This window comes from Microbacterium sp. UBA1097, from assembly GCF_002313585.1.
Lineage (GTDB): Bacteria > Actinomycetota > Actinomycetes > Actinomycetales > Microbacteriaceae > Microbacterium.
In genome coordinates this window covers 1-201,575 of record NZ_DCBW01000008.1, presented here as the reverse complement: position 1 = coordinate 201,575, position 201,575 = coordinate 1, and the positions used below count along the sequence as shown (strand labels likewise).

Sequence of the window (201,575 nt, the reverse complement as noted above, 5' to 3'; positions counted from 1 at the left end):
CCGATCCGCGAGGATTGAGGAGTTAGCCACCACCGGCGTCGGGGCCGAAGCGGCGGTTGGACTGACTAGCGGGCGCCCATCAGGTGCTCGGTGGCCAGCTGCTGCAGACGCACGAAGCCGAAGCCCTTGCCGCCGAAGTACTGCGACGGGTCGAAATCCTCGTAGGCCGAACGGTCAGCGAGCAGGTCGTCGTATGACTCGCCGTCGCCGAGGGTGGTCACCGAGAGTTCGGGGACGCGGGAGGCGGCGAGCGCCTCCCGCACCTCGGGGTCGGCGCGGAAGGCCTGCGCCCGTTCCTTGAGGAGCAGGTAGGTGCGCATGTTGGCCGCAGCGGAATCCCACACGCCGGACTCGTCCTCGGTGCGGCTCGGCTTGTAGTCGAAGTGGCGAGGGCCCTCGTATGCGGGTCCGCCGTTCGGGCCGCCGTTTTCGAGCAGGTCCACGAGGGCGAACGCGTTGTGCAGGTCGCCGTGACCGAAGACGAGGTCCTGGTCGTACTTGATGCCCCGCTGGCCGTTGAGATCGATGTGGTAGAGCTTGCCGTGGTAGAGCGCTTGCGCGATTCCGGCGGCGAAGTTCAGGCCCGCCATCTGCTCGTGACCGACCTCAGGGTTCAGGCCCACGAGCTCGGGACGCTCGAGCGACTCGATGAATGCGAGGGCGTGACCGACGGTCGGCAGCAGGATGTCACCGCGGGGCTCGTTGGGCTTGGGCTCGATAGCGAAGCGGATGTCGTAACCCTTGTCGGTCACGTAGTCACCGAGCAGGTTGACTGCCTCGCGGTAGCGCTCGAGGGCGGCGCGGATGTCTTTGGCGGCGTCGTACTCGGCGCCTTCACGCCCGCCCCACATGACGAAGGTCTTGGCGCCGAGCTCGGCCGCGAGGTCGAGGTTGCGCAGCACCTTGCGCAGGGCGAAGCGGCGCACCTGCCGGTCGTTGGAGGTGAATCCGCCGTCCTTGAAGACGGGGGCCGAGAACAGGTTGGTCGTCACCATCGGGATGATGAGGCCGGTGTCGGCTAGGGCGCCCTTGAGGCGGTCGATCTGAGTCTGACGTTCGGCATCCGTCGATCCGAAGGCGAACAGGTCGTCGTCGTGGAAAGTGAGGCCGTAGGCGCCGAGCTCGGCGAGCTTCTCGACGGCGTGGACGACGTCAAGCGCTGGCCGGGTGGGTCCACCGAACGGATCTGCCCCGTTGTAGCCGATGGTCCAGAGGCCGAAGGAGAACTTGTCGGCGGGAGTGGGGGTGGGCATGACTGCTCCTTTGCACGAGGCACGCGGATAATTGTTGCGAGCAACAACCTATACCACGACGGATGCCTCCGCTATCCCCTACAGTGAACGCATGCTCGAGCCGGGAACCGACAGCGTCAGGGCCCGCAATCTCGCTCGCATTCTCGGGCAGGTCCACCTCGAAGGCCCTCGGTCGCGGGCAGCTCTGACCCTCGCGACGGGACTCAACCGTTCGACGATCGCCGATCTCGTTGCCGAACTGTGCACGGCGGGCCTCGTAACAGAGACCGCCCCCGATCCCTCGCGGCGCGTCGGCCGCCCGTCGCCGATCGTCGCCGCCGATCCCCGGATCGTCGCGATCGCCGTGAACCCCGAGGTGGATGCCGTGACGATCGCGGCGGTAGCCCTCGACCAATCGATCGCCGCCCGGCTCCGGATCGAGCGCACCGAACTCGTCACTCCCGGCGAGACTGCGGCTCTCGTGGCCGACACGGTCGCTGCGTGGCAGGAGACCGCACTCGCAGGGCGCCGCATCGTCGGCATCGGGATCGCGGTTCCCGGGCTCGTCCGCGCGCGGGACGGCCTGGTGCGCACCGCCCCCCACCTCGAATGGCACGATGCACCGATCCGGGAACTCGTCGCCGACGCGACCGGGCTGCCCACGGCCGTCGACAACGACGCGACCCTCGGAGCCGTCGCCGAGCACCTCTACGGCGCGGCGCGGGGACTCGACCACGTCGTCTATCTCAACGGTGGCGCCAGCGGCATCGGTGGCGGTCTGATCGTTCACGGGATGCCGGTGCGAGGGGTTTCCGGCTACGCCGGTGAGTTCGGTCAGAACCGTCCCGGCATCGCCAGCACGGCCGATCAGCAAGCTCCCGAGGGCGTCCTCGAGGACGAAGTCAGCCGCTCACGGCTTCTGCGGGCAGTCGGCCTGACGAGCGCCGACGACCCGACGTTGGCTGCTGTGCTGTCGACATCCGATGACCCCAGCGTCGCCGCCGAGACCGACAGGCAACGACGGATTCTCGCGACAGCACTGGCGAACGCCGTCAACGTCCTGAACCCTCGCGCGATCGTGCTCGGCGGCTTCCTCGCGATGCTCACGGAGGGGGCCACGGATCAGCTCACCGATCTCGTACGCGCGCAGTCGATGCCCGCGAACGCCGAGGACGTCGACATCCGCGCCGCGGTCCTGGCCGATGACAGGCTCCTGATCGGCGCCGCCGAGGCGGCGTTCGCTGGCCTGCTGGCAGATCCGCTCAGCCGGCTTCCGGAGCGGCCTGGTCCTCTGGAAGAAGCGCGCTGACCGCGCTCAGCAACTCCGCCTTCGTGAAGGGTTTGGTCACGACAGCAGAGAAACCTTGCGCGCACGCGTAATCGTGTTCGGCGGGGTCTGAGCGGGCCGTGAGCAGCAGCAGGGGCATCGCGGCGAGTGCGGCATCCGCCCGCACCGCCTGCGCGACGCCGATGCCGTCGAGACCCGGCATCATCCAGTCGACAACGGCAAGGTCCGGCTTCGACGATTGGATCGCCCCGAGTCCGGAGGTGCCGTCGTAGTATTCGTCAACATCGTGGCCAGCACGAGCGAGACGGATCGCGACGAGCCGGACGATGTCCGCGTCGTCATCGATGACGATGATGCGCGCCACGCGACCCTCCCTTCGGCAAAAGTCTGCTTCAGGCCTGCGAAAGCCCCTGCTGTGAGCCATGCTAGTCCGAAGGGGTGGGCAGGTCAGAAGGGATCGGGCATGACGCGGCCAAGCGTTGCGGCGACAATCGGTCAGGCCGCGCCACTATGGCGAGCCGTCTTCGTCGCCGGGCTGGTCACACTCGGCGGGGCGCTGGCCGTCATCTTCGCGCTCGAGCAGCGCGGCGAGATGAGTCTGGCGTGGTGGTGGCCAACGGCGGCTGTGGGGGCCATCGCGGCGGCGGCATCCCCGCTCCGCTGGCGGTGGTTGACCGCAATCGCGGTGGGCCTGGCGTCGGGCCTGGGATCGGCAGTCGCCGACCGCCCCCTCTTGGTGGTGATCCTGGGGTCCCTCGGCGTCGCGGTCGAGGCGTGGTTGGTTGCGACAGCGGTCTCGCGGGAACAGGATCGACCCCGGCTGACAACCCTGATGGACGTCGGTCGTTTCGCAATCGGGGCGATCAGCGGCGCGGCAATCGTCGGAGCACTCGTGGGAGTTGCCCGGGAGTTCAGCGGCGGCGACTTCGTGGATGCCTTCTGGACGATCGGCGCGTCGCACCTGTCTGCGATGGTCCTCATCGCCCCGTTGGGACTCATCGCGATCCCCCGCGCAGCGTCGGTGCGCTGGTGGCGCAGCGTCGTGCTCACCGTCGCGATGCTCGCCGCCACGGTGATCGCGTTCTTCCCCGGCACACCGGTCGCGGTTCCGATCCTCGCCATGCCGCTCATGGCATGGGCCGCGGTCGCCGAGCCGATGTTCTTCGTCGCCGTGCAGCTGCTCGCGGTCGTCGGCACCGCCTCGGGACTCACCGTCATCGGTGGCGGAGCGTACGCGGCTGCCGGCTCGGAACTTCCTACCGCAACAGCACTCCAGGTCTTCACGATCTGTTTCGGCGCGACGACTCTCGCGATCTCGGCATCGCAGAACGACAGACGGGCACTGGAGAGCCGGCAGATGGCGGTATCGCATCTCTTGCATGACGCATTCCGGCAGTCCAAGAGCGGGTTCGCCATCCTCCAAGAGGACGGCCCCGGCAAGTACTCCGTTCTCGAAGTCAACGCTTCCGCGGTCGTGATGCTGCGCAGCGAGTTCGAGCGCTCGGATACGGGACGCTGGCGACTTCGCGAGGACGCACTCCTGCGACCGTCGCTGGCCGAGGCGACATACGACGTGTCGGTGACCGTCGATTGGGAGGACGTGGCACCCGGAAACCCGCCAGCCACGATCACGATTGACGCCGTCAACCGCTCCGGCCTGAACCGCGTACTCCTGGTATCGGTCCAGGATCTGCGGCCGCTCCGAGAAGCCGAGCGAGAAATGGAGTGGCGGCTGGAGCGCGAACGCCAGGTGAGCAGGACGTTCCAAGCCCTCACCCAGCAAAAAGTCGACTTCGTCGCGAGCGTCACGCACGAGCTGCGGACCCCGATCACCTCGATCCTGGGATTCGCTGAGGAACTCAGCGACACGACCGACGACCCGAACGTCCGCGAGCAGGTGGAGGTCATCCTTCGCAACGCGACGCGGCTACGCGGGGTGATCGACGACGTTCTGCTGGTGTCAAAGCTCAGCCGCGGACCGGCCGCAGCTGACGCTCTGCCCGTCACCGATGCCGGGCTGGCGCTGCAGCGCAGCATCGAAGACGCGAAGCACAGCATCCAGCAACGCCACCTTCGGGTCGCCGCCGAGATCGAGCCGGATCTGCCCGTTCACGGTCGCGAGATCGATCTCACGCGCGTTTTCACCAACATCCTCACCAACGCGATCAAGTTCTCGCCCGATCGCGGCACGATCTCTGTCGTTGCCTACCGCACCGACCACCAGGTGGTCGTCACGATCTCGGATGAGGGCGAGGGAATCGCCGACGAGGACCTGACCCACATCTTCGATCGGTTCTATCGCAGCTCCTCGAGCACGAGCCGCGGGGTGCCGGGGACCGGTCTCGGACTCGCTATCGTCAAGGAGCTGTTGTCGTCGATGGACGGCAGGATCGAGCTCGCGCGGGCCGAGCCCGTCGGAACCTGCGCGCAGATCACTCTTCCGATCGCCGATATCGAGCCGGTCGAATCCACCGGCGCACCCACCCCCTGACCCCGACCCGAGTACGCGCGTCGGAGCGCATAGCGGCGCATGAAGAGGTTTTGCCGGGGAGTCACACCGGGGCCACCCGAGGAGCGTGAACCGTTCATCCGCGACATATACCGTGTGGGCCATGGGTGCATGGAGCGTTGAGCCGTTCGGCAACGATGTCGCGGCCGACTGGGCATGGGAGCTCGAGGACGAGTCGGACTGGGGAGTCGTCGACGACGCCCTGGCGGACGCGCTCGAGGACGTCGAGGACGTCGAACGCGACACGGCGATCATCGCCGTCGCCGCAGCCGAGGTGGTCGCGCACGGTCTCGGACACGCGACGCAGCGGGATGCATACACCGAGGAGGTCGAGTCCTTCATCGTGCGCGCCGGGCGACCGACGCTCGACACGGTGGCCCTCGCGATCGCCGCACTGACCGCGGCGTGCGGCGAGGGCAGCGAGCTGGCTACCGAGTGGGCGGGGGCCGGGGATCCGGGCTGGTGTGAGGCCATCGAGGATCTTCGCTCCGCGCTGACCACCTGAGCGCACGCGACTGCCCGAGTGAGCGGGGTGGGTCGCGCTAGGGTGTGACTCGTCAGCGAGCAGGGAGGGCCGACGAAGGCGCGGTTTCCGCAGTCCGTCTACCGACATGGCTCGGAGCCGGACGTCCGATTCACACTGGCGAACGAACGCACGTTCCTCGCCTGGATCCGCACCGCTCTGGCACTGATCGCCGGCGGTGTGGCTCTCGAGGTGCTCGGTCTTGCACTTCACCCCGGCCTGCGGCTGGCGGCGAGCCTTGGGCTGACCGTCATGGGCATGATCACCCCCGCGTTGGCGTGGCTCGGCTGGCAGCGCAGCGAGCGCGCGCTGCGGCTGAGCACCCCGCTGCCGGGGTCGCTTCTGGGCGCGGTGACCGGCGCCGCGGTCACCGTGTCGGCTGCGCTCATCTTGCTCGCCATCGTCTTCGCCTGAGACTGCACCCGCGTGGGCGATGACCTGTACGACCCGGGCCTGCAGCCCGAGCGCACCGAACTGGCGTGGCGGCGGACCGCGCTGAGCATCGCGGTCGGATCCGTCGTCGCGATGCGGCTGCTTCCGACAGCTCTCGGCAGCGAATGGTGGATCCTCCCCGGCATCACCGGGGTGGTCTTCGCCGTCGTCCTGTGGCAGTGGTCGCGCCGCCGCTACGTACGCGTGTCGCACGCAACGGTCACTGCACGAGACCACCGCATGATTCCCGACGGCGCACTCTTGCTGACCCTCGCCGTGTTCGCGGCGCTCGTCGGTGCACTCGGGATCGCCGTGCTGCTCGTGCTACCGCTTTCCTGACGATCTCGGCGGAGCTGTCGTCGCCCGCGGAATGAGTTGCGTGGCCAGTCGCACATGACGCTCGGGCGGTTCCTCACCGTACATGAGGGTCGTCGGGAGCGACATTGCCGCGGCCCCGAGCCGCCGCATCGGTTGCCTGACCGTCGTCAGCGGTGGCGACGCGCCGTGGATCGCCTCAAGGGCGATCTGTCAACCGGGTGGCGCCCACACCTGCGCGTAGCGAAGGTGGGTCCGGACCGCACGGAACGGAACTCGCCATGTCGAACCCCACCCATCAGACCGTCTGGGGGATGCTCGCGCAGACGCGGATGGATCACCCACACGCGAGCAGACGCCGCCTCCGCGAAGTCCTGCAAGAGCGCCTCTGCCAGGCCGGGATAGACATGCCCGCCGACGAAGTGGAGACATTCGTGCGGGCCGTGCCCGCGGACGATGAGCAGCGGTAGAAGCGCCGCTGTGGGCCGGCGCTTCCGCCGGAAGCACCCCGCTGGCAGACTGGCGGCATGCTCATCGTCACCACCAATGACGTCCCCGGTCGCACCATCTCCGCAGTCCATGGGGAAGTCTTCGGGCTCACCGTGCGTTCCCGCCACATCGGCGCCAATATCGGCGCATCGTTCAAGGCCCTCGCCGGCGGCGAGCTCAAGGGCATCACGGAACTGCTCCACGAGACGCGCATCGAGGCCCTCTCGCGGTTGTCGGCAGAAGCCGAGGCGAAGGGGGCCAACGCCGTCGTCGCGTTCCGGTTCGAGACAAACGACTACGGCGACAGTGGTGGGGTCGAGGTGTGTGCCTACGGCACCGCCGTCACGATCTCCTGACCTCGTCCCGGCTGGGGCACAATTTCGCCCCTCCGCGGGTTCACACCGTTCGGTCGCGCCGTGCTGCGCGTCCGTGACGGCTCGACTCGCGTCACGGCGCCACCGAACGGCGGATGCGTCGGCGTCAGGACGCGGAGCCGCCGATCATCGCACCGGCCGCGCCGAGGACATAGGGCACCAGCCAGATCGTCCACACCACGATGCTGAAGCGGTGGAAGACGGCCTTCTCGTTGGCGCGACCTCGAATCAACACGACCACCGCCCACGCCAGGTGGATCGCCATGAGGATGATGGCGGCGAGCCCCGTGATCGCCATCATCTGATCGAGGGCGCCGGCCTCCACGCCGTCCGCCCGGCGGTCTGAGGCGATCTGGGACATGAGGAGCGTTCCCGTCGTATCGGCGGCAAGGCCCAACGCGAAGAACGCGCCATGTCACCACGTCAGGGTTCGTTGCACCCGCTCTACCCAGACGCCTATCGAGTAGAAGACGAGGGCGAGCGTGATGAGGACGATCGCTGCGACCAGCATGACGCGATGCTAGCAAACCTTCAGCGTTACTGAATGCATCAGATCCTCAGACGGCGATCTCACGATTGATGACTCCTCAGTTCTCCTCGACCAGCGAATGGTGGATGCGAAGAAGGTCCACCATCATCGAGCCGACGAGAATCCAGTGATCCGATGACGGGGTGACCAGGGCGAGCGGCCTGGTGAGCGCTGCCGGTTCGAGGCCCGCACTGTCGGGGGCCGTCGCCGCATCCCGCCCCGGGGCGAAGCGCACATCATGCGCCGCCCGCGACAGCTGCTCGGCGATGGCTGCGATCGCCGGCTCGCTGCGCAGCGACTCGTCGTATCGCTCGTGAAACGCACGTGTCATCCCGACCGCTTGCGTCACGATCGGGGTGAGGGTGGCCACTGACCGCTCGAGTACCGCCAACTCGGCGCGGTGCCGCGGGGCGCGGGGATTGAGTGTCAGCGAATCGCGCGCCGACGCGATCGCAGCTGCAGCCGCGTCCCGCGATGTCCGCATTCCCCGCGCCTGTTGCAGCAGCGCATCGAGCTGCGCCGGAGAATGGCGTTCTCCGAGAGCACCCGCGAGCCGGTCCAGGGCATCCGCCAGCTCGTCGGCAAGGGCCCGCACCGCCCGCTGCGCGGGCTCGACGGAGAGCGGCGGAACGACCAGGACGTTGATGGCGAACCCGATCACGGCGCCGATCAGCGTCTCGAGAACGCGGTCGAGGGCGTAGTCGGGTGTGGCAGCGCCCAGCGCCAGGACCAGCAGCGCGCTCACGGCGACCTGGTTGCCCGTCCCGGGGGTCATCCGGAGCGCCCAGGCAAGCACGAGCGCGATGCCCACGGCCGCCGCAACGACCCAGACCGAATCACCGAGCAGCAGGCCGAGCGCTGACGCAACGAGTACTCCGACGATGACTCCGACGCTTCGTTCGAGTGCCTTCCCGAAGGACTGGTTGAGGCTGGGTTGCACCACGAGGAGTGCGGCGATCGCCGCAAAGACCGGCGGCGGGCCCGGAATCAGCCAGCCCGCGAGAAACCATGCCAGTACCGTGGCGATGGCGGACTTGGCAACCTGAAGCAACGACGAGCGCTGTGCTGTGCGAAGGGCGGCTGACATGCTCATGCCGCCCACGTTAGGGGAGGCGGCCGGTGTCTCAGCCCTCTGAGCGCCGGTCGCGCAGCCGGACCGTGACGACCTGGGCGACGAGAATCGCCGCGTGGAGCCCTTGTACGCGACGACACAGAGGGCGGCCGAGGCCAGCAGCCCGAGAACCGGCGGCGAATCGCTCCCGGTATTCGGCACCACACGCGTGCCCGACAGCGCCGCGGCGACAAGTCCGGCGATGGCGAGCACGGCGATACCGACGATCTTGATGATCGCCGTCGCGAGGGCTGATCCTTCGACGAGATGGTTCCCCACGAGGCGACATATCCTCCCACTCCGCGTCGGCCAGGCGGACCGCAACACGAGCCGGCGCCCCTGCCCCGCCGCCGGCGATGCCGCGCGCGGCGTGCTCGGGCCGGCGCTGCTCGGCCGCAACACGACCGGTAGCCTGATCGGCGAGCAGCTCAAAGTCCCGCCTTACGGCGACCCGTTCTGGAACGAGCGACCCGCGCGAAGCGTGGCGTGCTATGCGGTGCCTCGGAGTACGAGTTCGGGCTGGAACACGACGTGCGACTGCGGCGGCAGTTCGCCTCGCGAGGTATTCAGCAGCAGATCCACCGCGGTTGCTCCGATGAGGTGTGCCGGCTGGCGCACGGATGAGAGCGGAATGACAGCGGCCGAAGCGAAGTCGATGTCGTCGTAGCCGATCAACGCAACGTCTTCGGGCACGCGCAGATCGCGCGTCATCACAAGACTCTGCAGCAGACCCAGAGCAACCAGGTCGTTGGCGGCGAAGAGCGCATCCGGGCGATCCCCCGGTAGCCGTGCTGCCAGGCGGGCTCCGGCGCGTCGCCCCTCGACAACCGTGAGCGCGTCGGTTCCGACCATCTCGATGCGCGCAGACGCGACCGCAGCGATCGCCTGGCGCGCTCCTTCGAGCCGATCCGCGACCTGTTGTATGCCGAGTGGGCCGCCAACAAAGGCAAGGTGCCGCCGCCCCAGAGAGAGCAGATGCTCGGCGGCGAGCCGGCCGCCGACGATGTCGTCGACAGCGACCGACGGGAACGTCGGATCGGACGATTGCCGATCCACCAGCACCACCGGAATCCCGCGATCGCGCAACTTCGCAATCCGCGGCATGTTCTCACCAACGGGGGTCACGAGCACTCCGGCCACACGCTGCTGCTCGAACAGTTCTAAGTAGGTCTCCTCACGTGTCGTGTTCTCGTCGCTGTTGGCGACGAGAACCGACAGCGCAAGCTCACTCGCAGCATCCTCGGCCCCGCGAGCGACGTCGGTGAAGAAGGGGTTCCTGAGGTCGAGGACGATGAGGCCAATCGTGCGACTGCTCCCGGCCCTCAGTTGACGCGCAGCATCGTTGCGGACGAACCCGAGTCGATCGATGACCTCGCGAACTCGGGTGACTGTCGCGGGAGAGACTCGATCCGGGCGATTGAGCACGTTCGAGACGGTGCCAACCGAGACACCTGCCGCCATCGCGACATCGCGAACGCTCACACCCATGATGACCCCTCTGTCACACCCTCGCAGGGTGAAACGCATCACGGCGCCCACGTTGCATCTTCGTATCTTACGTTGACACGCGATGGAAGACAGCATATCGTTTCAGTTCGTAGGGCCTGAAACGATTCATTCTGGTCCTCAATGACGAGGTTTCAGGAGCCCATTTCATGACCACCCCCGTGCTCGAGTTGCGCGACGTCGAGAAGTCCTTCGGCGCTGTCGTTGCCCTCCGGTCAGGAACCATCTCCGTGCAGCCAGGTTCCATCCATGCCCTGGTCGGGGAGAACGGCGCGGGCAAGTCGACGCTCGTCAAGATCGTTGCAGGGCTGTACCAGCGCGACGGCGGCAGCTTTCACCTCGAGGGCGAGGAGGTGAACTTCACGTCGACCGCGCAGTCGAAGGCCGCGGGAGTGGCCGTCATCTACCAGGAACCGACGCTCTTTCCCGACCTGTCGGTCACCGAGAACATCTTCATGGGACGGCAGCCGACGAACCGGCTCGGGCGGATCGATCGCAAGGGGATGCGGCACGAGGTCGAGCGACTGTTCGGGCGGTTGGGTGTTCGCATAGACCCGGATCGGCCTGCAGACGGTCTCTCGATCGCCGACCAGCAGGTGATCGAGATCGCCAAAGCCGTCTCGCTGGACGCGAAGGTGCTCATCATGGATGAGCCCACGGCGGCACTCTCCGGCAACGAGGTGGACCGACTCTTCTCGATCGCACGGAGCCTGCGCGATGAGGGCCGTGGACTCATCTTCATCTCCCATCGATTCGACGAGGTGTTCTCGCTGTGCGACACCGTGACAGTCATGAGAGACGGCGCGTACATCTCCACGAGTGCGATCGCCGATACCTCCGTCGACGAGATCGTGCATCAGATGGTGGGACGCGAAGTGACGGAGCTGTTCCCGAAACTCGAGACCACCGTGGGAGATGCGGTCCTGACCGTTGACGGGCTCACGAGCCCTGGAGTCTTCCACGACATCTCGTTCACCGTGAGATCGGGAGAGATCGTCGCTCTCGCCGGCCTGGTCGGGGCAGGCAGGAGCGAGGTCGCCCGCGCCATCTTCGGCGTGGACACATACTCGGCCGGGTCTGTGCGGGTTCTCGACCGTGTCGTTCCGCGCAACCGACCGGTCGCCGCGATGCAAGCGGGCATCGCGCTTGTGCCAGAGGACCGCCGCAAGCAGGGGCTGGTGATCGACACCGGCGTCGCGCGCAATATCACCATGGCGATTCGGTCGCAGCTCGCGCGCTTCGGTCTCATCACAACCGCTGCCGAGAACCGTGCCGCACGTGAGTGGGCAAGCCGACTCGAGGTGAAAACCTACGCGCTGGACACCGTGGCCTCGACGCTCTCAGGGGGAAATCAGCAGAAGGTCGTGCTCGCCAAGTGGCTCGCGACGAGCCCGAAGATCCTTATCGTCGACGAACCCACCCGGGGAATCGACGTCGGCACGAAGTCGGAAGTCCACCGACTGCTCTCGGAACTCGCTCGCCAAGGAATGGCGATCCTCATGATCTCGTCCGAACTGCCCGAGGTGCTGGGCATGGCAGATCGCGTCCTGGTGATGCGCGAGGGTCGGATCACCTCGGAGATCGAGCGAGCAGAGGCGACCTCGGAGAACGTCATGTTCGCCGCCACGCACGCATCGGAGATGCACGCATGACCACGACCGTTTCCATCCCCGAGAGCACTCTGACCAAACGCTTCAGCTTCTTTTCACGGGCCCGCGAGGTCGGAATCCTGCTCGCGCTGGTGCTCGTGATCACCGCGGCGACGATCAAGAACCCGGCGTTCCTGTTCAGCTCCGACGGATGGCGTGACCTTCTTCTGACACCCTCGATCCTCGTCCTGGTCGCCGTCGGCCAGGCCATTGTGATCATCACCCGCAGCGTTGACCTCTCCGTAGGCTCGGTGATGGGGCTGACCGCCTACCTCACGGGGCGACTGTTCATCGACGTCCCTGGCATCCCGATCCCGCTGGTCGTGATCGCTGCCGTGCTCTTCGGTGCACTCCTCGGCGCCGTGAACGGTCTGCTGGTGGCGCTCGCAAAGGTTCCCGCGATGGTCATCACGCTCGGCACTCTCTACGCCTACCGGGGGATCAACGTCGCCTGGGCGGGAAGCGACCGGGTGAACGCGTCGGACATGCCTCGAGACTTCTTGGCACTGGGCACCGCGCAGATCCTCACTATTCCCGTTCTCACGATCGTCGCCGCGCTCGTACTCGCAGCCGCCGCGTGGTACATGCGCAACACCCGCGGCGGTCGGGAGTACTACGCGATCGGCTCCGACCCGGCCGCGGCACAGCTGTACGGCCTGAGGGTGACTCGCCGCGTTGTCACGGCGTTCATCCTGTCGGGCGCGCTCGCCGGGCTCGCCGGCGTGTTCTACGCAGCGCGATACGGGACGGTCAACTCCCAGGCGGGATCGGGGTGGGAGCTCGACGCCGTCGGTGCCGCGGTGATCGGCGGTGTCGCGATCACCGGCGGGGTCGGAACGCTCTGGGGCGCCGCCATCGGCGCGATGCTCCTCATGACGATCAATCGTGCCCTCCCGATCCTCGGCATCCCCGACTTCTGGCAGCGCGCGGTCGTCGGTCTGCTCATCATCGGTGCGATCGTGCTTGACCGAGTACTGGCGGTGCGACAGAAACGTCGACTCATCGAAGCGAGGGACAACTCATGACCACCGCTCCCAGCACATCCGCACTCCGGGTGTATCGCGACTACCAACGACCGATGTGGCAGCGAGTGCTGCTCACTCGCGAGAGCGCCATCGTCGGACTCCTGATCCTCGTGGCCGTGGTCTCCGCCGCATCCGTTCGAGGGTTTGCGCAGCCGATCACGCTGACCTACCTCATCATGGACATCGCACCGATCCTACTGATCGCGTTGCCGATGACCCTGATCATGATCACCGGCGAGATCGACCTGTCGGTGGGCAGCATGGTCGGACTTTCCAGCGTCACCACGGGGGTCTTGATCCAGTCGGGTGCACCGTTTGAGATCGCAGCGGCTGTGGCGCTCCTCGTCGGCGTTGTCGGCGGCGCCTTCAACGGGTTCTTCATCACCGTGGTGGGACTCCCCTCGCTTGCCGTCACGATCGGTACTCTCGCGTTGTTCCGCGGACTTGCCGTCGGTCTGCTCGGAACGACCGCGGTCACCGACTTTCCCGGCTTCTGGTCCGATCTCGCGAAGGCGAGAATCGGAGAGACCTCGATTCCGCTGGTGACCGTTCCGATCCTGCTTCTGGTCATCGTCTTCGCGGTCCTCCTGCACCTGACTCCGTTCGGTCGCGGCATCTATGCGATCGGGATGTCGAAGGATGCCGCGCGCTTCTCGGGCATCCATGTCGAGCGGACCAAGTTCATCCTCTTTGCGCTCTCCGGGCTTGTCGCTGCCTTCGCCGGCATCTACTACACCCTGAGATTCGGAAGCGCCCGAGGCGACAACGCGACCGGCCTGGAGCTCCAGGTGATCGCTGCCGTCGTCCTCGGCGGGGTCTCGGTCTTCGGGGGCCGTGGACAGATCTACGGTCCCCTTGCCGCGGCTCTTCTCATCGGTGCGCTCGCCAGCGCCCTGCGTCTGGCGAACATCACCTCGGATGTCATCAACATCATCACCGGGGCGCTCCTCGTGCTCTCGGTGGTGTCTCCCAGCTTCCTGTCGTGGGTGCGCACGCTCGGCGCCCGCAGAGGGAGAAAACGGTCAGGCGTTGCCTCCACAGCACCTTGACCCACAGCAGCCGCACGACGTGCGGCATACCAACGAGAGGAAAAACAATGACGTTTGTACACAAGCGCATCGCGGCAGTAGCGGCAGTAGCCGTGACAGCCGCCCTCGCGCTCGGCGGTTGCGCCGCGTCCGGTGACTCCGGGGACGGTGGTGACGGTGGAGAGAACCTTTCTGTCACCTTCCTTCCCAAGAACCTCGGAAACCCCTACTTCGACACGTCCAGCGTCGGCGGTGCTGCCGCCGTCGCCGAGTTCGGCGGCACGTTCTCCGAAGTCGGCCCCGCCGAGGCGACGCCGGATGCACAGGTTTCCTACATCAACACCGCGACTCAGCAGGGCGTCGGTGCTCTGGTCGTGTCGGCCAACGACCCCGAGGCGATCTGCGATGCACTCAACGAAGCCCGGGACGCCGGCGTCAAGGTGGTCACGTTCGACTCCGACACGAACGCAGACTGCCGCGATCTGTTCGTGAACCAGGCGGATGCCGATGGCATCGCGCGGGTTCAGGTTGACCTGATCGCCGAGCAGATTGGCGGATCGGGTGAGATCGCCATCCTGTCGGCCTCGGCGAACGCCACGAACCAGAACGCCTGGATCGAGGGCATGGAGGCCTACCTCGCAGAGGCATACCCCGACATCACCCTCGTCGACATCGTGTACGGCGACGACGACGACCAGACGTCGTTCGACAAGACGGCTGCCCTGTTGCAGACCTACCCCGACCTGAAGGGCATCATCTCGCCCACCACGGTCGGTATCGCAGCAGCCGCCCGCTACATCCAGACCTCGGACTACAAGGGCGAGGTCTTCGTGACGGGGCTGGGCACACCCAACCAGATGCGCGAGTACGTCGAAGACGGAACCGTCGTGGCGTTCGCACTCTGGAACCCCGAGGAACTGGGCTACCTGTCGGCATGGGCGGCATACGCCCTCATCACCGGTGAAATCACCGGTGCCGAGGGAGACACGTTCGAGGCAGGTGAACTCGGCACCTACACCGTCGGCGCCGACAGCACGGTACTGCTCGGCGACCCGTACGTGTTCGACGCAGACAACATCGGCGACTTCGACTTCTGAGGTCGCCGCCCGGCCGGCGCGGAAGCGCCGGCCGGGCACCCACCGAAAGGACAGCATGATGCGCGTGTGCTTCCAGCTTCAGGTCAAGCCCGAGCGGCTCGACGAGTACATCGCTCGTCACACTCCGGTGTGGCCGGAGATGCTGGCCGAGATCGCGGCCGCCGGCCGGCGCAACTACTCGCTGTTCCTGGGCGAACGCGGTGAGCTTGTCGGCTACTACGAGACGGACGACGACGAGAAGGCGAGAGCGTACCTCGCTGCATCCGAGGTCGCCGCGCGGTGGGAGGCATCCATGAGTGAGTTCTTCGTCGATCTTGCAGGACGCCCCGATCAGCTCGCCAAGGTGCTTCCCGAGGTCTTCCACCTCGAAGACCAGCTACGCGCCGCTCGCCCCTCACCCCCCATCAACTCCACGGAAGGCCCCCGGTCGTGAGCACCCTGACACCCCAGATCCTCTCCATCCTCGACGCACAGGGCATCGAGCTGCCCTCGTGGGCGTTCGGAAACTCGGGGACCCGATTCCGGGTGTTCGGCACGCCGGGGACGCCGCGCGATCCCTACGAGAAGATCGCGGACGCCGCGCAGGTCAACCGCTACACCGCGCTCGCTCCGAGCGTCGCCCTGCACATCCCGTGGGACACCGTCGACTCCTACGACGACCTACGCCGCCATGCGGAAGACCTCGGCGTCGCCCTCGGCACGATCAACTCCAACACGTTCCAAGACGAGGACTACAAGTTCGGGGCACTCACCCACCACGACGACCGCATCCGCCAGAAGGCGATCGATCACCACTTCACGTGCATCGACATCATGGACGCGACCGGATCCCGCGACCTGAAGATCTGGCTCGCCGAGGGCTCGAACTACCCCGGGCAGAACGACATGCGGGCACGCCAGGACCGCCTTCAGGACTCCCTGCAGCAGATCTATGCGCGCCTCGGCGACGAGCAGCGACTCGTCCTCGAGTACAAATTCTTCGAGCCGGCGTTCTATCACACGGACGTTCCTGACTGGGGAACCTCGTACGCCCAGGTCGCCTCACTCGGCGACAAGGCGATGGTGTGCCTGGACACCGGTCACCACGCCCCGGGGACCAACATCGAATTCATCGTGATGCAGTTGCTGCGGCTCGGGAAGCTCGGCTCGTTCGACTTCAACAGCCGGTTCTACGCAGATGACGACCTCATCGTCGGCGCCGCGGACCCGTTCCAGCTGTTCCGGATCCTGTTCGAGGTGATCCGCGGCGGCGGACTGAACAACCCGGACGTCACCTTCATGCTCGACCAATGCCACAACATCGAGGACAAGATCCCCGGGCAGATCCGATCCGTGCTGAACGTGCAGGAGATGACGGCGCGGGCGCTGCTGGTCGATCGCGAGGCGCTGGATGCCGCGCAGGCGAGCAACGACGTCCTGGCGGCGAACGCCGTGTTCATGGACGCCTTCTACACCGACGTGCGCCCCGCGCTCGCGCAGTGGCGGGAGTCCCGCGGCCTCCCCGCCGACCCGATGGCCGCCTATGCGGCATCCGGCTACCAGCAGCAGATCGCCGCCGAACGCGTCGGCGGCGCACAGGCCGGCTGGGGCGCGTGAGCTGTCGCCCCCGGTTCGTTTGCCGCAACACGCCGCGCGATGCATCCATGACCGACGGATTACGGCAAGCGAAGAGCGCCACTGGCCGTGATGAGCACACCACCACTGTCCTGACGCACCTGTCCCGACGCACCTGAACAAAGGAATTCACGCATGACGAACCCCGCCGTCGCCGAGCTGATCGCGCGAAGCAATCGCCTGGGAGCCGACCCGAGGAACACGAACTACGCGGGCGGGAACACCTCGGCGAAGGGCACCGAGGTCGACCCTGTCACGGGTGAACCGGTCGAACTCCTCTGGGTCAAGGGCTCGGGTGGAGACCTCGGCACCCTCACCGAGTCGGGACTCGCGGTGTTGCGCCTGGACCGCGTCCGCGCTCTCATCGACGTCTACCCGGGCCTGGACCGCGAGGACGAGATGGTGGCGGCGTTCGACCATTGCCTGCACGGCAAGGGCGGGGCGGCCCCGTCGATCGACACCGCGATGCACGGGCTCGTGGATGCCGCCCACGTTGACCACCTGCATCCGGATTCGGGGATCGCGATCGCGACCGCCACGGATGGCGAAGAGCTGACGGCGACGATCTTCGGGGAGCGCGTGGTATGGGTGCCGTGGCGTCGCCCCGGGTTCCAGCTGGGCCTGGACATCGCGGCGATCAAGGCTCAGAACCCCCAGGCAGTCGGCTGCATTCTCGGCGGCCATGGCATCACCGCGTGGGGTGACACCTCGGATGAGGCCGAGGCGAACTCCTCCTGGATCATCGCCACCGCCGCCGCCTACATCGCCGAGCACGGCAAGACCGACCCGTTCGGCGGAGTTCGCCCCGGGTTCGAGGCGCTTCCCGAGGCGGAGCGGCGCACGAAGGCCGCGGCGCTGGCCGCCACGATCCGGGGTCTCGCCTCGACCGACAAGCCGATGGTCGGACACTTCACCGATGCCGAGGTGGTGCTCGAGTTCCTCGCCTCCGAGAAGGCTCCCGCCCTCGCAGAGCTCGGGACCAGCTGCCCAGACCACTTCCTGCGCACCAAGGTCAAGCCGATGCTGCTGGATCTGCCCGCGGATGCCTCGATCGAGGACTCCATCGCCAGGTTGACCGAGCTGCACGAGCTCTATCGCGCCGACTACCAGGCCTACTACGACGCCCACGCCACGGCGGACTCCCCCGCAATCCGCGGCGCAGATCCCCTCATCGTGCTCGTGCCCGGCGTCGGGATGTTCAGCTATGGAGCGAACAAGCAGACGGCCCGGGTAGCCGGCGAGTTCTACGTCAACGCGATCAACGTCATGCGCGGAGCCGAGTCGCTCTCGACCTATGCGCCGATCTCGGATGCCGAGAAGTTCCGCATCGAGTACTGGGCACTCGAAGAGGCCAAGCTGCAGCGGATGCCGAAGCCAAAGTCCCACCAGGGCCGCATCGCGTTCGTCACCGGCGCAGCCTCCGGGATCGGCAAGGCCATCGCCACGCGACTCGCGGCCGAGGGCGCGTGCGTCGTGGTCGCCGACCTCGACCTCGAGAAGGCGCAGGCCGCCGCCGCGGAGCTCGGCGGAGCGGATGTCGCAATCGGTGTGGCCGCGAACGTCGCCGACGAGGCTGCGGTGCAGGCCGCGATCGATCAGACCCTGCTCGCGTTCGGGGGCATCGACCTGGTCGTCAACAACGCGGGCCTGTCGCTGTCCAAGCCGCTGCTGGAGACCACCGAGAAGGACTGGGACCTGCAGCACGACGTGATGGCCAAGGGGTCTTTCCTCGTCGCGCGGACCGCCGCGAAGGCGATGATCGAGCAGGGCATGGGCGGGGACGTGGTCTACATCTCGTCGAAGAACTCCGTGTTCGCCGGGCCCAACAACATCGCGTACTCCGCCACCAAGGCCGACCAGGCCCACCAGGTGCGGCTCCTCGCTGTCGAACTCGGAGAGTTCGGCATCCGGGTCAACGGGATCAACCCTGACGGTGTCGTGCGCGGGTCGGGGATCTTCGCCTCCGGATGGGGCGCCAACCGCGCTGCGACGTACGGGGTCAAGGAAGAGGACCTCGGCCAGTTCTACGCGAACCGCACCATCCTCAAGCGCGAGGTCGTCCCCGAGAACGTCGCGGATGCCGTGTTCGTGCTCACCGGCCCCGAGCTCAGCCGCACGACCGGCCTCCACATCCCCGTCGACTCGGGCGTCGCCGCCGCGTTCCTCCGATGAGCACCGGATCCGGTACCTCCGCCGCGCGAGAGCGCGCCGCATCGGGTGCCGCCGCCGCGCGAGAGCGCGCCGCATCGGGTGTCGTCGCCGCGGTCGACCTGGGGGCGACCAGCGGGCGGGTGATGATCGGACGGGTCGGCCCCGACCTCCTTGAGGCTCACGCTGTCGCCCGTTTCCCCAACACACCCGTGCGCACGCGGGACGGCCTGCACTGGTCTGTCACGACGCTGTACGGATCGATCATCGACGGTCTACGCACCGCCGTCCGGGACTTCCCGGACCTCGGCTCGATCGGGGTCGACTCCTGGGCGGTGGACTATGCGCTGCTGCGGCAGGGTCGGATGCTCGGCGAGCCGTTCCACTACCGCGACGACCGCTCCACGCGGGGGGTGGATGCCGTGCACGGCATGTACCCGCACCGAGATCTGTTCACCCGCAACGGTCTGCAGTTCTTGCCGTTCAATACGCTCTACCAGCTGGCCTCCGAGGACCCCGCCATCCTCGGGTTCGCGGATAGCGCTCTGTTGATCCCCGACCTCATCTCGTACTGGCTGACGGGGGTCGCGAGAGTCGAGCGCACCAATGCCTCCACGACGGGGCTCCTGCGCGTGAGCGATGGGTCGTGGGACGACGAGCTGATCTCGGCTCTCCGAATCCCGCCACATCTGCTTCCCGAGCTCATCGCGCCCGGCGAGCTCATCGGCGACCTCGCCACCGACGTCATGTCTCAACTCGGCGCCGCCCGCAGTATCCCGGTCCACGCGGTGGGCTCGCACGACACGGCGTCGGCGGTCGTCGCGGTTCCCATGCAGGCGGATGCCGCGGCGTACATCTCGTGTGGAACCTGGGGGCTCGTGGGCGTCGAGGTCGAGCGTCCGGTGCTCACCGATGAGGCCCGCGAGGCGGGCTTCACGAACGAGGGGGGTGTCGATGGACGCATCCGGCTTCTCCACAACGTCATGGGTCTGTGGATTCTCACCGAGACGATCCGCGGCTGGGAGCGGTCGGGGCTTCCCGCCGATCTCGGAACGCTTCTGTCGGCGGCTGCTGCCGAGCCGGGGGACCGCCCCGTGTTCGATGTGAACGACCCGGCCTTCCTCGCTCCGGGCGATATGCCGACCCGGATCGACGCCTGGTATTCCACCCACGGCATCCCTGCCCCGTCGAGCCAGGCCGGCTACGTCCGATGCATCGTCGAGTCCCTCGCGCAGGCATTCGCGGATGCCGCGCTGACGGCGGGCAGGCTCGGAGGCGTGCCGGTGCAGACCATTCACATCGTCGGCGGCGGCGCGCTCAACGAGCTGCTCTGCCAGCGGACCGCCGATCGCGCGGGGCTTCCCGTGCTCGCCGGACCCGTGGAGGCGACAGCCCTTGGCAACATCCTCGTGCAGGCACGAGCCATCGGACTCATCGACGGATCGCTCGAGGACTTGCGGTACCGTGTGGTCAGGACACATCCCCCGCGACGATTCGCCCCCTCCGGAAGGACACCGTGATGGTGCAGCGACAGCTCCCCAAGCCCGCCGAGATCTTCGACCTGCTGAAGTTCAAGGCCCCCGAACTGGACGGTCGCAAGCGGCGCCTCCAGGCCGCGCTCACGATCGCCGACCTGCGCACGATCGCCAAGCGACGCACTCCCAAGGCGGCATTCGACTACACCGACGGTGCCGCCGAGGGAGAGCTCTCACTCTCGCGCGCACGGCAGGCGTTCGAGGACATCGAGTTCCACCCCGGGATCCTGACGCCGGCCCCGGACCTGGACACCTCGGTCGAGATCCTCGGTGGTCCGTCAGCGCTGCCGTTCGGTATCGCGCCGACCGGCTTCACGCGGCTCATGCAGACCGAGGGCGAGATCGCCGGCGCCTCGGCGGCGGGAACAGCCGGCATCCCGTTCACGCTCTCGACCCTCGGCACCACCTCGATCGAGGAGGTGAAGGCCGCAAACCCTCACGGGCGCAACTGGTTCCAGCTGTACGTGATGCGCGACCGGGAGATCTCCTATGCGCTTGCCCGCCGAGCCGCGGCATCCGGCTTCGACACGCTCATGTTCACCGTCGACACCCCGGTCGCCGGTGCGCGCCTGCGCGACAAGCGCAACGGCTTCTCGATCCCGCCGCAGCTGACCCTCGGCACGATCGTCAACGCCATTCCGCGGCCCTGGTGGTGGTACGACTTCCTCACGACTCCAAAGCTCGAGTTCGCGTCGCTCTCATCCACTGGCGGCACCGTCGGCGAGCTGCTGGATGCCGCGATGGACCCCACGATCAGTTACGAGGATCTCGCCGTCATCCGCGACCTGTGGCCCGGCAAGATCGTCGTCAAGGGCGTTCAGAACGTTGCCGACTCGGTGCGCCTGATCGACCACGGTGTCGACGGCATCATCCTCTCCAACCATGGCGGTCGGCAGCTCGACCGCGCGCCCATCCCCTTCCACCTGCTGCCGCAGGTCGTGCGGGAGGTCGGAAAGGACGCCACGGTCATGATCGACACCGGCATCATGAACGGCGCCGACATCGTGGCATCCGTCGCCCTCGGCGCGAAGTTCACGCTCATCGGCCGCGCGTACCTGTACGGCCTCATGGCCGGGGGCCGCCAGGGCGTGGATCGCACGATCGAGATCCTCCGCGCCGAGATCGAGCGCACGATGCGCCTGCTCGGGGTGTCAAGCCTTGCCGAGCTCGAACCGCGCCACGTCACGCAGCTGACGCGCCTCGTGCCGGTCGGTTCGGGCGCAGCATCCGTTCCCCTCGAGGCCTGACCGCCGCCCACCAATTCGTCACTGTGTTACGCGGCGAGTTGCACCTCGGGCGCGTAGCCGAGATGCTCGAACACATCGCAGCATGACGCGAAGCCTCGCGCCCGAGCACGTCATCGGGCACGCGCTGCGGCTCCCTGACAACTCAGCGGGCCGCCCCGGCTCGCCCGAACTCGAACGGTCTGTCATGCGTCTGACGTCTCCGCCCGTCCCTGTCTTCACTCTCGAGCGTGTCCGATTCGACGAGGACTACCGTCCTCTCGACAACACGCGCATCACCACCAACTTCGCGAACCTCGCACGCGGCGAGAACCGCAAGGAGAACCTCCGCAACGCGATCCGGATGATCGACAACCGGTTCAACGAGCTCGCAGCTAGCGACAACGAGACCGCAGACCGCTACTCGGTCGATCTCGATATCGTCTCGGTTTCGGTCGACCTCGACGAGGGCGGCGACGGCGAGCGCTTCCCGATCATCGAGGTACTGGAGACGACGATCGTCGACCACCGCACCGGTAGCCGCATCCCGGGCATCGCCGGCAACAACTTCTCGTCGTATGTGCGGGACTACGACTTCAGCGTCGTGCTCCCCGCACACAACGCCGCCGGATCCGGTTTCAGCGTCCCCGATGACTTCGGCGTGCTGCACGGAAACCTGTTCCGCAGCTTCGTGGCGTCGGATGCCTATACGCAGCACTTCGCGAAGGCTCCCGTCATCTGCCTGAGCGTCTCGAGCACCAAGACCTACCAGCGCACCGACACGCAACATCCGGTTCTGGGCGTCGAATACCGCCAGGACGAGTACTCGCTGACCGATGACTACTTCGCGAAGATGGGGATGAAGGTCCGCTACTTCATGCCACCCCGCGCTGCCGCCCCCCTGGCGTTTTACCACGTCGGGGATCTGCTCACCGACTACTCGGACCTCGAACTCGCCGCCACGATCGCAACCATGGAAACGTTCCAGAAGATCTATCGTCCCGAGATCTACAACGCCAACTCTTCGGCTCCCGCGCGGTTCCAGCCGAGCCTGAGCCAGCCCGACTATTCACTGACACGCATCGAGTACGACCGCGAGGAGCGCAGCCGCCTCGCCGTCGCGCAGGGCCGTTTCGCCCAGGAGCACTTCATCGAGCCGCACCGGGAGTCGCTGGAGCTGTGGTCGGCGCAGTTCTCCGCCCGCGAGCTGGAGGAGGCACGCGCATGACGCTCCTTCCCACCTCCACCGCGGGCAGCCTGCCGAAGCCGGCGTGGCTCGCCGAACCCGAGACGCTCTGGTCGCCCTGGAAGCTGGATGACGACATCCTCGCCGAGGGAAAGCGGGACGCGCTGCTGCTGGCGCTCTCGGACCAACAGCACGCGGGAATCGACATCGTGAGCGATGGCGAGCAGAGCCGCCAGCACTTCGTGACGACCTTCATCGAACACCTCGAGGGCGTCGATTTCGAACGCCGCGAGACGGTGCGTATCCGTGACCGTTATGACGCGTCAGTGCCCACAGTCGTCGGCGCCGTCGCTCGCAAGGCGCCGGTGTTCGTCGAGGATGCAGCCTTCGTGCGCGCCCACACCGACCGACCCGTCAAGTGGGCGCTTCCCGGGCCGATGACGATGATCGACACGCTTTACGACGCCCACTACGGCAGCCGCGAAGAGCTCGCGTGGGAGTTTGCGGGCATCCTCAATCAGGAGGCGAAGGAACTGGCAGCGGCGGGGGTCGACATCATCCAGTTCGATGAGCCCGCGTTCAACGTCTTCTTCGACGATGTCAACGACTGGGGGATTGCGGCGCTCGAGCGAGCCGCCGAGGGGGTGACCAGCGAGACCGCGGTGCACGTCTGCTACGGCTATGGCATCAAGGCCAACACCGACTGGAAGGCCTCCCTCGGGTCGGAGTGGCGCCAGTACGAGCGCATCTTCCCCCGCATCCGCGAGTCGAGCATCGACATCGTCTCGCTTGAGTGCCACCATTCCCACGTGCCGATGGACCTCATTGAGCTCATCCGCGGCAAGAAGGTCATGGTCGGGGCGATCGATGTCGCCAGCACCACGGTGGAGACGCCGGGTGAGGTTGCCGACACGCTACGGCGAGCGCTGCAGTTCGTGGATGCCGAGAACCTCTACCCCGCCACGAACTGCGGTATGGCTCCCCTGCCCCGCGGTGTCGCACGGGGAAAGCTCGCGGCCCTCACCGCGGGCGCAGCGATCGTTCGGTCGGAGCTGATCGGCTGAGCCCGGCATCCGTCTCGGGACCGCACCGCGGTCGGGTCCCATCGCCGAGGTAGGAGAAATCGCCGACGTAGGACGATGTGCGTCTGAAGCGTCCTGCCTCGGCGAGAACTCCTACCTTCGTGCGGAGGCGGAACGGGCGCGCTACACCTGCGCGGCAACGCCTGCGATCAGGTCGACGACCTTCTCAGGCTGACGGATGCCGACAGAGAAGACGTACGTCGTCGTGAAGCCCGCCTCCCCCAGCGCCCGCACCTGGTCGGCGACGCCGTCCACCGTCGATTCGGGGTTCACGCCGATCATGGCGGTCTTCTCGACGGTGTCGTAGTCGCGCCCGACATCGTCGCAGTGCGCCCGCAGCACGTCGAGCTTCCCGGTGGGCACACCAGCCAGGGCGCTCAGGTTGCAGGCATCGGCGTACTGAGCGACGAGCTTGAGGGTTTTCTTCTCGCCCCCACCGCCGATCATGAGCATCGGCTTCGTGACGTTCTGCGGCGAGTTCAGCGTGCGTCCGAGCTGCCAGATCGCCCCGTCGTAGGGCTCTTCGGACTCCGACCACATCTGCCGGCAGATCTGGATCGTCTCTTCCAGCTCGCGAAAGCGCTGCGCGACAGGTGAGAACGGGAATCCGAGGCCGACGCACTCCTGCTCGTTCCAGCCGGCGCCGATGCCGAGCCCGACGCGGCCACCCGAGAGCACGTTGAGGGTGCTCACCTGCTTGGCGAGCAGGGCCGGATGCCGATAGATGACGCCCGTGACCAAGACGTGCAGCATCGCCTTCCGCGTGTGCGCGGCAAGGAATCCCAGCGTCGCGTAGGCCTCGAGCATCTCGTGCTCGAAGGGGCCGATGCCGGGCAACTGCCAGAAGTGGTCCATGACCGTGATCCGCTGGATGCCGGCATCCTCGGCGTGCTTGACGTGCCGCGCGAGGGTCGGACCGAGCTCGGCCGGCCCGCTGTCGAAGGTGAAGTCAGCGATGTGCAGTCCGAATTGCATGTCAGCTCCGTCCCAGGTCGGATGCCGCATCCGGCCGCGCTGTCAGGTTACGACGCTGTCGGCATCCGTGGCTTCACGCGGCGTCGCCGAATCCCCGCTCACGGTAGAGGTCGATGCTTTCGCGCAGTGCCCGCATGACGTACGGCGGGAAGTCCATGCCCTGCTCGTGCGCCCACAGCAGCTGTGCTTCGATGCGGCCGACCTCGCGGGCGTACTTGTCGAGGTCGGTGTCGAAGCCCAGGGCGGTGACGACGCCGCCCATCTGCGCGCGGTAGCGGTCCTGCCCGTTCGTTCCGACGAGGTTGTAGGTCTTCTCGCGCAGGACGCGGGCGAGGTAGAGCTGCCACGGCCGCAGCGCCCCGGAGCGCACGAGTTCGGTCGCGCTCATCCGGTAGAACGCGAAATGGCCGGGTTCTTGGCGACGGATGGGCGCGATGATCGTCTCGGCGATCGCGGTCTCACCGAGCTCGGTCATCCCGCTGTGGATCGTGTTGTAGGCGAGCACCGCCTGCCGCTCGGTGCTGGCGCCGGTCAGGTAGTAGAGCAGCCGCGCGATGTCTTGGATCGCGGAGAAGTGTGCGAGCGCGCCCATGATCCGCATCTTGTACGACACGTCGAGCACGGGCTCCGCGGCGGCACGCCCGAGGTCCTGCTGCAGCCGATCGAGGATCAGACCGTGCTGAATCTCCTGGGGCTGCCACACGTCGGCGTAGAACATCCGGTCGACCTCGCTGACATCGGGCAACAGCACGAGCAGTTCGAGCACGTTGCGGTCGACCTCGAGCTCGACCCGCGCGAGGTAGTCGATGACGTGTCCGTACCGCTCGGCCACGGCACGCGGGTCACGGATGCCGCGGTCGACGGAGTCCAGTTCGATCGGCGGATGCTCCTCGCCGAGCCTCTGGACGTGCTCGAGTATCCGCTGGGACGTCACCGGCTCAGCCATGCATCCATCATGCGGGACACTCCGCGGCCGTGGGGCCGTACCTCGGCTTTCCCAACCCGGCAAGCCCCTCGGCGGGCGTGTGACTGCGACCTAGCGTCGGCTCCACGGACAACGAACGCTGTCTGGACGACGACGAGAGGATGCACCGATGAAGGCATTGACCTGGCAGGGTAGGCGGGAACTGAGTGTCGACGAGGTTCCCGATCCGCGCATCGAGGCACCGACCGACGCAATCGTGCAGATCACCTCGACCGCGATCTGCGGCTCCGACCTGCACCTGTATGAGCTGCTCGGGCCGTTCATCGACCGGGGCGACATCCTGGGCCACGAACCGATGGGCGTCGTCGTGGCGGTGGGCGATGAGGTCACGCAGCTGGCGGTCGGCGACCGGGTCGTGGTGCCCTTCACCATCTCCTGTGGCCACTGCTTCATGTGCCGCCGGGGTCTGCAGTCGCAGTGCGAGACAACGCAGGTGACCGAGTACAACAGCGGAGCTGCCCTGTTCGGCTACACGAAGCTCTACGGTCAGGTTCCTGGGGGTCAGGCGGAGTACCTGCGGGTTCCGCTGGCCGACTACAACCACATCCGGGTCGGCTCCGAGCTCCCCGATGACCGGTACCTCTTTCTCAGCGACATCCTCCCCACCGCGTGGCAGGGCGTGGAGTACGCCGCCGTGCCCGACGGTGGCACCCTCGTGGTCATGGGACTGGGTCCGGTCGGCCAGTTCGCGGCCAGGGTCGGGGTCCATCGCGGCTACCGCGTGCTCGCTGTCGACCCTGTTGCCGAGCGGCGCGCCATGGCGGAGCGCCACGGCGTGCTGACGTACGACCTCGACGATGACGTCGTGGCACTCCTGCGGGATCTCACCGAGGGGCGAGGCGCGGATGCCGTGGTCGATGCTGTCGGAATGGAGGCTCACGGCGACTCCGTCGTGGAGTTCGCCCAGCACGCCACGGGCCTGTTGCCCGATCCCGTGGCCCGGGCCTTCATGCAGAAGGCAGGGATGGACCGGCTCGCATCGGCCTACGCATCCATCGATGTCGTCCGCCGGGGCGGCACCGTCTCGCTCTCGGGTGTGTACGCGGGAGACGCCGACATCCTGCCGATGAAGACGATGTTCGACAAGCAGCTGTCACTGCGGATGGGTCAGTGCAACGTGAAGCGCTGGACCGACGATCTGCTTCCGCTCGTCGAGGACCCGCAAGACCCGCTGGGCGTCATGGACCTCGTCACCCATCGCGCACCCCTCTCGGACGCTCCCGCGCTCTACGAGACGTTCCAGAAGAAGGACGACGGATGCATCAAGGTCGTGCTCGAGCCGTGACCCGGGCGGGCGCGCCCGCACTGCGCTCGCCCGAGATGCGACGAGCCACCGGCCTCCGATGTCACCGCGCACCGCTACGATCCGTGCCATGGCTTTCATCGAGGCGAGCGGGCTCGTCAAGACCTACCATCCGCGGGGCGCGCCGGTCGTCCGCGCTCTCGACGGGCTCGACCTGTCGGTGCCCGAGGGAACCGTCGCGGCGTTGCTCGGGCCGAACGGCGCGGGCAAAACAACGACGGTCAAGGTGCTGACGACGCTCATCCGCCCGGATGCCGGGTCGGCCACGATCGACGGCGTAGACGTGCTCGCCGACCCGCAGCAGATCCGTCGGATGAGTGGCGCGAGCGGTCAATACGCTGCGGTCGACGAGAACCTCACCGGGTTCGAGAACCTCTTCATGGTCGGGATGCTGTACCACCTCGGGCGGCGCCGGGCGGCGCAGCGGGCGCGTGAGCTCATCGAGCTGTTCGACCTGGTGGATGCCCAGAATCGACCGGTAAAGGGATTCTCGGGTGGGATGCGGCGCCGCATCGACCTGGCCGGCGCGCTCGTCATCAACCCGCCGGTCCTCTTCCTCGATGAACCGACGACGGGGCTCGACCCGCGCAGTCGTCTCGCGCTGTGGGACGTGATCGAGACGCTCGTCGCCGGCGGCACGACAGTGCTCCTGACCACGCAGTACCTGGAGGAGGCAGACCGCCTCGCCGACTCGATCTCGATCATCGACAACGGACGCGTGATCGCGAAGGGCACCGCTGACGAGCTGAAGTCCTCGGTCGGTGGCCAGCGGATCGCGGTGAGCCTCGTGAGCGAAAGCGACGCCGACGCGATGCGCGAGATCCTCTCGCGCTACGGCTCGGGGCCGGTCGCGTCGGACGGGGCCCGCGGCCTGGTGGTGCCGGTCAGCAACGGAGCAGACGCGCTCTCGCGCATCATGACCGACACTGCTGCGGCAGCGGTCGAACTGCACGACGCCGGAATGCGCAGGCCGACATTGGACGACGTCTTCCTGCAGCTCACGGGTCATGCCGCTGAGCAGGCTGGGGATGAGGAGGAGGCGGCATGAGCACCGGCACTGCGCGCACCACGGGAGCGTCGAGCAAGACTCTGCAGCCGGGACCCGGTACGGCGTTCAGTCGATTCCTCTCGGACGGCTACGTCACCACCTGGCGCAACGTGAAGAAACTGACCAGGGTTCCCGACATCCTGATCTTCACCCTCATTCAGCCGATCATGTTCGTGCTGTTGTTCACGTTCGTCTTCGGCTCGTCGATTCAGGTACCGGGAGAGAGCTATACCTCGTTCCTCATGGCGGGGATCTTCGCGCAGACCATCGTGTTCGGCTCAACATACTCGGGCTCGGCGATGGCCCAGGACCTCAAAGACGGCATCATCGACCGCTTCCGCACCCTGCCGATGAGCGGGTCGGCGGTGCTGATCGGGCGGACGGTCGGCGACCTCGTCATCAACGTTCTCTCCCTGATCGTCATGATGCTCACCGGCCTCGTCGTGGGGTGGCGGGTCGAGTCTTCGCCCCTCGAGTTCTTGGCTGGGGTCGGGCTGCTGCTGGTCTTCGCCTACGCGCTGTCGTGGGTGCTGGCGTTCCTCGGGCTGATCGTGCGCAGCCCCGAGGTCATCAACAACGCCTCATTCCTCATCCTGTTCCCCCTGACCTTCATCTCGAACGCGTTCGTGCCGAGCGAGAACCTGCCGGGCCCGCTCCGGGTGATCGCCGAGTGGAACCCGGTTTCGGCCCTCGTACAAGCGGCCCGAGAATTGTTCGGCAACGCGCCCAGCGGCAGTGCGGCAACTGACGCCTGGCCGTTGCAGCATCCGGTGGTCTATGTGCTGCTGATCACCATCGTGATGCTGGTCGTGTTCGTTCCGCTGTCGATCCGCCGCTTCGCTTCGCTCAGCCGCTGACGCCTCGGGCGGAGTCACAAAGGGCCCAGTTCGCGATGACTGCCCGGTGGTCGCTTCCCTCGATGTAGGCGCTTGCCCAGCCCCTGGGAACGGCGCCGCGGGCGAGAACGTGATCGATGGCCGTGAACGCCGGCACCGGCTTCTCCTGCGGCCACGTCGGCCACGGGATCGGGCCCGCCGCCTGAGCCGCTGTTGCGAGGTCGGCGGTCAATCGCCGGAAGACGGGGTGGGAGAACGACGAGTTGAAGTCGCCTGCGACGACCAGACGCGGATCGCTCGTGGCCTGGATCCACTCATCGATTGCGGTGACAGCCTCGTACCAGTCTTCGGGCTGGCCGACCGGTGGCGGCGGGTGCACGGCCGCCACCCGTACTGCCGTCCCGTCCGGAAGCGTCGCAACCGCGCTCACCTGCTCGAACACGCTCCCAGGGATGTCTTCCTCGGCGCTGAGTGGATGGGCAGAGAGGACCACGCTTCCCTTGTAGGCGTTGGTGCTGACCTGTTTCGTCCGGTGAGGAAGGGTTTCGGCGAGACCCTCGCCGTCCAGGATCTGGTTGATCAGGTGCTCATCAGTTTCGACGAGGACCACGACGTCGGCTCCCGCGTCCCGGATCAGGTCGGCGAGCTGACCCGGATCCGCACCGGCGAACTTCGCGTTGAACGACAGCACGGTCAGCGGCGTCGACGCCGTGCACTCGGCTGCGCGGACGGGGGTGAGCACCGGAACCACCGAAAGCACGGCGCCGGCCACGAGGACGGTGGCCCCGATCCAGGCTCGTGAGACTGCCGCGACGACCGCGATCACGAGAAGTCCGAGCGCTCCCGCCGGAAGCAGCGACTGCGCGATAGGGATCATGCCCCCGGCCAGCGCATCCAGGTGTGGCAGCATCGCAGCCGGAACCGCCAGAATTACCGCGATGACGATCCAGACGAGCGAGCGCCGCGACAGGCGCCGCCGCCGATCATGGGTCTCGAACCTCGCGTAGTCGGAGGACTCAGCGAGTTCATCGTCAGCCACTGGGCCAGTAGATCATCCGCCGGTCCAGGAATCCTGCGAACCGCGTCTCCGGCGGGGGTACGTCATCCCTGCGATTTGGTTCCTGGAACCCTTCGCTTGTCACCGCCTGGCGAGAATCCGCTTCTTCTCGCCATCGCCATGTCGGTGCAGCAGCAGCTGATCCTGGCTGCGGGGTCAGCGGATAGCGGGTTCGGCCAGCCCGCCTGCGGCCGGGGCCTGGCGGGCGAATTCCCGCGCAGCGGGAGCGGCGGTCTCATCTCGGAGGCGCAGGTACAGCCTGAGCGAGCGATCAGCAGGCCATTCCGGCTCGAGCAGGTTTCGCGGGAGCCCCGGGTCGGTGCGGACGAGGGCGAGCCAGTCCGCGACGAGCATTACCCGCATCGAGAGTGCAGTTGACGCATCTGCGACGGCGGAGTCCGACCAGGCATCGATGAAGCCCACGTGCGCGGCGTGGATAGCGTCGATGTCCCACGCTGTTCTCACGGCATCCGCGATCGGGAAGCCGTCGAGTTCGCGCGCGTGAAACGCGACCAGGCCGGTGCCAAGTTCAGGGAGCAGACTCGCAAGGACTCGCTGCAGGTCGACCACTCCCGGTGCGATCCAAAGGCCGTCGCGGAGCGGGGCGAATCCCTCCCAGGTCAGCGTGGAGCGCAGCCGATGGCGCAGCCTCCGTTGCCCCTCGGGAACGCTGAACGTCGCGAGAGTCCAACCGTCGCCATCAGCATGCAGCGGCTGCGGGTTGCGCACACGCTCGCCTGCCTCGGTGAGCATCGCCGCACCCTCGGTGGTCAGGACGAACGACACTTCACGCCCGTGCCGCTCTCGACGCAGGATGCCGTTCTGCTCCAGACGGTCCAGCGCCGCGCGTGTCGCCGGGGGCTGGATGCCGGCCCCCTCGAGTACCTCGATGAACAGTCCCGCACGCACCCACGTGTCCGGGTCATCGAGCACATACTCACCCAGCAGCGCCAGCGCCAGCTCGCGCGGAGATCGACTGCCGAGAAGCGGCGACGACGCGGTACTCATCCCTGCGCCCGCACGGCCTCGCCGCGCTTGGCGCGCTGGATCTGCTCGTACACGTGGGTGCGTAGCTCGGTGAAGCGCGGCATCGCGCGGGTGGTGATCTGGTCGCGGTCCTCGGGGAGATCGATGTGCAGATCCTCTTGCACCCATGTGGGCGACTTCGAGAGCACGACGACCCGCTCGCCGAGGTAGACAGACTCATCGATGTCGTGCGTCACGAACAGGATCGACATCCCGCGCTCGCGATGAAGCGTGCGTACCAGGTCTTCGAGGTCGGCGCGCGTCTGGGCATCCACCGCGGCGAACGGCTCGTCCATGATGAGAACCTCGGGCTGGTAAGCGACGGCGCGGGCGATCGCGACGCGCTGCTGCATCCCGCCCGAGAGTTGCCACGGATAGCTCTTCGCAGCGTGGTCGAGGCCCACCGCGTGCAGAGCGTCGTCGATGAGCCGATCCCGCTCGGCGCGCGAGAGCTTCTTGTGCCGCAGCGGGAGTTCGACGTTGCCGCGCACCGTCAACCACGGATACAGCGAGCGGCCATACTCCTGGAACACCAGCGCCATGTTCTCGGGCGGATCGGTCACTGGCTGCCCGTCGAGTTCGATGACGCCGGCGGTGGGTCGCAGCAGACCCGCGACACACTTGAGCAGCGTCGTCTTCCCGCAACCGGACGGTCCGACGATGCACACCAGCTCGCCCTGGTGCATCGCAAAGCTGATGTCGCCGATAGCCTCGACGATTCCGGTCGATGACTCGTACGTCTTCTTCAGGTTCTCGACCTTGAGCAACGTGTCAGGCACGCTCCACCTCCTTGATTCCGTGATACCACCGCAGCACCCGCCGCTCGACCAGGCCGAACAGAGTGGCAAGCAGCACGCCGATCAGACCCAGCAACAGCACGCCGCTCCACATCTCGGCGATCAGATAGTTCGTCTGGAAGTACTTGATCTTGTATCCGAGCCCGGACGCGTTGTTGAACAGCTCGGAGATCACCATCAGCAGCAGCGCCACCGACAGGGACTGCCGCACGCCAGCCATGATCCGCGGGCTCGCGGACGGCAAGACGAGATATCGGAGCCGCTCCCATCGGGTGAGGGCGAACGACTGAGCAGTCTCTGTCATCACCGAATCGGTGGCCCGCACTCCCTCGATCGTGTTCAGCAGGATCGGCCAGATCGAGCCGGCGACGATGATGATCACTCGCGCGTCATCCCCGATGCCGAAGATGATGAGAACTGGCGCGATGATCACCGGCGGGGGAATGGCGCGGAAGAACTCGAGCGTCGGCTCGAGAAGCTCCCGCAGCCACCGGACGAGTCCGATGAGTGTTCCCGCGGCGATGCCGATGACGATCGAGAGGATGATGCCGAGCGCGAGGCGATACAGGCTCGGAATGACGTCGGTGAAGAATGCCGGCCCGATCCACGTGTCGACGAACGCTTCCAGGATCGTCAGGGGCGGTGGGAAGAACTTCTGAGGCGAGATCCCCGTCCAGATCGCCCACGCGACGATGAGGACGATCGGAAAACCGATGGCGTAGCCGACCTGGATCAGAAAGCCCTTCCAGCGTCGGCGAGCGGGCGGCGGGGTGACGACGGTCGTCGTGTAGAGGGTCACAGCACTTCCTCCCCGCGCACTGACTGATGCCACGACAGCGCGTGACGCTCGATGAACCGGAAGAGCAGATTGACGATGAGGCCGAGGATTCCAGAGACGAGGACGTAGGTGTACACGGTGAGCCAGTCACCGACCGTGAGTGCGGTAGTGATCTGGCTCCCGATACCGGGGATGCCGATCACGAGCTCTGCCGTGATCGTCAGGATGAGGGCGACAGCTGCTCCCAGACGCAGACCCGTCATGAGGTAGGGCAGCGACGTCGGAAAGATGAGGCTGCGGAACTGCGACAAGGTCGAGAGGCCATAGCTGCGCGCGGTGTCGCGGGCGACGGTGTCGATGTCGGCGACCCCGTAGAGCACCTGCACGAACACCTGCCAGAAGGTGGCGTAGACGATGATCACGAGTCCTGCCTGGGGCTGCAGTCCGAAGATCAGGATCGCGACCGGAATCAGCGCCACCGATGGGATCGGGCGCAGGAACTCCACGGTCGTGTGGGTCGCCTTGCGAAGAAAGCGGGAGAGCCCGACGAGGGTTCCGAGCACGATTGCGGCGACGGTGGCGATCGCAAGGCCCGTGCCCCACAGACTCAGGGTGCGGCCGACGTTTCGCCAGAACTCGAGGTCTCGCATCTCGCCGAAGAGGTTGGCGAGCGTTTCCGTGGCGTACGGCAGATACTGCGGGTTGACGATTCCCAGCGTCGGGATGAGCTGCCAGGTGGCGAGCATGCCCAGGATGCCGAGAAGGCCGAGGCCGATCTTGCGGGCCGATCGCGCTGCGTTTGCGCTCCGGCGCCTCCGGGTCGGGGCCGGAGCGGTGGCGGTAGCCATGGTTGTCCTTCGGGTAGCTCAGTCAGGGGGCGGGGACGCGGAAGGGATGCCGCCGGTGAGCGGCATCCCTTCCGCCATCCGTTACTGCTCCTGGATGAGTGTGTCGAAGTTCGGCTCAGCGTCCAAGACCCCGTATCCGACCGCAAGAGAGGCCAACTCCTCGAGATCAGCGACGTTCAGGTCTCGGCGATCGGGAGCGCGGCGACGCGGACCGTGGTCAGCTCCCCGGTTCCCTCGGTCATGGTTTCGGTCGGTTCCGGGGCCGCACCGGAGTCGGTGCATCCGGAAAGGAACAGGGCTGCGGCGGCAAGCGCGCCGAGTGTTGCAAGACTCTTCTTCATCGGAGGCCTCTCGTTGGCGAACAGGGGTGAGAGCGGTTCCACCGGTGCAGTACTGGCCCTGGTTCACGCCAGCGGCACCGCGTCGTACCGTCGCAGCCATAGTGCGACGGTACGTGCCGTCTGTCAAGAGTTTTTCGACGACCGTCACAAAACAGTTGAACTTTTTCGCGACGCCCCGTCCGCCCCGAGAGGGCTTCTCCCCGCCCGACGTCAGGAGTCGAAGCCCACGCCGAACAGTCCGGCAAGCTTCAGCAACGGACCGTCTTTCCCGCCGTTTCGGTCCGACTTGGCAACGGCTCGGCGCATCATCTGGATCAGCGGGTAGGCCAGCGGCTCGGGCGGAATCGGGATGGGGAGCTTGCGCGACATCTTCAGCCTCGTGCGCTCGGTATCGCGTCCCTCGAGCAGGTCGAGCATGACCTCTGCACCGAACCGCGTTGCTCCGACACCGAGCCCCGTGTACCCGGCGCTATAGGCGACGCGCCCGCCGCGAGCCGACCCGTGGAACGCGACGAGCTGGGTGGACATGTCGATCGCACCACCCCACTTGTGCGAGAACCGGATGCCGGACAGCTGCGGGAACGTGCCGTAGAAGTGATCAGCGAGTCGCTCAAAGGTCTCGGGGCGTTGATCCTGCGCCGCTCTGACGCGCCTGCCGCGGTGGTAGACCGCGTCATACCCGCCGAACAGAATCCGGTTGTCAGACGATTTTCGGTAGTAGTGGAACTCACGCGACGAATCGGTGATGCCGTGACGCTCGGTCCAGCCGATCGCGGCGAGCTGGTCGGCGCTCAGCGGCTCCGTCATGAGCACGTAGTCGTAGATCGGCACCGTGAACAGCCGCAGTTCGGGCAGCAATGACGAGAAGACGTTGGTGGCAAGGGCCACCCGGTTCGCACGAATCTCGCCCTGTGCGGTTTCGGCGACCATGCCTACGCCATCGGGGCGAAGGCGAGTCACCCGCGTCCGCTCGTAGATCTCGACACCGTGATCTTCGGCAGCCGCCGCGAGCCCCCACGCGAGCTTGGCGGGGTTCACATAGGCGACGCCATCCGTTCCGAACAGTCCCGCGCGGTAGAGCGGGGAGTTCCCCTTCTCACGAAGGCTCTCGCCCTCCAGGAACGTCTCGCTCGGGGAGCGATCGGCAGCTTCCCGGAGCCAGCCGATCTGGTGCGGCTCGGTGGCCACCGTCAGGACACCGGTCTCCTCCCATTCGGCGTCGATCCCGTAGCGCTGGATCGCTGCGCGGATCCCAGCGAAGTTCTCGTCAGCGAGGCGGTTCAGCACCGGCATCTCGTCAGCGAAATGCAGCTCCCCGTTCTCCCATCCGTGAGTGAGGCTCGCTTCGCAGAAGCCGCCGTTTCGACCACTCGCGGCCCAGCCGATACGGTTTCCCTCGACCAGGACGACGCGCCGCTTCGGGTCACGCTCTTTGGCGATCAGTGCTGTCCAGAGCCCGGCGAACCCCCCGCCCACCACGAGCAGATCGGTGGACACCCGGCCAGAGACTGCACCGCGTGGGGCGGGACGGTCAGGATCGTCGAGCCAAAACGGGGTGGTGGATGCCTCCGCCAACGCGCCGCGGATGGTGCCGAGGTCAGTGCGGATCTCATGGCCGTATGCGGTGGTCGCGCTCATGGGCATCCTCTTTCGTTGGTGGTCTGGGTCCCACCCGCAGTCGCGAGGCGGGTCATGGTTCCGGTTCGAGATCTGGCACGATGTAGACCTTTCGAAGGACCGTGGGCACGTGCCACCGCGTCCGCATTCCTGACTCGAGTCGACACAGAGACCCGGCGCGCAGCTCGATCGTCCGGTCGACCCGCCCGTGCTCCTCGATGAGTTCCACGGTCGCCTCGCCCGAAACGACGACGAACACCTCGTCAGCCTCGATGTCCCGCATCGAGCCGGCAGTCATCTCCCAAATCCCGACCGTGGTGCCACCGACCACTGCAACATCGACGAAGCCCGTGCTGGGCTCTCCCTCGAGTCGAAGATCGTCGGAAACTGGAGTGCCCGCGACGCCCAGATCCGCCACAACGAGCGGCTGGAAGGGTTCGAGGGTGGTCATCGCGGCATCCTCAGCCGAGGCGACCTAGCGCCGCGTCGATGATCGTGAGGCCTCGGTCCAGTTCCGATTCGGTGACGACAGCCGGTGGCACGACGTGGAGGCGGTTCTCGGCGAAGAACCCGAGGAGGCCCTGGTCGAGAAGGTCCTTCTTGAGCGCCGCCATGCGCTCGGCCCCGAGGGGTTCGCGCGTCTGCCGGTCGGCAACGAGTTCAACGGCCCAGAAGACGCCGCGCCCCCGCACCTCGCCCACCACGGCATGACGCTCGGCGATCTCGCGCAGGCGCGGGCCCAAGATGTCGGTGCCCATGCGGGCCGCGTGTTCCACGATGTTCTCGTCGGCCATCGCCTCGATCGTCGCGACGGCTGAGGCGGCAGCAAGCGGATGACCGGAATACGTGAGGCCGCCGGGGAAGACCCGGTCATCGAACGTGCGCGCGATCTCATCCGAGATGACCACTCCACCCAGCGGCACGTAGCCGGAGTTCACACCCTTCGCGAACGTGATGAGGTCGGGCGTCACGTCGAAAGCGTCGAACGCGAACCACTCGCCGGCGCGCGCGAAGCCTGCCATCACCTCATCGAGGATGAAGACGATGCCGTAGTGGTCGGCGATCTCGCGGACTCCGGCGAGGTATCCGGGCGGCGGAACGAGCACGCCGGCGGTTCCGGGGATCGTCTCAAGCAGAATCGCGGCAACGGAGTCGGAGCCCTCGGCCTGGATGGTTCGTTCGAGGTGCCGTAGTGCTCGCTCGCTCTCCTGTTCGGGAGTGGTCGCCCAGAACTCCGTCCGATAGAGGTAGGGCCCGAAGATGTGCACGTGGCCGCGCGAGAACTCGTTGGGGATCCGACGCCAGTCGCCGGTGGCCACGATCGCCGCGCCCGTGTTGCCGTGGTACGAGCGGTATGTCGAGATGACCTTGTCGCGCCCGGTGACCAGCCGTGCCATGCGGATCGCGTTCTCGTTGGCGTCGGCCCCACCGTTGGTGAAGAACACCTTGGTGAAGCCCTCCGGTGCACGCTCCAGGATCAACTCGGCGGCGCGCGCACGAGTGGCGTTCGCGTGAGCCGGTGCGACTGTCGTGAGTTGCGCTGCCTGCTTCTGGATGGCCTCGACGACCCGCGGATGCTGGTGGCCGATGTTCACGTTGACGAGCTGGCTCGAGAAGTCGAGGTAGCGGCGACCATCGACGTCCCAGACCTCGCTCCCGCTACCACCGGCAAGCGGCAGAGGAGCAAGGGAGCGCTGTGCGGACCAGGAGTGGAAGACGCTCGATCGGTCGCGCTCGCTGATGCTCGCGTTCGTGTCGTCAGGAGTGAGAGCCATGCCCCCTAGTGTGCTCCGCCGAACCAGCTCGCATAGTTCACAATTGTCGTACCGCACACTCTTCGATCGACAGATTGGCACGACGATTCCGACCACGCTGCGCTCCCTTCTGGCAGTTCGAGCGTTCGGCCTGCGCGCCGTGGGTGATCTCGATGCTGATCACCTCGACCGCGCCATTTCCTGGGTCCACAACTCGGACCTGCCCGACCCCACGCCGTGGCTCGAACCCGGGCAGCTCCTCCTGACCGACGGCGGGCAATTCACCGGACCGGGCTCGACCTCTCCCGAGGCTTACTGCTTCCGGCTCCAGCAGCGCGGAGTGGCGGGCTTGGGATTTGCGATTGACGTCATCCATGCGGCGGTGCCCGCCGAACTCGCGGCGGCCTGCGAGCGCCACGAGATCCCGCTCATCGAGGTGCCCGGCACGACGCCGTTCATCGGCATCATCCGACACGTCGCGGATGCCGAAGCCGCCGACCGGAGCGCGAGGCTGTCGTGGACGCTGGAGTCGCAGCGAGCACTGGCGAGGGCAGCTGTGCGCAAAGACGGGCTCCGGGCGATCCTGCGGACCCTCTCATCGCGGCTCGGCACGTGGGTCGCGCTCTTCGACGCCGCAGGAAGACCGCTCAGCCTCCCTGGAATCGCGGAGGTTCCGGCATCCGTGGACTCCGCGGTCCAAGAGCAGTCTCGGATGCTGCTTCGCAAGTCGAAGCCGGCGAGCGTTCGCATCACCGAGCCCCTCGCCGCGACGCTGCAGACGATTGGCCAAAGCGGGCGCCTGGGCGGCGTGCTCGCCGTCGGGGCTGACACCCCACTGGACTCCGCCCACAGCGATCTCGTCGAGTCGGTCATCGCCCTGGCAAGCATCGCGCTGGAGCAACAGCGCGCCGTCTCGGATGCGCGCCTGCGCGTGCGTACCGGAGTCATCGAGCTGCTCCTGGCTGGCCGCACTGACGAAGCTGCGCGCTCCGCGACGGCGCTGTGGGGACGGATGCCGGCACCGCCCCTTCTGGCCGGTCAGGTGATCGGTTTCACCGGTAGTCAGTCGCTTCTCGACGAGCTCGAGCTTGCCGCGACGGCCGAGCCGGGTGCACTGTTCTTCGCCGAACGCTCGGAGGATCTGCTGATCCTGGCCTCCCGCGAAGCACTCGTGGGAGTCGCAGACCTGCTGCGCAAGCATGACACCGCCGCAGGGTTCGCCGACCTTGACCGGTGGGCTGGCCTGAGCCGCGCGCTGGACGAGGCAGCTCACGCCGCCGAGCAGGCCCGTGCGCCTGGCGTCGTCGAGTTCTCAGCGATTGCCGACCGCGGCGTGATCGGCATGCTGCGAACCAGCGGCGGTCAACTCGTCGCCCGTCGCATGCTCGCACCGCTGGATCACCTGCCCGAGGATCACCGCGAGCGCCTCCTCGCAGCTGCGCGGGCCTGGTTCGCAGCCAACACCGCGTGGGATCCGGCCGCTCGCGCTCTCGACATCCACCGACACACGCTGCGCGCCCGCATCGACGAGCTCGGGGACGTGCTGAACCTGGACCTATCGAGCTTCAGCGGTCGCGCTCAGCTGTGGGCAGCGCTGGAACTCTCCCCAGCCGCCCGCTAAGGGCCGGACGCGCGTCAGGTGTTCTGCGGGAAGCCCAGGTTGATCCCGCCGTGGGTAGCCGGGTCGAGCCATCGCGCGGTGACCGCCTTCTCGCGCGTGAAGAAGTCGAACCCGTGAACGCCGTAAGCCTTGGCATCACCGAACAGCGACTTCTTCCATCCGCCGAACGAGTGGTACGCGACCGGCACGGGGATCGGCACGTTGATGCCGATCATGCCGACCTGGACTTCGCTCTGGAATCGCCGGGCGGCGCCACCGTCGTTCGTGAAGATGGCGGTCCCGTTTCCGAACTCGCCCGAGTTGATCAGCGCGACTCCCTCATCGAAGCTCTCGACCCGCACGATCGACAGGACGGGACCGAAGATCTCTTCCGTGTAGGCGCGGCTGGTGGTGGGAAGGCCATCGATGAGGGTCGGTCCGAAGAAGAACCCGTCCTCGTGACCGTCGACGACCAGCGAGCGGCCGTCAACGACGATCGTCGCGCCATCAGCCTCGGCGATGTCGACGTACCCAGCCACCTTCTGGCGGTGCTGGTCGCTGATGAGCGGCCCCATGTCGGGTTCGGCGTCTCCGGTCTGCGCTCCGTTGCCGACGGTGAGCTTCGCGATGCGATCCGAGATCTTCGCGATGAGCTCATCGGCGACCGGCTCTACCGCGAGGACCACGCTGATGGCCATGCACCGCTCGCCCGCGGCGCCGTAGCCGGCGTTGACAGCCTGGTCGGCGACGAGGTCGAGATCGGCATCCGGCAGTACGAGCATGTGGTTCTTGGCGCCACCCAGCGCTTGAACGCGCTTGCCGTTGCGGGCGGCGGTCTCGTAGATGTACTGCGCGATCGGCGTCGAGCCGACGAAGCTGATCGACTCGACCACCGGCGAGTTCAGGAGCCCGTCGACAGCGAGCTTGTCACCCTGCAGGACGGTGAACGCGCCATCGGGCAGGCCCGCTTCCTTCCACAACCCTGCGAGCCAGAGCGCGGCCGACGGATCCTTCTCGCTGGGCTTGAGGACGACGGCGTTGCCCGCTGCGATGGCGACGGGGGCGAACCACAGCGGGACCATCGCGGGGAAGTTGAAGGGGCTGATGATGCCGACGACGCCCAGCGGCTGCTTGAGGGAGTAGACGTCGATTCCGCTGGAAGCGTTCTCTGAGTAGGCGCCCTTGATCAGGTGCGGGAAGCCGGTGGCAAGTTCCACGACTTCCTGGCCGCGAAGGATTTCACCCATCGCGTCGGGGAGCACTTTGCCGTGCTCGGCGGTGATGATCGCCGCCAGCTCCGGCTTTCGCGCGTTGAGCAATTCACGGAAGGCGAAGAGCACGCCCTGCCGCTTGGCGACCGACCACGTCGACCATTCTTCGAAGCCACGTCGCGCTGATGCAATGGCAGCGTCAGTTTCCGTCTGGTCGGCCAGCGCGACGTTAGCCGCGACCACGCCGGTGGCGGGGTTGAAGACCGGTGCCGTGCGCCCGGATCTAGACGCCGTCGGTGCGCCGTCGATCCAGTGAGGGATGGTCGGGAGGTCGAGTTCTGCCATGTCGTCAGGTTAGGTCACCGGTCAGGACCGACCGATCGACAATCTGTCACGCGAGTTCGACGCGGATGCCACACCGGCACGGCATGTTCCCCGTCCATGACTATGCATCAGATGAGCAGGTATACGGCTCCGATGATCGTGAGGGCGATCACCAGGTACTCGAACACGCGTTGGCTGATGGCGGATGCGATCTGGCGGCCCACGAGCGCACCGAGGACGACCGCGGGCACGAGGATCAGATCGATCAGCAGGCCTTGCGGTGTGATGAGCCCGAGGCCGATCGAGAACGGAACCTTCGCGACATTCACGGCCGCAAAAAACCGCGCCGCAGTGCCGAGAAACACGTGAACCGGAAGCCGAGCGGCGAGGAAGTACATCGACATCACGGGTCCAGCGGCGTTGGCGACCATCGTCGTGAATCCGCCCATCACCCCGTAGAAACCCGCCGCCACCGTGCCCGGAACCGCGTCGGCATCCGCGCGGGATCTACGCCGCCAGAGCGTGAACGCGATAACCACCAGCAGGGCGTCTCGCCGACACCGTCCACCTGATCCTCACATCGTGCTGACGGTCACGCCCTTCGTCTCCGGCGCGGAGTCAGCGGGAGCCCCGCCTTCGACGCCGGCCATCGACTCAATGTTGATGATCCGCCCATAGCGCTGTCGACGCATCACGGGGACCGCAGCTAGACACATGAGGTATGTCCCGCGAAGGTTGATGGCAACGACCCGGTCGAATGTCGACACCGGCACCTCTTCGATGTCTGCCCGATCATCGCCCTGCGGCGCTGCCGCGTTGTTCACCAGCACGTCGAGGCGGCCGTATCTGTCGACGGTCTCGGGCGCGCCCGTCACCGTGCCGATTGGCGAATGGCGAAGGCCCCGATTCCCGCGTGATTCTGCGGATATCGAGGCCTTGCGCATGGCGGTGACGGTGGGATTTGAACTATTGCCGGATCCGATTTCAGGGACCGACTTCGAGGATCTTTCGCCGTCGTTCCGATGGTCGGCAGGTTTCGGAGACGCACCTCGTGGTGTCCGCGATGTCGTCGGGTTTACCCACGCCGTTACCCGCAGCCCGACCACGTGGCTGTCATGCGACTCAGGGCACGGGAGTGAGCGTGTATTTGGTCTGGAGGTATTCGTGGATACCTTCTGCCCCGCCTTCTCGCCCAAGGCCGGACATCTTCCACCCCCCGAACGGAGCAGCGGCGTTGGAGACCACGCCCACGTTCAACCCCATCATCCCCGTCTCCAGCCGCTCGATCATGCGCTGCCCGCGCGAGAGGCTCTCGGTGAACACATACGACACCAGTCCGTACTCCGTGTCGTTGGCGATGCGGACCGCGTCCTCCTCCGAGTCGAAAGGAATGATCGCGAGAACGGGCCCGAAGATCTCTTCGCGCAGGATGTCGCTGCCCTCGCGGACATCGGCGACCACCGTGGGGGCATAGAAGGTCCCGGCGCTCTCTATCACCGAGCCACCCGTGGTCACGCGCGCGCCGCGGGAGACCGCGTCCTGCACCAGGGATGCAGCCTTGGCAACAGCCCGGTCATCGATGAGAGGGCCGATCGAGACGCCCTCTTCCGTGCCCCGGCCGACCTTCATCGCCTGAACCCGCTCGGTGACCCGCCGTGAGAACTCATCTACGACGTCGCGATGCACGATGAACCGATTCGCGGCCGTGCACGCCTGCCCGATGTTGCGGAACTTGGCCGCGATGGCGCCATCGACGGCCTTGTCGAGATCGGCATCGTCGAACACGACGAACGGCGCGTTGCCGCCCAGCTCCATCGACGTGCGCAGCACACCGGATGCGGCCTGCTCGAGCAGCCGCTGCCCGACCGGCGTCGAACCGGTGAAGGACAGCTTCCGGAGCCTCGGGTCACGGATGATCGGCTCGGACACCGCCGCCGATGTCGACGTGGTGAACACGTTGACTACCCCTGCCGGCACGCCGGCATCCTCGAGGAGCTTCGCGAAATACAGAGTCGTCAGCGGAGCGAGCTCGGCCGGTTTGATCACCACCGTGCACCCCGCCGCGAGCGCCGGGGCGATCTTGCGGGTCGCCATGGCCAGCGGAAAGTTCCACGGCGTCACCAGGAAGCATGGACCGACCGGATGCTGCGAGACGATCATCCGCCCGGTCCCCTCCGGGTTGGGACCATACCGACCCTGCACCCGCACGGTCTCTTCGCTGAACCACCGAACGAACTCCGCACCATAGGCGACCTCGCCTCGAGCTTCGGCGAGAGGCTTGCCCATCTCGATGGTCATCAGCAGAGCGAACTCCTCCTTGCGTTCGATCAGCAGATCGAACGCGCGCCGCAATATCTCGGCCCGCTCGCGAGCCGGAGTGGCAGCCCACACCGGGAACGCCTCCACGGCTGCATCCAAGGCCGCCATCCCATCGGCCGGCGAGGCATTGGCGATCTCCTTGACGACTTCGCCGGTCGCAGGATCGCGGACCACGAGAGTGCGCCCCTCAGAGGCCTCAACCCACTCACCACCGACGTACAGACGATCCGGCACTCCCGCAAGGAGATCCCTCTCACGTTCATTCATGCGGTCTACCTCCTGATACGGGTGATCCTCGACGAAAGCGCACGTTAGCGTCCGCACCGTCCTATCGAAGCGGCTTATCTGGGCCAGCATAGTCCGAGCCTCATCCGCAAGTTCGATGGCGATCCTCCGCGGACGGATACCACGCCCCTCACGGTCGAAGAGACGAATCCCGAGTCGCCCGTTGAGTCGCGCGAGCTGTCGCGAGATCGCGGCCGAACTGAATCCGCGATCACGCGCAGCTGCCCCGATCGACCCGCTATCGACGACCGCTACGAGACTGCGCAGCGCATCGATGTCCGCGATCATCTCGCCCTCCTTCACTGACTTGCCTCCGGCTTGATCCAGGATGAAAGGGACCTCGCACCAACGACGTGCGTGCCTCCATCGAGCATCGCGTCATGCCGTGTCACCCGGCGAAGACGGGCAACGCACTCCCGTTTCTCGTACGTTGCCCGTCGAGTGCGTCGACTCGTCAGCTGTTGGGCCCGTACTCCGCCCGGATCTCCTCCAGGACGCCGGGGACCCACGCCTCCTCGGCGACATCGCTTCCCGCGTCGCCGACCATCTCGACGAACTCTGAGATGTCAGGTTCGGTCACCTGCAGTGCGCCGCTGTCGATCCAGCCCTGGACCAACTCGTCACTCTCGGCGCGCAGCTGGGCCTCCTGGTCGGCGACGAGCTGCGGAATCTCGCCCTCGAGCACCTCGCGATCCCCTTCGCAGATGCCCTGGAAGGTGTCTTCGTTGATGAGGAGATAGCGGAAGTTCTGGGCGTGGTCGGTCTTCGCGAGGTAATCCTGAACCTCGTAGATCTTGCCGCTGTCGGTGACTGCCGCGGAGTTCTCCTGGCCGTCTGCGGCGCCGGTCTGAAGCGCGTAGTAGGTGTCGGGCCACGGCAGCGCGAGCGGCGTCGCACCGAGCGCTTCGAACGCTTCCACCAGCGACGGGATCTCGGGGACGCGGATCTTCAGACCAGACAGATCGGCGGGGGATTCGATGGGTGTCTGCGAGGTGATCCACCGCGGTGGGGCGTACTCGACGGCGAGGACGCGGATGCCCTCCCGTTCGAGGATCGCATCCTTCCAACTCTGCATGATGTAGCTGGTGGCGAAATCCATCACCTTGTCGTCGTCGAAGAGATACGCGGTGAAGAGGGGCGTGAACTCGGTGAAGCCCGGTGCGCCGACCTGAGTCATGGCAAGGTTGCCCTGCTTGACCTGCGCGACCATCTCGAGCTCTCCGCCGAGTTGACCGCCGGGAATGATCCGCACGGTGATGCGGCCGTCCGTGCCGTCGCTCACGCGCTGCGACCAGCCGTCGAGGTTGTCCTCCCAGGCCTGGTCGGGCGCAGAGTCTGCGACTTCCAGTGTGACAGGGGCGCAGTCTCCTGCGGCAGCCGAGGATGTCTCGCCGCCGGCGCAACCCGAGGCCACCACGGCCAGTGTCGCGACGCCTCCGAAAGCGGCCAGCAACTTCATCGTTGAACGCATGGTTTTCCTTTCCAGTGATGTGCCCGGCCGGGTGCCGGGCCTTAGGGAGTGGGGAAGAGCAGGTTGGGGAGCCAGAGCGAGATCTGAGGAACGAGGGCGAGGATTACCGCGACCACAGTGAGGACCGCCACATAGGGCCACGAGGCGCGCAGGAGTCCGTCCAGAGGCACACCTCCCGTCCGCGACACGGCGAAGAGATTGAGTCCGACGGGCGGTGAGAGGCACCGATCATGAGCACCACCGTCATCACGATGCTGAAGTGGATGGCGTCGATGCCGAGCGTCGGCAGAATCGGATACACGATGGGCGCAAGGATGAAGATCACCGGGATCGCTTCGAGCACCAGACCGAGGATTAGCAAACCGGCGATGATCACGAGCCATAGCAGCAGGGTCGAGAACGACAACGCTTCCAGGCCGTCGCCCAATTGCTCGCCGACGCCTTCGATCGCAAGCATCCAGCTGATGCCAGCGCTTCCCGCCAGGGTGATTAGGATCGCGGCGGTGCTGAGTGCGGCCTCCCGAAACGCCTCGAGGAACGCGGCAAAGCTCGGTGGGCGGAAGACCGTGAACAATGCGATGAGGGAGACGAGGCATCCGATCGCGGCGGATTCGGTCGTCGTCGTGATTCCCGTGACAAGACCGCCGACCACGACGAGGGGGGTGGCGAGCGCCACGATCGCCTGCATCACCGAGCGGGTGGCGCTCGTGCGTGCGGTGACGAAGACCTCTCTCGGATCGACCTTCGGCCGCTTTCGCGAACTGATGTAGACCCAGACCATGAGGCCGAGCGCGATTGCGATGCCCGGGACGATTCCCGCAAGGAACAGCTGTCCGATCGACAGTGACGCGAGCCCGCCGATGAGCACCAGAGGAATGCTGGGCGGCGTGATCGGGCCGATGGTCGCAGCGGCGGCCGTCAACGCTCCGGCTTCGGCGGGCTTCCACCCGGTCTTGACCATCGGGCGGATGAGCACCATGCTCGTCGCTGCGGCGTCTGCGACTGACGAGCCCGACATGCCGGACATTCCGAGGTTCGCGGCCACGTTGACGTATCCGAGCGGTCCGCGCGTGCGGGCGAAGGGGATCAGGAGGAGTCGGACGAGGGTGGTAGTGATGCCGCTCACCGTCATGAGAGCGCCCATCAGGATGAACAGCGGCACAGAGACCAGCGAATCGGCGCGCAACTGGTCGGCCATGAGCTGCGGCACGACGGTGAACTGGTTCGGACCCAGGAAGATCAGCCGCAGAGTGAAGTAGGCGAGCGTGCTGCCGATCATTGCGAGCGCCACGTCGAAACCGATGACGATCAGGACGATCATGAGCGCGAGGCTGATGATGAGGAAGATCATGCGCGTGCCCTCCGGACGATGAGGCCGACGATGCGTGTCGTGGAGACGACCGCGATTCCGCCGGCGAAGACCAGTACGGATACGTACCCAACCGCGGTGGGGACGCCCAAGAGCGACGCGGCCGAGACCTCCCACCCCTGAACCTCGAGGAATCTCACGCCGGCCCACAAGAGGATGCCGGACACGAGCAACGCAAGGGCTTCGTAGGAGATCGTGCGGGGACGCCACCGGCCGGGAACCGAGAGACTCGTGCCGTGGTAGTAACTCACGAAGGCGCCGATGCAGACCAGCCACAGCAGGGTCAGCCGCGACACCTCGTACGTCCAGGGCGGGACTTGGATGCCGAAGGATCGCCCGGCGATCTGCACGAACTGGATCAGCAGGATCCCGACCAGTGCGATCACCGTGATTCCCTCGAAGACGGCGACGACGCGCCGCAGCTGCGGGGCGGGCTCGGGGATCTCGGGACGCTCGGGATCGGAGTCGGTGACCATGATCGAGGCGACTTCGCGCACGTCTTCGGTGCGGCGACTCTCGTGCCCGGGCGCAACCTTGCGACCCTCCTCCCGGGGCTTACGCGCCCCGCTGGACTCATCCGTCATGAGAGCTCTCCTTACGTGGTCACATCGATGACTTGACGTATCGCCCTGCCCGCGGCGAGGTCGTCCATCCCGCGATTGATCGCGCTGAGCGGGATCCGGGCAGAGATGAGTTCCTCGACGGGAAGGCGTCCCTGACGCCACATGGCGACATACGTCGGAATGTCGCGCTCGGGAACCGCAGATCCGAGGTAGCTTCCGACGATGTGCCGCCCCTCTGCGACGAGCGCGAGAGGGCTCACCGGAACGCGCACGTCGGGGTGGGGGAGCCCCACCGCTACCGTCGTGCCCCCCGGGGCGGTCAAAGAGACAGCGGTCTCGAAGGCAGGCCCGGCTCCCGCAGCCTCGATCACCAGGTCTGCACGATCGAGCTCACGTGCCTCGTCCGGATGGGCAGCCATCGCGCCGAGGCGGCGCGCCGTCTCCCGCTTGCGGTCATCCGGGTCGACACCCGTGACGCTCACGTCGGGGAGCGCGAGAGCGACCAGGAGCGCTGCCATCCCCACTCCGCCGAGACCGACGACGAACACACGCGACCCCGGAGCGGGCGGCGCGACATTGAGAACCGCTCCGCCTCCCGTCAGGATCGCGCAGCCGAGAAGGGCGGCGATGTCGGCGGGTACGTCCGAATCGACGCGGACGACGGATCGCCGGTCGACAACCGCCGCGGTGGCGAACGCCGAGGCACCGAGGTGGTGGTGCACGGCACCGCTCTCTCGAGAGAGGCGTCTTTCTCCTGAGAGAAGCGTGCCGGCGTTGTTGGCTGCGCTGCCTTTCGCGCAGGGAGTCCTGCCGTTGCTGACGCACCCGGCGCAATCGCCGCAGCGTGGAAGGAAGGTGAGGACGACGCGGTCGCCCACGGCGAGGTCGTCGACTCCGGCGCCGAGTTCCATCACGCGACCGGCCGCTTCGTGTCCCAGAAGCATGGGGACCGGGCGAGGACGATCGCCGTTGATGACAGACAGGTCGGAATGGCAGAGACCTGCCGCCTCGATACAGACGAGGATCTCGTCGCGGCCCGGGCGGTCGAGGTCGAGCTCGACGAGCCGGAGCGGGCGCGACTGCTCGTAAGGGGGCGTGCTGGCATGCGATTCCGGACGGCTCCGCGGATTCTCATAGGTTCGGCACCACCTCTCGGGACAGGAGATCGAGGGACGAGAGCGCGAGTTCGTGGGGCATGTCGGGCCATTCGGTGCGAAGGATGTACTCGTCCACCCCGACGGCCTCGCGGAATCGAGCGAGTTCGGCCCGGCAGTACTCCGGGTCGCCCAAGATGAAGTGGTGTGAGTCCGGCGCGTCTGCGTCCCACGACCGTCCATCGTCGGCGGGATGACCGTCGTCTTGGCCCCATGAGCCGTAGTGGGCGTACTTCTTTCGGAGATACGGCAGCGCCTGGTCTCGCGCGAGGGCGGTCGTGGCAGCGCAGAAGATCTCGCGGAAGGCTGCCGTCGTACCGGCGGATCCACCGACAACTTCCCGACCACGCCTCGACCTTCTGGGTGCTTCAACGATCACGGTAGGAGTTGCCGCCATCGTCTTCGGGCTCAGCGAAGCTCCGATGTGGGGGTGGGCACATCCCGCGGTCATAAGCAGTTGGATCGGGGCGGCCATCTGCATCGGAGCTTTCGTCCTCAGGGAGCGCCACGCCGCCGATCCACTCATCAACCTCTCCATCTTCGCGGTGAGGAACGTGAGCGGCGGCAATGCGATCATGGCGGCCGTCTATGCCGGTAACCTCAGCTTCTTCTTCGTACTGACCTTGTGGATGCAGACCGTGCAGGGGTGGAGCCCCCTCCAGACCGGCCTGGCCTTCGCACCCTTTCCCGTTGTTCTGGGTCTGGTAGCCGCACAAATGGGACGTCTCATCGCCCGATACGGATTTCGCCGATTCTTGATCCTGGGCCCGGCGCTGGTCGTCACAGGAATGATGTGGCTGTGCTTCCTACCTCCGGAGGGCTCCTACGTCGTTTCCGTACTTCCAGGGTTGCTGGTCATGGCCGTGGGGTACGGTCTGACGTTCTCACCGGTCTATGCGGTATCGACGGGAGGGCTGCCCCCCGATCTGGCTGGCACGGCCTCGGGGCTGGTGACGACGTCGCAACAGATTGGAGGGGCGACTGGCCTTGCGGTGATTGCGGGCGTCGCAACCTCTATCGCAGGTGGCCAAGGAACGGATGTTCAGGCCCTCACCGCCGGGTACGACGCCGCAATGGCGTTCGCCGCCGTTTTTACTTTGTGCGCGGTCGTCGTGGCGGCAGTCGTGATTCGCCAGCCCCGTAGCGACCTCGAGACAGCGGGATCGGCTCGCGTGCGACACGGAGTCAACGCGCCGTCCCCACAGCGTGACCGCGGAGCATCTCCTCAACTCTCCAGTTCCGAACCGACCCGTCGATCCGGACATCGAGGAGCCTGACTGGTTCTGCGGCCTGCTCCTCCAGCGCAGCCTCCAGATCGTCGAGCGTCTCCACGCGCGCACCTGCCGCGCCCAGGGCGCGCGCGACCGCCGCCAGATCGGGGGTGGAAATGCGTGCGAACGCAGGATCGAGTCCGTACATCTCAAGCATGTGAACCTCTTGACCGTAAGCTTCGTCGTTGAGCACGACAACTGTGAGGGGGACCTCGAGTCGCACCGCGGTCTCGAGCTCCTGGAGGTTCATGAGAAAGCCACCATCACCGACGATGGCGACGACCCGCGCCTCCCTGCCGTCATCGATTACCGAGGCGGCCGCCCCTAAGGCGAGTAACAAGCCCTGACCGATCGCTCCGAAGTCGAGGCCGAAGAGCATCTCGCTCGGGTCGTGCCACGACATCATCCCCGCCGCGAAGGTCGTGAAGTGCCCGCCATCGAGCGAGACGTGGCGAGGGTGCCCTATCGCTCGGTCGATAGCCCGGAGCGCAGACCGCGGGTCAATACCGGACCCACCGTCCACCGGGTCATAGGTGTACTCCTCACGCTGCGCTGCGACGATTCGTTCCCTCGCATGATCGGCACCCCGATCGATGCGGCTCTCCCGGAGTTCTTCGACGATCGCGCCCACCACGGCAGCACTATCACCTGTGAGAAAGGCCTCCCGTTCCTGCGTTCGTACAGGATGACGCACATCGATGCGAAGGATGTCTCGATCGCGTGTCAGCGCCCCTTGCTTCGTCGTATACCTCGACAAGGAGGTACCGACGGCGATGAGAAGGTCAGACTCCCGGATCGCCGCAGCGACAGGGCCGGTATCGAACCCCCCGCACACACCCAACATCAGGGGGTCGTCGTGCAGCAGACCGATTCCGCGCAATGTGGTCGCCATGGGCATCCCCACGCGGTGCGCAAGCTCGCCCACCACAGCAGCAGCATGAAGACCTCCACCACCAACGAGCAGAAGCGGACGTTCAGATGTCGCGATGAGATGCGCGGCCCAGGAGATCTCTTCTCGTGACGGAAACGCCATCATCGGGCGCGGATGAGGGTCGGCGGTCGCTCCCGTCACAACCTCGAGGTCCTGCACATCCATCGGGATACTGAGGATGACAGCGCTGCCGAGCTCAAGGGTGGCGAAGACGAGTTCAAGCGCGGGCTCCAGATCCGACGGATCGTTGACCGCGACGAAGGGGACACCAAGGCCTGCGGCCCACGATCCCTGATCCATCGCCTGAAAGTGACCATCGTCACCGCGCGGGGCGTCGCCCGCGAACACGAGGACAGGTGAGCCCGCGCGCGCCGCCGACGCGATCGAAACCCCGGCATTCACCAGACCTGGCCCGGCAGTCACGGCAGCGAGTGAGGCGCGTCGGCTGGCTCGAGAGTATCCATCGGCCATCGCCACAGCACCCTGCTCATGCCTAGCGGTGCGCATGGTCATCCCGTGTGCTTCCTTCAGCGTCGTGCACAGCTTAATGTTTCCTTCACCGAGCAGTCCGAAGAAGCCTTCGCCGCCGCGCTCTGCGTACGCTTCCGCGACGCGCTCGTATACGCGCATGAGTGCCTTCCTTCCCGCGTGGCCCGCCTGAACTGTTTCGCATCCGGCAACGGTGCTGGATTAGACGAGGTAGAAGCGAACAATAGGAAAAAGGTATACCGGTCAACTCTAACGACCGTTGCGTATACGGCAATCACAAGAAGCAACACATTCTCAATGACGAGGAGAGTCAGCATGACAGCACAAGCTCGGACAGCTCGCGTGACCGCGGCAGCGGTCCTCACGACCGCCGTCGTTCTCGCAATCGTTGGCTGCAGCGGCCAAGACGTGGAGAACGCTCCCACCGAAGGGGCAGCAGACGTCAACCGCGACGCCACTCTCACCTTCGGGTTCAATGAACCCCCAACAAGCTTGGACCCCTACGCTGGCACATCCGCCCAGGACCTTCCGTGGCTACTTCCGGCATACGACACGCTCTTGCACTACAACCCCGACGGCACACTCGCGCCTGGCCTCGCGGAGTCGTGGGATCTCACCGACACGGAGTTCACCGTCCAGCTACGCCCCGACCTCACCTTCCATGATGGAACCGACTTGAACGCCGACGCCGTCGTCGCGAACTTCGAACGCGCGAAGACCTTGCCGACGTCAGCCATCCAAAGTGACATCGCATCGGTGGAATCGGCCGAGGCGGTTGATGATCTCACCGTCGTGTACCAACTAGCTGGGCCGGACGCATCCGTGCCCGCGACCTTCGGCGACCGCGCCGGCATGATGATCTCGCCTGCCGCGTTCGACGATGGCACCAATCTCGCGACGACGATGGTCGGCGCCGGCGGCTGGGAGGTGAGCAACTACTCTCCGGGTGATGAGCTGACGGTCACTCGCTACCACGACTACTGGGATCCCGATGCGGTCGAGGTTGAAACCCTGGTGATACGGACGATCGCCGACGATGACACCCGACTGAACGCGCTCCGATCCGGCGAAATCGACATGGCGCGACTCGTACCTGGGCAGGTGACCCTCGCAGAGGCCGATTCGTCTCTCACCGTCCAGACCGACACGCCGATCGCCGTCGATCACTTGGGACTCAACATCGCGATCGCGCCTTTCGACGACCCGCAGGTTCGTATGGCCATCGAGTACGCGATCGACCGCGAGGCGATCGTTGAGGGTGTGTACCGCGGCATTGGGACGGTGGCGTGGCAGCCGTTCCCGCGAAGTGACTACTTCGCTTTCGATCCAGAACTCGAAGAGATGTATCCGTACGACCCGGAGCGAGCGCGAGAACTCCTCGCCGACGCCGGGTACCCCGACGGATTCTCGTTCGACTTCTACACAAACAACCAGCCGTTCCGCGTGCAGGCGACAGAGGCCATCGCTGCGATGCTCGCTGACGTCGGAATCCAAGGAAACATCATCCCGCTCGACGGTCCGACGCTGCTCGACGAGTTCTATTACCAAAAAACCGTTCCCATGTACTTCACGCCGTGGGGGGGGCCGCGCCGATCCGTCGATCACCCTCGATAACCTGGTCGGCCCAGACGGTCTGAACAACCCTGCCCGAACGGCAACGCCAGAGTTGACCGCCCTCCTGGACGAGGCGCGTTCGGAGACCGACACACAAGCGCGGACCGAGGTGCTGCACGAAACCTCGGCGAACATCATGGAGGATGCTCGGATGATCCCCGTTGCTGCGCCGTCCATCATCGTGGCCTTCCAGCCGGATGTCGTCGGATACCAGGCGCCACTGACCGCACACCGGTTCGACTTCCTCGGTGTGGGGATCTCCGCCGCCGCAAGTTGACGCGCATAAGCGACTGCCCCTCCCCCGACAAACGGAGGAGGGGCAGTCGCTTTTTCGCCGCTCAGTGAGCAGCAGGTTCAGCAGACGCACTCGGGAACACCGCAGCACGCTTCTCCCGCATCGCTGTCACGCCCTCCTGCGCGTCCGGTGAGAAGAAGCCCATCTTCTCAACTGCGAGTGAGTAGTCGAACGCCGTCAAGCCGCCGAGCCGGAGCCATTGATTCAGCGCACGCTTGGAAAGGGAGAGCGCTTGCTGCGATCCGTCGGCAAGCCGTCGTGCCAGATCGCTCGCCGTGGACACCACGTCCGCGCGCGGCACCGCCTGAGTAACAAGCCCGATCTCAGCCGCCTTCTTGCCGTCCAACATCTCCCCCGTAAGGAGGTAGTACTTCGCTCGAGACAGGCCGCACAAGAGCGGCCAGATCATCGCACTGTGATCGCCGGCCGCCACCCCGAGCTTCACGTGTCCATCACCCAACCGGGCATCGTCGGCGATGATAGAGATGTCGGACATGATTGCGACCGCTAGTCCGGCGCCCACTGCGGCCCCGTTGATAGCCGAGATGATCACTTTGTCGCAATTCACCATCCCATAGACGAGATCCCGCGCCTCCCACGTCACCGTGTCTACGTAGCGGTCCTCGTTGGTCAACGACATGCGATGTTTCAGCATGTTGAGGTCCGCGCCCGCCGAGAATGCTTTTTCTCCTGCACCGGTGACGACGATCACATTCACTCGGGGATCACGCCCCAGGTCGCGCCAGATCTCGACCAATTCTTGATGCAGCCGATGGTTGACGGAGTTGTACTGCTCCGGTCGATTGATCGTCACGGTCGCTACTCGGTCGTTGACGTCGACCAACAGGTGTTCGTAGGCCGACGCGTAGTCGACTTCCTCGTTGCCCAGCACCATTGCATGTTCCTTTCATTGGTTGGTACAAGTAAGTATGTTACTAGTATCCCGCTTTCGTCGACCCCTGCAGAGTCGGCAAGTGGTGGGGGACGGTGGGCGGATTCGTCGCCCCGACTCGTCTCGCGCACTCATCGAATTCCTCAGCGGCACGTACGACGGCGCGAGCCTGCTCAGCCAGCAAGATGCCCTTATTCGTTGCTCTTAGCACGCGGCCATCCCGCACAAAAAGCTGTGCCCCGACGCGATCCTGTAACTGGTTCATCTGACGCGAGACCTGCGCGGTGCTATACCCGACCGCTCTCGCGGCGGCTACAAATGACCCCTTCTCGACGACGGCGAGAAGGGTTCGCAGTACAGCGACGGCCAGCACGCGCTTCTCCTCACTACCGTCCGGAAACCGTGCCGAACAACCTGGCGATCGGTGCGAGAACGACAGGACGTGCCGCAACCCAAGCGCCAGCCAAGACGGCCAGAGATGCAGCGAAGAACCAGAAGCCAGCCCAATTGTCGGCATAGGCGTCAGGATCGCCGGAACCCTGCATCGCGTACATGTGATTCAGGTTGCGAAGAGCCCCGGTCGCGAGCACAAGGAACACGTGGATCACTATGAAGACCACGAAATAGACCATGGTCGGATAGTGGACGGCACGTGCCCACTCGACGGGGTATGCCCGGCTGAGCGCCTTCGCGTTCTTCGGCCATATACCCGACATTCTTATGCCCGACAAGACGGCCAGTGGCGCTGCGACGAAGACGGTCACGAAATACGCGATCTGCTGGAGAGCGTTGTAGTTGACCCATCCGTTCTCGGTGGGCCAGTCAAGCGAGATGTATTGCAGAAGTGCGCTGACCGCGTTCGGAACAACCTCCCACGATGTGGGGACGATGCGCATCCACTGGCCCGAGATGAACAGCAGGGCGATGAACAGGACCCCGTTCAGTAGCCACAAGATGTCCAACGACTGGTGGAACCACAGGCTCAAGCTGATCTTGCGATCTCTGTTCCAGCGGGGAGTCCAGTAGGCTCCCGGCCGCGTCTCGCGCCGAACCTGCAGCCCGGAACGGATGATGAGCAGCATGAAGAAGGTGTTGAGGAAGTGCTGCCAACCGAGCCACGCCGGAAAACCGACCGGCGCCCCGTCCGGCAGGTGGTACTCACCCGGGTAGGCAGCCAGCCACTCTCGCATCACATCCAGCGAGAGGAACCATCGAACCGCCAGAACAGCCATCCCCGCGGCGAAGACGAGGCCAAGGCCGCCCACGAGTGCGACCCCCACCCACTGCCGGATCGTGAAGGGTCCGTAGCGCCGCGCTTGGGCGCGTGGGTCCCGCGGCGCGGAAGCAGCCCTCCCTGGCCAGGCGGAGCGATGCATGCTCAGCGGTTTCCGCGACGTCACGGCTGCGCCATCGCTTGTCGGCGGCGCCGAGGCAACGGGCGCTGCGGCGCCTTCCGTCGATGCCGCGGGGACGGTGCTCAACGGGGCTTCGGCGCGGGGAGACTCACCGAACGGAGCGACCACAGCATCGTCGGCCGGCCATGCCTCGCCGCCGGGAGTGCGAGGAAGCCCTCGTCGGGGCGCCATTCCGGTCGCAGACTCGGTTGGTGTGTCACCTACGCCCTCCGCTCGTCGCAACGGCGGGGTGGGCGAATCGATACCCTGGGTACCGGAGGCCGACGCATCGTCCGCAGAGTCGCCGGAAGGCCACGGCTTTCCGCTCTCAATGCGTGGCAGTCCTCGGCGCTTTCGGGCGGGTGAGAGCTTGGGGCTGCTCCGCTCGCCGTCCTCCCCTACCACTTCGGAGCTGACCGCCTCCTCCCGCGCCGCCGCTCGCGCAGCAGGTTCGATAGGACTCGAACCGACTCCCGGCCACGGCGAGCCGCTGATAGTGCGCGGGAGTCCGCTTCGGATGGGTGAGTGGCTCATGGGTTCCTTCAGCCTCTACTTCCGTCGGGCCTCAATCGCGGAAATCAGTTGCGGAACGACCTCGAAGAGATCTCCGACGACACCGAAGTCCGCGATCTCGAAGATCGGTGCGTCCGCGTCCCTATTGATCGCGACGATCGTTTTCGCGGTCTGCATCCCGGCGCGGTGCTGGATCGCACCCGATATGCCTAGTGCGACATACAATTGGGGCGACACGGATACGCCGGTTTGACCGACCTGTGCGGCGTACGGAATGTAGCCGGCGTCAACGGCTGCGCGCGATGCCCCCACAGCCGCTCCGAGAGCGTCCGCGAGCTCTTCAACAAGGGCAAACTTTTCTTGAGACCCGAGTCCGCGGCCTCCGGAAACAACTCTGGAGGCACCACGAAGCTCTGGCCTGGAAGACTGCGCGACCGCGGCCTTGAAGCTGTCGATCCTGGCAGCAGGTTTGCCGGATGGGGCGACATTAAGAGGAGCCGCGTTGAGTGGCACCTGTTCTGCGCGAGCTTCGATGGCACCTTGACGCACGGTTATCACCAGCGGACCCGAGGTGACGGCGGAAGACGTATTGTAGGCACCGCCATAGACGGAGTGGTGCGCTACGACGCCCTCATCGTCCCGGGAAACACCGACGGCATCGACCGCGAGACCGAGGCCTAGACGCGCAGCCACGCGCCCTGCCGCGTCCCGACCCTCTATCGAGTTCGACACGAGCACAGCGTCTGCCCCGATCGTCGTCACGGCGACTTCCAGAGCATCGACGATGGGCACAGTCAGCTCGCTACCATCCGAGGCAACCGTCAACACGCGCGTCGCACCGAGGCGGGCAGCCTCCGACGATGCACCGCCAAGACGATCCTCGCTCGACACAATCACCGCGACCGGCGAGCCTATTCCCGCCGCTGCGCCCAGTAGCCCGGCGGCCGACTTCGCGACCTCCCCGGAGGGGAGCACGTCCACCAGAACCAAGACTTCGTTCGACATCGTCACTCCCTCAGATCAGTCGGTTCTTGACGAGGAACTCCGCAAGCTGCTCTCCGGCGTCACCTTCGTCGACGATCTTCAATCCCGCTTCGCGGGGCGGCTTCTCCGCGACCGCGATGAGAATCGACCGTCCCGCAACATCGCCGGCATCGACGTCGAGATCCGCGAGGGAAAGAATCTCAAGCTGCTTCTTCTTAGCCGCCATGATCCCCTTGAAGTTTGGAAATCGTGCGTCTGGGAGCGCCTCCGTAATCGAGATGACTGCGGGTAACGCCACCGAGACCTCCATGGATCCGGCATCAGAGGCACGGACACCGGAGACTTGATCGGGCGAAATGCTGAGAGACGAGAGCGCCGTCGCCTGCGCGACTCCGAGACGCTCGGCAATCATTGCCGGGATAACCCCCCCCCAACCCCGTCGGTCGACTGGTTCCCCGCGATGACGAGATCGAAGCCTGTCTTCTCGATCGCGGCCGCAAGCACTTGAGAGGTGAGCCCGAGGTCCGCGCCAATGAGCGCATCGTCCACGACGTGCACTGCCGATGCGGCTCCCATGGCGAGACCCTTGCGAATGGTCGCGGCGGCAGACTCGGGAGCTACCGAAACGACGACAACCTCCGTGTCGGCGTGTTCGTCTGCGTACGAGAGTGCAACCTCTAGTGCCCGCTCGCCGATCTCATCCAGCACCGATTCGGACGCCCCCCGAGCTGCTAGCCCGGTCTCGAGGTTCAGCTCGCGATCCCCCCACGTGTCAGGTACCTCTTTCACCAGAACCAGGATCTTCATGCCTCCTCCTTTGGGTTGACGATTTCTTCCGTGTTCACCAGGTTCGTCCGCCGTTAACAACGATGAGTGAGCCGGTGGTGTAACTGGAGTCAGGTGAGGCGAGATACAGCGCCGCCCCAGCGATCTCATTGGGATCGGCAATGCGCCCCATCGGCACCGATGCGAGCAGCTGGTGCTGAGCGTCGTTCCGCGGCTCGCCGTCTTCGCTCACGAGTCCAGGGCAGAGCGCGTTGACGCGAATGTGTGGCGCGAGCTCACCCGCGAGAGTGCGTGTCATCATCCACAGCGCAGCCTTGCTGGCGCCGTACGCGCCGAGCCCCGGCGACGGTTGGAGGCCCGAGCCTGACATCAGATTGATGATCGACCCGCCCCGACGTTGCATCATGCCCGGCGCGATCTTGCGAATGAGCCGGAATGGTGCGAGGAGATTGGTGCTCATGACCTCGTGCCATTGACCGTCACCGGCATCGATGAGGTGGTCGCCTCGACTCACTCCGAGGGTGTGAGCGTTGTTGACCAGGACATCGACGGACGTGACGGGAATCGCATCGAAGATCTTCGAAAGCCCGGACTCTGTGGCGACATCCGCCGCGACGGTGCAGACCTTCGCGCCGGTCGTCGACGAGAGCGCCGCCGCTACCCGTTCGAGGCGTTCGCGCTCACGCGCGACAAGAACGAGGTCCGCGCCGGCGTGCGCGAACGCGGTGGCGATCGCCAGGCCGATATTGCGGCTAGCGCCCGTGATCAGCGCCGTGCGCCCGTCGAGTCGGAACGAGCGGGGCGGGGCGAGGCTGAGCGTTGTCACGATCGAACTCATCGTGCGCCGTCCAGGATGTGAAGTTCTTGCGCGATGATCCGGTGTTGGATCTCCGCCGTCCCCTCCACGATGGTGAAGAAGCGGACGTCTCGGTAGAGGCGTTCAATCTCCGAGTCCTCCATATAGCCGGCTCCTCCGAAAACGCGCAGCATCTGGTCGATGACATCGACCGCGGTCTCGGCGGCGACGAGTTTCGCCTGCGAGCATTCCAGGACCGGTATCACCCCGGTACGGGAGTACATATCGGCCGCGTGGTACGCGAGCAACTCGGCCGCACGTAGCCGAGCGCTCGACTCTGCGAGCTTCATCGAAATCTCTTGATGCGATCCAATCGGCTTGCCGAATGTGTGGCGGGTACGCGCGTAAGCCATCCCCAAGTCGATCGCCCGCCGCGCTGCCCCCAACGCCGAGGCTGCTACCAGTGCCCGTCCGATGACAAGCACTCCGAGGATGTCGGCGAGCGTGCCCCCACCTGCCGGGGACAGCCGACGGTTGTCGGGTATGCGCACGTTGTCGAACACAAGTTCACCGACCTCGGAGGATCGGCAACCTAGTTTGTGAAGTGTGCGCTCGCAGGCGTAACCCTCATCCTCGCGCATCACCAAGAAGACGCCGTAGTTGCCCGAGGCACCGACCCGCGCCGTCACTGCAATCGCATCGGCGAGCGGGCCGTTGGTGATGAAGGTCTTGCGGCCCCTGATTATCCAGCCGTCGTCCGTCCGCTCAGCGACAGTTCGCATATTGCGCACGTCCGAGCCACCGTCCGGCTCAGTGATAGCCATAGCGATTACGAACTCACCAGCAAGCGCCGGCACCAACCAGCGCTCGTGACCTGCGGGGGAGCCGAATCGGTGGAGGTACGCGGTGCCCACGTGGTCCTGATGACCGAGCCCTGAAGAGAGCCCGACCGATACGTATGAGAACTCCTCGCGGACGACCATCGCTGCGGAGAGGCCACCACCGCCTCCACCGACCTCCGCGGGATAGTGCGTGCCGAGAAAGCCGTGCCGCCCCGCGAGCGCGAACAGCTCGCGCGGGAACTTCTGGTCTCGCTCGGCAACCTCTACGCGGGGCAGGATCTCCCGCTCAGCAAAGGATCGCGCGGCCGCTCGCAACTGTGCAAGGTCGCCACCGAGTTCGAGAGGAGCGAGCGTCATTTCGAGGCGACCTTCCTCGCCGCGAACCGGCGCAGGCGCTCGTCTCGGTCGGCGTCCGGCACGAGGTTGAGGCGCCCGCGATGATTGAGGCGATCGTCGTCCCATTGCGCCTCACCGTAGGGTCGGCCGAACCCCGAGTTGAGCATCTGTTTGATGTAGGAGATGGCGCGCGCGCTATTCGACGCGATGCGTCTTGCCAGTTCCATGGTCTCTGCCGTCAGCTGATCTGCCGGCACAGCACGGCAAGCGATACCCAGTTCAGCAGCGCGCACCCCCGACAGGGGTTCGCTCGTGTAGAGCATTTCGCGCGCGAGCGCGATACCGAGTCTGCGTGAGTACCGCTGAGGCTCCCCGGAACCGGGCACGAGACCGAAGCGGGCGTGGGTGTCCTGGAAGATCGCGGTCTCCGCCGCAATGATGAGGTCGCAGCAGAGTGCGAGGTGAAAGCCGCCTGTCATCGCATGACCGCGGACGACCGCTATGACGGGCACGGGGACCTCCCCGAAGCGGTCCCAGACTCTCGAACCGCCCAGACCCGCTTCCCCCACCGTCCGGGAGTCGGGGTTGTGCACAGCCGACAGATCAGCACCCGCGCAGAAATCGGGGCCCTCTCCAGTGAGCAGCACGACGCGGGCGCCGCGCTCACCCACAGCGACGTCGAGGGCACGGCCGAGCTCTTCAAGCATGTCGAGCGTGAGCGCGTTTCGGCGCTCGGGACGGTTGAGCGCGATCTCGATGATGCCGTCGGCGAGCTCCGTGGACTTGACGGTCGCTTCCACGTTCATCGGCTCTCCCAACCAAGATCGAGGACTCCATCGCTCAAGACCAAACGCTCGCCGACCTGAGCGTTGAATGAGAGGTGGTCGCCGCTACCGCCGATCCGGACCTGGAGCGTGTCTCCTGGGAGAACGGGTGATCTAAATCTGACTGACAATCGCCGTAACGACGACCAGGCATGGTCCGTCATGACATCCAGCACCGACCGCGCGACGATCGCCGCCGTACACAGCCCATGAAGGATAGGGCGTTCGAAACCGGCGGCGCGAGCAATCGCGGGGTCCCAGTGGAGCGGGTTGTCGTCTCCGGTCTGGGCATAGAGGAGCGCCTGCTGCGGCAGTGTCTGAACGTCGATTCTCGTATCGCCAATCTCGATGGCAGCAGGTGCTTCAGGATCGGCCGGCACATGAGGTTGCCCGCATCGCGCCCCCCGTATGACGCTCGTCACAATATTGCGCGCGAGAGGGACACCACGACGATCGACGCTCACCGTTTCGCGTCGCACAAGAACACCCGTGCGAATGTCACCGACCGATAGGAGACGCGATGTGCTCGTGCCGCTTTCCTCGTGAGCGAGGGGGCGAAGGAGCTCGAGTTCGTGACCCGCATAGATCACATCAGCGGGTGAGTAGTCGAGTCCAGGAAGCGGCACATAGCGAAGGCTGTGGGCATCGGCGAGCAGCATCGCAAGCGTTGGCAGAACCTCCGGTTGTTCGGTCGTGACCAGACGGAGGTCCGCAGAATCAACCGGTGAAGCGGGCGCACCAACCGCCAGGGCGTATCGACGGACCTCTGCTGGCCCCCATTTCCATGGCACCACGCCGTAGGCGGGGTCAATCCACGTTGTCATCCGGACCTCCCGAATCGTCCGACGATCGCGTCGCGCTGGAGAGCGATCGACCGAAGATCATCGCCGCTACGACGGCGAGAACGAGGACGACCCCCTGGAGAACCCAGCCCACGCTGTAGGTCGTGGCTTGCACGATCGAGCCGAACAGGAATGGTCCGACCGCGAGCCCGATGAAGAATCCGCGCAGCATCCTGGCCGCCGACACGCCGACGGAGCGACGCGGAACGTTCTGCATGATCGTGACCATCCCGAGCGCATTCCAGCCCACGATGGTCGCTCCGCCCACCGCAGCCGAAGCCCAGATCATCCACGGGTAGATGAGTGCGAGCACACACATCACAGCAGAGCACGCGCCGAGCCCCGCGATCAGTTGGAGAAGCACCGCGGGACGGACGCCCCTCTCGCTCAGCCTCGCCCATACGACTCTCGCCATCACGGAAGCGAGCGCGAATACACCGAAGACCGCCCCACCGGTGATCGCCGAGAAGCCCAGCCTCTCGGTCGAGTACAGCACGTAGAAGCCGTTGCACACGCCGGTTGCGACGCCGAGGAGAAGGGCATAGGCGGCTAGCCAGCCGAGCCAGCGTGAGTTCACTACCTCTGACTCCGGATGGCGATCCGGTGAGAGTTCCTTGGGAGGCGCTGCGCGAAGCGCGATGACGGTGACGATCGCCAGGATGGGAATTGCGCCCGCAGCGAGTGCGGCGATGTGCCACCCCGCCAACACGGCAAGAGGCGGGAGTGCAAAGGCCAGAACGAGTCCCGCGCCTGTTGCTCCCGACTGCTTGATTCCGGTCGCGAATGCCCGTGACCCGGGTGGAATCCTGTGAGCGATCATGCCATTGCTGCCCGGATTCGACGCCGCCATCGCCAATCCACCGAGAAGCAAGGTGACCACCAAACCGGGCCAACCGAAAGTGCTCGCAAGGGCGATGCTCGCCAGCAATGAGCACAGGGCGCCCACGACGATGACGCGCACCGGGTCCCAGCGATCCGCGAGGCGACCGATCGCTCCGCTTGACGTGGCGGCTACGACATATAGCCCGCTGAGAATCAGGCCGATCCCGGAGGTCGAGATCCCCAAACTTTCGGTGAGGAACGGTGAAAGTGTCGAGAATGAGTAGGTAGCCGTGGCTCCCGTGGCCATCGCTAGCGACAGGGCGGATATGAGCAGCGGCCCACCGCTCGACCTGCGCCGCCCCGGCTCGGGGAAGGTCGAGTCTCTTGACACTAGACGGTCGCCCGCGGAGCACGTTCTCGGGTCCCTTCCAGTAGCTGCTGATCAGCCCCGAGTTGCGGCGCCGTACGCGTCGGGATATGTGGATGGCCACCGAGCTTCACCGGGTTGCCTGCCACTTTCAGCTCACCGACCACGGGATCATGAAGTGTTGCGAGCATCTCGCGCGCCGCGACCTGTGGGTCGGAGAAGAGATCGGCTACATCCTGGACAGGGGCGGCAGGAACCCCCGCAGCCGTCAGAACGCTAGCCGCCTCCACCGGGGTTAGCGCCGAGGCCCATTCCTCGATGAGAGGGCGAAGCACGAGGTCCTGATTGGAGGACCGCTCCATGCCGGTTCGTAGGCCCTCGGCGGCAACTAGGTCGGGCCGCTCGATGGCCACGCAGAATCTCGCCCAGATCCAATCGCTCGCGATCCCGACCGCAAACCATCCGTCTTTTGCGCGAAAGGCGCCATAGGGCGCCGAAGTAGGACTGAGGCCGCGCTCGGGAATGACTCCGAAGTGAGCGTAGTGTCCGACGGACTGTTCATTCAGCGCCACCATCACGTCGTACATGGCGATGTCGACGTGCTGCCCTTCTCCGGTGGCATCGACGCCTCGCAAGGCGAGCACGACACCGAACGCTGCCATCACTCCTGCGAGCTGATCCGCGACAGGGGCGCCCAGATAGAGCGGAGGCTGCCCCGCCTCTCCGACGCGCGTCATCATTCCGCTCATAGCCTGGGCAACGATGTCGAACGCGGGAAGGTCGGCGTAGGGGCCCCGCGGGAGGACGTCACCGTGTCCGAATCCTGAGATGCTCGCGTAGACCAACCGTGGATTGCGCTCCCGCAACTGACTCCACCCGAGGCCGAGCCTGTCCATGGCGCCCGGTCGCAAGTTTTCCCATACGACATCGGCTTCATCGACCAGTCGGAGGAATGCCTCCTTCCCTTCCGCAGACTTCAGGTCGAGAACCACGCTGTGCTTGTTGCGGTTGATCCGCAAGAAGCTGTAGCTCATCCGCCCCTCCGCGGTTTCGTAGTTCGGTGTCGCCCTGCGATAGCCGTCTCCCTCCGGGGGTTCGACTTTGATTACTTCTGCGCCGAAGTCCGCGAGCAGCATGCTGCCGTACGGACCCGACAGGAAGTTCTCGATCGCGAGGACCCGGACACCGCGGAGCGGCCCTGTTTCGTTTGCGGTCACCATTGACCTCCACCTTCTTGCCGCCAGATCCGCAGAACCTCTGCGGAGTGATTCTCGAGCGAGGACACCAGATCCCCCGGTTCGTGTAGTGGTCGCAGGACAACATCGGTGACACCGTCCAGCGCGTAGTCCCGAAGTCGTTCGGCGATGACCTCGACCGGACCGCACGGCACGCATTTGCTGACTGTCCCTGACATGTCGCGGTGGTACTGCGCCGAGAGGTATGCGGTCGCTCTCTCCTCGGCAGATGCGACGTCCGAACCAAAGCATGCGAACACATGCGCAACGACCCGGAGCTGGCGTGACGGCGCGAGCTCACGTAACCGTCGGATGCCCGATTGCACTCGATCTGGACTCATCAGGTAGGGCATCCAGCCATCGGCGAGTCGGGCCGCGCGTTTGAGGGCGGCATCAGATCGGCCCCCGATGATGATCGGCACTGTACCCGACACCGGACGCGGCAGGACCTGCACGTCATCGAAGTCGAAGTAGTTGTCGTGCAGGCTTGTCGGCTCGCCACGCCATAGCTCCTTCAAAACTTGGACGGTCGCGTCCGTACGTCCCGCTCGTTCTCCGATAGGTATCCCCGCCGCTGCGAAGTCCGCGTCGAACTCGCCTCCAATTCCAACTCCGAGGAGAGCGCGCCCGCCACTGAGATAGTCCAGGCTCGCGAAAGCGCGAGCTGTGATAGTTGGCGACCTCAAGGGAAGCAGGTACACGCCCGTTGCGAGCTCGATACGTGAGGTACGGGCCGCGACTGCTGAGAGGAGGACGGCCGGATCGAAAAGGGGGTGAGTCCACGACACATGGTCGTTGACCCAGAAATGATCGAATCCGATTTCGTCCGCGCGTTGACCGAACGTCAACACTTCCTCGGCCCGCGGAAAGCCGAGCGTTCCGGGGCCAAATCCTGTTCCGAGTCTCGGTTTGGTCGTCATCGCACCACTCCGGCTTCACGCAACGCAATCAGCTCCTCAGCCGAGACTCCCACGTCACGGAGGACGCCATCGGTGTCCTCTCCCAGCGCAGGGGCAGCCGCGTTCCTCGGTCGCTCCGCATCGGTGAAGACGAACGGCGATCGCACCGCGTCCTCGGGGGCACTTCCACCAAGAAGACCGCGGGCGGCGAAGTGTTCATTCGTCAGCGCATCACCAATGGTTAGCAGTGGCGCAGCGGGGATCCCTTTCGCCTGCATCACCTCGAACCACTGCCCCACGGTCCGCCCCCGAATCCGCTCTCGGAGCCGGGCATCCAGCTCGCCGAAAGCGTCGTGATCATGCTGCCGAGGGATGTCGTCTTCCATATTGAGCAGGGCGCACAGTCTCTCCCAGAACACGGGTTCCATGCACCCCAGACTCAGCCAGTCCTCGTCGGCGGTCGCATAGATTCCGTATCCCGGCAGCGCACCCGTGACCGGGAGCCCGTTAGGGAGTGGCTCCTGCCCGGTTCCTATCCACCACTGCGCCCGCGTCTGCTGCCAGTAGAGGGCTCCCTCAGCCATACTGAGGTCCAGGTAGTCGCCGACGCCAGAACTATTGCGGCCTATCAACGCAGCCAGGATCCCGCTCACAGCCATGGTCGCACCACCACCTATGTCGGCGATCGGGAGCCAAGGGATCCTTGGCTGATCCGAAGTCCCGAAATAGCGCAAGAGACCCGAGAGCGCCATGTAATTGATGTCGTGGCCCGGGAGAGCAGCGTAGGGCCCAGTTTGGCCGTAGCCTGATAGCGACGCGTACACGACACGCGGATTGATCTCGCGCACGACATCCGGACCGATCCCAAGCTCTGTCACCAGGCCGGGACGGAAGCCTTCGATGACCACGTCCGCGTCCGCTGCAAGTCGCAAGACCAACTCGCGGCCACGATCGGCTTTCAAGTCGATGGCGACGGATCGCTTGCGGCGATTGAGCATGCCGAAGCGGACCGATCCGGCATCGCCGAGCGGTGGATTGGATCGCTCAGGGTCTCCTCCGCGCGGGTGCTCGACCTTTACGACATCGGCGCCTAGGTCAGCAAGCATCATCGTCGCAAACGGCCCCGGCAAGATCCTCGTGAGGTCGAGTACCTTGATTCCGGTGAGAGGTGCGGGTTGTGTCACAAGTGTTCCCTTCGAGCCGTCATGCCAAGACCCCGTCGTCGCGAAGTGATGCGATATCCGAGATGCTCATTCCGAGGAGGTCCTGCAGGACGGTGTCGGTCTGTTGGCCCAACAGAGGCGCTGGCGTATCGAGGCGACCGGGCGTCCGCGAAAGGCGGGGTGTCGTCGCGGTGTAAATGGTGTCCCCCATGACGGGATGGGGGAGCGTCTCGAAGGCCCCGCGCGCACGGAGCCCAGAAGCGCCCTCGAGCAGCTCACCCGCATTGCGGACGACGGACACGGGAACTCCGCTTCGCACAAGGCGTGCTTCGATCTCGTCCGGCTCGAGCGCAGACGTCCAATCCGCCAGTTGTGACTCGATCGTGTCGCGGGAAGCCAATCGACCTTCGAAGGTCGACCAGCGGTCCGCAGCAAAGGAATCGAGGCCGGTCGCGCCCGCCAGCCCTCGCCACTGGCGATCGTCCATGACGGCAATCGCCACCCAGCGGTCGTCACCCGCGGCAGGGAACACTCCATGAGGCACGGCATGGGCGATCCGGTTGCCATCGCGAATCGGTGCGTGGCCGAGCGCAGCAGCCTCGATGGCCGGGCCAATGACGTTGATGGTCGACTCCAACTGCGAAAGCTCGATCCGCTGTCCCTGGCCCGTAAGTGCTCTGTGCCTTAGAGCGCCAAGGACCGCGAAGACCGCGTGGAGGGGGTTCGGCACGTGATCCGGATAGTTAGTCCCCGTCCCCACGGGCTCACGGTCGGGATATCCGCACAGCTCATGCAGTCCGCACAGCGCGACCAGCGTCGCCCCAAATCCCGAGAATGTCGAGTGCGGTCCTGACTCGCCCTGCATGGGCATCGCAAGATAGATCAGATCCGGACGAACTTCGGTGAGCTCTTCATATCCGAGCCGCCATTTCTCCATGGTTCCGGGACGGAAGCTTTGAGCGCATACGTCACTGACCGTCGCCAGACGTAGAACAACGTCTCGCGCGCGCGGGTGCGTAAGGTCGAGCGAGATACTGCTCTTCTGCGGGTTGCGGTCCGCGAAGTAGCCCGATCGCTCCAATGGATCGGTTCCGGGCGCGAACGGTCCCGTCCGTCGAAGTGGGTCGGGACGTGATCGCGATTCGACCTTGATTACTTCAGCGCCGAACTCGGCGAGGATCTTCGTACCAATCGGCCCCGCGCCAACCCACGTGAAGTCCAGGACGCGTACACCACTGAGAGGTAGCGCCGAGCTCATACCGGCACCTCCCTCTTCTGCTCTGCGATGGCCCACGGGGTTCCTGACATCCGAAAAGGAGCTCCGACGTGACGTGCCCCGTCTGGGCCGGCCTCGAAGAATCCGCGGGCGTTCAGATGCTCACTTGCCAGGAGATCGTTCGGATTGTTGATCGGACAGATCGCGATCCCGCGCCGCTGCGCCGCAGCGTAGATATCGGCCTTCGCGAAGCGCGAAGCGAAATCCTCAAAGACCTTTCGGAAGCGTTCCTGGGCGTACAGCGTCTTCCGAAACTCATAGTCGGCCCACTCATCCGAACTGAGCTCGTCTGCACCGACCGCACCGGCCTCCCGCAACCACGCGGTGAGATTCTGCCAACCCTGTGCCGTGCTGAGTCGCCCAACCATGACATAGAGGTACCCGTCTGCACAGGAGTAGACGCCGCTTCCGGCTTCCTCGTACCCCGGTCCTGATCTCCGACGAATGACGCCCTCCAGATCGGCGTATTGAAGCGAGTTCTCGAGCGCCGTGGCAACTGCCTCGGTGACAACCACGTCCACCTGCTGACCCGCGCCATCACGGTCACGTGCGAGGACAGCGAGCATTGCCCCTACCGCAGCGTAGAGGCTACCCATGCGCCAACTCTGGTCTCCATACGCACGCGTAGGAGCGCGATCCGGCCATCCCGCGAGGGTCAGAAACCCTCCCGCAGCGCTACTCACGATGTCGCTACTGGGCCGCATGGCATCATCGCCTTCGATACCCCACGGGGTCACTCGCACTCGAATGAGATCTTCCCGGCGTAGGCAGTCGTCCTCACCCGGCAAGCCGAGCTGCTCGAGTACATCGGGCGCACCCGATTCGAGAACGATGTCCGCAGCGTCGATGAGTTGGGCAAGGCGGCGCGTGCGGTGGCCCTTCGCGGTCGGCAACTCCACCGGCACTTTGCCCCGGTGGAGATACGCCTGAACGACGGGGTCGGGATCGACGTTCCACCCCCGGACGGTGAGGCCAACGGGCGCAACAACACGCGCAACCTCCGCGCCCAGTCCTGCAAGGAGCCGACCGGCATACGCTCCGCTGTCGTCCCCGAGCTCCACGACGCGGATCCCGTCGAGCGCGCCGCTCACCGGCTCGCCCGCCGCTTGATAGATAGCTTGGCGACCTGACCGCGGTGGATCTCCGACGGCCCCTCAAGGATGCGGAGTACGCGACTATTGCGATAGACGTACTCGATGGGCAGTTCTTTCGAGTAACCCATTGCGCCGTGCACCTGCATTGCCCGGTCGACGACACGGCTCAACATCTCCGTGGCTTGCACCTTCACAGAACTGGCCTCAAGCCTGATGTCTCGTTCCCCCGCATCGAGTGCCGTGGCAGCGTCATGAACCATAAGACGAACCGCATGAAGCTCCATGACGGAGTCCGCGATCATGTTTTGCACGGACTGCCGGTCGGCGAGCGGAGCTCCGAAAGTGTGACGCTCGAGGCTGTACGAGCACATCATGTCGATCATGCGTTGCGCCTGACCGGTGCACCTGGCTCCAATTTCGACCCGACGCACGCCCAATCGGTTTGTGAGCGGCGGAAATGCGTTGCCGATCTCCCCAAGGACTGCATCGTCCGCGACCCGAACATTGTCGAAGAAGAGCCCGAAGGGGCGCTGTTCCCCCATGGTCGGTATCGGAGCGGAGATGTCGAGACCGGGCGCGTCTCGGTCGACGAGGAATGCGGTCATCCCGCCGCGGCTGCGCTTCTCCTGGTCCGTCACGGCGATGACGATAAAGAAGTCCACCGTGTCCGCCCAGGAGATCCACAGTTTGCTGCCATTTATGACCCACTCGGAGCCATCCTTGACGGCCGTCGTGCGGATACCCGCCGCGTCCGCTCCTGCGTCGGGCTCGGTGAGAGCGAGCGCGGATGTCATGTCACCTCGACAGAGGGGCTCGAGGTAGCGCTGCTTCTGCGACGACGTCGCCACGGCGTCGAGATAGGAGATGTTGGGACTCTCGGGAGGGAGGCGGTAGGGGGTGATGCTGTAGTTGACCTCTTCCAACGCCACCGCTTTCGCCTGCAATCCGAGACCAGCGCCGCCGAGCTCCTCAGGAACCTCTATTCCCCAAAGTCCGAGTTCCCGTACTGCTGCGGTGAGCTGCTGCTCTCTCTCGGGCTCGATCAGGGGAACCTTGTCGAATCCCCGCTCGACCTCGCGTCGGATGACCGATTCCTCGAGAGGCACAAGCTCTCGCCGCGTGAAGTCTCGCGCGATCTGCTGGACGGCCTCCAGCTCCTCGGTGAGGCGCATCAGGTTGTCTCTCTTTCGTCGGGGTCATTCCTGGTACTGCCGAGCCACTCGGCGAGGACGTCATCGGTGTCGGCACCAAGCTGCGGAGAGCTGCGCGGCTCGAGAGGAGGCAGTCGAGTCCCCTTGACTGGATTGCCCGCGACGCGCACCTCGCCCAGGACCTCGTCTGGAACGCGTACGATCATGTCCCGCGCGGCGACGTGCTCGTCCTCGAAGAGGTCGGCGACCCCCTGAACGGGCGACGCCGGCACGCCGGCTGCGCCGAGAGCAGCGACGATCTCGGAGACTGAGCGCTCGCCGGTCCACCGCTCGATAAGAGGGAGCAAGTGATCGTCCATCGCGGACGCGCGTAACGTTCCGTTAGCGTAGCGAGGATCAGTCGCAAGTTCGGGATGGCCGATGACTTCCGCGAATCGCGCAAAGATCGCCTCACCAGACACGGCAATCGCCACGTATCCCTCACTGGCCCGCACGAGTTCGAATGGCGCCGAGCTTGGCAACCTTCCTCTGAGCGGCGCGACACCGTGCCACCCATAGGCACCGACTGCGTACTCGTTCAGGTGTATCCCCACATCGAACATCGCAACGTCGAGGTGTTGCCCGAGCCCCGTACGCTCGCGCTGATAGAGGGCGAGTAGCGTAGCGGTTACGGCCCAATCGCCCACAGACGTGTCGATCAGCGGGAAGCCGACGGGAGACGGTGGGTCACCCTCTCGTCCCGACGTGTACGCAATGCCGGACATAGCCTGACCGATGAGATCGAAAGCAGGCATCTTGGTGTACGGACCCGCTTGCACGTCCGGCTGCCCGAAGCCGGATATCGACACCAGAATCAGCCGCGGGTTTACGGCCGACAGCGTCTCATAATCCAGGCCAAGCTTGGCGAGAGTCCCCGGGCGAAGATTCTGCACGAGCACGTCCGCGACACTCGCTAGCTCCAGGAACCTCTCCCTACCCGCGCCTGTCGCCAGTTCGAGCACCACGCTGCGCTTGCCGCGATTGAGTCGGCTGAACCACACACTGCTGACGGCACTCTCCGTGCTCTTGATTGGCGGGAAGGAACGATACGTATCCCCCGTCGGCGGCTCGATCTTGACGACGTCCGCACCCCAATCGGCAAGAAACATCGTGGCCGTTGGCCCCGCGACGAAGTTCTCGAGCGCGAGGACGCGGACCCCCGCCAACGGCCGCATGGTCGTTTCGCTCATCTGGACCTGTCCTCTCTGACTATCATAATGTTAGCATAGTTACCGATATAGCTAGTCGTGAGATAAAGTTGTCTCACAGACACGCCGGGGGCCCGGTCAACACGGAACGGGAGCGGGATGCCTGAGGTCGTCTTCGACAAGATCAAGCAAAAGAAGCTCGCGGACGTCATCGCCGCGCAGATACGTGGCGAGATCCGGAGCGGTTCGTTGCGAGTCGGGGACCGCCTCCCCACCGAGCGAGAGCTGATCGAACAACTCGGCGTGAGCCGCGCAACGGTTCGAGAGGCGCTGATGCTCCTCGAAGCCGACGGGTTCATCCAAGTACGCTCCGGTCGACACGGCGGAGCCTACGTGACCACTCCCCGCATCGAACGGCTGGCGACGATCCTCGACGTCATACTGGCCGTCGAGAACACCACCACCGAGCAGCTTCTCGAGGCGCGCGCGCTCATGGAACCCCTCGCCGTGCGCCTTGCTTCGCAGAGGGCGACCGCTGAGGACCTCGAACGAATCGAGGCATCCATCACTCGAGCCGAAGAGCATCCCAACGACCCTGAGATCGTCGCTGAAGAGGCCGCCCGTTTTCACATACTCGTCGCGGAGTCCACACACAACGGCGTTATCTCGGCACTCACTGCCACAACGCAGCAGCTGATATACAGCCGCGCGTCCGAGGCGTTCGCTACACAGACTGACTCCACTATCCGAGCCCACCGGCTGATCCTCGACGCGATTCGATCTCGCGATCCCGAGACGGCAGCGCGTCGCATGACACGCCATGTCGAAGCGTTCCGCGTAGTCCTCGACGGAAAAGAGCTGACGGAAGCTCCGCCGCCGCCCCGATGACTCCGCTTCTTGCCTCATCGTGAATCAGAGAACGGGGCGGAACTTCGGAATGGCGAACTCGTCCGTCACCTCGTCGAAAACGACCGTGACCTTCTGGCCGACTTCAATCTCGTCTGCCGCGACATCGACGAGGTTGGAGATCATCGTGTGCGCGCCATCGACGCGGATGAGCGCAACGTTGTACGGAAGCTCCGGCGCCCACGCGGCATTGAAGGATTGGTGATACACGATCCACGACCACACCTCACCGGTGCCCGGAAGAACCACCCACTCAAAATCGGTTGATAGGCACTCCGTGCAGACGGGGCCAATCGGCCACCGGCGGTGACCACAGGCCAGGCACTCCTGGATCGTGAGCTCGTGTCGCTTGCAGGCATCCCAAAAAGGCTGGGATCCATCGGTTGGAACGGGGAGCGGCTTGTCGTAGGTCATTTCGTGAGCACCAATGCGTTCGCTGTGTTGAGGGCCATTCCGCGACCCGTGGTCAGGCAGGTCTCGGCATTCGCGACCTGACGGTCGCCAGCTTCGCCTCGAAGCTGGCGGACACCTTCGACGATGTGCGTCCACCCCTGCATGTAGGCATCAGAGAGGCTGCCGCCGTGAGTGTTCGTGGGCAGCGTCGAACCCAGCCGCAGGTTCCCTTCCGCAACGAACGCGCCGCTCTCCCCGGGGGCAACGAATCCGCCGTGCTCGAGCCACAACAGGACAGAGAACGTGAAGTTGTCGTAAAGTTCGGCGACGTCGATGTCTCTCGGCCCAAGACCTGACATCGCCCAAGCCTCATCAAGCACCCCCCGCTGATGCGGCAGATACCACCAGTCGAGCTCCTCCGACTTGCGCGCGGTGTACCCCTGACCCATGCCCGCGATGTGTACGGGCGGCTTGGCGAGATCCTTCGCTCGGCCCGAAGAGGTGACGATGATCGCAACCCCGCCGTCGCTGATCAGACAGCAGTCCAGGAGGTGGAAGGGTTCGACGACCATTCGAGAACTCTGATGATCCTCGAGTGTTATCGGCTTGCCGTGCATGACGGCGTCCGGATTCAACTGCGCATGTTGGCGGAAAGTGACGGAGACAGCCCCCAGCTGCTCGCTCGTCGTGCCATAGAGCGCCATGTGGCGCCGCGCACCGAGCGCGCTGTTGGCCTGCGGTCCGAACATGCCCCAGATGCCCCAGTTCAAACCAGGGTCGCCGTTTGGGCTGTTGAAACGTTGCCCCCCCGTGAGGGCCGCGTCCCCGAAAACGCAAGCCACGGTCGTCGCCAATCCCGCGTCGATCGCCATGACCGCCTCTTGGACAAGCGCCCCTGCCGTCGCGCCACCCATCGACTTCGACGCCGCGTACCGCGGGTTGATGCCCGCAGCCTCCGAGAGGCGCAGATAGTGGTTCGCCCCCTCCCGGGATGTCGTGCCGGGATGCGTGAGCACACCGTCGATCTCGCTCTTGTCAATACCCGCATCGGCAATGGCGGCCGTCAGGGCCTCCAGCCCGAGCCCGAGCGCGGTGCTTCCCGGCATCTTGCCCATGCGCGTTCGGCCTACGCCGACGATCGCTGCGCTGCCGCTGAGCGGGTGATTGGTCTGTGCCACAGTGCTGTTCTCCTTCGCGGTGGCGCTAACGTCCGCGGAACACGGGAGGGCGCTTCTCGGCGAAAGCCGCACGCCCTTCCGCGCGATCCTCGGTGTCGCGGATGAGGTTGAAGAGGGTCCTCTCGAGACTCAGCGCCTCGGGGAGAGGAAGATGTCGTCCGCGCCACGCGGCTTGCTTGACCGCCTGGAGGGACAGGGGGGCATTACGTGCGATCCGGTGCGCGACGTCCATCGCCGTCGCGATCAATTCCGTCGGCGCCACAACACCGTTGAGGAGTCCGGCGCGTTCGATGCGATGGGCATCCCATCGGTCACCCGTCAGCAGCAGCTCCATAGCGAGGGCCCAGGGCGCTTGCCGGATGATGCGCTGCGTGCCGCCCGCACCCGGCATCGACCCGATACCGACCTCGGGAAGCCCGAAGCTCGCTGTTGACGACGCGTACCTTAGGTCGCAGGACAGGGCGAGCTCGAATCCGGCGCCTAACGCGTATCCGTTTACCGCGGCGATGACGGGCTTCCAGAATTCCATTCCTCGCGAGAGATGTTGGGGTGGGACACCGAACTGATCCTCGAAGGAGCTAGTCGGAGGCGTCCCACGTAAGTCCATTCCCGAGCAGAACGCACGATCGCCGGCACCGGTGATCACCACGACGGCGATGTCCGAATCGTCTCGGAACTCCCCCAACGCATTGCCGAGCTCATCGATCATGCGCGGCGTCATGCTGTTTCGAGCTGCTGGACGATTGAGAGTCAGAAGGCCAACGGCGCCATCGCGTTCTACGAGCACCTCACCGACGGCCTCGGTCACAGGCCCACCGCTTTCGCGAGAATGCGATGCTGAATCTCGGTCGTTCCCTCCACGATCTGGAAGTAGCGGACGTCGCGGTAGAGGCGCTCGATCTTTGATTCCGTCATGAATCCCATACCACCGAAGACCCGCATCATCTGATCCACCACCCAGAGCGCCGTCTCGCTCGCCATGAGCTTGGCCTGAGCACACTCGCGTACAGGGACAACCTCGGACGAATCGCACAACACCGCCGCACGGTAGGTGAGGAGCCGGGCCGCTGCGATGCGCGCATCGGCCTCAGCGAACTTCATCGAGATCTCCTGGAACTTTCCGATCGGACGGCCGAACGCCTTGCGCTCTTTCGCATACTGAAGTCCCAGGTCGAACGCCGCCCCCGCGACTCCCAGTGACGCGGCCGCGATGAGCACACGGCCTCGGATCAGGACATCCAGAATGGCGTCGATGCTCGACCCTTCGGGAGGCGACAGCCTTCGAGAGGCGTCGAGACGCACGTTTTCGAACACCAGTTCACCCACCTGGGACGATCGGCATCCCAACTTGCTCAAGGTGCGCTCCACCGAGTAGCCCGCGTCGTCTGCCTCAACCATGAACACCGCAAACCTGTCTTCGGCCTGCTTCGCCACCACACCCACGACGCCGGCGATCGGCCCATTCGTGATGAAGGTCTTGCGGCCGTTCAGGACGAATTCGTCTCCATCTGCGCGAACGGTCGTCCGAATGGCGCGCACGTCCGAACCTGCATCCGGCTCGGTGAGACCCCACGCGGTGATGAGCTCACCAGCGATCGACGGCCTCAACCACCGCGCCTTCTGCTCGTCACTGCCGAACTTCGCCAGGTAGGCGGTGCCGATCTGACCCTGGATACCGAGGCCGGCCGCGATCCCCGCGCATACTCGCGAGACCTCCTCACGGAAGATCATGTCCGCGAGGAGGCCAGCCTCGGACCCGCCCCACTCCGAGTCGAACTGCAGGCCGAGAAGGCCTTGCTCGCCGGCACGACGGAAGAGTGAGACCGGGAACGTGCCCGAACTCTCCGCCTCGTCGACAAGGGGTGCGACGTCACGCTCGGCGAACGCACGTGCCGACGCACGGAACTCTTCGATCTCGGGAGGCAGCTCGAACAGCGCAGCCGCGCTCAGCAACTCGGCGGTTGTCATCATGGATTCTCTTTCGTGTAGTTCAGGTGGCAGTGAACGCCGGGGGGCGCTTCTCCGCGAACGCGCGCGGGCCCTCGGCAGCATCGTTGGTGGAGAACAGCGACTTGCTAAGGCGCTGCTCGATCTCGAGACCCCGTTCGAGAGTCTCGTCGGCACCTTCATCGACGGCACGCTTCGCGGCGCGCACCGCAAGCGGTCCGTTGTTGACGATCGTTCGCGCGAGTTCCATCGCCCGCTCCATGAGCTGAGCAGATGGGACCACGGCATTGACCATCCCGATTTCGTAGGCGCGGCCCGCCGAGATCGGCGCTCCCGTCATCAGCATCTCCAGGGCCACGGCGCGAGGGATTCCTCGAACGAGGCGCTGGGTACCGCCACCGCCGGGCAAAAGAGCCCACTTGGCCTCCGTCAGACCGAGCACCGCGTGATCAGCGACGACGCGAATGTCACAGGCGAGCGCCAGTTCGAGGCCCCCACCAAAGGCCGCGCCGTTGAGAGCCGCAATGATCGGCTTGTCTGTCCGAAAGTCCCGGGTAATGAAGCCAAACGGCGGCGCCACGTAGTTCGGGTCGGATCGCTCGGTCGGATCCATCTCCTTCAAGTCGGCGCCGGCGCTGAAGGCCTTGTCTCCAGCGGCGGTCAGCACCGCCACCCACGCATCGTCGTCCGCGACGAACTCGGTGAATGCGGCTTCGAGACCCGCTCGGGTTTCCTTGTTGATCGCGTTCCGCGCCTCAGCGCGGTCGATCGTGATGATGCGAATGTGCCCATCGTGGACCACGGTGACCGGCATGACTCAACTCCCATTCTCGGTGTACTCGTACCAACCGGCGCCGGACTTGCGCCCGAGCCGCCCGGCCGCAACCCTCGCCACGAGGCTCGGTGGCGGCGCAAACCGTTCGCCATACGCTTCGCGAAGGTTGCGTGACCCTTGCAGTGCGATGTCGAGACCGTTGTAGTCGTTTAGCTCGAACTGACCCATGGGATGGTTGAAAGCCAGACGCATCGCCTTGTCGAGGTCTTCCATCGAGGCGATGCCCTCTTCGTAGATGCGAATGCATTCCAGGCGCAACGCCATGATCGCGCGAGTCGTAATGAACCCGGGTGTGTCCCGCTGACAGACGATGCTCTCCTTCCCAAGCTGGGTAGACAGCGCGATGGTGCGCTGCAGCATCTCGTCTGTGGTCACGGTGCCTCGGATGATCTCCACGAGTCGCATGATCACGGGCGGGTTGAAGAAGTGCATACCTACGACACGCTGGGGGTTCGCCGTCGCGGAGGCGATGGCAGTGATGCTCAGCTGGCTGGTGTTTGTGGCGAGCAGAACGTCCGGGGCGGTGCGGGCATCCACATCCGTGAAAACGCGCTGTTTGAGTTCGAGGATCTCGGGCACCGCTTCGATGACGACTTCCGACCCGCTCAGGGCCTCATCGAGGTCCGACCGGAACCACATCCGGCCAAGGATCGCCTGGGACTCTTCCTCGCTAATGCTTTCTTTCTTCACGAAGCGGCCGAGGCTGGTCTCCACACTTTTGCGCGCGCGCTCCAACGCGGCTTCATCCACGTCGTACACACTGACCTCGATGCCGCGCATGGCAGCAAGCTGACCAATCCCGTGCCCCATGGTCCCCGACCCGATGACGGTCAAACGAGCAATATCTGACATGCTTCTCCTTCGTTGCATACCTGCTACTAGTGTACTACTTATGTGCTCGGGATAGAAGTTCGATGGGTACCGGTCGGCCCGCGAGCACAGGTCCGGCGGTCTGAAGATGGCACGCAACCGTCCCACCGCCCTCGACCGCAGTGTGCTCCGGGCGGATCTTGTCGCAAGGCTCGAACGCGACGGGGCACCGACTGGCGAACGGGCATCCCTGCGGCGGCTCGGAGGGACTGGGCGGATCGCCCCGGAGGAGGATCTTCTCGCGACTCCGCTGGTCTGCCGGCTTCGCCTCCGGCACGGCGGAGAGGAGCGCGGCCGTATAGGGATGCGCGGGTTCATCGACCACACGCTCAGCGGGCCCCTGCTCAACAATCTGACCGAGGTACATCACCGCGATGTCATGACTGACATGCCGCACCACACTGAGGTCGTGCGACACGAACAGGATCGTCAATCCGAGTTCCTCTTGCAACCGGAGGAGCAGATTGAGAATCTGCGACTGAATCGAGATGTCAAGCGCACTAACTGCCTCATCGCAGACGAGCACGTCCGGCGAGGGCCCGAGAGCTCGAGCAATCGCAACGCGCTGTCTCTGCCCGCCGGACAACTCATCCGGAAATCGTCGCGCGTGCTCGCCCGAGAGCCCGACCGCCACGAGAATTCTCGCGACCTCGTCATCAAGAGCTTGTCCGCGCAGCTTTCGATGGTAGGCAATGGGCTCACCCACCAGCTCACCCACGCGCATCGTGGGATTGAGGGAAGAGTATGGATCTTGGAAGACCATCTGCATCTCTCGTCGTGCCCGCCGAAGATCTCCGTGACGGTCCTTCGTTATCTCCTCGCCGTGGAGCAGGATTTCCCCGTCAGTCGAGTCGAGCAGTCGAAGAAGCAACCGACCGACGGTAGATTTTCCAGATCCGGATTCTCCGACTAGCCCCAGCGTGCGTCCCTTCTTCAGGCCGAGAGTCACCCCGTCGACAGCTCGCACGTGACTCCCTCGGCGCGAGAAGAGGCCGGACCGACCGGCGAACTCTTTTACGAGGTCGCGACCAATGAGAACGTACTCGTCTTCGGTAACGCCGGATGCTGCCATCATCGTGCGGCTCCTGGGAGGTCTAGTTCGTCGGCGCGGACGCACCGGAACGCGCGATCGCCGCGCGCTGTCAAGGGGATTGGCGCCACGTCGCATGTGCCCTCGACCATGTGCGCACAGCGAGCAGCGAACCTGCACCCGGCGACCTCCATCCCCAGCGGCGGCGGTGAACCCGGAAGGACGCTGAGGGCACGGAGCGGAGGCTGATTCTCGGGCAGAGACTGTAGCAAAGCCGAAGAGTAGGGGTGCTCCGGCTCGATGAAGAACGGGTCGATCGGCGAAGCTTCGACGATCTGTCCGGCATACATGACCATTACCCGGTCGCAGAACTCGGCTATGACCGCGAGGTCGTGGCTGATAAGGATCACCGCCATGCCAAGTTCGTCCCGAAGTCGTCGCAGGAGGTCAAGCACCTGCGCTTGCGTCGTCACATCCAGAGCCGTCGTCGGTTCGTCGGCGATGAGGACCTGAGGCCGGCATGCGATCGCCAATGCGATGCAAACGCGCTGTCGAAGACCGCCTGAGAGCTCGTGGGGATACGCGTCCGCACGCCGCTCAGCATCCGCCACCTCCACGAGCTTGAAGTTCTCGATGGCGCGTTTGCGCGCCTCGGTGCGGCTGACTCCTGTGTGGCGGCGGATCGCCTCCGCAACTTGATCTCCAACGCGGTAGGCCGGATCGAGGGCCGTCATCGGCTCCTGAAAGATCATCCCGATCTTGCTTCCGCGCACGGACTGAAGCGCACGTCGCGGCGCACCGGTGATCTCGATGTCGCCCAGCGCGATCCGTCCGGATCGTCGCCGCGAGATCTTCTTCGGGACGAGCCCCATGAGCGACATTGCGAGCGTCGACTTTCCTGAGCCTGACTCGCCCACCAACCCGACCACTTCGCCCGAGCGCACAGTCAAGTCAACGTCGCTGAGTACGGGGACGAACTCGCCGCTCGGCGCGAGATCCAGCGAGAAGTCCTCCACGGTCAGAAGCGGCTCCCGATCACTCGGGACGTTGCTCGTTTGCGTCGATGTGGGAGTGGTCACTGTCCACGACCTCCTGTGACTTCGTCTCTGAGCACGTCCCCCAGCGAGTTGAACGCGAGGGATGTGAAGAAGATCACGAGACCGGGTGCCAGCACGAGCCATGGCGCGATCTCGATGAAAGCTTTGCTGCCGCCGATCATCGAACCCCAGCTCGCGTTCGGCGGCTGCACGCCGAGGCCGAGGTAGCTAAGGCTGGACTCGATGATGAGCGTCAGTCCGAGCATGAAGGAGATCTGGATGATGAGCGCCGGCCACGCATTTGGCAGCATGTGTCCCCAAATGACTTTCGCGCGCGGTATGCCAGTAGAGATCGCCGCTTCGACAAATGTCTCGTTTCGAACGAAGAGGACTTGCCCGCGCACGATGCGAAGGAACCTCGGCGCGTAGGCGATCCCTACGGCGAACATCGCGTTGCCGAGGCCAGGCCCGAGTATGGCGACGATCGCGAGCGCGAGAATCAGCGAGGGAAAGCTCAGCAGGACGTCAGCCGCCCTGGTGACGATGGTGTCGAACCAGCCACCGAAGTAGCCGGAAAGGACGCCGGGGAGTACACCGAAGAGCAGCCCGACGAAGACCGCTTGAGCGGTGGCAGCCAACGACACGCCGCCGGCGACGAGCAGTCTCGACAGCACGTCGCGGCCGAGGTCATCGGTTCCCAGCCAATGAGCGGGCGAAGGCGGCTCGAGCACGGCTCGGAGGTCAATCGCGTTCGGGTCGTATGGAACGATCCATGGGGCGATGACGGACACGATGATGAGTACCGCGAGGAAGATGATGCTGACCATGCCCGGGCCGCGTGAGAAGACACGACGAAGCAAACCGCGCCGCTTCCGTTTCGGCCCGCTCACAGGAATGAGGCTGGTGCTGGGCACCACACGAGGTGACGTTGTCATTCCGCCCTCACCTTCGGGTTGATGAGTGCATAGGAGAGGTCAGCAAGGAAGCTGGCGATGACCACCAGCACAACCGTGAAGAGAATCACGCCTTGGAGCAGCTGAATGTCGCGAGAGAAGACGGCCTGAACCATCTGGCTCCCCAGTCCTGGGAGATTGAACACGGCCTCGATGACGACGCAAGCCCCGATGGCGATCGGCACCTGAAGGCCAAGCGTCGTGACCGCGGGACCGAGCGCCGAGCGCAGGGCGTGCTTACCGACCACGCTCCTTTCCGACAGACCCGCAGCCCGCATGGTGCGGACGTAGTCGCGGCGGAGGTGGTCGCCCAGCGCTGCGCGCAATTGGCGCGTCAACTCCGCAGCGAGTGAGTAGCCGAGAGTGAACGCGGGCAACACGAGGTGCACGAACCACTGCCAAGGGTTGGATGAGAGCGACACATAGCCCGTAGCAGGAAACCAGCCCAAGCTGAGGCTGAACACGAGGACGAGGAGTAGTCCAAACCAGAAGTTGGGGATGGCGATTCCACTGGTCGCGATGCCCAGCGAGATTCGGTCTGCCCATCCGTTGGGGTTGAGGGCCGCGATGATTCCGAGGGGCAGGGCGATCAGGATCGCGATGATGAAACCGACGAAGACGAGACTCAACGTGACTGGGGCGGTGCGCCACAGAATGTCTGTGACCGATTCGCTGGTACTGAACGAGTAGCCGAGGTCACCCGTCGCGGCGCTAGCCACGAAGTTGAAAAAGCGCACGTACAGTGGCTGATCCAGCCCCAGTTCGGCTCGATACTGCGCTATCAACTCAGGGGAAGCTGACTCCCCCCCTGCCCGGGCGATGGCAGCGTCGCCGGGAAGGAGAGACGTCAGGATGAAGACCACGAGCGCCGCGAGTAGCAACTGTGGAACGAGGAAGAGCAGGCGGCGGCCGGCAAACCTCAGCATGTCCTCGCCCCCCGACTGGGGGCTTGCTCATCTGCGGCTGGGAACCGCGCGGTGTGGCGTGTAGGGATAGTCATCGGGTCTGTTCAGCTGCCGTCCGCCGTGACGCCAACGTTGAGGAAGTTTGCCTTCCCCGTCACGCCCGTTGAGTAGCCGACGACGTTGTCGCGCACTGCCGTTGTGACGCCGGGGAACATCAGAGGGATCATCCGAGAGGTCTCCATGATGTTCGCCGATGCCTCCTTGAAGAGAGCAGCTCGCTCTTCCTGGTCGCCGGTAGCACGCGCCTCGTCCAGCAGCGCCGCAAGCTCTGGATCAGTGATCTTCGCCGGGTTGTTGAGACCGTTCGGCCCGAACAGATTGTCGAGAGTTTGCGACGGGTCTGCCCGACCACCCCACGGGGTGAAGTAGGCGGGTACTGACTGCTGGTAGTAGAACTCGTCGAGCAGTGCCGGACCTTCGAGCGGAATAATGTTCGTATCGATCCCCACATCGCTCAACATGGCGGCGATCGCCTCCGTCGCCTGTACGCGGAACGGCTGATTGTTCGTCTTGAAGTCGAACGAGAATCCGTCCGGGTAGCCCGCCTCGGCGAGGAGTTCACGCGCCTTCTCCGGGTCATATGGATACATACCCTCGAGATCGGGGTCGTTGGCGTAGTAGCCCGGCGGGAACGGCTGCCACGCGATCGTGCCTGTGCCGCGATATAGCCCCTCCAGGAGCGCCTCGCGATCGATCGCGTAGTTGATGGCCTCGCGAACGAGCGGGTCATCGAACGGCGCGATGGCGATGTTCAAACCGATCTGGTCGACGGCGAGGGCGGGATCGGTGCGCACCTCGAGCGACTGGTCGGCGGAGGCGAGCTGTACCTGTGCGGCGGAAATCTGGGCCACGTCCACCTCGCCTGCTCGGACTGCGTTCAGACGGGTGTCGTCGTCATCTATGAGACGGATAGTCAGGTCCTGCAACATGACCGCGTCTGGGTTCCAGTAGCCGTCGAAGCGCTCTACAACGAGGCGGTCCCCCGGTGAGTAGGAGACGTACTTCCACGGGCCCGCACCGTCTGGCTGAATGGCCAAATTCGTCTCATCTCCGAACGCCGCAGGAGAGATCACCATTCCGGCACGGTCGGCCAGCTTCGCCGGAAGTGCGGCATCAGGTTCGGACAGGGTGAGCACGACAGTCACGTCGTCCGTGGCGGATGCCGACGTGACAGTGGCCAGGTCGCCCTTGACCGTGGACGTTTCGAGTTCCTTGCCGCGCTCGATGTTCGCAACCACCGCATCCGCATCCAACGCGGTGCCGTCATGGAAGGTGAGGCCATCGCGGAGAGTAATCGTGAGATCAGTGTCGGTGAGTTCCCACGACTCGGCGAGTGCTGGCGCGACATCACCATCGGGGGAATAGCTGAAGAGGCTCTCGTAGACAGGAAGCAGCCAGGGGATGTCCTGCGATGAGGTGCCCTGCTGCGGATCCAGGCTCGTCGCTGGCTCGAAATAGCCAAAGGTAAGGGAACCGTTCGGATCCACGTCTGCGTTGTCCGCGTCGCTGGTGTCCGCGGCGCCGGCGCACGCCGCGAGAACCACCGCCAGCGCAGCGGCCGGAATCAAGGCGAGCAGGCGTCGCCTCCATGGGCGAGTGGCTGTGTTCATCGTCGAACTCCTGGTTGCGGTCATGCGATCGAAGCGTCGCAGAAACTAGAGTAATCTCATAAGAGTATTAGATGTCAAGGTTTTCGGATCGGAGCCGACGAATTGCCAGCATCGGTTGAGCCAGAGCATGGTGTCCGCGCGATTCCTGTGCCCGTCCCGCAGCCCGAGGGAGTCGACTTCACCTGGTGCTACGCGATCGACGACAGCGATGGCGGGATACATCTCGTGGATCCGGGCTGGCGATCCGACGACAATCTCCGCCATCTCGCACGAGAGCTCGCCCGGACCGGGAGGGCCTTGGAGGAGGTCCGCAGCATAACGATCACGCACCAGCACGCGGATCATCTCGGACTGGCCGACGCGATACGGGAGCAGACCGGCGCCCACGTGATCATGCATGGGGACGAAGCTGCAGCTCTCGACGGTGCTGCGAGTCGTCGGTGGGATGTCGACCTGTTGAGCGAGCGGATGCGCGCGTGGGAAGTGCCTTCGGGCGACGCCGACCATATTCTCCGCGTTCTCGGACGTCGATCGCGCCCCGAAGCGCTCGTACCAGACCAGATTGTGCGCGACGGCGACCGCCTGCCGGTACCGGGAAGGGTCATCGAAGTCGTATGGACACCCGGACACACCCCCGGTCACATTTGCCTCGCCGATCGCGCGAAGGGTTTCGTCATCACGGGAGATCACGTGCTCTCCCATTCGAACCCGGGCATCGGCCTGGGTGGCACCACTGCGCGCAATGCCCTCACGGACTACCTCTGGAGTCTTCTTCGCGTGTCCGAACGTGGCGAGCGAGGTTTGCCAGGGCATGAGCAGTTCATCCCCGACCTAGCCGCCAGAGCCCGTCGCATCCTGCGGCATCACCTGACTCGGACGGCAACGGTATCGTCAGCCCGCGCCGCGGGCGCGCGCAGCGTGTGGGCGACGGCGGCTGCCTTGACCTGGAGTGGAGGGTGGGATTCCCTCTCCCCCTATCGACGGTACTCGGCGCTGAATCAGATTGAGATGCACCTCGAGGCTCAGCGGAGTGGAGACGTGGTGCGCCAGGAACACGGATGGAAGGTGGCGCGCAGCGCACTGGAGGAAGCCCCTCCGGAAGGCCAGGCGTCTTCCAGGTCGAAACCGGTTTAGCGCGCACGGAGACCGTCCAGTATCAGGTCGAGCATGCGCTCGGGTTGAGCGTGAGCGTTGCCTGCCGCGCGCCAGAGCGACCCGGTTAGCATGAGAAAGTCAGCGGGCTCCGCGTCCTGTCTGATGCTGCCGTCTCGCTTACCCGCATCGAATATCTGCGTGATGGCGGCCACGACAGGGCCCCAGTGCTGTTCGTTCGCGGCCTGATGAGCCGGTGAGTTCAGGGCGTCGCCGAGACCGTGCTTCCGACGCATCGCCTCAACCAGGTCTATGGTCCACGAGCGCAGCGCGTCGAAGGGCGAGCTGCGCTCGAGGAGCGAGGGCACGCTGTCGATCAGTTGCGCCACCTCGTCGGCGTAGATCGCCAGCACCAACGCATCACGATTCGGAAAGTTTCGGTACAGCGTGCCCGCGCCGACATTCGCAAGCCGCGCAATCTGATTCATCGAGACGTCACCGGATTCTTTGAACGCACGCCGCGCGACCGCGAGCAGGCGATCGCGGTTCTCCCGCGCGTCCGACCGAACCATCACGCGCTCTCCCTCGAATTGCCAAACATCTTGCTAAGCGGAGAACTCTCCGTTACGTTATATGGAGATCTCTCCGTTTCAGAGTAACAAGGGAGCTCAATGAAGTACAGGAAACTGGGCACGACCGGGCTCGATGTCTCACCGATCGGGATCGGGGCGATGCAGTACGGCGATCCTCAGCGCGGGCACCCGGTCTGGTCACTCGACGAGGACAACAGTCGTCCACTGATCAAGCACGCGCTGGACGTCGGCATCAATCTGTTCGATACGGCGAACCTCTATTCGAACGGTTCCAGCGAAGAGATCCTCGGCCGCGCCCTCGCGGATTTCGCCGATCGGGACGAGATCGTCATTGCGACCAAGTTGCGACACCCCGTCGGCACAGGCCCAAACAAGCGCGGCCTGTCCCGCAAGCACATCCTGCAGGAGGTCGAACACCAGCTGTCCCGGTTGCGGACCGACTACATCGATCTGCTTCAGATCCATCGCAATGACCCCGCGACACCCCGCGCCGGCGTTTCCCAAGAGCGGTGTACTTGCGTCATCCGGCAGCTCGACCGGTTCCTTGAGAGCGTGGTCGAGCTGCCCGACCTCGAGTGGAGCGACGTCGTCGACCGAGCTGTGCGGACGTTGGCTGTTGAGCCACGGCGCCAGATGCGGTCGCGGCATCGACGAGGTCGACGTCACGCCCGAGTCCTCAGCTGTGAATGAGATCGGACTTGTGAAGCCCGATCTGCGACCCCATTATGGAATGCTTGGCGTGAGCCGGGCGAACCCGGATGTCCTTGCCCGCTCGTCTGCGACGCGTGCCCGCGTGTCGCACCGATGACCGACTAGTATTCGCCGAGCACCTGCTCAAGGCGGAGGACCATCTCGCTCACCTCCTCTACTTCCTCGCCTACACCGGGCTGCGATGGGGCGAAGCGACCGCACTGCGCGTCTCGGACGTCAACCTCGCGCGACGTCGAGTGACCGTCCAAGAGAACGCGGTCCTCGTCGGCGGCACCATCCACACCGGGTCACCGAAAACACACGCCACACGCTCTGTCCCCTACCCCGACTTCCTCGACGACTTGGTCCGGCTCGGACACACCCACAAGCACCCCGACGACTACCTCTTCGGAACCGGGAGTGAGCCACTCCGACTACCGAACTCTCAAGACGGATGGTTCGCCGGGGCAGTCCGGCGCGCCATGCGCGCCGACCCCACCTTCCCCCGACTCACCCCTCACGACCTCCGGCACACAGCCGCGAGTCTCGCGATCAGCGCCGGCGCGAACGTCAAAGCCATCCAACGAATGCTCGGCCATGCGTCCGCCGCGATGACGCTGGACACCTACGCCGACCTGTTCGACGACGACCTCGACTACGTCGCCCAAGCACTCAGCACCGCGCGACACCACTCCGCAGTCCGTGTCCTCGAAGCCGGCGTCAGTCATCTCCCCAGCATCCCGACGCCCACCGCGGGCATCGATCTCTCCTGACCCAAGGCATCCGACGCCGGATCCGACACAGCGGCCAGCCTTCAGCGATTGCACGTTCACGACGACCCCCGCGCGTCATCCAAGGGCTCCACGGCGCGGCAACGACAACACGACCTGGAACACGGCTTTACCCATTTTTTACCCACGAGCCCGATTCGAGAACGAGAGAAGCCCCGCGATCCCTGTGTTTTCAAGGGTTCGCGGGGCTTCGACAGTGGCGGTGACGGTGGGATTTGAACCCACGGTAGGGGGTTACCCTACACAACTTTTCGAGAGTTGCACCTTCGGCCGCTCGGACACGTCACCGCCGTCCAGTTTACGACACGCCGCACCCGCACCGAAATCCTGCCGGTTCGCGCGGCCGCGGCATCCGTTTGGGTCGACTCGCCGACCCGAAACCGGGCCGACACACGCCGCCGCTAGCGTCGGCGTCAGCGATGGCCAGCGATCCGCGGTCGCCGCCAGAACGGATGCCATGAGCGTGCACATTCTCACCGCAGACATCGTCGTGCCGATGGATGCTGCACGCAGCGTCCTTACGGATGGGGGAGTCGCGATCAACCGCGACAGGATCATCGACGTCGCCCCACGCTCAGACCTGATAGAGCGGTACCCGGACGCTGAGCACACTCATCTGACCGACCGGCTGCTGATGCCGGGGCTGATCAACGGCCACCATCACTCCGGTCTGCTGCGTGGAACCGCCGAGCACCTTCCCGTCTACGAATGGCTCCGCCTACACATCGATCCGATGCACCGCGTCCTCGAACCGGACGACGCGGCCGCGGCCGCGTCCCTCTGCTACGCCGAGGGACTCCTCTCAGGCACGACCACCGTCGTGGATATGTGGCGCTACATGGACCGGGCTGCGAGCGCCGCGGTCGAACTCGGCAACCGGCTCGTGACCGTCAACTATGTCGGCGAGCACCCGGATTTCGACTACTTCGACACCCTCGACGACAACGAGCGGATGCTGCGCGATTGGACGGGCGCCGGCGGTGGGCGCATCATGCCCTGGGTCGGGCTGGAGCATCCGTTCTACGCCGACGACGCCGGCCGCGCCCGCGCCGTCGCGATGGCCCGCGACTATGGAGCCGGCATCTACACCCACTGCAGCGAGTCCGAGTTGGATGTGCGGATCTTCGCCGAGCGCACCGGCCTGCGACCGATGCATGCCCTCGAGCGCATGGGCTTCTTCGACACGCCCCGCGCCATGATCGCTCACGCCGTCTGGCTGGACGCCGACGAGATCGAGCTGGTCGCTGAGCGCGGAGTCGGCGTCTCCCACAACCCCGTCAGCAACATGAAGCTCGCCAGCGGCATCGCGCCGATCGCCGAGATGCTCGAGGCCGGGGTGAACGTCGCCATCGGCACCGATGGCGAGAAAGAGAACAACAACCTCGACATGTTCGAGGAGATGAAAGTCGCCTCCCTGCTCGGCAAACTGCGAAAGATGGATGCCGCAGCCATGGACTCGTGGCAGGTCCTCGAAATGGCCACGATCGGCGGGGCGCGGGCCATCGGTCAGGGGGACCGGCTCGGGTCCCTCGAACCCGGCAAGCAGGCCGATCTGATCGCGGTGCGGACCGATACACCACGGATGACTCCCCTGTTGCCGGCCGGATCGCACGCCAATATCCACCACAACCTCGTGCACGCCGTCCGCGGCAGCGACGTCGATCGGGTGGTCGTCGCCGGTCGCACTGTCGTCGCTGACGGCATCCTCACCACCGCCGATCTCGGCGAACTCATCGCGGAGGTCCGCGGGCGCGTCCCCGCACTGTTCGAGCGTCGCGCGGCGTACCTCGCTTCGGTCGGCGACCCCGCCGGACTGTTCTCGCAGTAGCGCACTCTGCCAGGATGGGAGGGAGAGTTTCGCGACCCGATCGGAGTGTCATGACCACGTTCGACCAGCTGCTGTCCGAGCAGATCGGCCACGAGTTCGCCGCCAGCCAGCAGTACATCGCCATCGCCGTTTGGTACGACGACCACGACCTGCCGCAGCTCGCGCGCCACTTCTACCGCCAGTCCGTCGAAGAGCGCAACCACGCGATGATGCTCATCCAGTACCGCCTCGACCGCGACATGGGCGTGACCATCCCCGGCGTTCCAGCTGTGCGCACCGACTTTGCCGACCACGCCGAGCCGATCCGCCTGGCACTCGAGCAGGAGAAGCGCGTTTCGTCACAGATCGAGGCGCTCTTCGCCGCGGCCCGCGCCGAGAGCGACGGACTGGGCGAGCAGGCGATGCTGTGGTTCCTGAAGGAGCAGGTCGAGGAGGTCGCGTCGATGACCACGCTCCTCAACATCGCGGAGCGCACCACGAACCTCTTCGACATCGAGAACTTCGTCGCTCGCGACATGCCGAACGGCGACTCGACCGAAACCGACGCCCCGCCCGCTGCCGGCGGCGCGCTCTAGCCCGACCTTCCATCCGTCGAACCCACACCTTCGGCCTTGAGCCGACAGGATTCGGCCGCGGAAAAGTGTGGGTTCGACGCGCGAGGTGTGGGCTCGGCGAGCGCGGGCTGATCGGATCGCGGGCTGATCTGAGCGACCCCACCGCCGCGCGAAGCGCGTAGCGTGACGGTGTGGCATCTCGCATGAGTCGATCGCAGCGACTCATCCTCACGATCGCGATCCTGGCGTCGTCCGTCGCGTTCCTCGACGGCACGCTCATCAACGTCGCCCTTCCCGCGATCGAGACCGAGCTCGGCGGCGGACTCACGACCCAGCAGTGGGTGGTGGACGCCTACCTCATCACCCTCGGATCACTCATCCTGCTCGCCGGTTCGATCTCGGATGCCTTCGGCAGGCTGCTCGTGCTGCGCATCGGCCTCTACGGATTCGCCGCGGCATCCGTCGTGATCGCGATCGCGCCAGACCCCGTCATCCTGATCATCGCCCGCGCCGTGCAGGGTGCGGCGGGCGCGTTCCTCGTTCCCAGCTCGCTGGCGCTCATCACCTCGCGCTTCGACGGCGCGATGCGCGGCCGGGCGATCGGCATCTGGACGGCCATGACCACCGGCGCCATGATCGTCGGGCCCCTCATCGGCGGCGTCTTCGTCGACTACCTGTCGTGGCGATTCGCGTTCGTCATCAACGTCGTACCGATCGGCATCACGCTGTGGCTCCTCCACACCCTCGGCGAGCGCGACGAGCGCCGCCCCGACGCTCGCATCGACTGGATCGGCACCGCCCTGTGCACCTTCGGACTCGGCGGGGCGGTCTTCGCGCTGATCGAACAACCGAACCTCGGATGGGGATCGCCCGTGATCTGGGCGACGTTCGCGGCCGGCATCCTTCTGTTCGCGCTCTTCCTCTGGCGTCAGCGGTCGGCGACGGCGCCGATGTTGCCGCTTGACCTCTTCCGCATCCGCAACTTCTGGACCGGGAACATCGCGACCCTGTTCGTGTACGCAGCGCTCTCGCTCAACGGCTTCGTCGTCACGGTCTACCTGCAGCAGGAGGCTGGGTTCTCGGCGACTCTCGCGGGGCTTGCGAGCCTGCCGACCACCGTCATGATGGTGCTGCTGAGTGCATCGATGGGGTCCCTGTCCGACCGCTTCGGGCCGCGGATCTTCATGACCGTCGGACCGCTCGTGATGGCCGGCGGATCGCTGCTGCTTCTCACGGTCACCGACCCCGTCAACTACTGGCTCCAACTCCTTCCGGGGCTCATCCTCTTCGGACTTGGGCTTGCCATCACGGTCTCGCCCCTCACCGCGGCGATCCTCGGCGCGGTGGATCCGGCCCGCTCCGGCATCGCCTCCGCCGTGAACAACGCCATCGCGCGCATCGCCGGGCTTCTCATCATCGCGACGCTCGCGACGATCGTCGCCGGCAGCCTCGATCTTGACGGATTCCGCCGCGCCGCGATCGTCACCGCCGGACTCATGGTGGCTGGCGGGATCGTGTCGTTCCTCGGCATCCGGAACTCCGACGTCGCACCAGTCGAGAAGCGGGCGGAGCCGGCTACCGGCGCGTAACACCGACCTGTAAGACTGTCCCCCATGAGTGTGATCGAGAACTCGAAAGTCACCGTCGTCGGCGCCGGCAGCGTCGGCTCCAGCGTCGCCTACGCCGCCCTCATCCGCGGCTCAGCCCGCCATGTCGCCCTCTACGACATCAATACCGCGAAGGTGGATGCCGAGGTTCTCGATCTCGCTCACGGCACCCTGTTCACCGGCACGAGCGACATCACCGGCGGCAGCGACATCTCGGTAGCCGCGGGTTCGCACGTCGTCGTGATCACCGCCGGCGCGAAGCAGAACCCGGGGCAGAGCCGCATCGAGCTTGCGGGCGTGAATGCCGGCATCCTGCGAAAGATGCTGCCTCAGCTGCTGGAAGTCGCCCCCGACGCGGTCTACGTGATCGTGACCAACCCGTGCGATGTGCTGACGGTGCTCGCACAGGAGGAGACCGGGCTTCCTCCGGAGCGACTGTTCGCGTCGGGAACCGTGCTCGACACGTCCCGGCTGCGCTGGAAGCTCGCTCAGCGCGCTGGGGTGGCGACCTCGAGCGTTCACGCGCACATCATCGGCGAACATGGGGATACCGAGTTCGCGCTGTGGTCCCACGCGATGATCGGGACGGTTCCGATCCTCGACTGGGAGTCGGAGGGCCACCCCCGCATGACGGTCGATGAGCTCGACGCGATCACCGTCGATGTTCGGGATGCCGCCTACAAGGTCATCCAGGGCAAGGGCGCGACCAACTACGCGATCGGGCTGTCGTCGGCTCGGATCATCGAGGCGATCCTGAGCGATGAGCACGCGGTCCTGCCGGTGAGCACCGTGCTGAAGGACTTCCACGGGATCGATGGCGTCGCTCTCTCCGTGCCCTCGATCGTGAACTCCCGCGGCGCGTTCCCGATCCGCGAGACACCGTTCTCTCTGAATGAACTCGCCCTGCTGCGCCGCTCCGCCGACGCCCTGCGCGAGGTGGCGGTGTCGCTGCGCTGACCTGGATCGGGCGCACCCACAGGCGTCGCTAACTCCTCACGATCGGCGGAACTTCGGCGACTCGGCACAGCAGGAGCGGGGCGATGGCGCCGGTCCTGCTGAGTTGGCGACGGATGCCGTGGCGGACCGATAGCGTGTGGTCAGCCCCACTGCGAACGCGTCCGTGTGAGGAGAACCCGTGACCACCTACCTCCCGCTGCCACGCCCGGGTGGCGACGCGGACACGATGCGCGTCCAGCATGGGCTCCTGCGCTACGTGCGCGAGGCGGCGGCGCTCGGGGCCCCGTTGCCCGGGGAACTGGAGTTGACGGCGCGCCTGGAGTGCAGTCGCCAGCAACTGCGCAACGCGATGGCCCAGCTCGAGGCGCAGGGGATCGTGCGGCGGCGACAGGGCACGGTGACCACGGTGGATCCGATCGCGCTGCGGTTGAGCGTCCGCCTGGAGGAGCAGTTCGAACACACCGAGCTCCTCGACCGACTCGGCTACCACGCCGAGGTGGAGGTGCTCGAGTCCCGCACCCTGCCCCTGGGCGCTGAGATCGGCGCCGTGATGGAACGGCCTGCAGACACGACTCGACTGGCCGTCCGAAAGCGGTGGCGGGCGGATGGCGCCGTCGCGATGATCGCCGACGACACGGTGCCGATTCCGGACGAACTGCCCGCGGAGTTCGACCCGAGCGAGTCCGTCTTCACCTTCGCGGCACGGGTGTGGGGAGAGCCGGTCGTGTGGGAGGTGACAACCCCCGGCGTGGTGACGCTCTCGGGCGAGCTCGCCGACCTGTTCGAGAAGCCCGAGGGCACCCCGGTCATGACGCTGGAGGTCATCGGTATCGGCGCGAGTGGCAGCCGCATCCTGCACAGCACCGAGTATCACGACCCCGGCATCGTGTCCTACTCGCTCGTGCGAACCGTCCGCCCGCCGTGGAGTGCGCTGTAGGCCGTCCTCGACGAACGGATGCCCCGGACAGGCCGTGCCGTTAGACCCAGAAGCCCTCGTGAACGACGGATGCCTCGTCTTCCAGGTGCGGTCCCGAGACCTCGATCGTCCGCTGGCCCCGGGCGAACACCTCGCGGCAGGGCAGCGAGAACGTCGGGTTCTCGGGGTGGTCGCCGGTGAGCCCGAGCAGCCGGTACTCCGAGAGCGCATAGACGACCCGGTCGATGCCCGCCCAATAGGCAGCCCCCGAACACATGACGCACGGCTCGGCACTGGTGTACAGCGTCGAACCCTTCATGCCATCGATTCCCAACTCTCGCGCGGCCGCAGCGACAGCGCGCAGTTCGGCGTGCTGGGTCGGGTCCCCGGCCGGCGGCAGTGAATTGTTCCCCGCTGTCGCAACTACCGCACCGGACGCATCGACCACGAGTGCACCGAAGGGGTGGGCGCCTGCTTCGCGCGTCTGGGCGGCGATGTCGATGGATGCCCGAAGATGCGCGAGGTCAGGGTCGGTCAGATCAGACACGGAAAGGCTCCCTTGTGAACAAGTCGAAATAGTCGCCCCGAGTCTACGTCGTAACAAGCCGTAATTTGGCGCCCCGATTACAGCGCTGTTACAGGTGTCGAAAGGTTACGGGTCAACTTGTCAACAAGTACTGGTCGCCGGATAGCGTGCTGGGAGCCGACCCGAAAGGCGCAGCATCCCCATGCCGACCCCCGCCCCCACCGCCGCACGCATTGACGAACAGGCAATCCGTGCGCTCCCGAAAGCCGAGGTGCATATCCACCTCGAGGGCACCTTCTCGCTGCATGAGATGCTCGTGCTCGCGAAAGAGAGCGGCGTCGCACTCCCGGGGCCGGCCCGGACGATCTTCGACATCTCGACGCACGACGACTTCTCCGCTCCCAGCGTGACCACCGGCGGCGGCACGGGAGCGGGATCCGCAGGGCTCACCGGCTTCCTCCGCTTCCTCGACTGGCAGTGCGGTCTCGTCCGCACACCGGAACAGGCGGCGCGGGTGGCCTACGCTTTCGCTGCCCGGCAGACCGCCTCCGGCATCCGCTACTCGGATGTCATCGTCAATCCGACCCACTGGAACGCCTGGCGCGGGCGCGAACTCGATCTGCTGGCTGCCCTGTCGGAAGGGTTCGATGAGGCGGCCCAGGACGGCCTGTGCGAGACCGGCATCGCCTATTCGCTGCTGCGCAGCCAGACGGCTCGCGAGGCCGAAGACATCGTCGCCGCCCTGACCTACCAGCGTCCCGAGCGTGTCGTCGCGCTCTCCGTCGACGGCGACGAAAAGGTCACGGGTCGCACCGGCGAGAAGTTCCAGACAGCCTTCGCCCGCGCAGCCGTGGCCGGTCTGCGTCGCACCGTCCACGCCGGAGAATCGAGCGGCCCCGCGGGCGTCTGGGATGCGATCGATCTGCTGCGGGCGGAGCGCATCGACCACGGGGTGCGCTCGATCGAGGATCCGGCGCTCATCGAACGGCTCGTGCGCGACGAGATCAGCCTGGGCGTGTGCCCGCGCTCAAACGTGTCGCTGGGCATCTACCCCGACTGGGCCTCGCACCCGCTGCCGCGCCTCCTGGATGCCGGCGTCCGTGTCACGCTGAACACCGACGACCCGGTTCCCCTCGGCACGACACTCGAAGCTGATTGGGCTGTGGCTGCCGCCCAGTTCGGTTTCACCGAAGCTGACCTCGCCGGCTTCGCTCGCCGCTCGATCGAGGCATCGTTCGCGCCAGACGACCTCAAGCGCGACCTCCTCGCCGAACTAGACGCACTCGAGGTGGCATCGGCATCATGAGTCAGCTGCGCCCACCGGTCACGATCGCCTCCGCGGCACTTGTCGCGTCGACGGCGCTCGCACTGGTGTGGGCGGCGAGCGCGCATGCCAGCGACGGCACCGTGCCGTTGGCACCCATTGTGGCGAGCTGGCCCGACCGGTTCGCGGTCGTCGGCACGAAGTCGGAACCGCTCTACACCGAGCGCATCTCGTTCGCCCGCTCCGGCGACGACTTCACGCTCGAGATCGACGTCCTCTCACAAGGAAACGCCGCCCTCGGGACGCAGACAAGCGCCGTGACGGTGGATGCCGACACCGTGCACTGGGTCGAGGGATGCACCAAGACCGAAGCCCTGTGCGAGAACGACACCGCTCTTCGCGGCTTTCTCACCACGGCGCTCGTCGTCGCCGCAGAGCGCGCGGGCACGCTCCCGGCAACCGGCATCGTCCGCGACCTGCACGGCACCGACGTCGTCTGCATCGACGACGCGGACCTCTACGCGACGCCGTCAACTGTCACCCTCCACCCCTGCTTCGACATCGCCTCCGGGGCCGTGCTCGGGCAGTGGTCCCCTGACTCCCACGCGTTCGTCGGCGCCACCCTCGCCGACGGATTCCACATCACCACCCCTGCACCAACACATCTCTGACGCTCCCGAAAGGACACAGCATGCGCATCTCCCGCTCTCTCGCGTTCATCGCGACAGCCGCGACCGCCGCGGTCGTGCTCGCCGGATGCTCGGGCTCGACCGAGCCCGCGGCATCCGAAGACCCCGCGTCCGACGTCATCACCGTCGGCGCTCTCACCCCGGGCAACGCGAACGACGGCGCCTTCAACCAGGCCCTCGCCGACGCCCTCGCACAGCTTGAGGAGGAAGGCCTCATCACCTACGAGCTGCGCGAGCAGATGGCCGACCCCGCCGAGAGCGAACCGGTCATCGCCGACTTCGCCAGCCAGGGTGTCGACCTGATCATCGGTCACGGTATCGAGCTCGGTGACGCGATCTTCTCGGTCGCCGAGGACTTCCCGGATGTCTCGTTCACCGCGTCGGGCGGTGTGGACATTCTCGACAAGTACACCGACAACGTCGAGACGTGGACGTATGACGCAGCCCAGGTCGGCTACCTCTCCGGCTACATTGCGGGGCTCACGCAGCTCTCGCCGATCGGCCGCGTCGAGAGCATGGAGCTCGACTTCGTCGTCGCGACCGACGCCTTCTTCCAGGAGGGTGTCACCGCAGCCAATCCGAACGCCGAGCTACTGCCCGTCGTCTACGCGGGAAGCTTCGATGACGCCGAGGCCGCCGCCTCCGCTACCACGGGCCTCATCGGCCAGGGTGCCGGGCTCGTCTTCACCACGGGTGACGGCATCGCCGCGGGCGTCGGGGCTGCCGCTGCCGACGCGGGCGTCCCCACCGTCGGCGTCTCACCGGCTGCCGGCGAAGAGGCTCTGTCGGTGAACGTGTCGACGGTGGACCTCGACATGTACCCGATCGTGAAGGCGTGGGTCGAAGAGGTTGCTGCCGGTGACTTCGGCGGCAAGAGCGTCGTCTCGACCCTGCAGAACGGCGGCATCGCCTACCAGGAGATCAACGACGTCGACGGCGCCATTCCCGCGGATGTCGCGACGAAGGTCGACGAGCTCATCGCCGGCCTCAACGACGGAAGCATCACGATCTCTTGACCAGCACCTCCTCCCTCGAGACCGGCCGGGCCCTGGTGGCCCGGTCGGTCTCGAAGACCTTCGGCACCACGCGGGCACTCGATGGCGTCGACATTCTCGTGCGCCCCGGTACTGTGCACGCCCTCGTCGGCGAGAACGGCGCCGGCAAGTCCACCCTCGCGAAGATCCTCGCGGGAATCCAGGAACCGGATGCCGGCACCATGACCATCGGCGATGCCGTCTACGCACCACGCGACCGTGCCGAAGCCAAAGCGCGCGGCGTGAATATGGTTCCGCAACAACTGAGCCTTGTCGGTGAACTCTCGCTGCTCGACAACTTCCTGCTCGTCAGCCCGCGGCGCGTCCTTCGTCGCCGCGCGGCCCACGAGCTGCTCTCTCACACTCTCGAACGCGCCGAGGTCGATGTCGACCTGACAGTTCCCACGCGAAACCTCACGCAGGCTCACCGACAGCTCGGTGAGATCGTCGTCGCCCTGGCCGAAGGGGCAACGACCCTCATCCTGGATGAACCCACCGCGAGCCTCGGCCCCCGAGAGGTCGGCGGCCTGTTCGACCACCTTCGTTCCCTGTGCGAAGGCGGCACCGCGATCGTGCTCATCACCCACCGCCTCGACGAGGTCGGAGCCGTCGCTGACGATGTCTCTGTCCTCTCCCACGGCAGGCTCGTGCACCACGGGCCTGCGGCAGATCTCAGCCCGCAGCGGGTCGCACGCCTCATGGTCGGCGAGCTTCCTACGGCCGCCGCGCGGGCGCCGCGGCTTCCGGGGGAGCCGGTCATCTCGCTGCACGAGGTCACCGCAATCTCCGACACGGATGCCGACCTCGACGCCGTCAGCCTCCACGTCCGCGCCGGCGAGATCGTCGGCGTCGCGGGCGTTGCCGGAAGCGGCCAGAACACGCTGATGGACGTTCTTGCGGGACTGACCCCTGCGCGCACCGGAGCATTCCGGGTCGACGATCTCGAGGCGCCGCGCGCCGTGGACCTGCTCTCGCGCGGGGTCGCCTGGATTCCCGAGGAACGCAGCGACGGCCTGGTTCCGACCCTGAGCCTCGGTGACACCCTCTCGCTGTACGACAGCGCCGCCATCCCGAGAGCGTCACGCCCGCGGTCGCGCGGCACGACCGCGAACCCCGACGCTGCGACGACGCTGCGAGCGTTCGATGTGCGCCCCGCCACCCCCTCCCTCGCCGCCGGCGGACTCTCGGGTGGAAACCAGCAGAAGCTTCTCGTTTCCCGGGAACTCGGCACCGGATCACCGCGCGTCGTCCTCGCCTACGGACCGACCCAGGGACTGGACCTGCGGGCCGCCCAGTCCATCCGCGAGCGGATTGTCGGAGCAGCCGAAGCTGGCGCGGCGGTGCTCGTGGCGTCCCACGATCTCGAGGAGCTGCTTCATCTGGCGGACCGCATCGTGGTGATGTTCTCGGGACGGATCGCCGCCGAATGGCCGATCAGCGAGGTCACCACCGACAAGGTCGGTGCGGCCATGGCGGGCCTGAGTCCCGCAGATTCCCCGGATGCCGCATCCGCCGAGACCCCGTCCGTCCCCACTGAGAAGGAACCGTCGTGACCGAGCTGAGCAGTCTGGTCCCCACGCCCGAGGAACTGGTGCGCGTGCGTGCCGTCGCGTCGGGGAACGAGACCCCTGACCTCATCATTCGTGGCGGCCTCGTGCAGTCGCCGGGCACCGAGGAGTGGCTCGAACGGGATGTCGTCATCAGCGGGCGGCACATCGCGACGCTCACCCCCTGGGGCCACATGCCCGACGCGCGGCGCGAGATCGACGCATCCGGCAGCTATGTCGTTCCCGGCTTCATCGACGCGCACCTGCACATCGAGTACACGAACCTCACCCCCGGGGAACTCGCGCGCCTCTCGGTCCCCCGCGGCACGACCACGGTCCTGGTCGACCCCAACGGTGCAGCGAACGTGTGGGGCGCAGACGGGATGGACTTCATGGTGTCCACCCGCACGCCGCTGCACATCTTCCAGCAGGTCTCTCCGACCACCCCAGGGGCCCCGCACCTCGAACTCGGCGGTGCCGTCATCCCCGAAGAGACTGTCCGTGCGCGCCTGTGGGATGACGTGACTGCCACACTCGGCGAGACCAACCCGTTCGACTACAGCGAGCGCTCGACGGGACGCTTCCGCGAGGCCCTCGCCGCGCGCCGACGGATGACGGGTCACACTGCCGCGCAGACGCACGAGTCGCTCTGGGGGTACCTTGCCGCGGGGATCAGCGACGACCACAACGCGTCCACCGTCGACGAGGTCCTCGAGCGCACGCGGCTCGGAGCGATGATCACGATCATGGCCTCCTCGCTCACCGACAACACGCCACGGCTGTTCGCCGACCTCGAGGCGATCGATCCGGCGCTTCGGAGCCTGTGCTTCTGCGCCGACGACAAGCACGCCCTCGACCTGTCGACCGAGGGCCACATCGATCACCACATCCGTCAGGCCATCAGCTTCGGCGTGGACCCGCAGCTGGCCTACCGGATGGCTACCACGCAGCCGGCACAGTACTACCGGCTCGACCAGGTGCTCGGCATCCTCGCCCCTTCACGCCTGGCCGACCTGCAGATCATCCCGGATCTCGCCGAGGTCCGTCCCTCGCACGTCATCATCGCCGGCGAGGTGCAGGGGGAGGACGGCGCGCCCGTGTTCGCCAACACCGACGAGCTTCCGGCGTGGACCCTGGACACGGTCCATCTTCCCGCCGAGCTTCCGATGGACATCTTCGCGGTGACCGCGCCCGAGGGCGCGCAGCACGTGCGGGTGCGCGCGATGGAGATGTACAACGGCTACTTCAAGCGAGAGTTCGAGGCGAACCTCGACGTCGTCGACGGACAGGTGCGCTCCGACACCGACACGGATGTCTTGAAGATCGCGGTCATCGACCGCCATCACGGCACCGCCGAGACCGGCATCGGGTTCGTGCGCGGATTCGGCCTGACCCGCGGCGCGGTGGCGATCACCATGAACTGCCCCAACATGAACGTCGCGGTCGTCGGCGCGGATGACGCGTCGATGCGACTGGCCGTAGAAGAGCTCGCGCGCATGGGCGGCGGCTTCGTCACGGTCGCTGACGGCGAGGTCGTCGGACGCGTGCCGCTGCCCGTCGGCGGGATGATGAGTGCGGCGCCGTGGCAAGAGACTGCCGACGCTCTCGCGGCCGGTCACGCCGCGACCGCGGCCCTCGGATGCCGCATCCCCTCCCCCTACATCATCCTGTCGTTCGTCGGCCTGTACGTCGTGCCCGACCTGGGTCTCACCGAGCGGGGCCTCATCGATGCCGCCACGCAGTCTTTCGTCGATGTGCTCCTCCCCGGCCCCGCGGGCGCCTGCGGTCACACGCATGATCACGGGGAGCATCCGTGATCGGCCGACTTCGCGGGTGGATGCTCGCCGGCGCCGTCGTCGTCGCCGTGCTTGTTGTCGCGACGGTACTCATCCTGATCGCCGGTGCCGATCCACTGGCCGGCTTGCAGGGGCTGATCGCCGGAGTGTCGAGCTCTCCGTACCGTGTCGGTGAGCTGCTCGTCGGGGCAGTGCCGATCGCGATCGTCGCCCTCACCCTGATCCCCGCGCTGCGGGCGGGCGTCTTCTCGGTCGGAGCCGAGGGCCAGGTGATCTTCGGCGCGATCTTCGCCACCGCCGCAACCCTCGGCACAGCCGGCCTGTTCGGCGAGGGGGTCCCGGCCCCGGTCTACTGGGTGATCGGCATGGTCTCGGGGGCCCTGGGCGGTGCCGCGTTCGCCCTGCTGCCGGCGTGGCTTGCCGAGCGCTGGCACGTGAACATCATCCTGTCCACGCTGCTCCTGAACTACATCGCCGCGGGGTTCCTCGGCTGGACGCTGCGCACGTGGCTCGCCAGCGGCGAGAACACCGCCACCCCGCAAAGTCAGCAACTGCCCGAGGCATCCGCTCTGCCCGATCTGATTCCCGGCACACGCGCGCACATCGGCGTGCTGCTGATCATCGTGGTCGCCGTGCTGTTCGAGTGGTGGCGGCGCACCTCACAGGCCACCCGCATCGGCGTGTTCGCCGAACGCCCCCGCCTGGCCCTGCGCTTGGGAACAACCCGCGCGCGAACTCTCTACGGCACGATGCTCGTCTCCGGTGCCGGCGCGGGCGTCGTCGGCTGGCTACAAGTGGCGGGGGTCAATGAGCGCCTCTTCAACTCCGTCTCCGGCGGCGTCGGGTTCTCGGGCCTCGCCGTAGCCCTCCTCGGAGCGCTCCTGCCCGGCGGCATCCTGCTCGCCGCACTCTTCTTCTCCGCGCTGACCGCAGGAGCCCTGGGCATCCAATCGGCGACGGGCACCGTGCCCTCTTCGATCGCCGACGTCATCAAGGGGGTCCTGCTGCTGGGGGTCGCCGCCGTCGCCGGTGTTACGGCGCGGTCGGGGGCGGCCAGGCCCGCTGCGGCGCCTCCGTTGACGGATGTCGCATCAGTCACTCCCGACGGTGAACCCACCCCGGCATCTGGCGCGGAGGAGCGATCATGAGCATCGAGCTGTGGGCCTCCATCCTGGCGGGAGCTATCGTGCTCGCCACACCCCTGGTCATCGCCGGGCTCGGCGAGGGGTTCGTGGAGCGCGCGGGCCGCTTGAACCTCGGTATCGAGGGAATGATGATCCTCGGCGCGTTCGTGGCCGTGTTCGTCGCGAGCTTCGCGGGACTCGTCGCGGGCCTGGTCGCAGCGATGCTCACCGGACTCGTCCTGGCTGCCCTCATGAACGTCGTCGTATACCGCCTCGGCGCCAACGAGATCGTCGTGGGGCTCGCGATCACGATGCTGGGCCTGGGGCTGTCCACTTATCTCTACCAACTGTGGGTGCCCGCCGGTCAAACCAACGTCTCGGTGCCGACGGCACCCAAGCTCGATCTCGGCATCCTCACCGACATCCCGCTCATCGGGCCTGCCCTGTTCGGGCAGAGTCCCCTCGTCTACGGCGCCCTCGTGCTCGCCATCGCCGCCTGGGCGGTGTTCCGCTTCACGCGCTTCGGCCTGCAGGTGCGCGCCGTCGGTGCCGACCCGACCTCGGCGGCGCTTCGGGGCGTCCGCCCGCGCCAGATCGGGGCCCGGACGCTGCTGATCGGCGGGGCGCTCGCGGGACTCGCGGGCAGTGTCATCACCCTCGGCTCGATCGGCGCGTTCAGCCCCGACATCACGGCAGGGCGCGGCTACATCGTGCTGGCGATCGTGATCATGGGGCGGATGACGCCCGTGGGCATCGCGATCGGCGCGCTGCTGTTCGGCTTCCTGCAGAGCTTCTCGCTGCTGGCGCAGTCGACCGCGATTCAGCTGCCGAGCGAGCTCTACCAGACCTTCCCCTACGCCATCACGCTGATCGTTCTCGTGCTGACCTCTCGCGCGGCGCTCCGGCGTCACCTGGGTCGGCACGTGCGCAGCAAGCCGGGCCGTACCCGGAGCCTCACCCCCGCCTGACCTCTCTCGACCAAGGAAACACTCATGCTCACCCGACGCTCCCCGTTCGCCGTCCCCGCTGCCGAGCAATACTGGATCGACACCGTCACAACGCTCGCTGAGGAGTTCGCGGCGACCGTTGCCGACGACGACCGTGACGCTCGGCTACCGGTCGAACACCTGCGCGCCCTGTCGGCCTCGGGACTGGATGCCGCGTTCCTCCCGGTGGAGCACGGCGGCCAGGGCCTGTCCTACGTGACGTTGGCGCACACGGTCCGGATCCTCGCCGCCCATCATCCCGCCGTCGCCACCGTCTGGCTCATGCACATCGGTGCAGCTCACGCGCTCGTGACGATGTCGAGTCCCGACGAGGCAGCATTCTTCGCCGCCGAGCTGCGGACTGGCAAGCGATTCGTCAACGCGCTCTCCGAACCCGCCGGCGGCAGGTTCTTCCTCGCGCCCCAGCAGGACGCGACTCCCGCCGGCGAGAACTGGACACTCACCGGCCGCAAGGTGTTCGTGTCCGGCTCCGAGGCCGCCGACCACATGCTCGTCAACACCAGCATCGACGGCGTCCCGGCGTTCTTCGGGGTGACTGTGGATGACAGCATCAGCTTCCCTCCCATCGACGAGACCGTCGGAATGCGCGCCACGCGCAGCCGCACGGTGCTGTTCGAGAACACGCCGCTGCTGGCATCCCGCCGGTGCGGTTTCCCCCCTGCCGACTACGCCAACCTCATCACCGTCGGCTTCGGGATGCTCTCGATCGGCATCGCCGAGTCGGCGATGGATGCCTATGCCACCGCCGCCCGCAAGAGCAAGGGCGGCGCGCCCTCCCAGGCCGAGAACCAGTGGGTGCAGATGGAGACCGGCATGCTGTGGACGCAGCTGCAGGCAGCACGCCTTTTCGCCGAGCGCGTCGCCTGGCTTGCCGACGAGCGGTCCGAGGAAGCGATGCCCGCCGCCGCCGAGTCGAAGATGCTCGCCAACGAGGTGGCAAAGCAGGCAGCGGCCGAGGCGCTCCGCGTCGGTGGCGGCGGGAGCTTCCTGCTGAGTTCCCCGATCCAGCGGATCTTCCGTGACGCGCAGGCCGGCGCCCTCATGGCCTACTCGGTGCCGCTGACCCAACAGGTCGTCGGTGAGGCGGTCCTTTCCGCCGACTGATGAGCCACAGGGCAGGGCGCGCCGAGAGGCGGTGTCGGATGCCACGGCTAGCCTGATCGCATGGCCAAACGCCCGACCACCGCCGCTCCCTACCGGTGCACCGAGTGCGGCTGGACAACGGTCAAGTGGGTCGGCCGCTGCGGCGAATGCCAGCAGTGGGGAACGGTGGTCGAGGCAGCCGAGCAGACCGGGATCGTGCGGACGCTCGCCCCCACGGCGCCGAGCGCCGATCGCGCTGCGCAACCGATCACGCGGGTCTCGGCATCCGATGCGCCCCGCCGAACGACCGGCATCGGAGAGTTCGACCGCGTCCTCGGTGGCGGGCTTGTCCCCGGCGCCGCAATCCTGCTCTCCGGCGAACCAGGAGTTGGCAAGTCGACGCTGCTGCTGGATGTCGCGGCGCACTCCGCGGCATCCGGCCACCGGGTTCTCTACGCCAGTGCGGAAGAGTCTGTAGCTCAAGTCCGGCTCAGGGCCTCGCGCACCGGTGCCCTGCACGACGAGCTGTACCTCGCGAGCGAGACCGACCTCGCGACGATCCTCGGAAACGTCGACGAGGTCCAGCCGAGCCTCCTGATCGTCGACTCGGTGCAAACCGTGTCGTCGGCGATGCACGAGGGGGCGGCGGGGCATCCGTCCCAGGTGCGTGAGGTGGCGTCGACACTCATCCGCGTCGCGAAGGAACGGGGACTACCGGTCATCATCGTCGGGCACGTCACGAAAGACGGGACGATCGCCGGCCCCCGCATCCTCGAGCACCTCGTCGATGTCGTCTGCCACTTCGAGGGCGACCGCCAAAGCTCGCTGCGGTTCGTTCGCGCTCTGAAGAACCGATTCGGTCCGACCGATGAGGTCGGATGCTTCGACATGACCGGTGACGGCATCCAGGAGGTCGCCGACCCGAGCGCGCTGTTCCTCGGGCACGGCGACCCCGTAGCGGGTACCTGCGTCACGATCGCGATGGAAGGGCGCCGGGCACTGCCGGTCGAGGTGCAGGCGCTCACGATCAAGACCTCCGCACCGAACCCGCGGCGCATCGTCAACGGCGTAGAGGCCTCACGCGTTGCCATGGTGCTTGCCGTGCTCGAACGCCGAGCAGGTGTGATCGTCAGCGACCACGACGTCGACGTGTCGACGGTCGGAGGTGTGCGCCTGGCCGAGCCCGCGGCGGACCTCGCGATTGCGGTCGCCGTTGCCAACGCCGTCAGTGAGACTGCCCTCGCCAAGGGGACCGCAGCGATCGGCGAGCTGAGCCTCGCCGGCGAAATCAGACCTGTGATGCAAGCTGCCCAGCGGCGGGCCGAGGCCGAACGCCTCGGCTACCGGACAGTGGTGGATGCCGCATCCAAGAATCTCCGTGGCGCACTCGGGGACTTGAGTCTGCATACGGTGCGGCCGGGCCGGCGACCCGGCGCTGGGCGCTCCGACGATGGACCAGGTTTCTAGCTGCCGGCCGGGTTAGTCCTCGATCCGGACCTCGAGAGCGGCAAGCACGTCGGCTGGGCTCGCCTGCATCGGATGAGGCCCCGCCAGGTCGAAGAAGACTGTCGTGATCTCGTCGCGGTGCGCCTGCAGAAAGGACTTGAGGCTTGCCGGCGGCATCAGCGCGACCGCCGGGGGAAGGGTCGCCGGCTTGTTTGCCGCGTTGCTGAACAGAAGGAGAGCGACCTGTCCGGTGTTCGGGTCGCGAAAGGTCCAAACCTCACCAACGTCGAGCGGATTGTCGCGCTGCCCCGGCTTCATGAGCGGCACCACTGTCGGACCGTGCCGCAGGGCAAAAGCAACGGCTGCGACGTCCTGCGTCTGAAGCGCATCAGCCAATTGCGTGTTGCGGAACTCCAGCGGTTTCGCGCCCTTCTTCCCAGCCATCCTTCCAGGGTAGTTCGCTGTCGCCCTATCCCTGTTGCCGCTGCCGCGCGGACGGACGCTCAGTGCGAACGATCGCCGGCAGCAGGGCTCGGACGGATCTTCCCCGCAGCGACGACCACCACACGCCAGCGCCGTAGGCAAGATCATCCAGCCGCCGAGCGAGCGCAAATCGCACCGGATCAAGCCGAGGTCGCAACCTCGCGTACTCCCACACCGTGTCCGCGATGGCCGCGACGACTGTCGCGCGCCGAATCCGTCGCGACAGGAGCGACCCGAGGAGGGCGAGCGGCCACCCGTGCCGTACGAAAAGCGCGATCCCCTGTGCGATCGCAGAGAGAAGGCCGTTGCCTGCGAGACGCGCGGACTCCCGCCACGGATGCCGCAAGTGCCCGACTCGACGAGCGATCCTCGCAATCACCACTCCGACGGTCACCGCGATTACCGGCGTTGACCAGCGCCGCTGAGCGACGGCAGCAACGAACACGAGCAGACTCCACGGAGCGAAAATGACCGGTGCGATGTTGTCGGGATGCCGCTCCGCCAGCGGCTGGGCGCCGGTGCCGTAGAAGAACTTGCGCGCAAGCCACTGCCGAGGCAGCGCCCGATGCTCGTGCTGAGCGATCGCCCCCGGCTCGAACCGCACCCGATACCCGGCGTCTGTCAGTCGCCAGACGAGGTCCACGTCCTCGCCTGCGCGAAGGAGCGGATCAAACCCCTCGCCCAGCATCGAGCGCCTCACCACGACGCACGTCGTCGGCACCCAGGCGACCCGTGTCTGCGGCTTGACCGCCGCGGATACGGCTCCGAGATCGAGGGACGAGCGGGCGTCCTCGTACCGGGTGATCCAGGTCGGTGTCGACGCGCGTGCGCCGATGATGCGGGGGGCGGCGAGCGCGAGTCGCGGATCGGCGAAGTGGCGAACGAGCAGCGAGAGACACTCGGGGTCAAGGATGACGTCGGTGTCGACGAAGGCGATGAACTCCGTCGACACCACCGCAGTTCCGGTGTTCCGAGCCGCCGCGGGACCGAGATTCGTCTCGTGCGAGAGCAGTCGCGCTCCCGCCGCCGCGACAACCTCCGCGACGGCGTGCGGATCGTCGGACCCATCGTCGACGACGACGACCTCGGCAAGCCCCTCGGGCAGGCTGTGCAGGAGCCGCGCAAGCAGGCGCGGCCGGTCCATCGTCGGGATCACGACGGAAAGCTGTGAGAGATCAGCGGGAGGAAGGCGCTGCGCGACGGGATCGGCCAAGCCGTTCTCAAGCAGGTACTCGGCAAGCGCCCGCGACGCACTGTCGGTCACGACGACCTCGCGCCCGGTCATCCGTGACTGGGCAGCAGCGGCGAGTCGAGCGACCCGGGCCGGTGCTCCGCCGATCAGCACCGCACCGTCATCGACGACCCGGGTATGGCGGCCGATCCGTACCGTGTATCCGTCGGGAAGGGTCACGACGATGTCCTTTGCGCGCGCTGCCACGCGAGATCGCACATCGCTTTGAGCACGGATTCGCCTTCCTGCGCGCTCGCGCCGGAAGGATCGCCGAGCACCCCGTTGGGCGACACCGCGGCGACTCCCGCTCGACGAAGATCAGGAAGGATCGCCGAGAGTGGCCGAGTATCGCCTGGCTCGGCCCGGTCGAGCCGCACCGCGCCCGGATCCAGGTGAAGCATGATCGATGTCTCCGCGCGACCGGCGTGGGGATCGGCGCCACCGACTTCGCACGGCAGCCACTGCGCATCCCGACCCTCGTCGCCCAGCACCCGCACGGCGCTGCTTACGGCATCCACGTTCCCGCCGTGGCCGTTCACGAAGACAAGCCGCTCGGTCCATTCACTCGCCGAGCGGCCGATCTCGATGATCATCGCCCGAAGAACCTCCGTGCCGATCGAGACAGTGCCAGCGAACCCGGCGTGCTCGCCGCTCGCGCCGAACGAAACGACCGGGGCCGCGCACGCGTCACGACCGGTGGCACGCCACCGCGCGACGAGGTCGTCCGCCACCGCGGTCGCGATCCGCGCATCCACGTCGAGCGGCAGGTGAGGCCCGTGCTGTTCGGTCGATCCGAGGGGAACGACCATGATGCCGCCGGCTTCCTGCCACGTACGCGAGGCGAGCCGGGCGACACCCCCCATCGTCGATGCGGTCCGGTCCGCTCGGGGAAAGCTCATTGAGCCATCATGCCTTGGCAGCTGAAGCAGCTCCTTTCCCGGATGCCGCGGGGCGCCGGCGCGGCGCCGGAGCGTCCGTCGGTGCACCGAGAGCTCGGGAGAAGTCGGACGGGATCCAAAGATCGGCGGGTGAGAGTTCGGTGATCGAGGAGTGCCCGAGCCCGAGGACGGCGGAATCCAGACCCATCCGGAGCAGGTCCAGAACATTCTCGACACCGGTCTGTCCGTTGGCGGCGAGCCCCCACAGGTATGCGCGACCGATCATCACGGCACGAGCACCGAGCGCGAGCGCCTTGGCGACGTCCCCACCGCGACGGATGCCACCGTCCAGGAGTACCTCAAGCTGTGAGCCCACCGCGTTGGCGATCGGCTCAAGGCACCGGATCGTAGCCGGTGTCGTGTCGAGGTTGTTCCCGCCGTGATTGGAGACCGAGATCGCATCGGCACCGATGTCGACGGCGCGCTTTGCGTCGTCGATCCGGGTGATCCCCTTCAGGAGGAAAGGCCCGCCCCACTCCTTGCGTAGCCACTCCACGTCTTCCCAGGAGGGCGGCGGGGTCTGCATCCATTCGTAGTAGGCCCCGAAGAACGTCGGCGCCGCCCCATCGGGCGGTTGCAGGTTGGGCGCGGTGAGGTCGGGAAGGCCGCTGCGCAGGAAGTCGAGCGTCCAGCCGGGCCGGCGCACGGCCTCGGGGGCCATCGCGATCATCGCCTTCAGATCCAGCTTCTCGGGGATCGACGGGCTGCCCCAGTCCCGCCCGATCGAGAAGGACCAGTCCAGGGTCGCGATGAGGGCTTTCGCGCCGGCAGCGCGAGCCCGATCCATGCGCTGGACCATCTGCTCCTTCGACCCCGTCCAGTACAGCTGGTAGAACGTGTTCGGGTTGGCCTCGACAACCTGCTCGACGGGCTTGCTCGCGAACGAGCTCAGGCCCATGATCGTCCCGCGCGCCGCCGCAGCACGAGCCACGGCGACCTCACCCTCCGGATCGACCGCCTGCACACCCGTCGGCGAGATGAGCACCGGGAGCGAGATCGGGATGCCGAGCACGGTCGTCGACAGATCGCGCTGTGCCTGGTGGCCGGCCACATGCGGCGCGAACTCCAGCTCAGCGAACGCGTCGGTGTTGTCCCTGGGCGTCGCGCCGCGCTCCGATCCGGCGACGAGCGCCGCGTACACCGACGGCGGGAGCCGCCTCTTCGCCCGGCGCTGTGCCTCCAGTACCGTCTCGAACCACGGATTCTGCCGCCATGGCCACCAACTCATCTGTCCTCCTCTTTCTCTCGCGGGTCAACGGCCCGCGAAGATCTCGCTCACGGCCGGCGCGACGTCCCGGTATCCGTGTATCACGCGGCACAGGCCGCGCCCTTTGGCCGCGAGTTCGCGGCCCAGGTCTATGTCCTTCTCCCCGGTCGCGTCCAGGAGCACGTCCAGGCGCGGCAGACGCGCGGCCAGCGGCCGCGGGTCGGGGCCCGCGTTGTGCACGCAGTCCGAGAGCAGCAGCACACGCGCGTCCCGCGCCGGCACCCGGGCGAGCTGCTGCTGTGCGAGCTCCAGGGGGAAGGCGACGTTCGTGAGGCCCTGCGCCCGAATGCGCAGGATCTCGTCGAGCAGGTTCATCGGTGTGACGGTGTCTCCCAGTCGCAGCAGGATCGCCGCATCCGACCAGAACGCGATGACCGCGAGCGCGTCGGTGACGAGCTCCGAAGAGACCGCCCCCACCGTCGCCGCCGCCGTCGTGATGCGTTCGCCCCGCATCGACCCCGAGACATCGACCAGCAGTACGACCGATCTGGTGGTGCGCATCCGCTCCCGCACGACGATGTCGTCGTCCTCGGGAACCGGATGCTCCGCGAGCACCTCGATCGTGCGATCCAGGTCGATCTCGTCCGAGCCGCCCCGGTATGGCAGGCTCACGAGATCGCCGATGCCGCGTCGCCTGGTCGCATCCTGACGCGCCGGGCGCAGGGACAGTCGAGAGGCGATCTGCCGAGCGAGGGCGCGCACCGCCGGATCGACCGCCGTCGCCTCGGGCGCAGCCGAGACCAGCTCGGCAGTCTCGTCGGTCTGACCCGGCGCCGTCGCGCCGCGCGCCGAGCCCGCAGTGCGCCGCGCACCGCCTGAGGAACGAAGGACCATTCCCGCACCGGATCCCGTGGCGTCGAACACCGTCGGCTTCTCGTCGAGCTGCTTCGGCACCCGCCGCAACGGGGCGCCTTTCACGGTGGAGGTGCGACGCCGCCCGCTCTCGAGCGGCGTGTCGGCGGCGACATCCCTTCATCCCGGCGCCGCCTTGTGCGGCTCCAGGACGAAGCGGTCCTCCCAGATCTCGCGCAGGACGGCCTCCGCCGTCGTCTCTGCGGCCTCGTCGAGGTGGATGCGTCCCGACAGCGCCACGATCATGGCGTCGTAGAACAGTTCGGGATACCCCTGCCCGTAGGGATCTTCGACCCCGCGCAGCTCCGCGAGGCGGCCGGCGACGAGGACCGTGTCGATCGCCCCGCGCACGCTCGAGCCCTGGCGGACGTCGGGGTGCGTCCGGGTGGCGCGCGTGACGGCGACGGCGTCGCCGATCATCCGCTCGCCCAGAGCCCCCGAGGCCCCGGAGCGCAGCGCCACGATGCGTTCCTCGTCCGCCGTCGACTGATAGTCGACGGCGAGGCGGTTGAGGCGGTCGTGCACGCTCGTGGACAGCCGTGTCGTACCGACGTTGTCGTACGGGTTCATCGAGGCGATCACCCGGAACGTCGGCTGCGCCTCGATCCTCCCGACCCGCGGCACCGTGATGGAGCGGTCGGCCATCGCCGTCAGCAGCGTGTTGAGCGTGTCCTCTGGCGCGCGGTTGAACTCCTCGATGTACAGGAAGCCGCCCTGCTGCATGGCCTCCAGGAGCGGGCCGGGCACGAAGTTCTCGGGCGAGTAGTCCTCGCGCAGGACCCGCGCGGGGTTGTGGTGACCCACGAGCTTTGCCGGGGTCAGGTCGGCGTTGCCTTCGACGAACAGCAGCGGGATGCCCCATTCCTCGGTGATCGCGCGCAGGATCGTGGTCTTGCTCGTGCCGGGAGGACCCTCGAGCACGATGTCGCGACCGGCGGCGACGGCCGCGAGCGTGAGCTCCAGCTCCCGCTCGCGGCCGACCAGACGCCCGGCGATGCGCGCACGGTTCTCACGGAGTGTTTCCGCGTCCTCCGGCGCGGACAGCGCGTGCATCGTCATGCCATCACGTCCTTCCCGCTCCTTCACGCGTCATTTCACCGCGGCGCCGGCGTCGACGGGAAGCGCCACTCCGGTGATGTAGCGCGCCTCGTCGGATGCGAGAAACAGCAGCGCGTTGGAGATGTCCACCGCTTCCACCCAGGGGATCGGCAGGGCGTTCATCTGCACCGCCGCATCGGCGAAGTCCTGCTTTCCCGGGTTCTCGAGGTCCGGACGGAACAGCCGGTAGATCGCATCGTTCTGCACCATGTCGGTGTCGACCGTGGTCGGACAGATCGCGTTGACACGGATCATGTCGCGGGCGAGCTCGAGCGCGAGCGTGCGCATGAGTCCGATGACGCCGTGCTTGGCCGAGACGTAGTGCGAGATGTTCTCGTACGCGAACAGACCGGCATCCGAGCTGGTGATGATGACCGAGCCGCCTCGTCCCCCCGCCCGCAGGTGGGGGATCGAGGCGCGGATCGACCGCCACACCCCGGAGAGGTTGATGTCGAGCATGTCCGTCCACTCGTCGTCGGGGATGTCCTCCGACCTGTTCGGACGGCCCGAGATCCCCGCGTTCGCCGAGACGATGTCCAGTCGTCCCAACTGCGCGACGCCATCGTCGATGGCCTTCTGGACCTGCGCCATGTCGCGCACGTCCGCCTTCGTCGCGACGATGCGGCGGTCGAGCGCCTCGACCTGGCGCACCGTCTCGGCCAGGTCCTCTTCCGTTGCCGGGTCGTACGGAACCGCGTTGATCGGCTCGCACACGTCGATGGCGATGATGTCGGCGCCCTCCTGTGCGAGACGCACGGCGTGAGAGCGGCCCTGTCCGCGAGCTGCTCCGGTGATGAAGGCGACCTTGCCCTCTACCCTTCCCATGATCTGCTCCCTTCGTCAGCGCTTGTTGAGGAACCCGGCGTCCACGGGCAGCGTGACCCCGGTGACGTAGCGTCCGGCATCCGAGACGAGGAACAGGATCGCGTTGGACAGGTCGACCGCTTCGATCATCGGAACCGGAAGCGCGTTGGCCATCGCGTTGCTCAGCTGCGGGTCGCTCTGCAAGAACTCCTGCATCGCGTCGTTGACCACCATCGGGGTGTTCACACCGGTCGGGTGGATCGTGTTGACCCGGATGCTGTGCTGAGCCAGCTGGTTCGCATATGAGCGCATGAGCCCCACGACGCCGTGCTTGGCAGCGGTGTAGCCGAGCCCGCCGGGCGCGCTGCCCCCGATGCCGGCGAGCCCGGCCGTCGAGCTGGTCAGCACGATCGCCCCGCCGCCCCGGGCGATGAGCGCGTCTTTTGCGACCTCGACCGTGTTGTAGACGCCGGTCAGGTTCACGTCGATGACGTCGTACCACTCCTGGGGGGACGGATGCATCGACATCGGCGCGATGCCGGCGTTGGCGAGCACGATGTCAACGCCGCCGAGAAGGGCGACTCCGTCGTCGAACGCCGCCTGCAGCGCCGCACGGTCGCGCACGTCGGCCTGCACGGCGTGGATGCGTCGGTCGAGCGCCTCGACCTGCGAGACGGTCTCGGCAAGCTCCTCCGGCGTGGCCAGCGGATAGGGGACCGAGTCGATCTGCGCGGCGATGTCGACCGCGATGATGTCTGCGCCTTCTTGGGCCAGACGGACGGCGTGCGAGCGTCCCTGCCCGCGCGCGGCTCCAGTGATGAAGGCGACTTTGCCTTCGAGGACTCCCATGTTTGCTCCTTCGACTGATCGTGTGATGTTCGATTGTTCGTCGGTATTCGGTTGTGACGGGATCGGTTACTTGACGGGGGTGGCGTTGACGCCGGGAATGAGGAGGTGGCCTGCATCGACGGGCACCGTGATGCCGGTGACCGACGAGGCCAGGTCGGAGTTGAGCCAGAGCGCTGCGTCGGCGATCCGTTGCGGGTCGAGGAAGCCGTGGCCTTTGAGCGCATGGAAGTGGTAGCCGGCTTCCAGCATGTCGGCCTCGGTCCCCTCCCCGGGCGGCTTGCCGCTCATCATGTCCCACGCGCCTTGCCAACTCGTCATGGGCGTGAGGATGGCGCCCGGGTGTACCGAGTTCACTCGGATCCCGTGCGGCGCATACTCAAGCGCGAGAGTCTTCATGATTCCGACAACGCCGAACTTCGCCGCGCAGTAGTGCACGTAATTGGCGCCCGGCTCGAGGCCGTTGATCGATGACGTCATGACGATGGAGCCCCCGCCCTGCTCCATCATCTGGGGCAGCACAGCCTTTGCCGACTTCCAGACTCCGGTGAGGTTCACGGCGATCATGTCGTCCCATGCTTCGTCGGTGAGTTCGTGCGCGGGAGCCAGCGAGAAGATCCCGGCATTGGCGATCAGGATGTCGATCTTGCCGAGCGCCGCGATCCCCTCCGAGACCGCACGATCGAGGTCTGCCTGCCTGCGGACATCCCCGACTACCGGAACGATGCGCCGATCGAGGGCCTCCACCTGCCGAACGGTCTCGTCGATGTCGGCCTGCTGAGCCATCGGATAGGCGACACTGGCGATCTGATCCAGCGTGTCGATGATGATCACGTCTGCGCCCTCCCGAGCGCAGGTGATGGCGTGGGCGCGGCCTTGACCCCGCGACCCTCCGGTGATGAGGGCAACCTTGCCCTCGAGCATTCCCATAAGAGGTTCCTTCTTCTCAGTACTCGGTGTTTCCCGCGTCAACGGTCATCGACAGAGCCGTGACATAGCGCGCCTCATCGCTGGCGAGGAACAGCACGGCGTTGGACTGGTCGCGTGGCTCCGTTGCCTGGATCGGCAGCATGTTGGCCAGCATCCCTCCCAGCACGGGGTTCTTCTCCAAGAGCGGCGGAAACGCCCCACCCATCTCACCCATCGGCGTTTCCACACCCGTGGGGTGGAGGGTGTTGACACGGATGTTGTGTATAGCGAGCTCAGCTGCGAAGGCCTTGCCCATACCCGTGACACCGAACTTCGAGGCCACATAGGGCATCAAGAATGGCAAGCCCTTCAGTCCCGCCGCGGAACTGGTCAGAATGATCGATCCGCCCCCGGCGGCGATGACGTGAGGCGCGGCCAGCTGGACGGTGTTGAACACGCCGGTCAGATTGATCGACACGACGTCGTCCCAGATCTGAGGCGTGACCTCGTCCCATGAGGCAATGATGCAGATCCCTGCATTGGCGACGACGATGTCGAGCTTGCCCAAGGCCGCGACGCCGTCGTCGATCGCTTTCTTGAATGCTTCGCGGTCCCGCACGTCAACCTTTGTGGCGATGATGCGACGGTCGAGCGCCTCGACCTGACGAACGGTTTCCGCCAGATCCTCCTCGGTCGCGTGGGAGTACTGCAGGTTCGGCACGGGTCCGCAGATGTCGACCGCGATGATGTCCGCTCCCTCCTCGGCCAGCCGCAACGCGTGGCTTCGGCCCTGACCGCGGGCGGCTCCGGTGATGAGGGCGACTTTGCCTTCGACTCTTCCAGCCATGATTTACCTTTCATTTGGGCGCGCAAAGCCGCCGCGACCGCGGCGCGGTCGTCGAGGACGGTGGCTTCACGAGGAGTGGGAGTGAATGCCTCCCAGGATGTCGACACCCTCCTGGGCGTCGGTCGAGATGGGGGTGAACCCGGCAAGCGGGCTCTCAGCGCAGGCACTCACGGGCGGCGCATCGATCTGATCGCGGCGGCGGATCGTCACGCGCACGGGACGCGGTCTCGGCGGCGAGGTGCGATGCGAGTGGTCTTGAGAGGGCTGGGGCAGTGAACCATTCTTGTTCTTCAGCGCTTCCTCGCCGAAACCTCGGACGCACTCGGGGTCAGGGCCGTCCAGGGGAAGCCCGGTAAAGAACTTCGCCGCCATGCATCCGCCCTTGCACGAGTCGAAGAACTGGCACGACGAGCACGCACCACCTGACTGCGGTTCCCGCAGTCGGGTGAACAACTCTGACTGCCGCCATACGGATGCGAATCCTGCGTCGCGGACATTCCCAGCCAGGAACTCATCGTGGATGGCGAAGGGGCACGCGTAGACATCTCCGATCGGATCGATCAGGCATACGACGCGACCGGCTCCGCAGAGGTTCAGGCCCGGAAGGGACGATCCGTATGCCGAGAGGTGGAAGAAGGAGTCGCCGGTGAGGACCTGGTCGCCGTGGCGCACGAGCCAGTCGTACAGTTCCCGCTGCTGCTCCCGCATCGGGTGCAGCTCGTCCCAGACGTCCGCCCCACGACCGGACGGCCGAAGACGCGTGAGCCGCAGTTGGGCGCCGTATCGGTCGGCGATGGCCTTGAACTCGTCGAGTTGACCGATGTTCGTCCGCGTACACACCACCGAGAGCTTGAATCCGCGCATCCCGGCATCCGCGAGGTTCTGCATCGCGCGCATCGCCGTCTCGTACGACCGCGGACCCCGGATGGCGTCATTGACCTCCGCTGTCGCACCGTCGAGCGAGATCTGCACGTCAACGTAGTCGTTGGCAGCGAGCCGCGCCGCGATCTCGGGGGTGATCTTCACGCCGTTCGTCGAGAACTTCACCCCGACGTGGTGCGCCGTCGCGTAGTCGACGAGTTCCCAGAAGTCGCTGCGGACCGTCGGCTCACCGCCGCCGATGTTGACGTAGAAGACCTGCATCCGTTCGAGTTCGTCGATGACGGCGCGGCACTCCTCGGTCGTGAGTTCGCGCGGGTCCCGGCGGCCCGAACTTGACAGGCAGTGCACGCACGAGAGATTGCAGGCGTAGGTGAGCTCCCAGGTCAGGCAGATGGGTGCGTCAAGTCCTCGCTCGAAGTGATCGACCAGTCGAAGCGGGGCGGCCGGAGGGGCATCGGATACGAGCGTCATGTCGTCCTCTGTTCGATCATCGCCGAGCCGGCGAGAGTCTCGAGCGCACCGAAGTACCGCTCGCGGTCACGGGGATCGACGCCGGCGGCGTCGCATGCCTCATCGAGACTGTCGACTCGATCGAGGCTCTCGACGATCGCGAGCAGCGTCCGGTCCTTCAGGAACGAGAGCTTGCGGGTGCCGAAGTGGTACAGCAGCGCCCCGAAAGGCTCGGGGCGCACCGACACCTGGGGACTGAGTCGCCAGGGCGTGTCGCGATTCATGGCGTCGCGCAGGACCTGTTCAGTACACGCCGCACATGCCGTCGATCGAGACTTCTTCGACGAGCGAACTCGACTCGATGACCTCTTCCTCCGAGGCGGTGACTTCCGATGCGGTCTTCGTCGGCTCCATGGGATGCTCCTCCTGGCGGTTTCGTCACGTCCTTGGCGAAACCTTCGTCGTGGCCGATACTAATGACACTCAGTGCCGAATGGAAGAGCTGATGAGCAACGCACAGCCAGATGGCCGGCCGCGCATCGGTCGCGCGCCCGCCACCACGCACGGCGAACTCAGCCACCTCGCTCTTGCTCTGTTTCTGGAGCGTGGTTTCGAGCAGACGACAGTCGACGACATCGTCGAAGCCGCTGGCATCGGCAGGCGCACGTTCTTCCGCTACTTCCGATCCAAGAACGACCTGCCGTGGGGGGACTTCGACCAGCTGCTGCGGCAGATGCGGGACTATCTCACCGCCCTGCCTGGCGACGTTCCGCTGCGAGATGCGCTGCGCTCGGCGGTCATCGAGTTCAACCGATTCCCGGCTGACGAGATCCCCGTCCACCGCGAGCGCATGTGGCTCCTGCTGAACGTGCCGACTCTGCTGGCGCACTCCACGCTGCGCTACATGGAGTGGCGGCAGGTCATCGCCGAGTTCGTGGCCGAACGTCTGCGCCAGCCTGCCGACGCTCTGGAGCCGCAGGCAATCGCCTGGGCCTGCCTCGGCTTGTCGCTCGCGTCCTACGAGCAGTGGCTGAGCCACGCGGATGCCGACCTCCTCGTGCTCATCGATGAGGCGTTCCGCAAGATGGGCGACACCTGGGGAGAGCATCCGTGACAACCGTTATCGTCGGGGCGGGCACCGCTGGATGCGCTCTTGCGGCACGCCTGAGCGAGGAACCCGACCGCCACGTGGTGCTGATCGAAGCCGGGGTTTCTGGCCCCGAGATACCCGCCGAGTTGCGGGATGCTGCCAGCATCCGCGGCGCCATGCCCGGCCACCCGGCAAACTGGTCGTTTCTCGGGCAACTGACCCCGGAGCTTGCTTACACCGTGGTGCGGGGAAAGGTCGTCGGCGGCTCCAGCGCGATCAACGGCGGGTACTTCATCCGGGCCCGACGCACCGACCACGACTCCTGGAGCGACGTTGGCGGCCGCCGATGGGAGTACGAGAACGCCCTCCCGGTCTGGCGCGATCTCGAGTCTGACCGCGACTTTGCCGCATCCGATGTTCACGGAGGCACCGGGCCCGTCCCCGTCAAGCGCCCCGAACCCGGTCGACTCGCGCAAGCCTTCCGTGGCGCCGCGCAGAGCCGGGGGCACCGTCTGGAACCCGACAAGAACGGCGAGCAGCCGCCCGGCGTGGGACCCGTACCCTCGAACATCATCGACGGCGTGCGGGTGAGTGCCGCAATGTCGTATCTCGCGCCGCACCGAGGCTCTGCCCGCCTGAACCTGATGCCGAGGACGACAGTCGGGCGAATCGTGTTTGAGGGCTCGCGAGCAGTCGGGGTGGAGACGTCGCGAGGCGTCATCCGCGGCGAAGAGATCGTGCTCGCGGCAGGAGCCATCGGCTCGGCGCGGATACTGCTCGCGTCGGGAATCGGGATGCCCGAAGACCTGGAGAAGCTCGGAATCCGTGTGCGCTCCGGGGTGCCGGTCGGCGCAGCGTTCTCGGATCATCCTGACATTTCGCTGTCCTGGCAGCCGGAAGGCCCGCTCTTCGACGCGGACGAACGATTCGCCTTTCCCGAAGCGCTCAACATCGATTCCGGGGAGCACCCCGAGGGTGACCTGGAGCTGCTGCTGTCTGTCAAGCCTCTCGGCTACCTGCTCACCGGCTCGCTGCGGCTGCGCGATGGCATGACGGCCGGCTTGCGGCATCCTGTTCGTTCGCTCCGAGCGGTGGCAGGCATCTCCGGGCGACGGGCTGCCGCGCAGATCGCCCACCGAGACGACCTCCCGCTGATCGTGGGGCTCCAAGCCCCGACCGGACGGGGCAGGCTCAGCCTGCGCGACGCTGATCCCTCTGCGCCACCGCGAATCGAGTATCGCTACCTTGAGGAGGAGTCTGACCTCTCACGCCTCGGCGCGGGCATCCGTGAAGCAGTCGCCCTCGTCGAGCACATGGGGGGACGGGTAACCGAGATCGCAGCCGCCGACCTCGACAGCGATGTAGCGCTGAACGCCTGGATGCGCAGCCATCTGGGAACAGCCATCCACATGTGTGGCACGGCGCCCATGGGCCCTGTCGTCGATGGCGCAGGACGAGTACACGGTATCGAGGGGCTACGGGTAGCGGATACGTCGATCCTGCCCGTGGTTCCCGCGCGTGGGCCTGCGGCATCCGCGGTGCTCGTCGGCGAGATCATTGCTCGCGCGATGCGCGACGACGATTAGGCCGTGCCGCGGAGGACCCGCGCTCTCAGTAGAGGAAGAACTGCTTGGTCTGGTCCGAGGCGATGCCGCCGATCTCCACGGCGAGGTGGTACGACGCACCACCAGCGCCTGCCGCCGGGCGCGACTCGGCGTCGCACGTGCTGACCGATGAGCGGGTGCGGTCCCACGTCAGCGGTGTCGCGCTATCGACTGTCTGGCCAGCCTCCAGCGTCACGATCATGTCGCTCGGGTCGGTCTGACAGTCTGTCGAACGCCACCACGTGTCACTACCACTGGTGATCGTGAACGACTGCGTCGTGGTTCCGACGTTGATCGTGCACGAGGCATCCGAGGTGTTCGTGAGCCGGATCGACAGCTGGGGGTTCTGGCCCGAGGCGTACTCGTCCTGGTCGGTGAGTGCCTCGACCGTCACGTCTCCGCGCGTGCACGTCGGGGGTGCGGTCTCCAGGGGGCCGGGGTCGGTGGTCGCCGCAGCCTCGGGTGTCGAAGAGTCAGTCGGAGCGGGCGTTGTCGCGCTCGGGGTCGGGCTGACGGATGACGTGCGGGTCGGCTTGGGACCGGCATCCGGCTGCGCAGCGCTCGACCACGGTTGGGCGACGAACAACCAGACAATCGCGGCGATGATCGCAATCAATGCGAGGAGCACGACGAGGCGCCGCCGACGGTACACACCCGGGGATGGGCGGCGACGCGGGGGCTGGCTGCTCATGCATCCAGGGTAGGCGCGGGGCCGCGCGACGCCGGATCGGCGCGCCTCAGTCGAAGGTCTTCAGCATCCGGGTGTTGCCGAGGGTGTTGGGCTTCACGTGGGCGAGGTCCAGGAACTCGGCGACGCCCTCGTCAGGGGAACGGATGAGCTGTGAGTAGACATCCGGGTCGACGACCTGTTCACCGATCACCTCGAAACCGCGGGCCGAGAAGAACTCGACCTCGAAGGTCAGGCAGAACAGCCGCCGCAACCCCAGGGCTCGGGCGTTCTCTTCCAGGCGGTCGACGATCGCGCGACCGACACCGTGATGCAGCCACTCGTCGGCGACGATGAGGGTGCGGATCTCGCCGAGGTCGTCCCACATCACATGCAGCGCGCCGCATCCGATGAGTCGACCGTCGGCATCCTCGGCAACGGTGAACTGCTGCACCGACTCGAACAGCACCACGAGGTCTTTGCCCAGGAGAACTCGTCGCTGCACCCAGGGTTCGAGGAGGGCCTGGATTGCGCGAACGTCCGCCGTTCGTGCCGGGCGGACGCTGAATTCGGTCATCCCCCCAGCCTAGAGCGCGAACTCTCCAAGGAATCTGCCAGGCACACCCTCTTCCCTGACTCACCGGCGCGGCGGATGATCGAGGTAGCACCACCGATCGCGCGGTGATGTCAAGCCCCCACCGTCTCGCCCGGTGCGGGTGGACCCTTCAGGAGCAGTTCCCTTCAACGGGAGGAGCCACCATGGTCCCCACGACATCCACCCCCACGCCCGCTGCCCCGCCACGCGCCGCTGCGCCGCCGGTGGAATCGGTCGTTCTCATCGCTCCCACCACGTACGAAGTACATCGGGCCGATCAGATCGTGGGCTATATCGACATCGTCGGCGGGGTCTATGTCGCCCTCGCCGGCGCCCGCTACGACCATGCGGTCGAGGTGCGGCAGTCGATCATCCTCGACACAGCGGTAGCGTCGCTCCTCGCGCCTTCCCTGGCGGCCTGAGGGAACGACGAAGGGGACGGATGCCGAAGCATCCGTCCCCTCTCAGCCTGTGCCGGGATCAGTCCGAGGTGATCGCCAGGTCAGGCGTGATCGAGATGTCGCCGCCCGAGATCACGCCGACCGCGACCTTCTCACCGCGCGGACCGTGCTCGAACAGGAACTGGCCGTTCTCGGCATCCACCTTCACGTGGTCGCCGGGGTTCAGTTCGCCGTGCAGGATCTTCTCGCTCAGCTGGTCCTCAATCTCGTGCTGCATCGCGCGACGCAGCGGGCGAGCACCGAGGGCCGGGTCGAACCCGACCTCGATGAGGCGATCCTTCGCGGCAAGCGACAGCTCGATCGTCATGTCGCGGTCGAGCAGGCGCTCGCCCAGGCGCTTCGTGAACAGGTCCACGATCTGACGCAGTTCGTCCTTATCGAGCTGCGGGAACACGATGATGTCGTCGACGCGGTTCAGGAACTCGGGCTTGAAGTGCCGCTTGAGCTCTTCGTTCACCTTGCCCTTCATCCGGTCGTAGGACGTCGCGGTGTCACCCTCGACCTGGAACCCGACCGGGCCGCCGGCGATAGCCTGCGAACCGAGGTTCGTGGTCATGATGATGACCGTGTTCTTGAAGTCCACGATGCGGCCCTGACCGTCGGTCAAGCGGCCCTCTTCGAGGATCTGCAGGAGCGAGTTGAAGATGTCGGGGTGAGCCTTCTCGATCTCGTCGAACAGTACGACCGAGAACGGCTTGCGGCGCACCTTCTCGGTGAGCTGGCCGCCCTCTTCGAACCCGACGAATCCGGGAGGGGCACCGAACAGTCGCGAAACCGTGTGCTTCTCACCGAACTCGCTCATGTCGAGCGAGATCAGGGCGCCCTCGTCGTCGAACAGGAACTCGGCGAGCGCCTTGGCAAGCTCGGTCTTTCCGACACCGGTCGGACCGGCGAAGATGAACGAACCGGAGGGGCGCTTGGGGTCCTTCAGACCCGCACGCGTGCGGCGGATCGTCTTGGACAGCGCGGCGATCGCCTCTTCCTGGCCGATGACGCGCTGGTGCAGCGCCTTCTCCATGAAGACCAGGCGGCTGGATTCCTCCTCGGTGAGCTTGAACACCGGGATGCCGGTGGCCTGGGCGAGCACCTCGGCGATCAGACCCTCGTCGACCACCGCGGGCGATGAGACCTCGCCCGAACGCCACTGCTTCTCGAGGCGCAGCCGCTCGGCGAGCAGGCTCTTCTCCTCGTCGCGCAGCGCCGCTGCCTTCTCGAAGTCCTGGTCTTCCGACGCAGCTTCCTTCTGCTCCCGAACCTTGGCGATCTTCTCGTCGAACTCGCGAAGCTCGGGCGGGCTCGACAGGATGCTCAGGCGCAGGCGCGCGCCGGCCTCATCGATCAGGTCGATCGCCTTGTCGGGCAGGAAGCGGTCGCTGACGTAGCGGTCGGCGAGGTTCGCGGCGGCGACGATCGCGCCATCCGTGATCTGCACCTTGTGGTGAGCCTCGTACCGGTCGCGCAGCCCCTTCAGGATGTTGATCGCGTGGGGCAGGCTCGGCTCGGCGACCTGGATCGGCTGGAAGCGGCGCTCGAGCGCAGCATCCTTCTCGAAGTGCTTGCGGTACTCGTCCAGGGTCGTGGCACCGATGGTCTGGAGCTCGCCACGCGCGAGCAGCGGCTTCAGAATGGATGCCGCGTCGATCGCACCTTCGGCGGCACCGGCACCGACGAGGGTGTGGATCTCGTCGATGAACACGATGATGTCGCCGCGGGTGCGGATCTCCTTGGTGACCTTCTTCAGGCGCTCTTCGAAGTCGCCGCGGTAGCGGGACCCGGCGATGAGCGAACCGAGGTCGAGCGAGTAGAGCTGCTTGTCCTTCAGCGTCTCGGGAACGTCACCCTTCACGATCGCCTGCGCGAGACCCTCGACGACGGCGGTCTTGCCGACGCCGGGCTCACCGATCAGCACGGGGTTGTTCTTGGAGCGACGCGAGAGGATCTGCATGACCCGCTCGATTTCCTTCTCGCGCCCGATGACGGGGTCGAGCTTGTTGTCGCGAGCAGCCTGGGTGAGGTTGCGACCGAACTGGTCGAGCACCTGCGATCCGCCCTGAGCTGTGCCCTGGGCCTGCTCGCCGGCGCCTGTGGCGACACCCGCGGGCTCCTTGCCCTGGTAGCCCGAGAGCAGCTGAATGACCTGCTGGCGCACCTTGTTGAGGTCGGCGCCGAGCTTGACGAGCACCTGAGCGGCAACGCCCTCGCCCTCACGGATGAGGCCGAGCAGGATGTGCTCGGTGCCGATGTAGTTGTGGCCGAGCTGCAGCGCCTCGCGCAGCGACAGCTCGAGGACCTTCTTGGCGCGCGGCGTGAACGGAATGTGTCCCGTCGGCTGCTGTTGGCCCTGGCCGATGATGTCTTGCACCTGCTCGCGCACGGCATCGAGCGAAATGCCGAGCGACTCGAGCGCCTTGGCAGCAACGCCCTCACCCTCATGGATCAGACCCAGGAGGATGTGCTCGGTGCCGATGTAGTTGTGGTTGAGCATCTTCGCCTCTTCTTGGGCGAGCACAACCACGCGACGGGCACGGTCGGTGAATCTCTCGAACATCCGCTTACTCCTTCGGCCGGTGAGTCGCTGGATGCTGACCCACTGCTGGCGTCGTACATCGAGAGTAACGATCGGGCGCGCAGGGTATGCCGCTGTTCGCTGGGGGCATACCGGGGCGGACCTTTGACGGAACCTCTCGCTCGTTTGCCGCAACACGCCGCGGCCACCGCGGTCACACCGCAGATTGCGGCAAGCGAGTCGCCTACGTGCCTATCCCGCACCGCAGTTGACGGCTGGCGCGACCCGTCTTATCGTTTACCGATAACAACGATATTCGATAAGGAGTCGAGCATGGCAGTCTCTCCGGATGCAGTAGTCATGCCCGCGCGGCCTGATCGCATCACTATTCGTGTGATCGCCGTCATCACCGCGCTACTGGGCGTTGCCCTCGCAACCGCACAGGTTTCTCGCGCGGTGTGGATGCTCACCTCACCCGAGGTCACGGTGAATCTCCTGGCCAACGGGGCCACCCCAGTTGCCAGCGATGCTGCCGTGTCAGCATCCATCGACACGGTAGCGGTTACGACAGACCTCGTTGCATCTTCACGGGTTCTCTTCGCCGTCGGTGCGATCATGCTCGCCCTCACGGCGATCATCGTGGCGCTGGCGGTGACATGGCTCCTCTGGTCCATCTCCTCGGAGATGCGCTTTCCGGTCGCGCTGCACCGGTTCACGTTTGCGGCCGGATTCGCTCTCGTGCTGGGACCACTGATCGGCACCGCCGCGCAGGGCTTCGGCTCGATGGAGGCTGCCCATACGACCAACGATGCCCTCGGCGGCATCCTGCTTGTCGGGTTCGGGGTCGACGGTTGGGGGTTCGCCGTCCCCCTCGTCGGGTTCGCCGTCCTGGCTCTCGGCTACGTCTTCCAGGCGATGCGCAGGATGCAGCGCGACACCGAGGGCCTCGTATGAGTCGTGACGCACCCGAAGGACGTTTCTCGTGACCGTTGCGTGGACCGACCTGGGCGGCGCGCTCATTGTCGGCGCGGTAGGCGCGTTGATCATCGGCCTGGTCTTCGCCGCGCTGGTCTGGGATGCTCGGCGTCGACGGGTTGGCTCCGTCCTCCTCGATGTCACAGGAGCGGTTGCCCGTATCTGGGTAGCACTCGTGGTCGTGGGTGCCGTGTTCGGCTTGATCAGCCTCGTCGTTTCGCCGACGACGAGCATCACGGATGTTCCGATCACAACGGCATGGCCGAGCGCACTTCCCTGCCAGAGCTCGGGCGGGACGATGCCGAGCGCGACAGCGCTCTACTGCGGCACCATCGACTCTGCGTCGCTCGAGGTGGCAGGGCTCGGCGCCGATGTGAGGTCGCTCATCTTCGTTGGAGGCCTGCTCGCGTACGTCACCGCGGCAACGCCCGGCGTGCTCGTTTCCGTTCCGTGCCGCATCGCCGCCGCTGGCCGGCCGTTCGCTCGACGCGCGCCACGGTGGCTCCTCACGTCAGCGGTTGTCGTTCTCATCGGGGGAACCGCGTCCGAGGTCCTTCTCTCGATCGCTCGTTACCTGACTTCGCACGAGGTACTTCCGGACGCGTCGTCTGGCGCGGCGATAAGCGCGCCCGTCACCTTCCAGCTCATCATCCCCATCTGGCCGATCGGATGTGCTCTCGGGCTCGCGGCTCTGGCCGTGATCTTCCGCTACGGTTCACGCATGCAGCGCGACACCGAGGGACTGGTGTGAGCCCCGCCGAAGCCGAGGACGACGGAGCGAGCGGGATCCACTGTCGTCTCGACGAGTTGCTCGCCGAACGCGGGATGACGCTCACCCGACTGTCCGAGCTTGTCGGCGTCTCGGTGGTGAATCTCTCAATCCTCAAGAACGATCGCGCTCGCGCCATCCGCTACTCGACTCTGTCGGCGATCTGCCACGCGCTGGATTGCGAAGTCGGCGACCTCCTCGTCCGTGCCGACGGATCGGACTAGGCATCCGCCCGCGCGCTAGTATCCGTTCGTTTGCCCCAAACCGTGCGCGGGCGCCGTCGCTCACGGCGTGTTGCGGCAAGTGAACAGGGTCAGTCGCGGGCAGCAAGGGCGAGACGGATACGGGTGAACAGCTCCTCGCGGTGGCGGTAGAGATCGTCCTTCGTGACCCTCACGATCCGCCAACCCCGTTCGACGAGCATCTCGTGGCGCCGAATGTCCCGCGCCCACTGCTCCGGGTCGCGGAGGTGATGCTCTCCCTCGTATTCGAAGCACACACCTGCGCCGGGGTAAGCGAGGTCGAGAAGTGCGAGCAGTCGATCCCCGTCCAAGACCGGCCAGTTGCACTCAGGCTCCAGCAACCCCGCCTCAACGAACGCGAGCCTGAGGTGTGTCTCGGGCCGAGATCTCGAGCGCGTACGAACCAGCGGGCGCGCTGCTCGCAACCGGTCCACCCCGAGCCGGCGGCCCGCCCCCAGAGCGCGGTCCAGATCCGCAACGGATGCCAGAGCTGCGGCATCCGTCTCCCACATCGGCTCGCGCACCGCGGCGTCGCCGACAGCGACGAGATCTTCCAGCGCGAGCTCAGTGGCAAGTTCTGCCCACACCGCCGCGGGCGTCGATACCCTCAGGCCGGTCAGGGGATGGATGCTCACCTCAGCCAGATGCGGCGAGATCGACCGGCCCCGGATGCCGCGAGCTCGTCCCGCCCGCGCCGGGAGCCTGACCGCAACATCCAGGGGGCGCGCCATCGCAGCATCACCGCGGCTTCGCGCGAGCAGGCTCTGCGGCGGCAGTGGCAGCCCCCACAGGACGGCGGCGGTGACGTGACTGAAGAACTCCTCCTCGCGCATCCGCCGGGAGTACTCGATGGCGCGCCGCACGATCGACTCTTCGCCGTCATCCGCTTCGACGTGGTCGACCGAACGCACACCGTGGAACGGACGGGAGAGGTCCTTCCGTCGCAGGCGGGAATCTGACATGCCGAAATGCCGTGCGGTAGCGACAGAAAACGGAGGCACGAGCCCATCGGGAAGCGGTGTCGCCTGCGGCATCCGTTCACGATTCCTCGCGCCCGCCTGCCCCAGCGTGTAAGAAACTCGACCGGGGAGAAGTCGCGCGGGTTACTGAGTGGGGAGGACCACTGTCAGGGCGCGGCTAACGCCTTCGTTTGCCGCAAACCGAGCCTCGGGGCCGTCGCCCACGGCGTGTTGCGGCAAGTGAACGGATGCCTCAGCCAGCGAGCACGGGTTCGTTTGCCGCAAACCGCATGGTGCCGAGTCGGCGCACGGCGTGTTGCGGCAAACGAACGGGGGAGGATGCGCCGGGCGGGCGAACGAGGCGTCAGTCGCTGGCGCCGTAGATCGTAATCGTCTGGTCGAAGGAGTCGCCGGTGAGCACGAGCTGCACGTCCTCGACGCCGGAGAGGCCGTCGGCGAAGGCGAAGTTCGTGCGCGGCGCCATGTCGGCGGTGCAGACCTGGTCGGCGGGCGGATCCTGGAACGTCACCGTCACTTCCGCCTCACCGGTGACTTCGCTCGATTCGACGACCGGCACGCAACCCGAGGAGCCCCAGGTCAGGATGACGAACTGGCCCTGCTGCTGGGTCCAGCCAGCTGTCGGCTCGTAGTCAGTTTCGCCGCCGGGGCCGGCTAGGCCGGACGCGCCCGCGAGCGTCACATCGCCGTAGTAGCCGGCCTCACTGGTGACCCAGATCTCCAGGTCTTGCGACGGGTCGACCCCGTTGGGCACGGTGACGAGCGTCGCGCGGGGAACGAGGTCGCGGGTGCACGCGGTGTCGGCATCCGGCTCCACCAGCTCGACGGCGAGCGCTCCGTCGGAGTTGATCTCCGCCGACTCCGCGGTGGGAACACAGGTACTCGAGCCGGATGTCACGACGGCGATGATCCGGCCGTCATCGAGCCACGCTGCCTCGACGTCGGTTTCTTGCCCCGCTGGCGCATCGGAGCCACTGAGGCACCCGGTGAGGCTGAGCGCGGCGGCGGAGCCGAGAACAACTGATGCAAGGATGCGGCGCTTCATGAGGCTCCTTGGGGCAACGCTGCTACTGGAGTGCAGAGGTGAGTCGGGCGAGGTTATCCAACACCGTGGACCTGAGTGGTTGCTTGAGCCACTCCTCAAGCGTGAGTTCGCGGCTGAGGGATCGGTACTCGGCCTCGACGCGGCGCATGTCGGCGACGAACTCCTCGCCACGCACCATCATCGAGATCTCCATGTTGAGGCCGAAGGAGCGCATGTCCATGTTGCTCGAGCCGATGACGGCGACCTCGTCATCGATCGTGAGGCTCTTCGAGTGCAGGATGAAGGGTCTCTTGTACATCCAGATCTTGACCCCGGCGCGAAGAAGGGCTTCGTAGTAGCTGCGCTGCGCGTGGTAGACCATCGCCTGGTCGCCCTCTTCGGAGACGAACAGTTCGACGTGGATGCCACGTTGGCACGCGGTCACGAGCGAGAGCAACAGGGCCTCTTCGGGTACGAAGTACGGGCTGACGATGATGATCTTCTCGCGCGCGGCGAACAGAAGACCCATGAACAGCTTGAGGTTGTTCTGGTACTCGAATCCCGGGCCCGACGGGACGATCTGGCAGTCGAGGTTCCCGTCCGAGGAGGCCACGGATGACAGATCGACCTGGTCCGCGAGGATCTCGCCGGTCTCGGCATACCAGTCCGAAAGGAAGACGACATCGATCGACGAGACGACCGGACCCTCGACCCGCGCCAGGAGGTCGACCCAGTGCAGCCCACGCTTGATGTTCTTCTTCAGGTTGTACGTGGAATCGGTGACGTTCTGTGATCCGACGAAGGCCACGTTGCCGTCGACCACGAGAAGCTTGCGGTGATTACGCAGGTCGGGCCGCTGCCACTTGCCCTTGAGCGGCTGCACGGGAAGCATGAGCTTCCACGCGGCACCCATCCGGTCCAGTCGCGCCAGCGTCTTCTTGTAGAAGGGCTTCCCGCGGTTCGCCCAGTGGTCGAGAAGCACCCGGACCGTGACACCGCGCGCCGCGACCTCCTCGAGAGCCGCGAAGAAGTTGTCGGTCGATGCGTCAGTCTGCAGGATGTAGAACTCGACGTGTACGTAGCGCTCTGCTCCCCGAATCGCGTCGGCCATCGCGTCGAGGCTCGCTTGGTAATCGGAGATGAGCGTGGCTTGGTTGTCACCGGTCAGCGGCATCGCGCCGAGGTTGGTGTTGAGGTCGACCAGCCCGCGGAACCAGGCCGGCGCACCGGGCCGAAGGGTTCCGACCGAGACTGCCTCACCGTTCTCGCGCAGCGCGTCGTTGATCTGCTCCTGCTGCTGACGGCGCTTGCGAGGCAACCGCGGGTTGCCGATCAGCAGGAAGAGCAGCACACCGACGAACGGGATGAAGTAGATCGCGAGCAACCACGCCATCGCCGATGTCGGGCGGCGGTTGCGCGGGATGACGATGATCGCCGTGATACGGATGGCGAGGTCGAACAGGAAGACAGCGAGCAGCCACCAGAACGCGAGGTCTGGAAAATCGAACGTGACATCCACGTCGCCGGTCGTGAACGGCACGAGTCGTGCAGGCACCATGCGTTCGCTCCCTTCGCTGCGACGTTCTCACGCCAGCGTAGTGGGAAGTGGCGCTACTGCTCGGTCGTGGTCGCCGCCGGGGGCAGCCCGCGCGCCGCGCGTTCCTCGGCGTCGATGCGCGCGTACTCGCGACGCTCGTTGCGATCGGCACGGATGATGCTGCGCAGAACCCAGAAGAACAGACCTGACACCACGATGGTGGGCAGGATCGCCCACAACGCTGCTACCCAGAAGCTGTCCACCCCTCCAGGATACGCGGCCCTCTCTCCCCAGGTCGCGCCCACGGCGACCTATCCCCGTTCGGATGCACTCCCGGCGGCCCGTCGCGGCATGACCCGCATGCTCGACCCCATGACTCCGATCATCCACGCAACCTCGCCCGCCGAGTTCCTCACCGTCGTTCCGCGACTGCTCGGGTTCGTTCCCCAACGCAGTGTCGTGCTGGTGCCGTTCCGGCGCGGTCGCAGCCGCGGCGCCATGCGCCTGGACCTCCCACCCGATGACGACCGCGCCGACGAGATCGCCGCGACCATGATCGGGCTGGTGTGCCGGGTGCCCGAGGCCGACGGCTGCGCGATCGTCGTCTACGGCGACACTGATGCTCCTGCTCGCACCCTTGTCGAGGGAATCGAGCGTCGAGCCGAGGCCTGCGGGGTGCTGATCGTGGAGGCATTGTGGGTCGCAGGACGGCGGTGGGGGTCCTACGCGCGGTCTGACTCGGGTTCGGTGCCGACTGCCGATGACCTCCCGCCAGGCATCGAGGACGTCGCAGCACCGGAGGCGAATCAGTACGCTGGCGCAGATCTGCTCCCCCTCGATGCGAGTAGGTCGACCGCGGTCGAGGCCGCCTGTGAGGCGCTCGACGCCGCCATCCGCGCGCTCGTGCTCGCCGACGCAGATCATCCGACAACCGACCCCGCACGCATCGATCCCCGCGCCTTCGCGGCCGCGTGTCTGCTCGATGACCTTCCGGCATTCGTGGAGCGGCTCCTGGGCTCGGATGCCGCAGCACTCGATCCGTTCGAGATCGCCGCCGCCGCGTGGGCGCTCGGAAGGCCGTCACTGCGCGACATCGCCCTCATCTGCTGGGTCGACGGGATCGACGCGGGAGACGAAGCCGCGCAGGCGCAGGCTTGCTGGGAAGACGGCGCAGAGTATCCGAGCGAGATCGCGATGCGCCTGTGGGGCGAGGGCCCGCGGCCCTCACCCGAACGGCTCGGACGTGCGCTACTGCTGGCGCGACACATCGCCAGCGCCGTCCCTGCCTCCAGGCGCCCGGGACCGCTGGCGGTCGCGGCGTGGTTCTCGTGGGCACTCGGCCGGTCAACCCACGCTGACCTCTTCGCCCAACAGGCGACAGCGATAGAGCCCGAACACGGCCTCGCCGAGATCGTGCGCTCGTTCGTGGGCGCGGGTCACCTGCCCGATTGGGCGTTCCGGCTCGACGAGCCGGAACAGTGACCGGCGGCGGCCGCCCTACTTCACGAGCGGGAAGAGAATGGTTTCACGGATGCCGAGACCCGTGATCGCCATGAGGAGCCGGTCGATTCCCATCCCCATGCCACCGGTGGGCGGCATCCCGTGCTCGAGGGCACGCAGGAACTCCTCGTCGATCCGCATGGCCTCGTCGTCACCGCGGGCCGCGAGCTTGGCCTGCTCTTCGAAGCGCTGGCGCTGGATGACCGGGTCCACGAGCTCGGAGTAGCCGGTCGCCAGCTCGAAGCCCCGGACGTAGAGGTCCCACTTCTCGACGACCCCCGGAATGGACCGGTGCTCACGCACGAGCGGGCTCGTGTCGAGGGGGAAGTCCATGACGAACGTGGGACGCACGAGCGTCGGCTTGACGAAGTGCTCCCACAGCTCTTCGACGAGCTTTCCGGGAATCGGGTGCGCAGGCACATCGACGCCGAAGCGCTCCGCGATCGTCGTCAGGTCGGCGAGCGGTGTTGCGGCGTCGATGCGGGGAGCGGCATCCGCGCCCTCCCACGCGTCGGCAAGAGCGTCGTTGAGCGAGTCGTACATCGACATCCGCTCCCACTCGCCGCCGAGGTCATAGACCGTGCCGTCGGCCCAGGTCACCTCGGTCGAGCCGGTCACGGCGATCGCGGCGTTCTGGATGAGCTCCTGCGTGAGGTCGGCGATGCCGTTGTAATCGCTGTAGGCCTGGTAGGCCTCGAGCATCGCGAACTCGGGGCTGTGGGTCGAGTCGGCGCCCTCGTTGCGGAAGTTGCGGTTGATTTCGAAGACGCGGTCGATGCCACCGACCACGGCGCGCTTGAGGAACAGCTCGGGCGCAATGCGCAGATAGAGCTCGGTGTCGAATGCGTTGGAGTGGGTGATGAAGGGACGGGCTGATGCCCCGCCGTGCTGCACCTGCAGCATGGGCGTCTCGACCTCCACGAAACCGTGGGCGGCGAACGTGTCGCGCAGGCTCCGGTTGACCCCGGCGCGGGCGAGCACGGTCTGGCGCGCCTGATCGCGGGCGATGAGATCGAGGAACCGGCTGCGGACGCGGCTCTCCTCGCTCAGTTCCGCATAGAGGTTCGGCAGGGGCAGCAGCGCCTTGGCGGCGATCGTCCACTCGGCCACCATGATCGACAGTTCACCCCGCCGGCTCGAGATCACCTCGCCGGTCACCGCGACGTGGTCGCCGAGGTCGACGAGTTCCTTCCAGCGCTGCAGAGACTCCTCGCCCACCGCGGCAAGCGACACCATGGCCTGGATGCGACTGCCGTCCCCCGCCTGCAGCGCGGCGAAACACAGCTTGCCGGTGTTGCGGCTGAAGACGACCCGTCCCGCAACCGAGACTGTCTCTCCCGTCTCGTCGCCGGCCTCGAGGTGGGCGAAGCGTTCGCGAACCTCAGCGATCGAGGCGGTGACCGGGACACTCACCGGATAGGCGCCGCCCGCGGCATCCGTTCGCTCTGCCAGCAGCCGCTCGCGCTTGGCCAGCCGCACCGCCTTCTGCTCGAAGACGTCCTCGTCGGATGCTTCGGGGGCGGCGTCCGCGGGCACGGCGGCAGAGGTGTCGGTCATGAGGGGAGCTCCTTGAAAATCGTCGCCCAGTCTATCCGCGGGGCCATCGTGACTCCGCTGGCGCGGAAGCTCTGGACTCAGTCCGCGGGCGGGCGGATGTCGTCGACCCCCGCCTCCACGAGCGCGTGGTCGACTGTCGTGTGCATGAGCGCCGCGAGGTAGCGGCCGGGCTCGGTGACACCGGCCGCATGCAGCAGGTCGGTGGCCTGGCGGATGATGGATCTCGAGAAGTCGGTAGCGGTCGCGATCCCCTCGGCATAGGCGGGTCGGTCAGCCTCGGCGATGATCACAGGCTCGCAGCCCAGCTCGACCCCGAGCGCCTGTGCGATCGGCAGCACGGGGGCGGGGGCCGTGACCGCGGCATACGCCCCGATCAGTGTCCGCAGGTCTATCGAGGTGCCCGTGAACGCGATAGCCGGATGGATCGCCAGCGGAATCGCGCCGCGCGCCATCGCCGGTGCGAGCACTCCGGTGCCGAACGCCGGATCGGTGTGCACCACGAGTTGGCCGGCCTGCCAGGCGTCGAGCTCCGCGAGTCCGGTCACGAGTCCGTCGATCTGATCGTGGGGAACGGCGATAACGACGAGCTGGCTCTCGCGCACAACGTCCTGCGGGTCCCTGATGGGAACTCCCGGAAGGATCGCGGCGACACGGTCGTCATCCGATCCGCTCGTGATCGAGACGATCGCGTGCCCGGCGCCGGCCAGCGCGGCACCGATCACGGGTCCGACTCTGCCGGCACCCACGATCCCGACGCGCAGCCGGTCGCTCACTCGTCCCCCGCCCAGCGGTGCGAGCGGTCGGTCGCGACAGCGCCGATAGCGGCTCGCTCACCGTCATCGAACAGGCGCAGCGCATCGTCTCGGTCGAGGATGCCGAGGCTCCCCGACACGCGACCGGCGACCGTGTGGGCGCGGATGTTCGCCACCCGCAGCGCGCGGTCGACCGGGCCCTGGCTCACCTCAAGGCTCTGCATCCGAGCCAGCGGCACGACCGCGAGGGTCCGCCAGATCCGACCCCGCCGCAGGAACAGCGCGTCAGTTCCGAGCCAGAATCCGTTGCGGCGCCACGAGAGGGGTCGAAGCAGCCGTGCCCGCTTCGGCGTGGTCGTATAGGGGTCGTCGGCGACGGGACCGAGGGCGCCGTTGTCGACGATCATCGGCCAGTCATCTTCGGCAATCGTCGGCAGGATGAGCCGGAGGACCCGCTCGACATCGGCGCGGTTACCCACCGGCAGCACGGTGCCGAACTGGTCGTTGGCCCCATCGCTCATGCTGCGGCCCGACAGCCGGTTGATGCGGATCGCCCACCAGCCGAACGGGCGCCACATGAGCGGCTGGGTGACCTCGACGGCGTGGATGCGTCCCGGCGGAATGATCTCGGTGATCGTCGTCAGCAGCCCGTAGGTGATTCGAACACCGCTGGGCGTCGGGGCGATCGAGTATCGGAGCGAGCGGGTGATCGAGCGGATCCAGTAGGCACCGAAACCGAGGACTGCCGGGACCACGCCGAACAGCACCCACCCGGTCGTCGTGACAGCCCCGGTGACGATCGCGGCGATCGCCGCCACCAGAAAGATCGTCGTACCCGACAGGGTCTGCGAGGCGACCAGTCGTCCGACCGGAATCGAAACTACCGACTCCGGTTCGGCAACGGGCGCCTCCGCTCCCGCGATCAGCCCGGTGATTCCTGCCGACACGGTTTCGGATGCCGTCGCGCGCCGCCCGGCCTCACCGCGCGCGCCCAACTGGCGGCCCGACGCCAACCGCAGGATGTCGCCACGAATCGCCTCGGCATTCGCGGTCGACAGGTACTCCAGCTTGACGTTCGCGTCGAGGCCCGCTCCCACAACCTCGAGTTTGGCCAGGCCGAACAGGCGCGCGATCGTCGGGCGGGTCAGGTTCACGCCCTGCACCCGGTCGAGCGGTGCGCGCCGGTGCGACCGGAAGACCACACCCGAGCGCACCTCGACGTCGTCATCCGTGATGCGGAAGCTGTGGAAGCGCCAGCCGAGATAGAAGAGCCCGACCAGCACGATCACGACTCCGAGCACCACGAGGGTCGCAACCAGGATCAGGTTGTGCGAGACGACGTAGTCGACGGGGTCTCCGGGGATCTGCTCTCCCTCGAAGCCGGGAGCCAGCCACGGCAGGAAGATCGCGATCAGCCGGTCGCGCATGTTCGCGATGATCACGCCCGCGACGATCACCAACACCAGTCCACCCCGGAACAGCGGGGTGAGGGGGTGCATCCGATGCCACTCGCCGTCGCTGAGCGGCGAACGCACCTCCGCAGCGGGAGGCGGGGTGGCAGGCGAGGCGGGAGTGGGGTCGGTCACAGGCCGGTCCGGCGGGTCTCTGCCACCGCGATGAGGGTGTCGCGCAGCTGCTCGGCGGCGTCTTGACGGATGCCGGGAATGGCGACCCCGGTGGTGGCTGCCGCGGTCACGAGCTTGAGCTGCGCGATTCCGAACCCCCGATCGAGCGGACCGTGCGTGATGTCGACCAGCTGCATCCGTCCGTAGGGCACGGCGACAACCCGCTGCCAGAGGATGCCCTTGCGAAAGACCAGGTCGTCCTCGCGCAACTGGTAGCCGTAGGCGCGGGCCTGCCGCGGCGTGATCGCGAGCGTGAACGCGAGGATCACCAGCAGGATGCCGGCCGGAATCCAGACCCACCACGCCCCGACGATCAACGAGATCGCGAGCGCTGCGCCGAGCACGAGGAGAAACACGATGCCCGACGAGATCAGCTGCACCCAGACGTACTGCCGGGCGAGTTGGTGCCAGGTTCCGTCGCCGAGCGGGAGCCGGTTCTCGGAGCGCGGCTCGAGGATCTGCGTGAACGTGCCTTCATCGTCGATCACGTCGCGCGTGACGTGAGCCGAGCGGTCGTGGGCGATCGCCGACTCGACGGTCTCACCATCTGCCACCGCCGAAGTCTTCGTGTCCTCAGTGGCTGTGGCGTCAGCGCCTGGACCGTCAGTGGCTGGACCCTCAGTGGCTGGACCCTCAGTGGCTGGACCCTCAGTGGCTGGACCCTCAGTGACTGTGGGCTCCGAATCCGGGGTCGACGCCTCCGGGCTGTTCGTCATCGTCATCCTTCCGGATCGTGCACAGATACTCGGCCACAAGCCCCGCCGCCACCAGCAGGAGCCCGGCAACGAGCGTTGCCAACTGGGTCGCCATCGAGCCTAACGGCGGCACGACGGGTCGCGTCAGGAGGAAAACCACCAGTCCTCCCGAGAAGCCCACGGATGCCGCGCCGAGCAGGCTCGATGCCTTCGCAAGCATCGCGATGCGCAGCGCCCGGAACGGGTTGATCGCGGCGCGCGTGTGCCCGCGGGATGCGCGCCACACCGGGATCGCGAAAGCTACCACGATGGCCCCCAACGCGATCAGCAGAACGGGAAGCGTGATCAGCGGCGTGAAGGTTGCACGACCCGTTGCCGTGAGCAGTTGGTTCACAAGGAACCCGCCGGCGAGCGCGATAGCGGCGGTGACGATCAGGATGCCGGCACCGGTGCGCCTCACGACGAAGCCCCGAGTCGCTCGAGGAGGTCGGCAACCCGCCCGGCACCGACGAGGGAAGCATCCGGATCAATGCTGAGCCACGGTGCGAGCACGAAGTCGCGCTCGGCAGCGCGCGGATGGGGAAGCGTCAGCGTCGGGGTGTCGCAGACCACGTCGCCGTAGGCGATGAGATCCAGATCCAGGGTGCGGTCTCCCCAGCGTTCGCGGCGCACCCGTCCGTGCCGGTCCTCGATGGTGTGCAGGTAGCTCAGCAGGACGGTCGGTGCGAGGCGCGTCGTGACGATGGCGACGGCGTTGAGGTATCCGGGTGCGTCGGGATCGGGCCCGTCGAGAGTGACCGCGACCGACTCGATCGGCTCCGACATTCTCACCGCCGACACCAGCGGCAGGTGCTCGAGTGCGGCTGCTGCAGCTGCCAGCGTCTCGTGCCGGTCACCGAGGTTCGCACCCAGCGCCACCACCGCGTCGACGGCAGGAGCGGCATCCGTGTGTGTGCCGCCCTGCATGCCCTCGGCCAGGCGTCGACTCATTCGCCGGCCTCCGCGCGTTCGCGGGTGATCGTCACCGAGACGTCAGTGAACTGCTGCTGGATCGGAGCCTGCGGCTTGTGCACCGTCACCCGCACCACGAAGACACCGGGGAAGGCGAGCACGCGATCGGCGATGTGCTCGGCGAGCGTCTCGATGAGGTTCACCGGATCGCCTGCGACGATCTGCGCAACAGCGTCAGCTACCTCGCCGTAGTGGACAGTATCGGCGACGTCGTCCGTCTGGGCGGCCCGCTCGGCGCTCACGCTCAGGACGAGGTCGATGACGAAGTCCTGGCCGTTCTCGCGCTCATGATCGAAGACGCCATGGTGGCCGAAGACGCGAAGCCCCTCGAGCCGGATCTCATCGAGCTGCGGCATCCGAACCCCCCCACAGCTCCGCAACCCGCAGAGCGTCGCGCGTGGCGGCCACGTCGTGCACCCGCACGCCCCATACGCCGGCGCGCGCGGCGAGGGCACTCGTGACAGCCGTGGCGCCATCGCGCCGGGCTTCGGTGACCGCGCCTACCGTGTCGCCTGACGGGTCCTCGCCGCCGGCTCGCGTTGCCGCGGCTCCGGTCCGCTGTGTGAAGCGACGCTCGGCGTCGACGGATGCCTCGGCCAGCGCCTCAGCCAGGAAGCGCTTGCGGCTCGTGCCGAGCAGCACCCGCTGGCCCGCCGCGACAAGCTGCGGAAGCGCCCGGAGAACTTCCCAGTTCTGCTCCGGGCGCTTGCCGAACCCGATGCCGGGATCGACGATGATCCGATCCGCGCCGATGCCGGCATCCCGGGCAGCCGCGACCCGCTCGGCGAGTTCGGCTGTCACCTCGGCTGCCACGTCGGCGTACTGCGCCGGTGCGTACATCTCCCGCGAGGGCCCGCGCCAGTGCCCGAGGATGATCTCGGCGTCGGTCTCGGCGACGGCAGGGAGCATCGCGGCATCCGCGAGCCCACCCGAGACGTCGTTGACGATCCGCGCGCCCGAGTCGACAGCGGCAAGTGCCGTCGATGCGTTCATCGTGTCGATGCTGATCCAAGCGCCGCGCTGCGCGAGGGCACGGATGACGGGCACCACCCTGTCGCGTTCGATCGAGGGGTCAACCCGTTCGGCACCCGGGCGGGTCGATTCGCCGCCGACGTCGAGGATGTCGGCACCGGCAGCCCACAGCGCCAGGCCGTGCGAGATCGCAGCTCCCGTGTCGAGGTAGCGCCCGCCGTCGCTGAACGAATCGGTCGTGACGTTCACGACCCCCATTACGAGCGTCGACATCTCAGTTCGCTCCGATGAGTGCGATCAGCTCGGCGCGAGCGACCGGCTCTTCGTAGGCCCCGCGGGCGGCGATCGTCACGGTGGATGCGTCGGTCTGCCGGCCGCCGCGCATCGTGACGCACTCGTGGGTGGCATCCAGCACGACGAGCACCCCACGCGCATCGAGCGCGTCAGAGATGGTGTCGGCGATCTGCTCGGCAAGGCGCTCCTGCACCTGCGGCCGGGCCGCGAGCACGTCGACGACCTTGGGAAGCGCACCGAGTCCCACGACCTTCTCGCCGGGAAGGTACGCGATGTGGGCGTGCCCGCGGAAGGGGAGCAGGTGGTGTTCGCAGACGGAGCGGAACAGGATGTCGCGCAGCATCACCGCACCCGAGGGCAGCGTCTCTGGTGCCGGGCCGCGCGAAATCGAGATCGTGTGGGCAAGCGGCGCAGCCGGGTCCTCGCCGATGCCGCTGAAGAACTCAGAGTAGGCATCCGCCACCCGTTCGGGGGTCAGCTTCAATCCGGGGCGATCAGGGTCTTCCCCGATCGCCTCGAGCAGTTCGCGCACCAGTGCGGCGACGCGTTCACGATCAACGGCCACCAGGCGAGCCTACGCGGTTGCGGGACGCGCCTGTCCGGTCGGCCGCCGTCGCGGCGCCTTCTCGGCAGACCCCGCGTCAGCCTCCGTCGAGGCGGCAACGCCGGCCGGCGCGGGACGACGCGGAACCTCGACCGGGGGCAGCACCGAGACCGGACGCTGCTCGCTCGAAAGCCACTGCGGGCGCTCGGGCAGCTTCTTGACGTCCTTGAAGATCTCTTCGATCTCGAGGTGGTCGAGCGTCTCCTTCTCGAGCAGCTCGAGAGCAAGCTTGTCGAGGATGTCGCGGTTGTCGTTGATGACCTGGTAGGCCTCGTTGTGGGCTTGCTCGATGAGCGCCCGCACTTCGGCATCCACTCGCTCGGCGATCCGCTCGCTGTAGTCACGACCGTGACCCATGTCGCGGCCCATGAAGACCTCACCCGAGCCCTGACCGAGCTTGACGGGTCCGACATCCGTGGTCATGCCGTACTCGGTGACCATCTTGCGGGCGATGCCCGTCGCCTTCTCGATGTCGTTGGAGGCGCCCGTGGTGGGGTCGTGGAAGACGATCTCTTCGGCCACGCGGCCGCCCATCGCGTACGCGAGCTGGTCTTGCAGTTCGTTGCGGGTGACCGAGTACTTGTCATCGATCGGCATGACCATCGTGTAGCCGAGGGCCCGGCCGCGCGGGAGGATCGTGATCTTCGTGACGGGGTCGGTGTAGTTCATCGCCGCCGCGGCAAGGGCGTGTCCGCCCTCGTGGTAGGCGGTGATGAGCTTCTCCTTGTCCTTCATGATTCGGGTGCGGCGCTGGGGACCGGCCAGCACGCGGTCGATCGCCTCGTCGAGCGCGCGGTTGTCGATCAGCTGCGCGTTCGAGCGCGCCGTCAGAAGCGCTGCTTCATTCAGGACGTTCGCGAGGTCGGCACCCGTGAAGCCGGGGGTCTTGCGGGCGACGACCTCAAGGTCGACACCGTCGGCGAGAGGCTTGCCGCGGCCGTGCACCTCGAGGATGCGCTTGCGACCCTGCAGGTCAGGGGCGTCCACACCGATCTGACGGTCGAAACGGCCGGGGCGCAGCAGCGCCGGGTCGAGGATGTCGGGACGGTTCGTCGCCGCGATGACGATGACGTTGGCCTTGGGGTCGAACCCGTCCATCTCGACGAGCATCTGGTTCAGTGTCTGCTCGCGCTCGTCGTGGCCGCCGCCCATACCGGCACCGCGGTGACGACCGACAGCGTCGATCTCGTCGATGAAGATGATCGCCGGCGCGCTTTCCTTGGCCTGGTTGAACAAGTCACGCACGCGGCTCGCGCCGACACCGACGAACATCTCGACGAAGTCCGAGCCCGAGATCGAGTAGAACGGCACGCCAGCCTCGCCGGCCACCGCGCGGGCAAGCAGGGTCTTGCCGGTTCCGGGAGGGCCGTACAGCAACACGCCCTTCGGGATGCGAGCACCGACAGCCTGGAACTTCGCGGGCTCCTTCAGGAAGTCCTTAATCTCCTGGAGCTCTTCGATCGCCTCATCCGAGCCGGCGACATCGTCGAACGTGACGGTCGGGCTCTCCTTCGTGACGAGCTTGGCGCGGGAGCGGCCGAACTGCATGACCTTGCTGCCACCGCCCTGCGCGGAGGAGAGCAGGAACCAGAACAGCACACCGAGCAACAGGATCGGGAGGAACAGCGACAGGAAGCCGTCGAACCACGTAGCCCGGGGGACGACGTCGTTGTATCCGTCGGCGGGGTTTGCCGCGTCGATCGCGTTCACGACCTCTTCGGCCCGCGCCGTCACGTAATAGAACTGCACGTCGGTGGCGCCTTCGTACGGCGTCGACAGCGTCATGTCGACCCGCTGGTCGCCGTCGGTGTTCACGACCTCGGTGACCGTGTTCCCAGCCAGCAGATCAAGCCCCTGCTGGGTCGTGATCTGCTTGGCACCGCCCAGGGTCGACATGAGCGTGAATCCGATGATGAGGAACACCGCGATGAGCGCGACGTACAGCAGCGGGTTGCGTGTGAGCTTCTTGAAATCCATGGTTCGGGGCGAACCCGGTCCCTCCGTCGTTCAGGCGCCGATCCGCGCGGGAACGCAGAAACGGTGCAGACAGGGTATCGCGGGGTTGCTATGCCACGACTGAGCATTCGCCCACGGCGTACCCCGAAAGGCCTCAGCTGTAGACGTGAGGCGCAAGGATCGCGACGTCGCGCAGGTTCCGGTACTTCTCGGCGTAGTCGAGCCCGTAGCCGACGACGAACTCGTTCGGGATATCGAAACCGATGTACCGGCAGTCGACCTCAACCTTGGCGGCATCCGGTTTGCGGAACAGCGCGAAGACCTCGACGGATGCCGCACCCCGCGACGCGAAGTTGGTCAGAAGCCAGCTGAGAGTGAGGCCCGAGTCGATGATGTCCTCGACGATGAGCACGTGCTTGCCGTGCAGATCGGTGTCGAGATCCTTGCGGATCTGGACCACGCCGCTCGATCGGGTACCGGTGCCGTACGAGGAGACGGCCATCCAGTCCATCGTCATGTGCGTCGGCAGTGCGCGAGCGAAGTCAGCCATCACCATGACCGCGCCCTTGAGTACGCCGACGAGCAGAAGCTCCTTGCCCTCGTAGTCAGCCGTGACTTGGGCCGCGATCTCGTCGAGCTTCGCGCGGATCTGCTCCTCCGTCACGAGTACTCGGGTGATGTCGGACTGAACCTCCTCGGCACGCATGCATCCGAGCATAGGCCGACCACTAGCGCGCGGTGAACTCGATCCGGCCGTTGACCCGGGCTGCGCGGCATCCGGGCAGATCGATCGGGCCCTGCCCGCGCCAGTCGGTCACCAGGCGGGCGACATCGAGGGTCTGCGAGCGCGTGAGACTCTGCCCGAACTCAGCGGCAACGACATGGCGGATGAGGCGATGCCGCAAAGCCGCCGGATTGGCAGCGAGCGCCCCGACCGAGAGCGAGATGCCTGCTTCGGCGTGCTCGACGACATCTTCGATGATCTCGTCGATCATCTCCGCAAAGGCCTCCGCGTCCTCGCGCAACTGCGCCGCCGTGCGCGCGAGCGCTTCGGCCACCCCCGGGCCGAGCTCGCGTTCGAGGGTCGGCAGCACCGTTTCACGAACCCGAACCCGGGTGTACCGTGGGTCGGCATTGTGGGGGTCGAGCCACGGGTCCAGGCCTTGCGCGGCGCACGCAGCATGTGTCGTGGCGCGCCGAATCTCGAGCAGGGGGCGCAGGATGCGGCATCCGTCCTCGCGCTCGGCCACCGGAGCCATTCCTTGCAGGCTTGTTGCGCCGGAACCGCGGGCAAGCCCGAGTAGCACCGTCTCTGCCTGATCGTCGAGGGTGTGGCCGACCAGAATGGCCGCCGCGCCGACCTCCCGGGCGAGGGCATCGAGCGCTTCGTATCGCGCGTCCCGTGCTGCGGCCTCGGGTCCGCCGCCCGCGCGCACGACAGCCCTGACGACCCGGGCGGACAGGCCGAGGCTCTCTGCCGTGGCCGCGGCGGTCGCAGCGATCTCGGCCGACCCGTCCTGCAGACCGTGGTCGACGGTGACGGCGACGCCCCTGATCCCGCGCTTCGGTGCTTCGAAAGCCGTTGCCGCCGCGAGGGCCAGGGAATCCGCCCCGCCCGACAGCGCCACGATGACCGTTGCGCCCTCGGGAAGAGCCTGGAGGGCAGCTCGCACCGCCCGCCGCACCTCTGCGACGGCCGAATCCAGGCCCGGTCGAACGTCCACGCCGCCACGCTACCGGCCATCCGCCGTCGCTAACTCCTGCAGTTCCCCTGCCATCCACCTCGCCAACATGCGGAACGGCCAATATTGCAGGAGTTACGGTCGCAGACGGCGCGGATCGGCGGTCCGGTGTACGAGTCGGCGGCCTTGCCTCCGCCGCCCGCCGGCTGTGGCTAACTCCTCACATCCGCGCCGCCGCCCCGACCCAACGGCCCGATCGGGCGCAAGCCGTGCCGGATTAGAGGAGTTACCGACGCCGCAGGCACGGGCTCGGGCGGACGAACCCGGCGCACTAGGCTGGTCGGCGGCATCCGTCATCGACAAAGGAGCACAGAGCATGGGCGCGTACGACGCCGTCATCGAGATCCCGCGTGGCAGCCGCGTGAAGTACGAGGTCGACCACGGCACCGGCCGCGTCTTCCTCGACCGCATCCTCTATACCGTCTTCGGTTACCCCGCGAACTACGGCTTCTTCGAGAACACCCTCGGCGAGGACGGCGACCCGCTCGACGTCCTGATCCTGCTCGACCGCGACCTCTACCCCGGCATCCTCGCCAAGGTCCGCCCGGTCGGCGTGCTGAAGATGAGCGATGAGGCAGGCGGCGACGACAAGGTCGTGGCTGTCCTCGCGAAAGACCCGCGGTGGGACCACATCCAGGATGTCGCCGACATCCCCGACTACACGAAGAAAGAGATCGCGCACTTCTTCGAGCACTACAAGGACCTGGAGCCCGGCAAGTGGGTCAAGGTCGACGACTGGGCGGATGCCGCCGAGGCCGAGCGCCTGATCACCGAGGCCGCCGAGCGCTTCGACGCCCACGAGGGCGAGACCCGCACGCAGGGTGAGGGCGAAGCCCCCAACACGCTCTGAGCTCATCACGCGAGCCGCGGTATCCGTCACGGATGCCGCGGCTTCGTGTTTCTCGGGTGGCGGGCCGGCCTAGAAGTAGACGCCGCGGGCTGCCATGAAACCGGACGGGTTGACGGCTGCGCCGTTCACGTAGGTCTCGAAGTGCAGATTGCAGCCGAAGGAGTTTCCGGTGTTTCCGGTGGCAGCGATCGCCTGGCCGGCGCCGACCCACTGGCCGTACCCCACCCAGAAGCCGCCGTCGACGATGTGCGCGTAGCCGGTGCCGATGCCGCCGCCGTGGTCGATCTTGATGTAGTTGCCGTAGCCGCCGTTTCGTCCGACGTAGACCACGCGACCGGCGCCAGCGGCGTAGATCGCTGCGCCGCATCCGGGAGCGAAGTCGTAGCCATAGTGGAAGCTCGAGGAGCAATAGTTCGCGTTGCACACGCTCGAGCGACGTCCATAGCCCGAGGACACGTACCCGGATGACGGGCGGGCCCATCCGCCGCCGGTGACAGCACCACCGTTGCCGCCGCCGTTGGCAGCCTGCTCGCGAGCGATTCGTTCGGCCTCTTCGCGGGCCTTGCGCTCCCGCTCTTCGCGAGCCTTACGTTCTGCTTCCACACCGGCCTGGTAACCGGCGACGGTCTTCGCGGTCTCATCCTTGAGCGCCGCCAGCTGGGCTTGCAGGTTGCCGAGGTGGGTCGTCTGGTTGTCGAGGGCGACCTGCGCTGCCGCGGCAGCCTCTTGGGCCGCGATCATCTTCTGCTCGGCCTCTTGCTGCAGCTTGTCGCGCTCATTGCGCGCCTGCACTGCCTGATCGCTGTAGCTCTGCGCGGCATCCCGGGCCGTGACGGCGTCTTCGTACACCGTCTGGTTGCGCTCGAGGAGCTTGTCCATCGTTCCCAGGCGCGCGAGCAGTTCGTCTGCCCCGACCGCGGATCCCGAGAAGAACAACTGCATCGCGGTGTCGTCGCCGCCGTCGCGGTAGAGCTGCGCGGCGACGCGCCCAGCCTTCTGTGCGGCTTCATCCGCTGCTGCGGCCTGCTCATCAGCCTGCGCCTGCAGGTCATCGGCGCGCTTGGCGGCGTCGAAGTACGCCTGCTGCGCGACATAGAACTCGTCCGAGAGCCGCTGCGCTTCGGCCTGCGTACGCTCGACCTCGGCCGTGAGGCTTTGAATCAGCCCCTCGATGCGGGTGACCTCACGCGACTTGGCGGCTTCGTTCGCCTTCGCGTTCTGGACGTCGTCCCAGCTGGGATATGACTCAGCGAAGGCGGGAGCGAGGCTGAAGGCCGAGGCGCCACCGAACAGGAGGAGTCCGCCGGCAACGCCGATCCCCAGGGCGGAGCGGCGCGAGAGCGCGCGAAGCTCCCGGGGCGTAGGCGCGCAGCCGCACTCCTCAGCGCTCGATTCGAGCTCCACCAGTTCCTCCTGTCACACAGAACGTATTCACACTAACAACATCAGTCACACAAACAACAGGTTTCGCAGCCGAAGTCGCGTTCGGCATCCGGTCACGGCGCCTTCTCGAGCCATGGCTCGCCGGGCGACCCAGTCGGGTGTCGATGCCCGAGCAGCAGGGATGACGGATGCTCCGGACCGGTGTGGATGATCGCCGTACCGCCCCGACGGCGCACGTACCCGGCGGGGAAGCTCCCCGTGACGGGGTTGCGGCTGTGCACCCAACGGCCGCGGACGACGAGTCTCAGCTCCTCGCCCGCGCGGAACCGCGTGGCGTGCTCGCGCAGCTCGATATCGACCGGGATGACCTCGCCCGGGCGAATCGGCACTCGACGCTCGAAGGTGTGGACGGGATGCAGGTCGGTCGTGAGGTCCGGGTCGAGATCGCGGAACCCCACACGCTGCCAGCCATACGACATCCAGGCGCGATCGAAACCGTACGACCCTTCGAACGGCACGACAGCACCCTCCGCTATCTTGCGGACGCCGACGAACAGTGTGAGATCGTCGGCCGCCCGCGCTGAAACGTGCAGGCGCAGCGACATGGGGCCGATGACGTCGAGGGCTTCGGGGATGCGCCACGTCCATTCGAGGCCCGGGCCGTTCATCGCGAAGCCGGTCTGCACCGTCACGCGTGAGGGGCCGTCGCCAAGGCAACCGTCCATGCCGTCGAGGAACAGGCGGCGCATGCGCAGGTCTGCGGGCGGCCACTCGGACTCCGCGGTGACGGCGACCGGGGTCGGTCCGCTTTCGTACACGGCCAGGCGCACCGGGGGAAGTGCGTCCCAGCCGTTGTCGAGGTCGCGGAGGGTGTGATCGAAGAAGCGGGCACGGATGCTGGCGGCATCCGTGCTGTAGTACGTGGCCCACTTGCCGCCGCGATGGGTGTAGAGCCAGCGGCGGGGGCGCTCGGGACGCGCCTGACCCGCCCGTCGGAAGACTTCGAAGGAGCCGCGAGTGTGGAGGTTGTGGTCCGAGAAGCTGCCACACACGAGCACGGGAACGCCGATGCGGTCGATGTCGGGGGTGCGGTCGCGGTACCACTGGTCGCGCGTGGTGTGCCGTGCGAGCTCCCGGCGCAGCGGCGGCGGTGCGACCCGAGCCGCGCGGGCGGTGAGGGTCGACCACAGCACCGCGAACCCGTTCTCACGGATGCCGCCGGGCCACGCGAAGTCGCGGTAGAGGTCGCTGAAGCCCTCCCACGGGCAGATCGCAGCAAGCTGCTCGGGCGCCCGGGCCGCGACCGCGTACTGCGAGAGTGCGAGGTAGGAGACGCCGTCGAGCCCGACCTTGCCGGTGGACCAGGGTTGCGTTCCTGCCCACGCGATGAGGTCTTCGTAGTCGTCTGCCTCCTGCGCCTCGAACAGATGCGCCTGTCCCTCGGAGGTGCCGCCGCCCCGAGCATCCGCGTTCACGACGGCGTAGCCGCGCGGCACCCAGAAGGCGGGGTCCGGCGCCTCCCACCCGGTCCACGCCGAGATCCCGACCCGGTCGGGCTGCGGCATGATCCGGTACTGCGGATTCAGCGCGCGGCCGCTGCGCGAGCGCCCAGGCACGGCGTCCTTCCCGTACGGATGCGCCGACATAATGACCGGCACCGGCTCATCGCCGCGCGGCCGGAACACATTGACGCGCAGCACGGTTCCATCGCGCATCGTGACCGGGACGTCGCGCTCGAGAATCCAGTCGGGTTCGGCCGTGGCGACATCCACACGCGGCTTCGCGAACAGACGGATGCGGCGTGCGACGCGACCGAGAAACCACGCGGGCGAGTGGCGAAATCTTTGCGGGGGTGGCACCGGCACGGGCCCGACGCTACCGCCGCCGCGGTCGCGCCGGGGGCAGACCCGCGCGGGAGGCTGCAGGTCGGCATCCGTGTGTCGCACCGTCGATTGGCGGATCTCTCAGGTATTGCGTATGCTTGACCGTCGGTAAGCGTGAGCCCCCGGAGTCCTTTTCGAAGGATGCTGGAGTTCATCCGGCCCCATCGTTTAGCGGCCTAGGACGCCGCCCTTTCACGGCGGTAGCACGGGTTCGAATCCCGTTGGGGTCACCCTACAATTGAATAAGCATGGCCCTGTAGCGCAGTTGGTTAGCGTGCCGCCCTGTCACGGCGGAGGTCGCGGGTTCAAGTCCCGTCAGGGTCGCTCCGAAAGCGACGGGCCCTTTTTCGGAAGGGCTCTTCGTATAGGACACGGCAACTTCGGCTGCCGTGCGGCTCTGTAGCTCAGTTGGTAGAGCGCACGACTGAAAATCGTGAGGTCACGGGATCGACGCCCGTCGGAGCCACAAGAACCGTCGTTACAACGGTCCCGGAACCCTCCGTTGATTCGTTTCAGGTATTTGGCGAGGGCGTTGAGGATGTCTTCGGCGGTCTTGGTCGAGATGAATGGCTTCGGGTTCTCGTTCCACGCTGTGACCCATTCCCCGAGGTCTTTCTCAAGCGATTGCACGCTGCGGTGGTCCGAGTGTTGCAGCAGATCGCGGGTGAGTTCGGCGAAGAGCCGCTGGATCTGGTTGGACCAGGATGAGTATGTCGGCGTGAAGTGCGTGTGGAACCGGGGGTGCTTTTCCACCCAGGCTTCACCGTGGGGTGCTTCACTGTTTCGTCCTGCACGTTCATCGCCGCGAACAGGCTCGTCGTCCCGTACCGGACACAGTCAGGCGTGCGCCGCTCCGGCACTTCCGGCATTATCTGGGACGCGCTGTGCGCGAGCCGCTTCGACAAGCATCGGCCATTCGTCTGGTCTCCGACGGTCAGGGCCAGATTGCGGCGATCGCCGCAGGGATGGAGTGCGGGCCGGTAACCTCGGCGTAGCGCGCCCCGACCGTCCGCGCGAGCGAACTGGCCTGCGCACCGGTCTCGTCACCGCCGACCGGTGCGAGAACGAGCAGTTCGTCCACGGCACGAGCCGCCGCGACCGGGTCGTCGCCGGCCGTGGCTCGGCCGTCGGAGAGCAGAAGCGTGATCCGCCGTGGTGCCGCCGACTCGTTCAGCTGCGTCACGGCCGCGCGAAGCGCCGCCGCCAGATCGGTACGACCGTGCCCGCGCAACGCGAGCAGGTCCGCAACGACCCTCTCGGCGCCCATCGGCTGCCGTTGCGCCTTCAGTGTGCGAACACCCGATCCGAAGGCGATGACGCTGTAGTCGTCCGCGGCGCGCAGGGCGACGGCGGCGGCGGCGACGGCTGCCGTCGCCATGCGTTCGCCGCCCATCGAACCCGAACGGTCGATGACGAGGGCGACCGCCGTCGCAGGCCGGATCCAGCCCGGTCCGCGCAGATCCTCGGCATCGAGCGCGCGGCCGGCGATAGCCGCCGGCAGCAGCGCGTCCATGCTCTCGTCGACGTCGATGTCCACCCCCGGCTGCCACCGCATGGAACCGATCCGGCCGACCCCCGGCCGAGGAACCCCGCGCCGTGAGGCGGCGCGGAGCATGATGCGGCCAGCGATCGCCCTCGCCCGCCGGCGCAGCCGTTCGTCGGTCGCCCCGCTCATCTCGGCCAGGAGGGTGAGGGCGGCATCCGGATCCCGGCGCTCCAGATCGTTCAGGGCCTGCTCGTCCAGCACCCCCACCTGCGGGGACACCTCCTGGAAGCCGGGCAACGACTGAAGCAGATGGCGTCCCGTCGTCGTGGGAGGGACGTCCGCCGAACCCGGCTGCTGCCGGGCGCCGGGGTTCAGTGGGGCTCGGGGGGCGCCGGACGGTCGCGCCCGGTCGCCCCGACCGCTTTTCCCGGCTCCTCCGGGGGGTCGGTGGTGGCCGGCGGATCGTAGACGAGGTGCCAGAGCTCGGTGATGATCTCCTCGGCGCTGCGCTCGCCGCCCTCGTGCACCCGGATACGGCCGGTGAGAGCGGCGAGCGCAGCGTCCAGGCCCACGCCGGGGTCGGACGTTGGAACGTCGCGCAGGCGCGCGAGCCGGTCCGCGACGAGCACCATGTCGATCGCGCCTCGCACGGACGAGCCGATGCGGATCTCCGGATGGTCCCGGGTCGCGCGCACGAGCGCGACCACCCGGTCCAACCCGGGGATGTCGAGCACGCGGCCGCCGCCGGGCGCGGAGCACACCGCGCGCGCCACCACGAGCTCTTCGTCGGGAGCGCTCTGATAATCCATCCGGATGCGGCAGGTCCGGTCGTACACCGCCGCCGAGATCCGCGCGGTGCCGACCGCGTCGAACGGGTTCATCGCGGCCACCAGCGCGAACCCGGGCGCGGCGCGGACCAGACCCAGCCGCGGAACGTGCAGTTCGCCCTCGCTCATCACGGTGATGAGCACGTTGATGGTCTCCTCCGGCACCCGGTTCAGCTCCTCGAGGTAGAGGAGTTCCCCGCCCCGCAACGCCTGGACGAGCGGGCCGTCGAGGAAGTTCTCGTCCCGATACCCTTCGGCGAGCACCCTGCTGGGGTCGTGGCTTCCGACCAGGCGTCCGGGAGTCAGTTCCGCGCTTCCCTCCACGAACACCAGCCCGACTCCGGCGGCGTCGGCGAGGGTGCGCAGCAGGGTGGATTTGCCGGTGCCGGGCGGACCCTCGAGCATCACGTGTCGGCCCGCGGCGAGCGCCGCCAGCAGCACCTCGGTCTCGGATCGTCGGCCGACGACCGCCTCATCGAAGGCGGCCAACGTTGCCCGTCCGAGGATCGCCGCGACCCCGGAGACCGGAGCTGCGGCGATCGCGTCGGTCGAGGTCACGTCAGTTGTAGACGATCACACCGCGGATGTTCTTGCCGTCGCGCATGTCCTGGTACCCCTGGTTGATATCCTCCAGGCTGTACGTGCGCGTGACGAGTTCGTTCAGCTTCAGCTGGCCGTTCTGGTACAGACTCAGCAGACGGGGGATGTCGGCGCGCGGGTTCGCGGCGCCGAACAGGGACCCCTGCACCCGCTTCTGCGAGAGGGTCAGATCGAACAGGGACATGTTCACCGACATGTCGGCGGCGCGGCCGAGGCCGGTGACCACCGCGATGCCGTTCTTGGTGGTCAGCGCCATGATCCCCGCCATGAGTGCGCCCTCTACCACCCCGGCGGTGTAGATGACCTTGTCGGCCATGACGCCGCGGGTGATCTGCTGCACGAGAGGCATCGCCTCCTCGATGCTGGCGGCGGTGTGGGTGGCGCCCAGGGACTGCGCGTTCTCCCGCTTGAACTCGACCGGGTCCACGGCGACGATGTACTTCGCGCCCGCGATCCGGGCCCCTTGCACCGCGTTGGAGCCGATCCCGCCGACGCCGACGACGACGACGGTGTCGCCGGGCTGTACCTCGGCGCTGTTGACCGCCGACCCCCATCCGGTGGTCACCCCGCACCCGACCAGGGCGGCAACCTCCAGCGGGATGTCGTCGTCGATCTTCACGGCCGAGGCCTCGTTCACAACCGTGTACGGGGCGAACGTGCCGACCATGCACACGATCCGTGCGTCTTCCCCGTTCACGTGGTGGCGGGCGGTGTTGTCGGTGATCTGCAGACCATCCAGGAGGCCGGCGCCGAGGTCGCAGAGGTTCTGGTGCCCGGTGGAGCACATCTTGCACCGACCGCAGGCGGGGATGAAGCTCAGCACCACGTGGTCGCCGACCTTCAGGCTCTCCACGCCCGGCCCGACCTTCTCGACCACTCCCGCGCCCTCGTGTCCGCCGATGTACGGATAGGCGGGCACCGGCATGTCGCCGGTGACGATGTGCTCGTCCGAGTGGCACAAGCCGGATGCGGCGAGCTTGACGAGCACCTCGCCGTGCTTCGGGTCGTCCAGCTCGAGCTCTTCGATCTTCCAATCCTGACCGACGCCCCAGTTGACGGCTGCCTTGGTCTTCATCGCATATCTCCCTCGATACGTCGCTTCGTGCCGCGCACGCGGTCCGTCTCGGGCACCTGGCCGCGCGCGACCCCGCCCTGGCGGACGGGACACCCCCACGCTATTCCGGCTCGCCGCCGATGGCAATGGGCTGCTGGTCCACATCACTGAGTTAGGCAAAGACCTCCGGGACGATGACTGAAGGTCGTCAACGGTCGGACGCGTGCCGGCTCGCTGCAGGATGCCGATGCGGCACCACCTCGACCAGGCCGCCGGCCTGCCGGCGCGTGAGCCCAGGCCCGTCCGCTACGGGAACCGGATCAACAAGTGGTCCGGCGTACACGGGCGAGCTGCGTCATCTGGCCGCGACGGAGCATGTTGTGCACCTGCACGATCTGCTGCGGCGGCGAACGCTGTCGGTTTCCGGGCCGGTGAGAGGATCGCTCGCGAGGCGGCGGCCGTCGTCGCGGACGTGCTCGGATGGGATGAGACGCGCACTGCCCGGGGGCGCAGCGGGTGCTCCGGCACACAGCGCCCGCTCGTCACGCGACCTCGACCACTCCCATCATGCCCAGGTCCTCGTGATCGAGGATGTGGCAGTGGTAGACGGTGCGTGCCGGCAGCCGGTCGAACGCGATCCGCACCGTGACGGCACCGCCCGCCGGAACGTCCACGACGTCCCGCACGTCGATCCCAGACACCTCGCCGCGGCCGTCCCGGATGACCTGCATGGGCCACACATGCAGATGGAACGGATGCGCCATCGGCGAAGTGTTCACGATCGTCCACTCCTCGACAGCGCCGAGGCGGACGGACTGGTCCACTCGTTCTGGATCGAACCCGCGCCCGTCGATGAGGAACCGCATCCCGGCACCGCCCCCCATGCCCATGCTCATGGTGAGGGTGCGCCGCCCCGCGACCTCCCGGCCGCGCAGATCCGGGATGCCGTCGGACGCGGTCGGAGCGATAGCGGCGACGCGGGCCCGGGGATCGGGTGCGACCGTGAGCACCACCGCCTCGGGTGAGATGGCGGAGGCGCCGCCCATCATGCCCATGCCGGCCCGGCCCCGGTCGTAGGCCGCGGCCACCATCGCGACGGGCGCGGCGGGAGTGGTGAGCACCAAGTCGGCACGGTTGCCCGGGGTGAGCAGGAGGCGATCGACCGGCGCCTCGGGGCGGCGACCGGAGTCGATGCCGCGCAGTCTGGCGCCGAGGCCCGACAGCCTCAGGTCCAGGTACCGGCTGGAGCAGGCGTTGACGATCAGCACCCGCTGCTCGGATCCGGCCGGGCCGGTCAGATCGGGGGCGACGCGCCCGTTCGTCAGCAGCATGGCGCCGGTGCGACCCGTCATCCGGTCCATGGGCGAGACCTGCGCAACCGATCCGCCGTCGAAGGTCACGTCGGAGACGACCGCGACTCGCGGCGGCATCCGTGACCAGTCCTCGTCGTCGACGACGATCGCCCCGTACAGTCCGGCGAACAGCTGGTCGGCGACCATTCCGTGGTGGTGCGGGTGGTACCAGAACACACCGGGCGGGTGGTCGGCGGGCAGGACGAACTCGTAGTCGAAGGACTCGCCCGGCCCGACGCGCACGAAGGGGTTGTCACCGGATCCCGCCGCCGACACCATCAGGCCGTGGGTGTGGAGGTTCGTGGGGTCGGCGAGCGCATTGCGCAGCCGCACCCGGAACCGATCGCCGGGACGCAGGTGGATGGTGGGGCCGGGCACCGTGCCGTTGTAGGCCAGCATCGTCGCCGTCGCGCCGCCCACGACGATGTCGGCGGGCGCGGCGGTCAGGTCAAGCTCGAGCGCCCCCGCGGAGGAGGCGACCACCGATGGCTCGTTCCAGCCTTGCCCGCCGGCGCCCTCCGTGCCGGTCGGATTCGGCGCTAGCGCGGGTGATTCGGACTGCAGCGCGGATAGTCCGGCTCCAGTGGCTCCGATCACGAGGACGCCAGCACCGATGGCTCCGAGTGTCAGCGCCTGCCGACGGGTGATGTCGCCGCTCATCCGTCGCTCAGAGCGCGCATCCGCTCCGTGAACTCGTCAACGTCGATCTCACCGCGAGCGAGCCTCTCCTCCAGGATGCGCCGCGCAGCCTCCCCGCCCGCCGGCGTTCCCGATTGCGGGCCGGCGGGGGTGGGCGGCGCACCGGTTGCGTCCGGCGAGCGGGTGCCGACGCGGATGGCGACGTAGATCAGGAGCGCGAACCCCACGAGGACGAGCACCACCCACAGCCAGCCCAATCCGAGTCCCATACCGTAGCCCGGCCACATCATGCAAACCACCTCCGTTGGACGACACGCTACCGCGCGCACCTATGGAGCGCACCGGGCACCCAGCTCGAGTGAGCGCGCATCAGTGATGCGTCCTCGATCGCATCACTGCTGCTAGCATCACGTCATGAGGGCCAGGATCCGTCTGGACGCCGAAGTCGCGGCCGCAACACAGCGCCTCTGCCAGAGCGGCAGGTCGGGCTCGGCGAGGCGACCAGCGAACTTGACCGCGCCGGACTCGCTCGCGGCGCCGAGACCAAGCGGTTCCGTCAACCCACCGCGAACATCGGCCTGACGACCGATGTCACCGAAGTGGTGGACGCCCTCGAGCTACTGGACGGCCACGACGCCGACCGCTTCTCATGATCGTCGATTCGAACGTCCTGCTCTGCGCTGTCGACGAGCAGTGGCGCTTCCACCGCGCGGCGTTCACCTGGCTCGAATCCGCCCTCAACGGCGTCGAACGCGTCGGACTGCCCTGGGCATCATTGGCGGCGTTCCAGCCGATCATCATTCACCCCCGCGCCACTGCGAACCCGATGACTCCAGCGGAGGCGTGGAACTGCGTCTCGGACTGGCTGGATACGGATCGGGCATGGACCCCGCCCCGGGGCGCGTCATCGCGACATCCTCGGACATCTCCTCATCGAAGGCGACCTGCGCGGAAATCTCGTCACGCACGCGCACCTTGCCGCCCTCCCCCAAAATCCACGCCGCTTCGGGAGGTGGCCTCACGAGCCGCGCGGGAGGGCCGGCGCGACCTCTAAGTCAGCGTCGGCAGGAACGTTGCCCGCACGTCACACACGCCCTGGCGCGCCTGCCTCAGGTGGGTGGTCATGCCCACCACGGGGCGGGCAGCAGAACCGTTCGAAGCCGCGGGTCCGCTCCCAATCGGTGACCGCCGCGTCGAAGGCCCCCACCTCGGTGCGCGCCTGGTGGAGGTAGTGCGCGACGACCTCGTCGACGAAGGCCGCGCGGGCCACGTCGGAATGCTCGAACAGGTCGGCAACCTCGCGAAGCGTGGTCGGCAGAGCTCCAGTTCGCCGGGTGTCCCGGCGTCGCGGCGCGCACACTGGATCCGTCCAGGATGTCGGCGTCGAACCGGCCGTCGGCCCGACCGGCCTCCAGGAGAACCACCTCCCGGTCGGGATCCTCGCTGGCGCGGGCAGCGAGCACGGCCCCGGCGGCTCCGCCCCCGACCACCAGGATGCGGCTCACCCGCGGTCACCGCCGAAGACCGCTCCGGTGCGCCGGAAGGACTCGTCCAGAAGCGCGGTCAGGTCGGCGTCCTCCTCCCGCAGCCATCGCTCGTAGGTGGCCAGGCACACGCCCAAGCACGCCCACGCGACACTCTGCGGGCGCAGCGCGTCGGGCGCGTCGCCCGATCGGGAGGCGACGTACTCGGCGATCACCTGGCGCCATGCGGCGTAGCGCAGCGTGGAGTGCGCCACGAGCGTCGGCACGTTCAGGAGCAGCCACATCCGCTGCCGGTGGAACGGCACCTCCTCCGACGGGAACGTGTTGAAGGCGATGACCGCGCGGCGCAGCGCCTCCCGCACCGGGATGTCCGTCGGCAAGGACGCCAGGACGACGCGGAACCGCGCCAGCATGTCGTCGAACTCACCCCACGCCAGGTCGTTCTTGGACGGGAAGTACCGGAACAGGGTGCGCCGACCGATCCCGGCAGCCGCAGCGATCTCGTCGACCGTGGTGCGTTCGAAGCCCCGCTCGACGAACATCCGCAGCGCGAGATGGCTCAACTCGCCATGCGTGGTCGCCCGCGCCCGCCCGGAACGGCTGCGCGACTCACGGACGTCCGCTCCGCCGTCGCCCGTGACGGTCCCCTCGGCCACCTCGCCTCGCCTTCCGTCGATCACCAGCCCCGGTGCGATCCTCTTCCATTCGGCACTCGGTGTCATTAGTATCGGCCTCACCCGGGGATCGACCCGGGCTTCCACGTCGCTGTGAAGGAGCATGCCATGGGTCCGAACGAGGTCGTCGCAGGCGCAGAGTCGATGATCGAAGCCGATTCGCTGGTCGAAGAGGTGTCCATCGACGGCATGTGCGGCGTGTACTGATCCGCATGGACGCGCAGACCGCGTGGCGGCTGCATCCCCAGGTCTCGGTGCGGCCGGAATCGTTCGGCGCGCTGCTGTACCACTTCGGAACGCGGAAGCTGTCGTTCCTGAAGGACCGCACGTTGCTGAGCATCGTGGAGTGTCTGGACTCCAGCCCCGACGTCACGGGGGCCCTGGATGCCGCGGGCGTTCCCGACACCGAGCGACCGCGGTACCTTCGGGCCCTGGACACTCTCGCGCAGTCGCACATGATCCAGGAGAGAGTCGCATGACCCTGCTAACCCCGCCCGCTCCCGCCCGTCTGGTCGACCACTTCGAACGCGGGCTCGACGCACCGATCTGCCTGACGTGGGAGTTGACCTACGCCTGCAACCTGTCGTGCGTGCACTGCCTGTCCAGTTCCGGCCGCCGCGACCCTCGGGAGCTGTCCACCGAGGAGTGCAAGGCGGTGATCGACGAACTCGAGCGGATGCAGGTGTTCTACGTCAACATCGGCGGCGGCGAGCCCACCGTGCGACCCGACTTCTGGGAGATCGTCGACTACGCCACCAGCCACCACGTGGGGGTGAAGTTCTCAACCAACGGCGTGAAGCTGACTCCGGAGGTGGCGCGGCGACTGGCCGCCAACGACTACGTCGACGTGCAGATCTCCCTCGACGGCGCCACGGCGGACGTCAACGACGCGATCCGCGGGCCGCGCTCCTACGAGACCGCGATGACCGCGATGCAGAATCTCTCGGATGCCGGGATGCAGAACTTCAAGCTGTCGGTGGTCTGCACCCGCACGAACATCCCCCAACTGGACGAGTTCAAGGTCATCGCGGACCGGTTCGGCGCGCAGTTGCGGCTCACGCGCCTGCGGCCCTCCGGTCGCGGCGCGGACGTGTGGGACGAGTTGCATCCCACCGCCGAGCAGCAGCGCGAACTGTACGACTGGCTCGTCGCCCACGGCGACCAGGTGCTCACCGGCGACTCCTTCTTCCACCTCTCCGCGTACGGCGCACCCCTGCCCGGTCTGAACCTGTGCGGCGCCGGCCGCGTGGTGTGCCTCATCGACCCCGTCGGGGACGTGTACGCGTGTCCCTTCGCCATCCACGATGAGTTCCTGGCCGGGAACGTCCGCTCCGACGGCGGATTCGCGACCGTGTGGCGCGAGTCCGAGCTCTTCGGTCGCCTGCGGGAGCCGCAGACCGGCGGTGCCTGCGCGTCCTGCAGCTTCTATGACTCCTGCAAGGGCGGATGCATGGCGGCGAAGTTCTTCACCGGGCTACCGCTGGACGGCCCGGACCCGGAGTGCGTGCAGGGGTACGGCGCCGAACTGCTCGCTGGTCGCCCGGAGGACCACGCGGTCCCCTCCCACGCCACCGACCATTCCCACCTCACCGCCCCGCCTCGCCCCCGCTCAGGCGCAGGGCCCGTGCGCCTCACGCTCAGCCGGCGCGGTGACATCGCCGCGCCGCCCGTGAGCGCCTGCGCGGAGGACCCGCTGGCCGGGTTCACCGCGTCCGCGCTCTCGGTCGCACCCGAGACGACCGGCGCCAACCGGTAGCCGGCACAGGAGGCACTCCGACACCACCCGACCCGACCGCACCGTCCCGCCCGAGGACGGCGACGCTCGTTCCCGATCCGTTCGGGAGGTTCGGGGTGCGCGGGACCGAAGGGTCCCGAGACAACAGGAGGAAGAAAATGGCTGGGCAGCTGGAAGGCAAAGTCGCCTTCATCACCGGAGCGGCACGCGGGCAGGGACGCTCGCACGCCATCCGGCTGGCGCAGGAAGGCGCCGACATCATCGCGGTGGACATCTGCGCGCAGATCGACACCGTCCCCTACCCCATGTCGACGCCGGATGATCTGGCGGAGACCGTGCGCCAGGTCGAGGCGCTGGACCGGCGCATCCAGGCGTCCCAGGCCGACGTGCGCGACCGGCCCGCCTTGCAGGCGGCGTTCGACGCGGGCGTGGCGGCCCTGGGACCCGTGGACATCGTGCTCGCCAACGCGGGTATCTTCCCGCTCTCGGCCGCGCCGGACGCACAGGAATGGCAGGACGTGATCGACGTCAACCTCACCGGCGTCTACAACACGGTCGAGATCGCGATCCCGTCCATGGTCGACCGCGGGCAGGGCGGCGCGATCGTGCTCACCAGCTCCACCGCCGGGCTCAACGGCATCGGCGGGAACACGCCGGGCGGGCTGGGGTACACCGCCGCCAAGCACGGAGTGGTGGGCCTCATGCGCAGCTACGCGAACTACCTCGCGCCCCACAGCATCCGGGTCAACACCGTCCACCCCACAGGGGTGAACACGCCCATGGTCGTCAACGACGCGATCCAGGCGGTGATGCAGGCCGACCCCTCCATGGGTGCGGCGATGGCGAACGCGATGCCGGTCGACATGGTCGAGCCGGTGGACATCTCGAACGCGATCCTGTGGCTCGTGTCCGACGCCGCCCGATACGTCACGGGCGTCACCCTGCCGGTGGATGCCGGCTTCACCAACAAGAAGTGACGACGACGTCACAACATCGAAGGAGATGACAATGGGAAGACTGGACGGAAAGGTCGCCTTCATCACGGGGGCGGCCCGCGGGCAAGGACGCTCGCACGCGATCCGGATGGCACAGGAGGGCGCCGACATCATCGCGATCGACCTCGCGGCGCAGATCGGCACCGTGCCCTACGCCATGGCCACGCCCGCCGACCTGGACGAGACCGTCCGGCAGGTCGAGGCGCTGGACCGGCGGATCGTGGCGAGCATCGCCGACGTCCGCGACTACGACGCGGTGAAGTCGTCGCTGGACGCGGGAGTCGCCCAGCTCGGGCACCTCGACATCGTCAGCGCGAACGCCGGCATCGAGTCGTTCGCTCCCGCGGAGCAGCTCACCGACGAGCAGTTCACCGACATGCTGCAGGTGAACCTCATGGGCGTGTGGCACGCCGCCAAGGCGGCCGTGCCGCATCTGCGAGCGGCCGGCGGCGGCTCGATGATCTTCACCAGTTCCTTCGCGGGCCTTGCGCCCCTGGCGAACAATGCGCATTACACGGCGGCCAAGCACGGCGTGGTGGGCCTGATGCGGGTGATGGCGACAGAACTCGCGCCGGACAACATCCGCGTGAACACCGTGAACCCCACCATGGTCAACACCGACATGGTGCAGAACGAGTTCACGCACAAGCTGTTCCGGCCCGACCGCGAGAACCCGACGATGGAGGAGTTCGCCGAGGCGGCGGCGACCATCAACCTGCTGCCGATCCCCTGGGTGGAGCCGATCGACATCTCCAACGCCGTGCTGTGGCTGGCCTCCGACGAGGCCCGCTATGTCACCGGCATCACCCTCCCGATCGACGCGGGAGCGCTGCTGAAGTGAGAGAGGACCAGCCGCGGTGACCGGTGCGACGCCACCCGCCCTGACGGACGCGGAGGATCTCCTCGGCGCGCGCGATCGGATCGCGCGGCGGCTCGTGGGCCGCGAGCGTGAGTTGGAGCTCACGCTCGCGGCCGTCGCCGCCGGGCGCGACATCGTGCTCGAAGGACCGCCGGGCACCAGCAAGACGACGATGCTCACCGCCATCACCCAGGAGTGGGGCATCCCGCTGCTGTTCGTGGAGGGCAACGCCGACCTCACCCCGGCGAAGCTCGTGGGCCACCACAACCCCGCCCGGGTGCTCCGGGAGGACTACTCGGCCGAGAACTTCGTCCCCGGGCCTCTGGTCGAGGCGATGCAGCAGGGCGGGTTCCTCTACATCGAGGAGTTCAACCGGGCCCCCGAAGACACCCTGAACACGCTACTGACGGCGATGGCCGACCGGGCGATCACGGTGCCGCGGGTCGGCACCATCCGCGCGCTCCCCACGTTCCGGGTGATCGCGTCGATGAACCCGTACGACAACATCGGCACCACGCGGCTGTCCACGAGCGTGCACGACCGGCTGAACCGGCTCGCGGTGGACTACCAGGACGCCGAGGCGGAGGAGAGCATCGTGCGCCTGCGCACCGGCGCCACCGGAGCGCTCGGCGAACGCCTGACCGGCGACGCGGTCGCCGTCACCCGCGCGACGCGACGTCATCCCGATGTCCGCCAGGGCTCGAGCGTCCGCGGCGCGATCGACACCACACTGGTCGCCACGCGCCTCGCGCAGCTGCGCGACCTGACCGGTCCCGACGACGCGGCGTACCCGGAACTCGTGTTCGACGCGATGATCGTGGCCTTGTCGGGGCGGATCCACCTCGACGAGGCCGCCGAGACCACCCCGGAGCGGGTGCTGCGCGAGATCTGGGAGGACCGGTTCATCCTGGAGCCCCATCAGGCGGCGCCGGGGTGAAGGGACGTCGCCGCCGACTCGCCGCTGCGATCGGGCCGCACCCGGGCGACGAAGACACCCGGTGCTCCCCTGCGCCGGAACCCGAAGCAGCTCGACGAGGCACCCACCGTCTTCGACGTGTCCGGACGAGCCGGCAGCATCCTGCGCGCCTCCGGACCAGGCAAGCGCGCTGCAGCACCGGTCACGGGCTCACCCGCACCGGCCGAGACCGATGAACCGGCGACGCTCGTGAGCCTCGGCGACGAGGCCGTGGTCGTCGATCCGGCGGTCCGGGCGCGAGCGCGCCAGATCGCCGCGCGGCTGGCGGTGCGCCGCCCCCGCCGCGACGTCACCGCCCGCCGGGGCTCCGGTGCGCTTGTGAGCCTGCCCTACCGCGGCTCATCGGACGAGATCGACCTGGATCGCACCATCGAGGTGCTGGCCGAGCATCCGGTGCCGGAGGACGAGGACATCTTCGTGCGCGAACGGATGCGCACTCAGCGCTCCGTCGTGCTGCTCGTGGACGTCTCGGGGTCGATGAAAGGCGAGCGCATCCGCACCGCAGCCGCCGTCGTCGGTGCGCTGTCGGCAGAACTCGAGCACGACGCTCTCGGTGTGATCGCGTTCTGGTCGGATGCGGCGATCGTGTTGAACCTCGGGGACCCGGTCGATCCGGAGGCGCTCCTCGACGGCATCCTGCGGCTGCCCGCGCGGGGCCTGACGAACGTGGCGTTCCCGCTGGAGCTGGCCGCGACGCAACTGGCCCGGGTGCCCGCCCGGGAAGCGCGCGCGCTGCTGCTGTCGGACTGCGTGCACAACGCCGGCCCCGACCCGCGGCCGCTGGCAGCGCGGCTGCCGCGGCTGGACGTGCTGCTGGATGCCACTGGCGAGAAGGACGTCGAGCTCGGCCGCGAACTGGCGGCCCGCGGCCGCGGCAAGTGCCGGATCGTGCACGGCTACCGCGACGTCGCGCCCGCCGTGTCGGACATCTTCAGCAGCCGCTGACCCCGCCGGCCCACACTTAACATCCCAGACGAGAGAGAGGAAACCACCACCGAGTTCGTCGCGTTCGTGGACTCCGATGCGGTTGGAACCCGACTGCGTCCCGACCCTGCTGTGGCACTTCGCCGACCCGGAGCTGGCTCTCTGGCCGTGCCCCCACATGCTCGGCCTGGCACGGCGCGCCCGAACGCCGCGATCAGCTGGGGGTCCGGCACCTGCCTCGTGGTCCGCACCGCCGCTCGCCGACGGTCTGACTCGGATATGCGGGTCGGCGAGGGCGTGGAACTGGTGTGACGGCTGGTCGAGTCGGGACACCGGGTGCGCTACGAGCCGGGGGTCGTCGTCCGGAACGAGCACCGCACGCGGCTCGTGCCGTAGCCCTCCGCGACCCAGGCTCGACCCTCATCAGGTGATGGCCAACGAATCTCGACGACCGGATCCAACTCGCGACCGCCTACCGCGAACATCTCAACGCGGCTTGACATCTATAGGAGCATCAAGCCCACCGGCGAACTGAAATCCCGCGGTGAGGTGCGCCTCGCGGCGGGTCCCGTAGGCTTCGGACATGGAGGAGCCCTGGGTCGACGAGGCAGCGCGCATGCTCGAGAAGCACACCCGCGATCCGCTTGACGATGCGGTGCGCGGCACGGTTCGGGTGGTCTCGGCATCCGATCGCGTCGGTCGCGCGCGTTACCAGGCCTGCCAACTCGAGGTTGTCACAACCACCGACGGCATCCCGGAGACACGCATCAGCACCGAGGTTGTGACGAGTGCGAAGTACTGGCCCCGCGTCGGCTCGATCCTCCCGGCGCTGATCTCACCGCGCGACCCGACCCGCATCGAGATCAACTGGGACGCACTCGCTCACCAGTGACCGGCGCCCAATCGTGCGGGCGTGACCGCTCGGGTCAGCCGATGGCGATCTCGACCTGGAGTTCTGCCGCCAGCTTCTCGAGGTCTTCCTTGACCCGGGAAAGGTCTGTCCCGGCCACCGTATGCGCCAGAACGGATGCCTCGAAGATGCGTCCGCCGGCCATCGCCGCGTCCCGAACCTCGGTCGACAGGTCGTCGATGCTGAGCTCGTGCGCGGCGAGCACGGCCGACACGTCGCGAACGATTCCCGGCCGGTCATTGGCCACCAACGAGATCACGAGGGAACTGACCTGGCGGTCCGCAGCGGAGGCGCCTACTCCCGAGAGCGCCGTGACCGTGAGCGTCTCATCAAGTGCCCGCAGCGCGTCCAGTAGCGTCTGTGCAGACTCGTCAGCAACCGAGATCTCGACAACCCCGGCGAACACGCCGGCGCGTTCGGCGAGCTGGCTTCCCTCCCAGTTGCCGCCGTGGGCGCTCACGGCATCCGCGACCGCCGAGACGAGGCCAGAGCGGTCCTCTCCGGCAAGCGTGATGACGTAGCGAGGCACGCTCGCATGCTACTCCGCGGCCAGGATCCGCACAGCGGGCAGGTCGGGTTCTGACCACCAGAACTGGTTGAGGTCACCGGAGCGGACCCACCTCATCTGATCGTGATCGGTGCTCTCTGTCGGCCGCTCGCCCTCCAGTTCCGCGCGATAGCAGGCGAGGCGAATGATTCGGTCGCCGACGTGGGTGTCATCTGTCGACAGATGCCCCGTGACACGGATGCCGACCCCGAGCTCCTCCTGCACTTCTCGCACAAGGGCGTCGATCGGGGCTTCGCCCGGTTCGATCTTGCCCCCGGGGAACTCCCAGCGGCCCGGCTGACCGATGCGGGCCCCACGACGGCACACGAGGATCTCGTCACCGTCTGTGACGACAGCGGCGACAACATCGATGGTCGGGACATCATTCACGAATGCAATCCTCCCATCGCGCGTGATGGTGCGCGTCGGACGCCGCGTGGCACTCATCGTCGGCGCGGTAGCGACCCCCAATTTGACGGACACGGGGGCATCGGCGTTTCGCTGGATGGTACGCCACGCCCGCCGGGGCTGAGAGTCTCAGCATCGCCGACCGGGTCAACGGGTCGGAGCTCGTCCATTGCGACGAGCGCGAACGCACGCTGTACGGCGCCTGCACCATCCCCGAGGCCAACGCCGCCGAGGGCGCGCAAATCCCGATCCTCATGTATCACCAGTTCACCTCGAACCCCAAGGGCGAACCGGGATGGCTGCGCCTGAACTATGCGTACATCGGCAACTTCGAACAGCAGATGGCCTATATCGCCGACCAGGGCTTCTACCTGCCGACCTGGGACGAGCTGAGCGCGTTCATCGACGGTCGGCTGTTTTTGCCGAACCACTCGGTGATCGTGACGGATGACGACGCCGACGACGCCTGGTATCAACTCGCCGTCCCGGTCGTCGACGCGCACGACGTGCTGACGACGTCGTTCATGATCACGCGGGATCGGCGGGAGCTGCATCCATCGCCCTACGTCATCGTGCGCTCCCACACCGAAGACATGCACCGGGCCGACGGCCAGGGCCAGGGCCATGTCGGTCGGCGACCTCGCGCGGCAGATCGGCTGAGCCGGATCCGCGAAATCAGGGGTAGCGGGTCAGAGTTCGCCCGGCGCCATGATCTGCTCGTCGAGCTCTTCGAGGACCTCGCGGGTGCGCATCTTGACACCCCTTCGGCTGCCGCGCGAGGGGGCGTAGACCACGAGCGCGTGGAACAGGAACCGCGCGAAGAACGCGATCACGAGGGTGATCGCGGTCGAGATGACAACCGAGATGTGCCACGTGGACACGAGGAGCGCCGTCAGCGGGATCCGCACGATCGCCTCGGCGTTGTTGAAGCCGAACGACTTTGCGAACCTGCTCCACACACCGGATGCCTCTTTCTTCACATCCTGGAAGACGAACCTCTCCTGCAGCAGGAAGTTGGCGATGATGGTGGTCTCGGCCGCGACAATCATCGCGGGGATGTCGTGGACCCCCCATCGCGTCAAGAGCCAGACGATCGCGATGTTGGCGACGGCACCGAATCCGCCGATGACGGCGAACATCGACATCTTGCCGAAACGCAGCATCGTCAGCTGAGTGAGAAAATGCACACCCTGCCGGAACGACGCCTTCGACTCGCCGGCGTTGCGGTCGGCGAAATCGAACGGCACCTCAGCAACCCGCAGGTTCGTGCGGGCAAGGATCTCGAGGAGGATCTTGAACCCGCGCGGCTTGAGCGTGCTCAGGTCAAGAAGTCGGCGATCGATGAGGAAGAAGCCTGTCATCGGATCGGTGACGCCCTTGAGTCGCCCCGGGAACATCGCTTTTGTCAGCAGGGTCGCCGACTTGGACACGGCGATCCGGGATGCCCCGGCGAGTCCACCGTTGGTTCCCTCACCGCTGTACCGCGAGGCCACGACGACATCGACATCCCCCACCACATAGCGACGCCACAGGCGTGGAATGTCCTCGGGCGGGTGCTGAAGGTCGCCATCCATGACAATGCAGATGTCGGAGGCCGCCGCGTCGAACCCCACCATCACGGCTCCGCCGAGGCCCCCGGTGGGGATGTCACGGTGAATGAGGCGGACGGGAATCACCGCCTCCGCAGCTACCCGGCGGATCTCATCGGCGGTACCGTCGGTGCTGTCATCGACGAAGACAACCTCCGCACGGATGCCGCTCGTCGCCGACGCGACCCGAGTCACGAGTTCCGCGATGTTGGGCGCCTCGTTGTATGTCGGCACGACGATGGATAGATCCATGGGTCAATGCTGGCATGCCGCGGAGAAATCGCCGTACCGCTGTCCACCGATCCATAGCGCATCCACAGGCTCTCACTGATGCCTGGGGCCCCTGCCACATTGCCGAACCCACCCCTTCTGCGCCGAACCCACACCAATCGACTCCCGGATGATGTGGGTTGGGGGGGAAGCTGTGGGTTCGCGAAAAACGGCGGGCGGGCGAAGATCCCACTGACCGGCCGACGGATGCAGTGCCGTCGTATCCTGGATGCATGACTTCGGAGACTGGAACCCTGACGATGTTCGGCGCCGACTGGTGCCGCGACTGCCGCCGCACGAAGGCGCAGCTGGACGAACTGGGCGTTGCGTACGAGTACATCGACCTCGAAGCCGACCCGGCGGCTGCGGATGTCGCGCGCGACATCTCTGGTCGCACGAACATTCCCGTCGTGGTCTACCCCGATGCGTCGCACCACGTCGAGCCGAGCAACGCCGATGTCGACGCGAAGCTGCGCGAACTCGCACTGATCTCGTAGGGACTGACCGCGCCGTGAGACGGCGCTCCACCTCGGGTGGCACGCGGTGCCGCGGACATATGCTGGAGGCACGTCCGAAGGAGCGCGCCCATGCCGTCATCCGTTCGTCCCGCAGCGAACACCGTGGCCGATGCCGCCTCGGTCATCCCGTCGCTCGACGCAGCCATCGAAGAGTTGCGCGCGGGATCCCGCACCTGGAGCGCGCTGACCCTCAGCCAACGGATCCGGCTGCTTCGCAGCATCCGTGCCACCGTTGCCACTGAAGCCGAGGACTGGGCGCTCACCGCGGCGCGAGCGAAGGGCCTCGATCTCGGTAGCCCTTTGGTTGGCGAGGAATGGCTGACCGGGCCGTACGCGACAGTCGTCTCGATCGATGCCTACATCGAGACGCTCACGAGTCTGCGGGTCGGCGCCAGCCCGCTCGATCGTCTGCGAGTCAACACCGCTCCCGGGGATCGCGTCCGCGTCCACGCGTTTCCCACCAGCGCTGTCGATGGCCTACTCGTCTCCGGCTTCTCGGGCGAAGTGTGGTTGCGCCCGGGCGTGACCCTCGCTGACGCTCAGCGGAAGGCGGGTCTTGGCCAGCTCCTGCCCAATGAGTCCGGCGGGGTAGGACTAGTCCTGGGCGCAGGCAACATCACCTCGATCCCGGTACTCGACGTCCTCTACGAGCTCATCGCCCACAACCGGGTCAGCATCCTCAAGATCAACCCGACACAGGACCCGCTTGCTCCGGTGTTCGGCCGCGCCCTGGCGCCTCTCATCTCGCTCGGGCTGCTGCGCATCGTGCAGGGAGGCGGCGAGGTCGGCGCTGCCCTCACCGAGCACGCCGGGATCGATCACGTCCATATCACGGGAGCAGCTCGCACGTTCGAGACGATCGTGTTCGGCCGCACTGCGACGGGCAAGCGTCGCGCCCGCCCCCGACTATCGGTGCCGATCACCGCCGAACTCGGGGGTGTATCGCCGATCATCGTCGTTCCCGGGAAGTGGTCGGATGCTGACCTGCGGTTCCAGGCCGAGCACGTCGCGACAATGCGCCTGCACAACAGCGGTCACAACTGCGTCGCCGGGCAGGTCGTGATCCTCAGCGCGGATTGGGCCCAGCGCGAGCGATTCCTCGCCGAGGTCGAGGCGGCGATGGCCCGCGCACCGCAGCGGCCCGTGTGGTACCCCGGAGCGCAGGCGCGTCTGGCCGAAGTGGCCGACGAATACCCGGGTGCGCGCTGGTCGTCTGGCCACACCCGCGCGGTCATCGAGGTGGGCACGGATGCCGACCCGACACCCATGGAGACCACCGAGTACTTCGTACCGGCCCTGGGCGTCGTTACGCTTCCCGGCAATGGCCAGGAGTTCCTCGACGCTGCTGTCGAGTACGCGAACGCGCGACTGACCGGAACCCTCGGCGCCAACCTCCTCATCGATCCCGACACCGAGGCAGCCCTCGGCGACGGGTTCGAGCACGCGGTCGCGGAGCTTCGCTACGGCACGGTGGCGATCAACACCTGGACCGGTGTCGCGTTCGGCATCCCGACGATGCCGTGGGGCGCGTATCCCGGCGGGACCCTCGAAGACGTCCAAAGCGGCATCGGCGTCGTCCACAATGCACTGCTGCTGGATGACGTTGAACGGGGAGTGATGCGCGGGCCGTTCCGACCGTTCCCCCGTTCGATCGGTGCGCTAATCGGACCCGGCACGTTCTCGGCGCTTCCCCGCCCACCCTGGTTCGTCACGAGCCCCGGCGCGGCAGACGGGGGGCGACTGCTCACGCGGTTCCGCATCCGTCCGCGCCTGACGACTCTGCTCGGCATCCTCGAGTCGGCGTTCCGGTCGTGACCGGCGGGCGCCCGCGGCGCGCGCCGCAACGCGGCGGCGAGTTGGAGGCCGATTACATCATCGTCGGCGCAGGCTCTGCAGGAGCTACCCTCGCCGCTCGCCTGAGCGAGGATCCCCGCGTCACGGTGCTGCTGCTGGAGGCGGGAGGCCCCGACCGCGCCCTGGAGCTTCACGTCCCGGCGGCGTTCAAGAAGCTGTTCCGCGGACCGTACGACTGGGGCTACGACACTGTCACTCAGCCTGAACTCGAGGGTCGCCGGATCTTCTGGCCCCGCGGCAAGACCCTCGGCGGTTCATCGTCGTTGAACGCGATGATGTGGGTGCGCGGGTTCGCCGCCGACTACGACGAGTGGGCCGAGGCCGCGGGCGAGCGCTGGTCGTGGGATGCCGTACTGCCGGTGCTGCGCCGCATCGAGAACGTGCAGGATGCCGTCGACTCCTCGCTCGGGCGGTCGGGTCCGCAAACGGTGGAAGGACAGCGCGACCCGCGGCCCCACACAGCAGCATTCCTCGAAGCCGCTCGCGAACTCGGATACGACATCACCGAGGCGAACCTCCCCACAGGGCAGGGGTTCTCGCAGACGATGGTGACCCAGCATCGCGGCGCCCGCGCCTCGACAGCCGACACCTACCTTCGGCCCGCCGCGGCACGGCCGAACCTGCGCGTCGTCACGAACGCTCACGTCCGTCGCGTGACTTTCGCGGACGCCAGCGATGGCGAGCCACGGGCCACCGGGGTCTACGTCGACATCGCCGGCACGACCCGCCACGCCCGCGCTCGGCGCGAGGTGATCCTGTGCGGCGGCGCGATCAATACCCCGCAGACCCTGATGCTCTCGGGTGTCGGGCCGGCAGATGAGCTCGCCGAGGTCGGCATCCGTACCCTCGTGGACTCCCCCGAGGTCGGCAAGAATCTGCAGGACCACCTCGTGGCGGGGCTCGCCCCTGCCGCCATAGCCGGCACGCTGTACGGCGCCGAGCGCCCATCGGAGCTCCTGCGCTACCTCGCCACCCGACGCGGCATGCTCACCTCCAACGTCGCGGAGGCGTACGGGTTCGTGCGCACCGATGTCGCATCCCACGCAGGGATGCCCGAGGGCCTCCCCGACATCGAGATCATCTTCGCCGCCGCGCCCTACGTCGGCGAGGGCCTCGTTCCCCTCCCGGGCGAGGGCATCACTGTCGGTGCGATTCTCTTGCGCCCGCGCAGTCGCGGCAGCATCCGTCTCGCCTCTAGCGATCCTCACACGCACCCGCTGATCGACCCCGCCTATCTCAGCGACCCCGAGGGCACGGATGCCGCGACACTGCACGCCGGCCTCGAGGTGTGCGAGCGACTCATCGCGACCTCGGCGCTGGGCGCCGTCACCACGGGCAGCTGGGTGCAGCCCGAGGGCGGCGAGCGCATGACCAGCGCCGAGCGGATCGAGCTGTCGATGCGCCGCTATTCGCACACGCTCTACCACCCCGTCGGCACGGCCCGGATGGGGACGGATGCCGCATCCGTCGTCGACCCGAAGCTCCGCGTGCGCGGCGTCTCGGGCCTGCGCGTGGCCGATGCCTCGGTGATGCCGACGATCATCCGCGGTCACACGCACGCGCCGGCCATCGTGATCGGCGAGATCGCGGCCGATCTCCTCCGCCGGGAGAACCCCGTCAGGACCTCACGCGTTCCCTGAAGTGGGACCATCGGACCAACCTGAGACGAGGCCGACGACTACGCTCTGGGTCATGGCTCCCGACGCGACGCCCACGACAGTTACCATCACCGGCGCAGGCGGCCAGATCGGCTACGCGCTGCTGTTTCGCATCGCCGCCGGCGACATGCTCGGGCCCGACCGGCCGGTGCGGCTGCGACTGTTGGAGATTCCGCAGGGGATGAGGGCCGCCGAGGGCGCCGCACTCGAACTCATGGACGGCGCGTTCCCGCTCCTGACCGACGTCGAGGTCACCGACGATGCTCACGCCGGCTTCGACGGCTGCAACATCGCGCTCCTTGTAGGGGCGCGCCCGCGAACGGCGGGCATGGAACGCGCTGACCTCCTCGAAGCCAACGCCGGGATCTTCGGGCCGCAGGGCGCCGCTATCGGCGCAGTGGCAGCCGACGATGTGCGGGTGCTCGTGGTCGGAAACCCGGCGAACACCAACGCGCTGATCGCCTCGGCATCCGCGCCCGACGTCCCGGCCGAGCGGTTCGCGGCGCTCACCCGCCTGGATCACAACCGTGCCGTTGCGCAAGTCGCCAGTGCCCTGGACCGGCCGGCGGCGAGCATCGAGCGGATGACGATCTGGGGCAACCACTCGGCGACACAGTTCCCCGACGTCGACCATGCCCTCGTCGACGGGATGCCGGCACGTGCCGCCCTGGCTGCGCGACTCGGCGGAGAGGATGCGGCGCTGACCTGGCTGGATGACACCTTCATCCCCCGGGTTGCGAAGCGCGGCGCCGAGATCATCGACGTCCGCGGATCCTCCTCGGTGGGATCCGCCGCGGCTGCCGCGATCGACCACGTCCGGGACGAGACCGCGGGAGTCGCGTGGACCTCTGCCGCGGTCGTCTCCCACGGCGAGTACGGCGTTCCCGAAGGCCTCATCTGCTCGTTCCCGGTGTCATCGGATGGCGCCGGATACCGGATCATCGAGGGGCTCGAGGTCGATGCGCGCGCACGGGCGCGCATCGATGCCTCCGTTGCCGAGCTGGTCTCGGAGCGCGACGCTGTCGCCGCACGAGGGCTGCTGTGACCACACGAGACGCGTTCCTGTTCGTCATCGGCGGGGTTCTCGTCGTCGCGATGACAGCCCGCGTCGCCCCGCGCATCAAGGTTGCGGGGCCGCTCCTTCTCGTGCTGGTCGGGATCGTCGCAAGCTACCTCCCGTTCCTTCCCGACATCAGCGTCGACCCGGAATGGATCCTGGTGGGCGTGCTGCCACCGCTGCTCTACTCGGCGGCTGTCTCGCTCCCCGCTGTCGAGTTCCGCCGCGACCTCCTCCCGATCGCGGGCCTTGCGGTCGTGCTCGTGTTCGTGAGCTCGTTCGTGTTGGGCACGTTCTTCTACTTCGCGATCCCCGATCTCGGGTATCCCCTGGCGCTGGCTCTGGGTGCGATCCTCAGCCCCACGGACGCCGTCGCCACGGCGGTTGCCAAGCGACTGGGCGTATCCCGACGGGTCGTGACGATGCTCGAGGGAGAGAGCCTGCTCAACGACGCGAGCGCACTGGTGATCTTGAACTCGGCAGTGGCCGCATTCGTCATGATCGCCTCGACCGGCCAGGCTCCGCCGGCCATCGACGCGGTCGGCGGGTTCTTCTGGGCAGTCTTCATCGCGATCGTGATCGGCGCGATCGTCGGCTACGCGAACCTCCGCCTGCGATCATGGCTGCGTAGCTCGGCAGCAACCACGGCAGCCGGGTTCATCGTTCCCTTCGTCGCCTACCTCCCCACTGAAGAGCTGGGCGGGTCGGGACTCGTCGCCGCCGTCGTCGCGGGAATCGTCACAGGCCAGGGCGCGGATCGCTGGTTCACGCCCGAACAGCGCATGTCCGACCGCGTCACCTGGCATACCGTCGAACTCCTCCTCGAGGGAGGCGTCTTCCTCATCATGGGTCTCGAAATGAGCGAGATCGTCACGGGCACCGCCAACGGCATCCACGGCATCGCTCACGGCCTGTGGATCGCGGGGGCGGCCTTCGGCATCCTGCTCGTCGTCCGGACCGGATACGTCGCGCTGCTGGTCTGGGGGCAGGGGCGGCGGCTGCATCCCAGGCGCACCCAGCGACTGAACGCCATCTCAGACCGGATCGATGAGATCGAAGCCGGCGGTCCCGAGCAGTATGGAGACCGCGGCCGCCACATCACCGAGGCCGGCTGGAACCGTCGCCTCGCCGGCTTCCGCCGTCGGATCTCTCGCGCCATGTCCGACCTGAACTACTACCGAGCCGCACCCCTCGGATGGAAGCACGGGACGATCATCGTCTGGTCGGGGATGCGGGGCGTCGTCACCCTCGCGGCGGCCCAGACACTGCCCGCCGACGCTCCCTCCCGACACTTCCTCATCTTCGTCGCGTTCGCCGTCGCGCTGACCAGCCTCATGCTGCAGGGCTTCACTCTCCCGGCCCTGGTGCGACTCCTCCGCGTCTCCAACGAAGACGACGAGAACCTCGTGCGATCCGAGCAGCAGCGGCTCGCGCGCGAGATGCACCAGGCTGCACTCATGGCTGCCGATGACGGGTCACTCACGCGCCGCGACGGTTCGCCGTTCGCGGCGGAGTTCACCGAGCGGGTCGGGCCCCTGTTCCTGCAGTCCGGCGAAGCAGAGGATGAGGAAGCGCGCGACATCCTCGAGCTGCGGCTCGCCCTCATCAGGGTGCGCCGGGAGCGACTCATCGAGCTGAGCGGCGGCGGCCAGTTCGGCAGCGCAGCCTTGCGTCGGGCCCTTGCCGAGCTCGACGCTTCGCAGCTGAACGTCGAACTGCGACTGGAGAGCGCGGACTGATACGACACCAGTGGCGCCAGTGTCGACACCGTCAGGCACAATAGCCGTGGAGGCCTCCATGACTGACGATCACGGCGGGCCCGTCGCGGCATCCCCCGGCGCGCACCAGGCGGCGGACTGTCCGACGTGCTTCGCCCCGCAACGCGCCGACAGCGCGTGGTGGCGAGCGCGCCCCTCCGACGCGCGCCTGGTCGGTGTCGTGGTCTCCCGCGAGGGGATGCCGCCGGTGGTGAGCCAGCACGACGCGCTGACGCGGTTCGGTGTTCCCATCGAGAACTTTCGCCATCCGTCGCCCGAGACCCTCGAGTCGTGGGAGGACCGACTGGCCCGCCTGTTCGGGCGCCTGCGCCGCGGTGATGTCGTCGTGGTTGCCACGGTGCACGCTCTGGGGCGAGATGTCGGGGAAGAGATCCGCACCGTGGCTGAGCTGCGCCGCCGCGGGGTGATCGTGAAGGTCGTCGACCATGACGCCCCGCACCTGATCGAAACGGGAGTCGCGCTTGCCACACCTGAGCTGACAGACCCCGACGCCGAAACGCCGCGGTAGCGGCTCCAGAGCCGGATTCAGGCGGCTCGCCAGCACCCGTCGAGGTGGTCGTCGACCATCCCGGCCGACTGCATGAGGGCGTACATCGTCGTCGGCCCGACGAATCGGAACCCGCGGCGCCGCAGCGCGCGGCTCAGGGCCTCGGATGCCGCGGTGGTGGCGGGCAGCTCCCTCAGCCCTGTGGGGCGTGGCCGCTCATCGCCTGGCACAGCGAAAGACCACAGCAGCGCGTCGAGCTCCCCGGGCGCCATCTCCGTCACGAGCCTTGCGTTAGAGATCGTCGCCTCGATCTTTGCCCGGTTGCGCACGATGCCGGCATCCGTCATGAGGCGCGCGATGTCGTGCTCGTCGAAAGCCGCGACGGCCTCGGGCTCGAACCCCGCGAACACCTCGCGAAAACGCGGGCGCTTGCGCAGAATCGTGATCCACGACAGCCCCGCTTGAAAGCCCTCGAGGCTCATCTTCTCGAACAGAGCGCGGTCACCGTGCAGCGGCTGGCCCCACTCCTCGTCGTGATAGCGGATGTACTCCGGATCAGCACCGACCCAGCCGCAGCGGGCAAGACCGTCGTCCTCGATGACCAGATCGGTGCGGACCATCTCGGAACTCATGCTCACAGGCTAGGGTCCGCCGCCGACATCCGGGGCGCGCCAGCGGAGGCGCGGGTCACCGGTCTGCTGCAGGGCTCACCCCGAAGCGCGCACGGTAGGCGCGGTGGAAAGTCCCCACGTCGGCAAATCCGCACTCCCGCGCGATTGCCGCAATGGTGCGCGTGCGTGGTGCGGGAGCCAGGAGCATCTGACGGGCCCGGTCCAGTCGCGCCGCGCGAAGGTAGGAGCCGAGCGTGGTGCCGTCGCGCCCGAACTGCTCGTGGACCGTCCGAACCGAGCACCCGAACGCGCGGGCGACCTCCGCCGCCCCGAGTCGGGGATCAGCGAGCCGGCTCTCCACATAGGCCTTCATGGTCGCCACCCGGTCAGGCGGAGCGACGCCGCGGGATGCCGCGTCGAGCAGCTCCAAAACCGTGTCGACCATGGCGGTGGCGGCGCCTGCCAGGCGCGCTCTCGTGGCAGCCGCGAGCATGCCCATCTGGGTCCCGAGGAGGGCGCCGACACCGCCACGGCTCAGGGCGTCATTGAGAGCCTCGGGCTCGGCGAGACGACGCCCCACGAGGGACTGCGGAACACGCAGCGATGACAGGCGCAGCCGCCGGTTCTCGCCCACCGTCACCGTGAACGGCTGAGCGTTGTCCAAGACGAGGGCGGATGCCGCCCCGGTAGCCCACTCCCGGCCACCCTGCTGCAACCCCCAGGGTGTCGTGCTGTGATTGATGAACAGCGCGTCGTCGGGCACGTGGCGGATCGAGCTCCGCGTGCGGTCGGCCCACACTGCCGGCGTGTCGATCATCCCGAGCGATGCATCACCCAGGTCGTACGTCGCGAAGTCGGCGTCGAAGCTCGGCCGCTCGGGGCGCCGCGGCAGGACGCCCACGTAGACCTCCGCGATGGCATCACAGAACAGGTCGTGACCGCTCCATCCGGGCATCCCTCTGGTGGATCCCTGGATCGTCGGGCCCCACTCTGCAGCCATCGCCACTCCTTCGCACCGGGCGCCACTGCCCGCGCGGACACTCGCGAATACGTTGAGACCCTAACCCGATCCCTCGAGAAAGGACACTGATGTCCCGCCCTACTCTGCTCCTGGTCCACGGCGCTTGGCACGGCTCCTGGGCCTTCGAACCGCTGACCAGCATCCTGATCGATCGCGGCTGGACCGTGAAAACCGTTGATCTGCCGACCGTGCACGCCGACGACAAGGCGACGCTCACACTGCAGGATGACGCGGATGCCGTCGCCGCAGCCATCGACAGCATCGATGGCCCGGTTGTCGTCGTTGCGCACTCGTACGGCGGTGTTCCGACGACGCAAGGCGCCACCGACCCGAAGGTCGCCCACATCGTCTACATCGCGGCCTTCGCGCTGGACGAGGGCGAGTCACTGCTGGGTGCGGTCGGCGGGGTCGCGCCGGACTGGTGGGTCATCGATGGCCCGCTGTCAACGGCCGGCAACGACGAGCTACCCCCGCACACGCTCTTCTTCAACGACATGAGCCAGGACGAGGCTGACCGCGCGAGTTCGCGACTGCTCTCGCAGGCGGTGCAGCCGTTCTCCGACACGCTCACCCAGGTGGCCTGGCGCGACCGGCCCACCACCTATCTGATCACCGAGGACGACACGGTCTTCCCGGTGGTGGCACAGGAAGCCCTTGCAGCACGGGCAGGATCGCAGACCGCGCGACTTGCCTCGAGCCACTCGCCGTTCCTGTCGCAGCCGGATGCCGTCGCCGATGTGATCGAGAAGGCAGCGCAGAGCGTCGCCTAGCGCGGCGAGGTGGGGCGCTGCGCGCGAGCGCCGCGCCTCACCGACCGGACTTGGCTACCTTCTCGGGGATCGGTGCCGACCCGTCGGCTGCCTGGCGCGCGTAGTAGTCGGCAGCCTCGTCCTGACGCGCCTGCTCTGCACCGGACGCGATGGGTGCGCGAACATGCTCGGGTTCGTACCCGAACGCGTCGACGAGCTCCTGGGCGTGGGGCCGCAGCCGGCGTAGCAGCCGGTCGATGTACCGGGTGACTGCAGCGGCTCGCTGGTTCGACAGGCGCCCATTGATGAGATACCACGACAGGTGCTTCTCGATGAGGGTCAGGCCGAACAGGTCACGCAGCCACGTGAGCACCTGCTTGGTGTCGGCATCCTCGATGCGGTTCACGGCATCCGTGAACGCCTCCCACTGCAGCAGCTCACCGTGGGCGCGACCGGCCTCGATGAGCTCGGCCTGGTTCTCGTTGAACAGGGCCGCGGCATCCGTCTTCGACATCTTGGAAGCCGGGCGCAGCCGCCCGGCGATGTCGGAAACCATCTGCTGGACGCGGTCGCCGAGCAGCTCGTGCTGTTGGTCGCCCCGAAGCCCGCGCTCGACAGCGCGAGCGGTAGAGCCGAAGTCGGTGACGACCTGGCCGAACTGGCGCAGACCCGCGCCGTGGACGACGTTGCCGGCAGTCTGACCCACGGCGAAGCGGGCGAGGGATGCGGCATCCTTGCCCTTGAACTGCTTGGCGTAGTCCGACAGCAGCCGCTTGCCGACCAGCTGCAGCAGCACGTTGTTGTCGCCCTCGAAGGTGACGTAGATGTCGAGGTCGGCGCGTAGCGCGGTGAGGCGGTTTTCGGCGAGGAAGCCCTGGCCGCCGCAGGCTTCGCGCGCCTCCTGAATCGTGTCGAGCGCGTTCCAGGTCGAGAGCGCCTTCAGCGCCGCGGCGAGCGTTTCGAGATCCTCGCGCTCGTCGGGAGTGTCGGTGCGACCGCTGAAGACGCCGTCGAACATCTGCAGGAGCTCGTCGTGCGCGAAGGCCTGCGCGTAGACCTGCGCGAGCCGGGGCAGCAGCCGACGCTGGTGCTTGCCGTAGTCCAGGAGTGTGACCTCGGGGGTTCCAGCACCGTTGTCGAACTGACGACGCTGATTGCCGTACGTCACCGCGATCGTGAGCGCGAGGGCGGATGCCCACGTCGAGGCGCCGTCGAGCGAAACGCGCCCCTGCACGAGCGCGCCGAGCATCGTGAAGAAGCGTCGGCCGGGGCTGTCGATCGGGCTGGAGTAGGTGCCGTCGGGCGCGACATCGCCGTAGCGGTTCAGCAGGTTCTCGCGCGGGATGCGGACCTGGTCGAAGTGCAGGCGACCGTTGTCGATGCCGTTGAGCCCGCCCTTGACGCCGTCATCCTCGCCGCCGACACCCGGCAGGAAGGTGCCCTCGTCGTCGCGGATCGGCACGAAGAAGCAGTGCACGCCGTAGTTCACGCCGCCGGTGATCAGCTGTGCGAACACCGTCGCTGCCTTGCCATGCAGCGCGGCATTGCCGAGGTAGTCCTTCCACGCTCCGCGGAAGGGAGTATGAATGACGAACTCTTCGGTCTCGGGGTCATAGGTCGCCGTCGTGCCGATCGCCGAGACATCCGATCCGTGCCCGGTTTCGGTCATCGCGAAAGCCCCGGGCAAGTCGAGCGAGATGACGCCGGGAAGCCACTTGTCGTGGTGCTTCTCGGTGCCCAGCTGATAGATCGCCGAGCCGAACAGCCCCCACTGCACGCCCGACTTGATCTGCAGGCTCGGGTCGGCAAGCACGAGCTCCTCGAAGCCGGCGAGGTTGGCCCCGTTGTCTTCGAGCCCGCCGTACTTCTTGGGGAATGCGCGGCGGGATCCGCCAGCGTCAACCAACAGATGCAGCTGGCTGAGGACCCGCTCGCGGTGCTCTTGCATAGACAGGCCGTTGATCTGCCAGAACGCCGGGTCCTTGATCATCTCGCGGGCTTCGCGCCGGGTGTCAGCCCACGTGCCAAGCAGCATCCGCGTGACCAGTTCGGCGTCGATGTGCGGTTCGGCGGTGGGTGTTTCGGACGGACGGACAGCAGCGTCGACCATGAGATCACCTCTCGATGAGGGGGAAGAGAACGTCAGGGTCCACGGTAGGCATCCCACAAAGACGGCTCAAATCGCTTCACGATGCCTACAACAAGGGTCGACGACGTCGGACCGGATGGTTGTGGTGTTGCGACAGGGCGCTCCGGAAGCCTCCAGCCGGATGCCGCCTCACTCGCTCCCCTCGCGTTGCACCCACCCCACGGCGCGCTCGGCGACCGTTGCCACAGCCTCGGTGACATCGACCACCACGCCCGCCTCGTCGTCACCGAGCGGTTCGAGCGTGGCCAGCTGCGAGGCCAGCAGCGCCGGGGGCATGAAGTGTCCGGTGCGGGCGAGCGCCCGGGCGCTGAGGAGCTCCGGATCACCGGTGAGGTGGACGAACACCGTGTGAGGAGCACGTGCGCGCAGGCGATCCCGATACGACCGCTTCAGCGCGGAGCACGCGACGACGACACCGGACGCCTCTGCGACGGCGCTGTCGGGCACCTCTCCGCCCGTGGAGCGCAGCGCCAGCCGGTCGCCGACCAGGTCGAGCCACGGCATCCTGTCGGCATCCGTCAACGGAATGCCCTGCGACATCTTCGCGACGTTCTCGGCTGGATGCAGGTCATCGGCGTCGACGAACGGGAGGTGGAGGCGCCGGGCGATCTCGATCCCGACCACCGACTTGCCGCTCGCACTGACTCCCATGACAACGATCGCGGTGCCGGGTCGGGTCATGGGGCCAGCCTACGGGGCGCCTCGCACTGGCTCGTTGCGGGACTGAACGCCTCCGGGTTGTCGAGTCAGGCGTGAGCGGCGACGACGGCGAGGACGGCGTCGCCGTAGGCATCCTTCTTCTTCGCCCCGATGCCGGTGATCCCCTCGAGTCCCGCGGCCGAGGTCGGGCGGGTGGCGGCCAGCGCGCGCAGGGTCGCGTCGCCGAAGACGACGTAGGCGGGCACTCCCTGCTCGCGCGCGGTCTCGGCCCGCCACGCCCGCAGCGCCTCGAAGAGGTCGCGGTCAGCCGGGGCGACATCAGTCGCGGCGGTCTTGCGCACGCGCGCCGATCCCACGCGTCCAGCGACATCGCGCCGAAGGGGCACCGCCTGTTCGCCCTTGAGCACGGGGCCAGCCGCCTCGCCGAGAGCGAGCGTGCCGTACTCACCGCGGGCGACCAGGATGCCCCGGGCAAGGAGCTGGCGCACGACGCTGCGCCAGTCCTGGTCTGACAGGTCGGACCCGATGCCGTAGGTCGCGAGGCTCTGGTGACCGAGCTGGCGGATCCGTTCGGTGTCGGCGCCGCGCAGGATGTCGATGAGCTGCCCCGCCCCGTACGCCTGGCCGCGCTCGCGCTGGAGGCGCACGATCGTGGAGAGCAGCTTCTGGGCCGGGACGAGTCCGTCCCACGTCTGGGGCGGCTCGAGGCACGTGTCGCAGTTGCCGCAGGCCTCGGCGGGCTGGCCGAAGTACCCCAGCAGATTCACCCGCCGGCACTCGACGGTCTCGCAGAGGGCGAGCATGGCATCCAGGTGCTGATGCTGGCGGCGCTTGCGGGCAAGATCGCCCTCGCCGCCGTCGATGAGGCGCCGCTGCTGCACGACATCCGCGAGGCCGTACGCCATCCACGCCACCGACGGCTCACCGTCGCGGCCGGCCCGACCGGTCTCCTGGTAATAGCCCTCGACCGATTTCGGCAGGTCGATGTGGGCGACGTACCGGACGTCGGGCTTGTCGATGCCCATCCCGAAGGCGATAGTCGCGACCATGACGACGCCGTCTTCGCGCAGAAACCGCTGCTGGTTCGCGGCACGGATGGCGGCATCCAGCCCCGCGTGGTACGGCAGTGCGTCGATACCCTGACCACGCAGGTACGCCGCGGTCTGCTCGACGCTCTTGCGGCTCAGGGCGTAGACGATGCCGGATGCGCCGGCGGGCTGGGCGCGCACGAACGCGGTGAGCTGGCGGCGCACGTCGGTCTTGGGCTCGATGCGGTACTGGATGTTTGGACGATCGAAGCTCGCGACGAAGTGGCGGGCGTCGGGAAGGCGAAGCCGATCGGTGATCTCGCGGTGGGTCTCACGCGTTGCGGTAGCGGTGAGCGCCATGCGGGGGACACCGGGAAAGCGCTCGGCGAGATCACCGAGAGCCAGGTAGTCGGGTCGGAAGTCGTGGCCCCACTGCGACACACAGTGGGCTTCGTCGATAGCGATGACGCTCAGCCGCCCGCGCTGCAGGAGTGCCGTCGTCGCGGCGCCCGACAGACGCTCGGGGGCGACGTAGAGCAGGTCGAGCTCACCGCTCAGGTACGCGCGCTCGGTGTCGGCGCGCTCGGGCGCTGACTGCGTGGAGTTCAGCGCCGCAGCTCGCACGCCGTTGGCGCGCAGCGCCTCGACCTGGTCGTGCATGAGGGCAATGAGGGGCGAGATCACCAGGCCCGTGCCCTCGCGCACGAGCGCGGGAACCTGGTACGTGATGCTCTTGCCGCCGCCGGTCGGCATCAAGACGACGGCATCCCCGCCCGCGGTGACATGGTCGACGATGTCGGCCTGGTCGGCGCGAAACGAGTCGTATCCGTACACCTCGCCCAGCACGGCGAGCGGATCTGCACCTGCGAACGAGCGGGCGGGAGCCGCAGGTGCGGCCTGGATGCCGGCGGCGGCCGGCGCCCAGTCCTCGGGCGGCTCCTCGCCGTCGGGAGGTGGCGCGAGATCGTCCGGATCCCACACCAGATCGGCGTAGGGGTCTTCGGGCGTGCTCACCGCTCCACCGTATCCGGCGCCGCTGACGCTGCCACGGCCAGCACCGTCGCCGCTCACAGCCGCACGACCTCAGTGACGCGAACGACAGCGGTTCCCTCCTCGACGGATGCCGCAAGGTCCACCTCGGCACGGATGCGCCAGTCATGGTCTCCGGCGGGGTCGTCGATGATCTGCTCGACCCGCCAGGTGTCGGCATCCGTCGTATCGATAACGCAGAGCTGCGGCGAGCGCGCGGGACCGCCCGTGAGGATCTCGTCGTGCTCGTCGTAGTACCGATCCATCGCCGCAGACCAGTCGACGCCCGGATCGAGTTCTGCCAGCGCGTCGTCGTCTTGGAGGGCCGCGAGCTGCACCCGGCGGAACAGTTCGTTGCGCACGAGCACGGTGAAGGCCCGGCGGTTGGTGAGCACGGACGGCGGCGCGGGTGGCACGACCGGCGCTTCGGGGTCGGCCGCCGGATCGATCAGCGCCGACCACTCGTCCACGAGCGACGAGTCAACCTGCCTGACCAGCTCGCCGAGCCACTCGATGAGGTCGAGCAGGTCGTCTGTGTGCGCCTCGGCGGGCACGGTCTGGCGGACGGCACGGTAGGCATCCGAGAGGTAGCGCAGCACCAGACCTTCGCTGCGGGCGAGCTGGTAGAACGAGACGAACTCCCCGAACGACATCGCCCGCTCGTACATGTCTCGCACGACTGACTTGGGCGAGAGCTCGAAATCGAGGACCCACGGCTGGCTCGACGCGAAGACCGCGAACGACTGGGCAAGCAACTCTGCCAGCGGCTTCGGGTGGGTGATCTCTTCGAGCAGCGCCATCCGTTCGTCGTACTCGAGCCCGTCGCGCTTCATGGCCGCCACCGCTTCACCCCGCGCGCGGAACTCCTGCTGCGAGAGGATCGCGCGGGGGTCATCCAGGGTCGCCTCGATCACGCTCACGACATCCAGCGCGTAGTGGCCAGTGCCGGCCGTGGTCGTGGAACCCGACGTTCGCAGATTCGCGCCAGGTTCGGAGGATTCTGGCTCAGGACTGCGGAGTTCGTGCGATTCTGCGGAGTTCGTGGGGACGGAAGGGGTCGCCAGGGCGCTCGCGTCGGGGTCGAGAAGGGAGATCGCAGCGAGCGCGAAGGGGGAGAGCGGCTGGTTCAGGGCGAAGTTCGGCTGCAGATCGACGGTGAGACGGATGCCGTCAGCATCGGCATCCACGATCCCTGCCGTCCGCAGCGTGCGGAAGATCGCCAGCGCCCGACGCGCCAGCTCGTACTGCCGGGCGCGGGGCTCGTGGTTGTCGAAGACGAGCGCGCGCACGTTCCCGAAGACGTCTCCGCCGCGGCCAATGACGTTGATGAGCATCGCGGCGGTCAGCTGCAGATGCGGGGTGAGCGGCTCGGGTTCGGCGGCGACAAGCCGCTCGAACGAGCCCTCGCCCCAGTTCACCTGACCAGTGGGAGCCTTCTTGCGCACGATCTTCTTGCGCTTGGCAGCGTCGTCGCCGGCCTTGGCGAGGGCCACCGCGTTCTCGATCTCCCACTCCGGCGCCATCACGACGACGTTGCCGTAGGGATCGAATCCGGCCCGGCCCGCGCGACCTGCGACCTGATGGAACTCACGGGCACTGAGCTGCCGCATCCGGGTGCCGTCGAACTTCGTGAGCGCTGTGATGAGCACCGTGCGGATCGGCACGTTGATCCCGACGCCGAGGGTGTCGGTGCCGCAGATGACTTTGAGCAGGCCTCGCTGGGCGAGGGTTTCGACCAGGCGCCGGTAGCGCGGCAGCATCCCGGCGTGATGGATGCCGATGCCGGCGCGCACCAGGCGCGAAAGCGTCTTGCCGAACCCCGTCGTGAACCGGAACCCGCCGATCTCGGCCGCGATCTGATCGCGCTGCTCGCGCGAGGCGATCTTGGTGTTGATGAGCGCCTGGGCCCGCTCGAGGGCCGCGGCCTGCGAGAAGTGGACGATGTAGATCGGAGTCTCGGCTTCCTCCAGCAACCGCTCGACGACGTCGTGGACCGGGCGCCGCTCATACGAGAAGTGCAGCGGCACGGGGCGCTCGACGCCGGTGATCTGCGCCACCTCGCGTCCCGTGCGGCGCTCGAGGTCGGACACGATCGGGGTGACATCGCCGAGGGTCGCCGACATGAGCAGGAACTGCACGCGCGGAAGAAGCAGCAGCGGCACCTGCCACGCCCAGCCGCGCTCGGGGTCGCCGTAGTAGTGGAACTCGTCCATCACGACGGCGTCGATGTCGGCATCCGTGCCCTGCCGCAGGGCGATGTTCGCGAGGATCTCAGCGGTGCAGCAGACGATCGGTGCGTCTGCGTTGACGGACGAGTCGCCGGTGACCATTCCCACGTTCTCGGCGCCGAAGATCTCGACCAGCGCGAAGAACTTCTCGGCCACGAGCGCCTTGATCGGCGCGGTGTAATACGAACGGCCCCCGCGAGCCAGGGACGCGGTGTGGGCAGCGATCGCGACGAGCGACTTGCCGGTGCCGGTCGGGGTCGACAGCACCACGTGCGAACCCGAGACCAGCTCGATAGCCGCCTCATCCTGCGCCGGGTAGAGACGGATGCCGCGACCCTCGGCCCATGCCACGAAGGCGTCATAGACGGCATCCGGGGCGGCGTCTGTCACCGCGTCGGCGAGCGTCGGTGAAGGAGTCACCACCCGAGTCTGCCTGACGGGAGTGCAGCGATGCCCGAGAAGCCAACCCTCGCGGAACACCGAGGCCGCCACCTACGTTGGGAGGAAGCAACGAAAGGACAGCTGATGACCGACACGGATGTGACCCCCGAGGTCGTGCGCAACGACGCCAAGGGACGATACGAGATCAGCATCGACGGAGCTCTCGCCGGCTTCACCGAATTCGTCGCCGACGAGCAGGGCCGCCTCGTCTTTCCCCACACCGAGATCGATCCGGCCTTCTCGGGCCGCGGGTTCGGAACCGAACTCATCGGGGAGGCCATGGCGGATGTCGCCTCCCGCGGCGAAACCGTCGTGCCGGAGTGCTCGTTCGTCGTGCGCTACCTGCAGAAGCACGAGGTGAACGGGCTCGACATCGCGTGGCCCCACGGGTCAGCGCCCCAGGGATGACCCGCCTCGATTCCGACGCAGCGGTCGCCGAAGAGGGTGCAGCCGACTGCGACGGACCCCGCCTGCTGAACCTCGAGATGCGGGATGTGCCGCTCGGGGGACTGCGCGCGATGCAGGTTTCCCGGGCACTCCCGCAGCGCGACCTGCCCCTTGTCGGCGCATGGTGCTTTCTCGACCGGTTCGGGCCGCAGCGAACCACCATGCGCGTCGAGCCGCACCCGCACATCGGCCTGCAGACCGTGACGTGGCCCATCAACGGCGAGGTGCGCCACCGCGACTCGGTCGGCAGCGATGTGATCGTGCGTCGAGGGGTGCTCAACCTCATGACGGCGGGCGCCGGGATCTCCCACTCCGAATACTCGGTAGGCGAGACGGATGTCGACCTCGACGCCCTGCAGCTGTGGGTGGCTCTTCCCGACGCAACCCGGTTCGGGGAGGCATCCTTTGAACAGCACGCGGATCTTCCGGTGCTCGACCTGCCAGCCGCCTCGGGGAGCGCGCAGGCTACCGTCGTGCTCGGAACACTCGGCGACGCGTCCTCACCGGCCACCGCACACACCCCGATCGTCGGTGCCGAACTGGAGCTGACGCCGGGAGCTGACGTACTCGTCCCGCTCGATCAGGCATGGGAGCACGCGCTGCTGCTGATCGATGGCGACGTGACAGTCAGCGGCGCACCCGGCGGGCAGGCGCACGACACCGCCGAACTAGATACGAACCACCTGCTCTACCTCGGCACACACCGCGACGCGATCACCCTGCGATCGACCGGGGGCGCGCGGATCTTCCTACTCGGGGGCGAACCGTTCCCGGACGAGATCGTGATGTGGTGGAACTTCGTCGGACGCTCACACGACGAGATCGTCGCCGCCCGCGAGGACTGGGAGAACGCGGCTGCCCGATTCGGTCACGTCATCGACCACGGCCCGGAGCGCATCCCCGCCCCGCCGCTGCCCGGAGTGCGACTGACCCGACGGCGCAGACGTCTCTGAGACCGACTTTGGTCCCGAACGCGGCAGTACGCTGATACGGTGGCCCGATCCTCCGTCCTGACGACGCGTGTGCTCCTCACGACCGCCGCCATCGGCGTCGCGACGGGGCTCCTCGCGGGTATTGCGGGCTGGGTCACGCCGTTCGTGCTCGGGATCGCACCGATCTTCTATGGATTCGTTCTCGGCGCACACGTGCTGCCGGGGATCATCGCGCAGGAGGTCATCCGTCTGCCCTGGGTCGCGCTCCTGAGCCACGTGTTCGCGGCCCTGGTGGCCAGCGCCATGGCTCCCCAGTGGGCGCTGCGGTTCCTCGGCACCGCGATCCTCTTCGGCGGCATCCAGGAGCTCGTTGCCGCCCTCACCCGCTACCGGGTGTGGGATGCATGGCGGTTCTTCATCTCGGCCGTCGTCATCGGCATCCTGGTCGCTGTCGTCGTCGCCTTCGCCGCCGACCTCGCCTCCCTTCCGCTGCTGGCCCAGATCATCTACCTCATCGTGGCCGTGCTCGGCCCCGTCGCGTGGACTGCTGCGGGTCTGGGAATCGGCGTCTCGCTGCGGCGCGCTGGCGTCGCGCGGCGCGCGTGACGCTCCACGCGGCTTCCTCGCGAAACCGGAATCTCGGGGCGCGTGGAGTTAGGTTCAGCTAAGTTAGGGCATACTTCCCTTCCCGACGAGGACCCGTGACAGCTCCCCCCGACTCCGCCGCACGCTCGGCCTCCGTCGCCCCCGCTCCCGGCGAGACGGCGACACCGAAGCCGACCCACGGCAGGGAACACGCGCGGCTGCTGCAGCTGCGCGAGGTCGGGATCACACACGAGGGTGAAGATGCCGCGACCCCGGCATCCGTGTCGTTCGAGGTGTCGCGCGGCGACGTCGTGCTGCTTCTCGGGCCGAGCGGTTCGGGCAAGTCGACGCTCTCCCTCGCCATGAACGGGCTCATCCCGCACGCCGTTCCCGCCACGTTGACGGGCCGCGTCGAGGTAGCCGGGATGGATGCCGCGACGCACTCTGTCGCGCAGCTGTCGACCCAGGTGGGGATCGTGTTCCAGGACCCCGACGCGCAACTTGTCACTGGCACGTTGCTCGACGAGGTCGCGTTCGGGCCCGAGAACCTGCGTCTGCCGGCAGCCGAGGTGCTCGCCCGCGCCGAGAGCGCGCTGCGTCGGGTCGGGCTGTGGGAACGGCGGTCAGAGAACCCGGATCGCCTCTCCGGAGGCGGTCGGCAGCGGCTCGCGATCGCGTGCGCCTTGGCCATGGGTTCGCCCCTTCTCGTGCTCGACGAACCGACGGCAAACCTCGATCCCCGCGGGATCGATGACGTCTATGCCGCTCTCGGCGAGCTCGCGGCATCCGGCGACAAGGGGATCGTGCTCATCGAGCACAACCTCGACGCCGCCGCCCCGTTCGTGAACCGCGTCGTCGTGCTGGATGCCGCAGGCGTCGTGATCGCCGATGGGGCGGTTGACGAGATCCTGCGGGGGCGCGCGGCCGAACTGCACGACCTCGGCGTGTGGCTGCCGACCTCGACGCTCGCGGCTCTGCGCCTGCGGGAGGCCGGGTACCGCTTCGACCCGCTGCCGATCAGTCCCGACGAACTGCGCGCGGCACTCGATCGTCAGCCCGCTCCTGCTGCTACACGCGAGGCGGGGGCGGGTGCGGGTGCGGCGACCGAGACACGGATGTCGGCATCCGGCACGCGCATCGAGGTGCGCGGACTCACGCTGCGCCGCAAGAAGACGGAAGTTCTGACGGATGTCTCACTCGAGGTTCGCGACGGCGATTTCCTCGCGATCGTCGGTGCGAACGGGGCGGGTAAGACGACGCTGATCCAGGCTCTGGCCGGGGTGCTCACGCCGCCCCGGGGCACCGTCCGGATCGACGGCCTCGATGTTGCCCGCCTGGATGACCGGGCTCTGTCTACGCACGTCGGGTTTGTGTTCCAGAACCCCGAGCACCAGTTCATCGCGGCGTCAGTGTTCGACGAGATCGCGCACGGCCTGCGACGCCAGCACCTCGACGAGGCGGAAATCGAGCGGCGCACCCTCGACCTTCTCGACCGCTTCGGGCTGCGCGAGCGCGCGCACGTTCATCCGTTCCTGCTCTCGGGGGGCCAGAAGCGGCGCCTCTCGGTCGGGACCGCCCTTGTCGCCGGCGCCCGCGTGCTCGTCCTCGACGAGCCGACGTTCGGACAAGATCGCGCCCGAGCAGACGAACTTCTCGGTCTGCTGCGCGACCTCAACCGTGAGGGCACGACCATCATCGTCGTCACCCACGACATGCAGCTGGTCGCCGAGTACGCCGACCGCGTGGCGGTGATGGAGTCGGGACGCCTCACGGCCTGCGGAGCGCCGGGCGAGGTGTTCGCGGATGCCGAGCTCATCGCCCGCGCGGGCCTGCGGGTCCCGCCGCTCGCGCGCGCCCTCGCCCCGCTCGCCACGCACCCGGAACTGCGAACGGTCACCCGCGTTGCTGACCTTCCCGGGGGTGGCCCGTGACGACGGCGCCGACAATGCTCCCGGCATCCGTTGCCGATGACCCGTACGCCGCCGTGCGGCGCACCTCGGCGGTGCGCTTCCTCTATGGGCTGAACCCGCTTGCGAAGATGGCAGCGGTCCTTCCGGCGCTCGTGCTGCTCGTGTTCGTGCGCGATCTTGCGACACCGGTGGCGTTTCTCGCGCTGTCGTACCTCGTGCTGCTCGTCGGCGTGAGTCTCAGCATCCGGGCAGCTGTCCTTCTCGCTCTCGCGATACCCGGCGCCATAGCGGTGTTGGGCTTCGGCTTCGCGCTCTGGACGGATGCCGCACTCGTTGCCGATACCCCGCCCGTGCTGCAGATCGGGGCATGGACCCTGTACAGCGGCGCTCTCGAGATCGGACTTGCGACGGGGTTGCGGCTCGCTGCGATCCTCGCGCTCTCGCTCATCCCGGGCCTCAGCACGACCGGTCCCGATCTCGTGCGGGCCTGCGTGCAGCAGCTGCGCGTCCCGTACCGGATCGGGTATACAGCCCTGGCCGCGTTCCGGTTCGTTCCCCGGTTCGGTCACGAGCTTGAGATCATCCGGCAGGCCCACCGCGTGCGCGGCGCGCACCGCGGGCGCGGACCGGTCGCGAGTCTGCGCCGCTGGGCCAGCTATCTCGTGCCGCTGCTTGCCGGCGCGATCCGTCATGCCGAGCGGGTGGCCCTCGCGATGGACTCCCGCGCCTTCGGCGCCTACCCCGATCGCACCGAGCGACACCTCGTGCCGTTCCGCGCCCGCGACGTCGTCTTCATCGCCGCTTTCTGGCTAGCCTCCGCCGCCCTCTTCACCCTCTTCTTCCCCTGGGGTCTCGCCTAGTCAGCCGAGTTGTCCCTCACCCAGCCGAGTTGTCCCTCACCCAGCCGAGTTGTCCCGAGCCAAGGCATCCCGAACGACGGATGCCGCGACCCGCGCCTCCTGAGAGGGCGGTGTCGCGGCATCCTGTCGCAGGTGTGATCAGCGCTTGCCGGCGAGGTCGCGGCCGACGATCTCGCGCATGATCTCGTTCGTACCGCCGTAAATGCGGTGGACGCGAGCGTCGAGGAACGCGCGCGCGATCGGGTACTCGGTGATGTAGCCGTACCCGCCGTGCAGCTGGACCCCGAGGTCAAGGACCGCCCACTCTCGCTCGGTCGCCCAGAACTTGTACTTCGCGGCCTCCTCGGCCGAGAGCTTCTTGTCGGCGTACGCGCGCATAACCCGATCGGTATATGCCCACAGCGCCTCGACGTCGGCAGCCATGTCGGCAAGCCGGAATCGGGTGTTCTGGAAGTCAGCGATCCGCTCCCCGAAGGCCTCGCGGTCCTTCGTGTAGGCCAAGGTCCAGTCCAGGGCTGCCTGAGCCGCAGCGGCCCCCGCGACGCCGATCGACATGCGCTCGAGGGGCAGGTTCATCATGAGCTGCACGAAGCCCATGCCCTCGCGGCCGCTGATGAGGTTCTCCTCGGGAACGAAGACGTCGCTGAACGAAAGCTCGGCGGTGTCGTGGCCGTGGAAGCCCATCTTGTGCAGCTTCTTGCCGTGGTCGAAGCCTTCCATACCGTTCTCGATGAGCAGCAGGCTGAAGGCATCCGGGCGGTTGCCCTCGCCGGTCTTGACGAAGGTGACCACCAGGTCGGCGGTCTTGCCGCTGGAGATGAAGGTCTTCGCGCCGTTGACGACGTAGCCGCCGTCGACCTTCTTCGCGGTCGTCTTGATGCCGCGAAGGTCGCTTCCTGCGCCGGGCTCGGTCATGGCGAGCGCACCGATCACCTCGCCGGTGGCCATACCAGGGAGCCACTTCTCCTTCTGCTCCTGGGTACCCATGTGCACAAGGTAGGGAACGGCCAGGTCATCCTGGATGCCGAAAGCACCGGCCAGCGATCCCGAGCCTGCCGCGATGACCTCCTCCATGACGATCGCGCGGAAACGGTAGTCCTGCAGCATCCCGGCGCCGCCGAACTCCTCCGGCACCGACAGGCCGATAAGCCCGGACTCACCGGCGGCCTTCATCGTGTCGCGGTCGATCTCGCCTTCGGCATCCCACCGGGCAATCGCCTCGTTCGTGACGTAACGCTTGACGAACTCCTTGACGACGTCGCGGAACGCCTCGTGGTCTTCGTCGTAGATGTCGCGCTCCATGTGAGCCCTTCCTTCCACATCGATGGCGCGGGCCTGCCGGAATCGGCGGATCGGCCCCGTCGCCGACGCGATTCTATGCCCGCATGCCGGTGCGGCTTCGAACCCCGTGTGGGATTGCGGTTCACGTCGGGCGGTACTGCGTCTCGCGTTTGTAGGATGCCTCCAGGTTCGGCATCCAGTTCGGCTGATCTGACCCGCGGGTTGACAGTTGATCGTATTTTTGTTCGACTGTGCGCATGCGATGGAACGGGCAGACGATCGGCGCGAGCGATGGCAACGCGCTGCCCGGAATGGAGCACCTCGGCGGCTTCATCCGCTCGGTCACGACACCCGAGTTCGCGGGGATGACCTTTCACGAGGTCGTCGCCAAGAGCGCCCTCAACCACGTGCCCGGCGCCTCGGGGATGCCGTTCGACTGGACAGTGAACCCCTACCGCGGATGCAGTCATGCCTGCTCGTACTGCCTAGCTCCGGAAACCATGATCCTGCTCGCCGACGGCCGCACCCGCGCCCTCGGCGATCTTCGAGTCGGAGAATCGATCATCGGCACCGAACGCCGCGGAGAGTACCGCCGGTACGTTGCCACAACGGTGCGCGCGAAGTGGGCGACGGTCCGACGCGCACACCGCGTGACCCTCGCCGATGGGACAGAGCTCGTCGCAAGCGCCGATCACCGCTTCTTGACCGAGCGAAGCTGGAAGCACGTGACGGGAGCGATGAGTGGACCGGAGCAGCGTCCCTACCTGACTTTTAACAACCGGCTGATGGGTTTCGGGATTGGAGCGGCGAGAGTCACAGGGCACGACGCCACCGACAGATGGTGGCGGCTGGGCTACCTTGCGGGGATGATTAAGGGCGACGGGATGATTCTGCACAAGACATACCCGCGTGGGGGTCGCACCGGCGCGATTCACGCCTTTCGGCTCGCTCTCGCGGACACGGAGGCTCTCGAACGCACCCAGGCGCTATTGGCGCTCGAGGGAATCCCCACCAACGTCAGGCCGTTTACAGCCGCAACCGAGCAGCGGCGCGCCATGCTCGCTATCCATACAGCACGCAAAGAGGCGGTGGCCGCAATTGAGGCCCTTATCCAGCGACCTACAGACCCGAGCGAGGAATGGCTGGCCGGATACCTGGGCGGGATCTTCGACGCCGAAGGCTCCTGTTCGCGGGGTGTGCTGAGAATCAGCAACAAGAACGAGGACGTGCTCGGTACGGTCCGCGAGGCACTTGCGTGCTTTGATATCCCTGCCGTCACCGAGGGGCCGCGGCCGAACGGGGTGAGCGCTATCCGGGTCACGGGCGGGCTGGCTTCGCGAATGCGTTTCTTCGAGATCTCACGGCCCGCGATCACGAGAAAGCTCTCGATCGTCGACGGTGCGGTGAAGACATCGAGTGACCTCCGCGTCGTCGGAATCGAAGACCTCGGGCACAGCATCGACATGGTCGACATCACGACCGGCACCGGTGATTTCATCGCGAACGGCGTCATCAGTCACAACTGTTTCGCCCGAGGCACGCACGAGTATCTCGAGCTGGACGCCGGGCGCGACTTCGATTCGCAGATCGTCGTGAAGGTCAACGTCGCCGACGTGCTGCGCACGGAACTCGCGCGACCCTCGTGGACGGGCGACCCAGTCATGCTCGGCACGAACACCGACCCCTATCAGCGGGCCGAGGGACGGTACCGACTCATGCCCGGGATCATTCAGGCGCTGACGGATGCCGGTACCCCGTTCTCGATCCTCACGAAGGGCACGCTGCTGCGCCGCGATCTTCCGCTTCTGACGGAAGCCTCCCGTGAGGTCGACATCTCGCTCGCGATGTCGATCGCCGTGTTCGACGATGCGCTACAGCGCGCCCTCGAGCCGGGGACCCCGAGCGCCGCGGCGCGGCTCGAGACCGTCCGCGCAGCGACGGATGCCGGATTCCGCGTCACCGTGTTCCTGATGCCGATCCTCCCCCACCTCACGGATTCGATCGCCACGCTCGATGACGCACTGGGGCGCATCCGCGCAGCCGGTGCACACCGGGTGGTCTTCGGCGCGCTGCACCTGCGGCCGGGGGCGAAGCAGTGGTTCTGGCAATGGCTTGAGCGGGAGCATCCGGAGTTGGTCGGCTCGTATCGCGGACTCTATCCGGGCGCTTCCGCCTACGCGCCGAAGGCCTACCGGCAATGGCTGGCCAAGCGCGTCCGTCCGCTGCTGCGGGTGCACGGACTGACCGGCCACGCCGAAGAAGAAGCTCCCCCACGCGAGCCGGTCCCCGGTCTGGCTGCGCGCCGCGCGGCGGCATCCGTCGTCACGACCTCGCGCGGCAGGCGGGCTGACGCCGCCGCCATGCTGTTCTGACGCCGCTGACGACTCCTCTTCGACGTAGGACAAATACCCGAGGTAGGACGATCCGGTGGGGATTCGTCCTACCTCGGAGATATTTCCTACCTAGCGCAGGGTGCCAGAGGCGCGGGAGTGCCGGGAGTGGTGCGGCGCGTCAGGCGTCGACGTCGGCGAGCTGACGGCCCGCGATCTCCTCGAGCAGGTCGTCGCCGATGCGCGCGTCCTCGAACGGCGCGTCGATCTCGGCGCGGTCGAGCATCTCGGTCATCCGGCGACGACGCTGACGCGTGATGAGCGTCACAACGCGGCCCTCACGACCGGCCCGCCCTGTGCGACCCGAGCGGTGCAGGTACGTCTTGTACTCGTCGGGAGCGTCGGCCTGCACGACCAGGTCGATGTCATCGACGTGGATGCCGCGCGCGGCGACATCCGTGGCGACGAGCACCCGCACCCGCCCCGAGGTCAGCTTCTCGAGGTTCCGCGTGCGCTTGGCCTGGTTCAGGTCCCCGTGCAGCGCGAGGGACGGGATGCCAGCGTCGTCGAACTGCTCCGCGAGCATCTCGGCGTACGCACGCGTGCGGGCGAACACGAGGGTCTTGCCGTCGCGGTCGACGAGCGAGGTCAGGATCTCTGCCTTGTCGCGGTGGTCGATCACGAGAACACGGTGCTCGATGGTGCTCGAATCCTGGTCCTCGCCAGCAACCTCGTAGACGGCGGGCTCGACGAGGAACTCGTCGACGAGCGCGGCAACTTCACGGTCGAGCGTCGCCGAGAACAACAGCTTCTGACTGCCGTCCGCGGTGAGGCGCAGGATACGCTGCACCGGCTCGAGGAAGCCCAGCTCGCACATGTGGTCGGCTTCATCCAGGACCGCGATCCGAACCTCGGAGAGGTCGAGTTTGCCCTGTTCGACGAGGTCTTCGATGCGGCCCGGCGTACCGACGATGATGTCGACGCCCTTCTTGAGGGCACCGACCTGGCGCGCCTGCGGCACGCCACCGTAGATCTGCGTCGTGAACAGGCCGACGCTGCGGGCGATCGGCTGGATCGTCCGGTCGATCTGCAGCGCGAGCTCACGCGTGGGAGCGAGAACCAGAGCCTTGGGAGAGCGACCGAACTCACGACGGCTTCCTGCCTGCGAACGCAGAATGCTCTCCACGAGCGGGGCGCCAAAGGCGATGGTCTTGCCCGAGCCGGTGCGGCCGCGGGCTAGCACGTCGCGTCCCTCGAGGATCGGAGCGATGGTCGCAGCCTGGATCGGGAACGGCGATGCCGCCCCCAGCTCGGCGAGCACACGGACGATGTTCTCGCCGAGCCCCAGGTCACCGAAACCGACGCCCTCGACAGCGTCAGCCTGAACGGCCTCGGCCTGCAGACGCTCGTGGACGACATCCACGTGCTCTTCGTGGGCAGCCGTGCGCGTCGGAGCGTTCCAGTCGGAGCGGGTTGGACGGTCGTCGCGACGCGGACGATCGTCACGACGTGGACGATCCCCGTAACCGGCGCGGTCGTCACGACGGGGGCGGTCTGCGTAGGAGGGTCGGTCATCGCGACGCGGACGGTCTCCGTAGCGGTCCTGGCTCTCGCGCTGCGGACGGTCGTCGCGGCGCGCGCGGTCGCCATAACCACCGCGGTCATCCCGACGCGGACGTTCACCGTAGGCGGGGCGATCGTCCCGACGCGGACGATCGGAGTAGCGGTCCTGCTGCGCACGGTCATCCCGACGCGGACGCTCCGAGTAACGATCCTGACCCTCACGCTGCGGACGGTCGCCGTAGGCGGGGCGGTCATCCCGACGCGGACGGTCACCGTAGGACGGGCGGTCATCCCGACGCGGGCGATCCCCATACGAGGGGCGGTCATCCCGACGCGGACGGTCACCGTACGACGGACGGTCGTCCCGACGCGGCCGGTCATCGCGCGAACTGCGGCCATAGCCACCGGAGCGCTGGCGGTCATCGCGTGCGGGACGGTCATCGCGGCGCGGACGATCGTCCCGGGCGTGGGTACGGATGGCGCGGGCCTCATCGCGACCTGCGCGCTCCTGCGCGGTCCAGCGACGCTTGGGCGCCGCGTCCGACTCTGCAGTCTCGGGGCGGTAGCCGCGGTGGCTGGGGCTCTTGCTGCCGGGCTTTCCGGCCGACGACGTGCCAGGGCGACGCTTGCGGTCCTGGTATGCGGTCTTCTCGCCGTAGCGCGGTTCGAAGTTCTTGGCAGCGCGGCCGCCGGCCGGCTTCTTGCTCTTGGGCATGGGTGTGTTCTTCCTGGGTTCTCTCGCACGAGAACAGCAGTCGAGACGCGCTCGACAGGCCCGGACTCTCTTGGCCGGGGGCCATTCATGTGATGGTCATGCACGCCGATCGGCGCTCACCATCGGCCCCAAGGACTCACAAACCCACTCGCCATACATGGCAATGTCCAGAGCCGACCTATCCAGCGTACAGGCTCACCCTGGGAAACCCCCGCGCCGCGGCAACCACGGCAGGCAAGGTCGGATGCATCACCCACGGCCTCTAGCATGGGCACGACGCCCGCCGAGGAGGACCCATGCCCGACATCCGCCACGACCCCACCGGGGAGCAGTTCCACCTCTCGAGTGCCGACGGTCGCGTGACCGCGCACCTCACCCAGGTGGGTGCGACGATCCGCGGGCTCACCGTCGATGGCGTGGACCTCATCGCACCGTACCCGCAGGGGATGCCGGCGCCCGCGGCATCCGGAACCGTGCTCGTGCCGTGGCCGAACCGCGTCCGCGATGGCAAGTGGAGCCACAACGGCACCACCTACCAGCTGTGGATCACCGACCCGTCGGTCGGGGGCGCATCGCACGGGCTGCTGCGCTTCATGCCGTACACGGTGGCCGAGCAGTCCGGCGACCGGCTCACGCTCGCGGCCACAGTCTTTCCCCAGAGCGGCTACCCGTTCCAGCTCGACACGACAGTCGCGTACGCGCTCACTGCCGACGGCATCGAGGTCACCCACATCATCGAGAACGTCGGCACGGATGCCGCACCGGCAGCCCTCGGCACCCACCCGTACTTCACGCTCGGCGACGTACCGACAGCCGACCTGGTGCTCACCTCGCCGGGCGCGAAGATGCTCGTGCTCGATGACGCGCTGATCCCGATCGACGAGGTGCCGGTGGATGCGGCATCCGACCTGCGCAGCGGCGCCCGCCTCGGGGATGTCTCGCTCAACACCTGCTACACCGACATCGCTCGTGACGCCGACGGGATGATGCGCCACCGTCTCAGCGCGCCGGATGGCCGGACCGTCACGATCTGGCAGGGCCCGGAGCTCGACTACGTGCAGGTGTACACGACCGACCGCTACCCGAACCGCGAGTTGGCTGTCGCTATCGAACCGATGAGCGCGGTGCCGGACGCCCTCAACTCCGGTCGAGGTCTGCGCTGGCTGGCGCCGGGCGAGACCTGGACCGTGAGCTGGGGAGTCTCCTACTCGGGCTGACGACCGTTCTCGTCGTCGTCCGTGTTCTCGGCGGCGAGGTCGGTCTGCTCGGAACTGTCGGCTGACTCCGGCGACGCTGGCTCGGCATCCGCGGACGCCGCATCATCACCGTCGGCGGCAGCCTCGGGCTCTGCGGTGTGCCCATCGGCTGCAACGTTGTCGTCAGTCCCGTGCTCGCCAGACTCCGCGTCGGCGGCCTCCGGCTCGGAGGCTTCGGGCTCGACGGCTTCCGGCTCACCGGCGTCGGGAGCGACAGTATCCACGTCGTCCTCGCCGACGTCGATAGTTGAGCGGTCAGCATCGCCGGACGCGGGCTCAGCGCCGTCGACGGCCTCCTCCGCGGCATCCGAGTCAGCCGAGGCCGGTGCGCCATCTGTCTCAGGTGTGTCGGTCGCGGCCTCGCTCACCTCGTCGGGCTCCGCCGGCGCCTGGATCGGGATCTGGCCGGTCCGCAAGGCTTCACGTTCGCGCAGCTCACGGCGCGTCAGCGGCACGTCCTCGGCACCACCCGCGCCAGCACCGCCCGCAGCGCCCGCTACCCCCGCGAGCGCGAGTGCGCCCTCGGCATCCGTTTGCCCCGACCTCGCCGCGCGCTTTGCCTGCCGCCGCTCCTTCGCGCCCTCGACGAGGTTGTAGAGCGTCGGCAGGACGAGCAGCGTCAGGACGGTGGACGAGATGAGTCCGCCGATGACGACGATCGCGAGCGGCTGCGAAATGAATCCGCCCGTGCCGGTGATCCCGAGTCCCATGGGAGTGAGCGCGAGGATCGTGGCCAGCGCGGTCATCAGGATTGGGCGAAGACGCCGCGTACCACCGGCGATCGTCGCATCGTGGGCACTCAGGCCCTTCTCGCGGTACTGGTTGACGAGATCGACGAGAACGATGGCGTTCGTGACGACGATGCCGATGAGCATCAGCACACCGATGAGCGAGGCGACACCCAGCGGGATGCCGGTGACGATCTGCAGGAGGATCGCTCCGGTCGCCGCGAACGGCACCGAGATGAGGAGCAGCAGCGGCTGGCGCAGCGATTTGAAGGTCGCGACCATGACGACGTACACGATCAGGATGGCCGCCAGCAGCGCGAGCCCCAGCTGGCTGAAAGCGTCAGCCTGGTCGGTTGCGACACCGCCGAGGCTAGCGCGCGCGGCCGAGGGCAGGTCAGCCGCGTCAATCGCTTCCGTGACGGATGCCGTCGCCTGCGAGAGGTTGTCGGTAGCCGGCGTGACCGTGACTGTCGCGGTGCGCGTGCCACCTTCGGTGGTGATCGAGGTCGGCCCCTGGGCCTCTTCGACAACTGCGACATCCGACAGTGGCACAGGCCCCTGGGCGGTGAACACCTGCAGGTTGCGCAGTTCGTCGATCGTGGTCGGCGGGTCGTTCGCGGCGAGGTAAACCGTCAGCGAGGTGTCGTCGACCTCAACGCTGCCGATGTTCTGCGGTTGCATGGTGCTCGACACGATCGCGCCCACAGCGACTTCCGACAGGCCGAGCGACGCTGCCTTGTCGCTGTCGACCCGGACCGAGATGAAGGGCAGGGATGCTGACAGGTTGCTCGTGACCTGGCTGACGTCGTCGAGGTCGCTGAGGCTTGCGACCACGGCATCCGTCGCCTCTTGCAGCGTTGACGCGTCGGGAGCCGTGACGTCTACCTCGATGTCGGTCGAGCCGAAGCCGCCATTGCCTCCCGCCACGGTGATCTCACCGACATCGGGAATCGCCTCGACGGTGTCCTGTACTTCCTGACGAAGGGCGACCTGGTCGACGCCTTCCTCGGTCGTGATGGAGTAGGTGATTCCGCTGCCGCCGCCGGTGAAGGCATCGCGCAGCGCATTGCCGCTGGAGCCGATGGAGACCTGCACGGTCTCGATGCCCTCGATGCCCAGCAGAGCCTCCTCGACGGGCTCAGCAGCCGCGGACTCGGCCTCGAGGCTCGGTGCCGGACCGATGTCTTGGGTCATCGTGAACGTGTTCTGCCCGGAATCACCGAGGAAGTTCGTCTTCATCAGGGGCGCGGCGGCGATGGTACCGACGAGGACGAGCACGGCAAGGCCGAGGGTCACCCAGGAGTGGCGCAGCGTCCAGCGCAGGATCGGGGTGTACCCGCGCTGGAGCCGATCGAGAGGAGCTGCCGGGTTCTCGGGGTCGATCTCGCGCCCGGCCTCATCGAGCAGCGGCTTGCCGGGCTTGAGGAACCAGTAGGCCAGCACGGGCACGATCGTGAGCGCGACCAGCAGCGAGGCGAGCAGTGCGATCGTGACGGTGAGCGCGAACGGCCGGAACAGTTCTCCGGTGACGTCGCCGACGAAGGCGATGGGCAAGAAGACGGCGACAGTCGTGATGGTCGAGGACGTGATCGCCGACCCGACCTCCCTGACTGCGCGCACGATCGAGGTCAGCTTGTCGGCCTTGCCCACGTAGTGGCGCCTGATGTTCTCGATCACGACGATCGAGTCATCCACGACCCGTCCGATCGAGATTGTGATGGCCCCGAGGGTCAGGATGTTCAGCGAGTACCCGAACGCCTGCAGCCCGATGAACGTGATGAGCACGCTCGTCGGGATCGAGATCGCGGTCACGAGCGTCGCACGCACCGAGAGCAGGAAGAGCAGGATGACGAGCACCGCGAACAGCAGGCCGAATCCACCTTCAACGGCGAGAGTCTCGATCGACTGCTCGATATAGGGCGCCTGGTCGAAGACAACGGTGAGGGTGACTCCGTCAAGCTGCTGCTCGAGGTCGGGCAGGATGTCGAGCACGCCGTGCGAGACATCGACGGTGTTGGCTGCCGGGAGCTTCGTGATCGCGATCGTCACCGCCGGCTCGCCGTTCACGCGAGAGATCGTCGCGACGGGGTCCTGGCCCTGCTCGACGGTGGCGACGTCGGCGATCGTGACCGCTCCGGCCTGGAACTGCTCGGCATCCGTGGGAACGAGCGGTAGCGCCGCTACCGCGTCGACGGAGGTGATCTTCGAGCCGGTCTGCACCGTGAGGGTCTGCTCGTTCTCGGTGATCTGACCGCCCGGGAAGAGCACGCCGTTCTGGTCGAGAGCGTCGCGGATCGCCTGTTGCGTGTAGCCGGTCGCGGCGAGCTCTGCCGGGTCAGGCGTGATCGTGATGCGCTGGCCGGTGCCACCGACGATCTGCGCGGCGTTGACCCCGTCGACATCCTCGAGCTCGGGGATCGCGACGGACTCGAGTGTCGCCTGGATGGTCTGCTGGTCGTCGTAGCCGGTGACGGCGATCTGGATGACGGGGAAGTCGTCGATGCTCGCCGAGAGCACGTTGGGTTCGACGTTCTCGGGCAGCTGAGAGGAGATCCGGTTGATCGCTTGCGTGATCTTCTGCTCGGCGGTGCCGAGGTCGGTGCCGTAGGTGAAAGACGCCTGCACGATCGAGGCGTTGGTCGTGCTGGTCGCGGTCGTCGACTCGAGGCCGGGGACGGCCTGGATGGCGGTCTCGATCGGCGTCGACACGTCGTTGGCGACGACTTCGGGGGAGGCTCCCGGGTAGGTCGTGACGACGATGAGGGCCGGGAACTCGATAGACGGGATCAGTTCCTGCTTCAGGTTGGTTAACGCGAGGCTGCCGAACAGGGCAGCGACGATCGTGACCAGCGCGATGAGGGCGCGGTTTTTCAGGCTCAGGACGGCGAGTTTCGACACGGTGGCCTTTGCTGTGCTCGGTGCGGTCGGGACGCGACGATACGCGGGTGTATCGTCCCCATCTTCGCACGGTGATTCCGGGGGATATCCCGAAAAGTCCCGATCAGCTCGACGCGGCAGCGAGCGCTCCGCCGAGCGCAAGCCCGCCCGCGGCGGCGGCGAGCGCGAGCACGAACGTTCCGACGACATTGACGATCGCCATCCGCCCCCGCCGCTCTTCGGCCAGCAGCAGTGTCGTGACCGAGACGGCGCTGAAGGTGGTGAAGCCTCCGAGGAGACCTCCGCCGATCACGAACTGCAGATCAGCGGGGGCGGCAGAGCCGGTGAGGATGCCGAGAGCGAACGACCCGACGACGTTGACGACGAACACACCCCACGGCGGGCCCCACCAGCGCAGGATGGCGACGTCAGCGCTGTAGCGTAGCGCCGCGCCGACGCCGCCGGCGAGCGCGCCCAGAGCGAGTAGGAGCGGACTCATGCTGAGTGTCCATGCGCTGACGTCGGCCGGGGGCGGGCTATCCACAGTCCCGCGGCGGCAGCCGCAAGCCCGGCGAGCACGGTGACCACCGCCAGCGGCAGCGATGCCGGGTCCACCGCAAGCACGGCGAAGCTCGAGTACGTCGTGAACCCTCCCATGACGCCCACGCCCCAGAAGGTGCGCATCCTCGTGGCGCGGGCGGGGTCGGCCTGGCGTTCTGCCATGCCGGTGACCACCCCGAGCAGGAACGAGCCGACGATGTTGATGAGAGGGATGGAGAGCCACTGGATCGACGGATCCTCGACGAGCAGAACGACAAGTCGCGCCGCAGTTCCGATCGTGCCCCCGGCGAACACCAGCCAGAGGTGGACCCCCGAGAAGCGCGGTCTGGTCGCCATCGGCCCAGGCTAACGCTCCCCCGCGTCGTGTCACGTTCCGCAGGGCGTCCATACCGGGTTCGCCGCCGGGAAACAACCCCATTGTGGTGCGGCCGCGGCAGTGAAATCGTCACGGTGTGGCGAGTCCGCCCGACACGCGTCGGGCATGCTCCCGGACGTCTAACGAAAGGTGCCCCATGAACATCGCACTGCTCCTTGTCATCATCATTGCTGTCGTGTTGGCAATCGTCGGCGGCCTCAACAGCGCCCTGAGCTGGCTGCTGTGGGTTGCCCTGATCGTCGGCGTCATCGCTCTCATCGCCTTCCTCTTCAGGGTGATCAGCGGCGGCAGAAGCTGACCGCGTAGCCCGAAAACGGATGCCGCGCTCCTCGGGGGAGGGGAGCGGCATCCGTTTTTCGTGTCGGCCGTGCACGTCTACAGGCGGGAGTTCACGTACTCCGCCAGCGCGTCTCGCACGAACTCGGCTCCGCCGTTTCCGCCGCCGGATGTCGCGTAGTTGGCCGCGAAACGGGGGTCGGCTACATACATCTCCGCGAGCCCCAGGACGTAGGGCTTCAGCCCGGCTTCGCCCTGATGGGCCGGGGTGCCGGGAATGGCGCGCAACCATGCAACATGGCGCTCCGCGAGAGCCTGTGCCTCGGTCGAGCCTGGCTCGATGCCAGACTCAGCCGCCGCAACCCAGTCCCCGGCGAGCTCGGCGCTCGTGTTCTTCCACGCAGCCTGCTGCTCAGTGCCCAGCGAGCGCCACCATGAGTCTGAGCGCGAATACGCTTCCGCGCCCCAGCGCTGCTCGACCTCGTCCTTGTAGACGGTGTGGTCAAAGCCGTCGAACATGTCGTCGTTCATCATCGATTCACCTCCCTCCCATGCCGTGATCGTGGACTCCACCGCGGCGATCTGCCGCGCGAGCCTTTCCTGCTCGGAACGGAGCCACCCGATGTGGGTGCGCAATGCCTCCGCGGGGTCCTGTTGCGCGTCAAGCACCTCGGCGATGTCGCTGAGCGCGAGACCGAGGTCTCGCAGAAGCAGAATCCGCTGCAGTCTCACGAGCGCCTCGGGTCCGTAGTAGCGGTATCCGTTCGCTCCCGTGCGCGTGGGAGACAGGATGCCGATGGCGTCGTAATGCCGCAGGGTTCGCGTCGTCACGCCCGACCGCTGTGCTACCTCGTGGATGCTCCATTCCGTCATGGCATCCACGGTAGAAGTTGACGTTGCGTCAATGTCAACTCGTCGCTCGTGGACACTTGTGCAACGCGATATAACGCGTTATTCTCAAATCGCGTTATATCGCGTTTGATCTTTCATGTGACCCTGAACGGAGCGGACCGTGACCCTTGAGAAGTGGCTCATTCACCCGGGAGAGACGCGCGTCATCGACCTCGACGACGTGCGCACCCTCAAGATCGGCCTCGTCGGTGGCCAGGTTGATGTCGTCGCCCACGACGAACCCGGGGTGCGAATCGAGGTCTACGGGGTGACCGTCAAAGACCTGCGCATCGAAGCAACCGGCGACCTCGTCGAGATCGACCATCCACAGCTGCGCTGGGACAACTTCCTCGAGGCGTTCCGCAACTTCGGTTCCGGCGGCCCGAAGGCAGAGGTCAGCGTCGCTGTCCCCCGATCGGTGGCTTTGAACCTCGGGGTCGTGAACGCGAGCGCGCTCGTATCCGGTCTCGAGGCCGGGGCTCGCCTCAACACGGTGTCGGGCGACATCATCGTCGATGGCCTCAGCGGCGACGTGACGGTCAACGCAGTGTCGGGGGATGTCCAGATCCGGGACCTCACGGGCACCCTGTCGGCGAACAGTGTCTCGGGAGATGTCGCTGCGACCGGCAGCATCCGCAAGGCGACGATCGACACGGTCTCGGGCGACATGCTCGTTGACACGACCGGCAATGCGCACGCCATCAGTCTCAACACGGTGAGCGGCGGCGCGACCATTCGGCTCGATGAGGGGCTGCCGGCGAACTTCGTCGTGCGCAGCGTGAGCGGTCGCGTCCAGATCGATGGCGTCATGCGGTCGGGAAGCGGCGTGACCAACTACAGCGGCTCCACCGGCGAGCTCAGCGGGTCGTTCGTCGATGTGCGCACGAACTCCGTTGCCGGTGGGCTCACGGTGCTGCGCCGTTCCCCCGCCGCAGAACCGGCGGATGCCGCGAGCGAGGCGGAGGGCCTGTGATGGCCCCGGTCTTCTCTCACGGCGACCTGCGCCTGTACCTGCTCTCGCTCCTGGACGAGGGGCCGCGGCACGGCTACGACATCATCCAGGCCTTGTCGGATCGCACCGGTGGCACGTACACACCCAGCGCCGGCACCGTCTATCCCCGGCTCGCGAAGCTCGAGGAAGAGGGTCTGGTCACCAAGACCGTCGACGGTCGCAAGACGATCTACGAGATCACGGATGCCGGCCGCGCCGAGGTGGCCTCCCGCGCCGGTGACCTCAGAAGCATCGAGGAGGGGCTTGCCGATTCGGTGCGCCTGATCGCCGACGAGGTGCGCGGATCGGTACGCGAGGCGATGAAGAGCCTGCGCGCCGACCTCGCCGCCGCAAGCCGGGCCGAGCGGCAGGACCGCAGCGAGCAGGTGCGGGATGTCACCGACGACCTGCGTTCGATCTCGCGGGAGCAACTGCACCGCGCAGAGGTTGCCATCAGCGAGTTCCGCGCCCAGGTACGAACCGATCTGCGGACGCACGTCGCCAAGGGCGGCACCCTCACGGCATCCGTCGTCGACGAACTGGCAACCGGCCTCGACGAGGTGACCCGCGCCATCACCCGCTCACTCCGCGGCTGAAGCTCACAGGGGCAGCGCACGCGACCCGATTGCAGGATGAATCCGCCTCCCCGCGCGTGGGGGGCCGTGAAAGGCCGGTCGATCCTGCGTTCGGGCCGGTCAGCTGGTCGGCCAGAGGTCCTCGTCGTCAGGCGCCGGCTCCCCCAGCGGAACGACGAGGATGGGGCGCGCCTGCCGATGCGCGAGGCGGGCAGCGACCGATCCCGTGAAGAACTCTCGGATCGACTCGCCGATGCCGCGCTTGCGGGTTCCGACAACGAGCAACCGGGCATCGATCTGCTCCGCAAGATGCTTGAGGGCCAGCGCCGGGTCGCCGACGAGCTGATGGATACGCCACTCGACGTCGATTCCCTCCAGCGCGTGAGCGACTGACGCGCGCACGAGGTCGAAGTCGGCCTCACCGGGAGCGATGTTCACATCGATCGGTGCGGAGTGCACGTATCCGTCGGGATCCTCGTACGTGACGAACCTGGTGACATCGACGTGCGCCACAACGAGGGGGGCCTTCATCATGGCGGCGTACTTCGCGGCTTCCTTCACGACCCGAGGATTCTGGTCGGGGACGACCCCGACGATCACCGCGCCGCGGACCGCCTCCGCGTCCAGGGGTGCCGTTGTGAGCTCCGGTCGTTCGTCCGCCATCTGGATTCCCTCCTCGACATGCGGAGCCGAGGGGCGCACAGCCGCGGGCCCTCGAGGGCTCCGTGATATTCTGAATGCTACTCTTCCCGGCGAAAGACCGGATTCGTGAATGCACGGGCTGCGGAGTGCGGAGACCCGCGCTTCAGCCCGCGGGTCAGAAATGAGGGGGTCTCGCATGGGGCGTGGCCGTCAAAAGGCGAAACACACCAAGATCGCCCGCGAACTCAAGTCCTACAGCCCGAGCGTCAACTATGCGGCGCTCGAGAAGGAACTGGGTCACCCGTCCGACGATGATCTGTACGTCGACAAGTGGGCCGATGAGTTCGACGACGAGGATGACGAACTAGACGAGACCGCCTGAGCGCGGCTCGTCCCTTCACCGCGCTCCCGTTCAGGACTCCTGACTGCTCTCGACCCAGTCGAGATACTCTTCCGTCACTGTTCCGGTGACGTAGCGTCCGTCGAAGCAGCTCATGTCGAGGTCGTCGACATCCGAGCCTTCGAGGATCGCAGCCTTGAGGTCGGCTACCTCCTGATAGACGACGTAATCGGCACCGAGTTCTTCGGCGATCTCGGGGATGGATCGGCCGTGCGCGACGAGCTCGTGCCGGGTCGGCATGTTAATGCCATAGACGTGTGGGTAGCGCACCGGCGGGGCAGCGGAGGCGAAGGTCACGGATGTCGCGCCGGCATCCCGGGCCATCTGGATGATCTGCTTCGAGGTAGTTCCCCGCACGATCGAGTCGTCGATGAGCAGCACGTTCTTGCCCTTGAATTCGCTCGACATCGCGTTGAGCTTCTGACGCACGCTGCGCTTGCGGGCAGACTGACCCGGCATGATGAATGTCCGTCCGACGTAGCGGTTCTTGTAGAACCCCTCGCGGTATTCGATGCCGAGCTTGCGCGCGACCTGCATCGCGGCGGGCCGGGATGAATCCGGGATGGGCATGACGACGTCGATGGCACCTGCGGGCGTGTACTTCGCGATGGTGTCGGCCAGGCGGTCGCCCATGCGCAGCCGCGCCTCATAGACCGAGATCCCGTTCATGATCGAGTCCGGGCGGGCGAGATAGACGTACTCGAACGAGCACGGCACGAGCTGCGGAGCCTCGGCGCACTGCTTGGTGTGCAGGTGACCGTCGAGGTCGATGAACACCGCCTCGCCCGGCATGACGTCGCGGACTACCTCGAACTCGCCGTTTTCGAGCACGAGCGACTCGGACGAAACAACCCACTCGAACGATCCGTCGGGGGCCTTGCGCGTCCCCAAGATCAGGGGGCGGATGCCGAACGGGTCGCGGAACGCGAGCAGGCCGTGGCCCGCGATGAGGGCGATGGCAGCGTACGAGCCCTCCACGCGAGCGTGGACACGGGAGACTGCTTCAAAGATCTCGTCGGGCTCGAGGTCGAGCCCCGATACCGTCGCCTGCAGCTCTCCGGCGAGGACGTTGACCAGGAGTTCGGTGTCAGAGCTCGTGTTCAGGTGGCGACGGTCTTTGTGGAAGAGCTCGTCGGTGAGTTCGCGGGTGTTCGTGAGGTTGCCGTTGTGCACCAGCACGATGCCGTAGGGCGCGTTGACGTAGAAGGGCTGGGCTTCTTCTTCGCTGGATGCCGTGCCCTTGGTGGCGTACCGGACGTGACCGAGCCCGATCGTGCCGAGCAGCGACCGCATGTCGCGCGTGCGGAACGCCTCACGGACCTGCCCCCGCGCCTTGGTGATGTGAAAGACGCCACTCGGTTCCGCTGTGGCGATTCCGGTCGAGTCCTGCCCGCGGTGCTGCAGCAGCAGCAGCGCGTCGTAGATCTCCTGGTTGACCGAGCCCCGCCCGACCATGCCGACGATTCCACACATGGGGTGTTACTGCGCTCCTTCGGCGAACGATCCGACCAGGCGCACGGCACCGCCGTCAACGCCCTTCGCCCCTTCCACATAGTCGCCGTTCGGCCTCGGGCCATCCGAGACGACGCCGACCTGCCACGTGGCGATACCTTCGGCGGTCAGGGCGGATGCCGCATCCGCTGCCCGGTCTGCCGCGACGACCGCGACAAAGCCGATGCCGAGGTTCCACGTTCCTTCTGTATCGGAGAGGGGAATACCGCCGCGGGCGGCGAGCGTCTGGAACACTGTCGGCGGCGTCCACGTCGCGCGGTCGACATCGACCCACGTGCCAGCGGGCAGCACCCGCGCCAGGTTTGCCGCGATCCCCCCGCCGGTGACGTGGCTGAGGGAATGCACCCCGCCGCCGGACTGCGCGATCAGCCGCAGCAGCGGCGCCGTGTACAGGCGGGTGGGCTCGAGCAGAACCTCGCCCCAGGTGGCGCCACCGAACTCGGCCGCGGCATCCGTATACGACAAACCGGATGACGAGACGATGTGACGAACGAGCGAGTAGCCGTTGGCGTGGAGTCCGCTCGAGGCGAGCGCGAGAACGACATCGCCGTTCTCGACACGATCGGCGCCGAGCACAGCGTCGGCTTCGACGACGCCGGTGGCCGCGCCCGCGACATCGTAGTCATCGATCCCGAGCAGGCCCGGATGCTCGGCGGTCTCGCCGCCGACCAGCGCAGTCCCGGTCTCTTCGCAGCCGCGCGCAATGCCGGCGACGATGTCGGCGATGCGCTCGGGTACAACCTTGCCGCACGCGATGTAGTCAGTCATGAACAGGGGTCGCGCACCGACGACGACGATGTCATCGACAACCATGCCGACGAGGTCTTGGCCGATCGTGTCGTGCTTGTCGATGGCCTGCGCGATCGCGACCTTGGTACCGACACCGTCGGTGCTTGTCGCAAGCAGCGGGCGCCGGTAGGCACGGAGCGTGGAGGCGTCGAACAGGCCGGCGAAGCCACCGACCCCGCCGAGGACTTCGGGGCCCTGGGTGCGACGGACCGCAGCCTTCATGAGTTCGACGGCGAGGTCACCCGCTGCCGTGTCGACACCGGCCGCGGTGTACGGATTACTGGGGGCGTTGTGGGAGTCCACCCGAACAGACTACCGGCGCGCCCTCAGCTCTCGTCGCGCATCCAGGGAGGCGGCTGATCGGTCATCGGCCGCGCGAGGTCGTCGACGAACGTGACCTCCTGCGCGGCGCGGGCGTCACGGATGCGGCGGAGGGTGCGTCGCTCGGCGATGAGGATGATGCTGGCGCTGATCAACAGGCACACCGCCACCGACACCATGGCGTTCAGCCCGAAGGCCCACACGACCCCGGCTTCGCCGGAAGAAGCAACACCGTCGCCCGAGACGGCGCCGAATGTGGTCAGGGCTGCAGCGATGACAAGGCCGACGGTGATGCCGGCGCCGAGGATGCGTCCGTATCGTGGCGACCGGCGCACGAACACGCGTTGCACCTGAACGTCGATGACGTGCTCGTGGGGATCGGGTGAGGATGGCTCTTGCCGGACTGCCATGTGACTGCCCTCACCCGGTTCCGCTCAGTCGGCCGAGATGATGCGGTCGTGCTCGACCCGCAGCATGCGGGCGCGGCGCGCGTAGACCCGGTCGAAGATGAGGGCCACCGCTCCGCCGAGGGCGACGCCGATCGAAACGAAGATCAGCAGCAGGAACCCGAAGACCTGCATCTGGGAGTAGACGAGGCCCGTGTTGGGGCTCTCTTGCGTCGTCCCGTCGAACAGGAACGTCAGGATCATGGCGACGAGCAGGCCGACGGCACCGCCGAGCAGCAGGAAGACGGAGTACTTCGGGCTGCGCCGCACCGTCACCTGCTCGAGGTGGTCATCGCTCGTCGGGGACATGATCTCCATTCTCGCACCCTCTCGCCCAGCGCGGTCCGCGGGCGAGAGGGTGCGAGAGCGGGATGCCTCAGTCGTCGTGGGCGCCCGGCGCGGCATCCGACCCGCGGCGACGGGCGACGAGCACCGCTCGATCGGCCAGCGCTGGGCCAGAGCAGCGAAGAGGGACGACCGAACGCCGATCGATCCCCGGTAGTCGGCCCAGGTCGGCGCGGATGCCGCGCTCATGGCCGAAGGGGGATGCCGCGCTCATGGCCGAAGGGGAAGGAGGTGCGAGAAATCAGCGCGGACGCCAGAGGCCCGCAGCGCCCCGGAGGTTTCGGCATCCGACCACCCGCGCACCCCCGTCGCGAGGTCGATGAAGGTCGCGGCATCCATCTCGACGACGTTGGGCGGGGTCCCGCGGGTGTGACGTGGCCCCTCGATGATCTGTGTCGCCCCGAATGGGGGAACGCGGACCTCGACCGTCGCGCCCGGCGCCTTCTCGGCGAGCAACTGAAGTAAGTAGCGCACGGCCGTCGCGGTCTCGGGCCGGCCGGCGGTCCCTTCCGCGACGGCTCCGAGAGCGGCGCGTCCGGCTTCGGTCGTGATTCTGGGAGGCACGGTCCCACGCTACGCCGGTCGGTAGGCTGACCGGGTGCGAATCCTCGTCCTCGGCTCCGGTGCCCGTGAACACGCGATCATCACGTCGCTGCGAAGCGAAGGGGAGGCGCACGAGATCTTCGCGGCCCCCGGAAACGCGGGCATCGCCCAGGACGTCACGGTTGTCGCGCTCGATCCGAATGACCCGGTCGCGGTGGCATCGTTCGCGCAGACCGAGTCGATCGGACTCGTCGTGATCGGACCCGAGGCGCCCCTTGTCGCCGGTGTCGCCGATGCGCTGCGCGAGCGCGGCATCCCGACGTTCGGTCCGGGCAAGGCCGCCGCGCAGCTCGAGGGATCGAAGGCGTTCGCCAAGCGCATCATGCAGGCAGCCGGCGTCCCGACCGGACGCGCAACCCACGCCGCCACCCTCGACGAGGTTGCCGCAGCGCTCGACGAGTTCGGCGCTCCACACGTCGTAAAGGCCGACGGTCTCGCGGCGGGCAAGGGCGTCATCGTCACCGACGACCGCGAAGCAGCCCTCGCCCACGCTGCCGAATACCTCGGCACCGGTGGCGTACTGGTCGAGGAGTTCCTGTCGGGACCCGAAGTGTCGCTCTTCTTCCTCAGCGACGGTGACACCGTGCGGGCGCTGAGCCCCGCGCAGGACTTCAAGCGCCTGCACGACGGCGACGAGGGCCCGAACACCGGTGGGATGGGCGCGTACTCGCCGCTCCCGTGGCTGAGCGAGGGCTGGGGCGGCGAGGCTGCCTTCGTCGAGCAGGTCACCCGCGAGGTCGCCGAGCCGGTCATCCGTCAGCTGGATGCCGAGGGCACGCCATTCATCGGCCTGCTCTACGCGGGACTCATTCTGACCGACCGGGGCGTGCGTGTCATCGAGTTCAATGCGCGTTTCGGTGACCCCGAGACGCAGGTCGTCCTGCCGCGCCTGGTCGAGCCGCTGTCAGGGCTTCTGCTGGCGGCGGCTTCCGGGAACCTGGAGGATGTGGCGCAGCCGACCTTCCGCGACACCGCGGCGGTCACCGTCGTGCTCGCGAGCGAGGGCTATCCGTCAGCTCCCCAGGTGGGCCGACCCCTCACGGGAACGGATGCCGCGGCAT

At 67.0% G+C, this 201,575-nt stretch carries 193 protein-coding genes, 4 tRNA genes and 7 pseudogenes; 81 read left to right on the top strand and 123 right to left on the bottom strand.

Annotated features, from left to right (window positions below; all coding sequences use genetic code 11):
• Positions 1-65: 65 nt before the first annotated feature.
• The gene (gene xylA / locus B4F19_RS02375; RefSeq protein ID WP_292732630.1) at positions 66-1,253 is read right to left on the bottom strand and encodes a xylose isomerase; all 1,188 of its coding nucleotides are present in this window, start codon (positions 1,251-1,253) and stop codon (positions 66-68) included.
• Between the two features lie 91 nt (positions 1,254-1,344).
• Here xylA and B4F19_RS02370 point away from each other — a divergent pair, with 91 nt between their 5' ends.
• Entirely contained in the window at positions 1,345-2,541 is a 1,197-nt protein-coding gene (locus B4F19_RS02370; RefSeq protein ID WP_292732629.1) for an ROK family transcriptional regulator, read from the top strand.
• Here B4F19_RS02370 and B4F19_RS02365 read toward each other — a convergent pair.
• Positions 2,495-2,884 (bottom strand): response regulator transcription factor, encoded by a 390-nt coding sequence (locus tag B4F19_RS02365; protein ID WP_228177393.1) that lies wholly within the window; start codon positions 2,882-2,884, stop codon positions 2,495-2,497. The genes B4F19_RS02370 and B4F19_RS02365 overlap by 47 nt on opposite strands.
• Before the next feature lie 99 nt (positions 2,885-2,983).
• Here B4F19_RS02365 and B4F19_RS02360 point away from each other — a divergent pair, with 99 nt between their 5' ends.
• The 4 genes from B4F19_RS02360 to B4F19_RS02345 all read left to right on the top strand — a co-directional run bounded on the left by B4F19_RS02360 (position 2,984) and on the right by B4F19_RS02345 (position 6,323).
• A complete protein-coding gene (locus B4F19_RS02360) occupies positions 2,984-5,011 on the top strand; it encodes a sensor histidine kinase (RefSeq protein WP_292732628.1) in 2,028 nt (675 codons plus the stop codon).
• A 121-nt stretch (positions 5,012-5,132) separates the two neighbouring features.
• Complete coding sequence (locus tag B4F19_RS02355) at positions 5,133-5,534, top strand: DUF4259 domain-containing protein (RefSeq protein ID WP_292732626.1); 402 nt, start codon at positions 5,133-5,135, stop codon at positions 5,532-5,534.
• A gap of 135 nt (positions 5,535-5,669) precedes the next feature.
• Complete coding sequence (locus B4F19_RS02350; RefSeq protein ID WP_292732651.1) at positions 5,670-5,966, top strand: YidH family protein; 297 nt, start codon at positions 5,670-5,672, stop codon at positions 5,964-5,966.
• 12 nt (positions 5,967-5,978) lie between these two features.
• A complete protein-coding gene (locus B4F19_RS02345; RefSeq protein ID WP_292732624.1) occupies positions 5,979-6,323 on the top strand; it encodes a DUF202 domain-containing protein in 345 nt (114 codons plus the stop codon).
• Here the strand turns inward: B4F19_RS02345 and B4F19_RS02340 are convergent.
• On the bottom strand, positions 6,309-6,473 hold the full coding sequence (locus B4F19_RS02340; RefSeq protein ID WP_292732649.1) for a substrate-binding domain-containing protein: 165 nt from the start codon (positions 6,471-6,473) through the stop codon (positions 6,309-6,311). The genes B4F19_RS02345 and B4F19_RS02340 overlap by 15 nt on opposite strands.
• Positions 6,474-6,580: 107 nt before the next feature.
• Between B4F19_RS02340 and B4F19_RS02335 the strand changes: the two genes are divergently transcribed.
• Both B4F19_RS02335 and B4F19_RS02330 read left to right on the top strand, forming a co-directional pair.
• Positions 6,581-6,769, top strand: a complete 189-nt coding sequence (locus B4F19_RS02335) for a hypothetical protein (RefSeq protein ID WP_292732623.1) — start codon at positions 6,581-6,583, stop codon at positions 6,767-6,769.
• Positions 6,770-6,826: 57 nt separating this feature from the next.
• On the top strand, positions 6,827-7,144 hold the full coding sequence (locus tag B4F19_RS02330; protein WP_292732621.1) for a YbjQ family protein: 318 nt from the start codon (positions 6,827-6,829) through the stop codon (positions 7,142-7,144).
• Positions 7,145-7,268: 124 nt separating this feature from the next.
• On the opposite strand, the pseudogene B4F19_RS02325 reads toward B4F19_RS02330, so the two are convergent.
• The 3 genes and pseudogenes from B4F19_RS02325 to B4F19_RS02315 all read right to left on the bottom strand — a co-directional run.
• Positions 7,269-7,565 (bottom strand): annotated as a pseudogene (locus B4F19_RS02325) (HsmA family protein); the annotation flags it as partial.
• 184 nt (positions 7,566-7,749) lie between these two features.
• The gene (locus tag B4F19_RS02320) at positions 7,750-9,081 is read right to left on the bottom strand and encodes an FUSC family protein (protein ID WP_292732619.1); all 1,332 of its coding nucleotides are present in this window, start codon (positions 9,079-9,081) and stop codon (positions 7,750-7,752) included.
• Between the two features lie 210 nt (positions 9,082-9,291).
• Positions 9,292-10,290 (bottom strand): LacI family DNA-binding transcriptional regulator, encoded by a 999-nt coding sequence (locus tag B4F19_RS02315; RefSeq protein ID WP_292732617.1) that lies wholly within the window; start codon positions 10,288-10,290, stop codon positions 9,292-9,294.
• Positions 10,291-10,457: 167 nt separating this feature from the next.
• Here B4F19_RS02315 and B4F19_RS02310 point away from each other — a divergent pair, with 167 nt between their 5' ends.
• The 11 genes from B4F19_RS02310 (at position 10,458) to B4F19_RS02260 (ending at position 23,877) form a co-directional block, all read left to right on the top strand.
• Positions 10,458-11,960, top strand: coding sequence for a sugar ABC transporter ATP-binding protein (locus tag B4F19_RS02310; protein WP_292732615.1), 1,503 nt, complete (start codon positions 10,458-10,460; stop codon positions 11,958-11,960).
• Complete coding sequence (locus tag B4F19_RS02305) at positions 11,957-12,982, top strand: ABC transporter permease (RefSeq protein ID WP_292732613.1); 1,026 nt, start codon at positions 11,957-11,959, stop codon at positions 12,980-12,982. Before B4F19_RS02310 ends, B4F19_RS02305 begins: the two co-directional genes overlap by 4 nt.
• Positions 12,979-14,031: an ABC transporter permease gene (locus tag B4F19_RS02300; protein ID WP_292732611.1), complete on the top strand. Its 1,053-nt coding sequence runs from the start codon at positions 12,979-12,981 to the stop codon at positions 14,029-14,031. Before B4F19_RS02305 ends, B4F19_RS02300 begins: the two co-directional genes overlap by 4 nt.
• A gap of 47 nt (positions 14,032-14,078) precedes the next feature.
• A complete protein-coding gene (gene rhaS, locus B4F19_RS02295) occupies positions 14,079-15,107 on the top strand; it encodes a rhamnose ABC transporter substrate-binding protein (protein WP_292732610.1) in 1,029 nt (342 codons plus the stop codon).
• Positions 15,108-15,162: 55 nt separating this feature from the next.
• The gene (locus tag B4F19_RS02290; RefSeq protein WP_292732609.1) at positions 15,163-15,540 is read left to right on the top strand and encodes an L-rhamnose mutarotase; all 378 of its coding nucleotides are present in this window, start codon (positions 15,163-15,165) and stop codon (positions 15,538-15,540) included.
• Positions 15,537-16,703 (top strand): L-rhamnose isomerase, encoded by a 1,167-nt coding sequence (gene rhaI / locus B4F19_RS02285; RefSeq protein ID WP_292732607.1) that lies wholly within the window; start codon positions 15,537-15,539, stop codon positions 16,701-16,703. The genes B4F19_RS02290 and rhaI overlap by 4 nt, the downstream gene beginning before the upstream one ends.
• Before the next feature lie 153 nt (positions 16,704-16,856).
• The gene (locus B4F19_RS02280) at positions 16,857-18,893 is read left to right on the top strand and encodes a bifunctional aldolase/short-chain dehydrogenase (protein WP_292732605.1); all 2,037 of its coding nucleotides are present in this window, start codon (positions 16,857-16,859) and stop codon (positions 18,891-18,893) included.
• On the top strand, positions 18,890-20,389 hold the full coding sequence (locus B4F19_RS02275; RefSeq protein WP_414683144.1) for a rhamnulokinase: 1,500 nt from the start codon (positions 18,890-18,892) through the stop codon (positions 20,387-20,389). The genes B4F19_RS02280 and B4F19_RS02275 overlap by 4 nt, the downstream gene beginning before the upstream one ends.
• The gene (locus B4F19_RS02270) at positions 20,389-21,651 is read left to right on the top strand and encodes an alpha-hydroxy acid oxidase (RefSeq protein WP_292732603.1); all 1,263 of its coding nucleotides are present in this window, start codon (positions 20,389-20,391) and stop codon (positions 21,649-21,651) included. The genes B4F19_RS02275 and B4F19_RS02270 overlap by 1 nt, the downstream gene beginning before the upstream one ends.
• A gap of 184 nt (positions 21,652-21,835) precedes the next feature.
• Positions 21,836-22,855 carry a DUF1852 domain-containing protein gene (locus tag B4F19_RS02265; RefSeq protein WP_292732645.1) on the top strand — a complete coding sequence of 340 codons (1,020 nt, stop codon included), beginning with the start codon at positions 21,836-21,838 and terminating at the stop codon, positions 22,853-22,855.
• A complete protein-coding gene (locus B4F19_RS02260; RefSeq protein WP_292727987.1) occupies positions 22,852-23,877 on the top strand; it encodes a methionine synthase in 1,026 nt (341 codons plus the stop codon). The genes B4F19_RS02265 and B4F19_RS02260 overlap by 4 nt, the downstream gene beginning before the upstream one ends.
• Positions 23,878-24,018: 141 nt before the next feature.
• On the opposite strand, the gene B4F19_RS02255 is transcribed toward B4F19_RS02260, so the two are convergent.
• On the bottom strand, positions 24,019-24,870 hold the full coding sequence (locus B4F19_RS02255; protein ID WP_292732601.1) for an LLM class F420-dependent oxidoreductase: 852 nt from the start codon (positions 24,868-24,870) through the stop codon (positions 24,019-24,021).
• Positions 24,871-24,943: 73 nt separating this feature from the next.
• Positions 24,944-25,816 carry a GTP-binding protein LepA gene (locus B4F19_RS02250; protein ID WP_292732599.1) on the bottom strand — a complete coding sequence of 291 codons (873 nt, stop codon included), beginning with the start codon at positions 25,814-25,816 and terminating at the stop codon, positions 24,944-24,946.
• A 148-nt stretch (positions 25,817-25,964) separates the two neighbouring features.
• On the opposite strand from B4F19_RS02250, the gene B4F19_RS02245 reads away from it, so the two are divergent.
• The 3 genes from B4F19_RS02245 (at position 25,965) to B4F19_RS02235 (ending at position 29,063) form a co-directional block, all read left to right on the top strand.
• The gene (locus B4F19_RS02245; protein ID WP_292732597.1) at positions 25,965-27,140 is read left to right on the top strand and encodes an alcohol dehydrogenase catalytic domain-containing protein; all 1,176 of its coding nucleotides are present in this window, start codon (positions 25,965-25,967) and stop codon (positions 27,138-27,140) included.
• An 88-nt stretch (positions 27,141-27,228) separates the two neighbouring features.
• Positions 27,229-28,206, top strand: a complete 978-nt coding sequence (locus B4F19_RS02240) for an ATP-binding cassette domain-containing protein (protein ID WP_292726860.1) — start codon at positions 27,229-27,231, stop codon at positions 28,204-28,206.
• Positions 28,203-29,063 carry an ABC transporter permease gene (locus B4F19_RS02235; protein WP_292726861.1) on the top strand — a complete coding sequence of 287 codons (861 nt, stop codon included), beginning with the start codon at positions 28,203-28,205 and terminating at the stop codon, positions 29,061-29,063. The genes B4F19_RS02240 and B4F19_RS02235 overlap by 4 nt, the downstream gene beginning before the upstream one ends.
• On the opposite strand, the gene B4F19_RS02230 is transcribed toward B4F19_RS02235, so the two are convergent.
• The 9 genes from B4F19_RS02230 to B4F19_RS02190 form a co-directional block, all read right to left on the bottom strand.
• Positions 29,053-30,081, bottom strand: a complete 1,029-nt coding sequence (locus B4F19_RS02230; protein ID WP_292732595.1) for an endonuclease/exonuclease/phosphatase family protein — start codon at positions 30,079-30,081, stop codon at positions 29,053-29,055. The two genes, B4F19_RS02235 and B4F19_RS02230, sit on opposite strands and share 11 nt — an antisense overlap.
• Positions 30,082-30,255: 174 nt before the next feature.
• Positions 30,256-31,107, bottom strand: a complete 852-nt coding sequence (locus B4F19_RS02225; RefSeq protein WP_292732593.1) for a PaaX family transcriptional regulator C-terminal domain-containing protein — start codon at positions 31,105-31,107, stop codon at positions 30,256-30,258.
• Positions 31,104-31,904 (bottom strand): ABC transporter ATP-binding protein, encoded by an 801-nt coding sequence (locus B4F19_RS02220; RefSeq protein ID WP_292726864.1) that lies wholly within the window; start codon positions 31,902-31,904, stop codon positions 31,104-31,106. Before B4F19_RS02220 ends, B4F19_RS02225 begins: the two co-directional genes overlap by 4 nt.
• A complete protein-coding gene (locus B4F19_RS02215; protein WP_292726865.1) occupies positions 31,897-32,721 on the bottom strand; it encodes an ABC transporter permease in 825 nt (274 codons plus the stop codon). The genes B4F19_RS02220 and B4F19_RS02215 overlap by 8 nt, the downstream gene beginning before the upstream one ends.
• Positions 32,718-33,548: an ABC transporter permease gene (locus B4F19_RS02210; protein ID WP_292726866.1), complete on the bottom strand. Its 831-nt coding sequence runs from the start codon at positions 33,546-33,548 to the stop codon at positions 32,718-32,720. Before B4F19_RS02210 ends, B4F19_RS02215 begins: the two co-directional genes overlap by 4 nt.
• A 176-nt stretch (positions 33,549-33,724) precedes the next feature.
• The gene (locus B4F19_RS02205) at positions 33,725-33,889 is read right to left on the bottom strand and encodes a hypothetical protein (protein ID WP_292726867.1); all 165 of its coding nucleotides are present in this window, start codon (positions 33,887-33,889) and stop codon (positions 33,725-33,727) included.
• Between the two features lie 210 nt (positions 33,890-34,099).
• On the bottom strand, positions 34,100-35,527 hold the full coding sequence (locus B4F19_RS02200) for an NAD(P)/FAD-dependent oxidoreductase (protein ID WP_292732592.1): 1,428 nt from the start codon (positions 35,525-35,527) through the stop codon (positions 34,100-34,102).
• Between the two features lie 52 nt (positions 35,528-35,579).
• Entirely contained in the window at positions 35,580-35,957 is a 378-nt protein-coding gene (locus B4F19_RS02195; RefSeq protein WP_292726869.1) for a cupin domain-containing protein, read from the bottom strand.
• A 10-nt stretch (positions 35,958-35,967) separates the two neighbouring features.
• Positions 35,968-37,281, bottom strand: coding sequence for an aspartate aminotransferase family protein (locus B4F19_RS02190; RefSeq protein WP_292726870.1), 1,314 nt, complete (start codon positions 37,279-37,281; stop codon positions 35,968-35,970).
• A gap of 43 nt (positions 37,282-37,324) precedes the next feature.
• On the opposite strand from B4F19_RS02190, the gene B4F19_RS02185 reads away from it, so the two are divergent.
• Positions 37,325-38,881 (top strand): PucR family transcriptional regulator, encoded by a 1,557-nt coding sequence (locus B4F19_RS02185; RefSeq protein ID WP_292732590.1) that lies wholly within the window; start codon positions 37,325-37,327, stop codon positions 38,879-38,881.
• Positions 38,882-38,895: 14 nt separating this feature from the next.
• Here the strand turns inward: B4F19_RS02185 and B4F19_RS02180 are convergent, their stop codons facing one another.
• The 9 genes and pseudogenes from B4F19_RS02180 to B4F19_RS15785 form a co-directional block, all read right to left on the bottom strand.
• A complete protein-coding gene (locus tag B4F19_RS02180) occupies positions 38,896-40,416 on the bottom strand; it encodes a CoA-acylating methylmalonate-semialdehyde dehydrogenase (protein ID WP_292732588.1) in 1,521 nt (506 codons plus the stop codon).
• Between the two features lie 107 nt (positions 40,417-40,523).
• Entirely contained in the window at positions 40,524-40,934 is a 411-nt protein-coding gene (locus B4F19_RS02175; protein WP_349675939.1) for a TSUP family transporter, read from the bottom strand.
• Between the two features lie 36 nt (positions 40,935-40,970).
• The gene (locus B4F19_RS02170) at positions 40,971-41,270 is read right to left on the bottom strand and encodes an SDR family NAD(P)-dependent oxidoreductase (protein WP_292726873.1); all 300 of its coding nucleotides are present in this window, start codon (positions 41,268-41,270) and stop codon (positions 40,971-40,973) included.
• 247 nt (positions 41,271-41,517) lie between these two features.
• A complete protein-coding gene (locus B4F19_RS02165; protein WP_292732586.1) occupies positions 41,518-42,981 on the bottom strand; it encodes an NAD-dependent succinate-semialdehyde dehydrogenase in 1,464 nt (487 codons plus the stop codon).
• Between the two features lie 141 nt (positions 42,982-43,122).
• A pseudogene (locus B4F19_RS15860) lies at positions 43,123-43,287 on the bottom strand (helix-turn-helix domain-containing protein); the annotation flags it as partial.
• 166 nt (positions 43,288-43,453) lie between these two features.
• Positions 43,454-44,470 (bottom strand): TRAP transporter substrate-binding protein, encoded by a 1,017-nt coding sequence (locus tag B4F19_RS02160; RefSeq protein ID WP_292732584.1) that lies wholly within the window; start codon positions 44,468-44,470, stop codon positions 43,454-43,456.
• A 41-nt stretch (positions 44,471-44,511) separates the two neighbouring features.
• Positions 44,512-45,749, bottom strand: a pseudogene (locus B4F19_RS02155) (TRAP transporter large permease).
• 68 nt (positions 45,750-45,817) lie between these two features.
• Positions 45,818-46,423 (bottom strand): TRAP transporter small permease, encoded by a 606-nt coding sequence (locus tag B4F19_RS02150; RefSeq protein ID WP_292732580.1) that lies wholly within the window; start codon positions 46,421-46,423, stop codon positions 45,818-45,820.
• Between the two features lie 11 nt (positions 46,424-46,434).
• Positions 46,435-47,376, bottom strand: a complete 942-nt coding sequence (locus B4F19_RS15785) for a zinc-binding dehydrogenase (protein WP_366767915.1) — start codon at positions 47,374-47,376, stop codon at positions 46,435-46,437.
• Positions 47,377-48,005: 629 nt separating this feature from the next.
• Here B4F19_RS15785 and B4F19_RS15855 point away from each other — a divergent pair.
• The gene (locus tag B4F19_RS15855) at positions 48,006-48,833 is read left to right on the top strand and encodes an MFS transporter (RefSeq protein WP_366767913.1); all 828 of its coding nucleotides are present in this window, start codon (positions 48,006-48,008) and stop codon (positions 48,831-48,833) included.
• Here B4F19_RS15855 and B4F19_RS02135 read toward each other — a convergent pair.
• Positions 48,742-50,388 (bottom strand): thiamine pyrophosphate-binding protein, encoded by a 1,647-nt coding sequence (locus B4F19_RS02135; protein ID WP_292732576.1) that lies wholly within the window; start codon positions 50,386-50,388, stop codon positions 48,742-48,744. The two genes, B4F19_RS15855 and B4F19_RS02135, sit on opposite strands and share 92 nt — an antisense overlap.
• A 174-nt stretch (positions 50,389-50,562) precedes the next feature.
• Here B4F19_RS02135 and B4F19_RS02130 point away from each other — a divergent pair, with 174 nt between their 5' ends.
• Together B4F19_RS02130 and B4F19_RS02125 are read left to right on the top strand one after the other, a co-directional pair.
• Positions 50,563-51,861 (top strand): ABC transporter substrate-binding protein, encoded by a 1,299-nt coding sequence (locus tag B4F19_RS02130; protein ID WP_292732575.1) that lies wholly within the window; start codon positions 50,563-50,565, stop codon positions 51,859-51,861.
• A gap of 52 nt (positions 51,862-51,913) precedes the next feature.
• Positions 51,914-52,138, top strand: a complete 225-nt coding sequence (locus B4F19_RS02125; RefSeq protein ID WP_292732574.1) for a hypothetical protein — start codon at positions 51,914-51,916, stop codon at positions 52,136-52,138.
• Positions 52,139-52,199: 61 nt separating this feature from the next.
• On the opposite strand, the gene B4F19_RS02120 is transcribed toward B4F19_RS02125, so the two are convergent.
• From B4F19_RS02120 to B4F19_RS02045, 17 genes and pseudogenes are all read right to left on the bottom strand, one after another.
• Positions 52,200-53,051: an enoyl-CoA hydratase/isomerase family protein gene (locus B4F19_RS02120; protein WP_292732573.1), complete on the bottom strand. Its 852-nt coding sequence runs from the start codon at positions 53,049-53,051 to the stop codon at positions 52,200-52,202.
• Positions 53,052-53,091: 40 nt separating this feature from the next.
• Entirely contained in the window at positions 53,092-53,421 is a 330-nt protein-coding gene (locus B4F19_RS15850; RefSeq protein ID WP_366767905.1) for a LysR family transcriptional regulator, read from the bottom strand.
• Between the two features lie 13 nt (positions 53,422-53,434).
• Positions 53,435-54,313: a cytochrome b/b6 domain-containing protein gene (locus B4F19_RS02115; RefSeq protein WP_292732572.1), complete on the bottom strand. Its 879-nt coding sequence runs from the start codon at positions 54,311-54,313 to the stop codon at positions 53,435-53,437.
• A 678-nt stretch (positions 54,314-54,991) separates the two neighbouring features.
• Complete coding sequence (locus B4F19_RS02110) at positions 54,992-55,960, bottom strand: electron transfer flavoprotein subunit alpha/FixB family protein (protein WP_292732570.1); 969 nt, start codon at positions 55,958-55,960, stop codon at positions 54,992-54,994.
• Between the two features lie 10 nt (positions 55,961-55,970).
• Positions 55,971-56,746, bottom strand: a pseudogene (locus B4F19_RS02105) (electron transfer flavoprotein subunit beta/FixA family protein).
• A 34-nt stretch (positions 56,747-56,780) separates the two neighbouring features.
• Entirely contained in the window at positions 56,781-57,563 is a 783-nt protein-coding gene (locus B4F19_RS02100; RefSeq protein ID WP_292732568.1) for an SDR family NAD(P)-dependent oxidoreductase, read from the bottom strand.
• Positions 57,560-58,720 (bottom strand): acyl-CoA dehydrogenase family protein, encoded by a 1,161-nt coding sequence (locus B4F19_RS02095; protein WP_292732566.1) that lies wholly within the window; start codon positions 58,718-58,720, stop codon positions 57,560-57,562. Before B4F19_RS02095 ends, B4F19_RS02100 begins: the two co-directional genes overlap by 4 nt.
• Positions 58,717-59,505: an enoyl-CoA hydratase/isomerase family protein gene (locus B4F19_RS02090; RefSeq protein WP_292732564.1), complete on the bottom strand. Its 789-nt coding sequence runs from the start codon at positions 59,503-59,505 to the stop codon at positions 58,717-58,719. Before B4F19_RS02090 ends, B4F19_RS02095 begins: the two co-directional genes overlap by 4 nt.
• Complete coding sequence (locus B4F19_RS02085) at positions 59,502-60,347, bottom strand: MaoC/PaaZ C-terminal domain-containing protein (RefSeq protein WP_292732562.1); 846 nt, start codon at positions 60,345-60,347, stop codon at positions 59,502-59,504. Before B4F19_RS02085 ends, B4F19_RS02090 begins: the two co-directional genes overlap by 4 nt.
• Complete coding sequence (locus B4F19_RS02080) at positions 60,331-61,494, bottom strand: MFS transporter (RefSeq protein WP_292732560.1); 1,164 nt, start codon at positions 61,492-61,494, stop codon at positions 60,331-60,333. The genes B4F19_RS02085 and B4F19_RS02080 overlap by 17 nt, the downstream gene beginning before the upstream one ends.
• Before the next feature lie 83 nt (positions 61,495-61,577).
• Positions 61,578-62,774 (bottom strand): CaiB/BaiF CoA transferase family protein, encoded by a 1,197-nt coding sequence (locus B4F19_RS02075; RefSeq protein ID WP_292732558.1) that lies wholly within the window; start codon positions 62,772-62,774, stop codon positions 61,578-61,580.
• Positions 62,768-63,709 carry an LLM class flavin-dependent oxidoreductase gene (locus B4F19_RS02070; RefSeq protein ID WP_292732556.1) on the bottom strand — a complete coding sequence of 314 codons (942 nt, stop codon included), beginning with the start codon at positions 63,707-63,709 and terminating at the stop codon, positions 62,768-62,770. Before B4F19_RS02070 ends, B4F19_RS02075 begins: the two co-directional genes overlap by 7 nt.
• Complete coding sequence (locus B4F19_RS02065) at positions 63,706-64,872, bottom strand: CaiB/BaiF CoA transferase family protein (protein ID WP_292732554.1); 1,167 nt, start codon at positions 64,870-64,872, stop codon at positions 63,706-63,708. The genes B4F19_RS02070 and B4F19_RS02065 overlap by 4 nt, the downstream gene beginning before the upstream one ends.
• 19 nt (positions 64,873-64,891) lie before the next feature.
• Entirely contained in the window at positions 64,892-66,109 is a 1,218-nt protein-coding gene (locus tag B4F19_RS02060; protein ID WP_292732552.1) for a CaiB/BaiF CoA transferase family protein, read from the bottom strand.
• Entirely contained in the window at positions 66,106-67,218 is a 1,113-nt protein-coding gene (locus B4F19_RS02055; RefSeq protein WP_292732550.1) for a CoA transferase, read from the bottom strand. The genes B4F19_RS02060 and B4F19_RS02055 overlap by 4 nt, the downstream gene beginning before the upstream one ends.
• Positions 67,215-68,393, bottom strand: coding sequence for an acyl-CoA dehydrogenase family protein (locus tag B4F19_RS02050; protein WP_292732548.1), 1,179 nt, complete (start codon positions 68,391-68,393; stop codon positions 67,215-67,217). The genes B4F19_RS02055 and B4F19_RS02050 overlap by 4 nt, the downstream gene beginning before the upstream one ends.
• Complete coding sequence (locus B4F19_RS02045; RefSeq protein WP_292732643.1) at positions 68,393-69,586, bottom strand: CaiB/BaiF CoA transferase family protein; 1,194 nt, start codon at positions 69,584-69,586, stop codon at positions 68,393-68,395. The genes B4F19_RS02050 and B4F19_RS02045 overlap by 1 nt, the downstream gene beginning before the upstream one ends.
• A 132-nt stretch (positions 69,587-69,718) precedes the next feature.
• Here B4F19_RS02045 and B4F19_RS02040 point away from each other — a divergent pair, with 132 nt between their 5' ends.
• A complete protein-coding gene (locus B4F19_RS02040) occupies positions 69,719-70,447 on the top strand; it encodes a FadR/GntR family transcriptional regulator (RefSeq protein ID WP_292732547.1) in 729 nt (242 codons plus the stop codon).
• A 24-nt stretch (positions 70,448-70,471) separates the two neighbouring features.
• On the opposite strand, the gene B4F19_RS02035 is transcribed toward B4F19_RS02040, so the two are convergent.
• The 12 genes and pseudogenes from B4F19_RS02035 to B4F19_RS01985 form a co-directional block, all read right to left on the bottom strand.
• Positions 70,472-70,714 carry a Zn-ribbon domain-containing OB-fold protein gene (locus tag B4F19_RS02035; protein ID WP_292732545.1) on the bottom strand — a complete coding sequence of 81 codons (243 nt, stop codon included), beginning with the start codon at positions 70,712-70,714 and terminating at the stop codon, positions 70,472-70,474.
• Positions 70,715-70,729: 15 nt separating this feature from the next.
• Positions 70,730-70,879, bottom strand: a pseudogene (locus B4F19_RS15845) (zinc ribbon domain-containing protein); the annotation flags it as partial.
• Complete coding sequence (locus B4F19_RS02030) at positions 70,876-72,036, bottom strand: thiolase C-terminal domain-containing protein (protein ID WP_292732543.1); 1,161 nt, start codon at positions 72,034-72,036, stop codon at positions 70,876-70,878. The pseudogene B4F19_RS15845 and the gene B4F19_RS02030, both read right to left, overlap by 4 nt.
• A 25-nt stretch (positions 72,037-72,061) precedes the next feature.
• A complete protein-coding gene (locus B4F19_RS02025; protein WP_292732541.1) occupies positions 72,062-72,844 on the bottom strand; it encodes an enoyl-CoA hydratase/isomerase family protein in 783 nt (260 codons plus the stop codon).
• The gene (locus B4F19_RS02020; protein ID WP_292732539.1) at positions 72,841-74,007 is read right to left on the bottom strand and encodes an acyl-CoA dehydrogenase family protein; all 1,167 of its coding nucleotides are present in this window, start codon (positions 74,005-74,007) and stop codon (positions 72,841-72,843) included. Before B4F19_RS02020 ends, B4F19_RS02025 begins: the two co-directional genes overlap by 4 nt.
• A gap of 19 nt (positions 74,008-74,026) precedes the next feature.
• Positions 74,027-74,797 carry an enoyl-CoA hydratase/isomerase family protein gene (locus tag B4F19_RS02015; protein WP_292732537.1) on the bottom strand — a complete coding sequence of 257 codons (771 nt, stop codon included), beginning with the start codon at positions 74,795-74,797 and terminating at the stop codon, positions 74,027-74,029.
• Positions 74,798-74,800: 3 nt separating this feature from the next.
• On the bottom strand, positions 74,801-75,670 hold the full coding sequence (locus B4F19_RS02010; RefSeq protein ID WP_292732535.1) for a 3-hydroxyacyl-CoA dehydrogenase family protein: 870 nt from the start codon (positions 75,668-75,670) through the stop codon (positions 74,801-74,803).
• A 34-nt stretch (positions 75,671-75,704) separates the two neighbouring features.
• Positions 75,705-76,637 (bottom strand): ABC transporter ATP-binding protein, encoded by a 933-nt coding sequence (locus B4F19_RS02005; protein ID WP_292732533.1) that lies wholly within the window; start codon positions 76,635-76,637, stop codon positions 75,705-75,707.
• Between the two features lie 122 nt (positions 76,638-76,759).
• Positions 76,760-77,797, bottom strand: a complete 1,038-nt coding sequence (locus tag B4F19_RS02000) for an ABC transporter ATP-binding protein (RefSeq protein ID WP_292732531.1) — start codon at positions 77,795-77,797, stop codon at positions 76,760-76,762.
• The gene (locus B4F19_RS01995; RefSeq protein ID WP_292732529.1) at positions 77,794-78,690 is read right to left on the bottom strand and encodes an ABC transporter permease; all 897 of its coding nucleotides are present in this window, start codon (positions 78,688-78,690) and stop codon (positions 77,794-77,796) included. Before B4F19_RS01995 ends, B4F19_RS02000 begins: the two co-directional genes overlap by 4 nt.
• Positions 78,687-79,634, bottom strand: a complete 948-nt coding sequence (locus B4F19_RS01990; protein WP_292732527.1) for an ABC transporter permease — start codon at positions 79,632-79,634, stop codon at positions 78,687-78,689. Before B4F19_RS01990 ends, B4F19_RS01995 begins: the two co-directional genes overlap by 4 nt.
• Positions 79,635-79,717: 83 nt before the next feature.
• Complete coding sequence (locus tag B4F19_RS01985) at positions 79,718-81,283, bottom strand: ABC transporter substrate-binding protein (RefSeq protein ID WP_292732525.1); 1,566 nt, start codon at positions 81,281-81,283, stop codon at positions 79,718-79,720.
• Between the two features lie 147 nt (positions 81,284-81,430).
• Between B4F19_RS01985 and B4F19_RS15840 the strand changes: the two genes are divergently transcribed.
• The gene (locus tag B4F19_RS15840) at positions 81,431-82,417 is read left to right on the top strand and encodes an MBL fold metallo-hydrolase (protein ID WP_366767900.1); all 987 of its coding nucleotides are present in this window, start codon (positions 81,431-81,433) and stop codon (positions 82,415-82,417) included.
• On the opposite strand, the gene B4F19_RS01975 is transcribed toward B4F19_RS15840, so the two are convergent.
• Positions 82,414-82,947 carry a TetR/AcrR family transcriptional regulator gene (locus B4F19_RS01975; protein ID WP_292732641.1) on the bottom strand — a complete coding sequence of 178 codons (534 nt, stop codon included), beginning with the start codon at positions 82,945-82,947 and terminating at the stop codon, positions 82,414-82,416. The two genes, B4F19_RS15840 and B4F19_RS01975, sit on opposite strands and share 4 nt — an antisense overlap.
• A gap of 99 nt (positions 82,948-83,046) precedes the next feature.
• On the opposite strand from B4F19_RS01975, the gene B4F19_RS01970 reads away from it, so the two are divergent.
• Together B4F19_RS01970 and B4F19_RS01965 are read left to right on the top strand one after the other, a co-directional pair.
• Complete coding sequence (locus B4F19_RS01970; protein ID WP_292732521.1) at positions 83,047-83,658, top strand: aldo/keto reductase; 612 nt, start codon at positions 83,047-83,049, stop codon at positions 83,656-83,658.
• Positions 83,659-83,753: 95 nt separating this feature from the next.
• Complete coding sequence (locus tag B4F19_RS01965; RefSeq protein ID WP_292732518.1) at positions 83,754-84,431, top strand: site-specific integrase; 678 nt, start codon at positions 83,754-83,756, stop codon at positions 84,429-84,431.
• Positions 84,432-84,646: 215 nt separating this feature from the next.
• On the opposite strand, the gene B4F19_RS01960 is transcribed toward B4F19_RS01965, so the two are convergent.
• Positions 84,647-84,737: transfer RNA gene (locus tag B4F19_RS01960), tRNA-Ser, on the bottom strand.
• 169 nt (positions 84,738-84,906) lie between these two features.
• Between B4F19_RS01960 and B4F19_RS01955 the strand changes: the two genes are divergently transcribed.
• The 5 genes from B4F19_RS01955 (at position 84,907) to B4F19_RS01935 (ending at position 90,332) form a co-directional block, all read left to right on the top strand.
• Positions 84,907-86,277 carry an amidohydrolase family protein gene (locus tag B4F19_RS01955; RefSeq protein WP_292732516.1) on the top strand — a complete coding sequence of 457 codons (1,371 nt, stop codon included), beginning with the start codon at positions 84,907-84,909 and terminating at the stop codon, positions 86,275-86,277.
• Between the two features lie 50 nt (positions 86,278-86,327).
• Positions 86,328-86,852 (top strand): ferritin, encoded by a 525-nt coding sequence (locus B4F19_RS01950; protein WP_292732514.1) that lies wholly within the window; start codon positions 86,328-86,330, stop codon positions 86,850-86,852.
• Between the two features lie 182 nt (positions 86,853-87,034).
• Positions 87,035-88,420, top strand: a complete 1,386-nt coding sequence (locus B4F19_RS01945; RefSeq protein WP_292732639.1) for an MFS transporter — start codon at positions 87,035-87,037, stop codon at positions 88,418-88,420.
• Between the two features lie 24 nt (positions 88,421-88,444).
• Positions 88,445-89,395: an L-lactate dehydrogenase gene (locus tag B4F19_RS01940; protein ID WP_292732512.1), complete on the top strand. Its 951-nt coding sequence runs from the start codon at positions 88,445-88,447 to the stop codon at positions 89,393-89,395.
• 178 nt (positions 89,396-89,573) lie between these two features.
• A complete protein-coding gene (locus B4F19_RS01935; protein WP_292732510.1) occupies positions 89,574-90,332 on the top strand; it encodes a GntR family transcriptional regulator in 759 nt (252 codons plus the stop codon).
• A gap of 40 nt (positions 90,333-90,372) precedes the next feature.
• Here the strand turns inward: B4F19_RS01935 and B4F19_RS01930 are convergent, their stop codons facing one another.
• Positions 90,373-90,858, bottom strand: a complete 486-nt coding sequence (locus B4F19_RS01930) for a nucleoside deaminase (RefSeq protein WP_292732508.1) — start codon at positions 90,856-90,858, stop codon at positions 90,373-90,375.
• Positions 90,859-91,039: 181 nt separating this feature from the next.
• On the opposite strand from B4F19_RS01930, the gene add reads away from it, so the two are divergent.
• From add to radA, 9 genes are read left to right on the top strand one after another with little or no spacing between them, the layout of a single operon-like run.
• Positions 91,040-92,143, top strand: coding sequence for an adenosine deaminase (gene add, locus B4F19_RS01925; protein WP_292732506.1), 1,104 nt, complete (start codon positions 91,040-91,042; stop codon positions 92,141-92,143).
• Positions 92,140-92,772 (top strand): hypothetical protein, encoded by a 633-nt coding sequence (locus B4F19_RS01920; RefSeq protein ID WP_292732504.1) that lies wholly within the window; start codon positions 92,140-92,142, stop codon positions 92,770-92,772. Before add ends, B4F19_RS01920 begins: the two co-directional genes overlap by 4 nt.
• A gap of 20 nt (positions 92,773-92,792) precedes the next feature.
• Positions 92,793-93,806 (top strand): BMP family lipoprotein, encoded by a 1,014-nt coding sequence (locus B4F19_RS01915; protein WP_292732502.1) that lies wholly within the window; start codon positions 92,793-92,795, stop codon positions 93,804-93,806.
• Complete coding sequence (locus B4F19_RS01910) at positions 93,803-95,377, top strand: ABC transporter ATP-binding protein (RefSeq protein ID WP_292732500.1); 1,575 nt, start codon at positions 93,803-93,805, stop codon at positions 95,375-95,377. Before B4F19_RS01915 ends, B4F19_RS01910 begins: the two co-directional genes overlap by 4 nt.
• Positions 95,374-97,188, top strand: coding sequence for an adenine deaminase C-terminal domain-containing protein (locus B4F19_RS01905; RefSeq protein ID WP_292732498.1), 1,815 nt, complete (start codon positions 95,374-95,376; stop codon positions 97,186-97,188). The genes B4F19_RS01910 and B4F19_RS01905 overlap by 4 nt, the downstream gene beginning before the upstream one ends.
• Positions 97,185-98,315 (top strand): ABC transporter permease, encoded by a 1,131-nt coding sequence (locus B4F19_RS01900; protein ID WP_292732496.1) that lies wholly within the window; start codon positions 97,185-97,187, stop codon positions 98,313-98,315. The genes B4F19_RS01905 and B4F19_RS01900 overlap by 4 nt, the downstream gene beginning before the upstream one ends.
• Positions 98,312-99,259, top strand: coding sequence for an ABC transporter permease (locus B4F19_RS01895; protein WP_292732494.1), 948 nt, complete (start codon positions 98,312-98,314; stop codon positions 99,257-99,259). The genes B4F19_RS01900 and B4F19_RS01895 overlap by 4 nt, the downstream gene beginning before the upstream one ends.
• Positions 99,260-99,283: 24 nt before the next feature.
• Positions 99,284-100,402, top strand: coding sequence for an acyl-CoA dehydrogenase family protein (locus tag B4F19_RS01890; protein ID WP_292732492.1), 1,119 nt, complete (start codon positions 99,284-99,286; stop codon positions 100,400-100,402).
• Between the two features lie 60 nt (positions 100,403-100,462).
• Entirely contained in the window at positions 100,463-101,848 is a 1,386-nt protein-coding gene (gene radA / locus B4F19_RS01885) for a DNA repair protein RadA (RefSeq protein WP_292732490.1), read from the top strand.
• Between the two features lie 12 nt (positions 101,849-101,860).
• Here the strand turns inward: radA and B4F19_RS01880 are convergent, their stop codons facing one another.
• The 13 genes from B4F19_RS01880 to mftA (B4F19_RS01820) all read right to left on the bottom strand — a co-directional run bounded on the left by B4F19_RS01880 (position 101,861) and on the right by mftA (B4F19_RS01820) (position 112,848).
• On the bottom strand, positions 101,861-102,271 hold the full coding sequence (locus B4F19_RS01880; RefSeq protein ID WP_292732488.1) for a dehydrogenase: 411 nt from the start codon (positions 102,269-102,271) through the stop codon (positions 101,861-101,863).
• Between the two features lie 25 nt (positions 102,272-102,296).
• The gene (mftF, locus tag B4F19_RS01875) at positions 102,297-103,721 is read right to left on the bottom strand and encodes a mycofactocin biosynthesis glycosyltransferase MftF (protein WP_292732486.1); all 1,425 of its coding nucleotides are present in this window, start codon (positions 103,719-103,721) and stop codon (positions 102,297-102,299) included.
• Complete coding sequence (mftE, locus tag B4F19_RS01870; RefSeq protein WP_292732484.1) at positions 103,718-104,440, bottom strand: mycofactocin biosynthesis peptidyl-dipeptidase MftE; 723 nt, start codon at positions 104,438-104,440, stop codon at positions 103,718-103,720. The genes mftF and mftE overlap by 4 nt, the downstream gene beginning before the upstream one ends.
• 7 nt (positions 104,441-104,447) lie before the next feature.
• Entirely contained in the window at positions 104,448-105,707 is a 1,260-nt protein-coding gene (gene mftD, locus B4F19_RS01865; RefSeq protein ID WP_292732483.1) for a pre-mycofactocin synthase MftD, read from the bottom strand.
• Positions 105,708-105,731: 24 nt separating this feature from the next.
• A complete protein-coding gene (locus tag B4F19_RS01860) occupies positions 105,732-106,640 on the bottom strand; it encodes a vWA domain-containing protein (RefSeq protein ID WP_292732481.1) in 909 nt (302 codons plus the stop codon).
• Between the two features lie 78 nt (positions 106,641-106,718).
• Positions 106,719-107,657 carry an AAA family ATPase gene (locus B4F19_RS01855; RefSeq protein ID WP_292732479.1) on the bottom strand — a complete coding sequence of 313 codons (939 nt, stop codon included), beginning with the start codon at positions 107,655-107,657 and terminating at the stop codon, positions 106,719-106,721.
• Positions 107,658-107,687: 30 nt separating this feature from the next.
• A complete protein-coding gene (locus B4F19_RS01850; RefSeq protein WP_292732477.1) occupies positions 107,688-108,521 on the bottom strand; it encodes a mycofactocin-coupled SDR family oxidoreductase in 834 nt (277 codons plus the stop codon).
• Positions 108,522-108,536: 15 nt separating this feature from the next.
• Positions 108,537-109,349, bottom strand: a complete 813-nt coding sequence (locus B4F19_RS01845; protein WP_292732475.1) for a mycofactocin-coupled SDR family oxidoreductase — start codon at positions 109,347-109,349, stop codon at positions 108,537-108,539.
• Between the two features lie 66 nt (positions 109,350-109,415).
• On the bottom strand, positions 109,416-110,276 hold the full coding sequence (locus B4F19_RS01840; RefSeq protein WP_292732473.1) for a mycofactocin-coupled SDR family oxidoreductase: 861 nt from the start codon (positions 110,274-110,276) through the stop codon (positions 109,416-109,418).
• 16 nt (positions 110,277-110,292) lie between these two features.
• Positions 110,293-111,102, bottom strand: a complete 810-nt coding sequence (locus B4F19_RS01835) for a mycofactocin-coupled SDR family oxidoreductase (RefSeq protein WP_292732471.1) — start codon at positions 111,100-111,102, stop codon at positions 110,293-110,295.
• Positions 111,103-111,168: 66 nt separating this feature from the next.
• Positions 111,169-112,455, bottom strand: a complete 1,287-nt coding sequence (mftC, locus tag B4F19_RS01830; protein WP_292732469.1) for a mycofactocin radical SAM maturase — start codon at positions 112,453-112,455, stop codon at positions 111,169-111,171.
• A complete protein-coding gene (mftB, locus tag B4F19_RS01825) occupies positions 112,452-112,718 on the bottom strand; it encodes a mycofactocin biosynthesis chaperone MftB (protein ID WP_292732467.1) in 267 nt (88 codons plus the stop codon). The genes mftC (B4F19_RS01830) and mftB (B4F19_RS01825) overlap by 4 nt, the downstream gene beginning before the upstream one ends.
• 19 nt (positions 112,719-112,737) lie before the next feature.
• Positions 112,738-112,848 (bottom strand): mycofactocin precursor MftA, encoded by a 111-nt coding sequence (mftA, locus tag B4F19_RS01820; protein WP_292732465.1) that lies wholly within the window; start codon positions 112,846-112,848, stop codon positions 112,738-112,740.
• A gap of 91 nt (positions 112,849-112,939) precedes the next feature.
• Here mftA (B4F19_RS01820) and mftR (B4F19_RS01815) point away from each other — a divergent pair, with 91 nt between their 5' ends.
• A complete protein-coding gene (gene mftR, locus B4F19_RS01815) occupies positions 112,940-113,548 on the top strand; it encodes a mycofactocin system transcriptional regulator (protein ID WP_292732463.1) in 609 nt (202 codons plus the stop codon).
• Complete coding sequence (locus tag B4F19_RS01810) at positions 113,545-115,110, top strand: GMC family oxidoreductase (protein WP_292732461.1); 1,566 nt, start codon at positions 113,545-113,547, stop codon at positions 115,108-115,110. Before mftR (B4F19_RS01815) ends, B4F19_RS01810 begins: the two co-directional genes overlap by 4 nt.
• A 25-nt stretch (positions 115,111-115,135) precedes the next feature.
• Here B4F19_RS01810 and B4F19_RS01805 read toward each other — a convergent pair whose 3' ends face one another.
• Both B4F19_RS01805 and B4F19_RS01800 read right to left on the bottom strand, forming a co-directional pair.
• On the bottom strand, positions 115,136-115,819 hold the full coding sequence (locus B4F19_RS01805) for a hypothetical protein (protein ID WP_292732460.1): 684 nt from the start codon (positions 115,817-115,819) through the stop codon (positions 115,136-115,138).
• 46 nt (positions 115,820-115,865) lie between these two features.
• Positions 115,866-116,372, bottom strand: coding sequence for an amino-acid N-acetyltransferase (locus tag B4F19_RS01800; protein WP_292732458.1), 507 nt, complete (start codon positions 116,370-116,372; stop codon positions 115,866-115,868).
• Positions 116,373-116,554: 182 nt separating this feature from the next.
• On the opposite strand from B4F19_RS01800, the gene B4F19_RS01795 reads away from it, so the two are divergent.
• Entirely contained in the window at positions 116,555-116,812 is a 258-nt protein-coding gene (locus tag B4F19_RS01795) for a hypothetical protein (protein ID WP_292732456.1), read from the top strand.
• A 58-nt stretch (positions 116,813-116,870) separates the two neighbouring features.
• Here the strand turns inward: B4F19_RS01795 and B4F19_RS01790 are convergent, their stop codons facing one another.
• Positions 116,871-119,399: an ATP-dependent Clp protease ATP-binding subunit gene (locus B4F19_RS01790; protein ID WP_292732454.1), complete on the bottom strand. Its 2,529-nt coding sequence runs from the start codon at positions 119,397-119,399 to the stop codon at positions 116,871-116,873.
• A gap of 291 nt (positions 119,400-119,690) precedes the next feature.
• Here B4F19_RS01790 and B4F19_RS01785 point away from each other — a divergent pair, with 291 nt between their 5' ends.
• From B4F19_RS01785 to B4F19_RS01775, 3 genes are read left to right on the top strand one after another with little or no spacing between them, the layout of a single operon-like run.
• The gene (locus B4F19_RS01785; RefSeq protein ID WP_292727082.1) at positions 119,691-120,311 is read left to right on the top strand and encodes a hypothetical protein; all 621 of its coding nucleotides are present in this window, start codon (positions 119,691-119,693) and stop codon (positions 120,309-120,311) included.
• A gap of 28 nt (positions 120,312-120,339) precedes the next feature.
• Entirely contained in the window at positions 120,340-121,083 is a 744-nt protein-coding gene (locus tag B4F19_RS01780) for a hypothetical protein (protein WP_292732452.1), read from the top strand.
• Complete coding sequence (locus B4F19_RS01775) at positions 121,080-121,325, top strand: helix-turn-helix domain-containing protein (RefSeq protein WP_228177469.1); 246 nt, start codon at positions 121,080-121,082, stop codon at positions 121,323-121,325. Before B4F19_RS01780 ends, B4F19_RS01775 begins: the two co-directional genes overlap by 4 nt.
• 89 nt (positions 121,326-121,414) lie before the next feature.
• Here the strand turns inward: B4F19_RS01775 and B4F19_RS01770 are convergent, their stop codons facing one another.
• From B4F19_RS01770 to B4F19_RS01755, 4 genes are all read right to left on the bottom strand, one after another.
• Complete coding sequence (locus tag B4F19_RS01770; RefSeq protein ID WP_228177470.1) at positions 121,415-122,305, bottom strand: hypothetical protein; 891 nt, start codon at positions 122,303-122,305, stop codon at positions 121,415-121,417.
• A 361-nt stretch (positions 122,306-122,666) separates the two neighbouring features.
• Positions 122,667-123,365 (bottom strand): hypothetical protein, encoded by a 699-nt coding sequence (locus tag B4F19_RS01765; RefSeq protein WP_292727076.1) that lies wholly within the window; start codon positions 123,363-123,365, stop codon positions 122,667-122,669.
• Positions 123,366-123,387: 22 nt separating this feature from the next.
• Positions 123,388-124,902, bottom strand: coding sequence for a cardiolipin synthase (gene cls, locus B4F19_RS01760; protein ID WP_292732450.1), 1,515 nt, complete (start codon positions 124,900-124,902; stop codon positions 123,388-123,390).
• A 53-nt stretch (positions 124,903-124,955) separates the two neighbouring features.
• Positions 124,956-125,144, bottom strand: coding sequence for a hypothetical protein (locus tag B4F19_RS01755; protein WP_292732448.1), 189 nt, complete (start codon positions 125,142-125,144; stop codon positions 124,956-124,958).
• Between the two features lie 109 nt (positions 125,145-125,253).
• Here B4F19_RS01755 and B4F19_RS01750 point away from each other — a divergent pair, with 109 nt between their 5' ends.
• Positions 125,254-126,363 carry a DUF4192 domain-containing protein gene (locus B4F19_RS01750; RefSeq protein WP_292729062.1) on the top strand — a complete coding sequence of 370 codons (1,110 nt, stop codon included), beginning with the start codon at positions 125,254-125,256 and terminating at the stop codon, positions 126,361-126,363.
• 15 nt (positions 126,364-126,378) lie between these two features.
• On the opposite strand, the gene lysS is transcribed toward B4F19_RS01750, so the two are convergent.
• The 12 genes from lysS to tilS form a co-directional block, all read right to left on the bottom strand.
• Positions 126,379-127,938, bottom strand: coding sequence for a lysine--tRNA ligase (lysS, locus tag B4F19_RS01745; RefSeq protein ID WP_228177475.1), 1,560 nt, complete (start codon positions 127,936-127,938; stop codon positions 126,379-126,381).
• A gap of 77 nt (positions 127,939-128,015) precedes the next feature.
• Positions 128,016-128,711, bottom strand: coding sequence for a Rossmann-like and DUF2520 domain-containing protein (locus tag B4F19_RS01740; RefSeq protein WP_349675938.1), 696 nt, complete (start codon positions 128,709-128,711; stop codon positions 128,016-128,018).
• Positions 128,708-130,276, bottom strand: a complete 1,569-nt coding sequence (locus tag B4F19_RS01735) for a PH domain-containing protein (RefSeq protein WP_228177476.1) — start codon at positions 130,274-130,276, stop codon at positions 128,708-128,710. Before B4F19_RS01735 ends, B4F19_RS01740 begins: the two co-directional genes overlap by 4 nt.
• A complete protein-coding gene (locus B4F19_RS01730; RefSeq protein ID WP_374198002.1) occupies positions 130,273-130,773 on the bottom strand; it encodes a PH domain-containing protein in 501 nt (166 codons plus the stop codon). The genes B4F19_RS01735 and B4F19_RS01730 overlap by 4 nt, the downstream gene beginning before the upstream one ends.
• A 205-nt stretch (positions 130,774-130,978) precedes the next feature.
• The gene (locus B4F19_RS01725; protein WP_228177477.1) at positions 130,979-131,470 is read right to left on the bottom strand and encodes a DUF3180 domain-containing protein; all 492 of its coding nucleotides are present in this window, start codon (positions 131,468-131,470) and stop codon (positions 130,979-130,981) included.
• The gene (gene folK / locus B4F19_RS01720) at positions 131,467-132,000 is read right to left on the bottom strand and encodes a 2-amino-4-hydroxy-6-hydroxymethyldihydropteridine diphosphokinase (RefSeq protein ID WP_292729066.1); all 534 of its coding nucleotides are present in this window, start codon (positions 131,998-132,000) and stop codon (positions 131,467-131,469) included. The genes B4F19_RS01725 and folK overlap by 4 nt, the downstream gene beginning before the upstream one ends.
• Positions 131,997-132,377: a dihydroneopterin aldolase gene (gene folB / locus B4F19_RS01715; RefSeq protein WP_228177479.1), complete on the bottom strand. Its 381-nt coding sequence runs from the start codon at positions 132,375-132,377 to the stop codon at positions 131,997-131,999. Before folB ends, folK begins: the two co-directional genes overlap by 4 nt.
• A complete protein-coding gene (folP, locus tag B4F19_RS01710; RefSeq protein WP_292732446.1) occupies positions 132,361-133,266 on the bottom strand; it encodes a dihydropteroate synthase in 906 nt (301 codons plus the stop codon). The genes folB and folP overlap by 17 nt, the downstream gene beginning before the upstream one ends.
• Before the next feature lies 1 nt (position 133,267).
• Positions 133,268-133,852: a GTP cyclohydrolase I gene (folE, locus tag B4F19_RS01705; protein ID WP_228177481.1), complete on the bottom strand. Its 585-nt coding sequence runs from the start codon at positions 133,850-133,852 to the stop codon at positions 133,268-133,270.
• Between the two features lie 9 nt (positions 133,853-133,861).
• Positions 133,862-135,868, bottom strand: coding sequence for an ATP-dependent zinc metalloprotease FtsH (ftsH, locus tag B4F19_RS01700; RefSeq protein ID WP_228177482.1), 2,007 nt, complete (start codon positions 135,866-135,868; stop codon positions 133,862-133,864).
• Positions 135,869-136,001: 133 nt separating this feature from the next.
• Positions 136,002-136,553 carry a hypoxanthine phosphoribosyltransferase gene (gene hpt, locus B4F19_RS01695; RefSeq protein ID WP_228177483.1) on the bottom strand — a complete coding sequence of 184 codons (552 nt, stop codon included), beginning with the start codon at positions 136,551-136,553 and terminating at the stop codon, positions 136,002-136,004.
• A gap of 22 nt (positions 136,554-136,575) precedes the next feature.
• Positions 136,576-137,571, bottom strand: a complete 996-nt coding sequence (tilS, locus tag B4F19_RS01690; RefSeq protein ID WP_292732443.1) for a tRNA lysidine(34) synthetase TilS — start codon at positions 137,569-137,571, stop codon at positions 136,576-136,578.
• 334 nt (positions 137,572-137,905) lie between these two features.
• On the opposite strand from tilS, the gene ppa reads away from it, so the two are divergent.
• On the top strand, positions 137,906-138,439 hold the full coding sequence (gene ppa / locus B4F19_RS01685; protein WP_228177485.1) for an inorganic diphosphatase: 534 nt from the start codon (positions 137,906-137,908) through the stop codon (positions 138,437-138,439).
• 69 nt (positions 138,440-138,508) lie between these two features.
• Here the strand turns inward: ppa and B4F19_RS01680 are convergent, their stop codons facing one another.
• Both B4F19_RS01680 and B4F19_RS01675 read right to left on the bottom strand, forming a co-directional pair.
• Positions 138,509-139,843, bottom strand: a complete 1,335-nt coding sequence (locus tag B4F19_RS01680) for a peptidoglycan DD-metalloendopeptidase family protein (protein ID WP_374197996.1) — start codon at positions 139,841-139,843, stop codon at positions 138,509-138,511.
• Between the two features lie 92 nt (positions 139,844-139,935).
• Positions 139,936-141,687, bottom strand: a complete 1,752-nt coding sequence (locus B4F19_RS01675) for a CocE/NonD family hydrolase (RefSeq protein ID WP_292732441.1) — start codon at positions 141,685-141,687, stop codon at positions 139,936-139,938.
• Positions 141,688-141,862: 175 nt separating this feature from the next.
• Here B4F19_RS01675 and B4F19_RS01670 point away from each other — a divergent pair.
• The 3 genes from B4F19_RS01670 to B4F19_RS01660 all read left to right on the top strand — a co-directional run bounded on the left by B4F19_RS01670 (position 141,863) and on the right by B4F19_RS01660 (position 142,171).
• Positions 141,863-141,935 (top strand) — tRNA-Glu (locus B4F19_RS01670).
• A 20-nt stretch (positions 141,936-141,955) separates the two neighbouring features.
• A tRNA-Asp gene (locus B4F19_RS01665) sits at positions 141,956-142,029 on the top strand.
• Between the two features lie 69 nt (positions 142,030-142,098).
• Positions 142,099-142,171: transfer RNA gene (locus B4F19_RS01660), tRNA-Phe, on the top strand.
• Between the two features lie 468 nt (positions 142,172-142,639).
• Here the strand turns inward: B4F19_RS01660 and B4F19_RS01650 are convergent.
• From B4F19_RS01650 to mftR (B4F19_RS01610), 8 genes and pseudogenes are all read right to left on the bottom strand, one after another.
• Positions 142,640-143,488 (bottom strand): vWA domain-containing protein, encoded by an 849-nt coding sequence (locus tag B4F19_RS01650; protein WP_292728155.1) that lies wholly within the window; start codon positions 143,486-143,488, stop codon positions 142,640-142,642.
• Positions 143,489-143,562: 74 nt separating this feature from the next.
• Complete coding sequence (locus B4F19_RS01645; RefSeq protein ID WP_292728153.1) at positions 143,563-144,576, bottom strand: AAA family ATPase; 1,014 nt, start codon at positions 144,574-144,576, stop codon at positions 143,563-143,565.
• A gap of 1 nt (position 144,577) precedes the next feature.
• A complete protein-coding gene (locus B4F19_RS01640) occupies positions 144,578-145,693 on the bottom strand; it encodes an NDMA-dependent alcohol dehydrogenase (protein WP_292728151.1) in 1,116 nt (371 codons plus the stop codon).
• 521 nt (positions 145,694-146,214) lie between these two features.
• Positions 146,215-147,684 carry a multicopper oxidase family protein gene (locus tag B4F19_RS01630; protein ID WP_292728149.1) on the bottom strand — a complete coding sequence of 490 codons (1,470 nt, stop codon included), beginning with the start codon at positions 147,682-147,684 and terminating at the stop codon, positions 146,215-146,217.
• Positions 147,681-147,953 carry an SHOCT domain-containing protein gene (locus B4F19_RS01625; RefSeq protein ID WP_292728147.1) on the bottom strand — a complete coding sequence of 91 codons (273 nt, stop codon included), beginning with the start codon at positions 147,951-147,953 and terminating at the stop codon, positions 147,681-147,683. The genes B4F19_RS01630 and B4F19_RS01625 overlap by 4 nt, the downstream gene beginning before the upstream one ends.
• An 860-nt stretch (positions 147,954-148,813) precedes the next feature.
• Positions 148,814-148,984 (bottom strand): annotated as a pseudogene (locus B4F19_RS15835) (glutamine synthetase); the annotation flags it as partial.
• A gap of 91 nt (positions 148,985-149,075) precedes the next feature.
• Positions 149,076-149,153 (bottom strand): annotated as a pseudogene (locus tag B4F19_RS15775) (hypothetical protein); the annotation flags it as partial.
• Positions 149,154-149,164: 11 nt separating this feature from the next.
• Positions 149,165-149,803 carry a mycofactocin system transcriptional regulator gene (mftR, locus tag B4F19_RS01610; RefSeq protein WP_292728145.1) on the bottom strand — a complete coding sequence of 213 codons (639 nt, stop codon included), beginning with the start codon at positions 149,801-149,803 and terminating at the stop codon, positions 149,165-149,167.
• A gap of 126 nt (positions 149,804-149,929) precedes the next feature.
• Between mftR (B4F19_RS01610) and mftA (B4F19_RS01605) the strand changes: the two genes are divergently transcribed.
• The 8 genes from mftA (B4F19_RS01605) (at position 149,930) to B4F19_RS01570 (ending at position 156,202) form a co-directional block, all read left to right on the top strand.
• Positions 149,930-150,028: a mycofactocin precursor MftA gene (gene mftA / locus B4F19_RS01605; protein ID WP_292728143.1), complete on the top strand. Its 99-nt coding sequence runs from the start codon at positions 149,930-149,932 to the stop codon at positions 150,026-150,028.
• 5 nt (positions 150,029-150,033) lie between these two features.
• Positions 150,034-150,300 (top strand): mycofactocin biosynthesis chaperone MftB, encoded by a 267-nt coding sequence (gene mftB / locus B4F19_RS01600; protein WP_292728141.1) that lies wholly within the window; start codon positions 150,034-150,036, stop codon positions 150,298-150,300.
• Positions 150,297-151,577, top strand: coding sequence for a mycofactocin radical SAM maturase (gene mftC, locus B4F19_RS01595; protein WP_292728139.1), 1,281 nt, complete (start codon positions 150,297-150,299; stop codon positions 151,575-151,577). The genes mftB (B4F19_RS01600) and mftC (B4F19_RS01595) overlap by 4 nt, the downstream gene beginning before the upstream one ends.
• Before the next feature lie 95 nt (positions 151,578-151,672).
• On the top strand, positions 151,673-152,533 hold the full coding sequence (locus B4F19_RS01590) for a mycofactocin-coupled SDR family oxidoreductase (RefSeq protein ID WP_292732439.1): 861 nt from the start codon (positions 151,673-151,675) through the stop codon (positions 152,531-152,533).
• Between the two features lie 31 nt (positions 152,534-152,564).
• Complete coding sequence (locus tag B4F19_RS01585) at positions 152,565-153,392, top strand: mycofactocin-coupled SDR family oxidoreductase (RefSeq protein WP_292728135.1); 828 nt, start codon at positions 152,565-152,567, stop codon at positions 153,390-153,392.
• A 16-nt stretch (positions 153,393-153,408) separates the two neighbouring features.
• The gene (locus B4F19_RS01580) at positions 153,409-154,347 is read left to right on the top strand and encodes an AAA family ATPase (RefSeq protein ID WP_292728133.1); all 939 of its coding nucleotides are present in this window, start codon (positions 153,409-153,411) and stop codon (positions 154,345-154,347) included.
• A 117-nt stretch (positions 154,348-154,464) separates the two neighbouring features.
• A complete protein-coding gene (locus B4F19_RS01575; protein WP_292728131.1) occupies positions 154,465-155,331 on the top strand; it encodes a vWA domain-containing protein in 867 nt (288 codons plus the stop codon).
• A 562-nt stretch (positions 155,332-155,893) separates the two neighbouring features.
• Positions 155,894-156,202 (top strand): hypothetical protein, encoded by a 309-nt coding sequence (locus B4F19_RS01570; RefSeq protein ID WP_292728129.1) that lies wholly within the window; start codon positions 155,894-155,896, stop codon positions 156,200-156,202.
• A gap of 34 nt (positions 156,203-156,236) precedes the next feature.
• Here the strand turns inward: B4F19_RS01570 and B4F19_RS01565 are convergent, their stop codons facing one another.
• The 3 genes from B4F19_RS01565 to B4F19_RS01555 form a co-directional block, all read right to left on the bottom strand.
• Positions 156,237-156,749 carry a glycine cleavage system protein R gene (locus B4F19_RS01565; RefSeq protein WP_292728127.1) on the bottom strand — a complete coding sequence of 171 codons (513 nt, stop codon included), beginning with the start codon at positions 156,747-156,749 and terminating at the stop codon, positions 156,237-156,239.
• 9 nt (positions 156,750-156,758) lie between these two features.
• Positions 156,759-157,157 carry a (deoxy)nucleoside triphosphate pyrophosphohydrolase gene (locus B4F19_RS01560; protein ID WP_292732437.1) on the bottom strand — a complete coding sequence of 133 codons (399 nt, stop codon included), beginning with the start codon at positions 157,155-157,157 and terminating at the stop codon, positions 156,759-156,761.
• Positions 157,158-157,864: 707 nt separating this feature from the next.
• Positions 157,865-159,016 (bottom strand): glycosyltransferase, encoded by a 1,152-nt coding sequence (locus B4F19_RS01555; protein ID WP_292732435.1) that lies wholly within the window; start codon positions 159,014-159,016, stop codon positions 157,865-157,867.
• A gap of 251 nt (positions 159,017-159,267) precedes the next feature.
• On the opposite strand from B4F19_RS01555, the gene B4F19_RS01550 reads away from it, so the two are divergent.
• The 6 genes from B4F19_RS01550 (at position 159,268) to B4F19_RS01525 (ending at position 166,407) form a co-directional block, all read left to right on the top strand.
• Positions 159,268-159,531, top strand: a complete 264-nt coding sequence (locus tag B4F19_RS01550; RefSeq protein WP_292732433.1) for a glutaredoxin family protein — start codon at positions 159,268-159,270, stop codon at positions 159,529-159,531.
• 90 nt (positions 159,532-159,621) lie between these two features.
• Positions 159,622-161,367, top strand: coding sequence for an aldehyde dehydrogenase family protein (locus B4F19_RS01545; protein WP_292732431.1), 1,746 nt, complete (start codon positions 159,622-159,624; stop codon positions 161,365-161,367).
• Positions 161,364-163,046 carry a GMC family oxidoreductase gene (locus B4F19_RS01540; RefSeq protein WP_292732429.1) on the top strand — a complete coding sequence of 561 codons (1,683 nt, stop codon included), beginning with the start codon at positions 161,364-161,366 and terminating at the stop codon, positions 163,044-163,046. Before B4F19_RS01545 ends, B4F19_RS01540 begins: the two co-directional genes overlap by 4 nt.
• A 52-nt stretch (positions 163,047-163,098) precedes the next feature.
• Entirely contained in the window at positions 163,099-164,109 is a 1,011-nt protein-coding gene (locus B4F19_RS01535) for a malate dehydrogenase (RefSeq protein ID WP_228179337.1), read from the top strand.
• Complete coding sequence (locus tag B4F19_RS01530; RefSeq protein ID WP_292732427.1) at positions 164,106-165,860, top strand: cation:proton antiporter; 1,755 nt, start codon at positions 164,106-164,108, stop codon at positions 165,858-165,860. The genes B4F19_RS01535 and B4F19_RS01530 overlap by 4 nt, the downstream gene beginning before the upstream one ends.
• Positions 165,861-165,918: 58 nt before the next feature.
• Positions 165,919-166,407, top strand: coding sequence for a recombinase family protein (locus B4F19_RS01525; RefSeq protein ID WP_292732425.1), 489 nt, complete (start codon positions 165,919-165,921; stop codon positions 166,405-166,407).
• 17 nt (positions 166,408-166,424) lie between these two features.
• Here the strand turns inward: B4F19_RS01525 and B4F19_RS01520 are convergent, their stop codons facing one another.
• Together B4F19_RS01520 and B4F19_RS01515 are read right to left on the bottom strand one after the other, a co-directional pair.
• Positions 166,425-167,018 (bottom strand): DNA-3-methyladenine glycosylase I, encoded by a 594-nt coding sequence (locus B4F19_RS01520; protein ID WP_292727389.1) that lies wholly within the window; start codon positions 167,016-167,018, stop codon positions 166,425-166,427.
• A 55-nt stretch (positions 167,019-167,073) separates the two neighbouring features.
• Positions 167,074-167,997: an AraC family transcriptional regulator gene (locus B4F19_RS01515; protein WP_292727390.1), complete on the bottom strand. Its 924-nt coding sequence runs from the start codon at positions 167,995-167,997 to the stop codon at positions 167,074-167,076.
• An 89-nt stretch (positions 167,998-168,086) separates the two neighbouring features.
• On the opposite strand from B4F19_RS01515, the gene B4F19_RS01510 reads away from it, so the two are divergent.
• Positions 168,087-168,788, top strand: a complete 702-nt coding sequence (locus B4F19_RS01510; RefSeq protein ID WP_292732423.1) for an alpha/beta hydrolase — start codon at positions 168,087-168,089, stop codon at positions 168,786-168,788.
• 37 nt (positions 168,789-168,825) lie between these two features.
• Here the strand turns inward: B4F19_RS01510 and B4F19_RS01505 are convergent, their stop codons facing one another.
• From B4F19_RS01505 to B4F19_RS01490, 4 genes are all read right to left on the bottom strand, one after another.
• Positions 168,826-170,877 carry an acyl-CoA dehydrogenase gene (locus B4F19_RS01505; protein WP_228179342.1) on the bottom strand — a complete coding sequence of 684 codons (2,052 nt, stop codon included), beginning with the start codon at positions 170,875-170,877 and terminating at the stop codon, positions 168,826-168,828.
• Positions 170,878-171,045: 168 nt separating this feature from the next.
• Positions 171,046-171,597, bottom strand: coding sequence for a gluconokinase (locus B4F19_RS01500; protein ID WP_292727394.1), 552 nt, complete (start codon positions 171,595-171,597; stop codon positions 171,046-171,048).
• A 65-nt stretch (positions 171,598-171,662) separates the two neighbouring features.
• Positions 171,663-173,618: a DNA helicase RecQ gene (recQ, locus tag B4F19_RS01495; RefSeq protein WP_292727396.1), complete on the bottom strand. Its 1,956-nt coding sequence runs from the start codon at positions 173,616-173,618 to the stop codon at positions 171,663-171,665.
• Positions 173,619-173,671: 53 nt separating this feature from the next.
• On the bottom strand, positions 173,672-176,281 hold the full coding sequence (locus tag B4F19_RS01490) for a DEAD/DEAH box helicase (RefSeq protein ID WP_292732421.1): 2,610 nt from the start codon (positions 176,279-176,281) through the stop codon (positions 173,672-173,674).
• Between the two features lie 30 nt (positions 176,282-176,311).
• Between B4F19_RS01490 and B4F19_RS01485 the strand changes: the two genes are divergently transcribed.
• The 5 genes from B4F19_RS01485 (at position 176,312) to B4F19_RS01465 (ending at position 181,036) form a co-directional block, all read left to right on the top strand.
• Positions 176,312-176,710: a GNAT family N-acetyltransferase gene (locus B4F19_RS01485; protein WP_349675937.1), complete on the top strand. Its 399-nt coding sequence runs from the start codon at positions 176,312-176,314 to the stop codon at positions 176,708-176,710.
• Positions 176,707-177,702: a pirin family protein gene (locus B4F19_RS01480; protein ID WP_292732419.1), complete on the top strand. Its 996-nt coding sequence runs from the start codon at positions 176,707-176,709 to the stop codon at positions 177,700-177,702. Before B4F19_RS01485 ends, B4F19_RS01480 begins: the two co-directional genes overlap by 4 nt.
• A 39-nt stretch (positions 177,703-177,741) precedes the next feature.
• Positions 177,742-178,287 carry an ECF transporter S component gene (locus tag B4F19_RS01475; RefSeq protein ID WP_228179348.1) on the top strand — a complete coding sequence of 182 codons (546 nt, stop codon included), beginning with the start codon at positions 177,742-177,744 and terminating at the stop codon, positions 178,285-178,287.
• A 197-nt stretch (positions 178,288-178,484) separates the two neighbouring features.
• A complete protein-coding gene (locus B4F19_RS01470; protein ID WP_414683145.1) occupies positions 178,485-180,197 on the top strand; it encodes an ABC transporter ATP-binding protein in 1,713 nt (570 codons plus the stop codon).
• A gap of 14 nt (positions 180,198-180,211) precedes the next feature.
• Positions 180,212-181,036 carry an energy-coupling factor transporter transmembrane component T gene (locus tag B4F19_RS01465; protein ID WP_292732636.1) on the top strand — a complete coding sequence of 275 codons (825 nt, stop codon included), beginning with the start codon at positions 180,212-180,214 and terminating at the stop codon, positions 181,034-181,036.
• A 138-nt stretch (positions 181,037-181,174) separates the two neighbouring features.
• Here the strand turns inward: B4F19_RS01465 and B4F19_RS01460 are convergent, their stop codons facing one another.
• Positions 181,175-182,338: an acyl-CoA dehydrogenase family protein gene (locus B4F19_RS01460; RefSeq protein ID WP_292732415.1), complete on the bottom strand. Its 1,164-nt coding sequence runs from the start codon at positions 182,336-182,338 to the stop codon at positions 181,175-181,177.
• 236 nt (positions 182,339-182,574) lie between these two features.
• Here B4F19_RS01460 and B4F19_RS01455 point away from each other — a divergent pair, with 236 nt between their 5' ends.
• A complete protein-coding gene (locus B4F19_RS01455; protein ID WP_292732413.1) occupies positions 182,575-184,689 on the top strand; it encodes an intein-containing Rv2578c family radical SAM protein in 2,115 nt (704 codons plus the stop codon).
• A 139-nt stretch (positions 184,690-184,828) separates the two neighbouring features.
• Here the strand turns inward: B4F19_RS01455 and B4F19_RS01450 are convergent, their stop codons facing one another.
• Positions 184,829-186,925, bottom strand: coding sequence for a DEAD/DEAH box helicase (locus B4F19_RS01450; protein ID WP_292732412.1), 2,097 nt, complete (start codon positions 186,923-186,925; stop codon positions 184,829-184,831).
• 296 nt (positions 186,926-187,221) lie between these two features.
• On the opposite strand from B4F19_RS01450, the gene B4F19_RS01445 reads away from it, so the two are divergent.
• Entirely contained in the window at positions 187,222-188,142 is a 921-nt protein-coding gene (locus B4F19_RS01445; protein ID WP_292732411.1) for an aldose 1-epimerase family protein, read from the top strand.
• Here B4F19_RS01445 and B4F19_RS01440 read toward each other — a convergent pair.
• The 3 genes from B4F19_RS01440 to B4F19_RS01430 form a co-directional block, all read right to left on the bottom strand.
• Positions 188,130-191,807 carry an efflux RND transporter permease subunit gene (locus tag B4F19_RS01440; RefSeq protein WP_292732410.1) on the bottom strand — a complete coding sequence of 1,226 codons (3,678 nt, stop codon included), beginning with the start codon at positions 191,805-191,807 and terminating at the stop codon, positions 188,130-188,132. The two genes, B4F19_RS01445 and B4F19_RS01440, sit on opposite strands and share 13 nt — an antisense overlap.
• Positions 191,808-191,910: 103 nt before the next feature.
• A complete protein-coding gene (locus B4F19_RS01435) occupies positions 191,911-192,285 on the bottom strand; it encodes a CrcB family protein (RefSeq protein WP_292732408.1) in 375 nt (124 codons plus the stop codon).
• The gene (locus B4F19_RS01430) at positions 192,282-192,683 is read right to left on the bottom strand and encodes a fluoride efflux transporter FluC (protein WP_292732406.1); all 402 of its coding nucleotides are present in this window, start codon (positions 192,681-192,683) and stop codon (positions 192,282-192,284) included. The genes B4F19_RS01435 and B4F19_RS01430 overlap by 4 nt, the downstream gene beginning before the upstream one ends.
• Before the next feature lie 176 nt (positions 192,684-192,859).
• On the opposite strand from B4F19_RS01430, the gene B4F19_RS01425 reads away from it, so the two are divergent.
• Complete coding sequence (locus tag B4F19_RS01425) at positions 192,860-193,021, top strand: hypothetical protein (protein ID WP_228179357.1); 162 nt, start codon at positions 192,860-192,862, stop codon at positions 193,019-193,021.
• Between the two features lie 77 nt (positions 193,022-193,098).
• Here B4F19_RS01425 and B4F19_RS01420 read toward each other — a convergent pair whose 3' ends face one another.
• The gene (locus B4F19_RS01420; RefSeq protein ID WP_228179358.1) at positions 193,099-193,872 is read right to left on the bottom strand and encodes a MerR family transcriptional regulator; all 774 of its coding nucleotides are present in this window, start codon (positions 193,870-193,872) and stop codon (positions 193,099-193,101) included.
• A gap of 139 nt (positions 193,873-194,011) precedes the next feature.
• On the opposite strand from B4F19_RS01420, the gene B4F19_RS01415 reads away from it, so the two are divergent.
• Both B4F19_RS01415 and B4F19_RS01410 read left to right on the top strand, forming a co-directional pair.
• Entirely contained in the window at positions 194,012-194,863 is an 852-nt protein-coding gene (locus tag B4F19_RS01415) for a DUF4097 family beta strand repeat-containing protein (RefSeq protein WP_292730051.1), read from the top strand.
• On the top strand, positions 194,863-195,477 hold the full coding sequence (locus B4F19_RS01410) for a PadR family transcriptional regulator (protein WP_292732634.1): 615 nt from the start codon (positions 194,863-194,865) through the stop codon (positions 195,475-195,477). Before B4F19_RS01415 ends, B4F19_RS01410 begins: the two co-directional genes overlap by 1 nt.
• 99 nt (positions 195,478-195,576) lie before the next feature.
• Here B4F19_RS01410 and B4F19_RS01405 read toward each other — a convergent pair whose 3' ends face one another.
• A complete protein-coding gene (locus B4F19_RS01405; protein WP_228179360.1) occupies positions 195,577-196,119 on the bottom strand; it encodes a universal stress protein in 543 nt (180 codons plus the stop codon).
• Positions 196,120-196,294: 175 nt separating this feature from the next.
• Here B4F19_RS01405 and B4F19_RS01400 point away from each other — a divergent pair, with 175 nt between their 5' ends.
• Positions 196,295-196,480, top strand: a complete 186-nt coding sequence (locus tag B4F19_RS01400; RefSeq protein WP_228179361.1) for a DUF3073 domain-containing protein — start codon at positions 196,295-196,297, stop codon at positions 196,478-196,480.
• A 30-nt stretch (positions 196,481-196,510) separates the two neighbouring features.
• Here B4F19_RS01400 and purF read toward each other — a convergent pair whose 3' ends face one another.
• The 6 genes from purF to B4F19_RS01370 are packed head-to-tail and all read right to left on the bottom strand — an operon-like array spanning position 196,511 to position 200,475.
• Positions 196,511-197,971, bottom strand: a complete 1,461-nt coding sequence (gene purF / locus B4F19_RS01395; protein ID WP_292730055.1) for an amidophosphoribosyltransferase — start codon at positions 197,969-197,971, stop codon at positions 196,511-196,513.
• Between the two features lie 6 nt (positions 197,972-197,977).
• Positions 197,978-199,102, bottom strand: a complete 1,125-nt coding sequence (gene purM / locus B4F19_RS01390) for a phosphoribosylformylglycinamidine cyclo-ligase (protein WP_228179363.1) — start codon at positions 199,100-199,102, stop codon at positions 197,978-197,980.
• A gap of 23 nt (positions 199,103-199,125) precedes the next feature.
• On the bottom strand, positions 199,126-199,530 hold the full coding sequence (locus B4F19_RS01385) for a hypothetical protein (RefSeq protein ID WP_228179364.1): 405 nt from the start codon (positions 199,528-199,530) through the stop codon (positions 199,126-199,128).
• A 24-nt stretch (positions 199,531-199,554) separates the two neighbouring features.
• Complete coding sequence (locus B4F19_RS01380; RefSeq protein WP_349675936.1) at positions 199,555-199,884, bottom strand: potassium transporter Trk; 330 nt, start codon at positions 199,882-199,884, stop codon at positions 199,555-199,557.
• 58 nt (positions 199,885-199,942) lie between these two features.
• The gene (locus tag B4F19_RS01375) at positions 199,943-200,125 is read right to left on the bottom strand and encodes a hypothetical protein (protein ID WP_292732402.1); all 183 of its coding nucleotides are present in this window, start codon (positions 200,123-200,125) and stop codon (positions 199,943-199,945) included.
• A complete protein-coding gene (locus tag B4F19_RS01370) occupies positions 200,122-200,475 on the bottom strand; it encodes a sterol carrier family protein (RefSeq protein WP_228179365.1) in 354 nt (117 codons plus the stop codon). The genes B4F19_RS01375 and B4F19_RS01370 overlap by 4 nt, the downstream gene beginning before the upstream one ends.
• 34 nt (positions 200,476-200,509) lie before the next feature.
• Between B4F19_RS01370 and purD the strand changes: the two genes are divergently transcribed.
• Positions 200,510-201,575: phosphoribosylamine--glycine ligase (gene purD / locus B4F19_RS01365; protein ID WP_292732400.1), on the top strand; the 1,066-nt coding region annotated here is incomplete at its 3' end.

What these genes read in the sequence shown, in the direction of transcription:
- B4F19_RS01460 (WP_292732415.1), bottom strand. Translation starts at nt 182,338, where the DNA reads ATGGAGCGCGACATCTACGACGAAGACCACGAGGCGTTCCGCGACGTC.
- B4F19_RS01505 (WP_228179342.1), bottom strand. Translation starts at nt 170,877, where the DNA reads ATGGTCGACGCTGCTGTCCGTCCGTCCGAAACACCCACCGCCGAACCG.
- B4F19_RS02090 (WP_292732564.1), bottom strand. Translation starts at nt 59,505, where the DNA reads ATGAACGTGGAAGCGACCGTCAAGTCCACGGAGCTCGCCGACGGCATC.
- B4F19_RS01920 (WP_292732504.1), top strand. Translation starts at nt 92,140, where the DNA reads ATGAGTCAGCTGCGCCCACCGGTCACGATCGCCTCCGCGGCACTTGTC.
- B4F19_RS01555 (WP_292732435.1), bottom strand. Translation starts at nt 159,016, where the DNA reads ATGGATCTATCCATCGTCGTGCCGACATACAACGAGGCGCCCAACATC.
- B4F19_RS02205 (WP_292726867.1), bottom strand. Translation starts at nt 33,889, where the DNA reads ATGAAGAAGAGTCTTGCAACACTCGGCGCGCTTGCCGCCGCAGCCCTG.
- B4F19_RS02080 (WP_292732560.1), bottom strand. Translation starts at nt 61,494, where the DNA reads ATGGCCACGGGAGCCACGGCTACCTACTCATTCTCGACACTTTCACCG.
- B4F19_RS02190 (WP_292726870.1), bottom strand. Translation starts at nt 37,281, where the DNA reads ATGGCTCTCACTCCTGACGACACGAACGCGAGCATCAGCGAGCGCGAC.
- B4F19_RS02180 (WP_292732588.1), bottom strand. Translation starts at nt 40,416, where the DNA reads ATGGCAGAACTCGACCTCCCGACCATCCCTCACTGGATCGACGGCGCA.
- B4F19_RS02225 (WP_292732593.1), bottom strand. Translation starts at nt 31,107, where the DNA reads ATGAGTACCGCGTCGTCGCCGCTTCTCGGCAGTCGATCTCCGCGCGAG.
- B4F19_RS01625 (WP_292728147.1), bottom strand. Translation starts at nt 147,953, where the DNA reads ATGATGTGGCCGGGCTACGGTATGGGACTCGGATTGGGCTGGCTGTGG.
- B4F19_RS02335 (WP_292732623.1), top strand. Translation starts at nt 6,581, where the DNA reads ATGTCGAACCCCACCCATCAGACCGTCTGGGGGATGCTCGCGCAGACG.
- B4F19_RS02270 (WP_292732603.1), top strand. Translation starts at nt 20,389, where the DNA reads ATGGTGCAGCGACAGCTCCCCAAGCCCGCCGAGATCTTCGACCTGCTG.
- B4F19_RS02075 (WP_292732558.1), bottom strand. Translation starts at nt 62,774, where the DNA reads ATGGTGACCGCAAACGAAACAGGGCCGCTCCGCGGTGTCCGGGTCCTC.
- B4F19_RS02040 (WP_292732547.1), top strand. Translation starts at nt 69,719, where the DNA reads ATGCCTGAGGTCGTCTTCGACAAGATCAAGCAAAAGAAGCTCGCGGAC.
- B4F19_RS01855 (WP_292732479.1), bottom strand. Translation starts at nt 107,657, where the DNA reads ATGACGATGCACGCGCTGTCCGCGCCGGAGGACGCGGAAACACTCCGT.
- B4F19_RS01840 (WP_292732473.1), bottom strand. Translation starts at nt 110,276, where the DNA reads ATGGGAATGCTCGAGGGCAAGGTTGCCCTCATCACCGGAGGGTCGCGG.
- B4F19_RS01750 (WP_292729062.1), top strand. Translation starts at nt 125,254, where the DNA reads ATGACTCCGATCATCCACGCAACCTCGCCCGCCGAGTTCCTCACCGTC.
- B4F19_RS02050 (WP_292732548.1), bottom strand. Translation starts at nt 68,393, where the DNA reads ATGCGCCTCACCGAGGAGCTGGAGGCCGTCCAGCAGATCGCGCGAGAC.
- cls (WP_292732450.1), bottom strand. Translation starts at nt 124,902, where the DNA reads ATGGTGCCTGCACGACTCGTGCCGTTCACGACCGGCGACGTGGATGTC.
- B4F19_RS02310 (WP_292732615.1), top strand. Translation starts at nt 10,458, where the DNA reads ATGACCACCCCCGTGCTCGAGTTGCGCGACGTCGAGAAGTCCTTCGGC.
- B4F19_RS01845 (WP_292732475.1), bottom strand. Translation starts at nt 109,349, where the DNA reads ATGGGAGTCCTCGAAGGCAAAGTCGCCTTCATCACTGGAGCCGCGCGC.
- mftC (WP_292732469.1), bottom strand. Translation starts at nt 112,455, where the DNA reads ATGACGCTCGTATCCGATGCCCCTCCGGCCGCCCCGCTTCGACTGGTC.
- B4F19_RS01455 (WP_292732413.1), top strand. Translation starts at nt 182,575, where the DNA reads ATGCGATGGAACGGGCAGACGATCGGCGCGAGCGATGGCAACGCGCTG.
- B4F19_RS02200 (WP_292732592.1), bottom strand. Translation starts at nt 35,527, where the DNA reads ATGAGCGCGACCACCGCATACGGCCATGAGATCCGCACTGACCTCGGC.
- rhaS (WP_292732610.1), top strand. Translation starts at nt 14,079, where the DNA reads ATGACGTTTGTACACAAGCGCATCGCGGCAGTAGCGGCAGTAGCCGTG.
- B4F19_RS01990 (WP_292732527.1), bottom strand. Translation starts at nt 79,634, where the DNA reads ATGCTGAGGTTTGCCGGCCGCCGCCTGCTCTTCCTCGTTCCACAGTTG.
- B4F19_RS01535 (WP_228179337.1), top strand. Translation starts at nt 163,099, where the DNA reads ATGGCTCCCGACGCGACGCCCACGACAGTTACCATCACCGGCGCAGGC.
- B4F19_RS02305 (WP_292732613.1), top strand. Translation starts at nt 11,957, where the DNA reads ATGACCACGACCGTTTCCATCCCCGAGAGCACTCTGACCAAACGCTTC.
- purF (WP_292730055.1), bottom strand. Translation starts at nt 197,971, where the DNA reads ATGTGTGGAATCGTCGGCATGGTCGGGCGGGGCTCGGTCAACCAGGAG.
- B4F19_RS02275 (WP_414683144.1), top strand. Translation starts at nt 18,890, where the DNA reads ATGAGCACCGGATCCGGTACCTCCGCCGCGCGAGAGCGCGCCGCATCG.
- B4F19_RS01420 (WP_228179358.1), bottom strand. Translation starts at nt 193,872, where the DNA reads ATGACGGAATGGAGCATCCACGAGGTAGCACAGCGGTCGGGCGTGACG.
- B4F19_RS02355 (WP_292732626.1), top strand. Translation starts at nt 5,133, where the DNA reads ATGGGTGCATGGAGCGTTGAGCCGTTCGGCAACGATGTCGCGGCCGAC.
- radA (WP_292732490.1), top strand. Translation starts at nt 100,463, where the DNA reads ATGGCCAAACGCCCGACCACCGCCGCTCCCTACCGGTGCACCGAGTGC.
- B4F19_RS02015 (WP_292732537.1), bottom strand. Translation starts at nt 74,797, where the DNA reads ATGCCGGTCACCGTGGTCCACGATGGGCACATTCGCATCATCACGATC.
- B4F19_RS01405 (WP_228179360.1), bottom strand. Translation starts at nt 196,119, where the DNA reads ATGGCGGACGAACGACCGGAGCTCACAACGGCACCCCTGGACGCGGAG.
- B4F19_RS01805 (WP_292732460.1), bottom strand. Translation starts at nt 115,819, where the DNA reads ATGAGCAGCCAGCCCCCGCGTCGCCGCCCATCCCCGGGTGTGTACCGT.
- B4F19_RS02235 (WP_292726861.1), top strand. Translation starts at nt 28,203, where the DNA reads ATGAGCACCGGCACTGCGCGCACCACGGGAGCGTCGAGCAAGACTCTG.
- B4F19_RS02210 (WP_292726866.1), bottom strand. Translation starts at nt 33,548, where the DNA reads ATGGCTACCGCCACCGCTCCGGCCCCGACCCGGAGGCGCCGGAGCGCA.
- B4F19_RS02135 (WP_292732576.1), bottom strand. Translation starts at nt 50,388, where the DNA reads ATGCGCGTATACGAGCGCGTCGCGGAAGCGTACGCAGAGCGCGGCGGC.
- B4F19_RS01450 (WP_292732412.1), bottom strand. Translation starts at nt 186,925, where the DNA reads ATGCCCAAGAGCAAGAAGCCGGCCGGCGGCCGCGCTGCCAAGAACTTC.
- B4F19_RS01970 (WP_292732521.1), top strand. Translation starts at nt 83,047, where the DNA reads ATGAAGTACAGGAAACTGGGCACGACCGGGCTCGATGTCTCACCGATC.
- B4F19_RS01945 (WP_292732639.1), top strand. Translation starts at nt 87,035, where the DNA reads ATGAGTCGATCGCAGCGACTCATCCTCACGATCGCGATCCTGGCGTCG.
- ftsH (WP_228177482.1), bottom strand. Translation starts at nt 135,868, where the DNA reads ATGGATTTCAAGAAGCTCACACGCAACCCGCTGCTGTACGTCGCGCTC.
- ppa (WP_228177485.1), top strand. Translation starts at nt 137,906, where the DNA reads ATGGGCGCGTACGACGCCGTCATCGAGATCCCGCGTGGCAGCCGCGTG.
- B4F19_RS01385 (WP_228179364.1), bottom strand. Translation starts at nt 199,530, where the DNA reads ATGGCAGTCCGGCAAGAGCCATCCTCACCCGATCCCCACGAGCACGTC.
- B4F19_RS02360 (WP_292732628.1), top strand. Translation starts at nt 2,984, where the DNA reads ATGACGCGGCCAAGCGTTGCGGCGACAATCGGTCAGGCCGCGCCACTA.
- B4F19_RS02330 (WP_292732621.1), top strand. Translation starts at nt 6,827, where the DNA reads ATGCTCATCGTCACCACCAATGACGTCCCCGGTCGCACCATCTCCGCA.
- mftB (WP_292728141.1), top strand. Translation starts at nt 150,034, where the DNA reads ATGGACGCGCAGACCGCGTGGCGGCTGCATCCCCAGGTCTCGGTGCGG.
- B4F19_RS01785 (WP_292727082.1), top strand. Translation starts at nt 119,691, where the DNA reads ATGGCAGTCTCTCCGGATGCAGTAGTCATGCCCGCGCGGCCTGATCGC.
- folP (WP_292732446.1), bottom strand. Translation starts at nt 133,266, where the DNA reads ATGTCGACGCTCGTAATGGGGGTCGTGAACGTCACGACCGATTCGTTC.
- B4F19_RS01765 (WP_292727076.1), bottom strand. Translation starts at nt 123,365, where the DNA reads ATGAAGCGCCGCATCCTTGCATCAGTTGTTCTCGGCTCCGCCGCCGCG.
- B4F19_RS01835 (WP_292732471.1), bottom strand. Translation starts at nt 111,102, where the DNA reads ATGGCTGGAAGAGTCGAAGGCAAAGTCGCCCTCATCACCGGAGCCGCC.
- B4F19_RS01985 (WP_292732525.1), bottom strand. Translation starts at nt 81,283, where the DNA reads ATGAACACAGCCACTCGCCCATGGAGGCGACGCCTGCTCGCCTTGATT.
- B4F19_RS02245 (WP_292732597.1), top strand. Translation starts at nt 25,965, where the DNA reads ATGAAGGCATTGACCTGGCAGGGTAGGCGGGAACTGAGTGTCGACGAG.
- B4F19_RS02070 (WP_292732556.1), bottom strand. Translation starts at nt 63,709, where the DNA reads ATGACGACCAAACCGAGACTCGGAACAGGATTTGGCCCCGGAACGCTC.
- B4F19_RS01465 (WP_292732636.1), top strand. Translation starts at nt 180,212, where the DNA reads ATGCTCCCGGCATCCGTTGCCGATGACCCGTACGCCGCCGTGCGGCGC.
- B4F19_RS01890 (WP_292732492.1), top strand. Translation starts at nt 99,284, where the DNA reads ATGCTCACCCGACGCTCCCCGTTCGCCGTCCCCGCTGCCGAGCAATAC.
- B4F19_RS02240 (WP_292726860.1), top strand. Translation starts at nt 27,229, where the DNA reads ATGGCTTTCATCGAGGCGAGCGGGCTCGTCAAGACCTACCATCCGCGG.
- B4F19_RS02255 (WP_292732601.1), bottom strand. Translation starts at nt 24,870, where the DNA reads ATGCAATTCGGACTGCACATCGCTGACTTCACCTTCGACAGCGGGCCG.
- B4F19_RS01410 (WP_292732634.1), top strand. Translation starts at nt 194,863, where the DNA reads ATGGCCCCGGTCTTCTCTCACGGCGACCTGCGCCTGTACCTGCTCTCG.
- B4F19_RS01895 (WP_292732494.1), top strand. Translation starts at nt 98,312, where the DNA reads ATGAGCATCGAGCTGTGGGCCTCCATCCTGGCGGGAGCTATCGTGCTC.
- B4F19_RS01550 (WP_292732433.1), top strand. Translation starts at nt 159,268, where the DNA reads ATGACTTCGGAGACTGGAACCCTGACGATGTTCGGCGCCGACTGGTGC.
- B4F19_RS02020 (WP_292732539.1), bottom strand. Translation starts at nt 74,007, where the DNA reads ATGATGACAACCGCCGAGTTGCTGAGCGCGGCTGCGCTGTTCGAGCTG.
- B4F19_RS01380 (WP_349675936.1), bottom strand. Translation starts at nt 199,884, where the DNA reads ATGGAGATCATGTCCCCGACGAGCGATGACCACCTCGAGCAGGTGACG.
- B4F19_RS02370 (WP_292732629.1), top strand. Translation starts at nt 1,345, where the DNA reads ATGCTCGAGCCGGGAACCGACAGCGTCAGGGCCCGCAATCTCGCTCGC.
- lysS (WP_228177475.1), bottom strand. Translation starts at nt 127,938, where the DNA reads ATGACCGACACCTCTGCCGCCGTGCCCGCGGACGCCGCCCCCGAAGCA.
- B4F19_RS01955 (WP_292732516.1), top strand. Translation starts at nt 84,907, where the DNA reads ATGAGCGTGCACATTCTCACCGCAGACATCGTCGTGCCGATGGATGCT.
- B4F19_RS02120 (WP_292732573.1), bottom strand. Translation starts at nt 53,051, where the DNA reads ATGGTGCTGGGCAACGAGGAAGTCGACTACGCGTCGGCCTACGAACAC.
- B4F19_RS02045 (WP_292732643.1), bottom strand. Translation starts at nt 69,586, where the DNA reads ATGCGGCCGTTGGCGGGGGTCCGCGTCCTCGCGCTCGAGAACTTCGTC.
- B4F19_RS02315 (WP_292732617.1), bottom strand. Translation starts at nt 10,290, where the DNA reads ATGGGTGTGAGCGTTCGCGATGTCGCGATGGCGGCAGGTGTCTCGGTT.
- B4F19_RS02150 (WP_292732580.1), bottom strand. Translation starts at nt 46,423, where the DNA reads ATGACGGATGAGTCCAGCGGGGCGCGTAAGCCCCGGGAGGAGGGTCGC.
- B4F19_RS01770 (WP_228177470.1), bottom strand. Translation starts at nt 122,305, where the DNA reads ATGTCAGATTCCCGCCTGCGACGGAAGGACCTCTCCCGTCCGTTCCAC.
- B4F19_RS01915 (WP_292732502.1), top strand. Translation starts at nt 92,793, where the DNA reads ATGCGCATCTCCCGCTCTCTCGCGTTCATCGCGACAGCCGCGACCGCC.
- B4F19_RS01630 (WP_292728149.1), bottom strand. Translation starts at nt 147,684, where the DNA reads ATGAGCGGCGACATCACCCGTCGGCAGGCGCTGACACTCGGAGCCATC.
- B4F19_RS01570 (WP_292728129.1), top strand. Translation starts at nt 155,894, where the DNA reads ATGGAGGAGCCCTGGGTCGACGAGGCAGCGCGCATGCTCGAGAAGCAC.
- B4F19_RS02280 (WP_292732605.1), top strand. Translation starts at nt 16,857, where the DNA reads ATGACGAACCCCGCCGTCGCCGAGCTGATCGCGCGAAGCAATCGCCTG.
- B4F19_RS01445 (WP_292732411.1), top strand. Translation starts at nt 187,222, where the DNA reads ATGCCCGACATCCGCCACGACCCCACCGGGGAGCAGTTCCACCTCTCG.
- B4F19_RS01480 (WP_292732419.1), top strand. Translation starts at nt 176,707, where the DNA reads ATGACCCGCCTCGATTCCGACGCAGCGGTCGCCGAAGAGGGTGCAGCC.
- B4F19_RS01995 (WP_292732529.1), bottom strand. Translation starts at nt 78,690, where the DNA reads ATGACAACGTCACCTCGTGTGGTGCCCAGCACCAGCCTCATTCCTGTG.
- hpt (WP_228177483.1), bottom strand. Translation starts at nt 136,553, where the DNA reads ATGCGTGCCGAGGAGGTTCAGTCCGACATCACCCGAGTACTCGTGACG.
- B4F19_RS01430 (WP_292732406.1), bottom strand. Translation starts at nt 192,683, where the DNA reads ATGGCGACCAGACCGCGCTTCTCGGGGGTCCACCTCTGGCTGGTGTTC.
- B4F19_RS02300 (WP_292732611.1), top strand. Translation starts at nt 12,979, where the DNA reads ATGACCACCGCTCCCAGCACATCCGCACTCCGGGTGTATCGCGACTAC.
- B4F19_RS02290 (WP_292732609.1), top strand. Translation starts at nt 15,163, where the DNA reads ATGATGCGCGTGTGCTTCCAGCTTCAGGTCAAGCCCGAGCGGCTCGAC.
- B4F19_RS02195 (WP_292726869.1), bottom strand. Translation starts at nt 35,957, where the DNA reads ATGACCACCCTCGAACCCTTCCAGCCGCTCGTTGTGGCGGATCTGGGC.
- B4F19_RS01520 (WP_292727389.1), bottom strand. Translation starts at nt 167,018, where the DNA reads ATGAGTTCCGAGATGGTCCGCACCGATCTGGTCATCGAGGACGACGGT.
- B4F19_RS02265 (WP_292732645.1), top strand. Translation starts at nt 21,836, where the DNA reads ATGCGTCTGACGTCTCCGCCCGTCCCTGTCTTCACTCTCGAGCGTGTC.
- mftR (WP_292732463.1), top strand. Translation starts at nt 112,940, where the DNA reads ATGAGCAACGCACAGCCAGATGGCCGGCCGCGCATCGGTCGCGCGCCC.
- mftB (WP_292732467.1), bottom strand. Translation starts at nt 112,718, where the DNA reads ATGAATCGCGACACGCCCTGGCGACTCAGTCCCCAGGTGTCGGTGCGC.
- B4F19_RS02130 (WP_292732575.1), top strand. Translation starts at nt 50,563, where the DNA reads ATGACAGCACAAGCTCGGACAGCTCGCGTGACCGCGGCAGCGGTCCTC.
- mftE (WP_292732484.1), bottom strand. Translation starts at nt 104,440, where the DNA reads ATGAGCTTTCCCCGAGCGGACCGGACCGCATCGACGATGGGGGGTGTC.
- B4F19_RS02095 (WP_292732566.1), bottom strand. Translation starts at nt 58,720, where the DNA reads ATGACGCTCGCTCCTCTCGAACTCGGTGGCGACCTTGCACAGTTGCGA.
- B4F19_RS01795 (WP_292732456.1), top strand. Translation starts at nt 116,555, where the DNA reads ATGGTCCCCACGACATCCACCCCCACGCCCGCTGCCCCGCCACGCGCC.
- mftC (WP_292728139.1), top strand. Translation starts at nt 150,297, where the DNA reads ATGACCCTGCTAACCCCGCCCGCTCCCGCCCGTCTGGTCGACCACTTC.
- B4F19_RS01800 (WP_292732458.1), bottom strand. Translation starts at nt 116,372, where the DNA reads ATGACCGAATTCAGCGTCCGCCCGGCACGAACGGCGGACGTTCGCGCA.
- B4F19_RS01640 (WP_292728151.1), bottom strand. Translation starts at nt 145,693, where the DNA reads ATGAAGACCAAGGCAGCCGTCAACTGGGGCGTCGGTCAGGATTGGAAG.
- xylA (WP_292732630.1), bottom strand. Translation starts at nt 1,253, where the DNA reads ATGCCCACCCCCACTCCCGCCGACAAGTTCTCCTTCGGCCTCTGGACC.
- B4F19_RS01585 (WP_292728135.1), top strand. Translation starts at nt 152,565, where the DNA reads ATGGGAAGACTGGACGGAAAGGTCGCCTTCATCACGGGGGCGGCCCGC.
- B4F19_RS02100 (WP_292732568.1), bottom strand. Translation starts at nt 57,563, where the DNA reads ATGAGTTCGATCGTGACAACGCTCAGCCTCGCCCCGCCCCGCTCGTTC.
- B4F19_RS01425 (WP_228179357.1), top strand. Translation starts at nt 192,860, where the DNA reads ATGAACATCGCACTGCTCCTTGTCATCATCATTGCTGTCGTGTTGGCA.
- B4F19_RS01790 (WP_292732454.1), bottom strand. Translation starts at nt 119,399, where the DNA reads ATGTTCGAGAGATTCACCGACCGTGCCCGTCGCGTGGTTGTGCTCGCC.
- mftA (WP_292728143.1), top strand. Translation starts at nt 149,930, where the DNA reads ATGGGTCCGAACGAGGTCGTCGCAGGCGCAGAGTCGATGATCGAAGCC.
- B4F19_RS01975 (WP_292732641.1), bottom strand. Translation starts at nt 82,947, where the DNA reads ATGGTTCGGTCGGACGCGCGGGAGAACCGCGATCGCCTGCTCGCGGTC.
- B4F19_RS01850 (WP_292732477.1), bottom strand. Translation starts at nt 108,521, where the DNA reads ATGGGAAGGGTAGAGGGCAAGGTCGCCTTCATCACCGGAGCAGCTCGC.
- B4F19_RS01940 (WP_292732512.1), top strand. Translation starts at nt 88,445, where the DNA reads ATGAGTGTGATCGAGAACTCGAAAGTCACCGTCGTCGGCGCCGGCAGC.
- B4F19_RS02160 (WP_292732584.1), bottom strand. Translation starts at nt 44,470, where the DNA reads ATGCGTTCAACGATGAAGTTGCTGGCCGCTTTCGGAGGCGTCGCGACA.
- B4F19_RS01510 (WP_292732423.1), top strand. Translation starts at nt 168,087, where the DNA reads ATGTCCCGCCCTACTCTGCTCCTGGTCCACGGCGCTTGGCACGGCTCC.
- folK (WP_292729066.1), bottom strand. Translation starts at nt 132,000, where the DNA reads ATGAGTCGACGCCTGGCCGAGGGCATGCAGGGCGGCACACACACGGAT.
- B4F19_RS02165 (WP_292732586.1), bottom strand. Translation starts at nt 42,981, where the DNA reads ATGAATGAACGTGAGAGGGATCTCCTTGCGGGAGTGCCGGATCGTCTG.
- B4F19_RS01400 (WP_228179361.1), top strand. Translation starts at nt 196,295, where the DNA reads ATGGGGCGTGGCCGTCAAAAGGCGAAACACACCAAGATCGCCCGCGAA.
- mftD (WP_292732483.1), bottom strand. Translation starts at nt 105,707, where the DNA reads ATGAGTTGGTGGCCATGGCGGCAGAATCCGTGGTTCGAGACGGTACTG.
- B4F19_RS02110 (WP_292732570.1), bottom strand. Translation starts at nt 55,960, where the DNA reads ATGTCGAACGAAGTCTTGGTTCTGGTGGACGTGCTCCCCTCCGGGGAG.
- B4F19_RS01500 (WP_292727394.1), bottom strand. Translation starts at nt 171,597, where the DNA reads ATGACCCGACCCGGCACCGCGATCGTTGTCATGGGAGTCAGTGCGAGC.
- B4F19_RS01525 (WP_292732425.1), top strand. Translation starts at nt 165,919, where the DNA reads ATGACTGACGATCACGGCGGGCCCGTCGCGGCATCCCCCGGCGCGCAC.
- B4F19_RS02010 (WP_292732535.1), bottom strand. Translation starts at nt 75,670, where the DNA reads ATGTCAGATATTGCTCGTTTGACCGTCATCGGGTCGGGGACCATGGGG.
- B4F19_RS02060 (WP_292732552.1), bottom strand. Translation starts at nt 66,109, where the DNA reads ATGAGCTCGGCGCTACCTCTCAGTGGTGTACGCGTCCTGGACTTCACG.
- add (WP_292732506.1), top strand. Translation starts at nt 91,040, where the DNA reads ATGCCGACCCCCGCCCCCACCGCCGCACGCATTGACGAACAGGCAATC.
- B4F19_RS02085 (WP_292732562.1), bottom strand. Translation starts at nt 60,347, where the DNA reads ATGACAACGTGGATTGACCCCGCCTACGGCGTGGTGCCATGGAAATGG.
- B4F19_RS02260 (WP_292727987.1), top strand. Translation starts at nt 22,852, where the DNA reads ATGACGCTCCTTCCCACCTCCACCGCGGGCAGCCTGCCGAAGCCGGCG.
- B4F19_RS01485 (WP_349675937.1), top strand. Translation starts at nt 176,312, where the DNA reads ATGCCCGAGAAGCCAACCCTCGCGGAACACCGAGGCCGCCACCTACGT.
- B4F19_RS01515 (WP_292727390.1), bottom strand. Translation starts at nt 167,997, where the DNA reads ATGGCTGCAGAGTGGGGCCCGACGATCCAGGGATCCACCAGAGGGATG.
- mftA (WP_292732465.1), bottom strand. Translation starts at nt 112,848, where the DNA reads ATGGAGCCGACGAAGACCGCATCGGAAGTCACCGCCTCGGAGGAAGAG.
- folB (WP_228177479.1), bottom strand. Translation starts at nt 132,377, where the DNA reads ATGCCGCAGCTCGATGAGATCCGGCTCGAGGGGCTTCGCGTCTTCGGC.
- B4F19_RS01545 (WP_292732431.1), top strand. Translation starts at nt 159,622, where the DNA reads ATGCCGTCATCCGTTCGTCCCGCAGCGAACACCGTGGCCGATGCCGCC.
- B4F19_RS01435 (WP_292732408.1), bottom strand. Translation starts at nt 192,285, where the DNA reads ATGAGTCCGCTCCTACTCGCTCTGGGCGCGCTCGCCGGCGGCGTCGGC.
- B4F19_RS01880 (WP_292732488.1), bottom strand. Translation starts at nt 102,271, where the DNA reads ATGGCTGGGAAGAAGGGCGCGAAACCGCTGGAGTTCCGCAACACGCAA.
- B4F19_RS01950 (WP_292732514.1), top strand. Translation starts at nt 86,328, where the DNA reads ATGACCACGTTCGACCAGCTGCTGTCCGAGCAGATCGGCCACGAGTTC.
- B4F19_RS01375 (WP_292732402.1), bottom strand. Translation starts at nt 200,125, where the DNA reads ATGAGCGCGGCATCCCCCTTCGGCCATGAGCGCGGCATCCGCGCCGAC.
- B4F19_RS02250 (WP_292732599.1), bottom strand. Translation starts at nt 25,816, where the DNA reads ATGGCTGAGCCGGTGACGTCCCAGCGGATACTCGAGCACGTCCAGAGG.